The sequence below is a fragment of the Paenibacillus sp. FSL H8-0548 genome (assembly GCF_038630985.1).
GTDB lineage: Bacteria > Bacillota > Bacilli > Paenibacillales > Paenibacillaceae > Pristimantibacillus.
The window spans coordinates 766,715-997,400 of sequence record NZ_CP152049.1 but is presented as its reverse complement, the minus strand read 5'-3'; the positions used below and the strand labels follow the sequence as shown (position 1 = coordinate 997,400).

The 230,686-nt window shown below is 47.3% G+C and carries 177 protein-coding genes, 2 riboswitches and 1 other annotated feature (2 of these 180 cut by a window edge); of the genes, 42 read left to right on the top strand and 135 right to left on the bottom strand.

The window, feature by feature from the left end:
- The 3 genes from MHI37_RS04225 to MHI37_RS04215 all read right to left on the bottom strand — a co-directional run.
- A protein-coding gene (locus MHI37_RS04225) for an inorganic phosphate transporter (RefSeq protein WP_076338741.1) crosses the window boundary here: on the bottom strand, positions 1 to 197 show its start. 799 nt of this gene lie to the left of the window's left edge; only the first 197 of its 996 coding nucleotides appear in the window; the start codon lies at positions 195 to 197; its stop codon lies beyond the left edge, outside the window.
- A 24-nt stretch (positions 198 to 221) separates the two neighbouring features.
- Positions 222 to 833: a DUF47 family protein gene (locus MHI37_RS04220; RefSeq protein WP_076338740.1), complete on the bottom strand. Its 612-nt coding sequence runs from the start codon at positions 831 to 833 to the stop codon at positions 222 to 224.
- Positions 834 to 1,054: 221 nt separating this feature from the next.
- Positions 1,055 to 2,128, bottom strand: coding sequence for a DUF3048 domain-containing protein (locus tag MHI37_RS04215; protein ID WP_076338739.1), 1,074 nt, complete (start codon positions 2,126 to 2,128; stop codon positions 1,055 to 1,057).
- A gap of 169 nt (positions 2,129 to 2,297) precedes the next feature.
- On the opposite strand from MHI37_RS04215, the gene MHI37_RS04210 reads away from it, so the two are divergent.
- The 3 genes from MHI37_RS04210 to MHI37_RS04200 are packed head-to-tail and all read left to right on the top strand — an operon-like array spanning position 2,298 to position 6,050.
- The gene (locus MHI37_RS04210) at positions 2,298 to 3,413 is read left to right on the top strand and encodes an endospore germination permease (protein WP_076338738.1); all 1,116 of its coding nucleotides are present in this window, start codon (positions 2,298 to 2,300) and stop codon (positions 3,411 to 3,413) included.
- Positions 3,394 to 4,893, top strand: coding sequence for a spore germination protein (locus MHI37_RS04205; protein WP_076338737.1), 1,500 nt, complete (start codon positions 3,394 to 3,396; stop codon positions 4,891 to 4,893). The genes MHI37_RS04210 and MHI37_RS04205 overlap by 20 nt, the downstream gene beginning before the upstream one ends.
- A complete protein-coding gene (locus tag MHI37_RS04200; RefSeq protein WP_076338736.1) occupies positions 4,890 to 6,050 on the top strand; it encodes a Ger(x)C family spore germination protein in 1,161 nt (386 codons plus the stop codon). Before MHI37_RS04205 ends, MHI37_RS04200 begins: the two co-directional genes overlap by 4 nt.
- 51 nt (positions 6,051 to 6,101) lie before the next feature.
- On the opposite strand, the gene MHI37_RS04195 is transcribed toward MHI37_RS04200, so the two are convergent.
- The 17 genes from MHI37_RS04195 to purE form a co-directional block, all read right to left on the bottom strand.
- Positions 6,102 to 6,923, bottom strand: a complete 822-nt coding sequence (locus tag MHI37_RS04195; RefSeq protein ID WP_076338735.1) for an alpha/beta fold hydrolase — start codon at positions 6,921 to 6,923, stop codon at positions 6,102 to 6,104.
- 337 nt (positions 6,924 to 7,260) lie between these two features.
- The gene (locus MHI37_RS04190) at positions 7,261 to 8,655 is read right to left on the bottom strand and encodes a HAMP domain-containing sensor histidine kinase (protein ID WP_076338734.1); all 1,395 of its coding nucleotides are present in this window, start codon (positions 8,653 to 8,655) and stop codon (positions 7,261 to 7,263) included.
- Positions 8,652 to 9,485, bottom strand: coding sequence for a response regulator transcription factor (locus MHI37_RS04185; protein WP_076338733.1), 834 nt, complete (start codon positions 9,483 to 9,485; stop codon positions 8,652 to 8,654). The genes MHI37_RS04190 and MHI37_RS04185 overlap by 4 nt, the downstream gene beginning before the upstream one ends.
- A gap of 24 nt (positions 9,486 to 9,509) precedes the next feature.
- Positions 9,510 to 10,955 (bottom strand): VCBS repeat-containing protein, encoded by a 1,446-nt coding sequence (locus tag MHI37_RS04180; RefSeq protein WP_076338732.1) that lies wholly within the window; start codon positions 10,953 to 10,955, stop codon positions 9,510 to 9,512.
- A gap of 30 nt (positions 10,956 to 10,985) precedes the next feature.
- Positions 10,986 to 11,903 (bottom strand): polysaccharide deacetylase family protein, encoded by a 918-nt coding sequence (locus MHI37_RS04175; protein ID WP_256710643.1) that lies wholly within the window; start codon positions 11,901 to 11,903, stop codon positions 10,986 to 10,988.
- Between the two features lie 219 nt (positions 11,904 to 12,122).
- The gene (gene purD, locus MHI37_RS04170) at positions 12,123 to 13,388 is read right to left on the bottom strand and encodes a phosphoribosylamine--glycine ligase (protein ID WP_076338731.1); all 1,266 of its coding nucleotides are present in this window, start codon (positions 13,386 to 13,388) and stop codon (positions 12,123 to 12,125) included.
- A gap of 104 nt (positions 13,389 to 13,492) precedes the next feature.
- Positions 13,493 to 15,040 carry a bifunctional phosphoribosylaminoimidazolecarboxamide formyltransferase/IMP cyclohydrolase gene (gene purH, locus MHI37_RS04165; protein WP_076338730.1) on the bottom strand — a complete coding sequence of 516 codons (1,548 nt, stop codon included), beginning with the start codon at positions 15,038 to 15,040 and terminating at the stop codon, positions 13,493 to 13,495.
- A gap of 555 nt (positions 15,041 to 15,595) precedes the next feature.
- Positions 15,596 to 16,207 (bottom strand): phosphoribosylglycinamide formyltransferase, encoded by a 612-nt coding sequence (gene purN / locus MHI37_RS04160; RefSeq protein WP_076338729.1) that lies wholly within the window; start codon positions 16,205 to 16,207, stop codon positions 15,596 to 15,598.
- The gene (purM, locus tag MHI37_RS04155; RefSeq protein WP_076338728.1) at positions 16,207 to 17,250 is read right to left on the bottom strand and encodes a phosphoribosylformylglycinamidine cyclo-ligase; all 1,044 of its coding nucleotides are present in this window, start codon (positions 17,248 to 17,250) and stop codon (positions 16,207 to 16,209) included. Before purM ends, purN begins: the two co-directional genes overlap by 1 nt.
- A 70-nt stretch (positions 17,251 to 17,320) precedes the next feature.
- Complete coding sequence (gene purF / locus MHI37_RS04150; protein WP_076338727.1) at positions 17,321 to 18,805, bottom strand: amidophosphoribosyltransferase; 1,485 nt, start codon at positions 18,803 to 18,805, stop codon at positions 17,321 to 17,323.
- The gene (purL, locus tag MHI37_RS04145; RefSeq protein WP_076338726.1) at positions 18,787 to 21,033 is read right to left on the bottom strand and encodes a phosphoribosylformylglycinamidine synthase subunit PurL; all 2,247 of its coding nucleotides are present in this window, start codon (positions 21,031 to 21,033) and stop codon (positions 18,787 to 18,789) included. The genes purF and purL overlap by 19 nt, the downstream gene beginning before the upstream one ends.
- Entirely contained in the window at positions 21,011 to 21,706 is a 696-nt protein-coding gene (gene purQ, locus MHI37_RS04140; RefSeq protein ID WP_076338725.1) for a phosphoribosylformylglycinamidine synthase subunit PurQ, read from the bottom strand. The genes purL and purQ overlap by 23 nt, the downstream gene beginning before the upstream one ends.
- Before the next feature lie 4 nt (positions 21,707 to 21,710).
- Complete coding sequence (gene purS, locus MHI37_RS04135) at positions 21,711 to 21,956, bottom strand: phosphoribosylformylglycinamidine synthase subunit PurS (RefSeq protein WP_179090289.1); 246 nt, start codon at positions 21,954 to 21,956, stop codon at positions 21,711 to 21,713.
- Positions 21,957 to 22,522: 566 nt separating this feature from the next.
- A complete protein-coding gene (locus MHI37_RS04130) occupies positions 22,523 to 23,419 on the bottom strand; it encodes a phosphoribosylaminoimidazolesuccinocarboxamide synthase (protein ID WP_076338723.1) in 897 nt (298 codons plus the stop codon).
- 15 nt (positions 23,420 to 23,434) lie between these two features.
- Positions 23,435 to 24,730, bottom strand: a complete 1,296-nt coding sequence (gene purB, locus MHI37_RS04125) for an adenylosuccinate lyase (protein ID WP_076338722.1) — start codon at positions 24,728 to 24,730, stop codon at positions 23,435 to 23,437.
- 7 nt (positions 24,731 to 24,737) lie between these two features.
- Complete coding sequence (gene purK / locus MHI37_RS04120; RefSeq protein WP_076338721.1) at positions 24,738 to 25,913, bottom strand: 5-(carboxyamino)imidazole ribonucleotide synthase; 1,176 nt, start codon at positions 25,911 to 25,913, stop codon at positions 24,738 to 24,740.
- A complete protein-coding gene (gene purE / locus MHI37_RS04115; RefSeq protein ID WP_076338720.1) occupies positions 25,910 to 26,395 on the bottom strand; it encodes a 5-(carboxyamino)imidazole ribonucleotide mutase in 486 nt (161 codons plus the stop codon). Before purE ends, purK begins: the two co-directional genes overlap by 4 nt.
- Positions 26,396 to 26,689: 294 nt before the next feature.
- A riboswitch (purine riboswitch) is annotated at positions 26,690 to 26,789 on the bottom strand.
- A 672-nt stretch (positions 26,790 to 27,461) separates the two neighbouring features.
- Between purE and MHI37_RS04110 the strand changes: the two genes are divergently transcribed.
- Entirely contained in the window at positions 27,462 to 28,739 is a 1,278-nt protein-coding gene (locus tag MHI37_RS04110; RefSeq protein WP_076338719.1) for a LysM peptidoglycan-binding domain-containing protein, read from the top strand.
- Positions 28,740 to 28,886: 147 nt separating this feature from the next.
- Here the strand turns inward: MHI37_RS04110 and MHI37_RS04105 are convergent, their stop codons facing one another.
- The 8 genes from MHI37_RS04105 to MHI37_RS04070 all read right to left on the bottom strand — a co-directional run bounded on the left by MHI37_RS04105 (position 28,887) and on the right by MHI37_RS04070 (position 38,272).
- Positions 28,887 to 29,456: a nitroreductase gene (locus MHI37_RS04105; protein WP_076338718.1), complete on the bottom strand. Its 570-nt coding sequence runs from the start codon at positions 29,454 to 29,456 to the stop codon at positions 28,887 to 28,889.
- 236 nt (positions 29,457 to 29,692) lie between these two features.
- Positions 29,693 to 30,877: a M20 family metallopeptidase gene (locus MHI37_RS04100; RefSeq protein ID WP_076338717.1), complete on the bottom strand. Its 1,185-nt coding sequence runs from the start codon at positions 30,875 to 30,877 to the stop codon at positions 29,693 to 29,695.
- Positions 30,874 to 31,809 (bottom strand): L-serine ammonia-lyase, iron-sulfur-dependent, subunit alpha, encoded by a 936-nt coding sequence (gene sdaAA / locus MHI37_RS04095; RefSeq protein ID WP_083676453.1) that lies wholly within the window; start codon positions 31,807 to 31,809, stop codon positions 30,874 to 30,876. Before sdaAA ends, MHI37_RS04100 begins: the two co-directional genes overlap by 4 nt.
- Positions 31,806 to 32,489 carry an L-serine ammonia-lyase, iron-sulfur-dependent subunit beta gene (gene sdaAB, locus MHI37_RS04090; RefSeq protein WP_076338758.1) on the bottom strand — a complete coding sequence of 228 codons (684 nt, stop codon included), beginning with the start codon at positions 32,487 to 32,489 and terminating at the stop codon, positions 31,806 to 31,808. Before sdaAB ends, sdaAA begins: the two co-directional genes overlap by 4 nt.
- A gap of 23 nt (positions 32,490 to 32,512) precedes the next feature.
- The gene (locus MHI37_RS04085) at positions 32,513 to 33,598 is read right to left on the bottom strand and encodes a dihydrodipicolinate synthase family protein (RefSeq protein ID WP_076338716.1); all 1,086 of its coding nucleotides are present in this window, start codon (positions 33,596 to 33,598) and stop codon (positions 32,513 to 32,515) included.
- Positions 33,599 to 34,615, bottom strand: coding sequence for an NAD(P)-dependent oxidoreductase (locus MHI37_RS04080; RefSeq protein WP_076338715.1), 1,017 nt, complete (start codon positions 34,613 to 34,615; stop codon positions 33,599 to 33,601).
- A 667-nt stretch (positions 34,616 to 35,282) separates the two neighbouring features.
- Positions 35,283 to 36,251, bottom strand: a complete 969-nt coding sequence (gene msrA / locus MHI37_RS04075; protein WP_144023760.1) for a peptide-methionine (S)-S-oxide reductase MsrA — start codon at positions 36,249 to 36,251, stop codon at positions 35,283 to 35,285.
- A gap of 266 nt (positions 36,252 to 36,517) precedes the next feature.
- Positions 36,518 to 38,272 carry a stalk domain-containing protein gene (locus MHI37_RS04070; RefSeq protein ID WP_076338713.1) on the bottom strand — a complete coding sequence of 585 codons (1,755 nt, stop codon included), beginning with the start codon at positions 38,270 to 38,272 and terminating at the stop codon, positions 36,518 to 36,520.
- 254 nt (positions 38,273 to 38,526) lie between these two features.
- Between MHI37_RS04070 and MHI37_RS04065 the strand changes: the two genes are divergently transcribed.
- The 3 genes from MHI37_RS04065 (at position 38,527) to MHI37_RS04055 (ending at position 41,088) form a co-directional block, all read left to right on the top strand.
- Positions 38,527 to 38,967: a hypothetical protein gene (locus MHI37_RS04065; RefSeq protein ID WP_256710642.1), complete on the top strand. Its 441-nt coding sequence runs from the start codon at positions 38,527 to 38,529 to the stop codon at positions 38,965 to 38,967.
- Positions 38,964 to 40,040, top strand: a complete 1,077-nt coding sequence (locus MHI37_RS04060; protein ID WP_076338712.1) for a phosphodiester glycosidase family protein — start codon at positions 38,964 to 38,966, stop codon at positions 40,038 to 40,040. The genes MHI37_RS04065 and MHI37_RS04060 overlap by 4 nt, the downstream gene beginning before the upstream one ends.
- A 100-nt stretch (positions 40,041 to 40,140) precedes the next feature.
- Positions 40,141 to 41,088: a proline dehydrogenase family protein gene (locus MHI37_RS04055; protein WP_076338711.1), complete on the top strand. Its 948-nt coding sequence runs from the start codon at positions 40,141 to 40,143 to the stop codon at positions 41,086 to 41,088.
- Positions 41,089 to 41,452: 364 nt separating this feature from the next.
- On the opposite strand, the gene MHI37_RS04050 is transcribed toward MHI37_RS04055, so the two are convergent.
- The 7 genes from MHI37_RS04050 to ltrA form a co-directional block, all read right to left on the bottom strand.
- Positions 41,453 to 42,424 (bottom strand): metallophosphoesterase family protein, encoded by a 972-nt coding sequence (locus tag MHI37_RS04050; RefSeq protein ID WP_256710641.1) that lies wholly within the window; start codon positions 42,422 to 42,424, stop codon positions 41,453 to 41,455.
- 33 nt (positions 42,425 to 42,457) lie between these two features.
- The gene (locus MHI37_RS04045; protein ID WP_076338710.1) at positions 42,458 to 43,312 is read right to left on the bottom strand and encodes a DMT family transporter; all 855 of its coding nucleotides are present in this window, start codon (positions 43,310 to 43,312) and stop codon (positions 42,458 to 42,460) included.
- A gap of 178 nt (positions 43,313 to 43,490) precedes the next feature.
- Positions 43,491 to 44,258 carry a DeoR/GlpR family DNA-binding transcription regulator gene (locus MHI37_RS04040; protein WP_076338709.1) on the bottom strand — a complete coding sequence of 256 codons (768 nt, stop codon included), beginning with the start codon at positions 44,256 to 44,258 and terminating at the stop codon, positions 43,491 to 43,493.
- 116 nt (positions 44,259 to 44,374) lie between these two features.
- Entirely contained in the window at positions 44,375 to 45,388 is a 1,014-nt protein-coding gene (locus tag MHI37_RS04035) for a biotin-dependent carboxyltransferase family protein (RefSeq protein WP_076338708.1), read from the bottom strand.
- Complete coding sequence (gene pxpB / locus MHI37_RS04030) at positions 45,385 to 46,140, bottom strand: 5-oxoprolinase subunit PxpB (RefSeq protein ID WP_076338754.1); 756 nt, start codon at positions 46,138 to 46,140, stop codon at positions 45,385 to 45,387. The genes MHI37_RS04035 and pxpB overlap by 4 nt, the downstream gene beginning before the upstream one ends.
- A 2-nt stretch (positions 46,141 to 46,142) precedes the next feature.
- Entirely contained in the window at positions 46,143 to 46,904 is a 762-nt protein-coding gene (locus MHI37_RS04025) for a 5-oxoprolinase subunit PxpA (RefSeq protein WP_076338707.1), read from the bottom strand.
- Between the two features lie 577 nt (positions 46,905 to 47,481).
- On the bottom strand, positions 47,482 to 48,744 hold the full coding sequence (gene ltrA / locus MHI37_RS04020) for a group II intron reverse transcriptase/maturase (protein ID WP_342556533.1): 1,263 nt from the start codon (positions 48,742 to 48,744) through the stop codon (positions 47,482 to 47,484).
- A gap of 249 nt (positions 48,745 to 48,993) precedes the next feature.
- Here ltrA and MHI37_RS04015 point away from each other — a divergent pair, with 249 nt between their 5' ends.
- The gene (locus MHI37_RS04015; RefSeq protein WP_179090146.1) at positions 48,994 to 49,278 is read left to right on the top strand and encodes a hypothetical protein; all 285 of its coding nucleotides are present in this window, start codon (positions 48,994 to 48,996) and stop codon (positions 49,276 to 49,278) included.
- A 121-nt stretch (positions 49,279 to 49,399) separates the two neighbouring features.
- Here the strand turns inward: MHI37_RS04015 and MHI37_RS04010 are convergent, their stop codons facing one another.
- From MHI37_RS04010 to MHI37_RS03985, 6 genes are all read right to left on the bottom strand, one after another.
- The gene (locus tag MHI37_RS04010) at positions 49,400 to 50,785 is read right to left on the bottom strand and encodes an NCS2 family permease (protein ID WP_076335260.1); all 1,386 of its coding nucleotides are present in this window, start codon (positions 50,783 to 50,785) and stop codon (positions 49,400 to 49,402) included.
- Between the two features lie 122 nt (positions 50,786 to 50,907).
- Positions 50,908 to 51,008: riboswitch (purine riboswitch) on the bottom strand.
- A 109-nt stretch (positions 51,009 to 51,117) separates the two neighbouring features.
- Complete coding sequence (locus MHI37_RS04005) at positions 51,118 to 53,172, bottom strand: iron ABC transporter permease (RefSeq protein WP_144023603.1); 2,055 nt, start codon at positions 53,170 to 53,172, stop codon at positions 51,118 to 51,120.
- An 8-nt stretch (positions 53,173 to 53,180) separates the two neighbouring features.
- Positions 53,181 to 54,203, bottom strand: coding sequence for an iron-siderophore ABC transporter substrate-binding protein (locus tag MHI37_RS04000; protein WP_076335258.1), 1,023 nt, complete (start codon positions 54,201 to 54,203; stop codon positions 53,181 to 53,183).
- A gap of 258 nt (positions 54,204 to 54,461) precedes the next feature.
- Positions 54,462 to 55,766 carry a 6-phospho-beta-glucosidase gene (locus MHI37_RS03995; RefSeq protein WP_076335257.1) on the bottom strand — a complete coding sequence of 435 codons (1,305 nt, stop codon included), beginning with the start codon at positions 55,764 to 55,766 and terminating at the stop codon, positions 54,462 to 54,464.
- Positions 55,767 to 55,785: 19 nt separating this feature from the next.
- On the bottom strand, positions 55,786 to 56,757 hold the full coding sequence (locus tag MHI37_RS03990) for a BadF/BadG/BcrA/BcrD ATPase family protein (RefSeq protein ID WP_256709870.1): 972 nt from the start codon (positions 56,755 to 56,757) through the stop codon (positions 55,786 to 55,788).
- An 84-nt stretch (positions 56,758 to 56,841) separates the two neighbouring features.
- A complete protein-coding gene (locus tag MHI37_RS03985) occupies positions 56,842 to 57,735 on the bottom strand; it encodes an AraC family transcriptional regulator (protein WP_076335256.1) in 894 nt (297 codons plus the stop codon).
- A gap of 222 nt (positions 57,736 to 57,957) precedes the next feature.
- On the opposite strand from MHI37_RS03985, the gene MHI37_RS03980 reads away from it, so the two are divergent.
- Both MHI37_RS03980 and MHI37_RS03975 read left to right on the top strand, forming a co-directional pair.
- Positions 57,958 to 58,482: a PadR family transcriptional regulator gene (locus MHI37_RS03980; protein ID WP_076335255.1), complete on the top strand. Its 525-nt coding sequence runs from the start codon at positions 57,958 to 57,960 to the stop codon at positions 58,480 to 58,482.
- On the top strand, positions 58,483 to 59,235 hold the full coding sequence (locus MHI37_RS03975; RefSeq protein WP_076335254.1) for a CPBP family intramembrane glutamic endopeptidase: 753 nt from the start codon (positions 58,483 to 58,485) through the stop codon (positions 59,233 to 59,235).
- A gap of 88 nt (positions 59,236 to 59,323) precedes the next feature.
- On the opposite strand, the gene MHI37_RS03970 is transcribed toward MHI37_RS03975, so the two are convergent.
- The 13 genes from MHI37_RS03970 to MHI37_RS03910 form a co-directional block, all read right to left on the bottom strand.
- Positions 59,324 to 60,265, bottom strand: a complete 942-nt coding sequence (locus MHI37_RS03970) for a hypothetical protein (RefSeq protein ID WP_076335253.1) — start codon at positions 60,263 to 60,265, stop codon at positions 59,324 to 59,326.
- A gap of 1,118 nt (positions 60,266 to 61,383) precedes the next feature.
- The gene (gene guaA, locus MHI37_RS03965; RefSeq protein WP_076335252.1) at positions 61,384 to 62,922 is read right to left on the bottom strand and encodes a glutamine-hydrolyzing GMP synthase; all 1,539 of its coding nucleotides are present in this window, start codon (positions 62,920 to 62,922) and stop codon (positions 61,384 to 61,386) included.
- A gap of 911 nt (positions 62,923 to 63,833) precedes the next feature.
- Positions 63,834 to 66,638: a transglutaminase-like domain-containing protein gene (locus MHI37_RS03960; RefSeq protein WP_076335251.1), complete on the bottom strand. Its 2,805-nt coding sequence runs from the start codon at positions 66,636 to 66,638 to the stop codon at positions 63,834 to 63,836.
- Entirely contained in the window at positions 66,625 to 68,028 is a 1,404-nt protein-coding gene (locus MHI37_RS03955; protein ID WP_076335250.1) for a DUF58 domain-containing protein, read from the bottom strand. The genes MHI37_RS03960 and MHI37_RS03955 overlap by 14 nt, the downstream gene beginning before the upstream one ends.
- Positions 68,025 to 69,044, bottom strand: a complete 1,020-nt coding sequence (locus MHI37_RS03950) for a MoxR family ATPase (RefSeq protein ID WP_076335249.1) — start codon at positions 69,042 to 69,044, stop codon at positions 68,025 to 68,027. The genes MHI37_RS03955 and MHI37_RS03950 overlap by 4 nt, the downstream gene beginning before the upstream one ends.
- 89 nt (positions 69,045 to 69,133) lie before the next feature.
- The gene (locus tag MHI37_RS03945; protein WP_076335248.1) at positions 69,134 to 70,456 is read right to left on the bottom strand and encodes a polysaccharide deacetylase family protein; all 1,323 of its coding nucleotides are present in this window, start codon (positions 70,454 to 70,456) and stop codon (positions 69,134 to 69,136) included.
- A gap of 121 nt (positions 70,457 to 70,577) precedes the next feature.
- Entirely contained in the window at positions 70,578 to 71,699 is a 1,122-nt protein-coding gene (locus MHI37_RS03940; RefSeq protein WP_076335247.1) for a copper amine oxidase N-terminal domain-containing protein, read from the bottom strand.
- A 170-nt stretch (positions 71,700 to 71,869) separates the two neighbouring features.
- Complete coding sequence (locus MHI37_RS03935) at positions 71,870 to 72,307, bottom strand: hypothetical protein (protein WP_256709859.1); 438 nt, start codon at positions 72,305 to 72,307, stop codon at positions 71,870 to 71,872.
- A 96-nt stretch (positions 72,308 to 72,403) separates the two neighbouring features.
- Positions 72,404 to 75,439: an efflux RND transporter permease subunit gene (locus tag MHI37_RS03930; protein ID WP_076335246.1), complete on the bottom strand. Its 3,036-nt coding sequence runs from the start codon at positions 75,437 to 75,439 to the stop codon at positions 72,404 to 72,406.
- Positions 75,440 to 77,398: 1,959 nt separating this feature from the next.
- Positions 77,399 to 77,866: a thioredoxin-dependent thiol peroxidase gene (gene bcp / locus MHI37_RS03925; RefSeq protein WP_076339948.1), complete on the bottom strand. Its 468-nt coding sequence runs from the start codon at positions 77,864 to 77,866 to the stop codon at positions 77,399 to 77,401.
- Between the two features lie 72 nt (positions 77,867 to 77,938).
- Positions 77,939 to 78,730, bottom strand: coding sequence for an ABC-2 family transporter protein (locus tag MHI37_RS03920; RefSeq protein ID WP_076339947.1), 792 nt, complete (start codon positions 78,728 to 78,730; stop codon positions 77,939 to 77,941).
- A gap of 5 nt (positions 78,731 to 78,735) precedes the next feature.
- Positions 78,736 to 79,530 carry an ABC-2 family transporter protein gene (locus MHI37_RS03915; RefSeq protein WP_076339946.1) on the bottom strand — a complete coding sequence of 265 codons (795 nt, stop codon included), beginning with the start codon at positions 79,528 to 79,530 and terminating at the stop codon, positions 78,736 to 78,738.
- The gene (locus MHI37_RS03910) at positions 79,527 to 80,552 is read right to left on the bottom strand and encodes an ABC transporter ATP-binding protein (protein WP_076339945.1); all 1,026 of its coding nucleotides are present in this window, start codon (positions 80,550 to 80,552) and stop codon (positions 79,527 to 79,529) included. The genes MHI37_RS03915 and MHI37_RS03910 overlap by 4 nt, the downstream gene beginning before the upstream one ends.
- A 375-nt stretch (positions 80,553 to 80,927) precedes the next feature.
- On the opposite strand from MHI37_RS03910, the gene MHI37_RS03905 reads away from it, so the two are divergent.
- Together MHI37_RS03905 and MHI37_RS03900 are read left to right on the top strand one after the other, a co-directional pair.
- A complete protein-coding gene (locus MHI37_RS03905; protein WP_076339944.1) occupies positions 80,928 to 81,995 on the top strand; it encodes an LCP family protein in 1,068 nt (355 codons plus the stop codon).
- Between the two features lie 82 nt (positions 81,996 to 82,077).
- Positions 82,078 to 83,388, top strand: a complete 1,311-nt coding sequence (locus MHI37_RS03900; RefSeq protein ID WP_076339943.1) for a glutamate-1-semialdehyde 2,1-aminomutase — start codon at positions 82,078 to 82,080, stop codon at positions 83,386 to 83,388.
- Positions 83,389 to 83,466: 78 nt separating this feature from the next.
- On the opposite strand, the gene MHI37_RS03895 is transcribed toward MHI37_RS03900, so the two are convergent.
- From MHI37_RS03895 to MHI37_RS03865, 7 genes are all read right to left on the bottom strand, one after another.
- Entirely contained in the window at positions 83,467 to 84,621 is a 1,155-nt protein-coding gene (locus MHI37_RS03895) for a PQQ-dependent sugar dehydrogenase (RefSeq protein ID WP_076339951.1), read from the bottom strand.
- Positions 84,622 to 84,701: 80 nt separating this feature from the next.
- Positions 84,702 to 85,562: an inositol monophosphatase family protein gene (locus tag MHI37_RS03890; protein WP_076339942.1), complete on the bottom strand. Its 861-nt coding sequence runs from the start codon at positions 85,560 to 85,562 to the stop codon at positions 84,702 to 84,704.
- Between the two features lie 101 nt (positions 85,563 to 85,663).
- Positions 85,664 to 86,482, bottom strand: coding sequence for a sulfite exporter TauE/SafE family protein (locus MHI37_RS03885; RefSeq protein ID WP_076339950.1), 819 nt, complete (start codon positions 86,480 to 86,482; stop codon positions 85,664 to 85,666).
- Positions 86,483 to 86,594: 112 nt separating this feature from the next.
- Entirely contained in the window at positions 86,595 to 87,620 is a 1,026-nt protein-coding gene (gene uvsE / locus MHI37_RS03880; RefSeq protein ID WP_076339941.1) for a UV DNA damage repair endonuclease UvsE, read from the bottom strand.
- A 3-nt stretch (positions 87,621 to 87,623) separates the two neighbouring features.
- Entirely contained in the window at positions 87,624 to 87,941 is a 318-nt protein-coding gene (locus tag MHI37_RS03875) for a hypothetical protein (RefSeq protein ID WP_076339940.1), read from the bottom strand.
- A 923-nt stretch (positions 87,942 to 88,864) separates the two neighbouring features.
- Entirely contained in the window at positions 88,865 to 89,983 is a 1,119-nt protein-coding gene (locus MHI37_RS03870; RefSeq protein WP_076339939.1) for a D-alanine--D-alanine ligase, read from the bottom strand.
- Positions 89,984 to 90,006: 23 nt separating this feature from the next.
- Entirely contained in the window at positions 90,007 to 91,407 is a 1,401-nt protein-coding gene (locus tag MHI37_RS03865; RefSeq protein ID WP_256710724.1) for an amidase domain-containing protein, read from the bottom strand.
- A 186-nt stretch (positions 91,408 to 91,593) separates the two neighbouring features.
- Here MHI37_RS03865 and acnA point away from each other — a divergent pair, with 186 nt between their 5' ends.
- Entirely contained in the window at positions 91,594 to 94,317 is a 2,724-nt protein-coding gene (gene acnA, locus MHI37_RS03860) for an aconitate hydratase AcnA (RefSeq protein ID WP_076339938.1), read from the top strand.
- A gap of 288 nt (positions 94,318 to 94,605) precedes the next feature.
- On the opposite strand, the gene MHI37_RS03855 is transcribed toward acnA, so the two are convergent.
- The 5 genes from MHI37_RS03855 to MHI37_RS03835 all read right to left on the bottom strand — a co-directional run bounded on the left by MHI37_RS03855 (position 94,606) and on the right by MHI37_RS03835 (position 98,858).
- Positions 94,606 to 95,958 carry an IS5/IS1182 family transposase gene (locus MHI37_RS03855; RefSeq protein WP_076340185.1) on the bottom strand — a complete coding sequence of 451 codons (1,353 nt, stop codon included), beginning with the start codon at positions 95,956 to 95,958 and terminating at the stop codon, positions 94,606 to 94,608.
- Positions 95,959 to 96,129: 171 nt separating this feature from the next.
- Positions 96,130 to 96,507, bottom strand: a complete 378-nt coding sequence (locus MHI37_RS03850; RefSeq protein WP_076335223.1) for a type II toxin-antitoxin system PemK/MazF family toxin — start codon at positions 96,505 to 96,507, stop codon at positions 96,130 to 96,132.
- Positions 96,507 to 96,809, bottom strand: a complete 303-nt coding sequence (locus MHI37_RS03845; protein ID WP_076335245.1) for an AbrB/MazE/SpoVT family DNA-binding domain-containing protein — start codon at positions 96,807 to 96,809, stop codon at positions 96,507 to 96,509. The genes MHI37_RS03850 and MHI37_RS03845 overlap by 1 nt, the downstream gene beginning before the upstream one ends.
- 622 nt (positions 96,810 to 97,431) lie before the next feature.
- A complete protein-coding gene (locus tag MHI37_RS03840) occupies positions 97,432 to 97,914 on the bottom strand; it encodes a hypothetical protein (RefSeq protein WP_076335222.1) in 483 nt (160 codons plus the stop codon).
- Positions 97,915 to 98,114: 200 nt separating this feature from the next.
- Positions 98,115 to 98,858, bottom strand: coding sequence for an IclR family transcriptional regulator (locus MHI37_RS03835; protein ID WP_076335221.1), 744 nt, complete (start codon positions 98,856 to 98,858; stop codon positions 98,115 to 98,117).
- Positions 98,859 to 99,114: 256 nt separating this feature from the next.
- Between MHI37_RS03835 and MHI37_RS03830 the strand changes: the two genes are divergently transcribed.
- Both MHI37_RS03830 and MHI37_RS03825 read left to right on the top strand, forming a co-directional pair.
- Entirely contained in the window at positions 99,115 to 100,170 is a 1,056-nt protein-coding gene (locus MHI37_RS03830; protein ID WP_076335220.1) for an alpha/beta fold hydrolase, read from the top strand.
- A gap of 80 nt (positions 100,171 to 100,250) precedes the next feature.
- Entirely contained in the window at positions 100,251 to 101,336 is a 1,086-nt protein-coding gene (locus MHI37_RS03825) for a Fe-Mn family superoxide dismutase (protein ID WP_076335219.1), read from the top strand.
- 94 nt (positions 101,337 to 101,430) lie between these two features.
- Here the strand turns inward: MHI37_RS03825 and folE are convergent, their stop codons facing one another.
- From folE to MHI37_RS03795, 6 genes are all read right to left on the bottom strand, one after another.
- A complete protein-coding gene (gene folE / locus MHI37_RS03820) occupies positions 101,431 to 102,024 on the bottom strand; it encodes a GTP cyclohydrolase I FolE (protein WP_076335218.1) in 594 nt (197 codons plus the stop codon).
- 36 nt (positions 102,025 to 102,060) lie between these two features.
- Complete coding sequence (locus MHI37_RS03815; protein ID WP_076335217.1) at positions 102,061 to 102,282, bottom strand: YneF family protein; 222 nt, start codon at positions 102,280 to 102,282, stop codon at positions 102,061 to 102,063.
- Positions 102,283 to 102,467: 185 nt separating this feature from the next.
- The gene (gene queG / locus MHI37_RS03810) at positions 102,468 to 103,628 is read right to left on the bottom strand and encodes a tRNA epoxyqueuosine(34) reductase QueG (protein ID WP_076335216.1); all 1,161 of its coding nucleotides are present in this window, start codon (positions 103,626 to 103,628) and stop codon (positions 102,468 to 102,470) included.
- A 273-nt stretch (positions 103,629 to 103,901) separates the two neighbouring features.
- Positions 103,902 to 104,525: a signal peptidase I gene (lepB, locus tag MHI37_RS03805; protein ID WP_256709839.1), complete on the bottom strand. Its 624-nt coding sequence runs from the start codon at positions 104,523 to 104,525 to the stop codon at positions 103,902 to 103,904.
- Positions 104,522 to 105,079 (bottom strand): DUF402 domain-containing protein, encoded by a 558-nt coding sequence (locus MHI37_RS03800; RefSeq protein WP_076335215.1) that lies wholly within the window; start codon positions 105,077 to 105,079, stop codon positions 104,522 to 104,524. The genes lepB and MHI37_RS03800 overlap by 4 nt, the downstream gene beginning before the upstream one ends.
- Before the next feature lie 110 nt (positions 105,080 to 105,189).
- Positions 105,190 to 105,612, bottom strand: a complete 423-nt coding sequence (locus MHI37_RS03795) for a GNAT family N-acetyltransferase (RefSeq protein WP_076335214.1) — start codon at positions 105,610 to 105,612, stop codon at positions 105,190 to 105,192.
- Between the two features lie 363 nt (positions 105,613 to 105,975).
- On the opposite strand from MHI37_RS03795, the gene MHI37_RS03790 reads away from it, so the two are divergent.
- Together MHI37_RS03790 and MHI37_RS03785 are read left to right on the top strand one after the other, a co-directional pair.
- Positions 105,976 to 106,587 (top strand): superoxide dismutase, encoded by a 612-nt coding sequence (locus MHI37_RS03790; RefSeq protein ID WP_076335213.1) that lies wholly within the window; start codon positions 105,976 to 105,978, stop codon positions 106,585 to 106,587.
- A 185-nt stretch (positions 106,588 to 106,772) separates the two neighbouring features.
- The gene (locus tag MHI37_RS03785; protein WP_342556532.1) at positions 106,773 to 107,558 is read left to right on the top strand and encodes a hypothetical protein; all 786 of its coding nucleotides are present in this window, start codon (positions 106,773 to 106,775) and stop codon (positions 107,556 to 107,558) included.
- 460 nt (positions 107,559 to 108,018) lie between these two features.
- On the opposite strand, the gene MHI37_RS03780 is transcribed toward MHI37_RS03785, so the two are convergent.
- The 8 genes from MHI37_RS03780 to MHI37_RS03745 form a co-directional block, all read right to left on the bottom strand.
- Positions 108,019 to 109,140 carry a trypsin-like peptidase domain-containing protein gene (locus MHI37_RS03780; protein WP_076335211.1) on the bottom strand — a complete coding sequence of 374 codons (1,122 nt, stop codon included), beginning with the start codon at positions 109,138 to 109,140 and terminating at the stop codon, positions 108,019 to 108,021.
- Between the two features lie 14 nt (positions 109,141 to 109,154).
- Entirely contained in the window at positions 109,155 to 110,408 is a 1,254-nt protein-coding gene (locus MHI37_RS03775; protein ID WP_076335210.1) for an FxLYD domain-containing protein, read from the bottom strand.
- Between the two features lie 306 nt (positions 110,409 to 110,714).
- A complete protein-coding gene (locus tag MHI37_RS03770) occupies positions 110,715 to 116,726 on the bottom strand; it encodes an S-layer homology domain-containing protein (protein ID WP_179090142.1) in 6,012 nt (2,003 codons plus the stop codon).
- A gap of 387 nt (positions 116,727 to 117,113) precedes the next feature.
- Complete coding sequence (locus MHI37_RS03765) at positions 117,114 to 118,784, bottom strand: ribulokinase (protein WP_076335208.1); 1,671 nt, start codon at positions 118,782 to 118,784, stop codon at positions 117,114 to 117,116.
- A 15-nt stretch (positions 118,785 to 118,799) separates the two neighbouring features.
- Positions 118,800 to 119,495: an L-ribulose-5-phosphate 4-epimerase gene (araD, locus tag MHI37_RS03760; RefSeq protein WP_076335207.1), complete on the bottom strand. Its 696-nt coding sequence runs from the start codon at positions 119,493 to 119,495 to the stop codon at positions 118,800 to 118,802.
- 356 nt (positions 119,496 to 119,851) lie between these two features.
- A complete protein-coding gene (locus tag MHI37_RS03755; RefSeq protein ID WP_076335206.1) occupies positions 119,852 to 120,970 on the bottom strand; it encodes a GntR family transcriptional regulator in 1,119 nt (372 codons plus the stop codon).
- Between the two features lie 122 nt (positions 120,971 to 121,092).
- Entirely contained in the window at positions 121,093 to 122,484 is a 1,392-nt protein-coding gene (locus tag MHI37_RS03750) for a HAMP domain-containing sensor histidine kinase (RefSeq protein ID WP_076335205.1), read from the bottom strand.
- Positions 122,481 to 123,155: a response regulator transcription factor gene (locus tag MHI37_RS03745; RefSeq protein ID WP_076335204.1), complete on the bottom strand. Its 675-nt coding sequence runs from the start codon at positions 123,153 to 123,155 to the stop codon at positions 122,481 to 122,483. Before MHI37_RS03745 ends, MHI37_RS03750 begins: the two co-directional genes overlap by 4 nt.
- A 161-nt stretch (positions 123,156 to 123,316) precedes the next feature.
- On the opposite strand from MHI37_RS03745, the gene trxB reads away from it, so the two are divergent.
- From trxB to MHI37_RS03725, 4 genes are all read left to right on the top strand, one after another.
- Positions 123,317 to 124,261, top strand: a complete 945-nt coding sequence (gene trxB, locus MHI37_RS03740; protein ID WP_076335243.1) for a thioredoxin-disulfide reductase — start codon at positions 123,317 to 123,319, stop codon at positions 124,259 to 124,261.
- 232 nt (positions 124,262 to 124,493) lie between these two features.
- Positions 124,494 to 126,446: a glycoside hydrolase family 13 protein gene (locus tag MHI37_RS03735; protein WP_083676075.1), complete on the top strand. Its 1,953-nt coding sequence runs from the start codon at positions 124,494 to 124,496 to the stop codon at positions 126,444 to 126,446.
- A 364-nt stretch (positions 126,447 to 126,810) separates the two neighbouring features.
- Positions 126,811 to 127,587 (top strand): hypothetical protein, encoded by a 777-nt coding sequence (locus MHI37_RS03730; RefSeq protein WP_256709831.1) that lies wholly within the window; start codon positions 126,811 to 126,813, stop codon positions 127,585 to 127,587.
- 96 nt (positions 127,588 to 127,683) lie between these two features.
- Positions 127,684 to 128,961 (top strand): MFS transporter, encoded by a 1,278-nt coding sequence (locus MHI37_RS03725; protein ID WP_076335202.1) that lies wholly within the window; start codon positions 127,684 to 127,686, stop codon positions 128,959 to 128,961.
- Here the strand turns inward: MHI37_RS03725 and MHI37_RS03720 are convergent.
- Genes MHI37_RS03720 through MHI37_RS03705 form a run of 4 tightly spaced genes read right to left on the bottom strand, consistent with a single transcriptional unit; the run spans position 128,958 to position 133,116 of the window.
- The gene (locus MHI37_RS03720; protein ID WP_076335201.1) at positions 128,958 to 129,773 is read right to left on the bottom strand and encodes a carbohydrate ABC transporter permease; all 816 of its coding nucleotides are present in this window, start codon (positions 129,771 to 129,773) and stop codon (positions 128,958 to 128,960) included. The genes MHI37_RS03725 and MHI37_RS03720 overlap by 4 nt on opposite strands.
- Before the next feature lie 21 nt (positions 129,774 to 129,794).
- Entirely contained in the window at positions 129,795 to 130,667 is an 873-nt protein-coding gene (locus MHI37_RS03715; protein ID WP_076335200.1) for a sugar ABC transporter permease, read from the bottom strand.
- Positions 130,668 to 130,671: 4 nt separating this feature from the next.
- Positions 130,672 to 131,964, bottom strand: a complete 1,293-nt coding sequence (locus tag MHI37_RS03710; RefSeq protein WP_076335199.1) for an extracellular solute-binding protein — start codon at positions 131,962 to 131,964, stop codon at positions 130,672 to 130,674.
- Positions 131,965 to 131,982: 18 nt separating this feature from the next.
- The gene (locus MHI37_RS03705; RefSeq protein WP_076335198.1) at positions 131,983 to 133,116 is read right to left on the bottom strand and encodes an LLM class flavin-dependent oxidoreductase; all 1,134 of its coding nucleotides are present in this window, start codon (positions 133,114 to 133,116) and stop codon (positions 131,983 to 131,985) included.
- A gap of 290 nt (positions 133,117 to 133,406) precedes the next feature.
- On the opposite strand from MHI37_RS03705, the gene MHI37_RS03700 reads away from it, so the two are divergent.
- Positions 133,407 to 134,270, top strand: a complete 864-nt coding sequence (locus MHI37_RS03700) for an AraC family transcriptional regulator (RefSeq protein ID WP_256709825.1) — start codon at positions 133,407 to 133,409, stop codon at positions 134,268 to 134,270.
- 17 nt (positions 134,271 to 134,287) lie between these two features.
- Here the strand turns inward: MHI37_RS03700 and MHI37_RS03695 are convergent, their stop codons facing one another.
- The 8 genes from MHI37_RS03695 to MHI37_RS03660 all read right to left on the bottom strand — a co-directional run bounded on the left by MHI37_RS03695 (position 134,288) and on the right by MHI37_RS03660 (position 143,794).
- On the bottom strand, positions 134,288 to 135,397 hold the full coding sequence (locus tag MHI37_RS03695; RefSeq protein WP_076335196.1) for an endospore germination permease: 1,110 nt from the start codon (positions 135,395 to 135,397) through the stop codon (positions 134,288 to 134,290).
- A gap of 18 nt (positions 135,398 to 135,415) precedes the next feature.
- Positions 135,416 to 135,643 carry a hypothetical protein gene (locus tag MHI37_RS03690; protein ID WP_076335195.1) on the bottom strand — a complete coding sequence of 76 codons (228 nt, stop codon included), beginning with the start codon at positions 135,641 to 135,643 and terminating at the stop codon, positions 135,416 to 135,418.
- A gap of 6 nt (positions 135,644 to 135,649) precedes the next feature.
- Positions 135,650 to 136,849, bottom strand: coding sequence for a Ger(x)C family spore germination protein (locus tag MHI37_RS03685; RefSeq protein WP_179090141.1), 1,200 nt, complete (start codon positions 136,847 to 136,849; stop codon positions 135,650 to 135,652).
- Between the two features lie 36 nt (positions 136,850 to 136,885).
- Positions 136,886 to 138,394 (bottom strand): spore germination protein, encoded by a 1,509-nt coding sequence (locus MHI37_RS03680; protein WP_076335193.1) that lies wholly within the window; start codon positions 138,392 to 138,394, stop codon positions 136,886 to 136,888.
- A gap of 138 nt (positions 138,395 to 138,532) precedes the next feature.
- Positions 138,533 to 140,197, bottom strand: coding sequence for an alpha-amylase family glycosyl hydrolase (locus MHI37_RS03675; RefSeq protein WP_076335192.1), 1,665 nt, complete (start codon positions 140,195 to 140,197; stop codon positions 138,533 to 138,535).
- Between the two features lie 4 nt (positions 140,198 to 140,201).
- Complete coding sequence (locus MHI37_RS03670) at positions 140,202 to 141,041, bottom strand: sugar ABC transporter permease (RefSeq protein ID WP_076335242.1); 840 nt, start codon at positions 141,039 to 141,041, stop codon at positions 140,202 to 140,204.
- Between the two features lie 2 nt (positions 141,042 to 141,043).
- The gene (locus tag MHI37_RS03665; protein ID WP_076335191.1) at positions 141,044 to 142,357 is read right to left on the bottom strand and encodes a sugar ABC transporter permease; all 1,314 of its coding nucleotides are present in this window, start codon (positions 142,355 to 142,357) and stop codon (positions 141,044 to 141,046) included.
- A 126-nt stretch (positions 142,358 to 142,483) separates the two neighbouring features.
- Positions 142,484 to 143,794 carry a maltose ABC transporter substrate-binding protein gene (locus MHI37_RS03660; RefSeq protein WP_076335190.1) on the bottom strand — a complete coding sequence of 437 codons (1,311 nt, stop codon included), beginning with the start codon at positions 143,792 to 143,794 and terminating at the stop codon, positions 142,484 to 142,486.
- A gap of 600 nt (positions 143,795 to 144,394) precedes the next feature.
- On the opposite strand from MHI37_RS03660, the gene MHI37_RS03655 reads away from it, so the two are divergent.
- The 3 genes from MHI37_RS03655 to MHI37_RS03645 all read left to right on the top strand — a co-directional run bounded on the left by MHI37_RS03655 (position 144,395) and on the right by MHI37_RS03645 (position 148,337).
- Positions 144,395 to 145,423 carry a LacI family DNA-binding transcriptional regulator gene (locus tag MHI37_RS03655; protein WP_076335189.1) on the top strand — a complete coding sequence of 343 codons (1,029 nt, stop codon included), beginning with the start codon at positions 144,395 to 144,397 and terminating at the stop codon, positions 145,421 to 145,423.
- 4 nt (positions 145,424 to 145,427) lie between these two features.
- The gene (locus MHI37_RS03650) at positions 145,428 to 147,383 is read left to right on the top strand and encodes a glycoside hydrolase family 15 protein (RefSeq protein ID WP_076335188.1); all 1,956 of its coding nucleotides are present in this window, start codon (positions 145,428 to 145,430) and stop codon (positions 147,381 to 147,383) included.
- Positions 147,384 to 147,875: 492 nt separating this feature from the next.
- Positions 147,876 to 148,337, top strand: a complete 462-nt coding sequence (locus tag MHI37_RS03645; protein WP_218638921.1) for a Dps family protein — start codon at positions 147,876 to 147,878, stop codon at positions 148,335 to 148,337.
- An 87-nt stretch (positions 148,338 to 148,424) separates the two neighbouring features.
- On the opposite strand, the gene MHI37_RS03640 is transcribed toward MHI37_RS03645, so the two are convergent.
- The 6 genes from MHI37_RS03640 to MHI37_RS03615 form a co-directional block, all read right to left on the bottom strand.
- The gene (locus MHI37_RS03640) at positions 148,425 to 151,187 is read right to left on the bottom strand and encodes an FtsX-like permease family protein (RefSeq protein ID WP_076335186.1); all 2,763 of its coding nucleotides are present in this window, start codon (positions 151,185 to 151,187) and stop codon (positions 148,425 to 148,427) included.
- Positions 151,184 to 151,867 (bottom strand): ABC transporter ATP-binding protein, encoded by a 684-nt coding sequence (locus MHI37_RS03635; RefSeq protein ID WP_076335185.1) that lies wholly within the window; start codon positions 151,865 to 151,867, stop codon positions 151,184 to 151,186. The genes MHI37_RS03640 and MHI37_RS03635 overlap by 4 nt, the downstream gene beginning before the upstream one ends.
- Positions 151,868 to 151,964: 97 nt before the next feature.
- On the bottom strand, positions 151,965 to 153,278 hold the full coding sequence (locus MHI37_RS03630; protein WP_076335184.1) for a HAMP domain-containing sensor histidine kinase: 1,314 nt from the start codon (positions 153,276 to 153,278) through the stop codon (positions 151,965 to 151,967).
- A complete protein-coding gene (locus MHI37_RS03625; protein ID WP_076335183.1) occupies positions 153,275 to 153,991 on the bottom strand; it encodes a response regulator transcription factor in 717 nt (238 codons plus the stop codon). Before MHI37_RS03625 ends, MHI37_RS03630 begins: the two co-directional genes overlap by 4 nt.
- Positions 153,992 to 154,114: 123 nt before the next feature.
- A complete protein-coding gene (locus MHI37_RS03620; protein ID WP_076335182.1) occupies positions 154,115 to 154,747 on the bottom strand; it encodes a fumarylacetoacetate hydrolase family protein in 633 nt (210 codons plus the stop codon).
- A 44-nt stretch (positions 154,748 to 154,791) separates the two neighbouring features.
- Positions 154,792 to 156,732, bottom strand: a complete 1,941-nt coding sequence (locus MHI37_RS03615; protein WP_076335181.1) for an ABC-F family ATP-binding cassette domain-containing protein — start codon at positions 156,730 to 156,732, stop codon at positions 154,792 to 154,794.
- 179 nt (positions 156,733 to 156,911) lie between these two features.
- Here MHI37_RS03615 and MHI37_RS03610 point away from each other — a divergent pair, with 179 nt between their 5' ends.
- Complete coding sequence (locus MHI37_RS03610; protein ID WP_076335180.1) at positions 156,912 to 157,472, top strand: hypothetical protein; 561 nt, start codon at positions 156,912 to 156,914, stop codon at positions 157,470 to 157,472.
- 80 nt (positions 157,473 to 157,552) lie between these two features.
- Here MHI37_RS03610 and fumC read toward each other — a convergent pair whose 3' ends face one another.
- The 4 genes from fumC to MHI37_RS03590 form a co-directional block, all read right to left on the bottom strand.
- Entirely contained in the window at positions 157,553 to 158,938 is a 1,386-nt protein-coding gene (gene fumC, locus MHI37_RS03605) for a class II fumarate hydratase (RefSeq protein WP_076335179.1), read from the bottom strand.
- A gap of 262 nt (positions 158,939 to 159,200) precedes the next feature.
- Complete coding sequence (locus MHI37_RS03600; RefSeq protein WP_076335178.1) at positions 159,201 to 160,076, bottom strand: glycoside hydrolase family 43 protein; 876 nt, start codon at positions 160,074 to 160,076, stop codon at positions 159,201 to 159,203.
- Positions 160,077 to 160,159: 83 nt separating this feature from the next.
- Positions 160,160 to 160,828 carry a bifunctional 2-keto-4-hydroxyglutarate aldolase/2-keto-3-deoxy-6-phosphogluconate aldolase gene (locus MHI37_RS03595; protein WP_076335177.1) on the bottom strand — a complete coding sequence of 223 codons (669 nt, stop codon included), beginning with the start codon at positions 160,826 to 160,828 and terminating at the stop codon, positions 160,160 to 160,162.
- Between the two features lie 98 nt (positions 160,829 to 160,926).
- On the bottom strand, positions 160,927 to 161,238 hold the full coding sequence (locus tag MHI37_RS03590; protein ID WP_076335176.1) for a Dabb family protein: 312 nt from the start codon (positions 161,236 to 161,238) through the stop codon (positions 160,927 to 160,929).
- Positions 161,239 to 161,888: 650 nt separating this feature from the next.
- On the opposite strand from MHI37_RS03590, the gene MHI37_RS03585 reads away from it, so the two are divergent.
- The gene (locus tag MHI37_RS03585) at positions 161,889 to 162,557 is read left to right on the top strand and encodes a hypothetical protein (protein ID WP_076335174.1); all 669 of its coding nucleotides are present in this window, start codon (positions 161,889 to 161,891) and stop codon (positions 162,555 to 162,557) included.
- 486 nt (positions 162,558 to 163,043) lie between these two features.
- Here the strand turns inward: MHI37_RS03585 and MHI37_RS03580 are convergent, their stop codons facing one another.
- Complete coding sequence (locus tag MHI37_RS03580; protein WP_306010658.1) at positions 163,044 to 164,249, bottom strand: aminotransferase class I/II-fold pyridoxal phosphate-dependent enzyme; 1,206 nt, start codon at positions 164,247 to 164,249, stop codon at positions 163,044 to 163,046.
- A gap of 53 nt (positions 164,250 to 164,302) precedes the next feature.
- Positions 164,303 to 164,539: a binding site (T-box leader), on the bottom strand.
- Positions 164,540 to 164,784: 245 nt separating this feature from the next.
- Here MHI37_RS03580 and MHI37_RS03575 point away from each other — a divergent pair.
- Together MHI37_RS03575 and MHI37_RS03570 are read left to right on the top strand one after the other, a co-directional pair.
- Positions 164,785 to 165,462 (top strand): class I SAM-dependent methyltransferase, encoded by a 678-nt coding sequence (locus MHI37_RS03575; RefSeq protein WP_076335172.1) that lies wholly within the window; start codon positions 164,785 to 164,787, stop codon positions 165,460 to 165,462.
- 260 nt (positions 165,463 to 165,722) lie between these two features.
- Positions 165,723 to 166,064 (top strand): hypothetical protein, encoded by a 342-nt coding sequence (locus tag MHI37_RS03570; protein WP_076335171.1) that lies wholly within the window; start codon positions 165,723 to 165,725, stop codon positions 166,062 to 166,064.
- A 184-nt stretch (positions 166,065 to 166,248) separates the two neighbouring features.
- Here MHI37_RS03570 and MHI37_RS03565 read toward each other — a convergent pair whose 3' ends face one another.
- A complete protein-coding gene (locus MHI37_RS03565; protein WP_076335170.1) occupies positions 166,249 to 166,464 on the bottom strand; it encodes a hypothetical protein in 216 nt (71 codons plus the stop codon).
- Positions 166,465 to 166,862: 398 nt separating this feature from the next.
- Between MHI37_RS03565 and MHI37_RS03560 the strand changes: the two genes are divergently transcribed.
- From MHI37_RS03560 to MHI37_RS03530, 7 genes are all read left to right on the top strand, one after another.
- Positions 166,863 to 168,263 carry a stalk domain-containing protein gene (locus MHI37_RS03560; RefSeq protein ID WP_076335169.1) on the top strand — a complete coding sequence of 467 codons (1,401 nt, stop codon included), beginning with the start codon at positions 166,863 to 166,865 and terminating at the stop codon, positions 168,261 to 168,263.
- 27 nt (positions 168,264 to 168,290) lie between these two features.
- Entirely contained in the window at positions 168,291 to 169,154 is an 864-nt protein-coding gene (locus tag MHI37_RS03555) for a phosphate ABC transporter substrate-binding protein (RefSeq protein WP_076335168.1), read from the top strand.
- Between the two features lie 135 nt (positions 169,155 to 169,289).
- Positions 169,290 to 170,252 (top strand): phosphate ABC transporter permease subunit PstC, encoded by a 963-nt coding sequence (pstC, locus tag MHI37_RS03550; protein ID WP_076335167.1) that lies wholly within the window; start codon positions 169,290 to 169,292, stop codon positions 170,250 to 170,252.
- Positions 170,249 to 171,157, top strand: a complete 909-nt coding sequence (gene pstA, locus MHI37_RS03545; protein ID WP_076335166.1) for a phosphate ABC transporter permease PstA — start codon at positions 170,249 to 170,251, stop codon at positions 171,155 to 171,157. Before pstC ends, pstA begins: the two co-directional genes overlap by 4 nt.
- A gap of 147 nt (positions 171,158 to 171,304) precedes the next feature.
- Positions 171,305 to 171,796, top strand: a complete 492-nt coding sequence (locus MHI37_RS03540) for a DUF1648 domain-containing protein (protein WP_083676073.1) — start codon at positions 171,305 to 171,307, stop codon at positions 171,794 to 171,796.
- Positions 171,797 to 171,890: 94 nt separating this feature from the next.
- Positions 171,891 to 172,667, top strand: a complete 777-nt coding sequence (locus tag MHI37_RS03535; protein WP_076335165.1) for a 3'-5' exonuclease — start codon at positions 171,891 to 171,893, stop codon at positions 172,665 to 172,667.
- A 112-nt stretch (positions 172,668 to 172,779) separates the two neighbouring features.
- Positions 172,780 to 173,658, top strand: a complete 879-nt coding sequence (locus MHI37_RS03530; RefSeq protein WP_076335164.1) for a DMT family transporter — start codon at positions 172,780 to 172,782, stop codon at positions 173,656 to 173,658.
- A gap of 56 nt (positions 173,659 to 173,714) precedes the next feature.
- Here the strand turns inward: MHI37_RS03530 and MHI37_RS03525 are convergent, their stop codons facing one another.
- From MHI37_RS03525 to MHI37_RS03515, 3 genes are all read right to left on the bottom strand, one after another.
- On the bottom strand, positions 173,715 to 181,352 hold the full coding sequence (locus MHI37_RS03525) for a pullulanase (protein ID WP_076335163.1): 7,638 nt from the start codon (positions 181,350 to 181,352) through the stop codon (positions 173,715 to 173,717).
- Between the two features lie 482 nt (positions 181,353 to 181,834).
- Positions 181,835 to 182,260, bottom strand: coding sequence for a DUF6157 family protein (locus MHI37_RS03520; RefSeq protein ID WP_076335162.1), 426 nt, complete (start codon positions 182,258 to 182,260; stop codon positions 181,835 to 181,837).
- A 243-nt stretch (positions 182,261 to 182,503) separates the two neighbouring features.
- Positions 182,504 to 184,612, bottom strand: coding sequence for a YDG domain-containing protein (locus MHI37_RS03515; protein ID WP_076335161.1), 2,109 nt, complete (start codon positions 184,610 to 184,612; stop codon positions 182,504 to 182,506).
- Positions 184,613 to 184,783: 171 nt separating this feature from the next.
- On the opposite strand from MHI37_RS03515, the gene MHI37_RS03510 reads away from it, so the two are divergent.
- Both MHI37_RS03510 and MHI37_RS03505 read left to right on the top strand, forming a co-directional pair.
- Positions 184,784 to 186,211, top strand: a complete 1,428-nt coding sequence (locus MHI37_RS03510) for an aldehyde dehydrogenase (protein ID WP_256709852.1) — start codon at positions 184,784 to 184,786, stop codon at positions 186,209 to 186,211.
- 47 nt (positions 186,212 to 186,258) lie between these two features.
- Positions 186,259 to 186,768, top strand: a complete 510-nt coding sequence (locus MHI37_RS03505; protein ID WP_076335159.1) for a DUF2062 domain-containing protein — start codon at positions 186,259 to 186,261, stop codon at positions 186,766 to 186,768.
- A gap of 69 nt (positions 186,769 to 186,837) precedes the next feature.
- Here the strand turns inward: MHI37_RS03505 and MHI37_RS03500 are convergent, their stop codons facing one another.
- The 14 genes from MHI37_RS03500 to MHI37_RS03435 form a co-directional block, all read right to left on the bottom strand.
- Positions 186,838 to 187,314: a heme-degrading domain-containing protein gene (locus tag MHI37_RS03500; RefSeq protein WP_256709802.1), complete on the bottom strand. Its 477-nt coding sequence runs from the start codon at positions 187,312 to 187,314 to the stop codon at positions 186,838 to 186,840.
- A 101-nt stretch (positions 187,315 to 187,415) separates the two neighbouring features.
- Entirely contained in the window at positions 187,416 to 189,782 is a 2,367-nt protein-coding gene (locus tag MHI37_RS03495; protein ID WP_076335158.1) for a glycoside hydrolase family 95 protein, read from the bottom strand.
- 63 nt (positions 189,783 to 189,845) lie between these two features.
- Positions 189,846 to 191,561, bottom strand: a complete 1,716-nt coding sequence (locus MHI37_RS03490) for an extracellular solute-binding protein (RefSeq protein WP_076335157.1) — start codon at positions 191,559 to 191,561, stop codon at positions 189,846 to 189,848.
- A 66-nt stretch (positions 191,562 to 191,627) separates the two neighbouring features.
- Positions 191,628 to 192,506, bottom strand: a complete 879-nt coding sequence (locus MHI37_RS03485) for a carbohydrate ABC transporter permease (protein WP_076335156.1) — start codon at positions 192,504 to 192,506, stop codon at positions 191,628 to 191,630.
- 50 nt (positions 192,507 to 192,556) lie between these two features.
- Positions 192,557 to 193,519, bottom strand: a complete 963-nt coding sequence (locus MHI37_RS03480; RefSeq protein WP_218638920.1) for an ABC transporter permease subunit — start codon at positions 193,517 to 193,519, stop codon at positions 192,557 to 192,559.
- Between the two features lie 1,041 nt (positions 193,520 to 194,560).
- Positions 194,561 to 196,138 carry a response regulator gene (locus tag MHI37_RS03475; RefSeq protein WP_076335155.1) on the bottom strand — a complete coding sequence of 526 codons (1,578 nt, stop codon included), beginning with the start codon at positions 196,136 to 196,138 and terminating at the stop codon, positions 194,561 to 194,563.
- A 4-nt stretch (positions 196,139 to 196,142) separates the two neighbouring features.
- On the bottom strand, positions 196,143 to 197,933 hold the full coding sequence (locus MHI37_RS03470) for a sensor histidine kinase (protein WP_076335154.1): 1,791 nt from the start codon (positions 197,931 to 197,933) through the stop codon (positions 196,143 to 196,145).
- Between the two features lie 98 nt (positions 197,934 to 198,031).
- Positions 198,032 to 198,676, bottom strand: a complete 645-nt coding sequence (locus MHI37_RS03465) for an SGNH/GDSL hydrolase family protein (RefSeq protein WP_076335153.1) — start codon at positions 198,674 to 198,676, stop codon at positions 198,032 to 198,034.
- A 166-nt stretch (positions 198,677 to 198,842) separates the two neighbouring features.
- Positions 198,843 to 199,655 (bottom strand): undecaprenyl-diphosphate phosphatase, encoded by an 813-nt coding sequence (locus MHI37_RS03460; protein WP_076335152.1) that lies wholly within the window; start codon positions 199,653 to 199,655, stop codon positions 198,843 to 198,845.
- 261 nt (positions 199,656 to 199,916) lie between these two features.
- Positions 199,917 to 203,819 (bottom strand): NEAT domain-containing protein, encoded by a 3,903-nt coding sequence (locus tag MHI37_RS03455; RefSeq protein WP_076335151.1) that lies wholly within the window; start codon positions 203,817 to 203,819, stop codon positions 199,917 to 199,919.
- 105 nt (positions 203,820 to 203,924) lie between these two features.
- Entirely contained in the window at positions 203,925 to 204,320 is a 396-nt protein-coding gene (locus tag MHI37_RS03450; protein WP_076335150.1) for a hypothetical protein, read from the bottom strand.
- Positions 204,321 to 205,057: 737 nt separating this feature from the next.
- Entirely contained in the window at positions 205,058 to 206,824 is a 1,767-nt protein-coding gene (locus tag MHI37_RS03445; protein ID WP_076335149.1) for an ABC transporter ATP-binding protein, read from the bottom strand.
- Positions 206,821 to 208,584, bottom strand: coding sequence for an ABC transporter ATP-binding protein (locus tag MHI37_RS03440; RefSeq protein ID WP_083676070.1), 1,764 nt, complete (start codon positions 208,582 to 208,584; stop codon positions 206,821 to 206,823). The genes MHI37_RS03445 and MHI37_RS03440 overlap by 4 nt, the downstream gene beginning before the upstream one ends.
- 81 nt (positions 208,585 to 208,665) lie before the next feature.
- Positions 208,666 to 209,142 (bottom strand): GNAT family N-acetyltransferase, encoded by a 477-nt coding sequence (locus MHI37_RS03435; RefSeq protein WP_256709793.1) that lies wholly within the window; start codon positions 209,140 to 209,142, stop codon positions 208,666 to 208,668.
- Positions 209,143 to 209,291: 149 nt separating this feature from the next.
- On the opposite strand from MHI37_RS03435, the gene MHI37_RS03430 reads away from it, so the two are divergent.
- Positions 209,292 to 210,056, top strand: a complete 765-nt coding sequence (locus MHI37_RS03430) for an exodeoxyribonuclease III (protein ID WP_076335236.1) — start codon at positions 209,292 to 209,294, stop codon at positions 210,054 to 210,056.
- Between the two features lie 60 nt (positions 210,057 to 210,116).
- On the opposite strand, the gene murI is transcribed toward MHI37_RS03430, so the two are convergent.
- From murI to MHI37_RS03415, 3 genes are all read right to left on the bottom strand, one after another.
- Entirely contained in the window at positions 210,117 to 210,917 is an 801-nt protein-coding gene (murI, locus tag MHI37_RS03425; protein WP_076335148.1) for a glutamate racemase, read from the bottom strand.
- Positions 210,918 to 211,171: 254 nt separating this feature from the next.
- Complete coding sequence (locus MHI37_RS03420) at positions 211,172 to 213,058, bottom strand: LTA synthase family protein (protein WP_306010657.1); 1,887 nt, start codon at positions 213,056 to 213,058, stop codon at positions 211,172 to 211,174.
- A gap of 147 nt (positions 213,059 to 213,205) precedes the next feature.
- On the bottom strand, positions 213,206 to 213,688 hold the full coding sequence (locus tag MHI37_RS03415; RefSeq protein WP_076335147.1) for a RidA family protein: 483 nt from the start codon (positions 213,686 to 213,688) through the stop codon (positions 213,206 to 213,208).
- A 128-nt stretch (positions 213,689 to 213,816) separates the two neighbouring features.
- On the opposite strand from MHI37_RS03415, the gene MHI37_RS03410 reads away from it, so the two are divergent.
- A complete protein-coding gene (locus MHI37_RS03410) occupies positions 213,817 to 215,244 on the top strand; it encodes a PLP-dependent aminotransferase family protein (RefSeq protein ID WP_076335146.1) in 1,428 nt (475 codons plus the stop codon).
- An 11-nt stretch (positions 215,245 to 215,255) separates the two neighbouring features.
- Here the strand turns inward: MHI37_RS03410 and MHI37_RS03405 are convergent, their stop codons facing one another.
- Both MHI37_RS03405 and MHI37_RS03400 read right to left on the bottom strand, forming a co-directional pair.
- Positions 215,256 to 215,786: a hypothetical protein gene (locus MHI37_RS03405; protein ID WP_076335145.1), complete on the bottom strand. Its 531-nt coding sequence runs from the start codon at positions 215,784 to 215,786 to the stop codon at positions 215,256 to 215,258.
- Positions 215,787 to 215,879: 93 nt separating this feature from the next.
- Entirely contained in the window at positions 215,880 to 216,524 is a 645-nt protein-coding gene (locus tag MHI37_RS03400) for a hypothetical protein (RefSeq protein WP_076335144.1), read from the bottom strand.
- A 195-nt stretch (positions 216,525 to 216,719) separates the two neighbouring features.
- Here MHI37_RS03400 and MHI37_RS03395 point away from each other — a divergent pair, with 195 nt between their 5' ends.
- The gene (locus MHI37_RS03395; RefSeq protein ID WP_076335143.1) at positions 216,720 to 217,106 is read left to right on the top strand and encodes an SET domain-containing protein; all 387 of its coding nucleotides are present in this window, start codon (positions 216,720 to 216,722) and stop codon (positions 217,104 to 217,106) included.
- Between the two features lie 27 nt (positions 217,107 to 217,133).
- Here MHI37_RS03395 and MHI37_RS03390 read toward each other — a convergent pair whose 3' ends face one another.
- The 5 genes from MHI37_RS03390 to MHI37_RS03370 are packed head-to-tail and all read right to left on the bottom strand — an operon-like array spanning position 217,134 to position 223,347.
- Positions 217,134 to 217,289 carry a multidrug effflux MFS transporter gene (locus MHI37_RS03390; RefSeq protein WP_144023597.1) on the bottom strand — a complete coding sequence of 52 codons (156 nt, stop codon included), beginning with the start codon at positions 217,287 to 217,289 and terminating at the stop codon, positions 217,134 to 217,136.
- 35 nt (positions 217,290 to 217,324) lie between these two features.
- Positions 217,325 to 219,940 (bottom strand): glycosyl hydrolase, encoded by a 2,616-nt coding sequence (locus MHI37_RS03385; protein ID WP_076335142.1) that lies wholly within the window; start codon positions 219,938 to 219,940, stop codon positions 217,325 to 217,327.
- Between the two features lie 5 nt (positions 219,941 to 219,945).
- Entirely contained in the window at positions 219,946 to 221,487 is a 1,542-nt protein-coding gene (locus MHI37_RS03380) for a glycoside hydrolase family 43 protein (RefSeq protein WP_076335141.1), read from the bottom strand.
- A gap of 22 nt (positions 221,488 to 221,509) precedes the next feature.
- The gene (locus tag MHI37_RS03375) at positions 221,510 to 222,397 is read right to left on the bottom strand and encodes a carbohydrate ABC transporter permease (RefSeq protein WP_076335140.1); all 888 of its coding nucleotides are present in this window, start codon (positions 222,395 to 222,397) and stop codon (positions 221,510 to 221,512) included.
- Positions 222,398 to 222,414: 17 nt separating this feature from the next.
- Complete coding sequence (locus MHI37_RS03370; RefSeq protein ID WP_076335234.1) at positions 222,415 to 223,347, bottom strand: ABC transporter permease subunit; 933 nt, start codon at positions 223,345 to 223,347, stop codon at positions 222,415 to 222,417.
- A gap of 172 nt (positions 223,348 to 223,519) precedes the next feature.
- Here MHI37_RS03370 and MHI37_RS03365 point away from each other — a divergent pair, with 172 nt between their 5' ends.
- Positions 223,520 to 224,227, top strand: coding sequence for a DNA alkylation repair protein (locus MHI37_RS03365; RefSeq protein ID WP_076335139.1), 708 nt, complete (start codon positions 223,520 to 223,522; stop codon positions 224,225 to 224,227).
- Between the two features lie 92 nt (positions 224,228 to 224,319).
- Here MHI37_RS03365 and MHI37_RS03360 read toward each other — a convergent pair whose 3' ends face one another.
- The 4 genes from MHI37_RS03360 to MHI37_RS03345 form a co-directional block, all read right to left on the bottom strand.
- Positions 224,320 to 225,867 (bottom strand): ABC transporter substrate-binding protein, encoded by a 1,548-nt coding sequence (locus MHI37_RS03360; RefSeq protein WP_076335138.1) that lies wholly within the window; start codon positions 225,865 to 225,867, stop codon positions 224,320 to 224,322.
- A 141-nt stretch (positions 225,868 to 226,008) separates the two neighbouring features.
- A complete protein-coding gene (locus MHI37_RS03355; protein WP_076335137.1) occupies positions 226,009 to 227,619 on the bottom strand; it encodes a response regulator in 1,611 nt (536 codons plus the stop codon).
- 18 nt (positions 227,620 to 227,637) lie between these two features.
- On the bottom strand, positions 227,638 to 229,380 hold the full coding sequence (locus MHI37_RS03350) for a histidine kinase (protein WP_076335136.1): 1,743 nt from the start codon (positions 229,378 to 229,380) through the stop codon (positions 227,638 to 227,640).
- Positions 229,381 to 229,476: 96 nt separating this feature from the next.
- Positions 229,477 to 230,686: the 3' portion of a DUF5605 domain-containing protein gene (locus tag MHI37_RS03345; RefSeq protein ID WP_076335135.1), read on the bottom strand. The gene runs 536 nt beyond the window's last position; the window shows 1,210 of its 1,746 coding nt (coding positions 537-1,746); its start codon lies beyond the right edge, outside the window; it ends in the stop codon at positions 229,477 to 229,479.

Genomic DNA, 230,686 nt, shown 5'->3' with positions numbered 1-230,686 from the left:
CCTATGGTAGCTGCTACTCCGGTAAATGTAATCGCGCCGACAAAGTTCATAACTGCAGCCATCATGATCGCAACTCTAGGCTTTAGAGCCCGTGTTGATACAGCTGTGGCAATCGCATTGGCTGTATCATGAAATCCATTTATAAAATCAAACGAAAGCGCCAAAAAGACAACAATCCAAAGAACCATTAAATCCATTGTGAAATACTCCTACTCATCAGATTAGCTGTTACGCATAATGATCGATTCCAGCGTATTAGCAACATCTTCGCAGTAGTCGGTCGTTTGCTCCAGCATCTCGTATATCTCTTTGCGTTTCATCAATTCAATCGGATCACTAACGTTAGTAAACAAGCTCTTAATGCAAACACGAAGCAAATCATCAGCTTGATTCTCAAGCTCATTAAGCGCAATATTCGGTTCACGAATCGCAAGCAGCTTCCGCTGTGTCAGCAAGTAGATTGCTTTCTTGATTTGGTGTGAAGATCGAACGAGAATATCACCGAAAAGTGTGATGTACTCATCCTTTTCCTGAATATTGTACATTTCAAAACGGGAAGCACAAGCTTCAATTCCGTCAAGCACATCATCAAGCGATGATGTAAGGGCCATAATATCTTCGCGCTCGATTGGAGTAATGAACGTTTTGTTCAATTCCTTCAAAATCGTGTGCACATGTTTGTCGCATCTGCTCTCGAATTCCTTCATCGTTTTAGCAAAAGCCGACACGTCCGATAAATCTGAAAGGCCTTTGGCGAAATACTCAACAGCCTCGACGATAGCGTCTGCCATCTCTTCGAACGTCTTAAAGAAAATATCCTTTTTCTTGAACATCGTAATCCCCTTTACTCGACTTGATGTTTAGGCGTAGTATGATGAGCCCACAATATCTTAACATAGTTTACATGTGAATTGTTAAGAGAATGTAAAGGTTTTATGAAAATAAAATAAAATTCAAAAAAAATATAAAAAAAAACGCAATCTTGTAACAAGATTGCGTCCTTTTATCCTTGGAAGCTCATCCGTTAACCGTTGTTAACAGTGTTTCCAATTAACTATAATTGTACCCAAACAACATGCCCCTCAAATGTAGGCTTGTTTGGCACGATGTGAAAGAAGGTCTTTCCGGGCACAAATGAAACCTCAGCTCCATTAATTACAATTCTAATCATTCCATCAGGAGCCCGAACCCACTCCGCCTCTACCGCTTTCCCTCTTTGAAAGAGAATGGCCTTGCCGCCCTTGTCAAGGTCAACAGCAAGTCTCCCTTCGTTATCAAGTGTTTGGTGATCCGCGCCTAAGACAACTAAATTCGTCGCTGAAAGCTGCTCGTTATTGTTCAGATCAATATGAGGATTATCACCAATTGAACGTTTGTAGAGGCCTGTCGCTGATTCATATTTGTAGCCTACATTATAATTTTTGAGTAAAAAATTAATCGTAATGTCATTGGCTGGAACGCCGATTTCTGCAACACCCGTTTCTGCAAACGTATACGGCAGAGCTTGCTTATCCATGCTGTACTTCTTCTTCTCAGCTCCCTCGCGAAGCTTCTCTAAGCTCGAATAGAGATTATGCGGCGCTTTCCGATCCTTGCTTCTCCAGAAATAACTCCCCGCATTCGAGATCTCGTCCAAATAAGGCTTGCCCTGCCGCTGTAAGATGGCATAACCATCGTTGCTTGCTCCTGCATGTGCGAGTACCGCCCCGAAGCTGTCCCCAATATCAATAAGATAAGGCCTGATGCTGCGAATCGGTCCAATCGTATCCGCCACTGCACTCGTACTTTGAAATACTGCGACTAAGCGTGTAATCCCGCCTTCGGCGAGTACTTCCCATATCACATCAGCGTTCGTTAGCCCAGACTGTGGACGGGCTGCCGCAAAATTGTTAATCATGACAACAATCGGTCTTGCGGTTGCAGCTTGCTCAAGCTTAAGTCCGGTTAGAGGAGCATCGTAGGGGAGGGGAGTTGGCTCAGTCACTGATTCTGTCTCCATTGATGGTTCGATTGTCTCATTAGAATGCTGCGGCGATTCATTTGCCCCGTCACCTCCGCTGCATGCCGTTATGAATAGTATGAGCGATAATAACAGCGAAACAGCCAAAATTCGGATTCTTTTATTCATTCATTAGCCCTGCCTTCCACCGCTACGTATAGCTTGTATTCGTTTACACTCACCTTCCATTTAAACACAATTCAAGCTAGATGTCTTGACAAAAAAGTTGTTTTCTCGGATATAAAATCCATATATTGCACATGTTATCCTTATCTCCCACTAGAAAGAGGGTGTTGATATGGGCAGAGGGAGCGGACTTATCGGTATATGGGCGTCCTTTACAATTCTACTATTAAGCGCTGGTTTAGTGTCTCATGTGATGTCTATTCCGCTGATTCTCGGCGTGGCGCAGCGTGATTCATGGCTATCCGTCATTTTTACAGCACCGTTTTTTTTACTGTGGATACTCATCCTATTCGGCATTATAAAAAAACTTAACCGTGAGCGGCTGCCCGATTGGATTGAAAGACAGTTCGGCATCATTCCGGCGTGGGCGTTTCGTATATCAGGAGTCGTCATGCTGTTTACTTCCGGTACCTATACACTTTTTGACACCTCGGCGTGGACAGTTTCTACCTATATGCAGCAAACCCCTATATTTGTCGTTATCGCCATTTCGATTCTTGTGTCTCTGCTAGCAGCTTATCAAGGACTTAAGACGATTGCTTTGACTTCGAGCGTTCTGCTTCCCTTAGTGATCATTCTCGGTTATTTCGTTTCCATCGCAAATATTAAATATAAGGATTACGATCTTTTGTTCCCAATTTTCGAAAACGGCTGGCTCCCCGTCGGCAGAGGCACGTTTTATGCACTCGCCGGGCTGCTGGAGCTATGGGTCCTCCTCTTATATCAGCATCAGCTTAATAAACAACTACGATGGTGGCATCTTGTCCTGCTAGCCTTGTTCATGCTTGGCATGGTCATCGGCCCAACCATTGGAGCCATTACAGAATTCGGACCGCAGGAAGCGGCCCTGCAGCGTCATACCGCCTTTGAGCAATGGAGAATCGTAAACATGGGGCTGCTTCTGCAGCATGTAGACTTTCTGTCCATCTATCAATGGTTATGCGGCTCCTTCGCTAGAATTGCCATTTCCCTATATTTGATTACAGATCTGCTAAACGTCCGCACGCCTATTAAGCGCTTAGTCACCCTATCCGTGCTATCTGTTTGTATGACAAGCATATCTTTATATCCGTGGCGTGACGATCAAACCTTGCAATACTTAGCTTCTGTTCATTTTCCTGCATTAGCGATTTATGTGTTGACGCTAACCGTTATACTTGCATTCGCTGTACTCATTCGAAGCTGCAAACGAAAGGAGCCTAAAACTAATGACAGCAAGGATGGATGAATCTACCCAAAAACCTATCTATTTGGATGAACATAAGCTCCGCAGCTGGTTTGCTAATGCTGAGGATGTACATGTCTTTACACATATGTTCGGCTCGCCGTCCGCAGCTGTTCAAGGCATATTTATCTATTGCAACGGAATGACAGATATTGCGATTATTAATGATGTCATTCTGCCCGAGCTGGACAAGGTATTTGAGCAAACCAGCTTCAAACGACGGGAGGATGTACAGCGCAGCGCTAATTTGCAATGGAACGCCCATGATTCAAATAGTCAGCTGATCGACCGCAAAAAGCTTGCTTCCTTTGTCTTTGAAGGTTTTATGATCTTCTGTTTGCCATCCCTTCAAATGCTATGGACCGTAGATATTGCTAATCTTCCTAGCCGTGAGCCTAATGAATCAACTTCGGAGGTATCGATACGCGGTCCAAAGGACGGCTTTGTTGAGCATATCTCAGTTAACATTGCACTTATCCGAAAACGGCTTCGCACCGACACATTAGCCTGTCAATATTTCACGATCGGTTCTAGAACCTTAACCAAGACAGCGCTGCTCTACATTGAAGATATTGCTGATACCGAGACGATTAAACTTGTTCGACATAAGCTCTCTAGCATCGATGTAGAGAAGCTTATTTCAACTGGACAGCTTGAGGAGCTGCTCTCTCCCTCGCCTATCATGTTATTTCCTCTTACCGATTACACTGGACGGCCAGATTTTGCAGTCGATTGCCTGATGAACGGTCGTTTTATCATTTTAGTGGATGGAAATCCGACCTGCATCATTGCACCAATTAACTTATTTTTGCTTATGAAATCACCGGAAGACGCCTATTTCCCCCCATTGTCCGTTAACATTGGACGCATCCTGCGTTTTGCCGGATTGCTGACAACTATTTTTTTGCCAGGCTTTTATATCGCGCTTACGGTTTTTCATACGGATCAAATACCATTCCCTCTGCTCGCGACCATATCATCGGGGAGACATGGACTACCGATGGAGTCCTCACTTGAGATGTTTTTTATTATGTGCTTGATGGAGCTGTTCCGAGAGGCTGGCGTGCGCCTACCAAGCTCAATTGGGCAAACACTGACGGTTGTGGGGGGGCTAATTATTGGTGATGCCGCTATTCGAGCTGGCATGATTTCTCCCTTAATGATTGTTGTTACAGCGATAACCGTTGTCAGCAGCTCCACACTGGTCAATCAAGTCCTTACAAGCACAACCATATTACTACGTTTTGCCTCTTTCTTTATGGCAGCTACGCTTGGAATGTACGGGTTTATTTTATCGATCATTTTATTTGTGATTTATTTATCCTCCATACAATCATTCGGCATTCCCTACTTGGCACCCTTGTCGCCACTTAATTTGAGGCAGCTTGTCGTTTCCCTATTAAAAATTCCTTTTCGGTGGAACAAGCGCAGGCCTGATTACCTACATACGCAAAAACCCAGAAAGGATGGGAGCCGCCCATGATCCAGCTATCACGTTTACTATCCCTGGTAGTTGCCGTTGGTGTTTGCATGACCATAACCGGCTGCTGGAGCGCAACAGAGGTACAGAACGCCAGCTATGCAAAGGCGATTGGTATCGATTATAAAGATAATAAATTTATCATTTATGTGCAGCTTCTTGACTTTTCCAATATAGCGAAGTCAGAAGCAGGAGGCAAGGCAAATGAAAAAGCAATCGTATGGGTCGGCAAGGGCAAAGGGGAAACTTTAGTTTCTGCCATTACCGATTTGTATAAAACGGCACAATATCGGATCTCATGGGGGCATGTCTCCGCTATCATTCTTTCCGAGGCCGCAGTCTATGCCCATGGAGCGAAAATATCGGATATGATCAATCGCTACCCCGAAATTCGGTATAATGCATGGATATACGGCACTCGCTCGCCTATGGAGAAGGTGCTGGCCACAACACCTTTTTTCAAGCTTTCGCCTTTAGCCTCCATCATCCATGACCCCACGGGCAACTATAAACAGAGCTCACTCTTTCCGCCCGTCTTGTTTTTTAAATATATAGCTAAATCCAAAGAAACCTCAGCAACATCCTATTTGCCCAGCCTTGGCATTAATTCTGTCCAATGGGCGGAAAGTGACACAAAGATGCCGATGCTGATGATCAATGGTGCATTTTTCGAGTACGGTGAACAGGCAAAGGGCTTCATACCGCGCGCTAAGCTAGCTGGATACCATTGGCTCGTCCCGAATATGAATTCATCGCCTCTTGTCGTTAAGAAAGATGGTAAGATCTATGCTGAGCTTAGCCTTCGGAGCCTGGATGTCAAAATTATACCCACCGTCAGCGGTCAAGAGGCTCTCTTTCACATCAAGGCGAAATATAAGGCGGGAATGTTTGAATATTTAATAGACACCCCTTATAAAGAAACAACTCAAATTGCAGAGGAATTAATCAAGAAGGAAATCATGGATACGTACAAGGAGGGGCTGAAAATCGGGGTTGATCTCTTTGAGCTTGGGCATGTGCTGCGGCTCAAGCAGCCTGTACTATGGAAAAAACTCTCCAATAACGGCAAGCAGCTAGTTATCAACTCAAACTCGATTAAGTCGATCGATATCCAAGTGAATATTCCATACAACGGAAAATTCAAGCGTCAGGCCGAATAAAGGGAAGGAGTCTTTTCACAAAAAGACTCCTTCCTTCATTGCTTGTTCAGCTTAAATACTCCAGTTGTGCCAATCCTCCTGCTGCTTATCGAGACCGTTCAGCCAAACTGACGTTAAACGTATCGCTTCTTCCTGATGCTCGCGCGATGAGTACGTATGATTAGCCTGAAAAATAATTTCTTTATCGCATAAACCCTCGTTGCGGGTCCAGAATACCTTTTGATATAGAAAGCTGTAATCGACAGGAATGAGCTCGTCACTCGTACCGTGTACAAGCAGCACCTCCCCGCCAAACTTTGTCGCCGCTTGGAACGGCTGATGCTGAAGCAGCGATTCGAAGAACACTTGCTGCAGCGTGTAGCCTTGATAGTCGGAGCTGCCAGCAGTGACCGCAGTATCATAGCTGTTGCGCCCAACAATACGAACAATATCATTAAATGGATAGGCAACTGGCGACCAGAGCACTAATCGCTTCGCACGTTTGTCCTTCACTGCCGTCATAATAGCAACGGCTCCACCCAGGCTATGGCCAAGCAAGACGATACGGAGAGGATCTACACATTCCATGCTTGCTACATAATCTATCGCGCTTCTTGTCTGATCAACCATGGAATCGAAGCCGAGAGAGCCGTAATCCCCGCCGCTCTCTCCGCAGCCGCCATAATCAAAGCGCAGAACGTAAGAGCCTTGCGCTGCAAGCGCCCGAGCCGTTTTCACAAACAATCGATCTACTCCAATACGGGAACCAACAAATCCGTGGCATATAATAATCGCTTGTTTCTTCTCAGAATTGTTTTTGCTTCCATCTGTAGGGTAATGTAGTGTTGCTGCCAGCTCCAGCTCGTTATGTCGCAACGTCAAATGCTTTTCCATCCTGACAACCTCCTGATCGCTTATATATAATAATTCCTACCTGTATACTATGGATTAATATTAAGATCATAATATCATCACTGCTTGCACGCTGTCAATCGGTATTTTGCCGTCACATCGGGACATACTACTTTTAATCCGAAGCAGTACTTTGCTTCCACCACATGCTTTAAGGAGGTTCTTTATGCCTTTATGGATGGAATGGCTGAAGGAGCATTGGTTGTCCTTCTTGCTTATTTTAGGTATCGTCGTCGCCATTATTTATGTAATTGCAAACCGCAAGCTTCTCTTCTACAAAGAATGACGACTAAGACCACCCCAAAGCAGTGGCTATGAATTAGCCCTCATGCAGAAGCGGTATCTTAATCGTCACGATTGTACCGGCTCCACGTTCACTGTCAATCGTAAGCTGACCGCCGTGGAGCTCTATAATTTCCTTGCAAATAGCGAGTCCAAGACCTGAGCCGCCTAGAACGGTATTAGCCTTATAAAACTTTTCGGTAACATGCGGTAGATCCTCAGCCTCAATTCCACAGCCAGTATCGGCTACAGTAAGCATAGCGTTGTCCTGCTCAGTCGCAGTAGCCACTCGTACCGTGCCGCCTGCAGGCGTAAATTTGATCGCATTGTCAATCAAATTGATAATAACCTGCTTCATACGATTCGCATCTCCGCGCACGACGATCGGGCTTTTTCCATAGGTGGCCAATATACGTACTCGTGTATGCTCCTCGCGCACCGCTAGCTGATTTACCGTCTCTTTAATAGGGCCGTTAAAATCAAGCACCTCGCGGTTCAGCTCCATCGTCCTTGCAGACAGCTTCGAGAAATCCAGCAAATCCTCAACAAGCCCGGATAACCGTTCTGTTTCCTTGCTAATGATCGACAGCCCCAGTTTAACTTCTTCGTCATCCTCGCCAGGCTCGCTTTCCTTAAGCGTTTCGCTCCACCCCTTGATCGAGGTTAAAGGCGTTCGGAGCTCATGTGAAATTGAAGAAATAAAATCGTCCTTCAGCTTCTCCCGCTTGCTAAGCTCGATAACCATTGCATTAAAGGTTTCCGCGAGCTGTCCAATTTCATCATCATTGCGTTGACTAGCACGACGCGTCCAGTCCCCCTCAGCCATATAGCGCGCTGCCCTAGTCAACTCGCGAATGGGCTTCACTATACGCTGTGCAAGAAACAGGCTTAGACCTAGAAACAGCAGCACGACACCGATGCCGACTGCTGCGGCCATTCGGATAAGTGTGCCGACCATCGCATCCACCTGGTTAAGGGACGCAGAATAACGCAGCATGGACACGACACGTGTCTCATTCCAGAGTGGAATGGTCACGGTCATAACCCGCTCGCCATAATAAGGATCGATTCCTCTCCAGCTGCCGGTCGTGCCCCCTGTAGCTGCCTTCACGTCAGCTGTCGTGTAATGAATTTTCGGCGCAAAACCATCAGAATCAATGCGAATTTGGCCTGTACTATCAAGCAGCTGCAGCCTGATTCCGCTCTCCACCATATATTGAAGCATATAATCGCCTTGATCCTGTACCGTAAGCGAGGAAAGAGAACGGCTATGCAGCGTCAGGGCAGACTCTGCTCTTTGCCTGACCGAGCTCTGAGCGCTTCCATAGTAGTAGTTCCACATCAAAGCAGCGAATACACCACCAAGTACGCTGACAACAAGTACAATGAGGAGCAAATAGCTCCACACCATTCTCGTTTGAACGCTTTTCATTGGTCGACGCCCCTCTTCCATCGATAGCCATAGCCCCATACTGTTTCGATAAAGGCAGGATCAGACGGGTTTTTCTCGATTTTTTGACGAATTCTCCGAATATTCACGTCAACTACCTTAAGATCACCGACATAATATCGGCCCCATACCTCTGTTAAAATATAATCTCGACTCACACTCTCGCCAACACGCTCCATCAGCAAGCGAACAAGCGTCCACTCCGTAGGAGTCAATATAATTTCCTTCTCATGCTTCCATAGCTTTCGTTCTACAACAGATAACCGAAATGGTACTACCCGCAGCTCTTGATGGATTCTGGCCAAAACCGGCGCTCGCAGTTGTGCCAATGCCGGCACTTCTTCACTCAGCTTCCTTTCAGCACCAACAGCCGTTTCTTTCACTGCAGCACTATCTAGTTTCGCTTGATCTTCCACAACCGAAGCAGGCTCTATTTCTGTAATCTCAGGTTTCATGCGCCGATAGAGTGATTTAATGCGGGCGATAAGCTCGCCTGGGCTAAACGGCTTTTGCACGTAATCGTCCGCTCCCAGCTCCAGCCCGTGGATTTTATCCTCTTCCTGAGACTTGGCCGTGAGCATAATAATTCCCATACGAGGATACCGCTTGCGCAGCTGCTCGCAAACCTCAAAGCCGCTTATCGTGGGGAGCATAACATCCAGAAGCGCAATATCGATCGGTCCCTCCGTCTCAGCAAGAGCTAACGCAGCTTCTCCCTCCTCGGCTTCAATGACCTCCATATCGTTCCGCTTCAGGTTAATGCGGACGAAGCCGCGAATAGACTCCTCGTCCTCCAGCAATAATATTCGCATTGCGTAAACACCCGCTTTTCTTTCTTAATCGTTACGAATCGTGATTGAGGCTGCAAGCTCCTCTTCCACCTTAACCATCTCATCGTACGCTTGCCGTTCCTCCTCAGGCCAAGACTGCGGCGCTTCCTTAATGAAGGATACCGCAAATACATTACCGCTATCGCTCAATAGCTGACGATAGGGCTTCGCTTGCTGCTTCCACTGTGCCTCAACACTTTCCCATTCCTTCTGAGGAACAGCATATAAAATTGCCAGCCCCGCCGTCTGGTCTGCTCTCTCATTCCAATAATCAATAGCTGCGAAGGCGTATTGCTCCTCCGAGCTATGAACCGTATAACGCCCCTGCCACTGCTCAGGTATCCGCAGCTGAATACCGTAATTATAATCGGTGAATTCCTCCGTTATTTTCACAAACTTTTCATTGCCATCCCATTGCACCCATTCATTCAACCATTTGGACGCGGAATAAGTAATTTCAGTATAGCCTGGCGCTTCTCTCGACCATTGCAGCTCCAAAATACCATCGCCATTAATATCCTCGCTCATCGAAGGCTTCCCATTCAGCCCTTCCTGTCCGTTGAGGATATCGGGATAAACGAGGCGAAGCTTATTTCGCTCCCAAGCATACATAACCGTGTAGGTGCTGTGCGCCCCTGTAGAAGCTTCTAAAATAATACCTCTATGGCGCGGCGATACACGTCCAATCAATAGACGGTCGTAATTATTAACATCATTATTAAGCTCTTCCGAGGTTAGTTCTTGGATGCTTCCGTTTCTCCAATTGTAAATAGTCAAGTGATATTCAGGCGAAGCCATTTCCTGACTGGTCCCAATCTCCGAAATAATAGCGAGCTCCGCTTGTCCGTCCTCGTTGATATCTCCTGTATCAGCGTACGAATAAGGAAGGGACTGCACTGGCGCAAGCGCTAGCTTGCCCGAATCGTTCCGGACCGGCTTACTGTTAAAAGAGTATATCTCTAATACGTTAGGACTGTCGAATGCACCGATCCAGCCGATCAAAACTTCCATATATCCATCATTGTCGAGATCTTCTATTTTCAACCAATCAATAAGTCTTGCAAGCGGCTGCTGCACCAGTACCCAAGGTCTCCATTGATTGGTTGTATGTCTAAACACCATAAGCTCTGGTGAACTATATTCATTGTAATAAGAGACGATTGCCTCCTCTGTACCGTCGCCATCCACGTCAATAAGTCGAATGGCCTCCATATGATCCTCTCGAAGAGGAAGCGTCAGCTTGCTGTATTCAGGTAAATATTTTTCAATAGCCGCCACGATTGCCTGTCTTTCCGGTGCTATCGCCGGCTTCTGCAGCAAATCTGCAGGAGCGGCAGTATACCGACAGCCCGTTGCCAGCAACAGGAGTGAGAAAGCGCCACTGAGGAGTACGCCGAGGCGTACGCTTTTCTCACGCCTATTCTTAGCGTCTGTTTGACTTGAAGCATCCAACTTTACAGCCTCCTCGTACATAAGCACGTGTTAAGCGCATTGATCAGCAAAAACGAAAGTATAGCCCATTCCTTCCAAATCATCAATGACTCCCGGCAAGGCTTGGACGGTGTTCTTAATATGCTTGCTGCCAAAAGAATGCATTAATATTATACCATTTGGTTTAGCCTCTTTTTTTATCATTTTGCGAATATCACTGGCAGAAGTCCCCGCCCAGTCCCGCGTATCAATATTCCAGCCTACCAGCTTACGATTATTCGCTTTCAATAAATCCTTGAGTGTATCTGATACAGCACCATAGGGAGCACGGAACATGCTCGGCGTGAAGCCAACAGCCTTCTTGATTACGGCATCGCCTGTTTTAACTTCCTCAATAATTTGCTGTTTTGTCAGCTTAGACAAGTCTTTATGATTGTAGGTATGATTGCCAATAGCATGCCCTTCGTCCACGATGCGCTGAAGCACCTCTGGATTTTTTGTTACTTGCTGACCTACGACAAAAAAAGTAGCCTTTACTCCCTTTTCCTTCAGGATATCCAAAATATCGGTCGTGTAACGTTTATCGGGTCCATCATCGAATGTTAATGCAATGAGCTTATCATTTTTACTCGGCTGCTCTTCCGCTTGCTGGTCTGGCTTATCAAGATCGACCACTGCAACGTTGCCAGGCTTACCCTTAGACGGCTTCCCCTCTAAATCAACATGGACAATATCTCCGCCCTCATTCCCATTCTTTCCAACGATTACAGCATCCTTGTCATCAGCTCCGCTTCCTGTCTGCGGTCCATGCTCTTCAATGACAACGTTTCCATCTGAATGCTTCCCGCCCCCTGCTACGGATGAAATGTTCAAAGCCTGACTCATCCCGCAACCACTAATACACATTACTGCTATAACCATAATGATCCAAACAAACATAGTTCGGCTATGCTTTTGCTGTGTTCCCATTCCGCTCACCTTCTATTCCTCGCTGATAGATTTATTATAACTCTAGCGTGCAGTGATAGAGTTACAAATTAGTAACACCTTTCGAGTAGATTTGACACATAAATCGCAGAAATATATATAAACAACAAAGAAGCCAGTCCGTAAATATGCTCTGCACGAGCATACTAGCGGACTGGCTTTGCTTAACACTATTGCGATTAATACGAGTAATGCGATTGATTAAACAAGTGCTTTAGCTGCGATATCTGTACGATTTTGCTTTCCTTCAAAGTCGATGACACTAACCGCCTCGTAGGCACGAGCACGAGCCTCGGCAATGTCACGGCCGCGGCCGACAATACCGAGCACGCGACCGCCATTCGTTACAAACTGACCATCCTGCTCAGCCGTGCCTGCATGGAAGATAAGCGCTCCCTGCGCCTCAGCCTCTGCTAGACCTGTGATCACGCGACCCTTTGGATACGACGCTGGATAACCCTCTGAGGCTACAACGACGCAGACTGCGGCTTCATCGCTCCACTGAATGTCAAGCTGATCTAAGTTGCCATTCATGGATGCAAGCACGATGTCAATAAGATCGGTTTGCAGGCGAGGCAATACGACCTGTGTTTCCGGATCACCCATACGCGCATTAAATTCGATCGTTTTCGGACCGTCCTTCGTAATCATTAGTCCTGCGAACAACACACCTCGGAAGGGACGCCCTTCACTGACCATCGCTTTGGCAGTAGGAATAATAATATTTTGGATCGATTCTTCAATAATAGCTGGATCGATATGCGGCAGTGGAGTATATGTACCCATTCCTCCCGTATTTGGACCCTTGTCACCGTCAAAAATCGGCTTATGATCCTGCGCCGGTACCATCGCGCGAACCGTTTCACCGTCAACGAACGCTAGAATCGACATTTCTTGTCCGACCAAACATTCTTCAATCACGATTTGGCTGCCTGCCTCGCCAAACACTTTGTTCACCATCATATCACGCAGCGCCTGCTCTGCTTCTTCAAGCGTTGCGGCAACCGTAACGCCTTTGCCCGCTGCAAGACCATCCGCTTTAATGACAATCGGTGCGGATTGCTCACGCAGGTAAGCCAGTGCTGCTTCAAATTCAGTGAACGTCTCATATTTCGCCGTTGGAATCTCATATTTCCGCAATAGATTTTTCATGAAGATTTTGCTGCCTTCGATTTCTGCTGCGTTTTTGCGAGGTCCATACGCACCGATACCTGCTGCTTCAAACGCATCTACAATTCCATCCGCAAGCGGATCATCGGGACCAACAAATACAAGATCAATAGCAGCATCCCGAGCAAAACGGATCAATTCATCAAATTGATTAACCGCAATCGGGACACATTCCGCAAGCTGCGCAATCCCGGCATTGCCTGGCGCACAAAAAATTTCTTTAACCTTCTCGCTTTTTTTAAGCGCCCAGACAATCGCATGCTCGCGTCCGCCGCCGCCAACTACCAAAATACGCATAACCAGCAACCCCCTAAAATACGTTATAAAACAGCTGCAGCCGCCGCTTCGCCAGCTTTCTGTCGTTAACGTGCGGCTGCCTATTGGAATGGATACATTCGATTCTAGTGTTTAAAGTGACGTACGCTTGTAAACACCATTGCGATATTGTTAGCATTAGCTGCTGCGATAGACTCTTCGTCTTTGATCGAGCCGCCTGGCTGAATGATTGCAGTAATGCCTGCTTTTGCTGCAAGCTCTACGGTATCTCCCATTGGGAAAAATGCATCGGATGCAAGTGCTGCGCCTTTTGCCGCTTCTCCTGCTTGCTCAATTGCAATGCGAGCTGCGCCTACGCGGTTCATTTGGCCCGCGCCAACACCGATCGTCATATCGTCCTTCGCAAGCAAAATCGCATTCGATTTCACATGCTTAACAACTTTCCAACCGAATAGAAGCTGCTTCAGCTCTTCAGCTGTCGGCTTGCGGTCTGTAACAAACTGCAAATCCGCTTCCGTTACGCTGTGAACATCGCTCTCCTGTACAAGCATGCCGCCGTCAACCGATGTTACAAGCCATTCCGGCTTGCGCTCGCCTGCTGCGGACAGCTCACCCAGCTTCATCAGACGAATGTTTTTCTTCTTCGTCAATATTTCAAGTGCCTCTGGCGTAAAGTCAGGAGCGATAATGATTTCAAGGAAAATGCCGCCAAGCAGCTCAGCTGTGTCAGCGCCAATTGTACGGTTAGCAGCCACGATACCGCCGAAGATCGAGGTAGGATCAGCTGCGTACGCTTTTTGGTAAGCCTCATGAATCGTAGCGCCAATGCCTACGCCGCAAGGGTTCATATGCTTAACCGCAACGACCGCCGGCTCGTCAAACTCTTTTAGAATCGCCAGCGAAGCGTTCGCGTCGCTAATATTGTTGTAGGAAAGCTCTTTGCCGTGCAGCTGCTCAGCTGTCGTTACATTGCCTGCCGCTGCAAGCGGCTTGCTGTAAAATGCAGCCTTCTGATGCGGATTTTCTCCATAACGAAGATCCTGAACCTTCTCGTAAGTAACCGTGTACGTCTCAGGCAATGACTCGCCCAATTGCTTGGTCAGGTAATCGGAAATAAGGGTATCATAAGCCGCTGTATGGCGGAATACTTTGGCAGTCAGGCGTTTGCGTGTCTCGAGCGTCGTATCGCCTTGTGCTTTCAATTCTTCAATAACCGTTCCATAGTCGGCAGTATCAACGACAACGGTTACGAATGCGTGGTTTTTGGCAGCCGAGCGAAGCATAGTCGGGCCGCCGATATCGATGTTCTCGATTGCGTCCTCATACGATACATCCGGCTTCGCGATTGTTTCTTTGAACGGATACAAATTAACGACAACAAGGTCGATATAATCCAGACCAAGCTCCTTCATCGTTTTCTGATGCTCTTCATTATCACGCACCGCAAGCAGACCGCTATGTACGGCCGGGTGCAGCGTTTTGACACGCCCATCCAAAACTTCCGGGAAGCCCGTTACATCGGAGATGCCGATAACCGGAATGCCTTCCTGCTGCAACAGACTGAATGTACCGCCTGTCGAAATAATTTGCACGCCTTGGCTCGCCAGCTCTCTGGAAAACTCCACAATTCCTGACTTATCAGAAACACTAATTAACGCTCTACGAATTGCCACGCAAATTCCTCCTCCTCTATTTGGCCAAACCCTTGCTTCTCATTTCCGCCGCTTTCGAACACATTAGATCTACTTTTTAGACCTAATTCGCTGCGAACAGCCCAAGTTAGTGAAATAGATCTATTTTATAGATCTATTCCTCCAGCTAACCACCGTTTGAGCTCATTTCCGCCGCTTTCGAACACATTAGGTCTACTTTTTAGTTCTAATTCGCTTCAAACAGCCCAAGTTAGTGAAATAGATCTATTTTATAGATCTATTCCTCCAGCTAACCACCGTTTGAGCTCATTTTCACCGCATTCGAACACATTAGATCTACTTTTTAGACCTAATTCGCTGCGAGCAGCCCAAGTTAGTGAAATAGATCTATTTTATAGATCTATTCCTCCAGCTAACCACCGTTTGAGCTCATTTTCACCGCTTCCGAACACATTAGATCTACTTTTTAGACCTAATTCGCTTCAAACAGCCTAAGTTAGTGAAATAGATCTATTTTATAGATCTATTCCTCCAGCTAACCATCGTTTGAGCTCATTTCCGCCGCTTTCGAACACATTAGCCGCTCACTCGCACATGGCGGCCTTCCAGCGTCACGCGGCCCTGCGCGATCTGTTGAATGACAGCGGGCAGCAGCGCTTGCTCAGCAGCATGAATACGCTCTGCAAGCGTCTCTTCCGTGTCCTCGTCCGCCACCTCAACCACGCGCTGCGCGATGATCGGTCCGCTGTCCATGCCGCCGTCCACATAATGAACGGTGACCCCCGTCACCTTCACTCCGTAAGCTAGCGCCTGCCCAATACCGTTCACGCCAGGAAACGCCGGCAGCAGTGCGGGATGAATATTGATCATACGCCCATAGAACGGCTCGACAAGCACTGACGTTATAATACGCATATAACCTGCGAGCACGATCAATTCAACGCCGCGGCGCTCAAGCTCGGCAATAATCTCCATCTCATACGCTTCACGGGACGGATAGTCCTTTGGCGTAAACAGGAACGTGTCTACGCCAGCCTTCCGCGCGCGCTGGGCGACGCGTGCAGCGGGCTTGTCACAAACAAGAAGCTCGATGGTTACATCGAGCTTCCCCTCCTGCACCGCATCTACAATCGCTTGGAAGTTCGTACCTTGTCCCGAAGCGAAAACAGCGATGCGAGGTGCTCCCATTATACTTCCGCTCCCGTAAACGTCACGATGCGGCTTCCTTCCGTAACCGTTCCGATACGGTAAGCCTGCTCACCAAGCTCTGCTGCTGCGCGAAGAGCCTCATTTGCTTGATCAGCGGGTACAACAACAATTAGACCAATGCCCATATTGAAAGTCGTGAACATATCACGATTCGTAATGCCGCCTTTATTTTGCATCAAATCGAAGATTGGCAGAATTGGCCATGAGCCGTATTCTACATCAACGTTTACGCCTTCTGGCAGTACCCGCGGAATATTTTCGATAAAGCCGCCGCCAGTAATATGCGCCATGCCCTTCACATTCACTTGCTCAATCAGCTTAAGCGCCGATTTCACATAGATACGAGTTGGCTCGATCAATACATCGCCAAGCTTCGCGCCGCCAAGCTCCTCAAGCTCTTGATCAAGCTTGTAGCCAGCATCCTCAAGAAGAAGGCGACGAACAAGCGAGAAGCCATTGCTGTGAATGCCGCTCGAAGCAAAACCAATAACAGCATCGCCAGCAGCAATCGTTGAACCGTCGATCATCTTCTTCTTATCAACAATACCAACTGTAAAGCCAGCAATATCGTATTCCCCGCCTTGGTACATGCCTGGCATTTCGGCTGTTTCGCCGCCGATCAAGGAACAGCCTGCTTGTACGCAGCCTTCTGCAATGCCTTTAACAATCGCTTCAATCTTCTCAGGAACGACTTTGTCGCATGCCAAGTAATCGAGGAAGAACAACGGCTCTGCGCCTTGTACGATAATATCGTTCACGCACATCGCTACAGCATCAATGCCGATCGTGTCATGCTTGTCCATAGCAAAAGCAAGCTTCAGCTTCGTTCCGACGCCGTCCGTTCCAGACACAAGCACAGGCTCATCATACTTATCCTTGTTTAGGCTGAACAAGCCGCCAAAGCCGCCAAGCTCTGCAAGCACCTCTGGGCGGTAAGTACGCTTTACGTGCTTCTTCATCCGTTCAACCGCTTCGTTGCCTGCCGCGATATCGACGCCGGCTTTTTTGTACGCTTCTGACACTCTCGGTCAACTCCTTATCTAATTTCGGGGCGCAAGCGCTCCATCATAGTCATTATTTACGCTGTTTATGCTAACAGCTGCAGCTTTTATCCGATTCTTCGTTAACCGGCGTTGGGTAATCATTATCGAAGCAAGCTAGACACATGCCGCGATTGTATGCACCATCATTGCCGCCAACCGAATCTACAAAGCCTTGGTCGGTTAAGAAAAATAATGAATCCGCGTTGATTTGTTTCCGTATCTCTTCCACCGTTCGATAAGAAGCGATAAGCTCCTTCCGATCCGGTGTGTCGATGCCATAATAGCAAGGGTTTTTGAAAGGCGGCGATGTGATCCGCACATGCACCTCAGTCGCTCCAGCCTCACGAAGCAGGTTGACGATACGAAGAGATGTTGTACCGCGCACAATCGAATCATCGATCATGACGACTCGTTTGCCCTCAACCACTTTGCGAACGGCGGACAGCTTCATTTTGACACCCTTCTCGCGAAGCTCCTGCGAGGGCTGGATGAACGTCCGTCCGGTATATTTATTTTTGATCAGGCCAAGCTCGTATGGAATGCCCGTTTGCTCCGCATAACCAATCGCTGCCGAAATACTGGAATCGGGAACACCCGTTACAATATCTGCATCAACAAAAGATTCTGAGGCCAGCTGGCGTCCCATCCGTTTGCGTGCCATATGAATGTTAATGCCATTAATATCACTATCCGGCCGCGCAAAATAAATATACTCCATCGCACACGTCGCACGGCGTTCCACCTCGGCGTAACGTTCCTCGCGCATGCCGTTAGCATCCAAAATAAGCAGCTCGCCGGGCTGCACATCACGCTCGTACACAGCTCCGATTGTCTCGAATGCACAAGACTCTGAGGAGAACACATATCCATCGCCGATACGTCCCATGACGAGCGGACGAAGGGCATGAGGATCAGCAGCAACGAGCAGCTTTTCATTTGTCATAATCAAGAACGCAAAGCCGCCGACAATCCGCTGCAAAGCTTCCTTAGCCGCCGTCTCGAAATCCTTCGATGAACGAGCGATAAGATGGGCAATAACTTCCGTATCGCTGGATGTTTGGAAGATAGAACCTGACATCTCTAGCTCATGACGAATTTCCGGAGCATTTACGATATTGCCGTTCGTAGCAACCGCAAGATCACCATCACGATAGCGGAAAATAAGCGGCTGTGCGTTAGCAAGCTTGCTCTCTCCTGCCGTCGAATAACGAACATGGCCAATGGAACGGTCACCTGCTAGAATATCAAGATTTTCTTTGTTGAAAACTTCCTTTACGAGACCCATGCCGCGATGATAGGCGAACTTATTGCCGTTCTTCGTATCCACCGTACATATTCCCGCGCTTTCCTCACCACGATGCTGAAGCGCATGAAGTCCATAATAAGAAAGGTTGGACGCTTCGGGGAGATTAAATACCCCGAACACGCCACATTCCTCACGCAATTTATCAAAAATATCGTCACGGCCAATGCCCTCGTTATAATGATCGCCTGTCCATAACAAAGGCTCCTGTCTTATTTTTTCATCAGACATGGAATCGCATCCTTCCAGACCTTCTCCAGTTGTGTTACCGGCGCCTGAATGCCGGCTTTTCCGTTTACGCTTATGGTCAGGCTGCTGCCCTTAACATTACCCACTTGTGCATGAACAACACCTTGCTCTGTAAGCCATGCTTGCAATGCCGCTGCTTGCTCCGGTTTAGCGGATAACAAAATACGAGATTGCGATTCACTGAACAACAGATGATCTGCACGCAAATCAGACGATAAAGCGACTTCCGCGCCAAAACGACCGCTAATACAAGATTCAGCTACAGCTACTGCAATGCCGCCTTCAGACAAGTCATGCGCTGAAGCTACAAGACCTTTTTGAATCGCGCCAAGCACAGCATCTAGAACCTTCTTCTCTGTCGCAAGATCAATTTCAGGAGGACGGCCAGCTGCCCCGCCTTGCATTACGTATTGAAGCTCGCTTCCGCCTAGCTCTGCTTTCGTCTCGCCAACGAGAATGATAACATCGCCTTCTGCTTTGAAGCCCTGCGTTGTAATATGGTCGATATCATGAACGAGACCTACCATACCGATAACCGGTGTCGGGTAAATAGCGCCCTTAGCGTTCTCGTTGTACAAGCTTACGTTACCGCCGATAACAGGCGTATTAAGCACGACGCAGGCCTCGGACATGCCGTCTGCTGACTTCTCAAGCTGCCAGAACACCTCTGGCTTCTCCGGGTTGCCGAAGTTCAGGTTATCTGTTACTGCTAACGGCTCTGCGCCTGAGCAAACGATGTTGCGCGCTGCTTCCGCAACGGCAATACGTCCGCCTACCTCTGGATCTAGATATACATAACGTCCGTTGCAATCTGTAGTCATCGCAAGCGCCTTGCGCGTACCGCGAATCGTCACAACTGCCGCATCGGAGCCCGGTTGAACTGCTGTCGATGTACGAACCATATAGTCATATTGATTGTAAACCCACTCTTTGCTCGCTACAGTCGGGGAAGCTAGAACCTTCTCCAAAGCGCCAGTGAGGTCGGTGATTTCTTCAAAAGCCAAAGTGTCTACTGCAGCATTTTCGCTGAAGTAAGCAGGCTCTTTCGATGGCTTGTCATAGACAGGACACTCGTCTACAAGCGCAGTAACCGGCATATCAGCAACCTCATGGCCTTGGTGGAACAGGCGAAGACGTCCGTCATCCGTTACTTTACCAACTTTGGCGCAAATGATGCCCCAACGGTCAAAAATTTCTTTCGCTTGTGCTTCATGCTGAGGCTCAACAACGAAGAGCATACGCTCTTGCGACTCGGAAAGCATCATTTCATAAGGAGTCATGCCTGTTTCGCGCTGCGGCACCTCATCAAGGTAAAGCTCTAGGCCGTTGCCTGCCTTGGAAGCCATCTCTGCGCTGGAGCAAGTAAGGCCTGCTGCTCCCATATCTTGAATACCAAGCACGATGCCGGAGTCGATAAGCTCAAGCGTTGCTTCCATAACCAGCTTCTCCATGAATGGATCGCCGACTTGTACCGCAGTACGATTCTCTTCCGATTCCTCAGACAGCTCAACAGAAGCAAAGGTTGCTCCGTGAATACCATCGCGGCCAGTTGCAGGACCTACATAAAATACCGGGTTGCCTACTCCCTTAGCGACACCGCGCTGAATTTTATCATGATCGATTAAACCTACACACATCGCATTAACGAGCGGGTTTCCTTCATAGCTCTCATCGAACATAACCTCGCCTGCAACCGTCGGTATACCAATACAGTTGCCATAGCCAGCTATGCCGCTAACAACATGCTCAAACAAATATTTTACGCGTTCATTCTCAAGGCGACCAAAGCGCAAGCTGTTCAGCAAAGCGATCGGACGAGCACCCATGGAGAAAATGTCGCGGATAATGCCGCCAACACCAGTTGCAGCGCCTTGGTAAGGCTCAACCGCAGATGGATGGTTATGCGATTCAATTTTGAATACAACCGCTTGGTTGTCGCCGATATCAACGATACCTGCGCCCTCGCCTGGACCCATTAGAACACGAGGCCCTGTAATCGGGAACTTCTTCAGGATTGGCTTGGAGTTTTTGTAAGAGCAATGCTCTGACCACATAACGCTGAAAACGCCGATCTCAGTATAGTTTGGCTTACGGCCAAGAAAGCCGCAAATTAGCTCAAACTCATAATCGGATACACCAAACTGGCTGTAAATCTTTTGCTCGGCAATTTGCTCCGCTGTCGGTTCCTTAGCTGTTAACTGCTGCGCCATGTTGTTCCCTCCATGCATTCAAGATCGATGTAAACATCCGTTTTCCGTCTTCCGAGCCAAGCAATTGATCAATTGCGCGCTCTGGATGCGGCATCATTCCTACTACGTTTCCTGCTTTGTTGCTAATGCCCGCGATGTTATCTACAGAACCGTTCGGGTTCGTGTCTCCCGCATAGCGGAATACGATTTGGTTGTTTGCTTTAAGCTCAGCAAGCGTTGCGTCGTCGCAATAATAGTTGCCTTCGCCGTGTGCGATTGGAATATTTATAATTTCATCCTGCGAATATTGGTTTGTAAATGGTGTGCTGCTGTTCACAACTTCAAGCTGCGTTTGATGGCAGCGGAACTTTAGTCCGTTGTTGCGGATCAATGCGCCTGGAAGAAGACCAGCTTCCGTCAAAATTTGGAACCCGTTGCAAATGCCCAAAATATATTTGCCTGCTTCAGCAGCTTTTTGAACCTCGCTCATTACTGCCGCGAATTGTGCAATTGCGCCGCAGCGCAGGTAGTCGCCGTAGGAGAAGCCCCCTGGCACTAGAATTGCGTCATACGAGGACAAATCCGTCGCTGTATGCCATACGTAGTCAACCGACTGGCCGATCGTGTCTTCAACTGCTTTGTAGCAATCGATGTCACAGTTAGAGCCTGGAAATACGAGTACCGCAAACTTCATAGCCTTATCCCTCCAGCTCAAAACGGAAATCTTCTACAACCGTGTTCGCGAACAGCTTCTCACACATGGATTTGATGCGTGCTTCCGCTTCTGAGCGGTCAGTCGTATCAAGCTCAAGCTCCAAATATTTGCCGATGCGTACTTTTTCGACTTCGGAGAAGCCAAGTGTGTGTAGAGCGCCTTGTACAGCTGTTCCTTGTGGGTCTAAAACGTTTTGCTTGATAGTGACGTAGACGGTTGCCTTCATAATAGCCTCCTGAAAATGTAGGTTTTTTCTCGCAAGAGCTTTTTTGCAAAATGTGATGGCCGCTCGGGCGCGGGAGTTATTGCTTACGCCGCTTTCGAAGCCGGAAAATTATGATTACACGCTCAGCGGTAATTTTCCGGCTTCAAGAAGCGATCGCTGTCGCTCTCCAGCAACAACTTCCCGCTCTCCGAGCTCTCACATTTTGAAATAAAACCCTTGCGAGGCTGGTCGGTGAAGCAGTGGACGGGGCCGCGTTTGCACTGGCCCTTAATTTCTTTATCTGCGTCCTGCGTTTGTCGCTGGCCGCCTGTACGGTAACGGCCTTGCGCTTTCTTTCGCGCTCAGGCCGCGGTTTATGGGGTGCAGCAGCGCTCTCGCTGACTGCCTGCCAAGGACGGCATGCACCGGACACCCCTATGTCAAAGTCATCGCTTTCGCTCGACGTTCTTGTAACCATTTCAACCTGCCTTGATCGGCAGATTAAGAGGTAACGGAATTTCTTGCCTCTAATTTACCCAAAAAAACCAGTTTGCAGCGTTTAGCGGGAATTTCAGGCGTTAATTGTACAGCTACAGCTCTGCGCCAGTAAGACGTTTGTAAATATCACGATAGCGAGCCGTTGTTTCGGCTACTACGGAATCCGGCAAAGGCGCTGGCTTGCTGTCACGATCCCAGTCAGAGCCAAGCAAGTACGTGCGTACCGGTTCTTTATCCATGCTGTCAATCTCGATGTCTAGAGCGTAGTTTCCTTCAGCCCAAAAGCGAGAAGAATCCGGCGTGAAAATTTCGTCAATGAGAATGACCTTCCCATCGATAAGCCCGAATTCGAACTTGCAATCTGCAAGGATAATGCCATGCTCAGCGCAATAAGCATGAGCAAACTCATAAAGCTTGATGCTGCGATCACGCAGCTCCTCTGCAAGCTCCGCTCCAACCATTTCAGCCATTTTCTCAAACGGAATGTCCTCGTCATGGCCTACGTCGTTTTTCGCTGCCGGCGTAAAGATTGGCGCTGGGAAACGCTCGTTTTTGCGCAAGCCTGCTGGAAGCTCTATACCGTTGATTGCCGATGTTTGCTGATATTGTCTCCAGCCGCCGCCTGTAATATAGCCGCGAACGACACATTCAATATCGATACGCTCCGCTTTACGAGTAACCATAATGCGGTTTTTCAGCAGCTCTGGCTCGGTAACCAGATCGCCAAGCTGCTCGACGTCAGTGTGAATGACGTGATTCACTTGAATGTCAGCCGTTTGCTCAAACCAATAAGCGGACAAACGGTTCAATACGTTGCCCTTATCCGGTACAGCTGGATCCAGCACGTAATCGAATGCGGAGATCCGGTCGGTCACAACGATTAGGAAATGCTCGCCCAAATCGTAAAGCTCGCGAACCTTTCCTTTATAGATGAGCGGAGCCTTAATATATTCGACAGCGCTCGACAAAGCTTGAGTTGGTGCAGTCATCAGGCCAGCCTCCTCTTAAATCAATCCCAAACGTGTGAAGATCGTATCCACATGCTTCAAATGCCAAGCTGGATTAAAGCAATCGTCGATCTCTTCCGTCGTAAGCACGCTTGTAATTTCCTCAGTCTCGCCGATGATGTCGCGGAACTGGCGCTGCGTCTCCCAAGCCTGCATCGCGCGCGGCTGCACGGTATCATAAGCTTTCTCGCGGCTGAAGCCTTTGTCGATCAGCTTAGTCAATACACGGCCCGAGAATGGAACACCGTAAGTAGCCTGCATGTTGCGCTTCATGTTTTCCGGGAACACTTGAAGGTTGTTGATGATATTGCCTAGACGATTAAGCATGTAGTTAAGCAGCATAGTCGCATCCGGTAAAATAATACGTTCTACCGAAGAATGACTGATGTCGCGTTCATGCCAGAGCGCAATGTTCTCATAAGCGGTAACCATATGTCCGCGAATGACGCGCGACAAGCCGGAAATGTTCTCGCAGCCGATTGGATTGCGTTTATGCGGCATTGCTGATGAGCCTTTTTGACCTTTAGCGAACGGCTCTTCCACTTCACGGAACTCACTCTTTTGCAGCGCGCGAATTTCAGTTGCGAACTTGTCGAGCGATGAAGCGATAAGCGCAAGTGTTGCCATATATTCAGCGTGACGGTCACGCTGCAAGGTTTGTGTGGAGATCGGAGCAGCCGTAATACCTAGCTTCTTGCATACAAATTCCTCAACGAAAGGATCGATGTCTGCGAAGGTGCCTACCGCACCGGACATTTTACCAAATTGCACATTGTTAGCCGCATGATGGAAACGCTCCAGGTTGCGCTTCATTTCCTCGTACCACAGCGCCATTTTCAAACCGAATGTCGTTGGCTGAGCATGTACACCATGGGTACGACCCATCATCGGTGTATCTTTATATTGAAGTGCTTTGTTTTTCAAAATTTCAACAAAACGCTCGATGTCCTTAACGAGTATATCGTTTGCTTGAAGCAATAGATAACCAATTGCGGTATCCACAACGTCTGTGGAGGTAAGGCCGTAGTGTACCCATTTGCCCTCTGGGCCTGCTTTCTCAGAAACGGCACGCGTGAACGCGATAACGTCATGGCGAGTTTCAAGCTCAATTTCATAGATGCGATCAATATCGAAGTCTGCTGATTCGCGTAGAGCGACAACATCCTCCTTCGGAATAGCGCCTAGCTCTGCCCAAGCCTCGCAAGCGCAAAGCTCAACCTCCAGCCATGCTCTGAATTTATTTTCCTCTGTCCAAATTGCTCTCATTTCTGGTCTGCTATAACGCTCCAACATTAATCCTTCACACCTTCCAAATAGTCGTTTCTTCAATCCAGGTCAGCGCGGCGTCAGTGCTCTCTGCCAAAACATTGACATGACCCATTTTTCGCTTAACAACAGCATCCTTTTTCCCGTACAAATGCACCTTCGGCGCTACCTTCAAACGCTCCGCAGCAGCATCCTGCTCCGCCATCAGTTCCAGAAGCGGTGCGACATGCTGTCCAAGCACATTGACCATAACAACTGGACTCATCAGCGTCGTGTCGCCAAGCGGCAGGTTGCAAACGGCGCGAACATGCTGCTCGAACTGCGACGTTCGGCAAGCCTCCATCGTATAATGTCCGCTGTTATGCGGGCGCGGCGCCAGCTCATTCACGAACAGCTCACCTTCCGCCGTAACAAATAGCTCCACTGCGATCAAGCCGACTGCGCCAAGCCCCTCTGCAATTCGAATCGCAAGCTGCTCAGCTTCTCGCTGCAGCTCGTCGCTGATTCTTGCGGGAACGATAGACAAATGCAATATATTATCGACGTGTATATTTTCCGCAGCAGGGAACACTTTAATTTCCCCACGAGGACTTCTCGCCGCTATAACTGATAATTCCTTTTCAAAACGAATGAACTGCTCAAGCACCAGCTGAACTCTCGCACGCGAGAGCGTCTCATACGCCTCTTCGATTTCATCTTCGCTGCGGATGACCCACTGTCCTTTGCCGTCGTAGCCGCCCATTGCCGTCTTCAGCACACAAGGTGTTCCGAAGGCTGCAACGGCCTCGCGAAGCTCGTCCACGCTGCTAATCTCGCGGTAAGGGGCTACCTTCACGCCCGCTGCTTCAATCGCCCGCTTCTCGCGAAGACGATGCTGCGTCGTATAGAGCAGCTCGCTGCCTTGCGGCACATAGGATTCCTTCATCAGCATCGCTGCCACTTCGGCATCGACATTCTCGAACTCATACGTGATAACATCTGAGCGCTTTGCAAGCTCGCGAGCCGCCTCATGATTATCATAAGCGCCGATAATTTGATCAGCAACCTGTCCCGTTGGCGAATCTGGCGTCGGATCCAGCGCAACAAATCGATAGCCCATCGCACTGCCCGCATTCGCCATCATTCGACCTAGCTGGCCGCCGCCAAGAATGCCGATCGTGCTGCCAGGCAGCAGCGCTCTGAGTGGCTGCTTGTCTGCTTCACCGCTCATAGCGTCTCACTGCTTTCCAGCACTTCCTGCTTCACGCGCTCGCGGCGTGCTTCCACGCGCGCTTGCACCTCGGGATCGAACGCTCCGAGCATTTGTGCTGCCAGCAATCCCGCGTTCGTTGCTCCCGCATTGCCGATTGCCACAGTAGCTACCGGAATGCCGCCTGGCATTTGAACGATGGAGAGCAGAGAATCGAGTCCGCTCAAATTCGAGGATTTAACGGGAACGCCAATAACCGGCAATATCGTCTTTGCAGCGACCATGCCGGGCAAATGTGCAGCTCCGCCAGCACCGGCAATAATTACCTTAAGCCCGCGCTCTACTGCTGTTTCCGCGTATTCAAACATTAAATCCGGAGTCCGATGTGCCGAAACGACCTTTTTCTCATAAGGAATTTGCAATTCCTCCAACACGTCGCAAGCTAATTTCATTGTGTCCCAATCCGATTTGCTGCCCATGATGACGCCCACCTTCGCAGACATGCGATCAAACCCACTTTCATATATAAGATTTTAAATCATTAAACCTCGTCGTCTCAACGCTGTAAAAACAAAAATAGCCCGTCAGCAGCCACAGTAATATGGGTGTGCCGAAGGACTCAAGCGGAAACGCAAAAGCATAACCAGCATTCTATCAAATGCTTGATCACTCACGCTTCACTTCGATGAAAGCGACTAAAGCTGTGCAGCGAGGCCAATGAGACAATAGAAGGCTGCCCCATAAGAGAGGCCACCTATGTCCCAATCAAGGGCATCGATATGCTGTGCGTTAGCTTCATGACGATTCATCTTGCTCGTAGTCCGAAAATTAAGGTTTCCGGGTAGAAACATTCAGGCCTGATCCCAAATATATACGAGATGACTTTTTAATAAGAAGAAACGATTTCGTCGTCCTTGTCTAAGGACAAGAAGTTTCTCCCAAAAATATAGGCGGAGTATACATGTGAAACTTATACTTTCCTATATTTCAAGGTGAAACGGCTGTCGCCTGCTTCTAGCAGAGCAAGCTCGTTTCCCTGTGATATATAAGCTGAGTATAGCGGAAGCTTATACTTTATTATCATTAAATAAATGCATTTAACCTAATCATTACGTTTCATTCTATATGCTTCACAGCTGCCCCTCTTCGAGGTGATTCGACATTTTTCTACACGTCGGCAGTATGCTCTGCTTCAAGCCTATTCTAGTTTATCTAATCCCCAAACTACTGTCAATGAAATACGAACATTAAAAGAGAATGTTTTATAATGGTTCGTTTTTTTGAAAGAATTGATCGAAAATTCAAATAGGAATACTCAAATTAACGTATAACGACGGCAAACATTTTCCAATAAAGCATCAACTTCGCTCCTCCAGCCACCCAGCTCCTGCATATAGCCGCTTATACTCTCGAAAACCTAGCCTTGCCAAAGGTGGGCAGCGCTTTAATTATTTATAGGATTACCGCCCTGCATGAAGACTATCCTCTATCCGCTATTCTATACAGACTAGAAATCACTTTACTTGAATACAGATAAATAAATGTCTTTAAAAGGGAGGTTAACAAACGGTGCAGATTCATGTCGTGCAGCGGGGAGATACGCTCTATAAGCTGGGGCAAAAATTCGATGTTACCGTAAATGAAATCGCTGATGCCAATGGTTTAAACGATCAGAGCCTGCTCGTCATCGGCCAATCGATTATTATTCCTACAGAAGCAGGCACTCATAAGGTGCTCGCAGGCGAAACGTTATGGCTCATTGCCCGCCGATACGGGGTTACGCTGCAGGAACTTGCCCATTTTAATCAAATTGCTAACCCCGCCCTCATTTATCCTGGGCAAACTATTGTTATTCCACAGCCGGCACGGCCTACGATTGAGGTGAACGCCTACACTGAGAAATTCGGAGCTGCCGGTATCGCAATTATCGATGAAATCGGACCGTACTTAACGTACCTAAGCCCATTCAGTTACCGTGTACAAGCAGACGGCTCCATGATTCCCCTAGATGATTCAGCCATTATAAAAGCCGCATACGATCAGAAGGTAGCACCGATGATGGTCATTACTAATTTTGAAAATGGTACCTTCAGTCCGGATATCGCTCATACGATTCTGAATGAATCCACTCTCCAACAAAAGCTGATTTCCAGCATTGTCGATACGATGAAGCAAAAAGGCTATCTAGCGCTCAATGTCGACTTCGAATACGTTCCGCCCGGTGATCGCGAGCTGTATAACGCATTTTTACAAAACCTTGTGGATCGCCTTCATCCGCTTAATTACCTCGTATCGACCTGTCTCGCTCCAAAGCTTCACGCCGAGCAGACCGGAACCTTGTACGAAGCGCATGACTATCCGGCCCATGGGCGCATCGTTGATTTTGTTATCTTAATGACCTATGAGTGGGGCTGGTCCGGAGGCCCTCCGCGTGCGGTTGCGCCAATAAACGAGGTAAATAAGGTAGTAAGCTATGCCCTTAGCGTTATTCCGCCGCAAAAAGTAATGCTCGGCATGCCTTTGTATGGCTATGATTGGACACTGCCTTACGTGCAAGGCGGCAAATGGGCGCCAACCATCAGTCCGAAGGAAGCGGTGAATCGGGCCGGCAAATACGGCGCTGAAATTAAATACGACGATGAGGGTCAATCACCTTATTACAACTATTATGACGAGGAGGGCCGTGAGCATATCGTTTGGTACGAGGATGCCCGCAGCGTTCAGGCAAAGTTCAACCTTGTAAAGACGTACGGATTACGCGGTGTCAGCTACTGGGTGCTCGGCGTTGCGTTCCCGCAAAACTGGTATGTGCTCGGTGCAAACTTCACCATTAAGAAGCTTGTATAAAGCCGCTAAATCCACTTCATAAGCACCTATGTGGTCTTATCGCGACCCAATGACCGAAATCCGCCACTAATTTGGAACCAAAAAGAGGATGCCCTAGCCAAATTCATGGCTTATGGGCATCCTCTTTTTCAGCAAAGCTGCTTCTGGTTAGACCAGCCATACGGTCTTAGCAGTAGCAGGCATACGTTTCGGCTCTGGAGCAGTCATATCGGGATAACCCAAATAAATAAAGGCTACAATTTGATCCTGCGGGGCAAGGTCAAACGTTTCATTCATCAACGGATGATACATTGGATCACCCGAACGCCAAATCGCACCTAGTCCATTCGCATGAGCTGCGAGCAGCAGATTTTGGACTGCTGCTTGAGCTGCAGCGAGCTCCTCCGCAAGCACTGCGCGCGGATCGTCCGACGGCGAGCATACGGCTGCAATAATGACGGGTGCGCGGTACGCCTTGGTGCGCTCCTTCGCCATTCGATCCTCAAGCGCCTGTCCGCTTAGCTCAGGTACAAGCGAAGCGGATACGCGTGCGTAACCTTCAGCAAGCCTTGCTCTTCCTTCGCCGCTCATTACAATAAATGACCATGGCTGCGTATTATGATGGCTTGGCGCCCAAACGGCCGCATCCAGCAGACGTTCAATAAGAGCGCGATCAACCGGATCCTGCTTTACTCTGCCTATTGTTCTCCGTGTTCGAATTGCTTCTTCGACGTTCATCTCTCGTTCCTCCTCCGATAAAAAATGAATGTTAGCGGTCTTTCCTAGGCTGCTATTGAAACAAACACCTTTTTCTGTCTGCAGTATTCTATATTATTACTATAATAGTGTACCATTCCTCGCTGTATACAAACAAATAATGCATACATTCTATTAGAGGAAGATTATTTGTGAGCATGGATGAGAGCAATGAAAAACCCGACCCTCTATCGGTCGAGTTTATATGTCGTTCATTATCATTTTTCGTCTACTGGATCAAATGCTGCAAGCCGCCTTAGAGCAATGGAAGCAAGCAGCGAAGCGCCAAGCGGAATGCATTCTTCATTCAGCGTATATCGGGGATGATGCAAGCCATATGCTTCCTCCGGATTGTCCGCGGGGCCCGAGCCCAGCCAGAAGAAGCAGCCGGGCACTTCCTTTAAATAAATAGAAAAATCTTCTCCTGCTAATGTTGGCGCGGCCGTAACTCTACGCTTCGCCCCAATCTCCTGATCGATCGTCCGTTCTACGTGACGGACACATTCATCAACGTTTTGCAGAACGGGCACTTGGCGAATATAACGCAGCTTCGCCTCGCACCGGTAGCCCTCAGCGATTCGCTTCACAGTGCGCTCAATACGCTCCGGCATCGCTTCCTGAACCAAGGGATCAAAGGTGCGTACAGTACCTGTCAATTCTGCCCTTTGCGGGATCACGTTATTAGCATCCCCTGCATGGATACTCCCAACTGTAACAACGACGGGCTCGAAGGGAGAGGTTTCTCGACTAACTATAGTCTGCAGGCCGCCCACAATCGCAGCTGCACACACGATGGGATCATGCGACTGCTCCGGAATAGCGCCATGACCGCCTCTACCTTCAATGGTAAGCTCAAAACGGTCTACCGAGCCCATCATCGATCCATATCGCGTTGCCGCCATACCCGCGGGCAAGGTAGGAAGATTATGAAGGCCGTATATTTCATCTACGCCGGCCAACGCGCCATCCTCGATGATTGCCTTCGCCCCAGCATTCACCTCTTCAGCAGCCTGGAACAACAATCGTACCGTACCCGAAAATTCGCTAGTCTGCAGCAAACGAGCCGCTCCAAGCAGCATCGCGGTATGCGCATCATGACCGCAGGCATGCATGATACCTAAGCGGGATGACGCGAATGGAAGACCGCTCTCCTCATGAATGGGCAGCGCGTCCATGTCGGCGCGCAGAGCGATTACACGGCCCGGCTGGCTCCCGTGCAGATCAGCGATAATACCGTGACCGCCTACCTCGGTTCGGCAAGAAATGCCCCATGCCTCCAACTGACCGGCAACTCTTTTCGCAGTCTCTGATTCCTGGAAACTAAGCTCAGGATATCGATGCAGCTCGCGGCGAATTTCGATGAGCTGCTTAGTAAGGGCATCGTTCTCTTCAAGGATGGTCATGGCTGCGGCTCTACTCCTTTCTTTTGATGCTTTCGGTTATTTGCTCCTGCGCTTGCTCCTTTGCCGTAAAGCTCGCGCATAATGCGCTTGCCTGTCGGCGTCTGCGCAAGTCCCCCTTTGGCGGTCTCCTTGTGCTTATCCGGCATAGCAGCCCCTACCTCAAGCATCACATCAATGACCTCATCGGACGGAATGACGCTTCGAACGCCGGCAAGGGCCATATCTGATGCCGCGAGAGAAGTTACGGCACCGAAGCCGTTACGTACGATACAAGGAATTTCTACCAGCCCGCCCACAGGGTCGCAGATCAAGCCAAGCGAATTTTTAAGCGCAAGGCCAACTGCATGAACCGCCTGCTCCGGCGTTCCTCCACGCAGCTCTGTGAGCGCTCCAGCAGCCATGCCAATAGCCGAACCGATCTCCGCTTGGCAGCCGCCCTCGGCACCAGATATGAAGGAATTATTCGCGATAACGTAGCCGATCGCGCCAGCGGCGAACAAGCCGGTCACAAGCTTCTCGTCCTCCCAGCCCCAGCGCTCCTGCGCGCTTACGAATACGCCGGGAATAATTCCGCAAGAGCCGGCTGTAGGCGTTGCGATAATTCTCCCCATGGAGGCATTCACCTCGGAAACCGAGAGTGCGTACGCCATCGCTCTGCTTGCATGCTCTCCGAGCGAGGGCTCTCCGCTTTGCAGATGCTCACGTACGCGGACAGCATCTCCGCCAGTCAACCCGCTTCGCGATGGAACCGGCTCATCCAAACCTTTCCTGACCGCCTCTTTCATAATAGTGTAATACTCCAACATTTTAACAAAGACGTCTGCTTCGCTCATATCCGCTTCCTTCGCCTGTTCTGCAAGCATAAGCTCGCCGATGGACAACCCTTCTTGATTGCAGCAAGCGATTAACTCTTTAAGGCTTGCAAATTTCATTCCCTCACCTCATTCGCCGCCAAATCTACTATTGCAATGCGTTTAACCGATGGCATTCGCTCGATCTTCTCGATTAGTTCATCCGAAATAGCCTCATCCGTCTCCATTACGCTTAAGGCGTCGCCCCGGCGACTCTTGCGGTCCACATCCATGTAACCGATATTGACACCTTCCTTGCCAAGCAGGCTCGTCACCTCGCCGAGCATACCAGGACGATCGTTATGGAAGAGGATCATCGTTGGATACAGCATCGTCGCCTTAACATCAAAATCATTAACGCTTGTAATCTCAATATTTCCCCCACCGATAGAAGCACCCATAATCCGGTCCTCACGACCTTCACCTCTCAAAATAAGCAGCGCGGTATTGGGATGGACGGATACATTTTCCCCTTTTCGGAATACGATTCTAACTCCTGCCTCCTCAGCCAGCTTAAGTGCATCCCGAATTCGAGCATCATCCGTATCGAAGTCCAGCAGACCCGCAGCCAAAGCCGAATCAGTGCCATGTCCGCGATACGTTTCAGCGAAAGATTTGTACAGTACAATCTCCGCCTCTTGAGGCAATCCACCGAAAATTTGCCGGGCAACGCGCCCGATGCGAACAGCTCCGGCGGTGTGAGAGCTTGACGGTCCGACCATGCTGGGACCAATTATCGAAAATGTATCCTTAAATCGCATCACATATCCTCGCTTCCGCTTAATCATTTCTTTGAGAGCTCAGACAACCATTCCTGCAAATGGGCAGCCACAAAATCATCGTCATGCAGATGTGGATAATCCCTATACACCCGCTCGATTTCATCTGCCTGACCCGGTGAAAGCTGCTCATGCGGATTCAGGCACCAAGTGCCCTTCATTAATCCCTGACGGCGAAGCACCTCGTGAATGCCGGGAATACAGCCTGCAAACTGATGCGCTGGATCAAAGAATGCCGCATTAGAATCTGTTACCTCGACGTTTCGAGTCAGCCACTCTTTGCTATACTGCTCATCGTCACGATGCCGCTTGATTTCCTCCATAAGCTCCACAGCCTTATGCGTCCATACAGCCCAGTGGCCCAGCAGTCCACCGACAATTCGCTTAGCAACAGGTGTTCCTTCTACATTGAAGCGGTAGGTTGTCAGCAGATCATTAACGATGTTATCGTCATTGCCGGTATAGAGAGCAATTTCGTCACGGCGGCTGGAGTAGCAAACGGCGCGAACGACATCGATTGTCTGGTAACGATTGAATGGTGCCATCTTGATAGCGACAACATTAGGAATCTCTGCAAACGCCCGCCAGAAGTCAAAGCTTAAAATTTTGCCACCAACAGAAGGCTGCAAATAAAAACCGATTACCGGAATCTGCTGCGCAATCTGCTCCGTACGCTTCAGCAAATCCGACTCGCTTAGATCAGCAAGGCCTCCCATGCTGAGCAAGGCTGCATCGTAGCCAAGTTTTAGAGCTATCTTCGTCTCAGCCAGCGCTTGCTCTGTCGGTCCGCAAATGCCCGCAACCTTTATAAACGGTCGATCCAGCTTCGCCTTGTCGATTTCCTCCGCCGCCATCCGCAGCACCGGCTCGAATAAGTTGAATTCGCTGTCGCGTATTTCGAACTGAGTGGAGTGAACGCCAACCGCCATTCCTCCCGCTCCAGATGCGGCATAATAGCGAGTCAAGGCCCGTTGATGCCGCTCATCCAGCTTGCGATTCTCATCCAGCGCCAAAGGATGGGCGGGAATCACAAGCCCCTCGAAGAGCGCCTTCTTCAGCTCAGGCGATAAGGTTTGTTTTGGTGCATGCACTTAGAATTTCCCCTTTCTCTCTTGAAAATGTGTCGGTTTATTCCAAGTGTGTCCGCCAGCCTTAACCCACTCTGCTGTCCAATCGATCATTTGCAGCATGGATACCCGCGGATAACCGAACAGCTGATGGGATTTTGAAGCATTATTTAGCAGTGCTGTATCCGACTCCTGACCCTCGAACAGCACTTCCTTGCCTAATCGGCTTGCAAGCTCCTTCGCAGCCCAGCGTATCGACATCGTCTCCGGTCCTGTTACATTAACGATGGATGGAGGGCTTGAGCATTGCGTCAGGCAGCGAAGCGCCATTTCATTAGCATCCCCCTGCCAAATGATATTTGCATGCCCCATCGACAGATTGATCGCGCGTCCTTCATTTACCGATCTGGCCAGCTCCAGCAGTACGCCATAGCGCATATCAATCGCATAGTTGAGACGATAGATGGTCATTGGCGTTCCATTCTGATGAGCAAAATATTCAAATACCCGCTCGCGTCCCAAGCAAGACTGAGCATATTCCCCCAGCGGCTCGGGCACGATCGATTCGTTCGCACCGCCGCTGCCCACAGGCAAGAACGGATAAACGTTGCCGGAAGAGAATACTACAATTCTCGAATCCTTATATTTTTCAGCTACTCTCCCTGGCAGATAAGCATTCATCGCCCAAGTAAAGTATTCGCGTCCAGTCGTGCCGAACTTGTTACCGGCCATATAAATAACATTTTGCACACGAGGCAAGCTCTTCAACTCTTCATCATTCAAAAGATCACAGGAGATCGTCTCCACGCCTGCCTCCTCAAGCTCGCGCCGCGCCTCCTCGTTGGAGAAACGGGATACGCCAATAACCCGTTTGCTCGCGCCTCCCTCACGAATCGCATTGACTGCGAGTCTTGCAAGACTCGGACCCATCTTGCCTCCTACTCCCAGTATGATGATATCTCCATCCATTTTACTTAAATCAGCAATCAGCTCTGCCGATGGCTTCGCCAGCTGTTCCTCTAATTGTTCGATTGTATTCAAATTCCTTTCGCCTCCTAATAAATTGATTTCTTGCCTTCATAATAACGGTGAATTCGATATAAAGACAAATCTTTAAATTGTCTTTATATCGGAAAGCATTGTCTTAAAAAAGATAGAGAGAATTACGCCTAATTGATAAATAGGCGTAACCCTCTCCCTCCCCAAGCCTACAATAACGTTACTTTGAAGCCGCCTGAATCGCGCCGAATGCCCAATGACTGGAAGGTACGTCCTGCCAATCAGCTGCAGCATCCTCAGCAGGTTCAATGCCTTTATCAATTTCTAGGACATCAAAAGTGTTACATGTCGCTGCTCGGCAATGATGCACATGACTTTCCAGAGCATATACGTGCTGTAAGCTATCCGTTTCTGGATCGTTGGTTGAAGGAGGAAACTAACATATAATAGAAGAATGCGGAGGATAACTCCCTGCTCAATCCGGACATACATCCGAAGGACTATAACATTTATCAAGAGATGCTGCCCTATGCACATTGAATTAGATTGACTTGACCCTCCCTAGCTGTGGTGGGAGTACAAAAAAAGGGCTGTCTCAAAAGTCATGATGACTAGAGACAGCCCTTACTATTGAATATCGTTATCGTACGCGATTGAACCGGGGATTCCGAAGAAATTTAGAGAAAGTATGGCGAAATATTATACTTTCCTATATTTGAACAAACAAAGAAGCATACTCGCCATAGCCTTCCGCTTCCAGCTTGTCTTTTGGGATAAATTTAAGCGAAGCAGAGTTAATGCAATAGCGCAGCCCGTTCGGACCTGGACCGTCATTAAACACATGACCTAAATGCGAATCTGCTTGGCGGCTCCTCACTTCTGTGCGGACCATGCCGTGCGTGGTGTCCACCACCTCATTGACATTATGGTTAATAATAGGTTGTGTAAAGCTAGGCCAGCCGCAGTGGGAATCAAATTTCTCTTTCGATGTAAATAGAGGCTCTCCCGACACAATGTCCACATAAAGCCCCTCTTCTTTATAATCCCAAAATTCATTTTGAAACGGTCTTTCTGTAGCGTTATTTTGAGTGACTTCATACTGTATCGGCGTGAGATTCTTTTTAAGCTCCGCAGCGTCTTTTTTTACAGCCCAATGCTTATCGATGAACTTATCCCTCCCCGAGCCACTCCGGTATGATTTATAACGATACGGATTTTTCTTATGAAAATCCTGATGATATTCTTCAGCCTCATAAAACGTCTCTGCACGAGAGATCTCGGTCACAATCGGCTTTGTAAATCTACCGCTTTGTTCAAGCTCTACTTTCGATTGTTCCGCTAAACTTTTTTGCTCGTCTGTATGATAAAAAATAGCTGAGCGATAAGAAGATCCTTTATCAAAAAACTGCCCCTCAGGGTCTGTTGGATCAATTTGCTGCCAAAAGATGTCGAGGAGCTTCTTATATGGCATGATGCTTGGATTATATTCTATTTGAATGGCCTCTGCGTGACCTGTTGTTTCAGAGCAAACCTCCTCATATGTAGGGTTAATGGTATGCCCTCCAGTATAGCCCGAAACTACACGAATGATGCCAGGCATTTCCTCAAAGGGCGTTACCATGCACCAAAAGCATCCTCCTGCAAACGTAGCCAGCTCATTATTTTGCGAAATCACAATATCATCTCCTCTTTATCATCTTTTCGTAAATGTCTATCCCATTCATAACTTCTTATATCTATTATACATGACCAAGTGAGTGATTCACACAAGGTGAAACGGCTGTCGCCGTCCTTTGGCGGCGCGGCGCGTTTCATTCCGGAGAAATGTAGAGAAAGTAGTGCGAATGATCTGCTTTCCTATATTTCAAGGTGAAACGGCTGTCCTATATTTTTAAAAAAAGGGAAGGCGCACCGCTCGCAAGCGGCACACCCTCCCTTTACGCTTTATTTAAAATCTGATTCCGGAAAAAATACGAATAAGATCGGCAATGAGCTAGCTCCTGGTGAAGAATATTCAATAACGACCTCCGGCGGTGTTTGCAGTCCTGCATTTCCTTCAGGTCTCACTTGGGTATAAATCAAAGCACCCTCGCCTACCTTCACATGACCGCCAGTCGGCACAGACACCACTTTATCATTTACCTTGAGCGCACCTTGGAAAATACCCGCACGCGGATTCAAAATAATTCGTGTACCGTAAGCTACATTCTTCAGCTTAATCGTTGTCACAGCGCCATATTCCCCGCCGTTTATCGTCATTCCGCCTGTCAATGCATCTACGCCTGCCATAGCGGGACCACGCTGACCAAGACGCAGCTTGCTTTTCGTTGCACCAATTTTCTCATTCACTATAATTAACTGATCCGTATCAAAAAATTTACCGCGGTTTCCGACTTTCTCAAGCGGCTCCAGAATGGACGCAGCGCTGACTGAATCAGTGTACTCCCTAAGAGACATCGTAGTAAATGTCAATTTGCCATCCATATCTACGTCCAGCAGAGCTGAGAAGCCTTCATCCGGCTTCATGATCATGGTTTCCATTTCTGGCAGCAGCACCTGCGAGGTACCCGGTTCAATAATAAGCTCGCGAGGAGCCGAATTCGCAAAGTATCTTGTTATCGCCATAGAACCGAATTGCAGCGCACTTGTGCTTGGTCCCGCTAGACCACGGTTGCCAATCGTCAGCTTAACGCTTTCGCTTTCATTATTCGTAACAACAACCGCCAGCTTTAGACGTTCAGCCGATCCATTGCGGTGATGAATGAAAATACGGCTCGGATCGTTTAAAGTATCCTCATAAAGCAAACCCTCGTCAAAGAAACGCTCTGGCGCATTTGACATGTATAAGGTGCGCCCTGTTTTGGATTCTACCGTTGCTACCTCATTAAAGGTGTTCATCAGCGCGCCATCGACAACAAATTTGTCTCCAGCATTACCATACCGCATGTAATATTCATAAGGCGTATACATGACTTCATCAAGAACATTAATTTCTTGTGCGTACACCTCACTGCTCAATCCCTCGTTATCGATAACGCTTTGTGTAACCGTATAGACTCCTGGCTCAAAATAAGTACTCTTGCGCCCGGTCCATTCCGTCTTCGCAATTTTTCCATCTGGATCATAACTGAAATCCCTGAATTCGATAGGCTCGCCCAGCTTAACCTCTAGCGGAGCCTCGAAGCCCGCCACTGGCGCTACGTTCGGCTCAGGTTCAATCGTAATCGTGATTTGGTTAAGCACCGCATTAAACTTATAGTCCGCATTCCAGAGCAGCTTAACCGCAGAAAGTGGAACATGTATCGTTCCGTTGATTAGTAGAGCCGCATTTGGCATAACCATATACTTGCCATTGCGCTTTGTCCCGCGCATATCAACATTCAAGGTCACCTTATTAAAATAAGTATCAATATGAGTGCCTAAGCTATCATTATAGACGCTCGCCCCTACAGAGTTCGCAAGCACGCGAGCTGGAATCATCGTGACCCCTTTGACTACTGGCAGCGGTGTTACGAGCTGCTGCGTCTTCCCATTTACTACCGCCTGTTTCGAACCATGTACGAATACCAGATTGGCCGGCTGACGCTCTGCTGCATCCGCTCGCTCCCCAGCACCAAGCCCTGCCCCTATAAGTGAAACTAATAAACTTGCAATCATAATTCGTTTCACCAAACGTTTGATCAAATTCTCTCTCTTCATCGCAATCTCCCTCCGATTTGCAACATCGGCTGCTGCATCTCCTATGGTTAGACGCAGATAGAGTAGAGAATGTTCCGCACATATTAAATATTTACATTAAATTTCCACATAGTGCTAAGGACAGCTACTATTCTCTTTGTTACAATAAGATGACATTCGCAACTATTTGCCCGCAATAGAAGTCTAAATTAAGGTATACCATGCTTGCAGCTCGTTCATCCGATCTTTGTGCAAGTGACCAACAGGAGAGGTGAATGAATAGAATGAGTGATATGATTTTGGAGCAACGCACTGCAAGTCAATACGACAAAAAAACACGAAGGAAGAAAGGCAACCGTACGTTTTTCCTTTTTGTCTGCATATGGATCATTATTATCTGCTCCGGCATACTCGGTGCCAAATGGTATGCCGAACGGATGCAGCAGACGCTTTCCGCTGATCTGGAGAGGCAAACTGCCAGTCAAATTACAGCTATGCAGCAAGCCTATGAGGCGCGGATGCTGCAGCTTGAGACGAATTACACGACTGATCTTGCCGAGCTGAAGGCTAAGGTTGATGCACTTAATGAACTGCTCACGTTCACGAAGGATAACGCAGATTCCAAAACCGATAATAGCAATAAGCTTTACACGCAGTTGAATGAAGTGAAAAAACAGCTGAACGAGCTTCAGAAAAGCTTGGATGTGCTCAAATGAACCTGACAGTCAAAGCTCTAAACCGTACAGCGCTGCTTGCTTGCGCACCTTTTATTGGCATGATGATTTGGCTGCTCTTGTCCGATACTGTTATTCAATTATCTAATGAAGCATTTCCAAAGCCCGTAACCGAGCAGGCAAAACCTCCTGAAGCAGACATTATGCCTGCAGCCAAGGGGCTAGAGCTTGCCCAGCAAACCGCATCACAGACACGCGAATCGATTCAAAAACAAATCAAGCTATATCATGAAACGAATGAAGATATGGCGAAAATTTCATCCATTGCGGCTGCACAAGCAAAGCGACCGCTTCTAATCTATGATCGCAATATTACTAGCAAGCTGGGCAAAGTATCCGAAACGATCGAATCGGACAAGCTGAGAGCACAGCTCTTCTACATAAAAGCAGAGAACTTCTCAGCCTATGCACTGAAGGTGAAGCTGAAGAGCGCAGACGCCATGACGATGACGCTTGGAGAAGATGAGCTGGGTAAAGCTGAGACAACGCTCGCTGCTGTGAAACGCAACAACGCAGTCGCAGGAGTCAATGCAGGCGGCTTCGCCGATGGCGGCGGCAAGCGTTACCCGTTGAGTACAACGATTGTGGACGGCAGTTATGCTACGGGCTTTGAGCCGCCCCATGCCAATTTATTTTTTGTCGGTTTAAACGATCAGAACGAGCTGATCGGCGGGAAGTTCGCGACCAAAGAGCAGCTTAATGCCAAAAAACCAAAATTTGGCGCCTCGTTTGTGCCTGTCCTGCTGCGCGGCGAAGCTCCGCAGCCAATTCCGGCTAAATGGCAAACGAGTCCAAAGCGCGCTCCGCGAACGGTTATTGCCAACTATAAGGATGACCAGCTCCTCTTTCTTGTGGCCGATGGTTATGACGAGACGGGCAGCTCTGGCGCAACACTTGAAGAAATGCAGCTGCTGCTGCAGCGCTATGGCGCTGTTGACGGCTATAATTTGGATGGCGGCGGCTCTTCTTCGCTTATTTTTAACGGCCGCGTCATCAATAAGCCTTCCGATGGCAATCTGCGCAAGCTGCCGACGCATTTTCTGTTTTTCAAATAATTAGGCTAGCCTGGCGCTTCGATAATGATTTCTGAATATACTAATACCGAGCTTCCCGATTCAGACTCCTACTAACGTTTTTCGGAAAGGAGCAGCACGGATGGGTATCGGATCGACATGGTATCGCAAATCATTATTGACGGTTACGGGCATGCCTCTAGTAGAGAAGCTTTCTGCTACCCGCTTCGGAAAGAAGCTTGCCAGCCGGTTTATTGCAGGAGAAACCTTAAGCGAGGCTTTGGATGAGATTGAGAAGCTAGGCAAGCTCGGTATTATGGCAACGCTTGACCATCTTGGGGAAGGCATATGCGATATAAGCGAGGCGGAGGCCTACAAAACGCAATATTTGACGCTCATCGAGGGCATTGCAAAACGGAAGGCAAGCTCCAACGTATCATTGAAGCCGACTCAAATGGGACTCGCGCTCGACCAAGCCGCCTGTTACGCCAACATCCGGGAAGTCGTGAAGCATGCGCGTCTCCATCGCAATTTTGTTCGCATCGACATGGAGAACACGCCGTATACCCAGTCCACCATCGATATAGTCAAGCGGCTTCATGCCGAGGGACTGACGAACGTAGGCACTGTGCTGCAGGCTTATTTGTTCCGAACGGAGAAGGATGTCAGGGAATTGCTGCAAGCGCGAATAAGCCTTCGCCTTGTCAAAGGCGCCTACAAGGAGAGCGCAGAGGTTGCTTTTCAGACCAAAGTCGAAGTCATGGATAGCTTCAAAAGCATGATCAAGCAGCATTTGGACAGACGCGCCTACACCGCCATTGCCTCGCATGACGATGAAATCATTAGCTGGACGAAAGCTTACGCACGCTCGCGCCGGATTCCCAAAAACGCTTTTGAATTCCAAATGCTTTATGGTCTCCGAATGAATGAACAGGTGCAGCTTACCAAGGAAGGATATAGGGTTCGCTGCTACGTTCCTTACGGCAGCATGTGGTATCCCTACTTCACCCGCCGTCTTGCGGAGAAGCCTGCAAACCTCATGCTGGTGCTTAAACATATGTCCGGTTTAAAGAAGAATTCCCCTAAGTAGGCCGTCAGAGAAGCGTTAATAAAGCCAAAACAGTCGAGCAGGATCGCTTTCCCTGCCCGACTGTTTTTTTCTATCGATCTTCGTACCAATACCCTTTGATCCCCTTCTCTAACCGAAGGTAGCGACTGCTTTGCCTGAAGTGATCTTCGCTTCCTTCGCTTTGTTATCGTTGGAAGCATGTCTTTCTCGGAAGTATAGGGAATGACGCCTTATTTCAACCTCATAAGGTTCGGCCTTTGTCCTTGAATCTCCTCTACCTGAATTTGAGCAGACTCTTTTTCCGCAAAAAAAAGATGTCCCGCATTCCTAAGAATTTTCGGGACATCGATGCCTCTTCAGGCTATTTTAATTAGACATGCTTGCATTAAACGTTATCCGGCCGATGCTCCGGCTGCTGCAAGGCGACCGAGCCGTCATCAAGGCGCAGCCATGATTCCACTTTCCGTTCGTTTTCGGTCAGGCGGATCACGCGGGCGCCACGCGGGAAGCCTTCCTTGCCGTAAGTATTATAGCCTGTTGCGCGCCCGTAATAAAGACGAATTCCGTAAAGCTCTCCCCAATAGTCATTCGTATGGTCATGGCCGCAGAACGTTGCCATGACGTCTCCCTGCGCCAGCATCGCCGAGAAGAAGCCAGCTTGCGTCCTTGCCGCGCATACATCCTCATGCTTGTTGCCATAGCATACTTCCCGGTCCCACACTTCTTGGTATTCGGGCAGCGGGATGTGGAAAAATGCGAGTGCCGGCAATGCTGCGCCTTGCTTCCAAGCCTTCCACTCCTTGGATCGCTCCATGTACCACTGCACTTGATCATGCTGAATCCAATCGTAGCCGGGTACGCCAGGCAGCTTGGAATAATCGCCGGAGTCCAGGCAGTAAAGCACGGCGGCCGCTTGATCGTTGTCAGACCCGAGTACAGGTAATGCGTAGTTGCCTGTGCCATGGATATCTCGCGGTCCCGGTTCTGCAAAGGTTTGAGCGTGCTTTAACACCTCGCCCATCAGCTCATCGCGGGTAATATCGTTCTCCGTATCGTGGTTGCCGAATACGATGCCCCATGGAATGCCGCGCTGCTCGGCTGCGGCAACCGCATCCCGAAACGCTTGAAGCGGATCTTGGCATAAGACTGCTCCGTCTGAACCTCTGCCCGTGTAAATGACATCTCCTGTAAACATGACAAAATCCGGTTGCTCTGCCTCAAGCACAAGCTCCATCGCAGCTTTGGAACGCAAATCTAAATCCGATCCGTCCTGCCAATGAATATCTGTAAACTGGACAATTGTAAAAGTGCCGTCTTTGCGAAAACGAAGCTCTTTGGCGTTTTCCATCTTCATCATTATTCCCTCTCCGTTATGTATTCACGCTATTGTTTAATACCCTGATGACGCAATCATGATGATGCCCATTACTACAGCGACCGAAGCCGTAATTCTGCGGGTCCCTTGCGACTCTTTTAATACAAATAGGCCGAGCAGTGTGCCAAACACGATGCCTACCTCGCGCATAGGGGCAACAGTAGAAACATTGGCACTCCTCGCTGCATACAGAAACAGTAAATACGAGCCTGGCGACAAAATCGCCCCAATCCAAATAATATGAAGATGCGTGCGAATGACATGCTTAAGCCGTTTTGAACGAAGAACGGCAGGCGTCAGTCCTAGTACAAACCCGATATTCGTCACTTCCAGCAGCGCAAGCGGAGAAAGATGCTGCAAATTCACTTTATCGATAAGCGTGTAGGTAGTAATGCATAATCCCACGCTCATCGCCAGCAGCACCGGCTTATAAACAGATTGATGCTGCCCTTTTCCCGAAGATCTTCCGAGCATGACGACGAACCCGACCAGCATAAAGCTGAGTCCGATCCAGCCCCACAAGGGCAGCGTCTCTTTCAATAACAATACGCCGATGGCCGGGATAAGCAAGGTTGGTGTCCCCCGCATGATCGGATACACTTGCGATAAATCGCCAGCAGTATAGGTGTAGGCGAGCAGCAGCGAATATACGCTTTGCATCACTAACGATGCCCCGATTAACAGCCACTGCGTCTGTGATAATGACGCACTTGCCAATTCATTGATGAGTGTCGGCAGCAATAGAATGGTTGCAGGCATATAAATCACCCATAAAAACAATGCTTTATCCGTGCTTTGCTTAGCCAGCATATTCCAGACTGCATGCGCCAAGCCTGAACACAAGACGAGAATAAGAGAAATGACAATCAAATCAGCAACACCTCCTCAGTATCACATATGAGATCCACATATTCCAACACAATATCACACAAACGCACATATTTACAATATATTAATATCAACTTTTCATTAGATCTCAACAAAAAAGACCCTTGGTATTTAACCAAGGATCCTTAGGACAATGAATGTCCCCTTTTGTTGCTTATCTCTACTCATGAACAATTTCAATGCCGCTCCGTTTATATTTATCGACTAGCTCATGGCCTATCTTCGAATCGGTAACGAAACGCTCTACATCCGCGCAACCGCATACCTTGAGCAGGGAAACCTGATCAAATTTGCTGCTGTCGGCAAGCGCGATCGTACGTTTCGCGTTTGCTTGCATAATTTTCTTCACCTGTACCTCGCCAATCGCATTGTCGGTAATGCCCTCGTCCAACGTAACTCCGCTCATGCTCATAAAAAACAAATCCGCATGAAAGCGGGAAGCGAATTCTTCGGCCAAATCTCCGATTATGCTCTGTTCTGCTTGACGGATAACACCTCCGATCATGATCAGCGTAAAACCAGGCACATCGATTAATTCATTTACGATCGGAAGCGAATTCGTAATAATCGTCAAGCGCTCGAACTTTGTCTTGAGCATCTTCGCAATCTGAGTATTGGTTGTGCTCACGTCGAGTGCGATGGACATTCCTTCCGTCACATATCGAATGGCGATCTGCGACAATTCCGTCTTCTCTGTCATGTAAATCGATTCCCGAATCGGCAGCGGGATTTCCCGGCTGTAATCCGGTTCTTTTAATATCGCCCCGCCATGAACCCGCTGCAATAAGCCCATGTTCTCTAAATGCTCCAGATCACGCCTTATCGTTTCAAAAGAAACGCCAAACGATTCCATAAGCTCCGATGCTCGAATCGATTTATCGCTATTAATTTTTTGGATTATTATTTGATGCCGCTGCTGTGCGAACAATTGCTACCACTCCTCTATGCCGTGCCTTCCGGTATTTCCAGCTTCTTGCTTAGTAGTCTACCATAAATCAAGCAAAGAGGCTCAGTCGCTAAGTGCAGTCTTCATCTTGCATCGCCTTATTTTGCGGCATTAAATTTTAATGCTATAGCGGCCTTCAGCATTCTCATGTCACGCTCGCTGTCCAAATAAAGCTGCTCCGCTTCTTGCTGCGTGATCCGTTCGAACCGAAAACGCTCGCCTGGCTTTAGCTGAGCAAAAACAGCAATGTCGACCGATGCGACCTGCGCGATACGCGGATAACCGCCCGTTGTTTGTCTATCGGCGAGCAGGACGATCGGATCTCCGTCAGCCGGCACTTGGACCGTTCCGTTTGCGACAGCCTCCGAAAGCAGCTCAAGCGGCTTAGCAAGCTTCAGCTTCTCCGTGCCTTCGAGCCGATAACCCATTCGGTCGGATTGTACGGAAATCTGGAAGCTTTGGCTAAATAAGCCCGCCCGGCTTGCCTCTGTAAACAGCTCGTAATGCGTGCCCGTCATCGCGCGAATGATCGGGTCCGCTAGATTGTCCGCTATCGCAAAATGGCTCGCATGCCAGTGAGGCAAAGCGAAGCTGCCATTCCATCCCAGGCGCAAAGCATGCTCCATTCGCTCTGAAAGCAAGCTCGGCGCCTTAGCTGCCAGCACGTCATCTGCCTTTAACGCCCTTCCGAAAAAACCGCCAATTGCGCCGCGCAAATAAGTGCTTTTGCTGCCCAGCACCTCCGGCACATCAAGTCCGCCCGCAACTGCCAGATAGGAGCGGCATCCGGATTGGCAAGCTCCGAATTTCACGCTCGTTCCCGCACGGACGAGCGCTGGCCTCCATAGGGGAAGCAGCTCGCCGCCTGCAGTAACAGACATGCGCGCTCCGCAAATGGCGAGCAGCGTATCCTTCTCTATAAATAGCTCCGTTCCCGTAAGCGTAATTTCCAGAACCGCTTCATTATCCGCATTGCCGACTAATAGATTGGCCGCTCGCGCCGCGCCCGTATCCATGGCCCCGCCGGCGATTACGCCATATTTTTGAAATCCGAATCTTCCTAGATCCTGAACGGTAACGTGCAAGCCTGTACGAACTACTTTTATAGTCATAACTCACCTTCCAAAAAGAGCTTATACTGCCGCTCCGTAATCGGCTTGAATCTAACCGAATCACCCGGTCTAAGCAGGCTCGGAATCTCGTCCTGAGGTCGGAAAAGAGCAAGCGGCGTTCTGCCGATCAGCTGCCAGCCCCCCGGCGTTGCAATCGAATAGACGCCCGTCTGTTTGCCGGCTATGCCGACGCTGCCTTGCGGAATGATCGTTCGGGGCGTCTGATGCCTTGGCGCGGCAATTCGTTCAGACATGCCTCCCAAATAAGGAAAGCCTGGCGCAAAGCCGAGCATATGCACCAAATAGATGCCGCCCGCATGAATGGCGATCACTTCCTCCTCCGTAAGTCCGTTATGCTCCGCTACTAGTCCAAGGTCAGGACCGTGCTCTCCGCCATAGCAAACCGGAATTTCAATCGTTCTAGCCGCCTGGCCGGAAGCGTTCAGCTGCCCTAGAGAGAGATAAGTCTGCACTCTCGCACATACGGTTTCAAAGATCGTAGCATGCTGAAGCTCGGCAGCAGCGCGGCTTCTCTTCACCAGCAGCGGGTCATAATGGATCGCTACCGAAACGAATGACGGCACGCATTCGATTAATCCGGCAAATGGCTTCTCCTCAAAACGACGGCTTAAATTCATGACAATTCGGTTCGTTTCTTCATCAATGGAGCTGCCTAAACGAATGATAATGGCAGAGTCCCCAAGCGGCAGCATTTCAATGGGAGCCTGCAGCTCTGTTGCAGTCTTCTCCATGCTCATACCCCCGCCCTCTGAACGGTTATGCCCGCTGCTTCTAATGCCGCCCGCAGTCTTATGACATGCTCTACTGCGCCTGGCGTATCCCCATGAACGCATACCGTATCCGCCTGCAATATAAATGGACTATGCTGCCGCGTACGAACCTCTCCGTCTCTGATCATCTTTATCGTTTGCTCTGCGGCGCGGGCAGGATCAGCAATTACCGCTCCCTCCGTCTCGCGCGGCGTAAGCGAGCCATCCGATTCATAGGATCGGTCTGCAAACACCTCGCTCACCGTACGCAGCCCGATAGCAGCTCCTGCTTGTATCAGCTCGCTGCCGGCTAAACCGAACAGCAGCAAGCTTGGATCCACACGATTTACTGCCTCAGCAATCGCATCAGCAAGAGCTCTATTCTTCGCAGCCATATTGTAGAGTGCCCCGTGCGGCTTCACATGAGCTACGGCGCCTCCCTCAGATCTGGCGAAGGCCTGCACCGCTCCAAGCTGGTATACGGTCAGCTCATATGCCTCCTCTGGTGTAATCGCCATCACGCGGCGGCCAAAGCCTGCCAAATCCGGCAAGCCGGGATGTGCCCCAATTGCAACCTTATTCGCAAGCGCCAGCTTGACTGTTCGGCGAATCGTCGCAGCATCACCCGCATGAAAGCCGCATGCAATATTCGCTGACGTAATATACTTCATCAGCTCATGATCTGAGCCAGCGCTGTAAACGCCGAACCCCTCTCCCATGTCGCAATTCAAATCAACTCGAAGCATCTTGCTCCCCCTCCAGTAGCCGAAAAAAATCATTTATCAAAAGTATATCAAATTTTCAGCCTACTCCTATTTTTTGCTGCCCTGCAAAAACATCTAGTTGTTCATAATAGTGTAGGAACAGATACCGTGAATCTGCTCCCTTGTTCCATTAAGCTATTGGGCAGTTTAGCGTCATAATTGATTAGTTGGAAAGCCCTTTGGACGAATCGCTCAAGGATTAGTCTAGGATAGTCGTAAATTCACTCCAAGCAGGAACCCCTGCTTCCTCCGCCCGCAGGCTATCTTGCACATTTGCACTAACTTCGCACTTTTTAGCCTCTGCGAGCTGCCTATCCTGCACATTTGCATTAGAATAGCTTGGTTTCAGCTTAAGGCACATCTGTAAAGCTGTCTATCATGCAAGGGTGCAACATAGACGAGTGGGGGATCGGAAAATCAGCTTCTATCCTGCTAGTGTGCAGGATAGCGTCATAATTGGTTAGTTGGAAAGCCCTTTGGACGAATTAAATCGAGTAGGAGGGGGTGACTAGCCCCCGTCCTCTCACACCACCGTACGTACCGTTCGGTATACGGCGGTTCATGTCATATTCCGCAATTGGTTGTATCTGTCCGTTAGACTCTTTAGACCAAGAGATGACCAGTATTGGTTATTTAATGATCGGTCGAGAATTGGACTACTTGCGATTCGCCAGTGTTTCTTCCTTGAATTCCCCCACTCGTACGCCTTCTGTTTCGGAACTCCCAGAGACTGTAGTTTTCTAACCTTTGTCTTAGGTTGTTTCCATTGTTTCCAGACACACATTCGAAGTCTTCTTCTCGTCCATGCATCCAACTCTCGAAATACACTCTTCGTGTCGGTTAGTGCGTAATAACCGCACCAACCTGTTAGATACGGATTGAGTTCTTTAATCCGCATTTCGATTGGGATCGGTTTGCTGCGGGAGGTGATCGCCTTGATCTTGGCTTTCACTCGTTGCAGGGTTGTCTTTGCCATCTTGATTCGCGGGTTCTGCTTATCCCAGCTGAACGTGAACCCCAGAAATTTGCGTTTCCACGGACGGTCTACCGCACTTTTCCTTCGGTTAACTTTCAGTTTCAGTTTATCCTCAATGAATGTGGTTATGGATCTCATCACCCGATCTCCTGCCTTCCACGTTTTCACGTAAATGTTACAGTCATCGGCGTATCTCACGAAGCGAAGGTTCCTCTTCTCCAGTTCTTTATCTAGTTCGTCTAATACGATATTCGATAATAACGGACTGAGTGGACCCCCTTGCGGTGCTCCTTCTGTTGTTGCTTGGACGAGACCACCTTCCATGACTCCCGCCTTTAGGTAAGAGCGGATCAGCCTCAGTACCGCCTTATCTGGTACTCGCTGCGCCACTTTTGCCATTAAGCGGTCATGATGGATGCGGTCGAAAAATTTCTCCATGTCAATGTCCACCACAAGGCGATGTCCTTCTTGCATGTACGTACGTGCTTTCCTTACCGCATCATGTCCTCGCCTTTTCGGGCGAAATCCATAGCTGTGTTCGGAGAACGTCGGGTCGAATACAGGGGTCAATACTTGCGTGATCGCCTGTTGTATGAGGCGGTCTGTCACGGTCGGTATGCCTAAGAGCCGAGTTCCACCGTTCGGTTTCGGGATTTCGACCCGCCTCGCTGGACTCGGTTCATAGGTTCCGTTCTCGATGCTTTCGCGAATGGTTTGCCAGTTTTGTACGATGTGTCTGCGTAAATCTTTTACCGACATACCATCTACGCCATGGCTTCCTTTATTCGCCTCAACCCTTGCTAGCGCCGACAGCATATTTTCTCGTGACAGCACTTTCTCAATCATCCTTCGATACACTCCCTTGCGTGAACGATTCTTTCTCTTTGTGCCGCTGATGGACTCCGCCCTTCTGGGTACCCTCACGTATTCACCGCTATTTTCCCCAGATAAGTCCTTTCGGATTGTCTGCTTTCATCATCCATCCTCGAACGCCAAGTTTCCTCATTCCTATTCCATGTTCAGCCCTTCCGCAGACGGTTGCAACCATCTGCGTACTATGGCGTCTGCTGACTTCTGTACGTTCAGCTTGCCCTCATGAGCAAGGTTACGGAGTTTGCTCCGCCTTCCGTACAGATCTCCCCAGGTAAGAACGCTATCTTCCTCTCCATCTATCTGCTTCATTTACTCTCGTACGCCTTCGGCAGTAAGGACTTTGACTTGTTATGCAGTCTCATCCAACGTACGCTAGCCTTGTATGAAGTTCGTGTTCCTCAGACCGGAGATTTGCCGTCGGCTTCCTTCAGATTCCATCTCGCGATGGACACCCTTGCCTTAAGCTATGGCTACTACTGCCTTCACCATTCGGGACTTGAACCCTAGAGATAGCGCCCATGCTGGGCGCACATAAGGGGTAAGCTTCGCTTACCCAAAACATATCAATTCTTAGATGTTCAAAAAAAAGAAGCAGCGCCGGTCCAGCGCTGCTTCTCTTCCATTAAAACTATTCTCCGCCCATGAATACGTAACGGCCAATAATAAGCACCGCTAGAATCCACATGAGCCAGTGTACCTTGTACTTGCCTTTGCCTGTTGCGTTAGCAACCGATGCAAGCAGTACGTACGAAACGATACCGAACGAAATACCGTTCGCAATGTTGTACGTAAGCGGCATGAGCGCAAGCGTCAGGAAGGACGGAATCGCATAAACCATATCTGAGAAATCAATGTCTTTCACCGATTGCATCATCAGCACGCCTACAATAATGAGCGCCGCAGCAGTTGCCGCGCCCGGAACGAGTGCAACGATTGGAGACAGGAAGATCGCAAGCAGGAAGCAAATACCTGTTGTTACTGCTGTAAGGCCTGTCCGTCCGCCCTGCGCAATACCTGCGGAGCTTTCAACGAATGCAGTAACCGTACTTGTTCCAAGCACTGCGCCGCCGCTGACGCCGATTGCATCTACGAACATCGCTTTACCAACACGTTTTTTGCCTGTTTCAGGATCTTTCATATATCCAGCACGGTTTGCCGTACCGACAAGTGTACCGAATGTATCAAACATTTCTACGAACGTAAACGTCAGAATGACCGTTACGAGACCAACCTCGAACACGCCTGCAAAGTCAAAATGCCAGAAGTTCATTTTGGAGAAGTCAGGCACCCATGTTTGACCAGTGAATGCTGCTTTCACATCAACATGACCCATTAGAATAGCAATAACAGTAGTACCTAGAATACCGAACAAAAGCGCTCCCGGTATGCGCAGTACCATCAGCACGCCAATAAGGAGCAATGCGATCACGGTAAGTACAACCGTTTCATTATGGAAGCTTCCCAGCTGGATAACGGTTTCGGAGCCGCCTACCGGTGTGAATACTCCTGCTTTAATGTCCGTAAAGCTGGAGACAGCGATTGTCATAATGCCGCTGTTCTTCAAGCCGATAATCGTAATAAACAAACCGATACCGACCGTAATCGCATGCTTCAAGCTGTCAGGAACAGCTGTAATCAGCATTTGGCGAATTTGGGTCAGCGTCAAAATAATAAAGATAATACCTGAAATAAAGACAGCCGTTAGTCCCATTGCAGGCGAGATCGGTGTATCCGTTGACGCCGAGGCGATCACAACGGACGCGAAATACGCATTTAGCCCCATACCTGGAGCAAGCGCGACTGGGAAATTAACGAACAAGCCCATCGCGATCGTGAAAATACCGGCAGCAAGCGCCGTTGCCAGAAAGACAGCCGTCCAGTCAAGACCTGCTGGCGTAAGTATGATTGGATTGACGGCCAATATGTAAGCCATCGTCATGAAAGTCGTCAGCCCCGCCATAATCTCTGTTCTGACATTTGTTCCGTGTTCCTTTAAGCGAAAGAAACGTTCCATTTTGATTACAAACCTCCCAAAAATGTGGTGGAACAAACAATGAAGCCTAGAAAAAAATGTGATAAATCACATTTCTCCTAGGCTCTGCAAAAAGGGGAAAAGTATTCTCGCTGGACCGCTGCGAGCTTTTCCGCCATTTTCGTAGCCTGATCATTTACGGTGACCGAGTAGAGACTCTCAAGCCGATTCTTGAGATTATACGAAAGATATGCTGTTGTTGTTTTCCTTTTACAATCTTAATGAGAATGCATCTATTTTGTCAATAACTTTCACGAACATTAATCACAGTAAATATCTGCAACATTCGTTTTTAGCATCCAGCTCCCTATCACTTATCTTTTCTTAATAAGTGAACGGTACATCAGAAACATAAAGTATGGAGCGCCAATCAGCATAATAATTAATCCGGAAGGAATCTCCTTCGGCGCCATCACCGTTCTACCAACCGTATCTGCCAGTACAAGCAGCAATCCGCCGAGCAAACCCGATAGAATAATCGAGCGTCTCGTGTGGTGACCGACCATCATCCGCACCGCGTGCGGCGCCATGAGTCCAAGGAACCCAATGGTGCCGACACTCGCCACAGCTCCCGCGGCTAGGAGTACGCCGATGATCATTGCCCAAAGCCGTGTTCCCTTTACCGGCAAACCGAAGCCTGTCGAGCTATCATCTCCGAAGGCCAGCAGATCGAATCTCCTGCCCAAATAATAAGCGACCGGCACAAGGATAAGAAGGAAGATATAAATGCTGTTAAACTGGCTCCAGCCGCGGCCGTAAGTCGTTCCGGTCAACCATACGAATGCCGTGCTGCTCCAGAGGCTTGCCTTCACGATCATCGCCTGTATGCCGGCAGAACCGATAGCCGACACCGCGATGCCGAGCAAGATGAGCACGGAAGGGTTAAGCGATTTACGCCAAGCTAGGGAAAACACAAACGCAGCAGAGATAATACCGCCCGCAATCGCGGCAAGGGGCAGCGCGAAGATCGGCAGCGTAGGCCAAGCAACCAGCACGACCAATGCGCCGAAGCCCGCTCCCGAGGTTACGCCGATAATAGAAGCGTCCGCAAGCGGATTGCGGACTGCGCTCTGGATGAGCACACCGCTAATCGCAAGTGCAATGCCGCCGCCTGCTGCGACGAGTGTCCGCGGCAGCCGCAGATTTAGAAGCACGGAGTACGAACCATCATCTGCACCAACAATGCTTCTGAGCAGCTCCATGATCGGAATCTTTGTTCCACCAAGCGATAAGCTGACGAGTATCGTCACAGCCAGCAATACGGTCATCAAGATCGCAGTCGGCACGAAGCGCAGGCGCAGCGGTGCACCACCGATGCTCATCGATGAAGTTCCCGCACCTGAACCGGAAACATTCTTCATCTTGGTCAGCACCAGCCAAATCAGCCAAGGCGCACCGATGATCGCCATGACCGCTCCTACCGGCATCTCGCCGAGACTGCTGCGCACCATGCGGGCAAGCACATCCGCAGCCGTTATGAGCAGCGCGCCCCACAGCGCGCTCGCCGGAATGAGCAAGCGATGCTTGCGAATGCCGGAGAGGCGAACCAGATGGGGGGCTACAAGTCCGACGAAGCCGATCGGCCCCACAACACTGACCACGATTGCGGCCATAAACACCGAGAGAGCCAGTCCGGCTGCACGGGTTAAGCCGACTTTCTGTCCTAATGACTTAGCCGTTGATTCATCCAGCTCCAGCGCATCGAATTGGCGCCCAGCGAATACAGAAATGGCAAGCAGTATCGTCACGAACGGCCAAGCGTACTCGACTCCGCTCCAATCAAGCTGTATGAGCGTGCCCCCACCCCATAGGAATAGCGACTGCGTTTCCGTCTCCTTAAAAATATGAATAGCCGACGTAAACGCGCCGAGCACCATCGAAACGATCATCCCCGACAGCGCAAGCCTGACCGGCGTTGCCGCCCGACCCCCGCCAAGGAAATATGCGGCTAGCGCCGCAAGAAAGCCACCTGCAGCAGCCAATACAAAAGGAGCTTCATGCTGCAGAGCGGGAAAAGCGACCATTCCGAGCACAACCATAAAATATGCCCCGGCATTAATTCCGAGCGTATCCGAGGCTGCAAGCGGGTTTTTCGTAATCGTTTGCAGCAAAGCCCCCGCTGCCGCCAGCGCTGCCCCGGCAAGAATTCCGATTACTGTCCGCGGCATACGGATATCCCAAAGCAGATTATGCTCCATGATGTCCTGTCTGTGCAGAAGGCCGTTAAATACGATCGACGTCGGTATTTTCGCTTCACCAAAGCAGAGACTAAGAATAAACAGAACGAAAAGGGCGGCAAGGCCGCCCCCGAATATTAAGATTATTCGCCAAATCATACCCTGTGAGGCTTCGTTTTTGTGGTTCGTCATGAGCTCGCTCATTTCGTTAATGTATTTACGACTTGGTCAACGATTACCTTGGAGGAGATCGGACCGCCGAATACCCATGTGTTGCCGTCAAGAGCATAGGTACGTTTTTCTTTCACAAAGTTAAGGCCGTTCCATACGGAATTGTCTTTAAGCGTACCTGAGAAAATATCATCGTCTTTTTGCACGATGTAGATCAGGTTCGTATCTTGAACAGCTGGAAGTGCTTCTACCGTCGAAGTGCTAAAGCCATAAAGCTCGAATTGCTCCGGCTTCCAATCATTTTTGAGGCCAATGCGATCCAGCGTTTGTACCGCTAGGGAATTATCCATGAACAGACGCATCGTTGCTGCATTCTGATAGCTGAATGCTTGTGTCAGCACATAGCCCAGACCTTCTTTACCCGCTGCAGCCAGCTTCGTTTTCGCATCTGCGTAATGCTGGTCCAGATCAGCAAGCACTTTATCGCCTTCAGGCGTTTTGCCAACTGCTGCCGCAATTGTTTTGAACATACTAACCATTTCTGTGTATTGATCGCCTTGGCCTTCAACCGGATACAGGCTGAATATCAGTGTTGGCGCAATGCCTTTCAACTGATCATAGATCGCTTCATGACTATCTGTGTTTGCAATAATCAGGTCAGGCTTGAGGGATGCGATCGTCTCCAGGTTAGGCTCGTGACGGAAACCAACGTCTGTCACGCTTGCGTCCAGAGGTGCTTCACCCGTTACCCAGACCTTATAGCCCTCATTGTCCGCGTTGCCCACTGGCTGCATGCCAAGTGCGATCATGTCCTCCGTGAATGTCCATTCAAGCACAACAACCTTTTGTGCCGGTTCCGCAAGCGTTACCTCGCCTTTGGCATCCTTGACGACAATCGGAGCAGCTGTTTCCGCACCGGCTGCATTCGTTGCAGCTGCATTGCCGTTTGTTTCTTTTCCTGCCGTGTTGTTAGCCGCATTATTCGCTCCGCAGCCTGCCGCTACCAGCATCACGACGATTACCATAATTAAGCTCATTAAACGTTTGTTCATTTTCTCTTACCCCCTATTTTTTTAAACCCTTACTTCTGCTTTTGGATGGATAGTCCTTTTCAACAAGCTGATAATGATTATCATGTTCAACAACATTTGTTATCATATAACTGATAGCGCCATATGTCAATGTAAATTTTTTCTTAGTTTCAGCATTTATTCTGATAGTAATTTCATAACAAAAAGCACGACAAAAAGGCGGGAATACTGCTCCCGCCCTTCCTGTCTTCTGCTGTGCCGAAAACTTTATACCATTTCTTATTTAAAGAAATTTGGCAAATAGTCTTTATTGGCGTCAAGCATCTCTTCAAGCAGCCGCTTTGCAACCGAAACGCTCGGAACGAGCGGATGATGAACAAGAGCTTGCAGCGCAATCCCTTTGTCTCCACTAACTGCAGCAGCGATAGTGAGCGACTCATACGTTTTCACTGCATGCATCAGCCCTTTAATCTGATCGGGAACACGCTGCAATGGCAGCGGTATCGGTCCCTGCGCCGTCACGACGCAGTTGGCCTCAATGCTCGCATCCTCCGGCAAAAAGCTCATGATGCTGCCGTTTCTCACGTTCAGCGTCTGGATGTCGCGTTTATCCGTATACAGCGAGTGCATGAGATTTACCGCAGCCTCAGAGTAATACGCACCGCCGCGCTGCTCAAGCTGCTTCGGCTTCTCATTCAGATTAACGTCCTTATAGAGCTCAAACAGCTCAGCTTCCACGCGGCTGACGACCTCCGCGCGAGTACCTGTTTTCTCAAGAGACTCCTTCATGTCCGCAAGCATTGCATCCGTCATATAGAAATAGCGCAAATAATACGTTGGCAGCGCGCCTAACGAGCGGAGAAAATCCGCATCCCAATCAAATGCGGTAACGTTTGTAGCCGAATAGTCCTTGCTTCCAGCGATCATCTCCTGCAGCTTATCCACGCCATTCACGTACGCGGCCGTGATCCAGTGCAGGTGGTTAATGCCAACGAACTCAGGCAGCACGTTGCTTTCGTTTACCCCGTACTCCTTCGCAAGAAACTTCTGAAAGTTGATCGGTGAATTGCATAAGCCAACCGTCTTGACCTTGCTGTGCTTCATAACCGCTTCCGTCACGATGCCTGCGGGGTTCGTGAAATTCAGCATCCATGCGTCAGGAGCAAGCTCCTCAATATCCTTGCAAATATCGAGGATAACCGGCACTGTGCGAAGTGCCTTGAACATCCCGCCTGGACCTGTCGTCTCCTGCCCGATAACGCCGTGGGAAATTGGAATATGCTCATCACGGCGACGTGCCGCAAGCAGTCCCACCCGTATTTGTGTCGTCACAAAATCCGCGCCAGCAATCGCTTCGCGGCGATCTAACGTCAGCTTTACCTCGATCGGGACCCCAGCCTTCTGAATCATTCGCTTCGCAAGCTCGCCAACGATGAACAGCTTGTCGCGTCCCTCCTCGATGTCGACGAGCCAAAGCTCGCGAATGGGCATCTCGTCGTATTTTTTAATGAAACCTTCAACGATCTCAGGTGTATACGAGGAACCCCCGCCGATGACTGCGACCTTTAATGCTTTTTTGGACATAGGAATATGCCTCCCGATATTAATAGGTTATTGTTCTAAGCAGCGCATCAACCGAATCGCTAATGACAAGACCGCTGCTTTCCATTGCGCTCATAACGGCTCCAATGACAGGATCAACAGTAAGCTTAACCACTTTCGCCCCCGGTACTGCCGAAAGCAGCTCTTCATTTATCGCATCAATCATATGAGAGGTGCTTCCGCGCGTGAAAATACTGCCTGCCAGCACGACGTCAAACCTTTCCTGCTCCATCTTAAGGCGCATTAGCAGCGCAATCACGGCGTTGGCATGCTCACGCCCTTCTTCCTGCAAAATACGAATCGACACTGCATCGCCCATTGCCGCTGCCTCAAACATGACCTTCGCCAGGTCAGCGGATGGACGTTTGCCATCATCGAGGGCATCGTCATACATTTCTTGTATCGTAGAATAACCGAGGTGCCTCGGCACGAGTTCACTAAGCAAAGTAGCCTGCTCTCTGCCCTGCCAGGCGCGAACGGCACTCCTAAAGGCATGGATCGCCAAATCGCTTCCCGAGCCTTGACCATCTCCGAACAAATAGCCGAAGCCGCCATACTGAAGCTCTTCCCCCTTCGGGCTGCGGGCAGCCGCATTAAATCCGGTTCCGCTAATAATGACTGCGCCATACGATTGCTTCGTTCCGGCTCGCATCCCAATCATTGTATCGCATGAGATGGCATGCTTCGGATAATCAAGCGAAGCAATCATCGGACGCAGAATGGCGTAATCCGGCTCACGATCCGCGCCTGCAAGCCCAAAATAAGCGAAATCCACTTGTTCCTTCGCTGCTCCTGCTTCCTGCAGCGCTTGCTGGCAAGCTTCATCGATGCTGACTCTCGCCTTAGCATAAGCCGTCTGATGATTGCCATTGCCGCTCAGTCCACTCCCTAGCACCTGACCAGCCTCGTTAACGAGCAAAGCATGCGTCTTGCTGCCCCCGGCATCTATTCCCAGAAAAATAATGGCGATCACACTCCTTATTCGAATGACTCATAAGCTAATCATAAGAAGAAACTTATACTTTCCTATATTTTAAAACAAAAAACATCGTTCTTCTTATGAAAAAGAACGATGTTCTGATACGATCTTACTGTTCTTATCGTTTCTGACCTCGGAGGGCAGCTTGCCCACATGCTGCTTGAACAGCCGATTAAAATTAGACAGATTGCGAAAGCCGCATTCCTCTGCTACTTCTATAATCATTTTGTCGGTAGACTCCAGAAGATGGGCCGCCTGTGACAGCCTCAGCTGAATTAAATAATCCATCGGCGAGGTTCCGACCACTCGTACGAATAGCGCACTAAACCTGGAGATGCTCAAATGAGCGCACTCCGCCAGCTCTCTCAAAGTCCATGGATACACAACGTCATCCTCGATCTTGCGCAGTACGGCTCGAATAACGTCCATCCCCCGCTTATGGTATGCCTTCGCCGCATCATTTTTCGCAAAATATCGGTTGACGAATGCTAGAAGCTGAATCAGCTGTGCGCGTACAATGACCTCAAAATACGGCTCCTTGCGAGTATACTCTGCAGCCATGTCCGATACGATCCCGCCGATACGTCCATGCATTGGATTGCTTCGGTCAAGCCTATTCTCAAAGCGATTGCCGAGCTCGCGGAAAGGAACAAGCAGCTCCGGAGCATAGCGCTGCTCCAAAGCTAGGTAGACCGGATCAAACATAATGACACTCATCACCAGCTCCTTCTCTTCGAAGGCGCGGTGAAGATCATTCGAATCAATGAACACTAGATCACCTTGCTGAAACTCATGACGATTTCCATTGATCAAATAATAGCCGCTGCCTTTTTCTATATAGTTAATTTCGAGTGCCGTATGAAAGTGCAGCCTCTGAAAAGTAGGCGTTACCCCAATAGACTGAGAAATCACCAATGGATACGCGTGCGGCAGCTCGATGATATCCTTGCTAATGGAAGGATGAAGCTTCATGGTGACCTCCTCAAAGGTTTGCTTTAGCAAACCTGACTTCGTAAGCGTACACTTAGGTTTGCCTTAGCAAACCAGCTTCGTAAGCATACACTTAGGTTTGCTTTAGCAAATTATATCAGACCGATTATTCGATTGAAATTATGCTTGACAAACAATTCCAATTCAAATATATTTTATATATCAAATAGATATATCAAATTGATACATACAAGGAGAAATCAAATGATTGAACTCGTCATATTAGGCATGCTGATAGAAGGGAAGATGAGCGGCTACGATATCAAAAAAGTAACTGAGCAAACGGTTGGCATCTTCTACAAAATGAGCTATGGCAGTCTGTATCCGGCACTAAAGCGCCTTGTGCAAAGTGAGTACGTAACGGAGGAAGAAACCAACGATAGCAAGAACAAAAAAATATACAGCATCACCGATGAAGGGCGCAGCCATTTCATACAATGGCTCCGTGAGCCTCTACAGTCGAATAAACGAGAATATCTGATCAAAATCTTTTTTTATGATTATCTCGATGCAGCAGCAAAAAAACAAAATTTAATTGCCTATCAACAAAACATCGCTCACCAAATTTCGCAAATGGAAGCAGTGCAGTCGATTGTGTCCAAAGAGCTCGAGCAGCTTGAGGATAAGGAGCAATATTACTACCGCGTATCCGTCATGCATTATGGGGTGCATTTTTTCAAAATGGAAAATGAATGGCTCAAAAAAATAATTGATAAAGAGGAGCTCTAAATGAACACACCAGACAGCTATATCGTAAAAAGACCACTAGTCGCTATTATTTTAATCGAGCTTATGCTCATCATATTTGTCGCCGGCGGCAGCGCCTACGTATCGATTGCTGAGCTTACCCATCCGCTTGCACCATTTTACGGCTTTATGCCGATTGCTCTATTTCTACTGATTTACCTCACTGTCAAAAAACGATGGAGCACCTTCTATTTCAGCAGCCTCTCCGAGCTCACCAAGCGTCAGTGGCTGGAATATGCTCCACTACTGCTAGTCTTAATTGTTTTAGTCATCGGCAACAATGGCTTTCAGAATGCTTCCTTCTCTTTTTTCGCTTACATGCTGCTCTCTCAGATCTTTTTGGTCGGCTTTGTAGAGGAAACGTTATTCCGGGGGATGATGCTGCGGATTCTTCAGTCAAAAGGAAAAGCATTCGCCATCATCGGCTCCAGCGCATTGTTTGGCATCACTCATGCATTGCAGGCGCTTAGCGGCCAATCGCTTCAGGATACCATTTTGCAAATTGTATATGCATTTATTGTAGGCTTCGTTCTGACCATGCTGGTCGTAAGAAACCGCGCCATTCTGCTTACGATCCTCTTTCACGGCTTGCATAACTTTCTTAACTTTACTGGAAACACGCCGAGCAGCCATCTATACGATTACCTCGTTCTCGCTATTCTCATTGCTCAATTGCTATGGCTGATTTCCTCGTCGAGAAAGAGCTTCGCTGCTGCGAATAGCATCCATGCCTAAATGCAAAAAATACTGCGGCTCCGAATGATCGGCGCTGCAGTATTTTTTCAAAACAATAATGAAAAAGCTAAATGTAGGCATCGCCAGATTATTTGGCTTCTTCTATCCACGTAATACGCTTTGCTTTTGAATCAGATAGCTCTTTTTCCGCAGCACGATGATCCACTTCAAGAGTACTCACTACCGTTCTAAGCTTATGAAGCGCCTCTAATACTTGGTTTTGAGCTTCTTTTATTCGACCTTGCACGAGCCAGTCTGTAATTAAGCCATCGAACCAATAATCGGCCATTTTGAGTGTTCCACTTATGTCGATATGGATGTCTGTCGATCTTTTCAGATCTGTAAGCTCTTTATGAAAATGTTGCAGCTGACGATTCGCATTATGAATAGAGGTTCGCGCATCATCTATATGGCCGTGTTTAATATGCGTGCTTATCAAACCTCCGTTTGCCCACATATCCCAATTTCCCCAGTTCTCCGCTTTTCCCAATTGCTCTGAAGCATAGCTTAATGATGAAATGACACCTCTCCCTGCGGACAATGCTTCTCCAATCTCTTTAAGCAACAAGCTTTTTTCCGAAATTTGTGCTTCCATCTCTTCAAGTTCATAAGCTGCTTTTGGACTATGTCGAAGTGCCTCTTCCTTCTTCAACATTAGCTGATTATAATCGTGGTGTGCAGTGGAGAGCTCCGACAGTCGCTGACCAACCTCAATAAGATCTTCTTTTAGCTCCTTAAGGCTTTGCTTTGCTTCCTGCAGCTTCAGCGTTGCAATTAACTCCTGGTGTCGTTCCAGCTCCAGTTGCTCCTCTTTGCTTCTCAATATCGTATGAAACAAATTTATTAGCGACAACTTCGTAAGCTTCTCAACATCCTCCTGCTCCATCTCCAGCTCAACTTCCAGCTTTACAACGAGCGCTTCCTGCTCTCTCATTCGCTTCTGTAAATCTTCTCGCACCCGTTCAGCTTTGGACAGCTCATACATACGCTCTTTTATTGCTGTGAAACGCTCAAAATCCAGCACAGACATGATAAAGCCCCCTTCAGTCAGCAAAATTGCAGCTCTCAATATATCGTATAACGACTCTCAAGAATAAAAGGTTTCAATTCATTCATGCCGATCTTGATTAGCATGTAAAAATCCGGAAATCTTGCCGGAATCATTGTACTAAATTGATTTTGGACATAAAAAACTCCCTTTCATTTGTTGTATCACACAAATAAAAGAGAGTATTTTTTTAAAGGGCTATATTGAAAAGTTCTTTGTATTAAAACGCCTCAGCACAACTGATTGATCCGTGAATGTCTCCTGTGATATAAATTGCTATATTCATCATCCCTTTTCATTTATATTTCTCCTTCTTGTTTTCCACTTCCCATTTTCAACACGGTAGAACTAATCATCATAACTTTCATAGGAACTTGGTCAATAGTTAGCTCGTCTTCCGAAAAAATCCTTTAAGCATACTATATATTTTTATTAATGTTTTAGAAAAACCTTGAAAGAAGTCACTTATATATTTTTGGACTAGGAACCGTACCAAACTAAAAAATAGTGAAATAAATATTATAAACACAAATAGTTTTATTCCTGTTTCTATAAATTCCATTTAGATATAGCACCTCCTATTCAATGATCATTATAAAATTGACCTTATATCCATGTATTTGCTGAAATAATATTATTGTATATCGTCAACAATCGAGCAGAGTTAAAGTCAACAAAATCCTCAAAATCTGAAATTGATTATTTTAAATAATAAAATCCCATACCAATCTCTGTTCTTTGTTACTACTGCTTCCTCGTAATCATCGATGAACTGATCCGCTGTTAATCAACAACAACATCTTCGTATGAACACATATGTCCACTATAACTTCCACTAATTCCAATAATTATACAATCAAATACGTAATATGTCTCATATATGTTGAATCATGATTAGTCAGTTAACGCTACTTCTTCAATTTAACTCATTAATTTTGGTCATAAAAAAACTCCCTTCCATTTGCTAAATAACGCAAATAAAAGAGAGTAATTTTTTCATCCAATTGTTGCTGGTGTACGTGGAATATCAATGCCATTCATGCTCGAAACCTTTTTGTATCAAGGCTCCCGAGCATTTAACGACAATGATTATCCCCGTCCTATTCCCACTCGATGGTAGCAGGCGGTTTCGAAGTTACATCGTAGACGATACGGTTAACATTGTCTACTTCATTTACGATACGAACGGAAATTTTCTCAAGCACATCCCAAGGAATACGTGCCCAGTCAGCTGTCATACCGTCGATGGAAGTTACTGCGCGGATACCTACAGTGTAGGAATACGTACGAGCATCACCCATAACGCCTACGCTCTTCATGTTCGGAAGCGCAGTGAAGTATTGCCAAATTTCACGATCAAGACCTGCTTTTGCGATTTCATCGCGCAGAATGGCATCGGACTCACGCACGATATGAAGCTTGTCCTCTGTCACTTCGCCAAGAACACGGATTGCAAGACCTGGACCCGGGAATGGCTGACGCCATACGATCGCTTCTGGAAGACCGCACTCCTCGCCCACCTTACGAACCTCATCCTTGAACAACGCTTTAAGAGGCTCAACTAGCTTGAACTTAATATCCTCCGGCAAGCCGCCAACGTTGTGATGAGATTTGATCGTTTGTGCAGTTGCTGTACCACTCTCTACGATGTCCGTGTAAAGTGTGCCTTGCGCCAAAAATTCAAAGTTTTCCAATTTATCGGATTCTTCTTGGAAGGTGTAAATAAATTCGTTGCCGATAATTTTACGTTTTTGCTCTGGATCTTCTACGCCCTTCAGCTTGCTGAGGAAACGCTCCTGCGCATCGATTTTGATTACTTTCATATCGAATTTGCCTACGAAGGTTTCCATTACGCCTTCAGCTTCGCCTTTGCGGAGCATGCCGTGGTCGATAAACATACAAGTGAGCTGATCGCCAATCGCTTTATGAAGAAGTATAGCTACAACGGAAGAATCAACGCCGCCGGAAAGCGCACATAGTACCTTCTTGTCGCCTACTTCGTTGCGAATATCACGAATAGCATCCTCAATAAACGATTCCATCGTCCAGTTGCCATCACAATCGCAAATGTTGTAAAGGAAGTTGCGGATTATCTCGTTACCGAACTCCGAATGACGAACCTCAGGATGGAATTGAACAGCATAGAACTGACGATCTGCATTGCTCATTGCTGCAACAGGCGCATGCTCCGTAAATGCATCAATTTGGAAGCCCTCTGGTAGCTCCACAACGTGGTCGCCATGGCTCATCCAGACTGTTTGAATTTTATCTAGACCAAAACCGATCCGCGAGCCTTCTGCAAATTCAACCTCTGCTTTACCGTATTCACGCTTGCCCGCACGCTCAACCTTGCCTTTAAGCTGATGAGACATCAGCTGCATGCCGTAGCAAATACCGAAAATTGGAATGTTTAAATCGTAAATCGCCGGGTCCACCATCGGTGAATTTTCTTCATAAACGCTAGCAGGTCCTCCCGAGAATACAATACCCTTCGGCTGTAGTTCACGGATTTTTTCTACCGGTGTATTGTAAGGCAACAGCTCGCTGTATACGCCCAAATCACGAATACGGCGTGCAATTAGTTGGTTATATTGTCCTCCAAAATCAAGAACAACGATGATTTCATTTTGCTTAGTCATTACCGAGCCTCCCTCAAATTATGTAGTAATTATATATAAGGCTCTTTGAACGAGTCAAGGCGAATCGGCATGACCTTTCAGTGAACAGCCTTTTTTCTAAAATAAATAGTGGGAATTCAGCTGGAGCAATACCCTCGAAGGCTTGAATTAGGAGGCAAACTCGGCTCTGCTCCATCAAGCCTAGCCAAAACCTACAACTAATCGAGCCTCGTTACTTTTGCTGGTCACAGGCGTGAAGAAAAAGCCGCGCTTAACGCTAGCCTAAGCTCTTTAGCTGTATTGTACATGCGCAGGATAGAAGCCCATTTCGAGCTAGTTGCAGCGGCTATCCTGCACTCGGTACAACATAGAGGCGGGTTTCAGTGCCTAAGCACCTTCAAAACCAGCATTCTAATGCAAATGTGCAGGATAGGCTCGCTTTTCCCTCTGAATTCAGGCAAGTTAGTGCTAATGTGCAACATAGCATCATTGCACCGCTCGAACGAAGCTCTCGGCACGGATTCAGCACATAGGACAAGAACTGGTTACTCGAAACACTTCGACGCTAAAACAGCTTTTGGCACAACAGCCACATACTGCGCACTGCACAAAATCTCCTTTGACGCCAGTAAGCACACCATTAAATACTACAATACACCTATAGTACTTCTAGCCACTCTTCTATATTGTACATGCGCAGGATAGAAGCCCATTTCGAGCTAGCTGCAGCGGCTATCCTGCACTCGGTACAACATAGAGGCGGGTTTCAGTGCCTAAGCATCTTCAAAACCAACATTCTAATGCAAATGTGCAGGATAGGCTCACCTTTCCCTCTGAATTGAGGCTAGTTACTGCTAATGTGCAACATAGCTGCCTCGTAAGCGGTATTCGGTGTATCAGCAGCATAACGATCCACGTAGCGGCGAATTAGCTTATTTAGGTGATTTGACCGCTGAGACAGGAGCATGAACTTTACGAGCTGGACGCTTGTCCAGCACGCGCAGCACCGTGCGCAGCGCAGCTGGTGTTGGCGCGCCGGGCCACGCTCCTGGAGCGGCGAACTGCGCTTCCTCGATCCAGCTCGTAAGCTGGCGGAGCGCATCCTGCTGCTCCGCCGCGAGCGCCGGTTCGGCGGCGCTTGCGTATTCACGCGCAGTTTGCCCCTGCGCGTGGCCGCCGAGCCGGCGGATCAGCAGCGGCGCATGTGCAGCCGCGACGCTGATAAAGCTGGCGCGCAGGCGTCCCTCGCCGCCGCGCGGAGCCTTGCGCAAGCGCGCGTTTGCCGCTTGCGCTGCTCTTGATTCCGTCACAGGTTCTTGTGACGGATAGGGCGCGGCTGCGCCGGCGAGCTTCGCGATGCCGGCGTAGGCCGCGCCATAGCGTCGCAGCGCCAGCGAAAGGCGAAGCCGCTGGTGCTGCGACGCAGCAATGGCCGCAGCCGCGAGCGCTAGCGCGGCTGCGCCAGCAGCTACAGCAGCGGCAGGCGATGCCGCCGCTGCGCTCTTAGCGCCGCGCGCGAGGGCATCTGCCCCTCGTGCGGCTGTCGCCTCAAACCAAGCAGTAAGGCGCGCTAAGCTCGCCTCTCCTAATCCAAATAGCTCGCTGCCCGCGCCGCTCGCAAGTGCTGCTCCCATTGCGGGAGCAGCGAGCGTGCCGCCTGCTGAACCGGCGGCCGCTACATTCACGCCGCCGCCAAAGCCCGGCGTAGGATCAAAGGGCACCCAGCCTGCGCCTGGGAAATAAACTTCAACCCAGGCATGCGCATCTGAGCCCTTAACCTCATAAATCACCTGATTATTGTTAGCTGCTGCTTCATCTGTCTGACCCGTGCTTAGCGCATCACTCTTAGCCGTCTCCCTACCAGCGCCTCCAGCGACTAGCTCATCACTACCGGTTCTCTCATCGCTTAGCGCAGCACTCTCAGCTCTCTCCCCACCGGCGCCGCCAGCACCACTTCCAGTCTCCTCAGCACCCAAAGAGCCCTCTCCCACCGGTGTTCCCGTTGTGAAGCCTTTGACCCATCTGGCTGGTATGCCTTGGGAGCGCAGCAGCACGACCATTGCCGTTGAGAAATGCACACAATAGCCCATTCGCTGCTCGAAGAGGAAATTATCAACAAAATCGCTGCCTTCCGGAGGAAGCGCGCTGCCATCTAATGTGTAGGTGTAGCTTTCTTTCAAAAAATCTTCGATCGCCTTCACCTGATCATAACGACTCGTTACACCGCCGCCAGCGACCTCTGCGGCGAGTGCCACAACTCGGCTAGGAAGCGATGATGGCAGTTGCAAATAAGACTCCAGCTCCGCCGATGTTTCTGTCTGAGCATCTGTAGACGCCGAATCTGCAGCATCGGCCAGCTCTCCGTTTGATAAAGCACGCAATTGCGCAGCATCCGTTACTGCAAGCACGCTCTCTACCGTGTAGCGCTCCACCTTCGCTTTATTCGATTGTGCATATAACGAGCTATTTTCAGCGTTGTATACGTAACTCTCCAGCTTGCGCCGAGGATCAGCAGCCGTAAGCTCAGTTACGCGGCCGAACAGACCCGATGCCATAAGCGGCATCCCTGCTGCCGGGTCTGTCCATACGACAGTTTGCTGAACTACTGGGCCTAGCTTTTCTGTTCCAGCATCAGTTGCTGCCTTAGCAGAAGCAGCCACATCAGAGCCACGTACAGGCAGAAGTACAGAGCTGCCAGCCGTATCGCTCCAGCCATGTCCATCATACAAACGCTTCGACTCGCCTCGCCAGTATGCTTTTACAGAAGAGGTACCCGTAAATAATACTTTGTTATCCTTCTGAACAGGAGCACCCAGCTTGCTGTCATCAAACCCGTAGCCTGTAAAAGCACCCCCGAACTGATCAAAGCTCGTTTGTCCCATAACCGTAATGGAGCCCTGCTGCTGGCCAAGTGAGCTTACCGCTTGCTCTAAGCGTTCATTAAAGGTCGTTGTCCAGCCCACTGGCTGCATCGAAGCCTCGCGGCCACTCGCAAATAGCAGCCCGCAGCCAAGAATCGTCAGCATGACGAAGGCCGAACCCGACAGCCAGCCCATATCCAGCCCCTTCAGCTTGCCAATTCCAGTCTCTATCATCCGCTGAACACGCGGAACCGTTACAACAGCACCGAGCAGCAGCCCCTCGGCAACCGTTCTAATTAGGCCGCCCATAACATCGAAGCCAAGCCACGCATGCAGCGTTAATAAATAAACAAGCGTTAAGCTTGCAATGCCTAGGGCAGTCTGGCGCATCCAGAGCAGCGCCTGCAGAGCTGGAGCCAGCATCGCCCAGCCGACAAACAGCAGCAGCGTACGAAGCTCGCCTGACATAGCCCATAAGCCATTTTCCACGAGCAGCAAGAAATGCTCCTTCAGCATAGTCGGAAATTCAATCAGCCATTGCAGCCCGCCCTGATCATTCCCTTTGTAGAGCCACATCAAGCTCAAAATACACAATAAAATATTCATCGGAAGCGTAACAGCGAGCGGCAATCGAAACAACCCCGCCAGCAGTACGAAACCAATGACTATGAGCAGCGGCTCAGGATTGTAGATCACTGCCCAAGCGCCCGCATTCACCCATGGAAGCAGCCATTCTGCAAGCAATCCGAATAACAGCAGGCTTGTAATTAATCGATAGCTGAATGCTTCCTCCGCCGCTGCTTCGCGCGGCAGCAGCCCCTCATCCTGCAGCCCCTTGCCATTTCTTCCAGCAACGTCGCCTTTATGCAAGCTCATAGAACTCTCCTCCTTCCTCTGCGTAAGGAAGAATGTTCATGCTTGCAGGAACAGGCAGCCACGTTACTTTGACTCCGCCGCTCTCCAGCCACTTCTGCTGCTCGCGCATAGCGAAGGTAGGCACGGTGCTGCGCGTCACGATAAAGAGCTCCAGCCTGCAGCCTTGCTCAGCAGCATAGCCTGCCAGCTCGCCCCAGCTCCGGCCGCCTCTCCAATCGGCCGTAAACACGAGAATTGTACAGCCGCGGGCAAGTGAGCTTTCCCCTTTAGCCAAGCTGCCTGCCAGCGATCCTCGGCCATCCGCCCGGAGAAGAGCCATCGCATGCAGCATTTCTGCCAAGCGAGAATGTGAGTCCTCCTCTGTCGATTCCAATGCCGTATGCCCTTGTCCAAGCAGCAGCGTTACACCATTTCCAAGCATCGCTGCCTGTGAAACAGCCAGTGCCGCCCAGCCCACACAAGCATCAAAGAGCCTGTCATCCTGATCGTAAGCAGATGCCAGCGTATCGACTGCTATGCACGTCTTAACAGGCTGTTCAAGCGAATGCAATTTCGTTTGCAAACCGCGTCCCTTGGCTGCGCTTCTCCAATCCAAATGACGCAGTGAGTCTCCCTCGCGGTACGGACGGCTCTCCGGACCTATTCCAGCAGCCCTCACCGCGGCCCGAATTTCTGCGCGCCCTGCTTCACCACGAGATTCACGAGCCTCGCTAGTCATCTTGGAATAGAGGGCAAACGAGCCCGCTTCGCTTGATTTTTCCTCTTGCAGCGACCCCTGATCCTGAGACAGGCCCGGCAGCACCACAAACTCTGCCTTGCAAGCAATTCGCTGCTGAATAGCTGTCAGGCCAAGCCAATCGCCAAGCGTGACGGATACATGCTCGAAGGGATGATGGCCGCGGCGCAAATGGTATAGCGTATAGTGAAAGGTTGCTTCCTTGCGCAGCATAGGCACCAGCACTGATCTTGCACGCAAGCCTTGACGAGAGACCGAGCTTATGTTCGTCGTTTGATCGCTGATCGCAATCCATACGAAGGGAATTAGAAAGGATCGTTTGATCGTGAGCCGAATAGCAACCTTTCCGCCTTCGCTTGTTGTCGCTTGTGACAGCCCCCTCACGGCAGTAATACCTGAGGCTGCCAGAATCGGGGCTGCTCCGCTAACCACAATGATCATGCTGAGTACAGCAGTCATAAACCATTCTACTGCCTCGCCCCGCACCATTACCGCTGCTACGCTTCCAATCCAGCCCGCGACAATGACTCCCCAAGCGAGCCATCTCGTACGATATTCGTCACTCGAGGACTCCTGCCCGAATCGTAATAATTCGGCAGCTCCTTCCTGTACCGCATCATTCTTGAATTCTTCCTCATTTCCAAAAAAATTCATCGGCGCTTCCCGCTTCCTGCGGCAGCCGGCAGCTTGCATTCGCGAATGATCCGCTTTATAACAGAAGCTGTATCCGCTCCTGAAGCAGCAGCATTAAAGCGAAGCGACAATCGATGCGGCAGCACAGCATCAGCCGTCGCCAGCAAATCATCAGGAACCGCATAGCCGCGGCCTTCCATGTAGGCATTTGCCTGCGAAGCGCGCAGCCAATCCCGTAGTGCCCTTGGACTTAGTCCCAGCATGACCTCAGGTGCCCGGCGAGTCGCATCGGCGACCTGCACCATATATTCAAGCAGCGCAGGATGCATATGCGTCTGACGCGCCTCTGCCTGCATTTGCAGCCATTCCTCTGTTGCAATGACCGGACGAAGCCGATCCGGCTCGATCCGATTGCCGTCGGCATACTGCTCCAGCATTCGTTTCTCTTCCGCCGATCCCGGGTAACCGATCGTCAGCCGCATCATAAACCGATCCAGCTGCGCTTCAGGCAGCGTATTCGTCCCTTCAAAGCTGAGCGGATTTTGTGTTGCAATGAGCATGAACGGTACGGGCAGCTTGCGCGTTTTCCCCTCGACCGTGACCCGTCTTTCCTCCATCGCTTCAAGAAGCGCTGACTGCGTGCGCGGCGAGGTGCGGTTGATCTCGTCAGCCAGCACTACATTGCCCATTATCGGACCAGGCCGATACACAAGCTCGCTCGAACGTGTATCCAGCACGACTCCGCCAACAATATCGGCTGGCAGCATATCAGAGGTAAACTGAATTCTTTTGAAATCACCGCCGACCGCCCTTGCAAAAGCTTGTGCAAGCAGCGTCTTGCCAACACCCGGCACATCCTCAAGCAGCACATGACCACCGGCAAGCAGCGCTGTTAACGTATTTCTGATCACCTGCTGCTTCCCTAGCAATACACTCTCTACCTTCACTAGCAGCCGATGAAGCAGCACCTGCGGAGCTTCCGGCCAATGACTATAGCGTTCCTCTTTGGTATCCTCTGAAAATTGGGGAGAAATCATCGTATAAATCGCCTCCTGAAAAATAAATCTATCTATTTTTCAGTTTCCCCAGCTTTCTCTCTATTTAGACCTGCTAGAGGCAGTTAGCTTTACTCTGTCAACCAAATTTCTCGCTGCTGATCGTTATAGATATAGCTTGCAATACCGATTCCGAACTTTTGCAGCGTTTCGCGCACCGGCACAGCCGTCAGCTCCGGCTGCTCTGCGAATGTTTTCCCCGCCTCACTTGACAGCAACAGCACTTGGCTGCCATTATAATATGCTTCTAAAACGCCAGCCTCCGCATTAAATTCAGCGGTGCCGCCAACCCACTCCGACAGCTTCAGCAGCGGCGCTTCAATAGAACCATTTTTCAAGCCGTATTCTCCCGCCTTGAGCGCCAACGTTTCCTCTCCCCGGTGCAAAATCAAGCTAGGCGCGTTCTTCTCCGCATGTGCGAGCTGGCTCGTTCGAGCAAGCTTCTCTGAGAATTGATATAACTCTTTCCTCTCCTGCTTTGTCACCTGCTTCCTGCTCCACTTTAGCTTCTCAGCGGGCTTGAACTGAATAGGTGCTACCTGCTCCGTAAGCGGTGCAAATACATAGCCCTTGCTCTTGTAATACTTAATAATCTCGGGCAGCGCCTTAACCGACTCCGCATGTCCTTTGCCATCATGAAGCAGCACGTTCAAATTGTTGGTTAGCTTTGACCCTTTTATTGTCGTCAAAATCTCTGCAGCAGGTACGCCTTGCCGCTTCGAATCCCCACTATCCACATTCCAATCATGCACAAGGTAGCCGGCCTCTGCCATCGCATCAAAGTAGCCTTGGTCAAAATTGGTGTACGTTCCGCCTGGGGCACGAAACAGCGTCGTTCTAACGCCCGTTGTATCGTAAATGGCCTGGTCTGTTTTCATGACCTGCTCAGCGAATTCAGCAAAGCTCCCATATAAACGATCATATTTATGATTAAACGTATGATTGCCGATTGCGTGTCCTTCCTCTATCAATCGTTTAGCGAGTTCCGGCTGCTTCAGCACCTGCTCCCCTAATACAAAAAAAGTCGCAGAAATGCCTTCCTGCTTCAAAATATCCAGCACCTGCTTCGTATTTTCACTTGGACCATCATCTAAGGTTAAATATAATATTTTCTGATTGGTCTGCTGCGGCGCTGATGCTGCTTTATCATTCTGAGGGGGGATCGCCGGTTTAGCGGGTTCCTTTCCCTCCACTGGTTCATTGGATTTATAGGATGCCGTCACGATAGGAAGCGGCTTTGTATCATAGATAGCAGATGCCGACTCACCTGCGCTTGCCTGTACGACCTCCCGCTCCCTCACAGCTTCGCCTTTATGAAGCGCAATGCTTCCGGGCTCAAACAAGCCAAACCATACCACCATCGCACATATTGCCGCCTGCATCATACGTCTCATACACGCTGCCACCCTTCTCTACCTCGAATAGAAAAACTCCTTCATTCTGATAGATTATATGAGAAGCGTCTCTAGTAAATGACTAAGCCATATAATTTAGCCCAGCCTATCTAGCCTTTTGTTAAGCAGAAATTTTATAGCTGTAGGTTGTTTGGTCTCTATCGAATGGAATATTATTTTTGAAATACAGCATATCACCCTCACGCTTAATCAATTTCAGAAAATCACCACGATAAGGGCTATCGTTAAACTCTGCGTATTCTTGATACTTTGCATCAAACAATTCCTTATAAAGAACCGTGCTTGTGCCCGCAGCTCTATCTATTAGCTTAAGTATTCCACTTTTGTTAGCGCGCAGCAGGAATACATCCTTATCGAAATATTCGATAAAATAATCGTCCTCTTCACCGCCGAGCTGAACTAAATCAATGGTTTCCATCACATTTCCAGTACCATCCTCGATAATCTTCAACGTATTACCGTCATTCAACAGAAGCTGGCCCTCCGCCCTTGTAACATTGGTTTCGAAACGATTCCAATATTTCACGCTTGCCTGACTTATTACGTTACCGTCTTTTATGACTAGGGTGAACAATTGATTGCCAAAATGAGGCTCGCCATAGTTGTCGTGTAAGCTCAGCACCAGCAATCCACCTGGCGTTTTTTCAACGCTGAATGTGAGAAACTCATTAATGGGAGTGCCCAGATTTGCGAGCTCGCGTTGAACGCCTTTGCCGTCCGTCACATAGAGAATACCGCTTTTTCCTGCTACAGTGTATTTCAGTCCCTCATGGACAAAATCATATTTCTTGTAGCTTTGCAGTTGGTCAGCCTTTAGAGTGTGGGTACGAGCGTCCCACGATACATTTCCTCCGCCCAGCGCAAGTACTACAAACCGGGCTGGCAAATAAAGCTCTTCTTTGAAAATGAATGGCGCACCCTGCAGATTGACCACCTTCCCATCCAGCATACCTGTCAGGCTGCCTACACGGACAGCGAATGATTTCTTCCAGCCATTGAATTGAGCCCTCTTACCCGAGGAGTCCCAGCTATGCTCAATTTGCGAGTATTGTATTACATGCGTTATTGGTACGAATGTAACTCCGTTTTTTATGAGGGCTATACCGGAATAGCTTCCTCGCTCCCCCCAGCTGAAATCATATTTCGCCTGGGCCGCTGCATCTGCCGTGTTCGGAACTATAAGCGCTAATGCAATTATTATAGCTGCTATGATCTGCTTCATTTACAGTACCTCCTCCATCGTCCATTCAACTGTAATTCTAACTTCAACAACGTTTTTTATGATGGAAAAGTTTCAATAATTTAACATTTATTCCTCAACCAATCCCAGCACAGCTCAGTTAAAAGAGCAAAAGCAGCCCGTCCTCATATGAGCATCAAGCTGCTTTCCCCTTATTTTCTCTTCAAATTATTTTGCAATAATAAAAAAACTATAATCAATAAGAAGCTTCCGAACATGTAAGCCAAAATCGGTTTCCATCTAATGATTTCACCTGGATACTTTCCATCGTAATCCACTCTGATAAACTTGCCATCACTGTTTTTTACAGCGATGGCCTTAGCCGCTTCCAAATCTTTTATTTGGTAGTAAGTCGTCCCCTTCGGAAAATAATTCGAGAAATTTCCCCGATAGGTGCCTTCCTCATCTGAATATTTGGTAACCTTGCCTATTTGCGAGCCTACTCTATCTTGTTCAACCTCTGTATCTGTAACGCTATAGCTGTTCCCATTAAATACAACAAATGACTTTGCCCAATCCGCATAAGTCGGCGTAATCACAAGCGTAAATCCGATTAAAAAAACGAACATCATGCTCATTATTGTTTTCAAACCTCCACCCCCTTCACAGAATGGACTTATTCTTATCCAATAATGTTGCATGTAAATCAGATTTACGCTAGCAAATATTTCGCTGCCATTCGTTTGCTAAGCTGCAGCATCCAAGCTGCTGCCACCGCTAAGTCGCTGCTGCTTCGCACGCTTGAAATAGAGCAGCTCATACATGACCGGCACAACAACTAAGGTAAGCAGTGTTGAGCTGGCCAAGCCGCCAATAACGACGACCGCAAGCCCGCTTGAAATCACACTACCGCCGCCTAAACCAATCGCCAGCGGCATAAGTGCGCAAATGGTAGCAATCGCAGTCATAAGAATCGGACGCAGTCTCGTTCCTCCCGCTTCAATAAGCGCCTCGCGAATCGTCATCCCATGCTCAATTTGCTGCTGGACTCGCTCGATCAGCACGATCGCATTCGTCACAACGATTCCGATCAGCATTAGGAAGCCAATCATACTCGAAACCGAAATCGGCTCGCCCACTGCCATCGTCCCTACTAAGCCGCCAATCAAAGCAAATGGCAAGGAGAACAAGACGGCGAGCGGTGCTCTTCCTTCTCTGAATGCAATAACCATTACGATGTAAACCATCCCTACGGCAACAAGCATCGCCATCAACATATCCTGCATCATCGTTTGAACGTCCTCATCGCTGCCGCCAAGCGAGTAGCTCACACCTGCCGGCAATACAAGCTCCTTAAGCGACTTCTCTAAAGCTTGATTTACCTTGCTAATGCTTTTATCTGTAATTAGAGCTGAGACGGTAGCATATTCCACTCCATTCTTATATTGAAGCGTATTAGGAAGCTGCACCTCCTTGACGTCGGCAATATCCTTCACCAGAATAGCCTCGCCAAGCGGTGATTGAAGCTTCAAATTGCCAATATCACTCGTTGAGGCTACAGATATACCGCTTAAAGCTAAGTAAAGCTCACTTGCATTCGAGCCGTCTCCAATCAGACCCACCTTCATTTCTGTCAAAAACGGCCGCAGCATGAAGGAAGCCTGCGCAGCTGACAGTCCATACTTATTCGCATCCTGCTGGCGAACCTCGATCGCGATTCCTTTTGTTCCATCCTGCAAATTGTTGCTTACGTTATCCGTTCCTTTCAGCTCACGAACAGCTGTTGTAATTTGCTCCGTTGCACTGCGAACCGCTTCCGTTGTAGAGCCGGTTACCGTTATCGCAATGCTGCCGCCGCCACCCATTTCATCTTTGATCAAGCTAAACTCACTGTCCGCAGGCACAGCTGCCTCTGCTCCTATTTCGTCAATGAAGGCATCCATATCTGCTTCTGCATTAAAGCCAATAAACCAATCTACTTTATTCGTTGCTTCCATGCCGCCTCCGAAGACGCCGCCTATCGTAACATTCGTATTCTCAACATCCTTATGCTCCCGAATGATCGCATCCAGACGATCGGCTTCTACTTCTAGCGTATCCAAGCTAGTTCCTTTGGGCATTTCCAGCGTGGCGAACATATATTTATATTCAGACTCCGGGAGTAAAATAACGTCAACCTTGCCCGCAATGATCGGTACAAGACTTCCGAAAAATAACAGAAACGATACGACCAGTACGATCGTTTTGTGCCCCAGCGACCATTGCAGCACCCGCTTATAGCCGCGGCTCATGGAAGATTCCTTAGGCTCTGTAAGCTTTGCATTTCTCATCAGTGCCCATGCCATGAGCGGCACTACCGTAAGCGCAACAAGCAGCGAGGACAGCAGTGCAAATCCAACGGTCCAAGCGAACGGACGGAAATAGCCTCCGATCATCCCTTGAAGCAAGCCGAGCGGTGCAAAAACAGCTACCGTCGTGATGGTGGAGGAGGTAATCGCTCTCCCTACCTCAGCCGTTGCCGAAAGAATCAAATCCTTCGTTATTTTCTCGCCTCTCATCCTTCGCACAATATTTTCAATAACGACAATACTGTCATCCACGACTCGCCCTGTTGCAACGGCCAAGCCGCCAAGCGTCATAATATTCAACGTCACATCCGTAAAATATTTCAAGCAAATCATCGCGATCAGCATCGAGAGCGGAATCGATACGATAGCTATGAGCGTAGCCCGGAAGTTCCGCAGGAAGAACAAAATCAGAATCGAGGCGAACAAGGCGCCAAGCGCACCTTCTCGTGCAAGAGTATTTACTGATTCCTTCACGTCCGTCGCACGGTTATACATGATGAGTGATTTAATTTGCCCATCCTTCTCGGCATCCTTAAATACTTGCTGCACCTTGTCAGATACTTCTACCGTATTCGCATCGCTTGACTTCACAATGTCCAACGATACGCTTGCTCTCCCATTGGTTCGATTAATGACACTAAGCGCCTTCCCCTGTGAAATCTCGGCAATGTCGGTCAATTTCACATCTCCGGCTGGCGTCAGGCTCCATGCTTTTAGCTGCTCAATCGAACGAAGATCACCTTGAACGAACACCGGCAGCTTCGTCGAGTTGATCGTTGCCTCGCCCAGCGGCACACTTAAATTATTGGCTTGCAGCCCTGCCAAAATCTGATCGTATGTGATGCCTTTATCGGCCATCTTTTGTGCATCAAGCTGTATGTATACACCTGTATCCTTCAGGCCGGTAACTCGAACATCGCTTACACCTTCTATTGCTTGTAAATCTGTAAGCAGCGAATTTTGGACGATGGCCGTTAATTGCTCCTCGGTCACTCCCTCTTCTGCAGCTACGCTCGTGTACATAATAGGCTGATTAGTCGTTGAGAAATATTGAACCTCCGGCTTTGCAACACTCTCCGGCAGGGACGCTTCTCCAATTGCCTGAGTAACCTCCGCTTGCTTCTTCTTCATATCATCGCTGTAGCTGAATTCCAGCTGCAGCATCGATACGCTGTTAGCGGATTGGGACGTAATGCTTTTGACACCTTCCAAATTGCGCAATACCTTCTCAAGCGGCATTGTAACCTGATTCATCACTTCATTTGGCGCCGCACCTGGATATACCGCTGCAACCATAATGCCTGGAAATGCAATCTCCGGCTGCTGCTCCTGCTTAAAGCCCAACGTCGCATACACACCGCTTGCTGCGATCAAAATGACTAACAAAATAATCGCGACCGGATTTCGCAGTGAAAAGCTCGTAAAAAATTTCATTTTTGTTCTCTCCATTTCCTATTCCAATTTAAATGGTTTACTTGTTTATTTTTTCCATTAATTAACCTACGAGTTTTATTGTAATGGCTAAAGGAGCTCCGCATAATGGTCTGCAGCCTGTAGTTAAAGCTAGACTTAAGTCGTATAGCCTATACGACCTTAGACAAGAAGACAGCTTCACAGACGAGTGAGCGACCTCGAAACATCACCATAAGCACGCATGCGTGCTTATTCCGTCAAAGTAACCTGGATTTGCTGCTCATAAGAACACATAGGGGCTTATTGAGCCCCTTCTGCGTATGAGAGACCTCGAAACATCACCATAAGCACGCATGCGGTCTATCGCGTCAAAGTAACCTGAATTAGCTGCTCATAAGAACACATAGGGGCTTATTGAGCCCCTTCGGCGTTTGTGCAACCTCGAAATATCACCATAAGCACGCATGCGGGCTTATGGCGTCAAAGTAACTCGAATTTGCTGTTCATAAGCACACATAGGGGCTTATTGAGCCCATTCGGCGTATGAGAGACCTCGAAAAATCACCATAAGCACGCATGCGGGCTTATCGCGTCAAAGTAACCTGAATTAGCTGCTCATAAGCACACATAGGGGCTTATTGAGCCCATTCGGCGTGTGAGAGACCCCGAAATATCACGATAAGCACGCATGCGTGCTTATCGCGTCAAAGTAACTCGAATTTGCTGTTCATAAGAACACATAGGGGCTTATTGAGCCCATTCGGCGTGTGAGAGACCCCGAAATATCACGATAAGCACGCATGCGTGCTTATCGCGTCAAAGTAACTCGAATTTGCTGTTCATAAGAACACATAGGGGCTTATTGAGCCCATTCGGCGTGTGAGAGACCCCGAAATATCACGATAAGCACGCATGCGTTCTTATCGCGTCAAAGTAACTCGAATTTGCTGTTCATAAGAACGCATAGGGGCTTATTGAGCACATTCGGCGTTTGTGCAACCTCGAAATATCACGATAAGCACGCATGCGTGCTTATCGCGTCAAAGTAACTCGAATTTGCTGTTCATAAGCACACATAGGTGCTTATTGAGCCCATTCGGCGTGTGAGCCGCGTGGAAAAACCACCATAAGCACGCATGCGTGCTTATCGCATCATAGCAACCTGAATTTGCTGCTCATAAGAACACATAGGGGCTTATTGAGCCCATTCGGCGTGTGAGAGACCCCGAAATATCACGATAAGCACGCATGCGTTCTTATCGCGTCAAAGTAACTCGAATTTGCTGTTCATAAGAACGCATAGGGGCTTATTGAGCACATTCGGCGTTTGTGCAACCTCGAAATATCACGATAAGCACGCATGCGTGCTTATCGCGTCAAAGTAACTCGAATTTGCTGTTCATAAGCACACATAGGTGCTTATTGAGCCCATTCGGCGTGTGAGCCGCGTGGAAAAACCACCATAAGCACGCATGCGTGCTTATCGCATCATAGCAACCTGAATTTGCTGCTCATAAGAACACATAGGGACTTATTGAGCCCATTCGGCGTGTGAGAGACCCCGAAATATCACGATAAGCACGCATGTGGGCTTATCGCGTCAAAGTAACCTGGATTTACTGCTCATAAGAACACATAGGTGCTTATTGAGCCCATTCGGCGTTTGAGTGACCTCGAAATATCACCAGAAGCACGCATGCGTGCTTATCGCGTCAAAGTAACCTTGATTTACTGCTCATAAGAACACATAGGTGCTTATTCAGCCCATTCGGCGTGTGAGCAACCTCGAAATATCACGATAAGCACATATGCGTGCTTATCTCGTCAAAGTAACCTGGATTTGCTGCTCATAAGAACACATAGGGGCTTATTGAGCCCCTTCGGCGTGTGTGCGACGGCAATAAGCGGCAATAAAATCACAAAAAAGAATCCCGCCAACAGCTGTTAGCGGGATTCTTTTTCGTAAACTATTAAATTGGCTTAAAGCTGCTGCACCACATTAAGCACCTGCTGCGCATGATCCTTTACTCGCACCTTGCGCCATTCTTGAACCAGTTTGCCGGCAGTGTCAATTAAAAATGTTGATCGAACAAGTCCCATATACTCTCTGCCGTATAGCTTCTTTAGCTGCCAGACGCCATACAGCTCACACACGGCATGCTCCGTATCGGCCAACAATAGAAAGGGCAGCTCCTTCTTCGCGATAAAATTTTGATGTGATTTGATCGTATCGAGGCTGATGCCCAAAATAACAGTGTTATGTTGCAGCATCTCCTTGTTCGCATCCCGAAAGTCGCAGGACTCTTGAATGCAAGCTGTCGTCATATTCTTAGGATAAAAATACAGCACCACATTTTTGCCGCGATAATCACTTAATGAAACCATCTCTCCATTAGACGCCATCAATTGAAAATCTGGCGCCTGATCTCCTACTTGAAGCTGTGTCATCTCTAGTCCTCCAAAAAAACTATTCATACTTGCTGCTTTGTATCTCTCGCTCTCGCGCTTGCTTCAAATCAACTACGAGCCGGCACCGCGATATCGCTTCACACCGTGATTCCATAAACATAGTCCCAATGTGAAAACAATCACTCCCATGACAGGCGTAAATAACGCCAGCTGTGAGAGATCATCCGTTTTCTTCTCCAGAAAATAAGAAGCCGGAATGACGCCGACGAATGCGAATGGCAGCACCCATGTCAGGACGAACCGTATCATTTTATTATAAATGTTTACAGGATAGCGGCCGTAGTTTTGAATATTATACATCAACGGCACAATGCCCGTTGGCGCATCGGAATAAAACGAAATCGCACTAAGAGCCGTATAAAGCCCCGCATAGATAAGCACCGATCCCAGCACAAGTAGAAGCATTATAAAGAGGTCGAGCACTTCAAATGGCAAACCGAGCTGTGTCCAGCACAGCACCATAATGATGGCGCCGACGAAGGAGCCGATCAAGGAAGGCGGGTCTACATTTTCGAGCAGCACCTGATACAGGCTATGAGCAGGTCGTGTCAGGACACGATCCATTTCACCTTTTACAATATAACGCTCACTGAAATTCCAAATGCTGAAGAAAGTGCTGAATACGCCATACGGAACCATAAAGAAGCCATAAACAAATACAACCTCTGCCTCCGACCAGCCGCCGAGCGAAGGCGTATGCTGGAACACAATTAATATAAAGATAAGGTTCATCCCTTGAAACAATAAATCAGAGAGCACCTCAATCCAGAAATCCGTACGGTACGTCAATCTGGTTTTTGCGTAATTTTTAAGATATTCCCAGAACAGTGATGCGTATCTCATTTTGATCAACCCCCTTGCACGAACAACCGCTTACGAGCAGAACGCCACGTTAGCCAGATCGGTATTAATAAGCCCACAAACCATAGCACCTGTATGCCAAAAACATTCAGTACCTCACTTGTCGGCGTACGACCGGTAAATACGGAGCTAGGCAAATAAGTAATGGCCTGAAACGGCAGCCACTGCATAATACCAGCGAGCCAGCCTGGCATGAAAGCGATAGGCACGACCACGCCTGAGAACAAGTCAACCAGTACTCGTTTCATTCGCATCATGCCTTCGTTATTCTCAACGAAAAAGGCGAACAAGCCGGTCAAAATATTGATTTGTGAGTTAATGAGAAAGCTAAAGAAAAGCATCACCATATAAATAAGCCAGGTTTGCGGATCTGTCGGGAGCGTCACCGGAAAGATTAAGCACACGATAATCATGCCAGGCACCATAAACAGCAGCATCCGGAATAAGCCCTCGCCAAAGCCCTGCATCATCTTCACAAGCAAATAAGAATATGGCCTTATAAGCTGAACCGATACGCTGCCATCTCGAATTTCGTTCGCGATTTCTCGGTCAAGGTTGTTGAAATAAAACGCCCGGGCCATCCAAGATACAGCGATATATGTCGTCATCTGGTTGACGGTAAAACCAGCCAGCGTTTCCTGGTTGCCGTAAATCGCCTGCCACAGAAAGTAATAGGCACCAATATTAATGGCATAAATAATAATCCCGCTATAATAATTAACCCGGTATGCAAGCATCGTAATAAACCTAATTCGTATAAAATCGATATAAGCGCTCATCATGATACTGTCGTTGCCTTTGGAGCGGTAGCAGAGCCCGCGGAATAGATGCTGCGAACGATATCATCGGTATTTGTTTCTATTATTTTAATATCGCGTATTTCAACGCCGCCTACTACTGAAGCCAGCGCATCTGAAACGTTAACGCTGTGCGGCAGCCACATTTTTGCGGTGATCTCATTATCCATCGTCCAAGTTACATCCAAATTCTCCGTAAGCTGCTTAAGCTTCGCAAGCTGCGTATTTCCTGCGAACTGGAATTGTATTTCGCGGCCCTTGCTCCAACGGTTTTTAAGCTCATCCAGTCCGCCATCATAAATAATTCGACCATCATCGAGCATAATGACGCGTGAGCATAGCGCTTCAATATCTTGCAAATCATGTGTTGTCAGCAAAATTGTCGTCCCCTGCTCTTTGTTCATTTGCATAAGGAAATCACGAATTTCCGTCTTCACGATAATATCAAGACCGATCGTCGGCTCATCAAGAAACAGAATGGATGGGTTGTGAAGCAGTGAAGCGACAAGTTCGCAGCGCATCCGCTGTCCAAGGCTTAGCTTCCGAACTGGACGATTGAGCAAATCGCCAAGCTGCAGACGCTCAACCAGCTCATCCAAACGTTTGCGGAAATCCGACTCAGAAACGCGGTATACCTTTCGCAGCAGCTGAAACGATTCAATTACACCGATATCCCACCACAGCTGCGAGCGTTGGCCAAACACGACACCAATGCCGCTTACGAACTTCTCTCGATCCTTAAAAGGCACATACCCGTTTACTTTAAGCTCACCTGCTGTAGGCACCAAAATACCTGTAAGCATTTTAATCGTTGTTGATTTGCCGGCTCCATTTTCTCCAATATAGCCGCAAATTTCGCCCTGCGGAATTTGAAACGAAATATCTTTTACCGCCGTAATCTCATTGTACTCACGTTTAAACAAATCCTTGAGTGCGCCAGATAAGCCTTCACGGTTTTTCTGAACACGAAATTGTTTGCGTAAATCCTTCACATCAATAGCTGTCATGCGGTTCTAGCTGCCCCTCTCGCTTCGACATTTCCTAGGAAATAGCGATCTTTATTTACCTAAAACGATAAAACTTGCTTCTGCATGTCGTTCAGCTTTATAATTTTATGATATGTAATCATACATTACTTCACTCCCAGCGTAAACGGTGGGTTTGCCCATTCTGCCAAAGCCTATTGAAAACAAATGGAATGAGGCTGCAAAATTAGCTTTGTCTTATATTCTCTAATTTTTCTAGCGTTACTAGCTTCGCTGAGCTTTTCCTATTACGATTGCCATTATACTTTGCCATCCTTGCTCACGCTTACAATGAAATTCATCTTGTACGCCACAAAAAAAGATTCCGCAGCATCCGAAGGGAGCACGTCGAACGAAATGTCTAAAGAGACGAATAAGAAGCCTAAATCACCGACTAACAAAAGAAAATGGAAATGGTTATTCATCAGCCTATCTGTCATCCTAGGTGCGGCAGCAGCATTTGCAATTTATTGGACAGTAGGCGTATATAATGCATTAGACAATTTCAGCAAACCTAATGAAACGCAATCACCCTCAGAGGATGCGCAGGAAACACCCGTTCCGATTCCCGACTGGGAGGGCACAGAACGCGTAAACATCATGCTGCTGGGCGGTGATGCGCGCGGCATAGATGAAGGACAGGCCGCTCGTTCAGATTCCATTTTGGTCGCCTCATTCGACCCTGTAACCAAAAAAGCGCATTTGTTCTCTGTACTTCGAGATACCTATGTCAAAATAGATGACCATGGCAAAGGCCGTATCAATACAGCAATTACGTTAGGCGGTTACCCTCTTGCTATGAAAACGGTCGGCGATCTGCTCGGTCTCGACATTCAATATTATGTGTATACCGATTTTGAAGGCTTCAAGTCGCTAATCGATACCATTGGCGGCATATACTTCGATGTCGAGAAAGACATGCGCTACACAGATAATGCAGACGGAAATCGATACGATATTGATCTCAAAAAAGGATATCAGCTGCTCGATGGCGACAAAGCTCTGCAATACGTTCGCTTCCGCCACGATGCTATGAGTGATTTCACGCGAACGGAACGCCAAAGAAATTTCTTAATTAAGGTTTCCAAGGAGCTTCAATCGACCTGGAACATAATTCGGATGAAAAAGATTCTAGATAGCGTTGAGCCGTATATAGACATGAACATCAGCGTAACGGATATGCTCAAGCTTGGCCAGCTTGGCGTCAAAAGCCATGTAGCCAGCACGACGCAAATACCACCTATGGAGCTCATTGCAGAGGACCGTGTCGGCGGCGCTTCCGTTATCGGAATTAGCGACGAGGACGATCTCCGCTCCTATGTACAAATGACGCTTGAGCAGGATGACACTGTACCTGAGCCAACAGAAACACCACTGCCTTCTGATGATACGACAGGCAGCAGTACAACCAGCACGACACCATAAACCATTTCTACACGCAGCCGTGTTCTTTGGTTGCGTGTATTTTGTTGCTTTTTAATCTATTTCATACTGGAGGCTCCCTGAGATGACCATAAAAAGACCTAATTCCGAGAAGCTTTATGAAGAAGCGCTGCTGCACATTGTCGGCGGCGTCAACAGCCCCTCACGCTCCTACAAAGCTGTAGGCGGCGGTGCTCCCGTATTCATGAAAAGAGGAGCAGGCGCATATTTCTGGGATGTAGATGACAACCGCTATATCGATTACTTAGCCGCTTATGGTCCAATTATTACTGGACACGCTCATCCTCATATTACAGAAGCAATCATTCGTGCCGCACAGGATGGTACGCTTTACGGCACACCTACCGAGCTTGAAATTAAGCTTGCACGCATGCTGAAGGAGGCAATCCCTTCACTCGACAAGGTTAGGTTCGTCAACTCCGGTACTGAAGCCGTCATGAGCACCATCCGTGTCGCGCGCGCTTATACAAAGAAAAGCAAAATTATTAAGTTTGCAGGCTGTTATCACGGCCATTCCGATCTTGTGCTTGTCGCTGCAGGCTCCGGTCCCTCCACGCTCGGTATTCCAGATAGCGCTGGTGTACCGGCCAGCATTGCCAGCGAGGTCATCACAGTTCCATTTAATGACCTGCCAGCACTTGAAGCTGCACTTGCGCGCTGGGGGCATGAGACAGCCGCCGTTATGGTCGAGCCGATTGTCGGCAACTTCGGGATGGTCATGCCGCATGAGGGCTTCCTAGAAGGCCTCTGCAAGCTTACTCGCGATGCTGGAGCACTCGTTATCTATGATGAGGTCATCAGCGCCTTCAGATTCCACTATGGGTCTGCACAGACATATGCCGCCTTCTCAGATCATCAGGCAATCGAGCCCGACCTCACTGCGCTTGGCAAAATCATCGGCGGCGGTCTGCCAATAGGCGCATACGGCGGTCGCCGTGAAATCATGGAGCAGGTCGCTCCGCTTGGGCCCGCCTATCAAGCAGGGACGATGGCAGGCAATCCCGCCTCCATCTCTGCTGGCATCGCCTGCTTGGAGCTGCTGCAGGAGCAAGGCATCTATGACAGAATGAGCGCACTTGCTACTAAACTGGCGACAGGTTTGCATGCTGCCGCTAGACAGTACGGCATCCCGCTTACGATCAATCAAATTCGCGGCTCCTTCTCAGCGCATTTCTGCGACCATAAGGTAACAAACTATGATGAGGCACAGGATACAGACGGTGAATTGTTCGGACGATTCTTTAAGCTCATGCTTGATCAAGGCATCAATCTTGCTCCTTCCAAATATGAAGCATGGTTCTTCACAACAGCACACACAGAGGCCGACATTGACGAAACGATTCAAGCCATTAATCATTCATTCGCTAAACTATAATAGCTTTAGCAGCGAAAAACGAGCAGACCACGGTGGTCTGCTCGTTTTTTTTGCTGTGAACTATGCCATTAATAAACGCTACTCCGATACCTTTAATAGCAGCAGACGATCATCATCCTGTGACGGACTGCCTCGCCCATCCGTATTATTCGTAATCACGTAGATGCGCCCATCTTTGATGGACACATCGCGAAGTCTGCCCTCTCCTTCGAATAGGATGGACATATCCTTAGTTTCCGGGTCATATCGATAGATTGCTCCACCCATCAAAGTCGCAATTAGCATCCGATTGCTCTTATCGACGGTCGCTCCTGATGGAGCTATGGCTTGTTCACCGGAGTGATAGATTGGTGTGATCATCCCCGCTTGCGCAGCTCCTCCATAAATCGCCGGCCAGCCGTAATTGCCGCCTGCTTCAATGATGTTAATTTCATCATGTCCGCCTGGCGTTCCCGATGGGCCATGCTCCGTATTAAACATGACGCCTTCATGATTCCATACAAGTCCCTGCGGATTGCGGTGCCCATAAGAGTAAACATAGGAGTCTGGGAATGGGTTGTCTTCAGGCACCTTGCCGTCAAGCTTCATTCTCAAAATTTTGCCCGCAAGACTATCCTTATCCTGTGCGAGCTCACGCTGCTGAGCATCTCCCGTTGTCACGTAGAGCATTTGATCCGGTCCAATCGCCATCCGCCCGCCATCATGATTAGCAGCTCCAGGTATTCCCTCAAGCAGCGGACGCACCTCATTCCACAGCTCGCCATCCTGCTTAATGAGGACGACTCGGTTCAAAATCTTCCCCTTCTCTTCATAGGTATGGTAAGCATAGGCCAACTTGGTCTGTTCAAAATCCGGTGCCAGCACAAAGCCTAAAAACCCGCCTTCACCAAGCTCATGCACGCCTTTTTGCAGCTGAACCGCTTGGCGCGTCATGCGATCGTCGTCAACCTTCACAATATTTCCTTCGCGCTCGCTAATATAGACAATGTCGTGATCAAATGCAATGACCCATGGAATACGAAGCTTCTCTGCAAGTACGGTATATGCAGCATCCGTAGAACCCGGCTCCTCTGACACCTTGTTTTCCTCGTCGATTGGCGTTTCCTGCGGCTTATTTGCTGCCTCATTCGTAGATGTCGGTGTTTCAGAAGCCTTATTCGATTCGCATGCAGCCAGTATCGTAACACATAGCGTTGTCATCAAAATAACGGCTAATCGCTTTCCTGCTTTCATTAATTCCCACCTCGCTTGTCTATTAAAAACAGAGAAGGACAACGATTCTGCATGCATTGCAGAGCGTTGTCCCTTGGCCATTATTCGTTTGCTTCCGCTTCAGCAAGCGCGGCGATAAGCTCATCTTGAATAAGTACGTTTGATGCTACAACATTGCGAACGCCTAGATCATACGGCTTGCCAAGCGTACTGCTTACCACCCCGCCTGACTCCTGCACGAGCAAAGAGCCTGCGGCAAGATCCCAGCTGCTCAGGCCGATCTCCCAGAAGCCGCTTAGACGGCCTGCTGCGACATATGCCATATGCAGAGCGGCAGATCCTGCAATCCTAAGGTTACGAACCTGCGGAGCAATAGCCTGTATCCCTTTCAAATTGAGTGGAAGCGCATAATGATGATCCGCAGGAAGCCCGGTTGCCACTAAGCTGTTGCGCAGCGTATCATCCTTGGAAACCTGCATTCTTTTGCCATGAACGTAAGCGCCCTTGCCCTTCTCCGCGACAAATAGCTCATCTCTCATTGGATCATATACGACGCCTACAATAACTTCGCCGTTGTGAGCGAGCGCAATCGACACGCAGAAATAAGGAAACCCGTGAACGAAGTTGGTCGTGCCGTCGATGGGATCGACGATCCACAAATATTCAGCATCTCTAATATCTTCAAGCGCACGTGTAGAGGCCGCAGGTCCAGGCTCAACACCTTCCTCGCCAAGAAACGAGTGATTTGGAAAATGAGTCATAATTAGTTTTTTGATTAAGCGCTCGGAACCCTTGTCTATCTCTGTCACAAGGTCATGCGAGGAATATTTTAAATCAAGGCTCGCAAAATTCCCCAATCGCGTCTGAATCCATTCTCCCGCTTTCGATGCGCAATTAATGGCTACAGCAGTAAAGCTTTTCCCGCCTACGACGGAAGCATTGTTCTGGTCTTTCACATCCATCACTCTTCCCTCTATAGTAATTTATAAACTTTTCCATTCATGTTATCGTCTATTACGTGTGGAGCGACTAGCAAGTTTCGCATATAAGTATCTTCACCATATCAAAATGATTGCAAGCCTTCAATGATTAATTGGGCTGCCAGTAAAAGAAGTGTCACTCTGAGCAGCCATAATAGCCCTTTTCCGCTCATTTTCACTGCGATAGCGGCTCCTAGCTTACCGCCAATCCATGCTCCTGGAACGAGCGCAAGCACCAGCAGCCAATCCGTTTCTCCCAAATAGACATGCATCCCGCTGCCCAGTATCGATGATAGAAATATGACAAACATAGATGTTGCCGTCGCCATATGAGGCGGAAAGCGAAACAGCAGTACCATTAACGGCACGAATAATGAGCCTCCTCCGATACCGAACAGCCCTGACATTAATCCAACTCCAAAGCCAATCAACAAAACCGGTATGATGCCATAGCTGTAGGTATGTACCTCACCCTTTGCATCCGTTAACGTTCGAACAATCGGCCATTGCTTCGAAAACGGTTTCATATAGTCACGAGCGATAAGCAGCGATGCCATCAGCAGCATAAAAACACCGAATACAAGCTGAAAAACACCAGCGGGCAGCTTGCCTGTAAGCGCAGAGCCGAGCATCGCAGCTGGTCCACTCGTTATGAAAAACAAACCACCGGTACGAAAATCGACAATTTTTCGTTTGGTATAGCTCATCGTGGAAGCAAGTGCTGTTACGACGAGGACAGTAAGCGATATGCCAACAGCTGTAGCATGTCCGATATCATCACCGATAAGCACGGGTCCAAGCAGCATAAGAGCTGGGACGATAATAATGCCGCCGCCTAATCCGACAATGCTGCCAAACATCGCAGCTACAACGCCAAGTAAGACAAGAAGTATCCATTCCATGAAGCTATCACCTTTTCGTTTAATAAGCATCTTGTTGTGCCTAGCGTCCGCAGCAGCTGTAAGCATACAAGCACCGTCAAGAATACGCCCTGACGGTGCTTGCATGCAACCATTAATGCTGAGCAGCGATTTCTACGCATCCGCCATCCAACACTTTAATGCCCTCTTCGCTGGATTCCATCAGCTTTAAATCCTCAATGAGCTTCATCAAGGCCTCATCCTTGCTTTTGGCTTCCAGCATACAATCCAAATACTCGGTATTGCGGGCGGCATTACGCAGAAATCGTACGAGCTGCTCGGCCTCTACAAATTCTGCATGAGCACGCGGCTCGGATATGCTTTTTGGACTAGAGGCATGAATTTTAGGAGGAAGCTGGCTTGCGCTTGAATAGCCCAATCTCTCGCCTTCCTTCTGCCAGGTTCGCACAATACGCGGCCATAAGCCATTGTACAGCTCATCCTCATCCACATCACCAGAATTAACCGCATGATGATGAATATCCAGCACCATAGGAATACCCGCTTGCTCTGCTGCCTCAAGCGTTTCCCTTACGTTGAACGTTTTATCATCATTTTCAAGCGTTACCCGCTGTTTAAGACGAGGCGACAGAGCATTAAACTGATGAACGAATCGTTCCGCAGCTGCTGCCTTGTCGCCATAAGCTCCGCCTATATGTATATTGCACTTCGTTGCTTCGTCAAGTCCCATCGCTTCCAGCATCAGCACATGATTCCGCAAATCCAGCTCAGACTTTCTCAGCACCTCAGGTCTTGGCGTGCTAAACACGCAGAAGTGATCCGGATGAAAGGAAACGCGCAGCCCATTCCTTCGCACAAAGTCGCCAACCTCCTGAAAGGCTGGAGCAAGTGCCTCAAAGGGATTCCAATCCACTAATTCCTCATGCGTTGCAAGCGGGATTAGCTTGGACGAAAATCGGTACATTTGAATGCCGCTTGCCTTGCAATGCTTCAAAATACGCAGTGTGCTTCGCAAATTTTCCTCTGCAATTCTCTCCAGCTTTCGAATGCCCGCTTCGCGATCATCCAGCTTGGAGAAGTTTGTATAAGTCATCGTTCTCGATGGAGAAGCATTCTCTAGCTGCAGGCTCATCGCCACAAAGCCTAATCTAACGATCATTGATTAAGCCTTCTCTCCAAAAAACATTTCAAAAGCAAGCGCTGTTTGCACTCTTGCTTCTTCGTCTGTCAGCTTTCTCACGAGCTCCATCTCCACCTGTGTCACTTCTTCGCCCTGGAAGTTGATCTCTGCGATAGAAGCTAAGATGCGGACAATCCCAATCGCCTCGTTGCCAGGCGTATAAGCAATGACTTTCTGGCCAGTTGGAAATACGCGAAAGCCGCTCTTTACCATTTTGCCCCGACCGTACTCTAACAATTCATACAACTCTTGCTCGGACTTAAATTTGCACACAGAATTAAACTCAGTTGCAAAACCCATATGGTTTCCCTCCTTTCAGTGAAATTTCCACCTGGCCTTCAAAAGCGTTTCGAACCCTCCCAAACCCTCCCTTCCAAGGGAGGGCCCCATGGGTTGCACCCTCTGGACTCCCGCAATTGGACTAACGGTCAGTCACAAATAGTCACTCGGGAACCACATTTGCTGAGGAACGCTTTCGTCCCTGCGGGACACGCTTTACGTTTGCTGAGACCTGATTAGTTTTAGGGTAATTTGCTCTCTATAGCCACTATACACGTACACACACAGGTAAACTTACTTACTTACTTACTTACTTACTTACTTACTTACTTACTTACTTACTTACTTACTTACTTACTTACTTACTTACTTATGCACATACTCTTACTGACTTACTTTGCACAGTTAAATTACCTTTTCACACTTGGGGCTCCGCTACGCTGTACTTTGTACAGTAGAATCGCCCCTTTTCTCTTGGGAACTCTGCTACACTGCACTTTGTACAACAGAATCATCCAATATGAGCCTTTTTCCTTGTTTTATTGCTATTTCTGATGCATTTTTACAATGTAGCGCTTGAAAGGAGCAGCTATGTTAGGTTTCTACTGTACTTTGTGCATTGTACGTAGTTAGTCTCAACCGAATATGGCTGCGATTAGCTGAGCTTTTCTCCTAAATAACCAAACAACAGCCTTTAATCCAGAGCTGACCTCGTCCGTAACCTAGCAAAGCTAAAATTAGTTGGAGTTTTTCCGAGTAAAGTCTGCTCATGTACCTGTTTGCCTATTCAACTTGTCCCATCAAATATGAAAAAAACTCCTTATTTTTCATTTTGGATGGGACCCAAGCCTTTTCGCTCGAGCCCTGCTTCAAAACTTTGTATAAGAGAATTTTTTTAATTTTTCGCGTAACATCACTAGCTTATTTCGTTCCTGCAATCAACCTTAACCTGCGGAGTCACCGATATAGTCAATACGCTGCTTCTCTGCATGCCGCGCGAGAGCTAGGGAGATTAAGGTGTTTAACAATTCTTTATATGGAACGCCGGTTTCCTTCCACATGAGCGGATACATGCTATTTGGAGTAAAGCCGGGCAGCGTGTTTACCTCGTTAATGAACAGCTGGCTGTCATGCTTGCGCAAGAAAAAATCGACGCGGGAAAGACCCGAGCCATCAATGGCCTGAAAAGCGCGAATGGCCATTTCACGAACAGACTCTGTTATTTCTGGCGATAGGATTGCCGGTATTTGCATCGTCGACTTTCCGTCTATATATTTAGCTTTGTAATCATAGAACTCATTGGACGGTGCAATTTCGCCAGGCAAGGATGCTTTGACATCGTCATTTCCCAGTACGCTAACTTCGATTTCACGTCCATCTACAAACTCCTCGACAATGACCTTGCGGTCAAAACGGAACGCATAGTTAACAGCAGCAACAAGCTCTTCGCGGTTTTTGGCTTTGGATACACCAACGCTGGAACCAAGATTAGCCGGCTTGATAAAGCAAGGGTAACCAAGAGCAACCTCACATTCCATGATGAAGAAGGAAGCATCTCTTTCCCACTGTGTACGGTTGAAGTAACGGAATAAACATTGCTGAAGCCCTTCTTGGGCGAATACCTTTTTCATCAAAATCTTGTCCATCCCAACGGCAGAAGCCAGAACCCCTGCTCCTACATACGGGATGTTAGCCATTTCGAAAAGCCCCTGAATCGTGCCATCCTCGCCGAATGTCCCATGCAACAACGGAAACACAACGTCAATTCGCGGCTCTTCATGATCAGTAGAGCTATCAGCATTCACTCCCGCAAATAAAGGAGCGAGCGCGAAGCCCGTCTGTTTGGACTCGCTCGCATCAATGCGAAGCTCCTCTATGTTTGCAGGTCGACCATCCAGCGCTGCCCCCGTTTTCCATTCGCCTTGCTTTGTAATATAGAAAGGTTTGATTTCATATTTACTATAGTCAAATTCGCCCATTACCGCATATGCCGTTTGCAGAGAGACCTCATGCTCTCCCGATTTCCCCCCGTAAACTAAACCTACTCGAATCTTGCTCCCCATGGCATATCCTCCGGTACATTAATTTATATTAGATCAGCAATATGAAAAAAACGATATTTCGTTTGTTCCGTCCATGCATAGGAATCACGATAATCCCAATAGCGATGTCTGCTGGAAACCGTGTTGGCATTTACAAGCGGCATTCCGAATGAATCAAAGGCAGTTACGATTGTACTGTGCTGAAAGCGTTGATCTCCATTCCAATCATACGTAATGACATCGCCAAGCTGCAGCTCATCAGCGGATTGTACAACCTGTGCGCGCAAGCCCGAAGACCTCGAGCCTGTCAAATAATTCGTTATCGCATTTGATACTGCCCAGCTAAAGCTCCACCATTCATTGCCCTTATTTCGTCCTTTATACCACCAGCCTGTTTCCCTCTTACCAGTATAGTTCATCGGAGCATTGCCTGCAAAGATACACTGTGACACATAATTGGTGCAATTTACCTCAAAAAGCTCGTATGCCGGATTGCCTTCATTCCACCATCGATCGGCATAGGCAGCAACCAAATCTCTCCTGTAACGAATACCTGAAGGTCGGTGTTTGAATTGCTGTATTAGGTCATAATTTAAGTATGGTGTTGAAGGTGACGATACATCGCCAAATAGTTCCGAATAATCATCGACGGTCATCCAGTTGTCTGTCACGGTGCCAAAGCGCGGCCTGCGTTCCGCGATAAGCGGCTCCACCCGCAGAACGTCCCAGCTGCCGCCTGACAAGCCCAGCCAGAGACGCTCGAACTCGGATCTTTCCTCCATGTAGTATCTTCCAGACTGTTCCATTCGTCTTTTGACATGTAAACGTATAAGTACGGAAACCTCACTGGATGATTCATTGATGCGGATAAGCTCTGCTTTCGTCTCACTTCCAGCAGGAAGCGCACCTCTGAGCAAATCACGCTCGCGCAGCCGTTCAAGTCTGCAGCGCAGCCGTTCGCAATGCTCGCTATCAGCTACGTAATCGGTTAGCGCAGCGGCATACTGGTTCGCTTCAGCTTGATTGTACAAGCTCACATAACGATGAACAGCTGATTTCCAGCCTTGCTGCATCCCTTCCTCTCTGTGCTGATCATAATCAGAGGAACGCATCAGCGAGTTGAGCTTGGAAGGCTGCCTTGCTACCTGCGTATCTTTCTTAACCTGTTCAGTGGCAATCGGTCCAGAATCCACGCTTGAATGCCGCTCCGCTTGTTCCCCGAATGGCAGCGGCAGCGGCTTTAGAGCATGCGTTTCAGCCTTTTGCCGCAGCTTGCTTTGAGAGGCAGCAGTCTTTATCGCTGCTTGATTACGTTTCGGACTCGGAATGCTCGGTCCTCGTTTACCCGTACGCGACATAGCTATCCCTCCTTGAACATTGTCGTGATGACATGCGCGTGCCAGCAGATTTACATTCTGATGTCTAAGGTTGATTAACTGCTTCATTATATGAAGCCACCTTCCGTTTCATGTAACATTCGTCATGATCAAATGTATTGCCCTATCGAGGCACGTAAAGTCATAAATGGACTTTACGGAAGCACTATTTTAACGATATACTGTAGGTATAGCGATTTTGAAATTGTGTTTCACAGAATGAAACATGAAATCTATTCACAGAGGAGAATGAAGATGTCTACACAAAACCATTATTCGGTCCGCACAACACTGGACGCCGGTGGCAAATCGTACGCATACTACCGTCTGGGCGGACTTGAAGAGCAAGGACTAGGCGATATTTCGAAGCTGCCTTTTTCCATCAAAGTATTGCTTGAGGCTGCTGTACGTCAATTTGACGGACGCGCCATTACACCAGAGCACGTAAAGCAGCTTGCAACTTGGGCTGACGGACGCGAGGATAAAGAAATCCCTTTCATTCCAGCACGTATCGTATTGCAGGATTTTACCGGAGTACCCGTTGTTGTTGACTTGGCAGCAATGCGCGACACCGTAAAAAAAGCAGGCGGAGATCCGAAAAAAATCAACCCTCTTGTACCGGTCGATCTTGTTATTGACCACTCCATTATGGTTGACGCATTCGGCAGCCCTGAAGCGCTTGAATATAATACAAAAATCGAGTTTGAACGCAATGAAGAGCGTTACCGTTTCCTTCGCTGGGCACAAACGGCGTTCGATAACTTCCGTGCGGTTCCACCGGGCACAGGTATCGTTCACCAAGTTAACTTGGAGTACTTGGCATCCGTTGCAGCAACCAGAACCATTGATGGTGAAACCGTCGTTTTCCCTGACTCCCTCGTAGGTACGGATTCTCATACTACGATGATCAACGGTCTTGGCGTTGTAGGCTGGGGCGTTGGCGGTATCGAGGCTGAGGCTGGTATGCTTGGTCAACCGCTTTACTTCGTTATGCCTGAAGTTATCGGCATTAAATTGACTGGCAAGCTTGCAGAAGGCTCCACTGCTACTGACTTAGCGCTTACAGTTACTCAAATTCTGCGTAAAAAAGGCGTAGTAGGTAAATTTGTTGAGTTCTTCGGTCCTGGTTTATCCAACATCAGTCTTGCAGACCGTGCAACAGTTGCCAACATGGCACCTGAGTATGGCGCTACAATCGGCTTCTTCCCTGTTGATAACGAGACGCTTAGCTACCTGCAGCAAACAGGTCGTCCTGATGACCTCATTGAGCTTGTTGGCTCTTATTACAAAGCACAAGACATGTTCCGTACGGATGAGACACCAGATCCAGTATTTACTGACGTGGTTGAACTTGACCTTTCAACTATCGTTCCTTCCCTTGCAGGACCAAAGCGTCCACAAGACCGTGTCGAGCTGACTGCAATGAAAGAATCTTTCAACAGCATCATTCGCACACCGATTGACAAAGGCGGATATGGACTTAGCGATGAAAAAATCGAGCAAATGATCACTGTCAATCATAATGACGGCCAAGTAAGCCAAATGGGTACAGGCGCTGTCGTTATCGCAGCTATCACGAGCTGTACAAATACTTCCAACCCAAGCGTTATGGTCGGTGCCGGCCTTGTAGCTAAGAAAGCAGTAGCACTTGGACTTAAGAAGCCTGCTTATGTAAAAAGCTCCCTAACGCCGGGCTCGCTCGTCGTAACGGAATATTTGACTAAAGCCAACCTGCTTGAGCCGCTAGAAGCGCTTGGCTTCCACGTTGCCGGCTATGGCTGCGCAACATGTATCGGTAACTCCGGCCCGCTTCCTGAAGAAGTGAGCAAAGCGATTACGGACAACGATATGACAGTATCTGCTGTTCTCTCTGGTAACCGTAACTTTGAAGGCCGTGTTCACGCACAAGTTAAAGCTAACTACCTAGCTTCACCACCGCTAGTTATCGCTTACGCGCTTGCTGGAACGACAAATATCGACCTTACAACTGATCCAATTGGCTATACAGAAGATAACAAGCCGGTATTCCTCAAAGATATTTGGCCAACTTCGAAAGAAGTCAACGATGCGATGACAGCTGCGCTTAACCCGCAAATGTTCCGCGACAAATACGAAAACGTATTTACGCAAAATGAGCGTTGGAACGCAATTTCGGTTCCTAAGGGCGAAAGCTACGAGTGGGATGCAAAATCAACTTACATTCAAAACCCGCCGTTCTTCGAAAACCTTGGTCCAGATCTTAACGACATTCAAGATATTCACAGCGCAAGCGTGCTAGCACTTATGGGCGATTCCGTTACTACGGATCATATCTCCCCTGCTGGTAACATTACAGTTAACAGCCCGGGCGGCCAATACTTGATCGATAATGGCGTTAAACGCGAAGACTTCAACTCCTACGGCTCCCGTCGTGGTAACCATGAAGTAATGATGCGCGGTACGTTCGCCAACATTCGTATTCGTAACCAAGTGGCTCCAGGAACTGAAGGCGGCGTAACGACTTACCTTCCAACAGATGAAGTTATGTCGATCTACGATGCATCGATGAAATATCAAAACGATGGCAAAAACCTTGTTGTACTAGCTGGTAAGGAGTACGGTACTGGAAGCTCGCGTGACTGGGCTGCCAAAGGTACATTCCTACTCGGTGTTAAAGCGGTTATTGCAGAAAGCTTCGAGCGTATTCACCGCTCCAATCTGGTTGGTATGGGCGTATTGCCACTCCAATTCCCAGAAGGTCAAAGCTGGAAATCACTTAACATTACTGGACGTGAGACATTCGACATCGTTGGCTTGTCCAATGACGTTGCTCCAGGCTCGAAAGTAACCGTAACCGCTACTCGCGAAGACGGAACAACCTTCGAATTCCCTGCGATCGTTCGTCTAGATTCCGTAGTTGACGTCGATTACTATCGCAATGGCGGTATCCTTCAAACGGTGCTTCGTCAAATGATTGCCAAAATGAACACAACAGCATAATCACTAAGCAGAGCATACAAATATAGGCTGTCCATCAAAGCTCTTTTGCCTTGATGGACAGCCTCTTTTGTTTGAAGCTGCAACTAGAAAAAATAGCGACAGCCCTGGACGAAAAAATTTTGTCCTAGACTGCCGCTATTTTATTTAGCTAATGTTTCTCATTAGTTGAACGCTAATCACCAGGACATCTGTACAAAATCTTTTATTTTTTTAATAATTGAATCAATTTCATAATGCATAGTTAAAGAATCGTAGACTAACCGAATGTGAGCATTTTCGTTTTTTAAATTATGCTGCTACTTCTTGTAATTGGCGACTTAGACGATCGCATGCTAACTTTGTGCAATTATAAACCAGCGTTACCAAGTTAAAATGTGCTTTCGCTTTTTGACCTGTTCGATGTCTTACATTGTTCAACTGGAAGAATTCCTTTAGGTAAGCATTCACTCTTTCGACTGCAGATCGTTTTTTAGCGATTTCTTTCCAAAGTTTCGAGCCTCGAGCCGGAGCACTATACTTTCTAAGATCAATTGTGATCTTCATCTTGTAAACCTTCTGGCAAAGTGAATCATGCGTTAATGGACAGCTCTCACATTCTTTCGGTCGTACGTATTTGAGCGTTTCATATTTCGAGTCGTAGCTGTCGTAACGATACGAATGCTCTCTCACACAGGTAGGGGCGAAGTGTTCGTCAAACCCGACAAGTTCGGGTTCTCGCCGACGGTTATAAGCGATAACGGCATGAGCCTTCGCTTCTCGCACTTGCTTATATATGGGCTCATAATCGTAACCTGCATCCATCGCTGCATAGTTGAAATGGAAATTTGGATGCTGCAAAGCAATCCCTTTTAGGAGCGGAATCGCGGCTTTACCATCATTCAAGTTCCCAGAAGAGAGCATGGCTCCAAGGATATATTGACTCTTGGTTCCGACTGCAAGATGACCTTTATAGCCATACCAAAAGACGTTTTTCCCATCACTATTTTTCTTGATTCCCCACTGCGGGTGAAGAGGCATTTCATCCCTTAGAACATGGAACGTCTCGCTGAGTTGTGCAGCGATTTCTTTCTCGAAGATTGGCTTTTGTTTCTCTTCTTCTTGTTTTTGTTCGAGCCAAGCTTCACGTTCGGCTTTTGATTTTCGACCACGCTTTTTAGGTTTGGGTTTTTCCTTTTCTTGCTTTGCAGGCGCTTGATCCCGAGCCTCGATATGAGTTGCATCTATGGCAACGGTATCGTCCGTAATGAATGATTCTGCCATGGCTTGCTTTAACAACTGGTCTTGCATTTCTTCTAGCGCATAGCTTTGGCTCATCTTGCGCACCAGCCTGGAATAGGAAGATGCAGAAGGAATGGCTTCTGAAAGCATAAAGCCACAATCCAAGCGGAATAGGATGTCATGCTGAAGACGCTTTATTAAATCTTTGATCGTAGGAATACGTTCAACGATTCTAACGATTAAGGAATAGACCATCGCCCTGTAATTCACTTCAACGGGAGCGCCATAAAGAGATGTTTTTCTGACCAAGCGCAAGATAGGCGTAATATCGATGGTAGAGAAAATCTCAAGGAAACGATCTTTTTGTTCCATTTCATAAAGCTCTTGCAGGGTAAATAAGCTCTCGTGTCGTATATATGGCATAGGGAGTTCTCCTCGTCTCTTTCGGTATGGTGTGGTTACTTTACCTATTCGAGATTTGGGGAGGTACTCCTTTTTCTATGCCTTAAGAAGCTAGTCCTAGCAAGGCTTTATTATTATGAAATTGATTCAAGTGAAAGAAGTTACCACAGCAGTTCCTAAGTTTTTTTGAAATTAGGCTAGAATAGAGCGTACATTAGTGACCACAAGCTGGTAGAAACTCGATGTCGGGTCCACTTTACCAATAACTACAGCATCTCTTGCGGCCAAGTCAAGCGATTTGGCTTGATCAGTGAGAACAACTCCGTTCAGCTCTGCGAACTGAACTCTTGGATGGGTCGTGTTAATCCCTCGGGGGACCGTAACCTCAAAAGGATACTCCTTTTTATGTGTGGTGACTGGAACAATCATGGCGAATTCTGAATTTTCCGGATCAATAAGTCCATCAGATAGTACAATTGCGGAGCGCCAACCGTGTTGTTCATGTCCCTTCGTTGGGTGCATGTTCAACCATACGATGCTCCCGCGTTCCACATGTCCTGTAATCGGCATTAAATAATTTCATCCCCCATAGGCTCAGCAAACATCTCTTCGTGAGCAAGCATATCCGGTTTACATTTCGCGCGGAGCGACAGAAAATGTTTGCGAAGAGCATCTTGATCGTCGGCCGTCGGAAACGCTGTACGCAGAAGAACTTCTTTGTTCTCAGTGACGTACATTTCTATCTCTACTCCATCGGTGAATTTTACTAGCTCAGAAACTTCTTGAGGAATACGGACGGCTAGACTATTGCCCCACTTACGTACAGTTGCTGTTGTCATATAGACCAATCCTTTCTTCTGTTCATGATTCAAGAGTACCACAGCCTTCCACCCCTGTATACACTAAGTATATACAGGGATTGGGAATTGGATACGCTAAATTTAAAAAACACATTGAGCTATCATTATTCGTTCGCGTAACAACGTTTGCTTAATTTTTATCTCTTATCTCACGAAGAGTTTCTTCAATTCTCTCCATCTTCCTTAACATCGAATATTGATTCCCGATCATACCAGCCAGTCCAATTACTAATACAATTACTATTAAAAGATTCATTCATACCCTCCGTAGTTTGATTTCTTCTCCTTATCTAATTGTAACATTTACCCAACTACCCAGCCTGTTTACTTAATGAATCACGATCAGTCTAAGACTTTTCCCTCTGACGCATTGAACATTTACAGGCTGCTTAAGTAGCACTAGATCTAAACTTTAGATCTATTCTCCCCCAACCAGCTCAAAAAGGAACTATAAGTCTAGTAGTTAGATCTAATTCTAAGCGAATCCATCAAACGGTCATGGAAAAGCAGCAATTCGGAAGACTTAAGTCTAATTATAAGATCTATTTCTTTATAATCAGTCCCAACGGCAATAATAGGTATAAAAATTAGACGAATGACCGCCTTTAGTCACCCCTCTCCATTAACTATAAAATCAACTAATCCAAGTACTGTCTGCTTTTAAAACTTGCCATTTACCTTTATTGATTTCAACGGTAACCTGCACTCCGATAGCTCCGTCGCCCGATCTATACTTTGAGCCATCAACAACCATTCGTGTCTCTGATATTACCGTTTTTCCAACCCGCAGCAGAATGCCATTCAGCACCAATGTTTGGGGGTTATATAATCCCTTGTCCATTAGTTGCTCATACGTCGCTTCCATTACTTCCACATTGTATTTTTTAAAATGATTTAAAATTTGTTCCTTATCTGATTCATTCATATCCTGGAAATTACTCATGTCAATCGCAATGTATTTCATACCACTGTTCAGGCCATCATCAATAGGCATGTACGCGTCTAATGCCAAGCTATACAATTCTCCCATATCTTTTGCGGGAACAGTGCTCGAGCATGCTGTTGATAATATTACGCAAAGTAAAATAATCCCCAAACAGAGCTTCTTTATTCTCATTTAAAATCCCTCCATCTCAATTTATCAGACGGATAATAATCAATAATTGTTTTAAATTTTGTAAACAAATCTATCAAAAAGAACCTTCAACTCCACTTTACAAGGTGGAGTTGAAGGTTCTTTTTATTTTATTTCATCTGAATTGGTTGCTCTTTGATTTCGTGCTGATCGTCCAAGCTATAATCCGTGGTGCTTCCAGCCTATATGCTCATCGTACCCATTCGTTTAGCTGATTCCATCAACACGCTTGCGAAATCGCTCATCGTCTGGATCGTCAATCGGCTTGCCGGACCCGATACCGATAAGGCAGCCGATACCTTTCCTTGCCTATTAAAAATAGGCGCGGACAGTGCCGCAACCCCTGGCTCGCGCTCCTCGAAGCTTGTTGCGTAGCCTTGTAAGCAAATTTCCTCAAGCTGCTGCTTGTATTGATCCAGATCAATAGAATATAGCCAAGCTGGATCTCCAAAGATGCTCTCCTGTACGATAGGATCAGAATAAGCAATAAGCACCTTGCTTGACGCTCCTGCATATAACGGCAGCCGCGCACCTACCGGAGCTACACGGCGGACCGGTTGATTGCTCTGTACCGCTTGCATACGTATTCGCTCAGAACCGTCTCTTACATATATACTTACAGTTTCTCCTAATCGATCACGGAGCCGTTCCATCTCAGGCAACCATATCGTCCCTTGATCGTCGGTCCGCGATAAATTGGTGGAGAGCTCCCACATTTTCAAACCCAAAAAATAACGGTCGGTCGAGCGATCCCGCTCGATAAAGCCTTTTTCCTCGAGCGTTGCGAGCATCCGATGAACGGTGCTTTTGTGCAGGCCTACATGCTCGGCAATTTCCGTCATCGCCCAGTCCGCTTTCATTGTAAAGCACAATAAAATATCAAGTGCTCGATCCACTGCCCGAACCGTCGATTTACCTTCTTCCATGCAGCCGCACCTCCCTCTAATAAAGTTTCATCCAATGAAACTGATTCTCATTCAGTATAACTCATACCTGCTGTACTCGTAAAGAAAAGTTGTTACATTACAGTAATATTACAACTAATTAACATTACCTCGACACTAATTGACAGGCTCCTAGGACCAGACTACGATTAAAGTACTAGAGTATGGATAGCGCTTTCATTTTTGTGAACAAATAGTTCCATTGACGGATGCTCTATTACAGAGGGAGGACGACGACATGAGCACGACTATGATGACACCATTGCCCCTTGAAGGCGGATTTCCGCAGAGCCTTCAGCCCTTTCCTTTGGGAGACGCCGACAAGCTTTTTCAGCTTCGCAAAACAAAAAGCCGCAGCAAGCATCTGCTCGTTGCTTCTATTACTTCTCTTATAGCCGCGTGTCTGCTCGTTGTCATCATATTTCATGGTTATGTAGCTTGGATGCTCGCCTATCCCTATGTAGCTCCGCTCACTTCTAATCCTCAAATCGCAATTGGCTTAGATTACGAGGATGTTATTTTTCCAAGCAAAAGCGGTGATACTACCGTCAGCGGCTGGTTTGTCCCTGCTTACGAAGGAGCAAGCGAGCCTACCGCATCTATGCGTACAGTCGTTTTCAGCCATGGCTACGGTGCTAATCGCGAAGAAACCTGGGTGCCGATGTATGAGCTAACCAAGCTGCTGCACGGCTTAAACTATAATGTATTGCTGTTTGACTATGGATATGCCTCGAAGGAGTACAAAGCACCAGCCACTGGAGGGCTTGAGGAGTCGCAGCAGCTGCTCGCTGCTGTAGATTACGTCAAAGCTCGCGGCGCCGAGGACATCGTCGTTTGGGGCTTCTCAATGGGTGCTGGAACTGCACTACAGGCAGCGCTTCAAACCGAAGCTATTGATGCTATGATTCTTGATAGCTTATTTATTCCAAGCTCCGAGGCGTTATTTGACAACTTGAATCAATTTATTTCCTTGCCGAGCTTTTCGCTTCCGCTCATCGAATCGATGATTCCACTTTGGACGGGTACCAGCTTTGGCTCTATCCCGGCAAGTGAAGTCATCTCAAACGTCTATGATATCCCGCTTTTCATTATTCACGGCACCAATGACGTTAAAGCGCCCTTTCAGACTGCTGAAGCCGTCTCCGAGGGACAAGGTAACGTTCTATCCCGCTCCTGGATCGTACAAGACGGCAAGCACGAGCTGCTGTTTAAAGTCCATCCGAGTGAGTATATTCAAAGAGCAGCTTTATTTCTAAGCCAAGTTGATCAACAGCTGCAAGCAGAACGATTATAAATACGAGCACGACATAAGCCTCCATCGAAATGAATACATCTAGTATAGATGCACTTGTTTCGACTAAGGAGGTGAAGGTCGTGCTTTTTGTTTACGGAACGCTCATGCCCGTTCGCGTTATCGAATTTATACGGCATTGGAAGCTGCAGGAGAAGGAGCATGCCGCTGTTATTTTGCAAGCCGCACCTGAGCTTGAGCCTCAATATGTACAGCTTCTGCAATCATGGGAGCCTGTTTTCTCACATACCGCGCATTATACCAACCAGTGGCTGGATGATTGGCTGCCCTTTCCAGCCCGTCTGCCTGCACAGGTAGCGGAGTCGGTCGAATCGCTTATCGATGCTGCCCTTCAGCAATCTCGAACGTATGTTGATCAGTTGACACAGCTAACCGAACGCATAGCCTCAGAATCCACCGCAATTACGAAAACTGTAATTAACCACGCCATTCGCGAGTCCAACTACTATATTGGCCTTATGGCCCATTATCGCCAAGCCTCCAGCATCTCACATGACGGCGAGCAGCGCTCTCCCGCTCAGCAAGTAGCGATAGGAGGACATGTGCTGCCTCCCTTGCCTTATGCTTACCATGCCCTAGAGCCCTATATTGATGAAACAACGATGCGAATCCATCATACGATTCATCATAAGGCCTACGTCGATGGCTTAAACAAAGCTGAGCTTCAGCTGCAAACGGCGCGAGAAACTAATAATTTTGATCTAGTTAAGCATTGGGAGCGCGAGCTCGCTTTTAACGGCGCTGGTCATTACTTGCATACTTTATTTTGGAGTGTGATGTCCCCTTATGGCGGAGGTGAAGCCGCGGGCTCACTTAGTACTCAAATACGAAGCGATTTTGGCAGCTTTGCTGCGTTCAAGAAGCAATTCAGCGAGGCAGCAGCGAAGGTTGAGGGCAGTGGATGGACTATTCTCATATGGAGTCCACGCAGCAGACGGCTAGAGATCCTGACAGCAGAGAAGCATCAGAACTTGTCGCAATGGGATGCGATTCCAGTATTGCCTATAGATGTGTGGGAGCATGCCTATTATTTAAAATATCAAAATCAGCGCCCTGAATACGTAAAGCAATGGTGGAGTGTAGTCAATTGGCCCTATGTTAATGATCGATTTGAGGAAGCACGCAGGCTCGTTTGGACCGCTCTCTGACAAGCCTTCGTCTCTCTGCCCTGTCACACACAGCAAGAGAGGCCCCCCAAGAAGGTAAATTATCTTCTTAGGAAGCCTCTCTATTAGCCTTGAGCTATTGCTTTAATAATGTAAGAAACTCAGAACGAAGGGCAGAATTGTTGCGGAACTCTCCTCTTACGGCTGAGGTTACCGTCTTGCTGCCTGGCTTCTTCACGCCGCGCGCGCACATGCATAAGTGCTCGCCTTCAACAACGACCATTACACCATGCGGCTGCAGCTCCTCAGTAAGAATATCCGCCAATTGTGATGTGATTCGCTCTTGCACCTGAAGACGTCGAGTAACTGCCTCTACGAGCCGAGCAAGCTTGCTTAAACCCGCAATTTTACCGCTAGGCAAATAACCGATATGCGCTTTACCGAAGAAAGGCGCCATATGATGCTCACATTGACTGTAATAAACGATATCCTTGACGATAACAAGCTCCTCATGCTGCTCATCGAACGTTACACCAAGCACCTCGCGCGGATCAACCTCATAACCAGCAAAAATTTCCTCATACATCCGAGTTACACGAGCAGGGGTTTCTATCAAGCCCTCACGTTCGACATCTTCACCAATTAGCTTCAAAATTTCTTTGACGTGATGTTCAATTTGCTCCCGGTTGCTCGTTACATTCGAATTGACGTAATCTTTTCTTCCCGCCATTTCTGAACCTCCCTCCAGCTCTTCTCAATCCATTTTTTATCTGCGAGGCATTTTTTGATTTTTCATCATGTGCTGCGCTTTTTGCATTTGATTCTTATTCAAGTTATAGCCCATTTGCTTAGCCATTTTCTGAATCATTTCAGGATCATTTTGCATCTTTTCAAGCTGCTTGCGCAGATAAAATACACCAATAAAGAAGCCTCCTACAGCTCCAGCAATTAATGTAACGATTGGCACTACAATGTTAACCCAAGTCATACCTTTCACCTAACCCTTTCTATCTCTACTCATGTGTATAATGCTCCAATAATAGCATGTTCGCCCCATGTTCGCAACGAACAGTCTTACACTGGTTACAGTCATATTTTAGTAGATAAACAGCAATAAATTAACTTCTCAACCCAAGGATTACAAAGTACTGTCCTAATAACTGCTTTCCCTATTCATCGCCCTATATCGTTAGCCGCCGCGCTTATTTGAACAATGGCATCCATCATCGCCTGCTTTGCTTCCTCATCGCTTTCTTTATCTACAACTGCCAGCAAGGCAGCCTTCGCCTGCTCACCGCCAATTCGCGCTAGCGACCAGGCTGCTGTTCCTCGCAGCACAGGCCTCGTATCCTGCTCCATTACGCGTATTAAATCCGGCACCGCGCTTGCATCCTTAAAGTTGCCAAGCGCAATCACTGCATTCCGCTGAATAGGCTTCTTGCCGCGCCATGCGGAGGAGGTCCTTCCGTATCTTGCTTTAAACTCCTTGTTGCCTATTGTCAGCAAAGGAACGAGCAGCGGCTTCACGAGCTCCGTGTCGGGCTGCAGCTCAGGCTGATGCGTCCAGTTTTTGCCGCGATTAATTGGACAGACCGTCTGGCAAGTATCACAGCCATATAGACGATTGCCGATTTTGCGCATGAGCTCGTCAGAGACCATCCCCTTTGTCTGTGTTACAAAGGAAATGCAACGACTGGAATTTAGTTGGCCGGGCCCAACGAGTGCATCCGTCGGACAAGCATCAATACATTTTGTGCATGAGCCGCAATTTTCCGTGATGGGCTCATCAGGCTCAAAGGGCAAATTCGTAATCATTTCCCCGAGATAAATCCACGATCCAAGCTCTGGGGATATGATCGCACAATTTTTCGCACTCCACCCAATGCCTGCACGCTCTGCAACAGCACGATCCGACAAAGCGCCGGTATCGACCATGCTTTCCACACGCAGCTCTGGAACCCGCTCTCTAAGCCATGCTTCCAGCTTGGCGAGCCGATCACGCAGAACCTTGTGGTAATCGTCCCCCCAAGCCGAGCGAGACAGAATGCCTCTTCTTGCGCCAGGCTCAGATTTCGGAGGGTCCTTCAGCTTGGAGGGATAGGCGATTGCAATAGCGATAATCGACTGCGGATTATCGAAGAGCAGCGCCGGGGTCGTTCGTTTCTCAAGATCCGGCTCCTCAAAGCCGGATTCTCTCCCAAGCTCCCGATGTCTAATTAAAATTTGCTTCAATGATACAAAAGGGTCCGCGGAGGCAACTCCGATCTTGTCGATACCAAGCTCTAATGCCGCCTCTTTCATTTCTTCCTTAAGCTTGGCCCATTTATTGATCATCGCTATAACCCTCAAAACGTTTCGTACGCCTCGTTCCGCCCGAAATCCCTTTCCCGTGAACGCCAAAAAGCAGCATCCATCCGCCAGGTCCTGGATTGCCGGAGCATGCATCGTTTGAATCGTTCATAACGTGGTTTATGATGACCCCTCCTCAAAGATTTGTGCATAGAATGACGATTTAGTCATTCATTCACAAACCTACCTCGTAAGCATAAACTTAAGGTTTGCCTAAGTCACACACTTGCAAACCTACTTCGTAAGCAGCTGCTGCGATTACAGCGCTCTGATCTCTTTGTACGGCCACAAAATAAAATCAGCTCTGCCGCGAATCAGCTCTTCCGGCACTGCATGAAATGTTCTGCTGTCTAGACTCGCTCTTGCGTGACGATTATCTCCCATGACAAAATAATGCCCCGCCTGAATGAGTTCTGGCCCATAGTTCATATCTTCTATAATGCTATCCGTATAAGGCTCGTCCACCAGCGCTCCATTACGGTACAGATGCTGATTGTGAACCTCGATCCGGTCACCGGGAGCCCCTACTATCCTTTTGACAAGATACTTCTCCTCTTTGGCCTCCGTGTTCGGTTCCTTTAATATAACAACATCACCGATAGCTGGCTTGCCAACTAAATAAACGAATTTATTTACATAAATCCATTCATGCTGCGTTAACGTTGGCTCCATCGAATATCCCTCTACCTTCGAGAGATTAAAAACAAAATAATGTAAAAGCATCACGACGGCAAATGCAATGACCACCGTTTTCGTCCAATCAAGGAGCTCTGCCAAAAACGTAGTACGAGTTTGTATAGGTGCCTCAGCTGATGAGCCATTTTGTTCTATATTTCCGTCCATCTCAGCATCTGAATTGCGATTCCTGCCCAGCAGACTCATTGCTCCACCTCACCATTTCGCCTCAACCATTCCTTATAATAAAGCATGACAAGCTGGTCCTGAAAAGGAGACCGGTCTTGATCTATTCGCTGCAACAGCGTATCCAGTCCCTCATGGACCTTATCCTCAACCATCTGCGGATAGTGATACGCAGCTTTATGCATTTCATATTCATCTTGATCGACGACGAACCTCTCGCCAACTACCGTGCGAATAACATCGAGATCATAATCTATATAAGTCAGCACATCCCCTTGCAAATAAGGCGGCGACGCAATATTGCAATAATAGCGTACGCCCGCTTCCTCAAGCAAAGCGACTACATTAAACCAATGCCCAGGTATAAAAAAGGAGACTGCCGGAACACGACTTATCCATATCTTTCCATCGGATTCTTGGATTGGCGTTTGTTGATTAATAAGCACGTGCATAGACTCCGCTTTGTGCTCATCTGCGAGCAGCTCATCCGGAATTAGCCAATTCTGCTGCCATGTACGATGTATGTGGCCATTATGCTTGAAGCTTTTGATGACACAATGCCGATATGGTTCCATCCCGTTCTCCTTATATCAGTATATAGTAATAAGAAAAGCATATCCTACCGCCAAAAGCAATGGCGATACAGATATGCCCTGCGTAAAACATACATGCAGTAAATTTCGCGTTAACCAGCCACAATACTCAGCTTTTGGTAGGCTCTAATAAAATCGTTGGCTACATAGCCCATCGACTCGTACAGCGGTAAAACTGGTTCATTGTGCTCGTCCGCGGTAATTAATATCTTTGTGACACGGCGCTGTTCAAAACGCTGGCGCAATGCTTGGATAAGCGTTTTACCGATTCCTTTCCGTTGATGGAGAGGAGAGACGGCAATTCGATAATAATAACCTTTGTTATTATCTATCGTACCGATAATCATGCCCACAATTTCGGAATTTTCGACAGCAACTAGAACTAAATCACTATCCCATGACAATTGGCGGGCAAATGCCTCCATTGTTTGTTCGTAGCACTCTTCGGTAAGTACATCCTCAAGCAGTGCTGTAATTGGTCGGTAATCGGACAACTGGAAGGAACGAACATTCATTAATATTACACCTTCTATACCATGTCATAGTATTGCATTTAAAATATATTACGACAAAATTTAACGATATCCTGCCTCTATCTTTTATATTACTTTAAAATTTCAAACAAATCACCATTTTTCTCTTGAAAACGCTTCATATTAAGCGCTTACATTAATTTAATCGTTTTTACTGTAAAATAACACAGTTCTACACGCCTATTTTGAATAATTCATCTAGGTCAGTGATACCCTATTGCAGGTTATGGTCAATGTCATATCCCTTTCTTCTGCCGACTTTTGAAACAATAATGTTGATTTATTCGATCGGATAAGGGATAATGAGGTGGAATAACTACATATCATTAGGAGGCTGTATAAATAATGGCACATCAACTACCTGCTTTGCCTTACGCGCACAACGCACTTGAGCCGCATATCGATGCGACTACAATGGAAATTCACCACGGCCGTCACCATAACGCATACGTGACTAACCTTAACGCAGCTTTGGAGTCCGCTCCAGAATTGCAAAGCAAATCAATCGACGAGCTAATCGCTGACCTTGCAAGCGTTCCGGAAGCTATTCGCACTGCTGTTCGCAACAATGGCGGCGGACATGCTAACCACAGCTTGTTCTGGGAAACAATCGCTCCAAACGCTGGCGGAACTCCAACTGGCGCTCTTGCAGCAGCAATCGACAGCGAGCTTGGCGGCCTTGAAGCTTTCAAAGCTGACTTCGCTAAAGCAGCAGCAACTCGTTTTGGCAGCGGCTGGGCATTCCTTGCTGTTGCAAACGGCAAATTGAAAGTATACAGCTTGCCTAACCAAGACAGCCCGATCATGGAAGGCGAAACGCCGATCCTTGGTCTTGATGTTTGGGAGCACGCTTACTACCTTAACTACCAAAACAAACGTCCTGATTACATCGCAGCGTTCTGGAATGTAGTTAACTGGGATGAAGTTGGCAAACGTTACGAAGCAGCTGTAAAATAGTATCTCTTTTCTAAATTTCAAAAAAGGCGCCGTCTCCTTCAAGAGACGACGCCTTTTTTTGTCCGCAGGGACCTTGTTTCTAATGAGCTCTCTAGCTTTTCTCTACTCACCAGATAGGCATATGCCGCATACGATAAAGCAGGATGAAGGCCTAGACTGTTTCGTGAAGGAGACTGAGTGCTGGCATGGAATATACTTATGCTAACGAGCAGCAAAATCTAGTCATACAGCAACGAGCCAGAGCCGGCAATGACTGCGGCTGTAGTGGCCCGCGTACGATTATGCCAGGTCAAGGCCAAGGACCGGGGATGTTCCCAGCTGGACCAGGGCCAGGACCGTTCCCAGGGCCAGGACCATTCCCAGGGCCAGGACCGTTCCCAGGGCCAGGACCGTTCCCGGGGCCAGGACCGTTCCCAGGGCCAGGACCGTTCCCAGGGCCAGGACCGTTCCCGGGGCCAGGACCGTTCCCGGGGCCAGGGCCGTTCCCAGGACCAGGGCCGTTCCCAGGGCCAGGGCCGTTCCCAGGGCCAGGGCCGTTCCCAGGGCCAGGGCCGTTCCCAGGGCCAGGGCCGTTCCCAGGGCCAGGGCCGTTCCCTTTCCCGATCCCATTTCCGCTGCCCTTCCCTATCGGGCCCCAAGCATCTGTAACGGTCATCATAAACGGAGGCGCAGCGTTCCCTCGTATTACTCAAGCCTATCGTGTACCTTTCCGACCGGGATTGAGCATTTATCAGGCACTTGCTGAAACTGGAGTTATCCGATTTAATTTTAACGGTCAGATCGTTTCTGTTAGCGGTGTGCCGATCAGCCGCAATACGAGCTACCGACTTTTGCTAAATGGTAGAATTATACCATCAATACTGCTTAGCTTCCCTGTCCAGCGTAACGACTCTGTCTCTATCGAGCTAATTTTCAACCCGCTATTGCGCGAAGAAGAGTTGGAAGCTGGCATGGTGAACGACGCTGAATAATTCAGTCCGCAGCAGCAGCAGGAATAGCTGCTGCGCTTACGCGGACTGAGAGCCCTTATTTTTCTGTATCCTATAAACTTTAGACTTATGAACAAAATCATCCTCACGGGTGATTGGAAATCGCAGACGCGTCAGCTCGCACTTCTAACGGAAACCACAGACGCTAAATCGCCTTTATTGTTCGTTTCAAGATTCTAACGGAAACACACGCCTCTATTTGTACCCTACATGCCCGATCTCGCTTCATTTCTGCGGAATAGCGTCTCTGACTTCCGTTAAAATGTGACGCTAGCCAAAAATGAAGCTTTAGTGTCTCTGGTTTCCGTTAGCTCTCGTTATCCGCTGTCCGGCTGCTACCGCAGTACCATTATCAGCAGGTTCGGAGAATGCATAGTTTCCTATATTTCAACAAAAAGCCAGAACGAATCGTCTTCCGGACGGCTCGCTCTGGCTTTTGCTCTTATTTGATCGCTTTTCCTTTACCGCTCAACAGCTTTAATTGATCATTTTCGTAGCCTACCTCGTAGGTCACCTGATATTTGCTAAGCACATATTTTCCATCCAAACGCTCATCCACCGAGATGACGGCAATAACCGTCGCCTTAGCCTGCTTGCTGTTTTTAACATGCATATCATCGATCACGACATTTAAGGTTCCCAGATAACCTTCCCTAAACTTCTCGTAGCTGGTGCCTTCCTTCCAGTTTCCACCGAGCAGCGAATACGCATAAACATAATCAGCATTGTTCAGGCTGTCATAGAAATGGGTTACCAGATAGCCTGCAAACTCCTCAATGGAAGCATCCCCTCCCGGTTTTGGCTCCTCAACCGAAGAACTAAGCTCATCAGGAAGCTCGAGCATAGGTTCCTTAGACCAGCCCTCTACGAGCCCGATAATATTTCCAATTGGAATACTAAAGGCGATCGACCCTTGTTCGTAGCCAGCTGAATTGATCCCCAGCACCTTCCCTGTCTTCTGGTCGACGAGCGGCCCACCACTGTTCCCCGGGGCGATTGGTGCTGAAATTTGATATAAATCCGAATATGAATACGGCTCTATCTCAAAGCTTCTGCCTAGTCCGCTAATAATTCCGGTAGTAACTGTATTTTGAAAGCCTAAAGGGCTGCCAACTGCCAGCACCTCATCGCCAACCTCTGCCTTCTCATCGCGAACAACCTGCAAAGGCTCAGTTCCAGCGAGCGATGCGACACGAACGACAGCCACATCCGTCTCCGTGCTAATTCCGATGACCTCGCCTTCCAGCTCGCGTGCATCCGCCGTTTTTATTTTTACCATGCGCGCGCCTGCAACGACATGCGCATTCGTAATTAAATCTCCCTCCAGATTATAGAGGAAGCCCGATCCCTGCTCGCCTTCATCCGTCTCAATCATAACAACAAGCTTCTGTGTCTCAAAAATAATATCCTTCAACGACTTCGCCTTCTTCTCCTCGGCAATCGCAAGAAGCGGTTTCCCAACAAGCTGATCTGGCACCTGTTCATGTACGGCTAAGGCGGCAGCTATTCCACCGCATACGACTAGGGTGGATACGATGGCGCTGAACCATGCTCGTTTACTCATCTCATCGCCCCCCCTTAGTTCAAATACCAGGTCGCGTGATCGACGACGATGGTCGTATTTTCAACATAGATCCCATAAACGGTACTGTTAATTTTAATAGTCTCTCCTGATTCTAAATAATCCTGCTCAGCGACCGCTGTGCCGGAGCCTATCTTATTGCCGTCCATATCCATGACGGAAAAAGTCACGCTTATCGAATAAATTGGACGTGTTGCTGCGTTTCTCAGCTCAGCCTCGATTGCAAGATCACCAAATTCATCAAGCGTAGACTCAATATGAACAACCTCCACAGCTGCAGTCTGGTTTTTCAAATCCTCCGCCGCTGCTTGCTGCATCGCATGCTCTAGTCGCTGCTGCTCAGCCTTCTCATAATCAAACTTAGCTTGATTAATTTGTTTCTCAAGCTTGATTAAACGTTCATTGTCATTCACTACGGAGAGTGCCTTGCCAGTCACGTCTAATGCATCGGAGTAGCTCTTATCCTTCATGAGCACTTCTGCTTCCTTGACGCAGATGTCGACAATTTTCTCCATAATCTGCTCTTTCACAGCTGCTGCTTCGTCACCTTCTAAATGACTTGCTGAATTAAGCTTGGCCGTGAGCTCTTCTACTGAGTTCAATCCTGCAAGCTCATCCGACAGCTGCATAACGCCAAGCTGCATCGCAAGTACACCAAGCTGCTCTTTCAGCTTGTCATAGATAGGCTCTGTGTGGCCCTTCAGCTCATTGCGTGCCTGCTCCAGCATCAACTCTGCTTCTGAAAGCTTCTGCTCCTGAAGCTGCTTGTCAGCGGCCGCAACCATACGGGTAAGCTCTTCTGCATGCTCGACAATATCAGCATCCTTCTGTACCGCAGCAAAGCTTGGGCGTGCATGTACAGCCTCATGCAGAAGCTCTTGAGCTGCAGCATAATTCTGCGCCAGCGCTTCGATTCGCGCCTCTTCCTGAAGCTTAAGCACTCTATCATTAATACCTGTTTGATATATATAGTAGCTAAACACGCAGGCGGCCGAAACAAAAGCAAGCATAATAGGTACGATCCACGCCCATACAGCTCCCTTGGCCGACTGTCTCTGTGTACTGTTCGCTGTTTGAGGTTGCTCACTTGCTAACACGTTCTCCATAGCTGCAGCAGTCTCTGCGAAGCTCACTATCTCCTGAGCGCTCGCATCTGCTTCAGCACTCTTCCCCTCCGAAAGCATTCTACCGCACTGAATGCAATAAATAGCATCGTCTGTACGTTTCTTCCCGCAATGATGGCAATACACTTCCGTTCATCCCCCAGCTCCAAAAATCTCTCTATGTACATTTATCTATTCTATATTAAAAAGTAAATGATCTCCATTTTTAATTAGTGGGAAATATTTGATAGGCTTTACGGCTGAATTTCATTTCGAGAAATATAGAGAAAGCATGAAAAAATGATAGGCTTTCCTATATTCGCACAAAAGAAGGCAGCCTATCATGGTCATTGACCAAGGCAGGCTGCCTTCTTAGCTAAACATTACTACCCAAGCTTATAAGCGTCAGCACTGCCGCCAATGACGGAGACAGTCGTTTGCACTTATTGTTTTTTATTGCACATCATCGCTGATCGTTTCAATCCAAGTTTCGCTTCCATCCTCATTACGCTCTGCTTTATGAGAAATCGTTGCTTCCTGCACATCTCCGAAGCCCCAATGGCTTTCAGGCATGTCAGGGAACAATGGGGCAAGACCTTTCAAAGGACCACGATAAACCATACGGTTGATCATCGTAACAGCCTCTACACGTTTAATGGCGTTTTTCGGCTTGAAGCTGCCATCTGGATAGCCGCTCAAGAACTTGCCATTATACAATGCTTCGAGTGTATCAGCTCCCCAGTAGCCTGTCGTATCCGTGAAATGCACGGACGTAGGCTCGCTGACTTCAAGCTTTAAGAACCGCGCCATTACAGCTGCAAGCTCTCCTCTTGTCACAGCTGCATCTGGACGGAATGTACCATCCTCGTAGCCGCTGAAATAGTTGTGCTTCATTGCAATTTTAATGTAGTTCGTTGCCCAGTGACCTGCACGGATATCACTAAACGACAAGGAATAATTGATATCCTCATTTTCAGTAAGTCTAGCCACAATCGCTGCAAGCTCAGCACGAGTCAATGAACCCTCAGCCTTGAACTCTTTGTCTGGGTAACCCAAAATATAACGATTATGCGTCAGCTCCCCGAAGCGATCGGAGAACACATTAACTTTTACAGATGATTTGATGGTTTCATTCTTTGTAGTAAACTCACCTGGAATATCAAATGCTGTATCTGCCTTTTGCATAAGCGGCCATTCGATAACCACTTTATAGCTTCCATTTTGTCCGCCAAGCAAATTCGTTACTTTCCAAACAATTGTGTTTCCTGTTGCCGTACCGCCAGCTACATCAACAATAACAGCGCCAGCAGGTATAATCACCTTTATTTCTCCTTCAGCTAGTGTGCTGCCGGACACATTAAGGTAATCAACGGAAATGGTAGACTTGCTGCCTTCTTTGACTTGGTTTTTATCTACCGAAATAGTAAGTGCCGGGATTACTGATGCGGATGATACCGGAGTCAGCTCCAAATCATGCCTTACGATTTCCCATTCTACAGCAAGATTCGGACTAATATAAGTATAGTACCCAGGCTTCGTTACTACCAAATAATAATCGGTTTCAGGATAAACCATGTACGCATAGAATCCATGCTCATCACTTAGCTGTACCGGACTTGCATTATCATTTGGCGCAAATCCTACCAACGCTGGCAGGATAACCTCCCCATTAACTGTAATTCCTTTAGCTTTGTTCCGAGCTGTATCCGCATAATGCAGAACAACCTTAGCATCTTTAATGACCGCTTTTGTGTTCGCATCTGTAATCGTTCCATATGGATCGACTAGCGCTTCAGTAATATTCATTTCTCCGGAAGCTGTTACACTCACCGCAGCATGGCCAAACGTTATAAACTTGCCTGGCTCGATCTCATATTTGATTTCCAGCTCATAATCACCAATTGCTAGACCTTCCGCATTAAATACGCCTGGTCCAGTTAAGTTAAACACTTTTGGTGCTCCACCCTCTGTTACGTAGCTGCCATCGACATTCTTTAAATAAAGAACAGTACTAGCCAGCATTGCTCCGCTAAACAAAGAGGTTTCACCATCTGGCTGCTTAAGCAGCACGATGCCGGTTACCGTTTTCTCGGAGTCAAAGTTTTCTTCTCCTGTGCCTGTAACCTCACCAACCTGAGCTTTTTGCTTATAGGTAATTGGCGTTGGTACGCCACCTACATCAACGATCTGCGAAACTTCCAAATCATAAGAAACATCGCCCTTCGGTACAATGACATAATACGCACCGCTTGCATCCGTTACGACCGTTTCATCAAAGTCATTGGAATCAATAATACCATCTTTATTAAGATCAAGTGTTACTCTAATGCTCGCTCCAGCGACAGGTGTATTCGACTCGCCTTTCGTAATGAAGCCTTTCACTGCTGCAGGCAAGAAGGTAATGATAACTTCTTCCTGTGCTTTCAAGCCAAGCTCTTTGTTGTACACATTGGCTTGGATGGGAATAAATTGCTCAGCTACACCTGTAATTTGTTCCGATCTGTAAGTCACTGTCGCAATTCCTTGTGCGTCTGTTACTGCCGTATTTGGCCCTACAAACTCGCCTTTACCTACAGGAGCTGTAAAAACAACCGTAACGCCTACAATTGGAGTGCCATCTGCATTTTTAAGCTGCGCAGTAAGATCGGTAGTCGATTTGCCATCGCCCAAAATCTTATCAGGATTGGCTGTTAGAGCAAGTTCAGCCCTTACTACTGCAAAGTAGTTGTCTGTCAATCTAGCTGACCACTCTGACGGCAACGAAGCACCCAAGATATCCTCTGCATGGTAAGTAACCATGTATTGATTAGGGAGGGTTTCGGCTGGCAGAAGGTACGTTGAATTTTCCCATAGCTTGTAGCCATCGGCAGCAAATGTAGCTTGATTCGCAAGCGTTAGCTCGACAATTTCACCATTTACATTGGCTGTTACCTTTTCAGCTAGCAAAGAACTAATCGCGGAGAGCTTTAGCTGTTCTCCTGGAATAATATTCATTGCTTTAGAATCGCCTTGAGCCTTGTCTCCCGCCCAACCGTCTAATGCTCTATGAATATTTATCGTTACCGTTGCTGGTGTATTGCTTGTCTGACCTTCACTATCCGTTACACTATATGTGAAGCTGTCTTGACCAGAAATAAAATCAGGCCCCGGGGTATAGATCCATGTATCACCCGAAACATCATCGTCTGCTGGCCGAAGTGTGCCTTTGCTCGGATTGCTGTCTAGACCATATACGATGCCAGTAACGGTCTCTGGATCAAGACCTTTTAATGTAATAATAATCTCTGTTGAGCCTTCCACAACGTTTACAACGATAGGCTCTGCAACCGGTCTGCCGTTATAATCGATATAAACTGCAGCAGGAGCTTCAGAGAATTGCTTGCCGTCGCTTGCATTCCAATTGAAGGTAACCGCACTGCCTTCTGCCAATAAAGCTGAAGGCATAAATTTCAGGCTGTCTAAACGATCTTTGGCAATTACAGCTGTAGTAAGCGGCGTTACATATACGGATTCTCCAACTGTAGATGTATACCATAGCTGACCGCTATCGCTAAAGCTTCCTGGAAGCGTGATGGACACTGTACTTAACAGATCACCATCAGCATCTGTATAACGAGGTGAATCTGTAAAATCAGAAGCTTTGAAATCAATAACCGTTCCTGACAATCCAGTCTTGTTAATGTCGCCAACAACTGGCGGTGTGTTAATGGTGATGGTAATCTGCTTATTATCCTTCGCATATTGATTGCCATCTGAGCCATTCCAATCAAATGTCACAGCACCAGTAGCACCAGATGCAGGGATAAATTCCAATTTAGCTAAGTCTTCCACATCAATTTCGAATCCGGCCGTTGTAATTTCAATTGCCGAGCCCGGACCATTTTGAAGAACAAGCTTGCCTTTGCTCGGATCAGGAAGCGTTACTAGCTTCACCTTATCCAGGTTCTCTTCATTCGTATCACTATAAGGGGTCGTAAAATCAGCTATTGCGAATGATAGCGACTCGCCTTTTAGGATGGACTTGTTAATCGGATCTACCGTTGGCGCTGCATTTGCTGTAATTGTTACTGCAGCATTAAGCGCTGCGTATTTTCCATCTGCATTTTCACCGTTCCAATCAAAATTAGCAATTCCCGTGAAACCGCTCGAAGCCGGTACAAATGTCAGCTCCGCAATGTCGGCGATGGCAATGAGGTCGCCAGCTGCCACTGGTGATCCATTCAGCAATAAAACGCCTTGCTCAACAATCGGCAGCGTAACGATCTTAACGCTCTTCAATCCGCTTGCGTCCGCATCCCCGTTTTGTTTCGAATAACGGTTTTTAAACTCGTCCGCCGTAAAGCTAATTGTTTCGTATTGAAGTCCCGTTTTGGCGATGTTGCCAACGACAGGATCATTCGTGTAGGTAATGTCCACCTGTGCTGAAGCTAATGAATATTGATTGCCGTCATACCCTTCCCAATTAAACACAACCGTGCTGTTCTCTGCCAAATCCACTGCTGGCACAAATTTCAGCGTATTCAGCATCGTTTGGTTGAGAATGGTAGGTGTATTTGGAGCAACCTCTTTCTCTGTTATTCCGTCTGTGTACTTCAGCTTGCCTTTGCTAGCAAAATCTGCCGGCAGCGTGATCCGAACCTGCGTTAAGGCATCATTTTCTGCATCTGTATACGCATCCGCATTAGCAAAGTCGACAGCTTTAAACGAAATCGTTCTTCCTGCAATGTCTGCAAAAGCGATGTCGCTCACAATCGGTGCAGCATTGATCGTGATTTTCACCTTTTCATTATCCTTCGCATACTGCTTGCCGTCTGATGCATTCCATTCGAAGGCCGCTGTGCCAACAGCATTCCCGTTAGGGACAAAGCTTAGCTTCCCTAGGTCAGCGGAGTTAATTTCAGTACCAACAGTAACCTCCACTGCAGGATTCGCACCGTCTTTAAACCAGAGCGTGCCTAGACTGGCTGCTGGCAATGAAATAATTTTTATTTTGCTTAGTTCCTCTTTCGGTAGCGTTGCGTCTGTGTAATGATTCTTGAAATCATCTGGAGCAAAAATCAGAGTTGACCCTTGATTAATTTGCTTTGTCATTTCAGTCACGACAGGAGCTGCATTTGCCGTGATGGTCACTGTAGCGTCAATAGCAGCATATTGCTCACCATCGTAGCCATTCCATTTGAATGAGGCTGCACCCGTGAAACCCGATGCGTCTGGAACGAAAGCCAATTTATCAAGGTCCGCTTTAGGAATCTCCGCTCCAATTGCAACGTCTACTCCATCCAGTTGAAGTTTTCCTCCAGTAGGAAGAGTAACGATTTTCACCTCTTCAAGCTTATCTGGTTGAGGTGTACCGGCCAAGTTATTATACTTGCTGCTAAAATCCGATACCGTAAAGCTTGTTGGCAAGTACTGTGCTCCCGCTTTCGCAATATCCTTCACTTCAGGATCAAGGGACGACAGCGAGTAAATATGCTGTGCAATGCCTGTGGTATTGTCAAATAATATATAATTCACCTTGTATTCTTTGCTTGTACTTGCGCCAGGAACAGTAAATTCTATCTTGCTCCAAGACTGACTTTCTCCTAGTGTAGAGTTCAAGAATGATTTCTCAGATAAACCTACGTTTTGTTCCACAATTTCAGTGCCATAATTCGTTTCCTGAGTAACACTGACTTCCATACGGAAGTTCCCGTTTGTTTTTGGCATAAACTCTGTATCAAGTGTCACCTTGTTCGTACCAATGGTTACCCCTGCCTTGGTAATTTCCGCTGCTGTCTTAGGTCCCCCATCGATGACTAGCTGTCCCCAATCAATGGTAGTCACCCAACCAGAATTGAATGAACCAGTGGCTAGAAAATAATGGTGGACAGAAATACCGACGAATAGATCTTGACCGTCTACGATTTCATCCCATCGGTCTTCCTTTATTTCAAATGTTGTCGTATTCCATTTCTCATTTTGTCCCGATAGAGCACCCACTAACTTTGCTTTAGGAAACTCCTTTTGATACGTAGCCGAACCAAAATTACTTGGCCAAGCTGTTGTAGCAGCCCCTAGTGCAATGTCTGAAGGATTAGATGAAATATATACACGATCCCACTCGCCATTAGCCGCTGCATTCGTTGGATCGTACTCATCTACATCATTTGCACGGATTAGCAAATGAGCACTTTTAGTTGGCTTTTTAACTCCTGTGATTTTAAATTCAATTGGATAAATAGAATCTCCATTTTTTACTGATACATCCATATCACCATCAGCCGTACTGGTAGCAAGCCCGCCTCTCCAGTTATCCGTACCAGTAAAGAACGTTGCTCCCGTATCTGCCGCTGCAGCATTCGCTGCATATGGTGCTGGGAAGAGCTGTCCGATCAGTACTGCGAGCGTTAACAGCAATGCAAGGGTCTTTCTCCCCCACACACTGTTCCTTTTACGACTTGTGCTTCTTAAGCTTATTGTTTCCAAAGCGTTTTCATCTCCCTTGTAGCCATTTTCTTCTTCAATCCCCACACCTACTGCCATAAAACAATTCGGTTGTTACCCCTCCTTATCTATAGAGAAGCTACTCCATACACGAATACATCATCCTAAGTAATGATCCGAATGAATCTTCTCTTTATAGGAAATAAGAACGATTAAAGTGATTGCAATATGTCTTCTGTCACCAAAACATCGGACTTCTTATTCACATTAACAATCCATACTGAACAATTTCTATACACATTAATAAAACGCAATTAATCCTGTCATGAAATGACGATTAACGACAAAAAAACTCCTCGCAATGTTTAATTGCGGGAGTTCTCTTTATAAATCTATACTTTTAAAAAAGCTGCCTTTACTTACTCATACTTAAGCCTGCTCTTCCTTAATCGCCTTCAGACGCTTCATCACATCGTTGGAGCCGCGGCCGTAATAGTCATGCAGCAGATTATATTCCGCATACAGCTTCTCATACACCGCTACGTTAGCTGGGATCGGCTTAAATGTTTCTTCACGTACGCGAGCCATTTGCTGCGCAGCATCGACGATACTGTCGAAGCCGCCTTTTGCCGCACCTGCCGCTACCGCACCGAACATAGCTGCTCCAAGCGCTGGAGTCTGCTTAGATGCAGCAACCTTGATTTCACGATTCGTAACATCTGCATAAATTTGCATGAGCAGCGCGTTTTTCTGAGGCAATCCGCCGCATGCGTACAATTCATTTACTTCTACACCATTGCTATGGAACGCATCCACGATTTTGCGAGTACCAAACGCCGTTGCCTCAAGCAATGCGCGATAAATCTCCCCAGGCTTCGTTAGCAGCGTCAAGCCTACAATCGTACCCGTCAGATCGGTATCCACCAGCACCGAACGGTTGCCGTTCCACCAGTCGAGGGCAAGCAGCCCGGATTGGCCTACGCTTAGCTCGTTCGCTTTGCGAGTTAAGTATACATGTACATTCTCGCCAGCCTTCTCAGCTTCTTCAAGCACATAAGCAGGTACCGATTCCTCCACAAACCATTCGAAAATATCGCCAACTGCGGATTGACCCGCTTCATAGCCGAAATAACCTGGAATAATACCGTCTTCAACGACTCCGCACATGCCTTCGACTTCCTTCTCTTCCGTACCAAGCAGCATGTGGCATATCGATGTTCCCATCGCCATAACGAGCTTGCCTGGCGTCACTACGCCAACGCCTGGAACAGCCGCATGCGCATCTACGTTGCCAACAGCAATTGCCGTGCCTGGAGCAAGTCCGATGCGGGCCGCGATATCAGGCAGCAATTCTCCAGCCTTCGAACCAAGCGGTACAACCTCGCCGCGCAGCTTCGTTTCAGTCAAATTCTCTAGACGCGGATCTAGCGCCTTGAAGAACTCCTTGCTCGGGTATCCTTCTTGCTTGTGCCACATGCCTTTGTAGCCGGCTGTACAGCTGTTGCGCACGATATTGCCTGTCAGCTGACCGATTACCCAGTCTGTTGCTTCTACAAATTTATCAGCTGTATCATAAATTTCCGGAGCTTCATTCAAAATTTGCCAAGCCTTCGCCATCATCCACTCGGATGAGATTTTACCGCCATAACGCGGTACCCATTTCTCATTGCGCTGCGCAGCCATTTCATTAATTAGGTTAGCCTCATCCTGCGCTGCATGGTGCTTCCATAGCTTCACCCAGCTATGCGGATTATCCTTATAAGCATCCTGTACACAAAGCGGCTCGCCCGCTGCGTCAATAGGAAGCATCGTACATGCGGTAAAGTCGATACCAAGTCCGATGACCGCTGCAGGATCAATACCCGATTCCTTCATAACAGCAGGAACGGATAATTCCAATACTTCAATATAATCAAACGGATGCTGAAGTGCCCAATCATACTCTAGCTTAATGCCGGAGACAGGCAGCTGCTCATCGATTACATGATGCGTGTAAGGCGTAACGTGCTCAGCTACCTCTGCACCGTTAGAGAGATCAACCAGCACCGCGCGTCCTGATTGTGTACCGTAATCTACGCCAATTGCATATTTCTTAGTCATTTCTCCGAGTCCTCCTTATTTTTGGCCGTAATAGGCATTCGCACCGTGCTTACGCAAATAATGACGATCCAGCAAAGCTTGGTCCATCGGCTGAACGTTCGGATTAAGCTGGAACGTATGGAGCGCCATTTTGGCTACTTCCTCAAGCACCACTGCATTATGAACCGCATTATGCGGGTCCTTGCCCCAACAGAAAGGAGCATGGCTGTTGACCAGCACCGATGGCACTTGATTTGGATCAATATGGTTTCTTTCGAAGGTTTCAACAATAACATTGCCTGTTTCCAGCTCATATGCTCCTGTAATTTCCGCTTCCGTCATCGCGCGCGTGCAAGGCACCTCGCCGTAGAAGTAGTCGCCGTGTGTTGTTCCAAGCGCCGGGATCGCGCGTCCTGCCTGCGCCCAGCTTGTTGCCCATGGCGAATGGGTGTGAACGATGCCGCCGATATTTGGAAATGCTTTATACAATAATACATGAGTTGCTGTATCTGAGGATGGGCGCAGATTGCCTTCGACAACGTTCCCTTCCAAATCTACAACGACCATTTGCTCCGCCTTCAGCTCTTCGTAAGGAATGCCGCTCGGCTTTATGACCGCATAGCCAGACTCCCGATCAATGCCGCTAACATTACCCCAAGTAAATGTAACTAATCCGTATTTCGGCAAATCCATATTCGCTTCCCAGACTGCATGCTTCAACGCTTCCAACATGAGAATAGTTCGCTCCCTTCAAGCTCGTATTTCTACGTCTGCCCAGCATAACTTATACGGACATTAGCATAGAATACCCTTGTTATTATTATAAGTTGTACGTACAAGTGTGTCACGTGTTTTTTTGTTTATTAAGCTTTCTTGCTAGAGACTCGTAGACTGCCAGACATGCTATATAAGTTGAACTTAAAAATGAAGTTATAGCGAAGCGAGAAGATCGCTCTGAAGAAACGAAGTGTTCGCCTTTGCAGCCATTATTCTCACCTTTAAATGTCTTAGGAAATCAAAGAATCTGGCTGCAACCGCGATCGTAAGAATGATATACTCGCAAAGCGCCCAAAACGTAATTTTCCGGTTTAACTTATATAGCTCCTCGGCGCTTGCGTAGATTCACGTATGACAAGCTGAGGATCATAGATCTTGTCCATGGTCTGACACCGCTGCTGCTTCTCGACCATGCTAAGCAAGAGCTCCACGGCGTCTGCTCCCATTTCGGTTTTCGGGTGAGCAACGGTCGTTAGCTTCACTTCGGTAGCCGTTGCCAGATTAGCATCGTCAAAACCAACGATCGACAAATCCCCCGGTACAGCAAGTCCAATTTGACGTACAATATCGAGCATTCGAACAGCAAGCTCGTCATTATAGCAAATGATAGCGCTCGGACGCTGCTCCGGCTCACGCTGGAGCATAAGCGATAGCGCCTGCGCAGGCTTCTCTTGCTTCTCCTCGGTGGAATAACGCAGCAAATATTCAGGAGGAACCGTCAAACCATGCTCCCGATGAGCTCTTAGAAAACCGCGCATCCGATGAACCCCCTGAAAATCATCCGTTTTGAAAAATCCGGCAATACGCGTATGCCCCAGCTTAATCAGATGCTCAGCAGCGCGATAGCCGCCAAGCTCATCATCCACGCGCAGGCATGGAGCATCCACATCACTGTATCGCTCGTTCAACATAACATAGGGGATTTTGAGTGCATCCAGCGCCATAAAATAATTAAAGTTCGGATTGCCCTCCGCGCTTTTTGTGGGCTCTATAATAAGCCCGGTCAACGGCTCGCGCAGCATGGACTCCAAGCTGTCCTTTTCCTTTTCCTTCTCATTATCCGTACTCGCCAGCAGCAGCCTCGCCCCAACAGCACGAAGGCTGGACTCGACGCCTCTGACAATCGTAGGGAAAATATAATCAGAGATATGGGTCGTTATCATCCCAATCGTCATCCCCTGTGATGAGGCTTTCCGCTCAGGCGCCGATTGATCGGAGACAAACGTGCCTTTTCCTTGAGCGCGATAGAGCCAGCCCTCCTGCTCCAAGTCGCCAAGCGCCTGACGTACCGTTTGACGACTCATTTCGAACTGCTTGCCGATTTCATTTTCTGATGGCAGCTTATCATGCGGCTTGAACTGCGCCGTGACGATCCAGGATATGATTTGCTGCTTTAATTGCATATATTTGGGCGTTTGCTGTCCCTTCACTTCACACCTCAGCTCCGTTAGTTGTATGCCTAGTAGTATAGCATAACCAAAACTTGTACGTACATGATCATGCTGTCCTTGGAGCAACTAAATAAGTAATGCTGAGGGTTATAATAAATAGACTAAGCACCTAGGGGCAAGAGAGGAAGCCGGATAATAAAGCTGGCACCGGCAAGCTCGTCAGCGCTAGTGTCCAGCTCAATGCTTCCGCCATGAATAGCAGCGATGGCTTGCGCAATTGATAATCCAAGCCCGCTGCCGCCTTGATTGCGATTCCTTGAGACATCCCCTTTAAAAAATCGTTCAAACACACGCTCGCGATTTTCCTCGCTAATGCCGATTCCCGTATCGGAGATACGAACGACAGCAAAACCATCCTTCTCCGCTAATGAGCAAAAAATTTTGCCGCCCTCCGGCGTAAACTTCATACTATTCGAAAGCAGGTTCATCCACACCTGATTAAGCTGGTCCCGATCTGCAACAATCACGGTCTCCTCCATATACAGCTCCAGAGTCTGTCGCTTGGCAAGCCAATGCGGCTCGCAGGCCAGCACCACATCGCGCAATTGACGATCCAGTCGATAGGAATGAGGATGAAAAGGATGCTGCTGTGAATCCAGCGATGCGAGATTCAGCAAGTTCTCACTCAGACGCGAAAGCCTTGTGCTCTCTTGCTTAATGATGTTAATGTATCGCTCACGTTCAGTCTCTGTAACATCCTCGCTGCGCAGTGCCTCTGCAAAGCCGCTAATTGAGGTAAGCGGTGACTGGATTTCATGTGAAACATTGGATACAAAATCCTGACGCATCATTTCCAGCTGCGATAAGCTAAGCGCCATTTTGTTCATCCCCTCAGCCAGCTCGCTCAGCTCATCGCCATGTTTTGCAGGCAGCCGAACGGAGAAATCCCCCTTCGACATTCGCGTTGCGGCAGCGGTCATCATTTTGAGCGGATGAACTAAATAACGGGCAGCCACGAGAATCAGCACGCTTCCAACCAACAGAAGCGTAACGAGCAGCGTAACTGCCGTCCAGATGAAGTTGCTATTTTGCGGATAACGATCAGCCTGAACGAACAATGCCCATTTTTCATTTCCGAAAACAACCATTCTTCCGATAGCAGGCGGCATTGGCAGACCGCCTTCCTCTTGGTTAAAACCATCGAGCCTCACAGTATTGCCACTGAACACCCTTGCCAGCTTCTCATAGGTGAGCCTCTCCATCATGGCCTTGCTTTGATCTCCGACAGATACAAGCCGATTCGCAAGGCTGACTGCAATAATCGATTGCCCCTGCAGGGTGGACATCTCACTTAGAAATTCCTGCAAGGATGCCGGCTTTGACACCGCATAGAGCTGCTCGATACGATCAATCGAATTGACCATTTGATTCGGCAGCTGGCCTCTAGCATCTCTCTTAAACATTTGATTCGTAAACAGAAAAGCAACCCCAATGCTAATCAGAACAATAATAAGAAAGGAAGCTGTTATCCGAAAATACAGGCTGCGAATCATGTCCATTCCTCCAATCGATAGCCTAGCCCTCGAATGGTAACAATGCGGAAGCGGTATTGCTCCTCAGGAAAACGATCGCGCAGCCTTTTGATATGAACATCAACGGTCCGCTCATCCCCCTCATAATCCACACCCCATATTTGTTCAATAAGCTGATCCCGTGCAAACGTCTTTCCAGGATAGCTTGCGAGCTTGAACAGCAGCTCGAATTCCTTCGGCGGCAGCGTAACCCGATCTCCGCCTGCGGTCATATGAAAGTCAGTCTGATTCATCAGGACATCGCCAAACTCGACCGTCTGTGATGCCGTAATTCGGTATCTTTTGAGCAGCGCCTTCACTCTGACGATAAGCTCTGGGGGATCAAAGGGCTTGACCATATAGTCATCCGCACCAAGCTCGAAGCCCTTCACCTTCTGCGTGGTTTCTCCCTTTGCCGTCAGCAGCAGCAGCGGAATATCATAGCTGGAGCGCATGGCAGCACAAAGCGCCCATCCGTCCATGCGCGGCATCATCACATCGATAATGGCAAGCTCCGGTCGAACCGCCTCCAGCTTCTCGAGCGCATCTACTCCATCTATAGCTTCAATAACCTGATAGCCCTCTCTCTTCAAGAAAAGACTCACCAGCTCACGTATGTTCGGATCATCATCAACAACGATGATTTTGGGCATGTTGAACGTCCTCCCGTTTGGCTTATGTAATCGATATAATCAGCATACAACACCAACATGAACGTTACATGAACGATATTGACTTTGCTCCTAGATTGTAATAATTTTAAAGTAGAAGTTATTATCTCAGTGATTTTACGAAATGGAGGAGAATATAGATGATTTACAAAACGATTATTATCGGTACAGGTCCTGCTGGACTTACCTCAGCGATTTACTTGGCGCGGGCGAACATGGAGCCGCTTGTTATTGAAGGGTGGCAGCCAGGCGGTCAGCTTACGACTACTACAGAGGTTGAGAACTTCCCAGGCTTCCCTGATGGTATTCTCGGCAGCGAGCTTATGTCCAATATGCGCAAGCAAGCGCAGCGCTTCGGTGCAACGTTCAAAACAGGCTCAGTGAAAAGCGTAGACTTCAGCAAACGCCCTTACACGCTGGATGTTGAAGGCATTGGCGAGCTGCAAGCGGAGTCGATTATTATTTCTACCGGCGCTTCGGCCAAATATCTCGGGATTCCAGGCGAGCAAGAAAACCTCGGGCGCGGCGTAAGCACCTGCGCTACTTGCGACGGCTTCTTCTTCCGCGGCAAAAAGATCATTGTAGTCGGAGGCGGCGACTCCGCAATGGAGGAAGCGGTGTTCCTTACCCGCTTTGCTTCCGAGGTTAGACTCGTTCACCGTCGCGATGACCTTCGCGCTTCAAAAATTATGCAGGATCGCGCTCGCGCCAACGAGAAAATCGTGTGGAGCCTAAACCGTACACCGCTTGAAGTGGCGGCAACAGGTATGGGCTTGCAGGGGCTAAAAGTACGCAACAATGAAACAGGCGAGGAAGAGCTGCTTGAGACAGACGGTTTGTTTATTACGATCGGCCATACTCCGAATACGGGCTTCCTTGGCGGCCAAATCGACACGGATGAGCAAGGCTATATTATCGTGAAGCCAGGCACCTCGGAGACGAATATTCCAGGCGTATACGCATGCGGCGACGTTCAGGACCGCAATTATCGTCAAGCGATCACAGCGGCTGGAAGCGGCTGTATGGCTGCTCTCGATTGCGAGCGCTACTTGGAGTCACAAGTACACGAAGCAGTAGTTAATGCTTAAGTTTTTTTCAAAATCATCTAGTACAAAATGCGCAAATTATGTATAATAAATGTGTTGAGAGATACAATAGAAAGGCAATGCTACCGCAACCATTTGTTCGCAATATGCTTCGCGTGAGCGGCGCCTGAACGTATTATGGAAGAAGGTACAACCTCGGCTTTTAGTGAGCAGAGGTTGTGCCTTTTTTTCGTTTTTTTACATTTATTCACATCACCCTAAAGGAGAGATCATCATGTTATTAGAAGCTGTATACCACAGACCCAAGCAAAACTGGGCCTACGCCTACGATGGACAAACGCTGCACCTCCGCTTGCGCACCAAAAAGGATGATGCAGCGCTCGTTGAGGCTATTGTTGGTGATAAATATGCTTGGGAGCAGACCATTACAGCTGTGCCGATGCGGATATTGTCCTCTGATGCACACTTCGATTATTGGGAAACCTCGGTCATTCCGCCTTTTCGAAGGCTCCGCTATGCGTTTCGCTTAACAAGCGGCTCGGAGTCGATCATTTTAACGGACAAAGGCTTCGAGTCCGTGCTGCCGGATAATTCGAATACATTTTTTGATTTCCCCTATATCAATCCTATCGATGTATTCGAGCCGCCTGCATGGGTAAAGGATGCTGTTTTCTATCAAATATTTCCGGAGCGCTTCGCGAATGGCGATCCATCGCTTAACCCTGCGAACATGCTGCCTTGGGGCGGCGAGCCGACACCTCAGAACTTTTTTGGCGGTGACCTGCAGGGGGTCCTCGATCACTTGGATCACATTTCCGAGCTTGGCATTAATGCTGTTTATTTCACGCCGCTTTTTGAAGCAACGACCAACCACAAGTATGATACACAGGACTATATGAAGGTGGACCCTCATTTTGGTACAAACGAGAAGCTGAAGGAGCTGGTCGAGGCTTGCCATGCTCGTGGCATTCGTGTTCTTCTCGATGCGGTATTCAATCATTCCGGCAGAACGTTCCCCCCATTTGTCGATGCACAGGTGAACGGCCAGCAATCTAAGTTTGCGGATTGGTTCTACGTACGCGAATGGCCATTGCAGGTCGTAAATGGCGTGCCTTCCTACGAGACGTTTGCCTTCGAGCCGCTTATGCCAAAGCTGAATACGGAGCATCCCGAGGTTAAGCAATATTTATTCGAGGTCGCTCGTTATTGGATTGAGGAGATTGGCATCGATGGATGGCGGCTGGACGTCGCCAATGAGGTGGATCATCAATTTTGGCGTGAATTCCGTCAGACGGTAAAAGCAGTTAATCCAGAGGCCTACATCCTCGGCGAGATTTGGCATGATTCGATCATGTGGCTGCAGGGCGATCAATTTGATGCGGTCATGAACTATCCTTTAACGAATGCGGTGCTCGACTTCTTCGCTTATCAGACCATCGATGCCACTGCTTTCACTCATGCCATAGGCACCCAGCTTGCTGCCTATCCGCAGCAGGTAACCGAAACGGCATTCAACCTGCTGGATAGTCATGACACGCCAAGGCTGCTTACGATCTGCGAGGATAACGTCGATACGATGAAGCTATCCTCATTGTTCCAGCTAACCTTCCCTGGCACCCCATGCATTTATTATGGTGATGAGGTAGGCATGAACGGTGCTGGCGATCCAGGCTGCCGCAAATGTATGGTGTGGGACCCGGCTGAACAAAATCTAGAGCTGCTGAAATTTTACAAAGCAGCCATCAGCCTGCGTCATCGCTACCGCGCGCTGCGCAGCGCAGACCTTCGTTTCGTAGACGCAGGAAAATCGGGCGGCTCGGTAGTGTATGAGCGCCGCGATGGCGATCAACGCTTGCTTATTGCGATGAATGCACGAGCAGAGGCTGCTAATCTGAGCTTTGAAATAGAAAGTGTGCACGCAGACACCGGCTTGGCTCCGCATGCAGTTGTATTTACCGGCTTCGATAGCAAAATTGAGGCAGGCACAGGGGCAGCCGCAGATTTGCACGAAAAGTCTGACGCTAAGAACTTAGTACCCGCAATCAGCAAAATACCTAGCACTGACATCGCTCTGTCAACTAGCGAGTCTTCATCTAAGTGGAAGGTCCTACTATCAAGCAGCAGTCCATTTGCAGAAGGCTCAATCGTTACAAGCAATAAGAATGGCGAGCTGCAGCTTCAACTGCCTGCCTACGGCTTCGTCATATTGGAGCAGACTAACGCGTAGCTGAAGCATATTCATGTACTTTAGCAAAGCATCAGCCTTGCTCATTCTTTGCATGCTGCCTGTAAGAACCGCGAGGTTCTTACAGGCAGAAAATCCGAGTTGCTCAGCTTTCTCACTGCATCTGCACTAGACAGAAATATCCTTTCATGACATAATAACTTAAACGATTAAGTTAACACCTTCACACGACTGCAATCGTTAAAGGAGCTGCATTCCGATTAGAAAAGCTACGCTTAAAGATATCGCGAAAGACGCGGACGTTTCTATCGCTACCGTTAGTTATGTACTCAATAACGTTGCCAACCAGACGATTCCCGAAGAGACACGATGCCGCGTTCTTGAAGCCGCCAAGCAATTAAACTATGTGCCTAATCTAGCCGCGAGGTCACTCGTTAAACAAAAGTCAGGCCTGATCGGAATTTTAATTAATAAAACGGAAGATGAGAGTTGCTGGCAGCAGCTTCGTTATTCCCAGTTTATTAACCGCTTGGAGAAGCTGCTATCCGCTCTAGGCTATCATGTTGTATTATTCAGCCTGGATGCCTCTAATCCGAAGCTCGATATCATCTCAGAACGCAAGCTGGATGGTGTGTTTGTCATTGATGTAAAGAAGGAAAACTTCCACCTTATTTCGAGTCATTTTTCTGTTGGCGTTCCGCTCATCGTGATCGACAGCCTTATCGACGACCCTCTATTTTGCAAGGTGAATTATGACTACAAGGATGCGCTTGCCAAAGCTTTTGCCAACACCCCTTCTCAGCAAGCCTATCTCATCATCGACAGCTACAATAACGCTGAGCTTATGGACTACATTAGCAGCAGCTCCAATCTTGAGCCCAGCCAAATTCATAGAATGACCGATGAAGCTTCCCTTAAACATTTTCTTGAGAAAAATCAATCCAATACCGGTATTATTCTCAATGAATTTATTGCTATTGCTGCTGCAAAATATAGTGATCCGGCTCATTTCACTGTGATTTGCACTGCTGGCTGCCATGAGCTCGTTCCCTCTCCCGCTGCTCGCATCAGCTTCGGCAATCGCATGCCGGAGGAAGCCTTTCAGCTTATGGTGAGCCTCTTGGATAATGCGAGAAGCGGTCATCCATCAACATTCATTCAGGCAGAGGTTATTTCTATTTAGCTGAACTTGCAGAGATATCTCTGCATTTCACTATATTAACTTAAACGTTTAAGTTATCGATTTATTTTCAACCTATTTCATTAAGGAGGGTTTCTCATGCTTGAACTAACCAAACCATCTAAGGGCCAGACGCCAAACGTACAACCAGAGAATGAACAGGCGACTTCCATCTGGCGTAACCGTGTCTTTCTTGCCGTCTTCTCCAGCTACAGCTTATCTCTGCTTGGCAATACATTTCACAGCATCGCGCTGAATCTGTGGGTGCTGCAGACGACTGGCAGTGCTAAGCTCATGTCGATCGTCCTTATTACTCATCTTGTCATCAGCATGCTGTTTGGCTCATTCGCCGGTACGATTGCGGATCGCACCGACCGCCGCCGGTTAATGTGGGTGACGGACATAATCCGATTTGTACTCGTTGCCGCTATCGCCGTCCTCATCTATTTACCGAATGTACCGTTTGTTTTTATCGTTCTTTTAACTGGTCTTGTTGCCTTTGCCGGGGCGTTTCGATCACCTGCCTTCCAAGCCTCGCTCATCGAGATTGTTGGCAAAGAGCAAATAACCCAAGCGGTAGGTGCCATTAGCATCTCGGATAATATTATTCGTATCTCAGGCTTCGCACTTGGAGGCATCGCAGTCGCTGCCTTTGGCGGAGCTTTCGCGATTGCCATCGATGCGGCAACCTTCCTGCTGTCAGCCGTTTTAATTTTAATCGCGGGCAAATTTCCGTTTGCAGTCGTTCGAGATGAAACAAAACCAAAGTCCTCCTTTAAAGAGGATTTCACAGCTGGCTTTCGTTATGTGTGGAACGATTCATTTGCCAAAGCGGCCCTTCTTTTATTGCCGCTGGTCATGTTCTTCTTCCTCTCCACCTTTATGCTCATTCAAGTCATGGCCGTTAAGGTATGGAAGGCTGAGCCTTTCGTATTCGGCTTGATGGAGGCGTGTATACCGCTTGGTTATGTCATTGGCTCGATACTCATTATGAAGCTTGATAAGCGATTAAAAAACAGAGGAAAATGGACCATAGGGAGCATGATCCTAATGGGGCCCTTATTCGTCGTTATTTCACTAATGTCTTCAGCAGCCTCAGCGCTGCCGGTTATTTTCCTCGTCGGCCTGCTCTTCTCATTCAGCACGACGATCATCTTTATCGTGCTGCGAGCAGCAATCGATCCTTCGATGCAAGGCAGAGTATTCGGACTTATCGGGACGATTACCAGCGTCGCGCCGCCCGTCGGTTTAGCTTTATTTTCTACCCTGTCGGACATTTATGGTCCAGCCATCATTATTGCCATAAGCGGCGCAGCTATGCTGCTCATGGGGACGCTCGCTTACAGCCGCATGAAAGCTATACGCGATTTCAGCTAACCCTTCAAAGAGCCCGCAAGTGCGCCGGATATGAAGTAACGCTGCAAGAAGATAAACAATGCAACCATCGGCAAAGCCGTCACCACGACACCAGCGAGTAGTACAGGATAGTCTGTAATGTATTCACCGCGGAATTGAAGCATCGCAAGCGGAAGCGTCAGCTTATCTTTTCCGTTCAGCAGCAGCATCGGGAATAACAGATCATTCCATACGATGACGAACAAAAAAGCTGCCGTTGCCGCAAGATATGGCGCACTAAGCGGGAAAGTGATCCGCACCAGCAAGGTCCACTCGCCTGCGCCGTCAATTTCACCTGCCTCGAGAATTTCTTTTGGTAAAGTTTTCATAAAGCCTGAGAGCATGAACACAGACAGCGGCAGAAGCACAGATACGGACACAATGATCAAGCCCGTCAATGAATTGCTCCAGCCCAGCTTATGCACGAAGGTATAGATCGGGATCATATTCACCTGTGAAGGCACCATTAAGCCTATAGCGAATAATCCGAACACAGCAGCGCCTACTCTTTTGCCAGAACGCAATATACCATAGGCAATGAAACCGGAAAGCAGCAGCTCAAGCCCAACTGTAGCGCTCGTAACGACAATGCTATTGCGAAAATAACCCCACATCGGCTGTCCATCAAATAAAGACTTAAAGTTGTGGAACGACAACGACTCTGGTAAGCCTAACGGACTTGCGTAAAATTGCGGCGTTGTCTTTAATGAGGTAAATAAAACAATAAGCAGCGGAACAAGGATAGCAGCCGCGAAGAGCAGCAGCAGCAATCTACCTAACCATTTTAAAACCAAACCTCTTCACCTGCCTGCATACTAATAGGATACGCGATCTGTCCGCAATGCGCGGAACTGCAAAAACGTAATAAACGAAATCAGCAAAAGGAAATACACGGATGCCGTTGATGCTTTGCCAAAGGTATAGTTCATAAAAGCTGAATTGTAAATGTACGTCGACAAAATTTCGGTGGAATAGGCCGGTCCCCCTCCGGTCATCGTAAACACAAGATCAAACGCTTTGAACGATTGAATCGTCGTATAGGATACTACAATCGCCGCAGCTGGTGCTAAGAGCGGCCATATCACTCGGAAAAACAACTGCAGCCTTGTCGCGCCATCAAGCTTGGCAGATTCTAGCAGCTCCTCAGGTATAGCTTGGAGTCCCGCCACGAACAAAATAATCATTTGTCCAATATGCGCCCAAGCTTGAACAGCAGCAATCGAAAAAATGGCAATGCCCGCATCGCCAAGCCAGTTTTGCGTCCATGAAGAGAGTCCTACTGCCTCCAGCAAGCCATTCAATAGACCGAGTGACGGGTCGTATACAAATGTCCAAATAAATCCAACGGATACCGATGACAAAATAGTAGGAACAAAAAAAAGCGAGCGCAGCGCTACATTGACCTTTTTCTGCTTCGACAGCTGAAGTGCGAGCAGCAGCGAAACAACTGTCTGTACAATGACGACAGCGACCATAAACTTAATATTATTCACGATCGATTTTCGAAATATGATATCCTTCGCTACATTCGCATAATTATCTGCACCGACAAACTGATAGGACGGCGATAAGCCGTCCCAATCCGTTAAGGAGTAATAAAAACCCGTTACCGTCGGATAAATAAATAGTGCGAGGTAGAGCGCAATGCCAGGCACAAAAAACGGTAAAAGCTTCGCATACTTTTTCATCTGATTATTTTCCTATCTGCTGGTTCACGATTGCTTGTGCATCAGCCGCAGCCTTCGCTGGCTCCGTTCCGCCTAATACAGCTTGAATCGAGCTGGTGACTGCTTTTTGAACCTCAGCATTTTTGATGGTAAAGCGTGGTTGGAAGCGTGTTTTCTTCGATGTCCATTCCGCAACAGCATTCAACTCATCGCTTGTATATGCCACGTCTTTTACCGTTACATTCTGCCCCGTACCATTCGCATATTCACCGGCAATTTCCTTGCCGCTTAGAAATTCCAAAAACTTCTTCGCTTCCTCTGGATGCTTCGACTTGCTGTTCACGGCAAGCATAAACGTCGTCGTATGAATACCTTCGAACACGGCTTGGTCAGCAGGTACCGTAATGGGTGCGATCAGCCCTTGCTGAAGATCCGGATTGTTTTTCTTATTGCCTACCAGCTGGTAAGAGCCCGTTGCCAAAATAGCCGCTTTCTCCTGTACGAACAGCGCGCCCGCTGCGTCCCCCTTCGTTCCAAGCGCATCCTTCTGGAAGTAGCCCTTGTCATTCAGCTCCTTGAACTGAGTCAGCGTCTTAACCCACCACTCATCGGTAAGCTGGGCCTCACCCGCTTCAAGCTTCACAAAAATATCCTCGTCCGGCGCGTTGTTCATCACCATCGGATTCATGAACTGCCCTGGGCCAATGTCTGCACCTGGGAATGCGATAGGGACAATGCCTTCTTGCTTAAGCTTCTCCGCCGCTGCAAGGAAGCCATCCCAATCCTTCGGCACCTCAATCCCGTATTTTTCAAACAGCTTCACATTATAAATCGGAATGTTGTAGACGAGCTGATAAGGAACTGCCAGCTGCTTGCCATCCTTTTGCCCCGACTCGATTAAGGAAGAAGTGAAATTAGCAAGAAACGATGCGCCACTCAAATCAGTGAACAAGCCTGCTTTCGCAATAGCCTCAAACTGAGCGCCTGGGAAAGAAGCGAACACGTCTCCTACTGAGCCATCCAGCAGCTTCGCCTGTGCCGTGGACTGGTATTGATCAGACGGGAACACCTGCGTTTCTACCTTGATGTTTTTATTTTCTTCCTCAAACTTCTTAATAATGTTATCAAGCACCGCAGCATCCTCACCGCGCCAGTGAATAAAACTGATCGTTACCGGCTTATCACTAGAGCCTCCCTCAGAAGGCTTATTCCCGTTTGCATTCGTCGTTGAATTATTGGACCCGCAGGCCGAAAGCACAACACTTAAGATTATAGTTAGAGCTAGAAGCACCCATTGCGGCTTGCGTAATCGACTCATTTCCATTCCTCCAATGTATTAAATAGTGATCCCTCGCGCAGCCAGCTTTTGCTTTACTAACGGCAGCAGCAGCTCGCCTGATATTTTTGCCTCTTCCAAATGCGGGTAGCCCGACAAAATAAAGGACGTTACACCTGCATCAATAAATTCTAGGAATCGCTCGGAAATCTGCTCCGCTGTTCCTACAAAGGTTACAGCCCCTCCCCCGCGAATAGCGGACAAGCCAGACCATAAATTAGGCCCGATGACAAAATCCTGATCCTTCGATTGACTAAACAAATCCATCTGACGCTTCTGATTCGTTGCATCCGTCTTCGAATGCAGCTTTTCCTTTGACTTCAATTGCTCGGGGTCTGCCTTGCTCAAAATATTCCAAGCGGCCGCCCAAGCCTCCTCTTCTGTTTCTCTTACGACTACCTGTGCTCTAATACCATAACGAAGCTCTCTTTCGATCCCCTTCTGCTGCTTCAGCTCTGCCAAGTACGTTTCCATTTCCGTAATTTGCCCTTGAATCCAGTCAAGCGGCTCCGTCCACATCAAGTACACATCAGCCGATTCCGCCGCAACACGTTTTCCTGCAACCGAGCTGCCCCCAAAATATAACGGAGGATGCGGATCTTGCACGGGTGCGGGCTTGCTTACTCCACCTTCTACCTCGTAGTGTTTGCCGGTGAAGTTAAAGCCTGCACCCTCATCAGTCGGCTGCTGCCATACCCCCTTCACGACATCAAGAAATTCCTTGGTCCGCTCGTAACGCTCGTCATGACTGCCATGCAGCGGATCTCCAGTAGCCTTAAGATCGGCAGGATAATGGCCGGTAACTACATTGATCAGCGCCCGTCCTCCTGACATGCGATCGAGCGTTGACGCCATCCGTGCAGCAAGCACTGGAGAAATAAGTCCCGGTCTCATAGCAATAAGCGGCTTCAGCTTCGTCGTTGAGGACGCGATCCATGAGCCTACAATCCAGCCATCCCAGCAATCTCCACCCGCGGGAATGAGAACAAACTCGTAGCCAGCTTCCTCCGCTGCTTGCGCAACCTCTACAAAATACTGCTGCGATGGTTCCCTCTCTGGCGGCACCCCAATATAGCGGCCGTCTCCGTTTGTCGGAATAAACCAACCAAATTCCACTTGTGCTTGTTTGCTCATTTCAGCTGTCCCCTTTACGCTTCGTTGTCGTGAAGTAAAGAATCATATCGTGTAAAAACACAGCATCAATCGTTTGCCTTTTTTGAGATACGATTACTGCTGTATCACCAGTTGTCCGGTAGATAACCAACAAATTTCATCGGATTAATTTACTATCTGAATAATAGCAAGCAACGACCTATAAGGTCAATGTCAATTCGTCGCTTGTGTTATTTGTCATTTTGTGGTGTTATATTATATAAATCGTTATTTTCCAAGGATGAACCCTATTTAATTAATGGCAAAAAGAGGTGATTAATCTGTTTGAAAATATGAAAGAGGATCATCACGAGCAGCTGGAAATTCATTATTTCACGCCATCATCCTTCGAGAAAGCTGGAGCTGCTTGGCCCATTAGGCTCGGCGCAAATATAGCAAAGCACAATTATCACATCGGCCCTCGAGTCACTCCTTACTATTATTTGATTATGGTAACAGAGGGAGAAGGAACCTTTATTCAAGGCGGACAAACCTATACGCTTCGTAAAAATGATCTATTTTGTCTATTCCCTCAGGTTACACATGAATATTTCACGAGCGAACACGCGCTGCTGCATAAAGTGTTTTTCGCCTTTGACGGCAAACTGGCACTGCAGTTGCTGGAGAGGATCGGCCTAGGACCTTACCGTCCTCATCTTGCGGAAGGACTAACAAACGAGGCGTTTGCCTTGATGGAGCGTTTTTTTAGCTTAGTGAAAAGCAAGGAGCACCCGCATACCGATTTATCGCGGCTTGTTATCATGTACCAGCTGTTCGATGCTCTTTCCTCCAATAAAAACAAACAAAGCCTCTCCTTTCAGTCAGCCGGATGGCTTCAGAAAGCGAAAGACTATTTAGAAACTCATTATGCAGAAGGCATTTCCATTGGAAGCGTCGCGGACTACGTTGGTGTGGATCGCACTCATTTCTCCAAGCAGTTCAACAAAGCCTATGGCCTGTCACCGATGAAATTCGTGCAAAGGCTGCGCATGAACGAGGCGATTCTACTTTTGAAGCAAACGGATTACAAGCTCGCGGAAATTGCACAATCCGTCGGTTATCCCGATCTCTTCTCATTCTCCAAAGCATTCAAAAAACAGATAGGCGTGTCTCCGGCTATTTATCGCAAGGAGTAGTCTATCGTGCCGCCAGATCATGACGTGTTTAGCGGCCGCTTTCTGATCCACTCCCTAAGGAGATGAACAACATAGACAAAAGCAAGCAGCACGAGAACATTGCTCATCTCCCACAATGCCCACGACGGGCCAAGGCTGTTGAAAAACACAACATTCGAAGATATCACATACGAAAAACCAAAAATCATCAAAAACAGAGGCAGTATCAGCTTGCGATAATCGCTCAGGCCCAGCAATTGCGTTACAGCGCGGCAAAAAGCATACATCGTTATGACACACTTGAAATAGGTAGAGAGCATATAGTTAACTACTAATATCGCCTCTAATCTTTGCAGGAAATTTCCGATGCTTATTTTTTTTGCCATGATATAGGGGGAATACAGCTGATGCTGGGTCATATACACACCTAGCACCAAGATCGATAAGGTCACTATAATAATAATGACTGCTCCTCCGTACAGAACAGGAACAATAAACTGCTTATACGTCAGCCTTTTCTGTTCCACTAACGGAAACAGCATCAGAAACACAGTCATTTGGCAATATGGGAATGCGACCACAAACAAACCGCCTCTTATAATATCTGCCGCACTATGGCTCGCAATCGGCAATATATTGTTAGACTCCGACTCCGGGATAAGCAGCAGAATGAGCAGCGTAAACAGCAGGACAAACATAATGAAAAAGACTTGCCCCGTTCGGGCGATAACAGGCAAGCCCGTTCGTACCGCAATAAGAACAACAGCCCCAAATAAAAAAAGAACGACACGCAGCGGCGTTTCGGTCATCATCTGCGTCGTCATAAAATCACCAATAACCCGAATTTGTGCGCTTCCGTTAATAAATAGGTGAGCAATAAAAAATAGAGATAAAATACCGCCTGCAAAACGTCCTAATACGTGACGGTGTATTTCAACAATGGTCATTCCTGTAAATTTATTGCTGAACCAATAAATGAAAGAAGCTACGCCTATTCCTCCTGCCACTCCCAACAAAGCTGCCATCCAGGCATCCTGTTCTGCGACACCGGCTGTAAACGTGGGCAGATACCACATTAAATCGCCCACGATAAAGAAGATCATGAGCACCTTTATCTGTTTAATGCTAATTTTCTGTTCGTTATGCATAGCCTCAACCTCTCTTCCCTATTCCGGAGCAAACCATTTCAGCATTGGGCTATAAACTACTTCTAGAAGCACCATCGGAGTAGGTAAATCAATTAATTGAATCGTACATATACTAAGAACAGCCCCTATGACGAGCATGGCCAAGTAGAGCACAGAATCCTTAATAAAACCTTTTTTGAACAGAGGTACAAGCTCTTTTGCAACCCCCCACACAAAAAGGAATGCAATGAGTACGATAGCTGACATAGGCAACTACTCCTTTATATAATTAAGAAAGGAATCATTGGTCGTTCCAATCTTGTGAATTTGCACATCGATGTCATACTTTATTTCCAGCTGCTTGAACTGCTCATCCCACTCCTCCTTCCGCTTCTCCCATTCACGCGGATGAGCCTGATAGAGCTTATGGCCAAACCCAAATATATCAAAGCCATACCTTTCTTTCACATGGTTAATAACCGAGCTCATCAACTCTTTAAATTTTTCTTCTGATTCCTTCTCTAATTGTTTAATCGTTTCCGGACTAGTTAAATCAATTCGGCATTCCACATCTGAAACAGAGCTTACATTTTTGACCTTGACCGTCATGACGGGCTTCCCGTCCTGAATATCCGCCTTTATGCGCGTCTTGCTTCGAAGCGTTTCAAGAACAATTAATCCGCCTTCCGGACATTTTAGATGCCCGGCAGAGCTATTCACATTATTCATCAAATAATTGTAGCCCCTGCTCTGCTCCTCATTCAGCCAACCCACCAGCTTATCCTTGCGAAATACCGCTAATCCAATAAAACGTGTTCTCGCTGCGGGATCAATTTTCTGAATATTAGCTAATTCCTCACCGTGTTCTACATTGCCAACCATCTTGACTCCAGTCAAAACCGGACTTAAACCTTCCGTTACGAGCTCTTCAATCAGCTTTTCTATCGTCACTGTCGTCGTTGGAGCCCACTCCTTAGCTGACGTATCCAGCGCATAAAATAAATTTTCCGCAGGAATCTTTTCAAGTGATGTTAATGTCTTAAGCACCTGCATCGCTGAGGTATTACGAGCGACCATCAAATAAAAGTCGGTACGCGCTTCCGGGTTTCGGGAAAACATATCCAGTACCTCTCCGATCCCCTCCCTCGCAAGAGACTCTCCAATTACAAGCACGCGGATATGCGCAGAATAAATTTTTCTCGAGCTTGTTTCCGTCAGCTTCCGAAAGGCTTCAAACATCGTAGGTGCGGTAGCATGATAAAGAGTCACCGGTGATATTCCGGTGCTGCTGCTTCTAACCGCTACTTCCCCTGGAATGACAACTTGAACGGCTACCCGATACTGATTTCCAACCTTGTCGATAGAGGTCCCCAGTTGAATGGCGAGATCATCGAGCTCGCGACGATTCCAGCAGCCCGTGACAAGCAAGGCTCCTAGGCCAATGGCTAACCAGAGGAGAAGGATTTTTCTCACGAAAAGATCAATGCTCATCACCCCATCGTTTTCGAATTATTTACTACGCTCAGGCTGCTTTCCTTGCCGAACCAAATTTCGACTCCCCGTCGCTAACGGCCTCTTCTTCATTTGTCTCCAAGGGAAACGAAACAGCGTATCCTTCTGATCTTCCCATACGAAGGGTGCAAGCGACTGCATATAAGGCACGCCAAACGATTGCAGCGTATTCAAATGCAAAACGAGTAAAATGATGCCCAGCAGAATACCCAGGAGACCAAAGGACGCCGCGAGACCCATCAGCACGAACCGGATCATACGGACAGAAATGGATAGATTGACCGCAGGTATGACAAAGCTGGAAATCGCCGTAATGGCTACGACAATAACCATTACTGGCGACACAATTCCTGCTTCCACCGCCGCTTGACCAATGACCAGCGTCCCGACAATCGATACAGCTTGGCCTACCGTCTTCGGCATTCGGACACCAGCTTCTCGCAATATTTCAAAGGTGATTTCCATCAATAATGCCTCCACGAACGCAGGAAAAGGTACGCCCTCCCGCTGAGCTGCCAAGTTGATCAGCAATCCGGTTGGCAGCATCTCCTGATGAAAGGTTGTAATTGCAATGTACGCCGACGGTGCCAGCATCGTAATTAGAAAGCTGACGTATCGCAGCAAACGCAGCAGCGTGCTTACATCTGCCCGTTGATAATAATCCTCTGCAGATTGAAAAAACTGTATGAATAAGGCCGGAACAAGTAGAACAAATGGTGTTCCATCAACAAGAATAGCGACCTTTCCTTCCAGCAAGCCTGCAGCAATCGTATCTGGCCGTTCCGTGTTATATACCGTTGGAAATGGCGAGTAGGAGCTCTCTTGAATAAATTCCTCAATGTATCCGCTCTCCAATATTCCATCGATATCAATTTTGTCGAGTCGGCGAAATACCTCATCTACAAGACTCTTCTCCGCAATTTCATTTAAGTACATCACAGCGACATTCGTTTGTGTAACGCTTCCGATGCTCCTGCCTACCAGCCACAGCTGCGGGCTTTTGATTTTGCGGCGAATGAGCGCCGTATTCGTACGAATATTTTCTGTAAATGCCTCCATCGGTCCTCTGACGACACCCTGCGAGGTCGGCTCGCTAACCGTGCGATCCTTCCACCCCTCCGCACCAATCGCTAGACATTGTGCGCAATTCTCAAGCATAAGAATTGCCACACCGGAGAGCAGGTTGAAAAAAAGCTCATCATACTCACCAATGACCGTGACCTCGCCTGCAGCAAGCACCGTCTCCTTCAAATATTGAAGCGTATCGCTGCCTGATTCCTCTGAGACCGGCTGAGCCGGTTTGTCATTGGATATTAGAAAGTCAAGTATCGCGTGATGAATGATCGTTGAGTCTGTTAAACCATCTATATATACCAGCACGCCTTGCCAGCCTTGTACGCCTGTCATGCTTTTTACGATTAGATCATCACTATCGCCCAACTGTTGCTTTATTCTGTCTACGTTCACACTTAGTTGCTTTGAAATCTGCTGCCCATTCCCATTCATGTCTACCCTCCGCGCGATGACATAATTATGTATTTTGTCCAAAATATCCGCATGTATGCGAGGTTATTGAACCAATTTCACATGACGAATAAGAAGAGGGAGCCGCACAAGCTGTGCGGCTCCCTCTTCTTCATAGACTTATTTCATAATCACCGTACTATACGCCGGCAATGTTAGTTGACTTCCGCTCAGCTCCGCTTTATCACTTGTAGCATGATTAATCGATTCGAACGTGCCGAATAGCTTTGAAGGCTGCAAATCAGTCGATTGCTGCTCCCCGGATAAATTATGGACAACGAGTACACGCTCATTCGCGATAACGCGAATATAAACGCTAAGCTTATGATTAGCAGGCTCCAGCTTAAATTCCGCTATCCCTCCATCGCGCAAGGCAGGCTCCTCGTTTCGCCAGCTGATTAGCTCACGGTAATGACTCAGCATCGACTGGTTGTCTGCGGATTGTGCTTCAACGGATACCTCAGCGGCATCCGGATTGTTACGCGGCTTCTCCCAAGTCGTCTGACCCTCGCCTCCGCTGGCTGCCTTGTACCATAGCATCGGCTCGCGGATATACTCATCCGGTTTCGCACCCTTCATGCCAAGCTCCTCGCCATAATAGAGATACGGCGTTCCAGGCAGTGTAAGCAGCATAGCTGCAGCCATTTTGGCATGCGCGACATTGCCGTTTAAGACCGTCATTACGCGATTTTGATCATGATTGCTAAGAAATGGGGCATCAACAAACGTACCGCCGGATGATTTCTCATAGACACCATATGCGCGTCCAAGGGAGAAGGCTAAGTCTGCATCCTGCTCTATATCCGCTGCACTTAGCAAGCGGCCCGCCAGATCAAAGTGAAATGCCGAATCGAGTGCTTGGTCAAAGTAAGGGGCAATGACCGACAACGAATCCCATACCTCGCCTATTAAATAGGCATCCGGCTTCGCCTTGGCCATACCCGTACGAAACTCCTGCCACCAGACTTTGTTTTTCTCTTGAATTTCCGGTGTAGTCGCAGTGGAAGCGAAATCACCGTAAATATGCTTCGCTGCATCAAGCCGAAAGCCGTCTAAGCCCTGCTCCAGCCAATATTGCCCGATCTTGATCATTTCTTCTCGAACCTGTGGCTCGTCGAAATTCAGATCGGGCATGCCTTCCCAGAAGATGCCCAAATAGTTAAGACTGCCATAGCTGTGCCAAGGGTCGCCACCCACAGCACCGTCCGCTCTTACCTGCTCATTTGGCCCAGCAAAAGTATACCAGCTGCGATAAGGACTATCCTCATTCGCAAGTGCTTCCTTAAACCAAGGATGCTCCTTGCTTGTATGATTAACGACAAGATCCATAATGACTTTAATATCGCGCTTATGCGCTTCTTCAAGCAGTTTCTTCAAATCCTCCAGCGTACCGTACTCTGGGTTAACCGCATAATAATCGGTCGTGTCATAGCCATGATAGCTGGGCGAAGCGTTGATGGGCATAAGCCAAATGCCGCCAATGCCAAGCTCCTTCAAATAATCAAGCTTAGCCGTTACGCCGTTCAAATCGCCGATGCCATCTCCATTCGTATCATAGAAGGAGCGCACGAAGATTTCATAGTAAACGGCTCCCGGCTGTTCATCAACCGTATAGGAGGCAGATGCATGAGTACCCGTATCGGCGGATTCCTTCTCTTCCACCAATGGCGCCGCAGATGGCTGCTTCTCTTTGCCGGCATCATCCGCGGAGCAAGCTGCAAGCATGGCGATAATCATCGAGCCCAGTAGCATAGCACCAGCATAGCGCAAACGATTGTTGTTCATTCCCTTATCCTTTCGAGGCACCTGACATCAATCCTTGCACCAAGAAGCGCTGCAGGAACACGAACAGCAATGTAATCGGAATCGCAATCAACACCGCGCCAGCAGCAAACAGCGTGAAGTTGCTGTTTTGGTAGGAGTTAACAAGATCCCACATGCCGACCGCAAGCGTCCAGTTATCTTTGCTGCGAAGCACCAATCTTGCAAAAATAAAATCAACCCACGACCCCGTAAACGTGGTCAACGCTACGTAGGTGAGCATTGGACGAGACAGTGGAAGCATGATCTTCATAAATACTTGAAGATGAGTAGCGCCATCGATTCGAGCCGCTTCATCAAGGCTCCGCGGTATCGTATCATAAAATCCTTTTACTACAAATCCGCCAAGCACTGCACCTGCCGAATATACGATAATAAGCGCAGCATGCGTATCAAGCAGGTTCAACTGCAATAAGAAAATGAAAATAGCGATCATGCTCATGAAGCCTGGGAACATGCCGAGTACAAGCATAATCGTTAATGTCATCTGACGACCGCGGAAGCGGAAACGCGATAAGGCATACATGCTGAGCGTGACTAGAATCGTTGAGAAAATCATCGTCAGCGTCGCAATTTTAAGCGTATTCACGTACCATACCCCGAAGCGAAAGCTCGGATTCGTGAACAATTCCTTATAATGAACAAACGTAATCGATTCCGGGATTAGCGTCGTACTGAATAAGGAGGTTCCTGGACGCAGCGAGGATAGCACTACCCACAGAGCAGGATAAACCGCGCAAACAGCAATGGCTATCAGAACAAGATAGCTCAGCGTCAGACGCACAAAATTAGCGGTTTTGCGACCCATTTTCATTGAATCATATCCTCCTCTTTAAATGACCGCGAGCGACGATAGTTAATAATAGAGAAAGTCGCCACGATCGCGAATATGATGATCCCGATAGCAGATGCCATATTGTATTGACTGTTGTTCAGTGTCAGCTTATACAGCCACGTAACGAGCAAATCCGTGCTTCCAGCAAATTGATAATCACCCTTCACTGGATCGCCGTTCGTCAGCAAGAAAATAACGTTGAAGTTATTGATGTTGCCTGCGAATTGTGTAATCAGAATTGGCGCTGTAGAGAACAGTACAAACGGGATCGTGATAATGCGGAACTTTTGAATGCCTGACGCTCCGTCAACGTCGGCCGCCTCATACAAATCCTTCGGAATGGCTGTCAGCACGCCAAGAATAAGCACCATCGATACGGGGATTCCCACCCACATATTTACGACTATAACGGTGACCTTCGCCCAGAACGGGTCCGTCAGCCAAGGCAGCTTGCCCATCCCAAAGTACCCTAAATATTGATTGATAGGACCAAATTGTCCGTTAAACAGATTTCTCATGACGAGCAGGGAAATCAGCTGTGGAATGGCATATGGGATAATAAACAGAGTGCGCCAAAGCTTCTTAAAGCGAATGCCCTTCTGTTCAATTAGCAGCGCAACGAGCAAGCCGCCAAAATAAGTCGTTACCGTTGCGATAACCGCCCAAATGATCGTCCAAGTAAAGACGCCAATAAAGGTATGGCTCCAGGTTTTCAGCGTAAGTAGATTAGCAAAGGTTTGAAAGCCTACCCAGTCGACCAGCTTAGCTGGCGGAATATGATCAGGCGAGGCATAGTTGGTAAAAGCGAGCATGACCATAAAAATGATTGGCATGATGGTTAGAAACAGAACCCCTAGCACCGGCAGTGTAAGCATCAAATGCGGGAAATTGCGATCCAGCACATAAGATACCGTCTTCCGGAAGCTTGCAGGTAAAGCACCTTCATCTCTTTGCTTGCCGTTCCGATATGCATCGCGGATATTCATGACATAAATAATAATAAAAATGACTAATAAAAATATAGTAATTAACCCGCTTATTAATAGAAAGATCGAATGATCTCCTTCGACCCGAACACTAATTTTACCGATTTTCTCTAGTCCCTGCGTCTTTTCGCCGAGCGTTACAATACCCCAAACGGCTCGCCCAATATTCGGTATAAAATACATAAGCGCTGCCGCTTCGACAGCGAGCATAATTAAACCCTTAATGATTTGGCGGTTATACAATTGGCCAAGACCCATTACAAGTAACGACAATATAGCCGCAGTGCTGCGATGACGATTCATCCCGCCTGGCTCCCTTCCTTTCATCTGTAAAACGTTCTAAGCCGCCGTGATGAAAACAGCTGCAGATCACAAGCATCAGTTCGCCCGCCGATGCTGTATCGGCGGGCGGCACCTGATTTTCACTTATTATTTCGCTGCGGTACCGTTATTCGCATCCTTGATTTGCTGTACTGCATTATCAAGCGCTGCTTTCGCATCTTTTCCGGAGTTCCAAACGTCAGAGAATGCTGCCGCGATCGGGCTCCATACGTTGGCCATCTCTGGAATCGATGGCATAGGCGTCGATTGATTAAACTGAGCAACAAAACCTTTTACAATTTCATCACTTTGAACAGATGCATCATTTGTTGCTTCCGTATTGGCTGGAATAGCGCCTGTCAATTCAAAATCCTTCAGTTGAGCAGCTTTGGTAGCAGCAAAGTTAGCGAACAAACGAGCTGCATTCGGATATTTCGAAAATTGATTGACGTACCAAGCTTTAACGCCAGAGAAAGAAGATGCCGGTTGACCATTAATGCTCGGGATTTGAACTACGCCAAAATCAATGCCTGCGCTTTTGTAATCTGCAATTGTCCAAGGACCGTTAATGTCCATCGCAAGCGTTCCGCTTGTGAACAAACCTTTCTTGATGTCATACGTAATGTCGCCGGAGTTAAGCGGTAAAATACTGTTTCTCAAGGAGCCGTAATAGGCTAGACCACTGATTGCACCTTCTGTGTTCAAACCGATATCGTCCTTGTTCTGACCGTTATCACCGTACACATAACCGCCGGATACAAAAGGATAGTTGAAGTAGAAGTTCCCTACATCCCACATCAGAGCGTATTTGTTGTTTGGAACATCGTTGAATGTTTTTGCGAATTCAACAATTTCGTCAAATGTTTTTGGAGCTTCACTAATTAATGCTTTGTTGTAGAACAAAGCGTAGGTTTCGATCGAACGAGGGTAGCCATAGAGTGTACCGTCATAAGAAACTGCATTTACTGCAATTTCAGAGTTTTCCGATCTGCTAATCTCTTCATAAAAATCGTTTGGCAATACAAGTCCCGCAGTAACTGCTCTACCTAAGTTATCATGTGGGAAAACAACTACGTCAGCGCCTAGGCCTGCTGGTCCGTCCGTTGTCAATTTCGTTACTTGATCGGCTGCGCCAACCTCCTCGAACTTAACTTCAATACCGTATTTATCAGTAAATTCCTTTGCAATAGCTTCAACGAAGGGACGCTCCTCTTTACTTTCCCATACGAGCAGCTTTGCGCCATCCTCCGGCTTAATTTCTTCTTCAGCAGCTGCTTCATTCGTGCTTCCTGCTGTGTTGTTTGCTGCTTCATTCGTTGCGTTAGCCGCGTTTTCCGCGTTGCCCCCATTGTTAGCTCCGCCGCATGCGGATACGATAAACAAGGCAGTGATTAATGACATTGCAAACCATTTTTTCATGCTAGGTAATCCCCCTTCATAATGTGTTCCATCCCTTTTTGTGTGAATCAGAACCATCCACGACCCTTCACTAAGCTCATTTTCTTAAAATATAGGAAAGTATATCCTTTCGCCATACTTTCTCTATATTTCTCCGGAATGAAACGTGCAGCGCCGCTAAAGGACGGCGACAGCCGTTTCACCTTGAAACACTGTCTGTCTACAAACGCTCGTGGCATCTCCTAGAATTCCCTATTTACATGTAAGAAATCCATAATCTCAAAAGTGCGCAAACGTTTGTACAACTAGTGATAGAAAATGCTGTGAAATTCGTATTTGATCCGTATTCCACAGCTTTAAGCTAGTTTATTCGTCATGTAAGCGTTCTATTCGTGGATTCATCATACAACAGAGAGCACCGTTTGTTAAAACGTTTGCACAGTTCAATAATCGAAGAAAATAACAGTTTATCTTCAATTTTCTTCGATTATCTCCTTCTGTTTCAGTTTTTTATCATTTGTGCAACTGAATCCTAAGATATATATTTACTTTTAGACAACAGTTGCATTAGGATGAAGCATAGAATGCACACACGATTGCGTGATGGGGGCTCAATTATATATGGTGACCATTAAAGATATTGCAAAAGCTGCTGGAGTTTCTCCTTCAACTGTTTCCAGGGTCGTTTCAAATCACCCTCGAATTAGCAAGGCAACAACTCAGAAGGTAAAAAGGTATATGGAGGAGATGGGCTACCATCCTAACGCGATGGCCAAAAGCCTCGTCTCAAAAACGACTCAAACGCTGGCGATTATGCTGCCTCGACCTGCTGAAGAGCTGTTTCAGGATTTTTTCTTCGGCGAGTTGCTGCGCGGCATTTTAACACAATCCACGCGTTCGGGCTATGACATGCTGCTGACAGCAGCCACCTCTCCTAGTGATGAAACGGAGACGGTATCGCGATTAGTATTTGGACGCCGCGTAGATGGTGTTATTTTGTTATCCTCGCGAGTAAATGATCCCTTAATCGAGCTATTGAACAAGCATAAATTCCCGACTGTATTAATCGGGCGCACCGAAGGTCATCCCAATATTTTATCCGTCGACAATGACAACGAACTCGCTGCCTATGATGCGACGCAGCATTTGATCCTCCAAGGACATGAGCGAATTGGCTTCGTCAGCGGGCCGCCAGCACTCACGGTAGCCCATGATCGGATGAACGGTTATCGGCGAGCTATGCATGAAGCCGGATTGAAGGTTAGATCCGAGTGGATCGTCGAAGGCGAGTTTCTACAGCAAAGCGGCTATCGGGCGATGTCCTTCATGATGAGCTTGCCCGAGCGGCCAAGCGGTCTCGTCGTCATTGATGATGTCGTTGGATTTGGCGTACTGCGGGGGTTAACCGAGCTTGGCTTTAAGGTTCCTGACGATCTTAGCATTGTAAGCTTTAACAACATCGCTTTATCCGAGCTTGCTACTCCTCCAATTAGTTCTATTGATATTGGAACGTACCAGCTCGGCTATACTGCTTCTCAAATGCTCATTCGTTACATTAAAGAAGAGAGTGTGCATCAGAACCGGATGATTATTCCGCACAGGCTGATCGTTCGTGAATCATCGATACAAAGCGTAGCCAAAAGGAGTTGACCACATGTCTAGTAAAAAACCTTTTTTAGTTGACGCCATTATTGGCAATTCAAAGTTCCTTGCATCATTAGGGCGCACAGGCAAGCTTTATCGCCTGTGGTGGCCCCATATCGATTTGCCGCAGCATGTAGATGCCATGCGGACCGGAATTCAGTGGCAGCATTCCCCTGTTACTTGGTTTGATGAAGAAGCAGACGGCTGGAAGCATAACGCGGAGTACGCAGAAAAAACGAATATTTTCAGAGTTAACGCTCATTCTGAGCAGCATAAAATGCAGGTAAACAGCTTGCATTTCGCGGTTCCTGGTCAAGATTTGATTGTTCGTGAATATACATTTACTAATGTTAGCGATGAGCCTGCTTCCTTCGCCTTTATTTTGCATTCCTCTTTCCTAGTAAGTGAGAATCATCTGTATAACACCACTTTGTTTCATGCAGATACCGATTCTTTGGTTCATTTTCGCCATAAGTACTATTTTGCGCTTTCAAGTGCAAACGTATGCACAAGTTATCAAGCAGGCCTCTCATGGGACTCCGTTCAAAATGGTGAGCTGAATGGCGCCGTTATTGATATGAAACCAGATGGCGCTTTGAAATGGAGCATTAATTCCCTTGCGCCAGGCGCATCGGTGACCATCCCCGTATACATTGCCGCGGGTCATGATGAACAGGAAGCATTACAGCAATTGCAGAGGGCGAAGGAAAAATCAAGCACCGAATGGATAGCCGAAACGACAGATTACTGGCATAACTATTTGTCAGTTGCTGCTCCTTGCCCTATTGACGATGATGACATTGCAGATTTATATGATCGCTCACTTCTCATGTTCAAGCTGATGTCTGACGAGCAAACCGGCAGCATTATTGCTGCACCCGAATTTGACGAAAACTTTGCCCGCTGCGGCGGTTATTCTTATTGCTGGGGCCGGGATGCCGCATTCATTACAACTGCGCTTGATAAAGCAGGCCTCGGCTCGCTCTCTGACAACTTCTATGCTTGGACACTTACGGCACAATCGCCTGACGGCTCTTGGCAGCAACGCCACTATCACGATGGCAGCCTAGCACCCTCTTGGGGACTTCAAATCGATGAAGGCTCATCGATTCTATGGGGAATGTGGCAGCACTATTCTGAAAACAAGGACAGCCGCTTCGCGGAGCAAGTATGGCCTGCTGTTGAGAGAGGAGCTACCTTCTTGATGAGCTACCTTGACGCGAAAACCGGCTTGCCTAAGCCGAGCATCGACCTTTGGGAGGAACGCGAAGCATCACACACCTACTCCTCTGCTGCTGTTTTCGGCGGGTTGACTGCTGCAGCAAGCTTCGCTGAGGTAGCAGGCAAGACTGAGCTGGCCGCGGAATGGACCGCAGCAGCTGAGCGAATCGCTGCCGCAATTAATGAGCTGTGCTGGAACGAGGAAGGCGGAAGCTTCTACCGCGGTATAAATTTGACTGTCTCTGCCAGCAAATATGAGCAAGCTATCGCAGCAGGAGCTGCAGGATATGCAACCGAGGGCAATAAAGGCTACATGAAATATACGCTTGAGCGCGACCCTGTCATAGATATCAGTTTGCTAGGCATCGCCGTACCTTTCGGCGCTGTTCCAGCTGACCACGACTATATGCGGCGTACCGCAGATACCATTGAAGCTTCCTTAACAACGCCTGGCGTAGGCGGAATTAAGCGGTATGAGGATGATAACTATATCGGAGGAAATCCTTGGATTCTCACCACCCTTTGGCTGGCGCATTATCGCATTCAGACCGGAAACCTTGAAGCTGCAAAGCAGCTGCTGAAGTGGGCGCTTGATCACCGTACAGCAGCAGGCTTGCTTCCTGAGCAAATAGACAAGAATACCGGCGAGACCGCATGGGTCGTCCCTCTCACCTGGTCGCATGCCATGTTTATTTTGACGATATTTATGCTCGCAGAGGCTGAGGCTTCTGTAATAAATCAATAAAGCAAAATGTAATAGACAGGGATAGCCGCTTAAGGCCCCGACTCCCAGACCTCTCGGCTATACGACCATCTTGGGCTGTCTCTGCTTTCCCCCACTACTCTGTCTATCCTGCACTTAAGCAGTAACTTCGTGCTTTAAATCGTCTATGGCTTTCCTATACTGTATGATTGCAATAGAATACCTTATTTTTGCTCTTTTCACTCCTAAATGGACATCTATGTTGTACGGAGTACAACATAGCTGCCCTCCTGCCTCGATAAATAGCCACTATCCTGCACCAGTACAGGATAGTGGCTATTTTAATCCAAGTCATTAAGTACTATTTGTTTCAATCGTCTCAAATACGTTTATATATATTGACAATCACTTATTTATTTGTAATAATTATAAATAAGGATTTAGTCTAATTTAATCTTTATTAAAAATCACCGTATTTATTCCGTATTTGCCAACTATGATCTGAGCAAACTATCATCAGAAAGGATGATTATTATGACAAACGCAACTACTACAAAATCGACAACTGTACAGCAGCATCTAAACCATCAAATTGCCAACTGGAGCGTTCTTTACATTAAGCTTCACAATTATCATTGGTATGTGAAGGGCTCCCAATTTTTCACCTTGCATGCGAAGTTCCAAGAGCTTTATGAGGAGGCTGCGCTTCACGTAGATGAGCTGGCTGAACGCCTGTTAGCCTTGAAAGGCAAACCCATCGCGACGATGAAGGAGCATTTGAGCACCTCCAGCATTGGTGAAGCATCGAACAAAGAGGATGCGACAGATATGGTCGATCAATTGATCGCGGACTTTACAAAGGTGATCGGCGAGCTTAAGACGGGTATGGAAGACGCCCAAAAAGCTGGTGATGAAACTACAGCCGATATGCTCCTAGCAATTCATACAACACTTGAGAAGCATGTATGGATGCTGAGCGCATTCAACGGTAAATAAACAGCAAAAAGAGGGTGTCCCATAAGCGTAATCGCTGCTGGGGCACCCTCTTTTTGCTTACACTTAGCTCAGTTAGCATCCAAAAACTTAATCATTCCCCATTCTTAGCGCATCCACAGCCTTTAGCTTTAGAGCCGCTCTTGCCGGCGCAATATTGATAATCAAGGAGGCCGCGAGCAGCACGCCAATAATTGGAATAAGGATGTCGTAGGGATAGATGAAGACGAAGGGCTCTTCATAAACGCGAATATCATATTTTATATTTTCCGAAAAAATACGCACTCCGCTCGAGCCAACTCCCCATCCTACGAGCAGACCAACCGCACTGATAACGAAGCCTTCAATAAAAAACATCATATAAATGTTTTTGTTAGATACGCCAAGACAGCGCATCATTCCCACCTGCTTGCTCCGCTCACGCACAGCTCTAAACTGAATAATGGCAAGTCCCATAATTCCAATGAAGGCTGACATCACACTAAAGCCGATGAAGCCATAACCAAGCTGCTTGTTTATTAGCTGCTCCGCTGAATTTTTGAGATAAGGGACATCAAAGGTTAATACACCTCCAATAGCAAACCTCTCCTCCAGCGCCTGCGCCAGCTTGATATCCTTGTAATCAAACTGGAACAAAATAAAGCCAAGTTCGGTCTGATTAGGCCATTTATGACCATAGGGACGAAACTCTCTTACTACCTCCTCATTCATAAACGTTGCTCCATAAAAATCAATCAATTGCGTCGCAGCATCGTTTGGAACAAAGCCTGCAACAATGAAACCCCGCTGTGCTTGCGGCACCCAATCCTCTGTATCGCTTCTCAGCTTATTTTCATATATCGGAAGTGTAATGGTTTCCCCTGCTTCCACTAGCGTAATCGCTTCAGGAAACAACGGGTCCTCCATCCCGTAATAATAAGGCAATATAATATAATTAGGGTCATTTAATACCGCCTCCCATGCTGCCTGATCATTCGCAAACATAGGCGCTCGAGCTAATAATTGGATTGGATTATCCCGAATAAGCTCCTTGGTCACTGGAACAGCTGCTTGCGCGATGCCTCGCTCTATCATACTGAGCATGAAGGGTTCTGCTGTCGTCAATCCACGAATATGTTCCTGAATAAAAGGATCATTAGCAGCGGCTGCTTCTATTTTCTCCTTCTCTGCCGCTGTCCGGTACGATGCGTAGCCGCCAAAGCCAAACACCGTCTGATTCGTTCGATCAACATTTCCGTTAGCAAGTACGATTTGCATGATGCAAACGATAAAGGTTATGGTCATCATAACTAGCGCAAACAAAAGTGCTGCCGTATAGGTTCGTCCTTTATGCCATCGCGGGTACTTAAGGGCAAGCATTATGGAAAGCGGTGGAATACCCACAAAACGCAGCAGCCTTTGCAAAGGACCATCCATTTTGTTTAATAGCGACAAAACGATGAAAAGAACAAAGAAGCAGGCGACGAGCCACGTCCATGCAATAAGGAGCATATTTTCACCATTCAATTTTGGTGGTTGAACAAATGCAAAAATAAAATGAATGGAGGCAGCAGACAATCCAAACGCAAAAACTATGCGGAATCCTATTCGTCTGCTTCCTCGGCGTCTTCCTTTATCTCCCGTCTCCGCTGCTCCTCGCAATGCTCCAACGATGCTGAATCGACTCACTCGTCGAGCGGATAATAAGGAGATCATGCTAAGAAAACAAAGCATAGCCCCAAATACAACAGCCACCGTCCCTATAGATATATAGGGTTGGATAGGTATCGTATTGCCAGCCATTCGCGATAACTCCGCCGAATAGACACCATAGAACTGATGGATAAGATTATATCCGCCCCAAACTCCTAGTATTGTTCCTAGTGACACGCTCATTAAAGAGAGCAATATCGCTTCTACTGTGAACATGGCTGAAATATTTCCTTGAGAGAAACCAATTGCGCGCAGAATTCCGTAAGTTTCCTGTCTGGATTCACCAATCATGACTAACACCTGACGCATGAAGAGCATGCTGGATACGATGGCTACCATACTGATCATGCCTATAATGACAGCGTAATTCATTCGTTTAATATCCGATTTTACATTTCCTTTCAGATTCTCAACATTGTATGAATACTCAGGAATGAGATACATATGGTTTGGATCAACAGATGAGTTCGAGACTCCTGCTAGTATCGCATCATAGCGGTCCTGAGCCTGATTGGAAAGTTCTCTAACGGTATGTTCAGTACCGATAATCGTGCCGGCAAATGCACCTGACTCCAGATATCCTGTTAATCCCCGCTGCTCGGTTACAGCACGAATACGGAATAGCTTGTCTCCATGCGATGCAGTTACCGCTACAGTATCTCCAGCTTCGACTTGCAGCAGCTTGGCGATTTCACGATTAATAATGAGCTCATCGTCAGCAAGGCCCGCACGCCATAATGAAGCACCAGCGAGATCAAAGCTAACAGCCTTCTCCATAGAAAATCCCATAAATAATATGTTTTTCAGCGCCGCTTCCGTGCCTGTACTCGCGTCCTTGGCAAATACAGCGGCTTCTGTCTTTACGTAAGGCAGCATAGTGTAGCCATCCCACCGCTCAAGCAATACATCTATCAACGCTTCTGTCTCCTGAGCGGAGAAGCCCTCGTTATCCGATTTCTCCGGCGTCAACTTCCAGTTGATCGGCCCTAAATGTGCCTCTATCCACACTGCGCCGCTGCGTTGAACGGAATCATAGTTGACAGCGCTAGCAGCAATCAGCATTGCGCCGATGGCACCTGCAAAAATCGTTAGCAGCGTCTGCTTCCATTGCTTCCGAAGGTTCCCTAATGCCATTCTCCAAACGAGACTTGACTTGATCATAACGCCACGCCTCCATCATGGATAACGCGGCCGTTTTGCAAGCGGATAGCGCGTGTTGTACGGCTTGCGATTCTAGGATCATGAGTAACAATAACGATGGTCGTTCCATGATGACGATTCAGCATTTCCAGCATACCGATAATTTGTTCAGCTGTGTCCGTATCCAGCGCACCTGTTGGTTCATCCGCCCAAATGATATCAGGCTTCCCTACGATAGCTCTCGCAATAGCAACACGCTGGTTTTGACCTCCCGAGAGCACGCTTGGATAATGAAGTGCTTTGTCAGCCAGCCCAACCTCCTTAAGTGCCTCGAGCGCTCGTGCTTTAGCTTGATTAGCGGGAATGCCTGCGGCAATTAGCGGGAGTGCCGTATTCTCCCACGCACTCAATACCGGAATAAGATGGTAGGATTGAAATACGAACCCCATTCTCGCTAGCCTCAGCTTTGCAATTTTCTTGTCATCCCATGTATGAATAGGTGCATCACCAATCCATATTTCACCGTTGTCAATAGACTCGATCCCAGCCAAAATATGCAGCAATGTCGACTTTCCGCAGCCGGATGGCCCAGTAATGGACACCATTTCCCCTTTGGAAATCGTGAAAGAAACTTCACGGAGCGCTCGCGCAGCAGCTTCTCCCTTGCCATACGTCTTGAAAATATTTTTTACGGTAATCATCTTCTTAATCCTCACCTCTTGTTCCATTGAATGCCTTAACTCTATCAAAAGGTTATGCATTCCTAATGGAGCAAATATGCAGAACTTGTGCAGATAACTATACTTCTATAATCGGCAAACATAGTGTAAATATTGCCCCCTTGCCGTAATGGCTCGTTACTCGGAGTGTCCCGCCATGTGCTTGTGCAAATTGATTGGCTATCGCAAGTCCAAGGCCTAAACCGGGTGAGCGCTTGTTCGCCTCATGATGAGCCTTCCCCCTGTAAAAGCGATCGAATACGTAAGCTAATTCCTCCTCTTCAATGCCGAGGCCGTCATCAGCAACGCTAATCTCCACTTGCCCTTGCCCAAGTCTCGCCTCGATCCGAAGCTCATGGCGTGTATGCTGAAGTGCGTTGCCAATTACGTTAATTAAAATTTGTCTAATCCGAGTCTCATCGGCATATAGACGAATATCTCGATCCATAACCGTATTTAAAAGTATTTCATTCTCAACTGTATCGACTGCGAGCGTCTCGGCAACCGTTGCAGCAAGCTCGGTCAAGGAGAACCAGCTTTTGCTAAGAGACAGATGACCAGATTCGGCAAGCGACAGCTCCTGAAGATCACGTACCAGCTTCGTGAGACGGAGCGTCTCGTCATGCAGCGATACGGTTTTGGATAGAGGAAGCAGCTCTCCTTCCTGAATCGCATGATCCAGCTGCGTTCGCATCACTGCAATTGGCGTTCGAAGCTCATGAGCAATATCTGCGACCATCGACCTCCGAACTGTTTCCAGTCGTTCCACCCGCCGCGCGAGCTCCTCTATATGGTTTAATGCAGCTTGAATATGTATTTCTCCGCTAGTATGAGAATCATCCATTAGAGCAGAGCTTGAACGACTCCATATCGCTTTCGCGATGGAACGCTCGGTACGATTTGCGACATACTTAGACTGACGAAGTATCCCTGCTCCTATTAGAAACACAAACAGCCCGATTATGAGCGACAGCAGCAAACTTTTGCTGCTAATCGTCACTTGCAGCGTGTTAGAGTAGCTCGTGTAACCTACAATCTCACCTTCAGAGAGAATCGCTATTTTTCGGGCATGTTTGGCTATACTTTCCTTATTGTCAAGCTCTGCAGCTATAGTCGTACCATCTTTATCGTATATTGTAAGCATAGGTGATTTATCCTCCGCAAACATATAGCGATCTGCTTGCAGAAGCGCAGTCAGACCGGACCAGCTCCCCGTTTTCTCATAATATAGCTTTGCGTACCCATTCCAAAAAAGCTGATTTTTCGTTTGATCTGTCTGTTTCGAATCCATCAAAAGCCACTGTGAACAACTGAATGTCAATAGAACCACAATGGCACATATAAGGACAAGCCGTTTCTCCCCGCGCCGCCCCTGCGGTTCATTCTTCTTCATCTAAACTCCTCCGAAAAACGATAGCCCACGCCATATACCGTCTGGATCAGCTCTCGCGTCTCCTTAGCCGCCTCCAGCTTGCGGCGCAAATTGCGAATATGCGAATCTAGCGTTCGCTCATAGCCTAGAAAGCTATCGCCAAGAGCCTCGTCCATTAAATGTGTACGAGTAAACACTCGTCCAGGATATTCCGCCAGCTTCCATAGCAGCAAATATTCGGTGCGAGTTAAATCAAGCCTTTGCTCGTTTAAAAAAGCAGCGAAACGCTGCTGGTCGAGCCTTAACGGACCTCTATATAGTAACGAATCATCAGGCAGCTCAGACAGTGATAACGTCTCTTCGCCTATCCGGCTTGCTCTGCGCATAACCGCTTTAATTCTAGCGCTTAATTCTCGCAGACCAAACGGCTTCGTCAAATAATCGTCCGCCCCCAGCTCAAGCGCCAGCACCTTATCGAATTCATCCTCCTTGGCCGTTATCATAATGAAGGGCAGCTTCCATTCACGTTCGTTCCGCTTACAGATGTCTATTCCACTTGCTCCGCCTGGCAGCATCCAATCAACCAGCAGCAAATCTGGACCCACCTTTGGTATTAGGAGCTCCGCCTCCTTGAGCGTAGAGGCGCCGTAAACCTCTACAGCTTCCTTGCTCAAATAGCTTGCGCACTCCTGCAGCAGCTGCTCTTCATCTTCGATCCATACAATTTTCAACATCCACTCACACTCCCATAAACAAATTGTTACATAAAAAAAACAGTTCTTCCAAGTGGGGAAGAACTGTCATATTTAACGAAATTTATTTATTTTCCTAATCATTCAATCTTCTTGCTTGTCCAGCTAGACAAACCTCACGCTGCAGCTGCCCGCAGGCTTACCTGCCCACAAGGCTTGCAGCTGATCGCCGTCCTGCAGCGCTGCTACGCCAGCTGGTGTTCCCGTATAAAGAATGTCGCCAGCGCCAAGACCGTAGTTCTCGCCTACAAACCTGATCAGCTCAGACACGTTAAACAGCATATCACTCGCCTTGCCGCGCTGTGCGACGACGCCATTTCGCATGAGCGTAAACTCAGTCTCCGCCAGCGCTGCTGCGCCGGGGTAATGCTGCCATTCACCGAGTGGAGCGGAGCTCTTGAACCCTTTGGCCGCAAGCCAGGGCTGGCCTTTGGCCTTCAGCTTGGACTGTACATCGCGGAGGGTTAAGTCAAGTCCAAGCGCCATCGCATCAATGCACTGCTCCGTATCCATTCCCGGCTCATAAGCTTTCCCGATGCGCAGCACGATTTCCAGCTCAAAATGCACCTCTCCCACATTTGCAGGAAGCTCGACAACATTCCCGTTCATCGCTACAACCGCATGAGAGGGCTTTGTAAAAACGAGCGGCTCATCCGGAACCTCATTGCCTAGCTCAAGGGCGTGAAGCCTATAATTACGTCCAATACAATAAATATTACGAATTTCGTTAGCGCTCATGTACAAAGCCGCCTCTCTATTTTAGATAAATCTTGCCTCTCAGCTTACTTCTGAGCAGCAATTTGCTCCGCCAGCTCATTCAGCTCCGCCCAGCGATCCATCAGCTTCTCCAGCTTCGCTTCCAGCTGCTGCTGCTCAGCGGCAAGCTCCTGTAAAAGCGCAGAGTCACTGCTCGCGGCTTCCATGCGGACGGCTATTTCGCTTATATCGTTTTCTGCTGACTCGATCCAGCTATCGATTTGCTCAAAGTCCTTCTGATCCTTATAGGACATCTTGAGTACACGGCCTTTGCCTGCTGCAGGAGCAGGCTCACTTGCTGCAGGAGCTGGCTCGCTTGCTGCAGTTACTGGGACAGCCTCAGCTTTTGGCGCAACTGCTGCTGTACCAAACTTCTGAACAAACTCCTGATAATCCGAGTAATTGCCCGTGTGATGTGTAATGACGCCGTCGCCCTCAAACGCAACAATTTTGTCCACTGTACGATCAAGAAAGTAACGATCATGCGAAACGACGAATACGACTCCCGGAAAATCATCCAAATAATCCTCAAGCACCGTAAGCGTCGATATATCCAAATCATTTGTCGGCTCATCGAGCAGCAGCACATTAGGTGCGTTCATGAGTACTCGCAATAATTGCAAACGCCGCTTCTCTCCGCCCGACAGCTTGGAAATCGGTGTCCACTGCATCGTCGGCGAGAACAGGAAGCGCTCCAGCATTTGGCCTGCTGATATCGTCGTGCCATCTCCCGTCTTTACCTGCTCAGCAGCTTCACGAATATATTCGATAACACGAAGAGATTGATCCATCTCCTCATGCTCCTGCGAGAACCAGCCCAGCTTAACAGTAGCACCCAGGTCAACTGTTCCCTCATCAGGCGTCAATTGGCCCATGATGAGCTTAAGGAGCGTCGACTTTCCGCTACCATTGCGCCCAACAATACCAACCCGATCCTCGGGAACCCCGATGTAGCTAAAATCTCGAATCAGCGTACGTTCGCCGAAGCGCTTCGTCACTTCTTCGATTTCTACGATCTTGCGGCCCAGCCTAGTTGAAGCAACCGATACATCCATTTTGCCGCCTGCCTGCTTCGGTGCATCCGCCTTCAGTGCTTCAAAACGATCAATACGCGCTTTCTGCTTCGTCGACCTCGCTTTGGCCCCGCGTCTGATCCAAGCAAGCTCATTGCGCAGCAAATTTTTCCGCTTCGACTCTGTAGATGCTTCCCGCTCTTCACGATCAAGCTTCAGCTCAAGAAAGCGGCTGTAATTCGCTTGGTAGAAGTGGGCTTGCCCTTTATCCAGCTCGATCACACGGTTGCTTACACGATCAAGGAAATAACGATCATGCGTAATCATGAGAAGGGCGCCTCTGCGTTTTTGCAGCATTCCCTCCAACCATGCCACCGAATCGTTGTCAATATGGTTCGTAGGCTCATCAAGAATAAGGACATCTGAAGGCAAGAGGAGCGCTGCCGCCATCGCGACCCGCTTCCGTTGGCCGCCCGAGAGCGTCTCTACCTTCGCCTCAAAATCATAAATGCCGAGCTTGGTCAGCGCCATTTTGGCGTCGCTCTCCAACTGCCAAGCATCCAGCTCAGACATCATCTCATTAGCCTTCATAAGCTGATCCTGCAAAGCTGTGTCGCTTGGATTTAGTTCAATCGCCTGCATTGCCGCTGCATAAGCCTGCACCGCTCGAAGCTGCGGTGAATCACCGCCAAGCACATGCTCTAGCGTCGTTTCATTCGGAACAAATATCGGGTCCTGTGCGAGCATTCTCACCGTTACCCGGTTGCCGATTGACACCTTGCCTGAATCTGCCGGCTCTAGGCCCGCAATAACCTTGAGGAAGGTCGATTTCCCCGTTCCGTTAACGCCTATAATACCAACCTTATCGCCGTCCTCGACGCCAAAGGTAACATTTTCGAACAATACCTTCTCGCCATAGCTCTTCGTTATATTTTCTACTGATAGTAAATGCATGAGTCAAACCTACTTTTTTAGATGAATTGCTGCCTGCGCAGTCACTCGTATCATACCATAAAAAGGTCTATGCCACACTTTACTCACCCATATCAAGGCAAGCAGCCCCTGTAAAAGTCAGGTTTATAATTAACAGCTGATATGCCGATATAGTAAGTATGAGGAAGGAGTGATTCCGCATGGGTAAGCCTTATATATTTATATTTACCGGCACAAGCGGTTCCGGCCGCAAGAGCGCGGCACACAAGGCTTTGCAAAACACCGGCATTGCACATATCCCCTCCTGTACCGATCGACCGCCGCGAAGCCAAGAGCGTCCTGACATGGATTATCGCTATGTTACCAAGGAGCAATTCGACCAGCTAAACCAAGAGGGCTTCTTCACTGAATCGGTTAAAATCGACCAGCATCGCTATGGCATTGGCAAACGCTATCTTGATTTGGCAGGGCTAGCCGGCAACAGCGTCTATCTGATTTTGAATCGCGAGGGCTCGGATACGATTTGCAAGCTTTACGGTGATCGCGTGATTCGCATTTTCCTGTATGTTGATAAGAAAACGGTATTGGAGCGGCTCGAGAGCAAGGGTACGAACTATGAAATCATCGACAGCTACCTTAGTCACTATTCCGAAGAAGTCACTTATCGCAAGTCTTGCGAGCATGTCATCGAGAATATATCCCTTGAGCAAACCATTAAGCAAATCAAAACCATCGTAGACAGCTATTTTCAGCCAAGTTAAGGCAGATCATTTAAATAAATAAAGGGCCAGCGCCTCGTCGTAACATGACGGGCGCTGGCCCTTTTTACTGCTATTGTAAATTAACGTTTTCCGATCATATTCTCGGGGCGAACAAATTCATCGAACTGCTCTGAAGTCAGCAAGCCGCTAGCAATAGCCGACTCTTTGAGCGTAAGCCCTTTTTTATGAGCATTCTTCGCAATCGCAGCCGCATTCTCATAACCAATATGAGGATTAAGCGCCGTAACGAGCATTAGTGATTGATCAAGGTTGCGCTTGATTACCGCTTCGTTCGGCTCGATGCCTACCGCGCAATTATCGTTGAACGATACCATGCCATCAGCCATCAGCGCTACAGATTGCAAGAAGTTATAAATAATGACTGGCTTAAATACGTTCAGCTCAAAGTTACCTTGGCTTGCAGCCATTGAAATAGCTGTATCATTGCCAATGACTTGGCATACGGCCATCGTCAACGCTTCACTTTGCGTTGGGTTAACTTTACCTGGCATAATCGAGCTGCCCGGCTCATTCTCAGGTATCGAAATTTCGCCAATCCCGCAGCGTGGACCACTTGCCAGCCATCTTACATCATTGGCGATTTTCATCAAATCAGCCGCAAGAGCTTTAACCGCACCGTGAGTATATACGATTTGGTCATGGCTTGTAAGCGAGTGGAATTTGTTAGCTGCTGTTACGAAGCTTTTGCCTGTGAGCGCAGTCACCGCTTCTGCAACGGTAACAGCAAAGTCAGGATGAGCATTAAGTCCCGTACCAACCGCCGTACCGCCGAGTGCCAAATCACGCATCGTATCTACACTTTGAACGAGCATGGCACGCGTTCTGTCCAGCATGGAGTACCAGCCGCTAATTTCTTGTCCCAGCGTAATTGGCGTAGCATCTTGAAGATGTGTACGGCCGATTTTTACAATATCGTTAAACTTCTCTGCTTTGGCACGAAGCGTATCATTCAGCAAGTCAAGCGATGGAAGCAAACGATCCTCCAGTGCAATTACACCAGCAATGTGCATAGCTGCTGGGAACGTATCGTTTGAGCTTTGGGAGCGGTTAACATCATCATTCGGATGAATGCGCACTTCACTGCCGCGTTCAGCCAGCAAAGTATTAGCACGATTAGCAATAACCTCATTCACGTTCATATTCGTTTGCGTACCGCTGCCTGTTTGCCATACGACAAGTGGAAAATGCTCATCCCATTTGCCGGAAACAATTTCATCTACCGCCTCGCCGATGATTGCAGACTTAGCTGCATCCAATACGCCGAGCTTCTCATTAGCCTGTGCGGAAGCTTTTTTGATATAAGCCATCGCATAAACGACTTCGATCGGCATCCGCTCTCCGCTAATTTTAAAGTTTTGCAGGCTTCGTTGTGTTTGCGCACCCCACAGCTTGTCTGCAGGAACTTGAATCTCGCCCATTGTGTCCTTCTCAATCCGATAATCCATTAATTGAACGACTCCTTTAACCAATTGATATTTCTCTTCATGACCCTGTTTCTGTTATAACGCTATTCTAGATCAGAATCAAGCAATGAAGCCTAAATCGGGCAGAAGAATTGTTCTCGCGTTCACGATTCATAAACATTTAGCCCATTAACACTCTCTCAACTATATAAGTTGAACTAGAAATTTATGTTCTGTTCGCTGCGTGAGTAGATCATTTTTTAAGTTCAACTTATATAGTCATTTCAACAAGCAAGCGGTCAGGCTATGCTTTTCTTTGCAGTGTGCCATTATTTTCTTCTACTTCTATAAATAAAGCCCGCTCGTCCGGTTGATTGTTCGGCGCGTGCATAGCTAGCATCAGCTTGCCCTCCAATGATCGAAACAACATGCCATGTCCGCCGTCCTCTGGAAACAGCGTTGCTTCATCCTGCTCCCAAGGTCCTTCGATTCGTCCATTCTCGGAGCGTGCGATTCCGATCGCGTACCCATTCTTGGAACCGCTGGACCATAGCATAAGCAGCTCGCCTTCTTTATTTTTGTACAAAAAAGGCCCGTCCGTCACGTATACATCTTTGTCTTCTCCTCCAGCAACGGCCCAAGGAGCCTCCGAAGCAGAGAAAAGCACAATCGGTTCGCCAGCAGCTTCACTGAAATCCGAAGTAAGCGGAACCGCGCACATTTTCCCATCCCTCATCTGCACCCACTCATGGCAAAATACCATCCAAGGTGTCTGATCCTCGTCAATATAGAGCGTCCCATCCAGACACTCCCACTCCGAAGGTGTGATTGGTTTACTGCTGAGCGGCTCGAAAGGTCCTTTTGGGCTATCCGATATTAAGATTTGCGTAGCGCGTCGCTTCTCATCTGACTTGAACGATGCAAACATATAATAATGGCCGTTGTGCAAATAAACCTCAGGCGCCCAAAAATGATGATCCGCCCAAAAGCCCGGCTCTGGCCTGAAGGCTGGATAAGGACCATCCCATTGCTCCAGATCTGTGCTTTTGTAAGTATCGAAGCCCGTTCCAGGCCCGGACCAGACATTGCTGTCCGTTGTACCGTAAAGGTAATAACATTGCTCTTGCTCATTGACGAGTATGTATGGGTCACGAATTCGGATTTGATCACGATTAATCATTGCTGCAACCTCCATGAATTATGTTATGAACACCGATAAAAAAAAACCTGATAGAGCTAATAGCGCTCCATCAGGGTATGAGGCTACAGCCCTTTTGCTTCGCGGTACGCCGCAACGTAAGCCGCTGCTTTTTTCTCAATAAGCGAGAAATCACCGGTTTTGACCGCATCCTTCGTCAAATCAGATCCAATGCCGACTGCTACTGCGCCAGCCTTGATCCAATCCTTCAAATTATCCAGCGATACGCCGCCCGTTGGCATAACATTAGCTTGAGGCAAAGGACCTTTAATAGAAGGAATAACACTTGGAGAGTAGAGGTTGCCAGGGAATAGCTTCACAATATCAACGCCTAGTTCAAGCGCAGTTTGGATCTCGTGAATAGTCATCGTGCCTGGCAGGATCGGAACCGCATATCGGTTGCAAAGCTTGATCGTATCCGGATTAAGTGCAGGAGACACCACATACTCAGCACCTGCTAGAATAGCAGCACGCGCCGTCTCTGGGTCAAGCACTGTGCCAACGCCTATGATGGCAAAATTGTCCGCATCCGGTGATACACTGCTGGAATATTCCTTCGATAATTGCTCAATGGCGCGAAGCGCAAAAGGTACCGTCATCGTAATTTCGATCGCTTTAATTCCACCCTTAATTGCACGGCGCGACATTTCTACAACTTCTTCTGGAGAATCCGCACGCAATACCGCTACAACGCCCGCTTCCGCTAGCTGCTGCAGCACTCTAAGCTTTTTCATTCGTTAAACCCTCTTCCTATTTTGTTCGTATTTGTTTGAATAAGTTCTATATATACCGTTCATTATATGCCGTTTCAGCTAATTCTTCAATGATTGTCCTATTTTGCGTAATCGATTTCCAGAAATTTTTCAACTTCCGTCACCCAGCGTTCATTAACAAATTGCACGTGAAGCGGATGCTCATTGTATGCATCATAATCCGCCTGATTCGCAAACTCCATCGCAAAGCCGTGATCATAATCATTTTTCACACTCGTTTGCTTGTACACTTGAAAGTTCACAACGGTTGGTATTGAAGTAAGTATGCGCTTACCATCCTCCAAAAACTGACTCTCTGCCTCCGAACCCTTCTCATGCTTTAAGCTGAAAATAACCGAATGCAAAATCCAATCTTTCGATTGTGATGACATAGGTATCGCTCCCTCTACTATAGTAATTTAGTATTATTCCATTAAAGTAACACAAATGCGCCTACAAATGAAACGTTTGCGAGGCATTCCTCTCCAGTAAACTAATTAATTCCTTGGCGGTAAGCTCCTTCGTCCTTTGACTAACCTGTTACTTGCTTTGCGCTGTTGTATCCCCTTTTCGCTATTGTGACCTCCGTTACACTGCACTTTGTGCAGTAGAATGGACCTTTTTCTAGTGCCAGCTCTGCTACGCTGCACTTTTTGCAATAGAATCATCTTATATGAGCCTTTTCCCTTGCTTGAAGGCCGTTTCTGATGCATTTTTACAATGTAGCTCCTAATTCGAGGAGCCATGTCAGGTTTCTGTTGTACTTTATGCAGTGTATACTCAGTCGCTGCTTAACCAACCCATGCCGCATGATTCGCTCAAGCTCCTTCGTCCTTTAACTAACCAGTTACTCACTCATCCCCCGAAAAAACGAGCTAAACTAGCCAGTATTTTAATCAGATCGAATTCATTTCTCTATTCATTCAAGATTATACTTCCAGCCTGCTGAATGGGATGATATACTTTGAGCAGACGAAGAACGTCCTAAAGCCATCCTTATGGCATTAGGGCGTTTTTTTCATTTTAAAGGGGGCTTCTAGGAATGAGCGATTTTGAGCAAAGCTACAATGAATTTATTGAATATCATGAGCTGTGCCGTAACGGGGAAAGAAGAGGACGCTTATTAAGAGGACATGGCTTCGCAGAAAAGCTGCTGCTGCAAAACGTATGGTGGCCGCTCTTTGGCACCTTTCGCAACCTCCATCCAGAATATGAAATATATGATTGGAACCGCAAATCACAATTTCTCGATTTTGCATTCCTACCTGAATTTGGTCAGTTCGGAATAGAATGTGACGGTTTCCAAAGCCATATTAAAGATATGGATAGAGAAAAGCACAGCTATGCGGTGAATCGAGAAAACTTTTTAACGGGCATGGGCTGGAGGATGCTTCATTTCACATTTGACGATGTACAAAGACGTCCCGAGATTTGTCGTATGCTTCTGCAAATGGCTCTCGCTCCTCACCTCATTCGCAGCGAGTTTGATCATCAAATTACTTATAAAGAGCGAGAGGTCCTACAAATCGCTTGGTCATTAGGACGCAAGATCCGCCCAAAAGATGTTCAAGACCACCTGCAGATTAATTTTCGCACAGCTCGCAGCAGACTTCTTTCTCTTGTACAGAAACAGCTGCTTTTGCCTATTATTAATGGTAAGGACATTCGTTATTATGAGTTAGTTGAAGGCTCGCATGAGAGACTTTTATAGGTGTGTTGGAGAGGGCATTGTACATCGCAACATCCACCCAGTACTTAATAATTAGTGTGCTGAAGTGAGATATATGACAGATACTTTACCGTCGCACGTGGGTTGCCATCATTCAACCATTCCAGGGCAACCCACACGCTACTCACAATAAACACCATTCTCAGCTCACACAGCAACTCATACACTACTCCACACAAAGCACCATTCACTCCTTCTAAAACAAACCCTGCCCGTACACTGCAGTTATTACAATGTAACTCCATCGTTAACAGTAAATCCGTGGCTACAGTGTACTTATTACAATGAAATAGTCTATTTCCGCTTCTTTTCCCTCATTGAAGGCTGATTCTGTTGTATTTCTGCAGTGTAGCTCCAGTTTCCAGCCTCCATGCCAGGTATCTGTTGTAAAAAGTACAGCAGAGGTAGCAATAAGGAGGTGAGCTTATTACATCCATCATGCCAATCCGGCCGCCTGCTTCGATTTGGTTAATGACGGCCATCACCACTTTTTCTTGCCATCCCCGTTGCATTTAAGCACCGATCTAAACGATCAAGCGCCTCCGTAAGTCTAGCTACAGACGATGCGTAGGAGCAGCGGATAAACCCTTCCCCGCCAAGACCAAATACATGGCCTGGAACGGTAGCCACTCCTGCATCCACTAGCATTTTTTGGGCAAAAGCATCGGAATCAAGCCCTGTATGTGCGATCGATGGAAATGCATAAAATGCTCCGCGCGGCTCATGACAGGGCAAGCCGATTTCTCTTAAGCCCTTCACAAACATCCGTCTGCGCTGCGCATAGGACTCTACCATCATATCCTTTTCACCTAAGCCGTTTCGCAGCGCTTCAATCGCGGCAACCTGCCCAATGATGGGCGCACACATAACCGTATACTGATGAATCTTCAGCATTGCAGCAATTAACTCATAGTTACCGCAAGCATAGCCGATTCTCCAGCCTGTCATCGCAAAGGCTTTAGAAAACCCGCTTATAAGCAGCGTTCTCTCCCGCATACCCGGCAGCGCCGCAAAGCTTACATGCTTCTCGTCATAGGTCAGCTCTGCATAGATTTCATCGGATATTACAACTAGATTATGATCCTCCACAACCTTCGCAATAGGCAGCCAATCTTCATAGGTCATAATTGCGCCGGTAGGATTGTTAGGATAGTTAATAATGAGCACCTTCGAGTGTGGAGTAAGCGAAGCCCTCAAAGCCTCAGCCGTCAGCTTAAAATGATTCTCTGCAAACGTTTCGACTTCGATAACTTTCCCTCCATTTAGCTGCGCAATTGGCGAGTAAGCAATATAACTAGGCACAGGAACGATAATTTCATCGCCTGGCGTGATTAACGCCCGCAGTGCCAGATCAATCGCTTCACTTCCTCCAACGGTAACGATGACTTCATTATCCGGCTCATATTTCACTTGAAAGCCGTTGTACAAATAGTTTGCGATTTCTTCCCTTAGCTCCAAAAGCCCCGCATTCGGCGTATAGGAGGTCCTTCCGAGCTCCAATGCTCGAATGCTGGCTGCCCGTACATGCTCCGGTGTTACGAAGTCCGGCTCCCCTACACCAAGTGAGATTATATCTTTATTCCCCTCCGCTAAGCTAAAAAACTTACGAATGCCCGAGGGCGGAATTTGTTGTACGATTGGCGAGATCATTTGGCTCATTGACCATGTTTTCATGTTTTTTCCTCCTAAAATGTGATTAGAAAACAAAAAAAAGAGACCCATCCCTGTAAAGGGACGAGTCTCCACCCGTGTTACCACCCTAGTTTCACGCCAAAGCGCGACACTCTGCTCATGTATCTATCAATACATGTTCCCGTTAACGCTGGAAATGCGGCAGAGCTTACTCTCGTTCAGCCCGCTTCTCAGAGATGGCTTTCCGCTAGTACCCGAACGTTGGTTTTCAGCTGCCCCAACTCTCTGTTTGATCAGGCCCATAACGTACTCTTTCTCGTCATCGAATATAAAAGCTATTCATCTTGTCATATAAAATCAACGATAATCATAAAATTTTACCAATAATAACATCAAAACGACGGAGATGCAATACCCACATTTTAACTTTAATATCCAATCCGTCTTATAGATTTATTCTATAAAGTTTATATCGTTTATATATTTCTATAATGAAGCTGGAAGCTGTAATATACAACTTAACACAATAAAAGCAAATTCCAGCATCTGTCCAGCATAATTTGAGGAGGCTAATTTTATGAGTGATATTGTAAAAAAACAGTTTGATGACGTCGCTCCCGAGTATGATCGTCAGCGCCGCCAGCTTATTCCTTGCTTTGATGATTTTTATGGGATAGCAGCTGACCTAGTAAACTGCAGCAGCGATGCTCCACGCATATTGGACTTAGGCGCCGGTACAGGACTTTTCTCCTCCTTCATACGCAGCAAATATCCTAACGCTTCACTAACCTTGATTGATTTAAGCGAGGAGATGCTGAAGGAAGCCCACTCCCGCTTCGGTCAAGATCCTGCTGTCAGCTACATCACAGCTGATTATACCAGCTATCCTTATACCGAGAAGTATGATGCAATTATCTCCTCACTATCCATTCACCATCTGACGCATCCTGCAAAACGAGCGCTATTTCAAACCATTCATGGTCTCCTTCTAGACGGCGGCATATTCGTTAATGCTGATCAGGCGGCTGGCACAACGGTCTATTGGGATGATTACTATATGTCTAAGTGGAAAGAAGCGATTTGGCAGAGCGGCTTGGATGCCAAAGCGATTGAAGCATCTATTGAACGAAGAAAGGTCGATATAAACGCCACGGTACAAGATCAGCTGGACTGGTTACTTGAAGCTGGGTTTGAGCAAAACGACTGTGTATATAAAAACAACTTATTTGCTGTTTTCGCAGCTTTAAAGAGCTGATCGCCATCCTAATCCTTCTTTGACAGATAAGCCGACTTATAATGAAAAACTTATAAATTCTTATCTATTCAAAAAAGCCTCAACTCCACAGCAAGTTAATTCCAACTAAATTTATATGAATTAACTTGTTGTGAATATATATGTGCCCTAAAGATGGGAATTCCCTATCTCTTCTACCTCCATAAAAACCACTTGCAATCCCTTTAATTCCGAGTATAATACTAGGTATACAAACGTTATGGAGATTGGAGCTGTCTAGAATGACCTATTCCGAGAAAAAGATTGCAGCAGCATGGGTTGATGATTATTTAGATCTTTATAACTTTGCCGTGAATATCGGAGATACAGCTTGGCAGCAACAAATCCTCCAATCACTGCGTGCCAAAGAGAACCATATTCGTCTCGTCATTGAGCATGGCATTCGTGTAGACCTATGGCTTCGTTTCGATCAAATTAATCGTAAAATGCTTGATATATATGAGCAGCTTCGCAGTTCTCAGCATTCAGAACAGCAGCAGAAGCAGCTAAGAGAAAAGGTATGGGAGTTCAAGCTTCAACGGGTCATGATTGCAAGCAAGCTGAAAGCTCACTATGCACAATAAGGTGAGAGTACGAGGCTGGATTGCGGAAAAAGAAAAAGCTCTGAAAACAAAAAAAAGCCTGCATGCAGTGATCTGCTCTGCTTAGCTATGTAGGGTACGCTTTGAACGAAGGCATGCAGTGTACTGCTCTGCCGGTTATCCTCTTCACATTCTATGAATGGCCAGATTCATAGTTTCTGAAACATTACATGGATACTTGCTCCATATCACGCATCATCTTCATCATCATGGTAGACATTTCGTCGCATTCTTGCATTTTCATCATCATCATGTTCATATCCATGCTGTCCATCATGTTCATTTCTGTCATCATGTCCATCATCATCTTCATTGATTTCATCTTGCACATCATTTCTTCCATGCACATATTCATCATCATTTGCATCGCCATCTTTTCCATCTCCGCTCACCTCCTCATAGATCTCCTATACCGAAGATACTACAGCCTTGAAATGATTTCAAGGTTTTTTTGTTTTTTGTTGATTTCCCATGAATAGATATGATATAAATAAAGATTACACTTTTAAACCACACTTTCCCCCTTGGAATTATCGCCATGCTTGGACATGATATAAATCTCCCTTCAGCCCTTCCTTTACAATATCTATACCATTTCTAAATAATGGGATAATAATTCACTGATATGATTTAGTAGAAATGAACGCCTCACAAAAGAAAAGTTCCGTACTACTGCTGCTTGGGAGGGATCAAGCCAATTATTCATACCGACCAAGGCCGTCGGAGCTTCTATTTATAAAGTAAAAAAAATAACCCATTTGAGAAAGGTGACTCTCCTCCATGCAAATGAAAAAAGCAATGGCAATCTCAATGATCGCAGCAGCAATAAGCGCAGCAACCGTTACACCGATATTCGCTCAAACGGCATCCAGCAAGCAAGCTGTACAAATCAACCAAGCAAGCTTTCTCGTTAATGCCAACCCTATCTCTATTCGTACCATTGTGGATGGCGGCGTAACCTTAGCCTCTGTTCGAGACATCACCAATGCAATTGGCGCTACCCTCCATATCAACAGCGACCATACCGTAGTTGTGAAGTTTGGCGAGAACACATTGAAGCTAAAGGCCGCTTCAAAAACAATTAACGTAAACGGTGTATCGACTGCTCTTTCGCACCCAGCTAAAGAAGTAGCCTACGCCACCTTTATTGAACCAGCAGCATTTGTTAAAGCACTTGGCGGTACATATGAAGACAACACGATCAGCATGGTTAAACAGCTTGAAGGTGCTGAGCGTGCAGTTTGGGTCAACTCCTCCCAGCTTATCGTTTCGAACACTGCAGGCGAAGGTCGTGAAGATTACCTGGTTGATGCAGCTACTGGCAAATATGAGCTTCTGCTGGCATCCTCTGACACGTCCGAGCTGGTTCTATCCCCGGATGGCAAAAAAGTGGCTTACTCCGATGCGAATGGCGCTGTGTTCACCATTGATTTAAGCACGAAGCAAGCGACGCAAGTCAGCACAGACAGCTCGATCAAAAATGAGCTGCAATGGTCGAAGGACGGCTCTTCCCTCTTCTTCCTGCAAGGTGACAAAAGCTCTGTTATTGCTAAGCTTTCACTAGCCGATGGCAGTGTCTCTAAAGTACTTGAAGACAAGGTCGACTATAAAGCGAACCTAGAAGTATCAGCAGACGGCTTGCAATTTGCTTTCTACGTCTTCAAGCAGCCGAAAGTAACGGCTGACAGCGACAAGGACGTTGAGCTTGATGATGTTGCTATCGACGCAACAGGCACTGAGCCGCAAATTTACTTCTACAACGCTGAAGCAGCAGACAATAAACCTGCACAGCTTACGAAGGATACAGCAGATAAAGTATTCCTTAAACTCGCGGCAGATGGCTCCAAAGTCAGCTACGTCAGCGTGAGCGCCGACGAAGCAAGTGTTGGACAGCTCGTGACCATTGATCAAGCAGGCAAAGTCAGCACGCCATCGTTCGCTGACAAAGACGTTTACCAGCTCGTTCAAGGCGGAAGCAAGCTCTACCTTCTAACTGCTGATGGAAACAGCACGAACGCCATCTATGAAATTGATAGCGCAACAGGAGCAAGCACGCTCGTACTAACTGTGTCGGATCTTGCATCCGAATTGATCGTTTCAAGCAATGCTAATATTGCAGCACTTATCGATGGACAATTGGCAGTATCGGTTCAAGGGAAATGGAAAAACATTACTAACTAATTAATTAACTAATGGAGGTCATTCCTAATGAAATGGTTTAAACAATTAACGATCGCGGCGCTTATCGCTGTAGTCGGCTTCAGTTCCGTTCCTGCTTCCACTCCTGTTGCTACTGCAGCAAGCAAGCTTTCCGGCAAAATCGTCATTAACGGCTCATCTGCCCTGCTGCCCTTGACACTTCAAGCAGCAAATGAGTTTAAAAAGCTGAATCCAAAGGTTAAAATTTCTGCATCGGCTGCCGGTTCCATTACAGGACCTCAAGCGGTTCGCAAAGGTATTGCGGATATTGGAGCTGTAGACTGGGATGCTTCTCAGGATGTACCGGGTTTCAAAAAATTCGACGGTCAAGTTGCTCATAAAGTAGCCATCATCCCTTTCGCAGCTGTCGTGAATAAAAATGTAACAACGACAAATTTGACAACCAAGGAGCTGCAAGGCATCTTCTCCGGTAAAATTAAAAACTGGAAAGAGGTTGGCGGCAAGGATGGCGAAATTATCGTCGTAAACCGTACATTCGGTTCAGGAACTCGCGTCAATTTTCAAGACAAAGCACTCGCTGGTACTGATTTTATGACCAAAGGCGATAACTACAAGGAAGTAAAAACAAGCGGCGATATGAAAACAACGATCGAAACGACGCCTAACGCTATCGGTTATATGGATTTGGCTTATGTAACGGACAAAATGGTTGCACTTAAAATTAACGATATCGCACCTACTGAAGCCAATGTTGTTAACGGCAAATACAAAGTATGGGGCTACGGCTACTATATGACTAAGGGTCAGCCTACAGGCGCGACTAAGGAATTTATTAAATACGTACAAAGCACAAAGTTTCAAAACGGATCATTGAAAAAGCTTAAATTCATTCCGATCTCGGCAATTAAATAGTTTCAACTTACAGGAGCGGCCGGCTTGCGCAAATAAGCGCCTAAGCCGGCCCTATCTATTTCATAGTGAACCTAGCTGATCCGCTCGCTGAAAAGGCAGGCATCGGCTGCGTTCGCTTAGAGGAGCTTATTATCTATGTTGGAATCCACTCAGGCCTTGCATCAGGCGCGGCAATCAACGGAGCTCGGCAGCGCTATTTTGACAGGCAGCAGCAAACCCTTCGACCGGAGATCTCGGCTATTTTTCACAAATCGCCTCTTCCGCTACTTATGCATCGGTGCCGCAGGCTTCGTCTGTCTCATCCTATTTCTAATTTTGCTGCTCATGTTCCGTACCGGTGTATTAACGTTCAGCCACATTTCGTTTGCTGATTTCTTCTTCTCGGCTGAATGGAATCCCGAGAACGAACAATATGGAGCGCTTATCTTTATTTTCGGCACCTTCGCTTTAACAGCCTTAACACTGCTGATTTGCGTTCCAATCTCTTTGATTATTGCCGTATTCCTGTCTGTATTTGTACCCGCTTGGCTCAAAAACATGCTTCGTCCCGTACTGGATCTGCTTGTCGGAATTCCTTCCGTCGTATACGGCTATTTAGGCCTAACCGTACTGATCCCTTTCATTCGGAATGTTACAGGCAGCGGCATGGGTGATGGGCTCCTCGCAGCGGCACTTGTACTTACAATTATGGTTCTGCCTACGGTAAGCCGAATCAGTGATGATGCGATAAGCGCTGTCCCTGCCAAATTTAGCGACGCTTCCTACGCTCTAGGCGCTACACGCTTTCAAACCGTATGGAGAGTACTGCTGCCGTCAGCCAAAAGCGGCATCATGTATGCCGTCATTCTCGGCATGGCGCGTGCGGTCGGTGAAACGATGGCCGTCGTTATGGTAATCGGCAATACGCCTCAGCTCGCTGACAGCCTGCTTAAGCCTACCTCCGTCCTCACCAGCAACATCGTTATGCAAATTTCCAACGTGCCATTTGACTCCACCTGGAATTACGCTCTTTACTTAATGGGCTTCCTGCTGCTAGTCATCTCCTTAATTATGATTGTCGCCATTCGCTGGATTCAAAGAAAGGGGATACAAGCATGAAGCAGGCCATACCTACAAGCCCCCTCCCCAATCCGTTTAGCGGCAGAAGAGGTCTCAATCTGGTAAAAGATCGTTTGTTCACAGGCATCGTCTGGTCACTGGGCATTATTATCATTGCCTTCATATTTGGACTGCTGTATCTGATATTGCAGGATGGCATGCCGAAGCTGACGTGGAATTTTATATTCGGCTTGCCGAGTGAAATTGATGAAGGCGGCGGCATTGGGCCAACACTGGTGAACTCCTTCTATATTTTATTCATTTCCTTGATCATTTCGATTCCGCTCGGCATGGCTGCAGGCATCTATTTAGCAGAGTTTGCACCTGATAATAAGCTGATTGGCTTCGTCCGTATTTGCGTAGAAGGACTCGCCTCAGTTCCTTCCATTATTTTCGGCTTGTTTGGCATCGCGCTATTCGTCGAATATTTTGAAATTGGGTTAACTATTTTAGGCGGCGCGGTCAGTCTGGCCTTTCTAAATCTGCCTGTTCTGACTCGTGTAACCGAGGAATCAATTCGCGCTGTGCCGAAGGAGCTTAAGAGCGCGTCCTTTGCGCTGGGCGGCACTCACCTGCAAACGATTACGCGTGCGCTCATTCCCGCTGCACTAAATGGCATTATTACAGGAATCTGTCTTGTCGCGGGCCGCGCATTTGGCGAGAGCGCCGTTATTATTTTAACTGCGGGCGTAACGACATCCGGTGAAATGTGGGATTTCAGCCTCTTCTCACCAGGTGCCACGCTCGCCGTTCATCTCTGGTATGTGCAGTCGGAGGCGATCGTCGGCGATGCGCAGGAAATTGCCCAGAAAGCAGCTGCCGTGCTCGTTTTTGTCGTTTTGCTCATCAATTTAATATTCCGCATTCCGTTATGGATGAATTCTCGTCGTACAAAGCGGTCGTAGAATACAACCATCGCCTCCAGTCCCGCCTATCGGCAGCGGATGGAGGCTTTTTTGTGGAAAATAAATGAAAAAAAGGTGCAGCTGGGAAACGGATTGCGCTATAATTAACAGGATGAACATGACCAACAGAACGGCGGTGCTTATTTAATGACCCAATTACCTAAAATCAAGATAGCAAAAACTTCTCTTGAGCGCTGGCATGAAGGTTTATCCGTTATCCTTTTGGCTTTCTCCTTCGTCTACTTAATCGTGAACTGGAGTACACTGCCAGAAACGATCGCGATCCATTTCAACGTCCGAGGCGAAGCCGATGGCTGGGGCAGTAAAGCATTCCTATTTTTCCCGCTAATGATTTCGCTCGTACTGTACATCGGACTTACTCTTTTGCGCAAAATTCCACATCATTTCAATTATATGACTACGATAACCGAGCAAAATGCCCCCTACCAGTATAAAATCTCGTTAGAGCTGCTCAGCTGGATCAAGCTTGAGCTGGTCGTGATATTTGGTTTCCTGCAATGGGCGATCATTCAGGATGCTAAGGGTGAGACTTCTATTTTTAGCATATCGCAGCTCCCTATCGCTTTTGTTATTTTGCTTGGAACGATTGTCTTTTATGTCATTAAACTAAAAAAATAAACCTGCTGCGGCTTTCTACCATATTGTAGTTTCCATCTGGATAACTTTTTCTGATAGAATGGATAACACAGGCTATCTATCGGAGGTTAAGATTTTGGACTATATTATATTGGATATTGAATTTAATGGACGTAAGTTTGCAAGCGAATTGCCCATGGAGGTTATTGAGATCGGTGCGGTTCGTTTAAATAGCGCATTGGAGCAGACGGATGAATTTTCCGCGTTAATCAAACCGATTTATTTCTCCAAGCTGAACAGCTTTATTAAGAAAAAAACCGGCATTCCACAGGAAGACATCGATGTGGCAAGCCGTTTCCCGAAGGTCATTCGTGAATTCACGGCATGGCTTCGCAAAAGCGACACCTTCCTGCTGTTCACTTGGGGCGGCGAGGACTTGAAACGTATTGTTTATGATACGCGGATGCATAAGCTTGATGACAGCTTCTGGATGGCTGCCGATTATTTCGACCTGCTGAAGGGCTATATTCGCTACAAGAACGTTACGAACGATGTTAGTGTCGAGGCTGCGCTCATCGATCTCGAGATTACGGCTGAGGGCACAGCCCATCGTGCGCTGGATGATGCGCGCATGACGGCTGAGGTGTTCCGCAAAATTTTTGATGAGCTGGATTTTAGCCTCAAGCAGCAGTTTAAGGACATGTATACGAATGCGAAGGAACGACGCATGGTCAAAAATGCGATTAGATCCATGACCGCGCAAAAAATCGTTCCGCAGTGGGAAGTATTCGCTGAGCGTTATCTCGCTGGCAAAGCCTCCTTCGAGGACGTGCGGAAGGTTGCGGAGCTTCAGCAATATTTTGATAACGAGCTGGAGAAGGCCGCGAAGCCTTCGGCTGGACAAGCTGGCTAAGCAAGCCAAATCATTTCTGACATTAACAAATATAAAAATAAGCCCCTGACCCTTCCAGCGCCTAAGCTGCTCATGGGGCCAGGGGTTTATAAGTATAGGAGAAGCAACAACAATGGACCGCAGCACCAAGTCAATCTCCACCTATGAAATGCTTTATATTATTGGTATTATCGCTATCTCGTTTTCTTCTATTTTCATTCGCTGGTCGAATGCCGACGTAGCTGTCATCGCTATGTATCGTCTATATTTAACCAACCTCATTATGCTTCCACTCGTATGGAAGTACCGCGCAGAAATGTTTCATCTCAGCGCTAGACAGTGGCGACTGTTAACCGCCTCTGGCATAATGCTAGCGCTCCATTTTTTGCTCTGGATGGCTTCCTTGCGACTAACGACGGTCGCAAGCTCCACCGTCATCTTAACGCTTGAGCCCGTTATGGTTATGCTGGGCTCTTATTTGCTGTTCCGCATCAAAGCGAATCGCATGATGCTGTGGGGCATGGGCATCGCCCTGATCGGCTCCATCGTCATCGGATCAGGCGACCTCGCTCTCTCCAGAGAAGCACTACTTGGCGATATTCTTTCCTTTCTTGGCGCCGCTGCTGTAGCCGTTCACATGCTGATTGGCAAGCAGCTGCGCAAGGATATGGGCGCCTTCGTTTATAACTTTTGGGTTTTCGCGCTTGCCGCTACCGCGCTGGCCTTCTATAATATCGTTCGCGGCAACTCCTTCACTGGCTACAGCTCGAAGGAATGGGGCATCTTCTTGCTGCTGGCAATCGTTCCTACGCTATTTGGCCATTACTTGTTTAATTGGCTGCTTAAACATATGAGCGCGGCAGCTGTATCCATGTCGGTGCTCGGCGAGCCCGTCATCGCCTCCCTTCTTGCCTGGGTGCTGCTAAAGGAAGCGTTAACGGCCTATCAGCTTGCGGCTGGCGTTCTGATCCTGTTCGGCGTTTGGCTGTTTATTCGCCATGGGAAGGAATAATCGATAAAAATAGCCGCTATCCTGCAATTGCGCAGGATAGCGGCCCGATGTATTCCTTACTTTTTCCTTAGCAGATTATAAATAACCTGAGCGCTCTCCGCACGGGTCATTTGGCCTTTCGGCACAAATGCACCCTCATCCCTGCCTTGAACGAGCCCTAGCTCAGCTGCTGCTGCAACAGATGGTACTGCCCACTCGCTGATCTCCCTGCGATCAGCAAATGCCACTTCTGGAGCTGTCGACGCAGCGCCCGCAGCGCTATTCTTCACCTCATAAGCTCGCATAACGATAACCGCCATCTCTTCGCGAGTAATCGTTTCATTAGGTGCAAACGAATTGCCGCTGCGCCCATTTACGATGCCAAGCTTGCTAGCTGTCGCGACATATGCTGAATACCATTGTCCCGCTCCAACATCCGCAAAGCTCGCTGTGCCTTCTGCTTTTATGCTCAGTGCACGCACGAGCATAGCAGTGAATTCAGCACGAGTTACGTTCGCTTGTGGAGCAAATTGCTGCTCATTAATTCCAGTTACAATATGCTTTGCAGCTAAGAACTGAATTGCTGCGGAAGCCCAGTGGCTGGCCTTAACGTCAATAAATGATCGCTCATATTCAAGAACAGCATATTTGCTGAAATGATTCACCTCAGCTGTGATGAAATCTCCCTCCAGCGTCCCTCCGATAAACTCAAGCTCGCCATCATCACCTACAAAATAAATGCCAGCCTTGTTTTTGTCCGCATTTGCGTTGATTTTGAAGGTAAGAGTGATTGGCTTTTCGAATATTGTAATTGGAATGACCTTGCCATCCTTGGTGAGAATACTCACATGGAACTGATAAACCTCGGAAACAGCCCTTGCTTTCACTTGATCCGTCTCCACTCCCGCAAGCAAAGCACTTGCTTCTTCTGCATTCAACGGTTTAAATTCAACTAGGATCCGTCCGCCTTCTACTTCGCTTGCAGCTACCTCAGCTTGAAGCGATGCTAACCAATCATGAGGCAGCATAACCGTAACGCCGCTTACCATCAGCTCCAAATCGTCGCTGCCCAGCAAAGTCGCTGCACTTAGCGGTAGAAGTACTGCATTTTTTCCAGCAGAGACCTGAACAGTTGCTTTGCCATCCTTACCGTTCTTCAGCGTAGTCTCCTCAATAATCTGAGCATCTGTTGGCTGCGGCGTGTTTACCGGAACAGTAGATGCAGCGGTTGGTGACGGTGTCGTCACCGCTGTTGGTTCTGGTGACGGAGTCACCTCCGTGGTTGGTGTTGGCGTTTCTTCCGGCGTTGTAGGTGTAGGCGTTGGCACAGTAGATATAACCTCGCTCAAAATAACCGTTCCGCCTTCGTTTCTACCCGGCACATCAACCGTAAGCTCGCCATTCGCCGTTACCGTATAAAGCTTGCCGCTGTATTCGTCTTTCGCTTCTGAACCTGCCAGGAATGGAACAGCTAGCGTAACCGAGCGATTTGCCTCAGCAGTATTAATAATCGTTATGATGTTTTCATCGTTATACTGTTTGTTAAAGGCTAGATAGCCTAACTGATCCGAGCCTGCAACCTTCGTGCGCATGCCCTTGGCGTAAACCTTCGAGAACTTCGCTCTAATATTGAGGAGCTTCTCGTAATGATCATGCAGCGCTTGCTCTGCATCCAGCTGGTCCCATGGCATATCCGTGCGATTCTCACTAAACAGCCCCGCACCCATGTCGCGTGCATTCGCCCCTGATCGACCCAGCTCCTCGCCGTAATAAATGACAGGCTGGCCCTTTGCTGTAATTTGAAGTGCTGCTGCGATCTTCAGCTTTCCTTTGTCCCCGTCAACAAAATGCGAGAGAAAGCCATCCTCATCATGGCTGCTTAGGAACTGCCCCATAGTTGTCGTATTATCCAGCTTCAACTCACGATCAGCTAGGTAAGCGTCCACGGCATCAATGGAACCATTAGCGAAGTCTCTCGCCCGGTCATTAAAGCTGAAATCGAGCAAACTATCCATTTGGCCGCTGCGAAGCATGCCGCCATCGCCATCTACCGTCCCTCCAAAATATTCGCCAATCAGCTTAAATCCGGGATCAATTGAGGTTAGCGCATTTTTGAACGCCTTCCAGGTTGTGCTCTCCACATGCTTGATCGTATCGACGCGGAAGAAATCAATCGTATCTCCACGCTCTGTTCTTGCACTCTCCAGCCAACCCGTTTGCCATGCAATGATTTTCTCGCGAACAGCCTGCTCCTCTGTCTTGAGGTCTGGCAAATGCTCCAGCTCCCCTTCGAGCGCATTCGTGCTCGCTTGAACGCCATTTGTTCTCAGCATGCCCTCAAAGCGCGCTTTGTCCTCCGCCGTAATGCCAGGGCGGCTATCCTCTTCCTTCAAGCCGTAGCCCGTATGGTTAAGCACAACGTCGACCATAATTTTAATACCCTTGTCATGGGCTTTATTAATAAGCTCCTTAAACGTATCCATATCGCCAAGATGCTCATCGAGCTTCGTGAAATCCTTCGCCCAATAGCCATGATAGCCGTATTGCTTGCTGTTAAAGTCGACACCTTTGTTAAAATCAATATTATCGATGATCGGTGTAATCCAAAGCGTATTGATGCCGAGCTCTTGCAAATAATCCAGCTTGCCGATCATTCCCCGGAAATCACCGCCATGATAGGCCTCCAAATGGTCCTTATCCACATTTTCATTATTCGTTGCATCGCCGTCTGCAAAACGATCCGTCAATGCGAAGTAAATGCGCGCCTCATCCCAATCAAAGTCCAGCTCGCCCGCAAATGTTCTTGCCTTCACGGTTACCGAGCCTGTATGCGTATGTCGGTTGCCGTATTCGTCAATCAACGTAATCGGTATTTCCTTTAAGCCAGCCGTTACCGTGTCCTTCACAGCAATCGTTTGAGCGAGTAGACGAGTGTCAAAGCTAGTCTTCGCTAGTCCGCCCAATGCGGTTAAGTCCATATAGCCTTCTGTATAAGCTACCTCTTCCGACGCCGCTGCGGTTATAGTAAGTACCGCACTCTCGTTATACGAAATCTCAGCTGGACTAGCCGATGACGCAATCGTGACGATCGGCTTCCGATACGTGATGGATGATTTTCCATCTGTTGTATTTTTAGGATCAGCCATTTCAACTTCTGCTTCATCCTGCTTCGTCACAAGGAACGTATACTCATACGTGCCGCCCTCAACATCAGCAAGTGTATACGCAAACCACTCCTTCGCCGCATCATATGCCATGTTATACTCCGTACCGTTAACCTTTACCTTAACGCTTGATATATCGCTAAGATGCCCATTTCGGAATAGCGTATCGTCGCGATACAGGAAGGTAATGCCTCCATCCTTCAGAACAGGCCCACTAATCGTTGGCAATATATTAGGCTGATTAACCATACTAATGATATTCACCTTTGTAAAAGCAGCTCCCGCTGCAATCGGTATGACGCGATCATCCGGAATATCCTGCTTCGCCGTGTTCCAGTCCGTCCCTTTGCGAAGCACAAAGCCTACACTCATCGTATCCGGAGATATTTCCAGCATGACTGTGGCAACGCCATTTTCAACTTTATCGAAGTTGATCTGGTCATTCTTCACACCGGTATTCCAAATCCACAGATTCCAGTCCGTATAATTTTTATCAGGCCGAATGTAATTTAATTGCACATAGCGCTTCAACGATTCGGTTGTAATTGTAACCTCAGCACTCGCGGAGATTCCTTTATACGTAGCCGTGATCGTCGCTTTTCCAGCTCCAGCTGCCGTTACAAGACCGCTCGCCGCAACAGCTGCTGCCGCAGGCTTATCGGAGGAGTATACAGCCTGATTAGTTACCCTCCGCTTGCTGCCGTCGCTATATTTTGCAAAAACAGCCGTTTGATGCGTAGTCCCTACCTGCAATGAATAGCTCGCGCTGTCCAGCTCCAGCCCAGTGAGCACAGCAGCTGCTGAATCCAGCTTAATGACTACCGCTGTCAACGGATCAAGTGTAATTGCATTTGCAGAGAGCTCAAAGCCTGATTGAACGGATACCGCTTCAATTCCTGCCTCGTCATTATCCACAAGCACTGTACCTGCTGTTAAATCCTCAGATAACGTAAGCGTCCTTACCGTGCTGTCTGCATTAACAAATACATAATAGTTGCCAGTACCGTCAGTTGCTTTGTTTTTGTAGCCGATAATCAGATCGTTTGCTTTCATTTCTGCGGCATTAATGAGCGTTACGTTGGAATCTACCAAATCCTTATCACCTAATCGGAACGCATCCGTATGCTTCCTAAGCGCAATAAGACCTGCGGTGTATTCCTTCGTCATGTGGTTTACAGGGTACTGCTCAGCATCTGTTGCCCTCTGCCAATCGAACTTGTTGATCGCATCAGAAGAATCATAGGAATCATGGATGAAATAGCCGAATGAGTTGTCGTCTTCGTCCTTCAGCTCATGATACTTCTGCTCTGGCACTCCTACTCCCAGCCACTGCTTTGTCCTGCCGTATTCTTGCCCTGCATGCAGGAAGGCTGTACCTTGAGAGGTTAGAATCATCAGGTTGCCCAGACGAACACGCTTATGAATTTCGAGATCATTGGCCGCTATGGCCGGGTCCTTCTTGATGGATTGCGCAATAACATCATATAAGGGAAGATTGTCATGGGCTTCAATGTACTGCACCATATCTCCCGGATCGTCAGCAGGCGTATTGCCTGGCTGCGCCTTGATGTTATTCAGAATCACAGCAATACTTCTTGCCCCGCCCGTAATAAATCTAGGTTCACCTTCGGAGCCGAAGCCGGACTTTAATTCATTGCGAATCTCATCGGAGAAAACGCCGACGCTGTCGGTTTTGTCCATCCAATCTTGGTCTGCACCTTTTCCTGTCAACGCTGAATCGGAGGCGGCTCCTCCAAACGTTCTCCAGCCTTCGCCGATAAATAGAGCGCTTGGATTGATGCTCACTGCGGAATCATACGCATGCTGCACCGATTCATAGGTGGCATCGCCCATCATGTCCCAGCGCATGCCGTCAATTTTATATTCATCAAACCAGTATTTTACGGAATCGACCATTAGTTTTTCTGCCATTTTGTGAGAGGTAGCCAGGTTATTCCCGAAGCCCCCGATATTGTTCCCGCTTGCATCCTGAAACGCATAATAGTTCGGTACGATATCGTTCAGGGAGCTCGCTTTTGCCATATGGGTATAAACTACATCGAGAACAACGCCCATTCCAGCATCATGAATGGCATTAATTAAATCTTTTAGCTCCTTTACTCTAAGCTCTGGATCTGCTGCATTTTCTGAGTATGCGCCATCCGGTGAGAAATAGCTGTGCGGATCATAACCCCAGTTGTATTCATTGTCGATGGTGGAATACTCATTTTCTCTAGCAGCCATACCCGCTTCATCACCATAATACCAAGCCATAACCGGTAGCAATTGAATATGTGTAACACCAAGCGACTTGATGTAGTCCAGCTTCTCCTTAAATGCGCTGTAAGAGCCCCATCTCGCATCCAATTCATCTGCAATCGCCAGATCGGAGGTAAAATCACGGATATGCGCCTCCCAAATAATCGCATCTTCCCTCTTCTCATAACCTTCAATTTGAGCAAAATCAAAGTCTGCCGCAGGATAGGTTCCGCTAAGGTCGAGGATAGCTGCTTTGCCAACTGCATCACCGTCAGGCCCTGTTTCACCCTTCGTATTGACTCTAAACTCAGCCATAGATTTGGCATACGGGTCAAGCACCGGCTTTGTCACTCCATCGTTCGTCACTTCATATTGATAGAAATATCCTTTCAAATCGGTTACCCCACCAACACTCAGATCAGCCGGCTTAATTGCAGCCGACCATACTCCCTTCTCGCCCTTGGTGAGCGCTCTGCTGCCGACCAGCTGCGCAGCATCATCCTTATCGTAGAGGTTTGCCACAACGGAGCTCGCTTTTGGCGCCCAGAGCTTCAGCAGTACATCGCCTGAATCGTAAGTAGCTCCAAGATCGTCTCCCTCGTATTCAAATAATTCATCCAGCATTCGCCAGCCTGCAATGGACGAAACCGACTTGCCTTGGTATGTGACACGCAAAGGTGCATTCTCCAGCTCAAAATCTGCTGTTAGGATAGCTGTTTTCTTATCATCGTTTAGTGTCACCTGATTAATGGCAACAGCTGCGTCGTTCTTGTCCGTAATGGTAATCGCTGTCTTCAATTCATCGGCAGCGAGACCATCCGTCATCGTAAACCCAAGCAGCAGCTTGCTCTCTGACAAAATTTCTGCGGAGACAAGTCCTGTCGGCAGCTCCCAGTAAGGGGAAACGTAGACCGAGTTGTCGCCTTCTCTAATCCAAAGCTGATCATAGCGATCCAGAAGATTGAACGTCCGGTCCCCTCCGTCCTTATCGCCAGAGGTGCGATTAACGACCAGAAACCCTATTTTTTGCGCGTCGTCTTGAAGCTCAATATCCACATAGCCGCCATAGCGGTCTACATGATCCGGCAGAAACGCAGCCGCCCCTGACGGCCAGCCATCCGACGGTGCAGCAACGTGATCCCACAGCCAGAGACCATAAGCACTTTGATTATGATCGGCACGAACGTAATGAATACGAACCGTATTCTCAGGAAGCTCTACCGGCTCATAGTAGGACACCTTATCCGAGCCCTGCTCGATCCAAACCTCATTCATTTGAGGAGAGGCAATCTCGACTGCCTTATCTCCGCCGTCCTTGGAGCCATCGGTTCGATTAACGACAAGGAAGCCTACCTTCTTCGCTTGATCTGCTAGTGGAATATCCACATATACCCCATAATCGTCTGCCTTTCCAGCAGGGAAGGGAGCAGCCCCCGATGGCCAGTTAGCTGATGGTGCAGCAACCTGATCCCATAGCCATAATCCCTGCTGCTCGTAAGCACCATCTGTCCTATGGTAATGAATACGAAGATGCCCCTCAGGTATAGGGTCCGAATTCGGATCAACGGGAACTGTAAACGATGCCGTTACGTTATGATTGCCAGCATCATATTGAAATGTGACAGGAAGCGTCTGTGGGAGCACCAACGTTAAATTGTCAGCAGGGTATGCTTCGTCCCAGTTACTTCCGAGCGCTAGCTTATACTCATAGCTTCCTTGGGGTACGTCCTTCGTGATGGAATAAATGTGGTCAAAGTCATTATCTTCGAGTATCGCACTCGCTGATTCCGGCTGCCAGTTGCCTGAATCCCCGAGTGCGGTCTGCAGATTCCCTACAATTCGGGGAAGCTTATCCGCAGCTAGTGGAGCGTAGTACGTGGAGTCTGCAATTTTATGAGTGCTTTCGTTGTAGTAAAAGGTAATCTCTGTTTCTTCCGTGAGGGTGAGCTTAATATTTCCAGCGCTCTCCTCCCCACTTGGATTCGTATAGCTGCTAAAGCCATAGCTAACGTCCCAATTGCCGCCGATGGCCACTTTATATTGATAGATGCCTGCGGGTATCGTACCCGTTAAGCTATAATTTCCATTGCCTAAACTGCTCATCTTAGTTGCTTCTGCTGCAGGATCCCAATTGCCTGTATGTCCAAGCGCTGATTGCAAATCACCAACGAGCACCACTTCAAGTGGAGCCGCAGCGCTTGTTTGGTTCCGAACTACGCCTACAATCGACCATATCATGGCTGCTATCAGCAGCATGGACACCATTCTCTTACGCTTTAAAGCAAAGCCCATTCTTATGAACCTCCCTCATTTATCAATCCAGATGGCTATTTTCCAAAAAAACGCTTTTCCAAAAAACAGGACAGCTCTGTACCGCGCTTCTTCTCATTGACACCTCCTACTCTTACTGATCTTAATTTATGATTTCCTGTAACCTCAGTTGTGCAATCGTTTGCATAAAAGACAATAAAACTGCACATCTTTCTCTCACGACTCTTATTCCCGTATAATCCATAAAAAAAGAGCAATGAAAGCGTTTGCCTAACCTCATACTAATACTGGGAATCAAGCATTGTCAATCACTTTTCTATCAATTTCATCATTTTTATATATATATTCATGCAAAACCAGTAAAATGATAACGTTTGCGCAATAGTGTCTACTCACACTGAACAGGTCTTTCTTTGCCGCCAGTTATCGTTCGCAGCCTAGCCAAATAAGGCCAGCACTGCGCTTATCACTCATTGTGCCGGCCTTATCTGCCTTTATATTTCTCACTTTCTGCTGCTCCTCATTCCTGCTAACACCTTCATGCTGCCTTGCTTATTTTCCACAAGCTGCTGATATTCTGGTGATTCCATCGGTATGAGCGCTAGCTTTCCAGCCTTGTTAAAATGGATGCCCCAGCCGTATTTCTTCGGCAGCATCGACGCCCGCAGACAAGCCGTCGGCTTTGAGAAAAAAGCTGCTCTTATCTCTGCTCCTTGCACGGCCAATTCCTCGGAAGCAAACATCTTATGACGGATATGCACCTCATACAATAATTCTTCCTGTGTAAAATAATACGGCTGACCCGTTGCCAGCTCATACTCTAAGCTAGGCTTTGTTCGCCCGCTTTTCTTGTCTGGCGGCACCGTGCCGAACTCCACCGGGCAATCCGCTGACACGGTAATGAACGTATTATAATAATTCCATTCCATAAAGAGCTCCTTATCCTAGTGCGAGATTAATCACATTATATCCCAAATCCTTAATCATTTCGATTCCATATACAGGTACCACACTAGATCGAAAATCATATACATAAGGCGTAGACTACTAAGCAGCATGTTGCAGACTTTCATGCCTTAGTCAAATACACGACCAAACGCAAAAAGAGACTACTCAAAAGTAATTAACTTTTGAATTGTCTCTTTTTTGCGTTTGGCTATTTGGTTGACCTATTAAGGAATAGCTATGATTACACCCGAACTTACGGTTTGGCTTGCTGGAGCAATATAATTCCCTGCATCTTTGCCCGTAAGGGTATAAACAATAGTTACCTGTTTATTGATTCCTACTTCTGCGTTCTCGTACGTGGCTAGCGCTTGTACAAAGACCTCATCGCCACTAACAAGGCCGGTTATTGTGCCCGGTACTAAGTTTGCTGTTGTATTTCCATCGTAAACCTTGAGCGGGAGTACAGGCGGTACAATCGATAATTGTCGCGCTGCTATTACTCCTGTATTTACTGTAATGTTGATTGGAGGTAAATAATTAGTAGCATCGACCCCCGTTAGTGAATACGACACGGTAATCGCCTTGTTTGTTCCTACATTTTTATCATTATAAGTGCCTGAAGCATGTACCGTTGCATCATCCACAACACAAATCCCTTCTCCTACACAATCTCCATCTTCATTTAAAGGAGGCCCAACTCTAGAGCCTGCTAGTACAGCTGCTGTCGTGGTTCCATCATACACTTTGTAATTGGTTATTAGGTCTAATATAGTACCCAAATCTACATGATATTGTACATATACCATGTAGTTAGTATTGTTTATAGGCGCAAGATAATTGGCTTCATCAGCTCCCGATAGTGTGTAGCTAACAGTTAATGCTCTGGCTTCAGCTGTGTCTGTAGTATCGTAAATCGCTTCTACAGTCACTGTTACGTCTTCGCCTGCAACTACCCCATCTAATGCACCTTTTGTTACTACTATTACTGAATTTCTCTCTATCGATTCTACAAGTGACAATTCTGGATCTTCAATAGTTAATTGTGCTTTTGTAATGACTCCAGTAGTTATCGTGTAGTTTACTGGTGCAATATAGTGGCCTGCATTTGATCCACCCAATGTATAAACCACTGTTATCGATTTGTCTGTTCCTACAGCTGCGTCATTGTAAGTAGCTACTGCAGTTACGGTTACTACATCATCACCAACAACACCGCTCAATGAACTCGCTATTACTGATGCTGATGTCATTCCATCGTACATTTTATCCGCTACCAGTGTTGATGGATTTGCAATCGTCAACTGCTTCTTATTAATTACGATTTCAGCTGAAGCTGCAGATATATTATTAGAAGAATCAACGGCATACACAACATAATTACCTACAGTTAAACCTACTGTCGTGATCCTTGAATTTACGGCTGCTCCCACTGATACTCTTATAGCAATCGATGAATCAACGGCTTGGTTTAAGTCTGTGAGGGTTGTGGCAGTTGTTGCAGGAACAAGATATAAATATCCACTCTCATTACTTGCAGCAAATACATCATCTCCAATTGAGATTTCCCCAGTCGTTACACCAGATAGAACTGGAGCGGTTGTATCGCTTGTTGCTGTTGGCGTTGGTGCTGTTGGTGCTGTTGGTGTTGGTGCTGTGGTTGGTGCTGTGATTGCTGTTGGTGCTGTGGTTGGTGTTGGTACGCCTTCTTCCAAGGATTCTTTAACAGTAACTGAGCGGTATAATACGACTACTGCTTCAGCACGTGTAAGAGGTTGATTGGGTTTGAAGTTAGCGCCATTCGCATATCCTTGTAAAATACCGTTTGCTACTGCAGCATCAACCGCTTCCTTAGCCCATGAGGCAATAGAGCTTGAGTCTGTAAAGCTAGCTGCCGCACTATCTGTTTTTGTCAGGCTTAGGAGACGATCTACGATAACGGCTGCTTCCTGCCTGCTGATTGGTTTATTTGCACCGAAAGTTCCGTTCGCATAGCCTTTAATGTAGCCAGCTTTTATAGCTTTGGAAACCTCGGTATATATCCAACTAGATGAAGCAACATCGCTGAAGAAAACGTCTGCTGTTTCAGTAAAACCATAGGAGCGGTTAATCAAAGCAATGAATTCAGCTCTTGTTATCGTGTTGTTTGGTTTAAAGCTGCCGTCTTCATAACCCGTAACATAACCTTTGCCGACCCAATCAGATATCTGGCTTTCCGCCCACGTTCCCTCGATATCAGATAGAAAAGATTCTTCAGCACCAAAAGCTACATTAAGCGATAAAAACAGCAAAACTGTAATCAAGAGAGTGGTTACAAGCTTTCTAGCATGATTCATTGATAGTATTCCTCCTATTAATATTACAAAATATTACTTTTTAAACCTTACCACAAAAATCGACATTTTTATACATTTATCAATATAACAAATCAATAAGCTGGTACCGTTAGGTAGCTTCAACTGCATTTCTGCAATGTTGCCGCAGCTCCTAGCAGTTCATAGCACTTCCTGTTAAACTGTGATTATAGCGAGGAGGTACTCGAAATGCAGCCATTCACTAAGGAGCATATTGATCGAATATTGCAGGAGCAACAAATATTTTTCGGTCAAGGGCATACACTGGATGTTCACTTTCGAATCAAACAGCTTCAACTGCTGAGGCAAACGATTTTGCGCTATGAGAAGGAAATTAACGAAGCTCTGTATAAGGACTTGCGCAAGAGCGAGTTAGAAACCTATATGACAGAAATAGCGATTGCCTCAAACAGCATTCGCCATACGATCAAGCAGCTCAAAAAATGGACGAAGCCAGAGAAGGTGAAAACCCCTCTCTATTTGTTTCCGGCATCCAGCCGCATTTATAGCGAGCCTTATGGGACTATTTTAATTATTAGCCCCTTTAATTATCCCTTCCAGCTCGTCATCGAGCCATTAATCGGAGCTATTGCTGCAGGCAACTGCGCCATCATCAAGCCATCAGAGAGCACACCTCATATTTCTGCACTTCTCTCCAAAATGATTAGCGAGGTATTTGATCCCTCATACCTATGCGTCATTGAAGGAGAAAAGGAAACAACATCACTGCTTATCCATGCACCAGTTGACTATATTTTTTTCACAGGAAGCACTGCCATTGGCAAAATCGTGATGGAGGCTGCCGCGAAAAACCTCGTTCCTGTCACGCTTGAGCTGGGCGGCAAAAGCCCTGTCATTGTGGACTCCAGTGCCAACCTGGAGATTGCAGCCAAACGAATTATATGGGGTAAGCTGCTTAATACCGGACAAACCTGTATTTCCCCCGATTACGTGCTGGCACACACGAACATTAAGGACCAGCTGATTCAAAAAATGAAGGAAGTCATTCAAGCCTTCTACGGAACGACTATCCAAAGCAATAAGGATTACGCCCGCATTGTAAATGAGCGGCAATTTGACCGACTAGCTTCGCTGCTCGAAAGCGACCAAGCTCATATCGTCTTCGGAGGACGCACCGATCGAGCTGATTTGTATATTGAACCGACGCTGCTGGCAGACGTGAGCTGGAATAGCGCATCTATGGCGGACGAGATTTTCGGCCCTATTTTGCCTATTATGGCGTTTAAAGACCTGAGTGAAGCGATTCGCAGCATTAATGCTCGGCCAAAGCCGCTTTCCTTATATCTATTTACTGAGGATGCTGCAGTTGAGAAGAAGGTGATGGCAAATGTTTCGTTCGGCGGCGGCTGTATCAACGATACGATTATGCATGTCTCCAACCCCTCTCTCCCGTTCGGCGGTGTTGGTTCTTCAGGCATCGGGGCTTATCATGGAAAATATAGCTTTGATCTCTTCTCGCATAAAAAAAGCATCTTGAAGAAGAGTACAAAGCTTGAGCTTGGCCTCGTCTTCCCTCCCTACGCGGGCAAGCTGAAAACGATCAAAAAGCTGCTGAAATAACTATTTGGGGCTAAGTACAATACGTCAACGACACAGAGGAAACGACCATGAAGCTGAAGCTCATCCGAAAACTTAAATATTACTCTCTGAAGCTTCTGCGCATTCGGAAATCAGATCATACGGTCGCTATTGGCTTTATCGCCGGCTTCTTCCATTGCTGGTTCCCGACCTTTGGCATCGGAACGCTTCTATCCTTAGGACTTGCCAAGCTGCTGCGCGGCAACCTTGTCGCTGCCATTATTGCAAGCACACTGGGCACCCTGCTTTGGCCATTTTTATTTTTTCTCAATTACAAATCCGGCTTTATTATGGGGAGCCTCTTTAACTCGCCGAATTATCAGCTGGAGGATGCACTGGATGAGCCTATACCCGAGCCCGATTACTCAGAGGCTGCCGATCACTTCAACAGCATCAGCGATATTGGACTTAGCTTTCTGACGGGCTCCATTATCAATAGTATCCTCTTCTCGATCATCGGCTATTTTATCGTTCGCTTCGTACTCAAGCACTACCGCCTGCCGCTTCTTAAGAAGCTGAAGAGAAGAAGGAAGCTTTAACCCCTGCGATGGGCTTATCTGCAAAATAAAGACCGAGAGGCCCCTAAGGGACCTCTCGGTCTTTTGTTGTTATTGTTGTGACAAAAAACGACGAAGCACTGAAACAAGCAAATCATGATCCTCTTGATCGGGCAAGCCTGATACGGTAACCGTACCAATCTGTCCTTCCCCTCGAACAATCAGCGGGAAAGCCCCTCCAGCTCCTACATAATCTGCGACGGGCAATCCATGCTTCTCCTCCATCGTCAGCCCTTCACTGCGAAGCCGACAAGCAGTATGCCATGAGCTGGTTCCAAAATAATTCGAGACATTGTTTTTACGTCTAATCCAGTCTTCATTCTCGACTGACGTCCCTTCCATCGCATGAAGGAATAGTCGCTGGCCGGCACGCGTAACGTCGACTGTAATTCGCTTTCCGTTCTGACGCGCTTCTTTTACAACCGCCAGCCCTAATGCTAATGCCGTCTCGTTCGTGAACGATGAGAACCAAAGCTCTTGCTCCTCTTGTTCCATCTGCTTCAATTGCTCATCCATATTTTGCATCATAGTCGTCGTGGCTCCTCTTTGGGATGGGTAGCAGAAGCTGCTGCTCAAATCCTTGATATGAACATCTTAGCTTGTAGCCCATTGTTTGCCAATAGCTCTCTTCAACCCGCAGCCACACTTCGGAGATGATAGACCTGTCCAGCTTCTACAGCAAATGAGCCCTCCATACAAAGCAGCACCTCTCCCGCTTCGCTTGTTACGATGAAATCGTCTGACTGTGCAATATGGCAAACGCCATCCCCCCGTGCTGCAACGCAAGCAGAATGCCATTTTCCAAAGCTCCATTCGATATCTACGATAAAGCCTCCTCTAGCCCGCAAGCCTGCAGCCTTTCCTTCTGACCACGCGCTCGGCAGTGCAGGAAGCAGCATGATCGAACCATTGTGGCTCTGGAGCAGCATCTCGGCAATGCCAGCCGTGCCTCCAAAATTCCCATCGATCTGAAAAGGCGGGCCGTCATTGAATAAATTAGGATGCGTTGAGCGAGAAAGCAGCGTACGTAATAATCGATGAGCCGACTCTCCATCTCGAAGTCTTGCAAACTGATTGATTAGCCAAGCACAGCTCCAGCCCGTATGGCCTCCGCCATGACTTAACCTGCGCTCCAAGGTTATCCTCGCCGCAGCCATAAGCTCCGGTGTTAGCTCTGAAATTTGCTCATCAGGATGCAAGCCGTACAAATGTGATATGTGACGGTGCCCCGGCTCGCTTTCCTCAAAATCGTAATACCATTCCTGCAGCTGACCATGACGCCCAGCTTGCATCGGCGGCAGCTTCACCATCGCTGCTTCCAGCTCATCCTTGAATGCAGAATCTATATTCAATATTCGGCAAGCCTCAATACAGTGCGTAAACAGCTCGCGAATAATGCTAATATCCATCGTACTAGCTAATGATACACTGCTTAAACCGCCTGCATCTGTCACGAATATATTTTCAGGCGAGGTAGACGGACTGGTTACTAAATATCCATCTGGCCCAATTACCAGCCAGTCCAGACAAAACATCGCGCTCCCTTTAAGTAGAGGATATGCCCTTTCTTCTAAAAACACATGGTCCAGGCTATACGAATAATGCTCCCATAAATGCCGCGTCAGCCAAGCTCCTCCAAGCGGCCAGAAGGCCCAGCTGGCGTCACCGCCGCTTGGCGAAGAGGACCGCCACAAATCAACATTATGGTGAGTTGTCCAGCCGCGCGCTCCATAATGGATACATGCTGTACGCCCCCCGGACTCTGCCAGCTCATCAATCATATCAAACAGCGGCTGATGGCATTCGCTAAGTCCGCACACCTCCGCAGGCCAATAATTCATTTGTGTATTAATATTCGTTGTATAGTTGCTGTTCCATGGTGGCTGCACCTGATGATTCCATATCCCTTGCAAATTAGCAGGCTGTGTGCCCGCTCTTGAGCTTGCCATCAGCAAATAACGGCCATACTGCAAATAAAGCGCCTCAAGCTGAGCATCCTCCCCTCCTGCCTTATAGGCAGCAAGCCGCTCATCTGTCGGCAGCTTCGCAGCGCTGGAAATGCCCAGATCAAGCTCCATACGCTCAAATAATAGCTTGTGATCCGCCGTATGCCGCTCGCGAAGTGTTCTCCAGCCAGCTGCAGCCGCTGCTTCGATACGATCTTGACAACGCAAGCTGGCAATTGCAGCTCCAGCAGGAGCCTGATCATAACGAACAAAATCAGTAGCAGCCGTTAACAGCAGTGTCACTTGAGTAGCGTCCTTGATATACAATCGTCCATCCTCTGTCCGCTCCGAGGTTCCACCCTCTTGCTGGACTAGCAGCTGAATCTGGAAGGATAAGCCCTTGCCCTGCTCAAAAATAACCGGCTGCGGATGGTCGCCTTTATAATTGTCTGCTACATGGGCCGGACAACGACCCTTAAGGACAAGCCCCTTGCCTTCAGCTTCGACCTGATAAGGAAGCAATGAATCTAACGAAACGATTAACTCAAGCTGATCGCCGCTCGCCTCATAAGTTACAACCATAACGTCATCGACTGCGCTGACGAAAGCTTCTCTATTCATTGATCCTTCTCCAAAGGCATAGCTGGTCAGAGCAGTGCCACTCGCCAAATCAAGCTCCCGTCTGTACTCCGCTGTCTTGCTTAGCTTTGCTCCAACATGCTCAATCCAAAGGTTGCCAAGCGGCTGATAGGGCTCTGTATTCACGCCGAGCATCCTGCTGTTAACCAAGCTCTCCGCTTCTGAGTACTTGCCTTCCGCAATATAGGTCCGTGCTGACTTCAAATAGCGCAGCGCTTCATAATTATTCGTATCTCGCGGGAAGCCCGCCCATAATGTGTCCTCATTTAGCTGCACTCGCTCCTTGCTGACATCGCCGAACACCATGCCTCCAAGCCATCCGTTCCCGATCGGCAGCGCTTCCTCCCAGCTCGCCGCCGGCTTCTTGTACCATAATAGCCAAGGCTGCACTTGCTTCTCCCTTGTCTTCATTCGATTTGCTCCTCCCATATCCGAATAGAAAGAGCGGACAAGTCTCCCTGTCCGCCCCCTGCTTTAGTTAATGCCTTTTTTCTCCAAGTCAGCCAAGTGGCGCTCATACATAACCTTCTCGACCTTATCGGCTCCTACCTTGTCCATATCCTTCACAAAATCGCTGTAAATATCATCAAATTCCTTATCTGTTCCTGCAAGCACAAGCATTGGAATCGTCTTGTTCCACAGGTTTTTAATTTTAGCGTTAATAACGCCTTCCGGTGAGGAGCCCTCAGGCTCAACATTTTCTAGTCCAAGCGAGAAGCTGTCGAAATTATATTTTTTCAATAGCTCCTTAGCTGCTGCTTGCTCTGGCTGCTTCTCGTCAAAATCACGTTTTTCCGCCGCGTCCCATAGCTTGCCTGAGCGCCACATTAATGTCGAAGCTGTATAACCATATTTACTGTACCAAGCATTGTTGTCGCTAAGCTCCAGATCCTTCACCTCTGCGCGCGCTTTCGGCAATCCATCTACCATATCGTAGGTTTCGCCTTCTACACCGTAGCGGAAATCGAGTTGGCCTTCATCAGACCACATATATTCAAGGAATTTAATAATTCGTTCAGGATTTTTTGCGTTTTTCGTAATGAAGAATCCTTGCCAGCCCATAAGACGGCTTGCAGGATAACGCGGCTCTTGCCCGCCAATTTTCAAGCCATCAAGCACAACATACGTTTTATCCGCGCCCAAGGTGCTCTCAATTTTTGGATTGTATTGGGTATATATTCCATTCATAAACGCGGAGGTAACAATATAGTTAGCGCCATAAATTTTCTCGTCATACTGCTCCTGCTTGGCAATCAGCTGCTGCGAATCAAATAATCCTTTCTTTTGCAGGTTGTTTACAAATCGGAAGGCCTCGATATAATTTTTGTCGCGCATAGGGTAAAGCACGCGCTGTGTATCGTCCTTAATGCGGTTTTCCATATTGGTTGGAGAGAAAGAATGAATCAAATAATTCATAGATAGACTGCCTTCAAAGCCCCACATCGATACGTCGAAGGATTCCATCCCTACTGGGCTTAGCTCCGGATATTTCGCCTTAGCCTGAACTAAGAAATCCTCCAGCTGCTGCTCGGTTTCAATCTTTGGCTCACCAAGCGCCTTATAGATGTCTTTACGCACGTACCACGGGCGAATGCCTGTAATTGGAATGCCGTTCGTTAAACGTTCCTCTGTCTCATAGTTGTTCGGCAGATAATAAAGCTTGCCATCCACAGAATGATATTTAATAATTTCCGGATCGATTAAATCCCATAGCTTAGGAGCATATTGATCAATCAGCTCATTCAAGGAATAGAGCATTCCGTTATTGATTAGTTTCGTCACCTGTGGGTGATTCCAGTCCAGCATCAGCGTATCCGGCAGATCATTGGATGCAATCATCGTGTTCAGGAAATCATTATCATTTCCGGTAGCCAGAAAACGATCAATGGCCACGCCCGTTTTATCCGTGATTTGCTTCATATTAATCTGATCTTTCCACAAATAGTTTGAAGCCCATGTTCCATAAAAATATTGACGGAAAGTAAAAGGTGAAGTATCCTGCTTCCACTCCAGCTCATTCGGATCAGCCGGAGCTGCCGGCGTATTATTTGTCGCTCCTGTCTCTGTCTTGGAGCCGCCAGTATTGGCTGCTTTGTTATTGTTGTTGCTGCTGCAGCCGGTAATTGACAGAGCAATCACGAGTATGAACGCCATTGCAGCCATAAACGACTTTCTTTTTGTTTTGATCATGATGATGAATCCTCCCTTTTTGTATTGCTTCTATATCGCGGGCTTGCTGCCCGTTGAAGCCGATTGTTACCCTTTAACCGAGCCGATCATGATCCCTTTAACAAAATACTTTTGCAGAAACGGATAGGAGAACACGATGGGCAGCGTCGTAATCACCATGGTTGCCAGCTTCACTGACTCGGAGGTCACGGCTTTCATCCCAAGATTGCTTGCCATTAGGCTGACATTGCTATTGGAGCTAATAATTTGCATCAGAATTTGCTGAAGCGTACGAAGCTGCTCGCCGCCATACAGCATAGCATCAAACCATGAATTCCAATGAAATACTGCATTATATAAAGCAATGGTCGCAAGCACCGGCTTCGATACCGGCAGGACCAGTCTCCAAAAAATCGTAAGCTCATGAGCGCCGTCTACTTTAGCAGACTCCTCCATCTCCTTCGGAATGCCTCGGAAGAAGGTAATCATAATTAAAGCATTAAATACACTGAACAAATTAGGCAGGATATAGGCAAGGAAATTGCCCTTCAAATGCAGATACTGCGCGATCAGCAAATATTGTGGAATAAGACCGCCGCTAAAGTACATCGTAATAATCGCCAATATTAGAAACAGCTTTCGTCCGAGCAGCTCTGGCTTGGATACTCCATACGAGAAAGCTGCCGTGAAGAGAACGGCTGTTGCCGTCCCGAAAATGGTTCGAGCAACGGTTACAATAAAGGCATTGATCAGGCTTTCATCCTGAAGCACCATCTTGTAATTTTCAAAGGAAAGTACTCGCGGCCAGAACGTAATGCCCCCCCTTGCTGCATCTGCTGGATCGTTAAATGATGTAATTAATATGTTGTAGAACGGATACAAAGTAACGAAGGCAAGAAGCAGGAGCAGCACGACATTCGCCGCATCAAACAGCTTTTCTCCCGTAGTCCGGTGAACAGCATTCATTCGCAAACCTCCTAAGGTGTAAATTGCAGCCTCTTAAGCTTAGCTGTTTATTAGAATAAGCTTTCGTTCGTTATTTTGCGGGAGGCATAATTGGCACCCAGCATAAGGAAGAACGCCACAACGGATTGGAATAATCCAACGGCAGTACCGTAGGAGAACCGTCCAAGCACCAGTCCCATCTCATACGAGTAAATCGACAAGACGTTTGCCTGATCCTGCGTCATGGAGTTTTTCATCAGAAACAGCTGATCAAAATTCGCATTGACTAACCCGCCCACATTAAGAATTAACAAGATGACAACAGTTGGCTTAATCGCTGGCAGCGTGATATGCCATATTTTGCGAAAGCGTCCCGCTCCGTCCACCGTTGCCGCCTCATAAAGCTGTGGATCAATGCTTGCAATCGCTGCCAAAAATATAATCGAGTTCCAGCCGATATTTTTCCATATTTCAGATACAACAACAAGCGTCGTAAACGTCTTCGGATCACCCATGAGCAGCTTTTCCTGTGTGACTAGCCCGAGTGTTTGAAGCAGTCCGCTAAGTGCGCCCGTCCTAGGATCAAGCAGCGTGTACATAAAGCCGACTACGAATACCCACGATATAAAATAAGGCAGATAGGATAACGATTGAATGACCCTTTTGAGGCGCTGTGCTCTCAGCTCATTCAGCATAATCGCCAGTAGAATCGGTGCTGGAAAACCGAACAGCAGCTTAAGCATACTGATCTTAAACGTATTAATGACCGAATCCATGAAGCTTGGATCGATAAACAATTCCTTAAAGTTAGCCAGCCCCACCCACGGGCTAAACGTAAAGCCCTGCACCGGGTTGTACTCCTCAAATGCAATAATAATGCCGTACATCGGCACATAATGGAATATAATTAGCCAAATTACCGCTGGCAGCGTAAGGATCATCAAGTAGCGCTGCGCCCAAAATCTTTTGCCCAGCGTGCTGGGTTTTGGACCGCTGCTTGCTCGTTTGCTCACCGCCATGCTCAGGTCTTCCATCTGTCCACCTCTTCTCTCTCGATGCGATCTCTAGTTCTATTGTAGAAGCTCGGCGCAAGAGGATATATATTAAAAAACGCGTTTTGTTTTAAATATCAACTCAATATTTAAGGGTTATATAAGTTAAACTAGAAATGTACGTTTTGGTCGCTGCGTGAGTAGATCATTCTTACGATCGCAGTTGCAGCCAGATTCTTGATTTCCTAAGACATTTAAAGGTAAGAATCCGGCTGCAAAGGCGAACACTTCGTTTCTCCAGAACGATCTTCTCGCTTCGCTTTAACTTCATTTTTTAAGTCCAACTTATATAGATCTAAATTTTAGACCTATTTTCGTCAAATCAGCCTAAAAGACAAAAATAGGTCTAGTAAATAGACCTACTTCCGTTTGTTTCCATCAAAATGGGGCTTATACATCGATTTGAGATGAAATAGATCTAAATTTTAGACCTATTACATCAATTCAGTCTAAAAGACAAAAATAAGTCTAGTAAATAGACCTATTTACGTTTTGGGTGTTGTGCAAGAAGATCATTCTTTAAGGTCGCGGTTGCAGCCAGATTCTTTGATTTGCTTAGACATTTAAAAATAAGAATAAGGCCTGCAAAGGCGAACACTTCGTTTCTCCAGAACGATCTTCTCGCTTCGCTTAAACTGCATTTTTTAAGTCGAACTTATATATAAAATACAGGTGATTGGAAATCGCAGACGCGTCAGCTCGCGCTTCTAACGGAAACCAGAGACGCTAAATCGCCTTTATTTTTCGTTTCAAGATTGTAACGGAAACACAGGCCTCTATTTGTACCCTACATGCCGAATTTGGCTTCATTTCTGCGGAATAGCGTCTCCCACTTCCGTTAAAATGTAACGCTAACCAAAAATGGAACTTTAGCGTCTCTGGTTTCCGTTAGCCTTCGTTATCCGCTCTCCGGCTGCTGCCGCAGCATCGTTATCAACAGGTTCCGAGAATCCATAGTATCCTATATTTCAAAAAATAAAGCCGCCCCTATGCAAGAGCAGCTGTTCCATTGTAAATCTTCTATTATTTTCGATGCAGCATTTCCTGATATTCGCCTGGTGAAATACCAAACGCGCTCTTGAATACGGTGCAGAAATACGAAGTGCTTGGGATACCTACCTCTTTGGCCACCCGAGCTACCTTATATTGCGGATTTGCCAGCAGCTCCTTCGCCTTATTCATTCTGACCTGCGCAAGCTGATCATGGAAAGGCCGTCCTGTCGTTTTCTTATACAGCGAGCCCAAATAATTCGGAGACAGAAATACCTCCTCCGCCATAGATTTCAGACTGATCTCCTGCGACATATATTTTTGTTCAATCAGCTTGTTCACCTGACGGATCACATATTCATCCTTGCCGTCTCGTTTCTCTCGCAATGCCGCAATCGTATCGGCAACAAATGTATAGATATAGGCTAAGATAGCATCTAACGACAGCAGCGAATACAGCTGCTCGCCGGAATTAGCTCCGCTATCGTTCTCCGTTTTGTTAATGCCAGCAACGACCGAAAGCTCGAAGAGCAAGCCGCTAATATAATGACGGATGTAATCTCCTTCGGCCCCTCTGCACGCTTTGATATAGTGAAATAATTCCGTAACCGCTGCAATGGCCTGCTCCTCCTCCAGCGCATGAACGCTGAATACGATCGCTTTCACTTGTTGACCGCCTTTATGGAGGAAATCTGCCGCTTCACTCAGAAAGGCTGACCGCTCACTCTCCACTGCCTCTAGTGAAATAACACCGCTCTCTCCCCAAAATTGTGCGTAGGCAAGAAGCTGCTCCGCCAGCTTGACCGAATCTGATACCTCAAAGATCGTATCTGCCTCAGTCCCGACAGCAATGGTTACTTGGCTTCGCCGCAGCAGGCTTCCCCCGCCAGCTAATCGCTCGATCAGCTTATGGGCATACTCATCTGGCCGCATTGCTGGAGCTGGGATCACGACAAGCCATAGCCCTTCGCGTTTATTCAAATACTTGATGAGATGGGGGCCTACTATAAGCTTGTGCAGCTTTTCCCCGAAATGGGCTTGCCTTAGGTCTTTAATGGCATAAACTACGAAGGACTCCATGACCGAAGGGAAGCCCTCCATTGCTGCCAGCTCCCTCGCGTACTTTGGGCCCAGCGTCCCAAACAGCAGGTCATCGATCCATTTCTCCTTCATGAGCCGACGATGCTCTTCTACTTCAAGTAGAAGCTCTTCCCGCTCCTGCTTGAAGCTCGTATCCTGCTCACATTCATCCAGTACCTTTGCCATCGCTTCCAGCAATTTCTCCTCGCTTACCGGCTTCAGAACATAATGACTAGCCCTGAGATCAATGGCCTTGCGAGCATATTCAAAATCACCGTAGCCGGTCAAAATAATAATCCGTACATTTGGCTTTAGCTCCTTGATTTTACGTGACATCTCGAGGCCATCCATGCCTGGCATGCGAATATCCGTAATGACGATGTCAGCGCCAAGCTCTAGCGTCTGCTCCAGCCCTTCAATGCCATCGCGAGCCGTCCCCGCTATTTCTATCCCCATAGCACCCCAATCCAAAAAATCAATCAGCCCTTCCCGCTCCCAGCGCTCGTCCTCCACAATAAGTAATTTATACATAGGATCACTCTCTCTCCTTCGCAAAAATAATCTTAACGGATGTTCCGATGCCAGGCGCACTGTGAATATGGAAGGCATGTCTGTCGCCGTAATACGAGGATAAACGCTCGGCTATGTTTTTCACCGCGTAGCCGCTTCCGCTCGTCTGTTCAATATTCCCAGCGTTCAGCGCCGCAAGTCTCTCCTTGGTCATGCCCACTCCGTCATCAATGACCTTAAAGCAAAGCATATCATCGTCTTCAATAGAGGCCTTTATAATAAGCGTGCCGCGATCCCGCTTCGGCTCAATTCCATGATTCAGTGCATTTTCTACAATTGGCTGAAGTATGTTTTTCACTACACAATATTCATAGACACGTTCATCAATTTCATAAACGACATCAAACATTTCTTCAAATCGAAACTTCTGGATGTCGAGATAGGCCTTGACCATCTCCAGCTCGTTCTTGATTAAAATTTCATGTCTTCCCTTGTTCAGCACCAATCGGTAAAACTGTGCGAGCGCTCCCGACAAATGAACGATTTCTGTCGACTTCGCCTTTCGCGCTACCCAGGAGATGGTTGCAAGCGTATTATACAGAAAATGAGGATTCACCTGCGATTCCAGCGCTTTAAGCTCGGCCTCTCGCTCCATCAGCTGGCTTTTGTATACCGTCTCCACCAGCTCATGTATCCGCTCGGTCATCAGGTTGAAGCTAATCGCAATTTGCGAAAATTCATCATTAGACTGCACGGGAACAGAAACGGTAAGCGAGCCCTCTTTCACTCTCTTCATTGCGAGTACAATCATTTTCAGGCGGGAAAGCAGTGCATTGGTAATGAAATAGACGATAAATCCCAGCACGACAAGCGCGATAAGCAAAATACCCGTAATTGAGAAAGCGGACTCCTTCACCTTCTCATTTAGGCTGCTTACTGGAAATATGCCAATTAGGCGCAGACCAAGATCGTCAAAGGGTACTGAAATGACGACGGATTTGCGCCCCTCCACCTTCAGTACTGTATTCACACTTGTCGTAAGCGAAAGATCCATTAAGCCAGCATCCGTTATTTTATGCTTGTACAGCTCATTTTTGTTGCTGGATACTACATTATTTTGCTCATCAAGCATGAATAAGGCCCCAATGTCCCCCGTGCTCTCTGAGCTTAAAATATCAAATAAATCGCTTTCCAAAATTTCAATCTCAAGCAAGCCCACCATATCGAAATAGCGGAAGGAGTTTATTTTCTGATAGAAGGAAAACACATCCTCCGGCTCGCCTCGCTTCGGTATGTTCAGCAAAACCTTCTCTGAATGCAGTCCCCGCCAGCCTGAGACATTCGTTTCGTCCTTCGTAACCCTTTGCACCCATTCCTGACCGGCAATTCGGCTAATCTGATAGAAGCTGTCATAGATCTCCGGAATCGCTTGGTTCGTCATATATACACGCAGCGAATGCACAAAAGGGTTTTGCCGGAGCACGTTTTCCACATAGGGATTAATATTCGACGTATAGTCATCATACGCAAACGAATTATTATTGAATTCGCTGCCCAAAAACGTTTGAAAGCGGATATCCGAGGTGAGCAGCTTCGATATATTTTGAATCATATCCATCTTGTTCATGATACTGTTGCGCGTTTGAAGCAAATTTTGCTCCATTACGATTTGCGCCTGTGAGATCGCCGAGCCAGATAGCTGCGTATACAAATAAATGCCGCAGGCAGAAAGCGAAACCGCCAATATGCACAGGTACGTCGCAACGAATTTCCATGTCACGCTTAGATTGCGAAATAGCTTGGTCATTTTGTGCATGGTGCATACCCTTCTTCTCTCGGCTTAAAAGGAGAAAACCGGCTTCCACTTGATGCCGGTTCTCTCTCTTTAACCGAATTAACATTCGATGGTCATTGTTATTTAAAATCCAGCACTGTTTTTAGCCACTGCCTTGCTATTAATTCGTGGCCTGCCGCCGTAGGATGTACGCCGTCCCATAACCAGTATGCAGCATCTGCACGCTTGCAAGCCTCATCAAATGTCGCTTGAAGAGGCACAAATACGGCGCCGAACTGCTCCGCAAGCTCACGAACCGTTTGCTGATACGCCGTAATAAGCTCCGACCATGCCTCCCAATTTTGCGAAGGTGCTCCCGTGTTCAGTACGAAGGGCTCGCAAAGCACCAGCTGCGCATCCGGCAGCACTTCCTTCGTTTCCTCTAGCAGGTGGCGATATGCCCGTCCAAAACGATCCGTTACACCGCTTGGCTCGCCCTTCATCGTCCTCCAAGCATCATTAACACCTATTAGAATGCTGATTAGGCTCGGATTGAGACTGATTGCATCCTCATTCCACCTTGCATATAAATCCGATGCGCGATCTCCGCTTATCCCTCGATTTATAAAAACAGGCTGCTCTTCCGCCCACTCATAGCCAAGCCTTGCACCAACGATATAAGCATAGCTATGTCCGAGAATATGGTTCAGATCGTCATTTCTCCCTCTAGCTCCATCAGTTATGGAATCCCCTTGAAATAAGATTACCTTTTTATTCGTCATCATGAACTCCCCTTTTACGTTTATTATAGGTTAAAATGGAATGCTCTGTAATTGCAATAATCAACGATCGTTTCGTTAATCAACAATCGAGAGCTATCTTTACAGGCGAACGGGCCAGCGCATTCCCCCTTGGAATGCGCTGGCCCGTTTGCAAATGCTATTTTTTGAGCTAGAGAAAAATAAGAAGCAATATGCCAGCTGCAAAGCAGTAATAAGCAAAATAGATGAGATTGCCTTTGGCCATAATGTTCATGAACCATTTCATAGCAAAATAGGTAACGACTAATGTCGTTAAGAATGCGATCAAATACGGTATAGCTAATGCTGAGCGATTAGGATCACCCGCAATATCAGAGATGCCTAGCACCAGCCCCCCCAAGCTAATCGGGATATACAGCATAAATGAGAATCGCAGCGCAGTATCCTGCTTCATCCCTACAGCAATGGACGTAATGACCGTGGAGCCCGACCGGCTAATGCCGGGAATCAATGCTACGGCTTGTGCTAACCCAACGATCAGCGCATCCTTAAAGGACAAATCACCGTCACGCTTCTTACCGCGCAAATTGCGAATAAACCAAAGGGCAACACCAGTAACCAATAAGGATACTGCTACAGTACGCACATTAGAAAAGTAGGCTTCGATTTGATCCTTGAAAAATAGCCCAATAACGACAGCTGGAATCGTACCTACAACCACATAAACCGCAAACATAAAATCTGCACGATATTCCTTTTTTCTGGTCTGAATAAAGCGCACGCTATTGACGATCAGCCTTACGATATCTTCTCGAAAAATAAAGGCAATAGCAAAAAGCGAAGCGGTGTTCGTCAGGATCTCAAAAGCCAAGCCTCGCTGGTCTACGCCTAGCAGCTTCTGGGCAATAATGAGATGACCGCTTGAGGATACCGGAATCGGCTCGGTTGCTCCCTGTACAATGCCTAGCAGTAAATATTTTAACCACAGTATAAAATCTCCCATTTCTGCTCCTCTCCTAAATCCTTCTTTATGTATAGCATAACTTACCATGAGCATATAGAAAAGACAGCTATGCTCCTATTTTACGATGCGGCTCACAATATAAACATTCATGGCCACGTCTCCGCTTCCCCAACATGACTGCCAGAGCTTTCATCCGGAGAAATATAGATATAGTATGGTGAAATGATATATTTTCTTATATTTGAAAAAAACGAGACCTTCCTCAGTGGAAGGTCTCGGCTAATAAACACCTACTGCTGCTTACTTGCTCTCTAGCAGTCGCAAAATTAGAGTTAATGCTTCTGCGCGAGTTGCACTCGCATTTGGATCAAACTTGTTTTTTCCTTTGCCTTGAATGAGGCCAGCTTCTATTGCTGCTGCCGCTTCCTTCCTCGCCCATGACGGGAACTGATCCGCATCATCAAAGGATAGTACCGCATCCTCCTTCGTTTCCAGCTTCGCTGCCCGTGCAATAATTACCGCAAGCTCCGCACGCGTAATTTCATTGCTCGCCCGGAACGTTTGGTCTTCATAGCCGCCAACTAAGCCTGCTGCTACCGCTCTGGTGACATACTCCTGAGCCCAATTCGGTATATCCGTATTATCGTTGAATTTTATCGTTGCTGTGCTGCTCTGCAGCTTCAATGTACGACCAATCAACACTGCGAATTCAGCGCGATTAATAACCGCATTAGGACGGAAGCTGCCATCCTCATAGCCCTTAGCAATCCCTAAAGCAATCGCCTTCTCAATCGTGGATTGTGCCCAGTGACCTTGAACATCCTTAAAGCTCGTCACCACTGGCTCGTTCAGCTCTTCCTTTTCTTCTTCCTCTTCAAGCTCTGGAAGGAGCGCTGGATCATCTGATGAGCTATACGGTCTTATGCTTGCTTCATCGAACTTGAATTGAATACTGTACTCATGGAAATAGTCCATGGCCGGCCAATCGATTTTCACCCAGCCCTCGGTAACCTTTGAGAGATCCGCGACGGGGAACGAAACGACCCGCGTGTTTTGCTCTGCATTTCTGCTCACAACCGACACATTAGCGCCATTAAACTTTAAGGCCGTTATTTCTTTATCCTGCTTTAACGTCAGATGAATGGTTTTGCTGCTTCCAGAGACAATAAGCTTCGCAGGAGAGTAAATATAATCCTGCATCACGGACGTTTGCTCCGTCCCGATTTTCAAGATTCGAACGCCTATGCTGTATTCTCCATTGGCTAACCCTTGATCAGGATTCGTAATTACACTTGAAGACACCTTGGCTGCATGGAACGCAGTCAATGCCACATTTAGCTTTGCCGCTGCGGCATCGATTTGTGCTTGGGACAGAGAAGCATCCTCTGAAGCACTCGCCTCTGCAATAGCTGCTGCCAGCAATGCCTTAGCTCCGGACTTATAGTTTCCGTCCTTTTCGCCCTCAACCGCTCCATCATGAGCCTGCTGGGCGGATTTCACTAGCGCACTCAGCGCCGATACATCGACGGGAACACTAATCAGCGAGCTGACATCGAGCTTTAATTGAATATCATATTCATGGTGATAATTAATATCCGTCATATCTACCTTAACCCAGCCATCCTGAATGGCGGTTAACAGTGATATCGGGAATGAAACTACGCGCTTATTGGCAGCTGCATCAATACTTTCAACCTTCACATCTTGACCATTAAATTTCAAGGCCGTAATTCCTTTATGCTGGTTGAGCGTCATATGCACCGTTTTCTCTTCTCCAGCAACCTTCAAAATCGCTGTCGGATCAACATACTCCTGCATCACGGAATTATCATTGGTACCATATTTCAAAATACGGAAGCCTATTGCATATTCACCGTCTGCAATTCCTTTGACTGCATTATCTTTGAACACTTCGACAGCCTGCACCAGTGCAAGCAATGCAGCATCCGTCTCAGCCTGTGTACCTGTGACACTTGCCGCTGCTTTCGCTGCGGCCGTGATAGCTGATTGGAAGGCCGCCTTCGTCTCCGCCGAGTATTCGCCTTGCTTTGTACCGGTTTGAGCAGCCGTCAACACCGCTCCTGCTAGAGCGATTTCATCAGACAGCGCCTTGTTATTAACATTATTAAAGTTCAAGCGAATGGTGTCTATTCGGTCATAAGTCTGGCCTCCATAGGCTGTCACAATATGCACCTTCGCTTCTACCAATGCCGCCAAATCATCTACCTTGAATTTCACAACTCTCGTATCGGCATTGCTATCTTCACTAACGATTTCCGATTCCACGAATTGTCCGTTTGTGTAGATTTGAAGGGATTTAATAATGGAGCTGTCAGTTACCGTAAAGGAAGCATAATTCCCTTCACCTGCCGCACTAATTACAGCGGGTTTCACGAAATAGTTATCCATTATTGAAAACTCTTCTTTGTCCGCATGCACAGCTGTAAAATAAATTGGATACGCTGCATGGAGCTTGAATTCTTTTACCGCTGTATCTAGCGCTTTCTGTGCAGCAGCAATTTGCGGTCTAGTCGCTGCAAGGTTGCTTGCTGCTTGCAGCGCAGAATCAATTTTTTCCTGCAAGCTTTGTTCCGCTGTGCTGTAGGCTTGCTCCGAACCATCAATTGGATTCGCTTCATTAAGCAGCTTCTCAGCCGTGCCTGCAGACAGCTTTAATGCCTCAAGCAGCTCTGAATTGTAGCTAATATATACTTGTCTTGTTTGATCTCCAACTTTATAGCTAATATAAGACAGGCCTATCCACGTCGTATTTCCAGGCAAATTAGCAGAAAGATGTCGTATAATGACTTGATACACTTTATGTGATTCATCCGAAATCTTGGTTACCGGCAGCGCTTTATTGCTGTCTACTGCAAAGTCTAGGCCGGTTGTCGTCATTAGTCCAGTTCTAAGCGCTGTAGATTGAACCACCTCACTAATTTCCAGTTCACCCTTTAGTAGAGTGATATTTGCACTTACTCTAGGAAGCGAATTGTTCGTAATATAGGTAACTGTTGTTCCAATTTCGCTAGCATAGTTAGATTGTGTCGTAGTCGGGTCCAATGAGTCCAGCACATAGATTGGAGCAGATTCCCAAGCAATATATACTGCGTTCGCATAAGATATATAGTTTGAATTCAGATCAGCCCAAGCATTATCAACCGCCAGCTGTACAGATTTTTCATCCAAAGCTACGATACGAGCTTTATTTAGGAACGCCTCCAGATTAGGCTTAGAGTTTAAAGCATATTCTCCCGGCGTGATAGGCGCGAAGGTATGACCTAATTTCCCTTCTGCCGCACCGAGCTCATTCATTTGGGCAACAAATGCTTCCGTTTCAGCAATAAGCGCTCTAAGCGCAGCTTTATCCGCAGAAATAATTAATGCTCTAAACTTGTTCAACGCCTCTGCTAGATTCTCATATACCGCCTTGATAAGAGCGGGTGCCGAGCTTGAGCCTGCTCTTAAAGCCTCTGCAAGAACAATGCTATTGTAAAACTCCTGTTTAGCGCCTGTCGGATAATCTCCGATTTCGGTTCCTTCATTAGCGCTTTGATAGACGGAACGAGATACCGTAATCAACTCATCTAATGTTTCAAGTGTAATCGGCTGCTCTGTCTCACCGCCATTGTCATCTTCCTCGACTGGCAGCAGCGGCAAAGTGCTCTTATCCAATTCCAACTGTACGTTATACCAATTATCATATACAAATCCTGCATCAAAATCCGGGTCATCTTTAATATAGACATGCATAAGTACGTCCTGATTCGTCCTTATGTCCTCAATTTCAATCGTTATTATGACATGATCGGTACCATTATTGGCTGGGCTTGCCGATACCGGCTCATACCCGTCTTTGCTTACAGATTCCTTCGTAATTACTGCTTTATTGCCGCCAGCCTTACGATACCCAAGATATTGGAAACGGTTATAATTTTTCTGCGTTACCTCTTGCTCAAATGTTGTTTTCCCTCCTGCTACAATTAGCTTCCCTGAACTTCCAGTTTGCAGGTAGCCATTTGCAGCGGATGTGTTCGGCAAATTATTTTCCAAATATCTGTAACCAATCAAATACTCGCCATCTGCCAGAGCAGGTGCCGCTGTTGTTTGGCCAGACGCTGACACGATGCTTAACGGATAGGATGATAGCAATAAAGCCACAACAAGCAATAAAGCAAATGATTTTTTAAAATTTCTAATCAAGAAAAATACACTCCTCTTCGCGCCGAAAAGAAAAGCGGTCGTGTCATTCACACCGCTTTTCTTTCCTTCACATGATTTGTAACTATAACTTCATAGTTTTAATACTTATGACCATTTGAGAATAAGCGGATATTCTGCACTGTGGCTTCCGCCTGGGTAAGTAATTTCAATAAACAGTTTCACCGGAATATCACTAGCTGTACTGCCTGTAAAGGTGAAGGTAGTGTTTCCGTTGCCATCATCGCCTTGAACCGCATATACATCTGAAGGACCTACTTTTAGGTAATCATAGTAATCGCCTTCTAGAGTAATCGTAATTTGAGTTCCGTCAACCACTGCATCCCCCAAAATGTATTCCGATGCATGTGACTCTTCAGATGGGCTGACTTTCCAGAACGAATAGCTGTGCTCCGTTGCAGCAAATGCGGGAATAGCCATAACAAGTGCCAAAATTAAAGTCAATACCATCATTGGAAACAATTTTTTCATTGAATTTGTCATTATCAAATACACTCCCTTAGTTTTGGTTTGTACTGCTGATGAATGCAAAGTACGAACTACAATGACTGCCTCAGTCTCAACGATTAACCTGACTCTAATCCTCCCCTCCTGAATGCTAATACAGCCCACAGAAACAAGTAAGTATGCAGACAATGATTATCATTATCATCTTGTATGAAAAAAAAAGGCTGTTCCTGAAGTGCTTGATCACTACTGCAAGCTGCCTACCGCTTTACTTCAACACACCGAGAACGTGTACATCGTCCGTCGATAGCTTGATTCTATATCTATACTATAAATTATGTCAATAATTATTAGTTAACTATTCAATTTTTAAATACATATAAGTGTAGTTCGAGTTTATTTATAAATTTATAAATAATTAATCATAAACTAAATTCCTATTATTTTACGATAAATGATAGTTATATTCCTTGTATAGTGACAGGAAATAATTTTATTTAAATTATTTAATATTCAATTGATAACAATTATCATTATTAATAGATTGTTGCTTTATTCTCTCCCCCTTTGTAAAGATACCCTTTCTCATCACAATCTTACGTCCGATATTTAGCTTTTCCAGGTCATGTTCCGAGCAATAAGTAGTCTAATGCAACAGGGGTATTTAGACGACAAGATGCCTGTGCTGTGCCGATGAAGCTCAATCGCACGTAAGCAAAAAGCTGATCACCGGTTAAGGGGTAATCAGCTTTTGATTCGCAAAAGTACAGCAGCTAGCTCTCATCGCCATGCCAAAGTCTGCGGAACGATTCATTTGTTGCAAGCAGGCTATCGGCTGTCCCTTCCGCCTCGACCTCGCCATCCTTCATCACAATAATATGATCTGCCTGCGACAATGCTGTTTTTCGGTGCGATACGACCAGACATGTTGCTTCTCCCCGTTCGTGGAATAGACGCGCCCAAAGCTTCTGCTCGGTATCCACATCCAGTGCGCTGGAGAGGTCATCGAATACGTACAGCTCGCTGTCCCTTACGAGCATACGTGCTGCGGCGGTGCGCTGCGCTTGTCCGCCAGAGAGCTTCACCCCGCGCGGTCCGATGACCGTATCAAGTCCATGCTGCAGATGACCCAAATCATCCTCCAGCACGGCCGTATGGAGCGCCCTTTTCAGCTGCCCTTCCTTGTCTGGATGTCCAAGCAAAATATTTTCACGAAGGGTGTCGCTGTAGAGTCTTGGTACCTGAGCAGTATAGGCACTCCGTGGTGGAACAAAGAACACGCCTGCATCCTCCACTACTTGCCCATTCCAACGAACCGTCCCTTCCTGCTGCGGCAGCAGTCCTAGAAGCGCACGTACCAGCGTCGTTTTGCCAGAACCAATCGGTCCCGTAATTACGGTAAACGAACCGCGCTTCAGCTTTAAATTGACCGCATTAATTCCTCTACCGGTTTCAGGATACGTATAGGTCAGTCCGGTTGCTTCAAGCTGTTCGAGCCGTTCACTTGCTTTTATATCGGTCGTTGCTGCCACTGCCTTAGCTGCGTCATCCCGCAGATGCAAGGAATTAGAGGCTGTCAGCACCTGAGCAGGAGCGCCCTGCAAAATGCCTGTCAAACGCAGCAGTGCAACCGTCATTTGCTTGAAGTAAGTAAGAAACTTGCCGAAGTTCGCAATAAACTGCGTTACAAAGGTGAGGTAATAAACAAACAACGAGAAATCACCTACCGTAAATTCTCCTCCGCGCATTTTTTGGCCAGCTAGCAATAATATGAGTCCCGTACCCAGATTCACCGAATTGGAAAAGATAGAATCCAGCACCTCGGTCATCAATTTGTCCTTCAGCATCGTTTTACGGCGATTATCATTCAGCTTTCTGAATCTGGAAATTACTCTTTTCTCCGCGCCTGCTACTTGAATCGCTTGTACGCTTCCAAACATTTCACTAATCGCGCCGGTAACCTTCGCTGTTGATTCACGGCTTTCCGAGCGGTACTTTTGCAGTCTCGTTGTAGCCAGCTGTGCGACAATAACAACGATAACTAGCGGCAAAAATACGAGCAGCGTCATCTGTGCATCAATTCGAATGAGGATGAAGCAAGACACGGCAGCGAAGCAGGTCATCCCAAATACATCGACGGACCAGCTTACCGCCTCCTCGGATTGATCAACATCATCGCGAAAATGACTGATCGCCTCGCCTGGCGAGCAAGGAATTGCCCGCGCTCCCGGCTCCTTTAATATATGATCTAGTAAATTTCTGCGAAGCAGCATCCCCATTCTAAAGCGATAGTTAACATCGGTAATAAATCCGATTAGGATCACAGCGCTCCTAGCAAGAGCAGCGCCAAGCAGCAGTGCTATCAGTCCCCAAGTGCCAAATCTGGCAGCCGAGTCAATCGTTAAGGAATCAAAGAAAGCCTTCGTAATAAGCCCTGGAAAAATAGGCATCAAATAAATAATCGTCCATACGAGCGCATTGGCTATATACCAGCCCTTACGGTAGCAAATTAAACGCCACATATATGAAAATGTACTCATGCCAGCGCCTCCTCAAGCCCCGCCGCCAGCATGCGGCTGAACCTTGAATTTGAATCTGCAGCCAGCGCTATGCGAGGTCCGCTCTCCACAATACGGCCTTGCTCTAAAATAACGATCTGATCTGCACGCTGCACCGTAGCGAGCCTATGCGCAATAATAATGCAGGAGCGCTTGCGCAGCAGCCTGCTTATCGCCTGCTCCAGCCGATATTCGGTTAGCGGATCAAGCCGGGATGATGCCTCATCGAGAATGACGAATCCCGGGTTAGTCAGAAACACTCTCGCAAAGGCAAGCAGCTGCGCCTCCCCTGCCGATAGGCTTCCACCCCCTGAGGAAAGCGAGGAATCCAGCCCATCCTGCAAGGATTCATACCAGCTCCATAACCCTAGCTCGCGCAGGACAAGCAAGATCTCCTCGTCGTGTATGTGATCATCATAGAAGGTAAGATTATCGCGCACCGTTCCTTGCAAAATCTCAATATTTTGCGTAACAAGCGCTATCTTCGATCGCAGCTCGCTCAGCTTGCATTGTCTAATATCCGTTCCTCCCAGCTTAATGCTCCCCTGCTGAGGATCGTAGAAACGAAGCAGCAGCCTTGCCAGTGTCGTCTTCCCGCTTCCGGTTCTGCCAAGCAGGCCTAGCACCTCGCCAGGCTTTAGACGAAGCTGCAGCTCCTTAAGTGTCGGATATTCATCATAGCCGAAAGTAACATCGTTTAATTCTAACGCCAGCGGACCATCCGGGAGCTCTGCGCCAGGCCCGTCCTCTATTCTCGGCCTCGTAGCCAGCAGCTCGCGAATACGCAGCAGACTAGCATCCGCCTTTTGCAAATCCTCAATTTGAGTACGAATTTTTTCAATAGGCTTCGCCAGCAGCTCTGTATAATAAAAAATTAAATAGACCGTTCCGATTGAGATGCTGCCCGTCTTCCACAAATAAGCGCTGATCGCAAACGCCATCGCATTGCCTAGCGCGAATACAATAATCGTCGTAATCCACATCGATGAAAAACCAAGAAATGCCCGTCTCCTAAGCGGCAGCATTCGGCGCAGCAGTGAGTAGAAGCGGTTCATAACAAAGCCAGTCGCTCCATTGGCCCTTGTATCCTCCGTACCCTCCAAGTGCTCGCCAATAAACCCATAGAAATCAGCATTAATTTGCCGCCATTTGGCCCAAACCGGAGCTGCGAACTTGCGAATCCATTGAATAACAACCATCGCGAAAACTACAAATAGGAGCATCCCTGCGCCAATCAGCATATTTTCTCGAAATAATAAGACGATGATACCGATCATCAGCAGCAGATTGCCCGCTAAATGAATAATAAAGCTCGAGAAAAAATTGGCAAGCGCGTTCACATCTCCATCTACACGCTCAATAATCGATCCCGACGTATTTGATTTATGAAATGACATATCCAGCTTCATGCAGTGCTCAGCAAGATCGCCGCGCAGCTCGTTAGTCGCGTGCCAAGCGAGATTTTCGCTTACATAGGTGGCAATGACAGAAATGAGCTGCTGAACAAGCGAAAACCCAATAAATAATGCGGCTGCATAATAGAGGGGCTGCAGAGCATGATCGGATTGGGCGGTATCGATAAAATACCGAATGATTTGAGGATTAACCAGCTGGAGTCCAATGGATGCGAATAGAAGCATCGCAAGATATGTAAGCGTTCTCTTCCGTGGAAGCAAATAGCGGCTCAGCATCATCTGGTAATGGCTTAATGAATTCATCTTCTTCGTCTTCGTTTGGCTCATGCGCTTCCCCCTCTCACGTTATATAAGTAGAACTAGAGATCTGCGTTTTGGTCGCTTCGCTGTAAACTTCATTTTTTAAGTTCAACTTACATAGTCGCTGCTTAATCGCTTCTCATAGCAGAGACTCGATTCACAGTTTGCATACTCTCCATATCTTTCAATTTCATAGTAACCATGCTTCTTATAAAACGTAATGGATTCAGGCTGCTCTGCTCCAGTTTCAAGCCTCAGAATGTTATAGTTCAGCTCACGAGCCAGCTCTTCCAGCCGGCTAAGAATTAACGCTCCAATCCCTTGCTGCCTATATTCGGGCTCCACAAAAAACCTCTTCAATTCTACGGCATCAGTACGGATTGGACGAATGGCTCCACAGCCAGCCGCCCGTTCACCATCATATGCGATCATAAAAATAGTATCTTTAATGCTAGGATCAGAAAAATCAACGCCGAATACTTCATCGGTTGGATATCTCTCGAACAAATATTGATCAAGACTGCTTATTAATTGCAATAAATCACGATTCTGCAAAGGATCTACTTGTTTAATTTGAATGGCCATTTTCATCGCCTCCATCTGGATAGTATTAGAATACACTGTGGTACTGCTTTCTGTCCAAGCTCCACTACAACTCTCAAATTTCCAACTCATGCTGCTTGTATGATAAACTAACAGAAATAAATGAAAGTCAGGCTGGGAGAAATAAAATGATCAAGCTCGTATCATGGAATGTAAATGGCTTAAGAGCCTGTGTAACGAAAGGCTTTAACGACTATTTTAAAGAAACAAATGCGGATATTTTCTGTCTACAGGAAACGAAGCTGCAAGAGGGACAAATTAGCATGGAGATCGGCGAGGAATATTCCCAGTATTGGAATTACGCCATCAAGAAGGGGTATTCAGGGACGGCTGTATTCACAAAAATAAAGCCTCTATCCGTGCGTTATGGGCTAGAAGAGGATTCGGAACCCGAAGGACGTGTCATTACCCTCGAGTTTGACAGCTTCTACCTCGTTAACGTCTATACGCCAAATTCGAAGCGCGACCTGTCTAGACTTGACTATCGGCTGGAATGGGAGAATCGCTTCCGAGGTTACCTGCTAGAGCTGGATGCGATAAAGCCTGTACTCGTTTGCGGGGACTTGAATGTGGCTCATACCGAAATTGATCTGAAGCATCCGAAGCCGAATTTAGGCAATTCCGGATTTACGCTAGAAGAGCGCGGCAAGATGAGCGAGCTGCTCGAAGCAGGCTTCGTCGATACATTTAGGCATCTATATCCAGAGCAAACCGATATATACAGCTGGTGGTCCTACATGTCGAAGGTGCGCGAGCGGAATGTCGGATGGCGAATTGATTATTTTCTGGCATCCACTAGACTTAGCCCTTTAATTATTGACGCCCAAATCGATACCCAAATATTAGGCAGCGATCATTGCCCCGTGCTTCTTGCTATGGAGGATATTCAAGGTTAGCTCCTAACTATTAAAATAGGCGGGCAGCACTCCAATTGGAGCGTTGCCCACCTATTTTTTTCAGCTATGTTGAAGGGGCTCTGTCGTGGCGTCCTTTTCGAGTAAATACGCAAGTGCTGTCTGCATTTTATCAATATAAGCCGGCTCGTTGCCTGTGCACATAAATTGAACCTGGCCGCTCCCTCCGCTCCCAGCGATGCCATAGCGGTTCACCAATGCAGAAAGACGCTTTACTGTACCAATATTGCCGTCGACTATCTCGATATGGGCCGGAAGCAGCTCCCGCAATATATCCTTATAGAAAGGATAGTGCGTACAGCCAAGTACGATAATTCCATATTGATCCAGATCGTAGTCAGCAAGCTTACCCTTAAAATACTCATTCATAACGAGTTTGTCGAACTGCAAAGCTTCACAATAATGAACAAGCTCGGGCAAAGGAAGCGAGTCTACGATTCCCATATCATCTACGCGGGAGACGAGTGCATAATATTTGGGCAGCTGCAGTGTTAATGGCGTTGCGAAGACGAGAACCCTCTTGCCTGTTGCACGGTTCATCTCTACCGCAGGCTTAACCGCAGGCTCCATCCCGACAATCGGAAGCGAGTATCGCTCTCTGAGCTCGGCAATAGCGATGCTGGTCGCCGTATTGCAAGCAACAACGAGCGCATCAATTCCTTCATTCATCATCGTGGCAACCGATTCGAAAATATAAGCCTTCACGTCCTCCTTCGGCTTCGTACCGTAGGGCACATGAAGAGTGTCGGCCATATAAACAAAATCCATATCGGGAAGTCTTCTCAGCGCTTCCGCAAGCACGGTAAGCCCGCCAATCCCTGAGTCAAAAAAACCAATTCGCATGTCTCATCGATTCCTTACGTAAATAAAATAAAATAATTTAAAATCCGCTAACTCCATCTTAACTCATTCGCTTCTTCCATTAAAGCCTATAATTGCTGCCAGGACAAGGTGAAACGGCTGTCGCCGTTCTTTGGCGGCGCCAGCACGTTTCATTCCGGAGAAATATAGAGAAAGTATGGCGTAATGATCTACTTTCCTATATTTCAAAAAAAGGCGCCTCTCAAGCCAATGACAAGAGGCGTCTGCTCTATTTTCTATGGCGCGCGCTTAGGCAGCAGACGTACGTAGTCATCAGAAAGCCGCATTAGCTCCAATATATAATCATAATCGTCGCGATATTGGCTGAACTGCGCGACAGGCTCTCTCGTTCGAATATCGATAGCTGTTCCGTCCTCAAAGCCTTTGCCTGGCACAAATAAAATATCATTGTTGAAGAACGTGCCTGTCGGCAAATAATAACGCATGCCAATGACATTGTTCGTTGTATTGAGCAGATCCTGACCGAATACAGTATAGCCTTCATCCTTCAAGGATAGGCCTAGCAGGTTGGAAATCGTAGGCATAATATCAACCTGACCGCCTACCTGCTGAACGAGCTTGCCTTCTGCATCTGGAACATGGACAAGCAGCGGAATATTGTAACGGCTGATCTGGTTATCATAATGAATACCGAGCTGCTCGCTAACCCATGCAGGGTCGTTATCCTTTACCTGCAGGCCAGCGTGATCTCCGTACGCAACAAGCACCGTATTTTCCCATAAGCCGCTCGCTTTCAGCCCATCAATAAATACGCCAAGCGCATAATCTGTATAATTTAGTGCCGTTAAATAATCTCCAAGCTGGGTCCCTTGAAGCTTGTCTGGCATCATAATCCGCTGACGCTCGCTTGGCACCTTAAACGGATGATGGCTTGAAGTCGTCACGAACTGAGCATAAAAAGGCTTGTTTTGCTGCTTCAGCAGCTGAAGCTTCTCTAAGCCTACCTTGTACAGCTCCTCATCAGAAGCGCCAAAAGAATTAAAATGATCATTTTCAAAGGCAGGCTTATCGTAATAATTCGTAAACCCGAGTGCAGGATACATTCGGTTACGATCCCAAAAAGTCACATTATTGATGTGAAAAGTATTCGAGATATAATTGTGGTCTCCAAGCAATCTGGGCAGACCAGGCAAGACTCTGTCTCCGAACCCAGTGGACATGGCCATATCACCTGTCGGATAGATAGAGGTGTTCGACATAAACTCCGCATCCGATGTGTTTCCTTGTCCAATCTGCTGAAAGAAATTAGGGAAATAGAAGCTTTCCTTCGCCAGCATATTCAGTACAGGCGTAACCTCCCGACCATCAACGGAGAGATTAATCGCAAAGTTTTGAAACGCCTCCATCTGGACAACAATAACGTTTTTCCCTTTTGCAAAACCAAAATAATTAGGTGTGCCCGCGACTGTCGCAGCCCCCATCTGGTCAAAATAAGAATCCTGAAGCGCAGCGGCACTTGCTGCCGTCTCTTCCACACTTCCATTCTTGATGGTGCTCTGCTCCTTGCCAGCCTTAATTGCTGCAGCTACTTGGTAATCAATAAAGCCCAAGCTTTCTGCTTGCACGATCTCATTCGGGATATCCTTTGCCAACCATATAAAGCCTCCCGATACAGCAACGCACACTACAAAAGCAAGCCCAGTGAACAGCGGTCTGGCAATGCGCTTCCGTCCATCACTGCGTGTGCCACGAATACGTTTTACGATATAGAGCATTGCAAATACAGCCACATCCAGAAAAAACAAATAGTAAACGGCTTGAATAATCGATCCGACACTCGTCCGAATTTGCAGCACCTGATCAAGCCCGTGCAGTGCAGTATAGGTAGGCACTGTGCCATAGTAGCTAAAATAGACGGTCGATGCGAATAGAAGTAAGGAAAGCACGGCATTCAGTATCCCGAGCACAATTCCCCTCCACCTTGCAGATGCTGACAGGTCAGCTAGTAATAGCAGCGTTAATACGGCAGCCGCATCCGTCAGCAGGTAATCAAGCCTAATGCCTTTGAAGACGAAATAACGGAACAGCAGCATTTTCAGCATTAGCATGATAAAAAATATAATAAACGTTGAGCTATCGTAACGCTTAGAAAATAACCTCAAAATCCTTCACTCCTTGGAAATAAACGCTTCCTTCAAAATCGAAAAAAACCGTCATGATATGACGGCTTGCTTATAAACTAATGTTACGGGAATATGAAGGCAAATGCAACGGTCAATAAATAGGATATGGTGAAGCGACAGCATCTATTATAATGAGTCGTTCACCGGCATCCTTACCTCGAATATAGTATCGACAATGATAGGCAGATTATCCCTTAGCGAGTTCGCTCCCATAACAGAACGAGCATGTACACCCTTCTCGCCGAAAACGTCCAGCATTAAATCCGATATGCCATTCAGCACCTTATGATGCTCCTCAAAGGCTCGATCCGCATTTACGAAGCCTTGAATCTTCACCACCTGAAGAACATTATCCAATCGACCCACGGCCTGCTTTAGAACAGCGAGTACCTCAAGCCCTGCTTGCCTTGCAAACTGATAGCCATCTTCTGTAGAAAATTGCTGTCCCAGCTTTCCCTTTGTCGATGCAGAAGGACCTTTCCCTGAAATAAATAATAGGCCGTTGGAGTAAATATAGTTTGCATATCTGGCTGCTGGCTCGCTTGCCTGCGGGAGTATAATTCCTAATGCCATTAATTGATTTTCAATCGTTCCTTCCACTTTGAACATCGTACCCCTTCTTTCCATCGTTATGATGAAGATTGATGAAAGCCTATGTCAAAGCTTATACTAATACTGACCTCTGACAAAGTGTCAGTTAGCTGCTAATATTACAGGTCAGATTGTGTGGGGATACGATGGAAATTATACTTCCAGATGATGAGCAAGGGCCATTATACAGAGTGCTGTATAGACATATCCGCGGATTGATACAAGCTGGCATTTTAGAAAATGGTACAAAGTTGCCTTCTATTCGCTCCCTGCGCGAGCAAACTACTCTTAGCAAAACGACAATTGAAACCGCATATCACATGCTGCTGGAGGAGGGCTATATTATTAGCCGCCCACGTGCTGGTCTATTTGTCATTCAAGCCCCCTCTTCGTCTATAGCAGCGGATAGCTCACGGGAGTATTCGCTCGTAAAACAGGCTCCCGCTCACCGACATGCCGGTCCGCTTCCGGTACAGAAAGAACGGGTCATCGATTTCAGCCTGCTTGCTGTGGATGGAGCCTCCTTTCCTATTCGTGCATGGAAATCCGTTCTTCATGATGCGCTTAACATCAACAGCAGTTCCATTCATCAGTATGGAGATCCGCGAGGAGAATTAGGCTTACGCATGCATTTGTCACACTATTTGAAGCAGTCCAGAGGAGTAAACTGCCTTCCTGAGCAAATTGTAATCGGGTCAGGACTTTCTTACAGCATACAAATACTGTCTAAGCTGCTAGACGGCGTAACCTCCATTGCAGTTGAACAAGCTGGCATCGCGCAGGTGAGAACGATCTTCCAGCAGCATAACCTTCAAGTTACCCCTATACCTATGGATCACAATGAGCTAATCACTCAGAAATTAGAAAGCAAGAGCATCCGTGCCATATATGTAACCCCAACACATCGTCCTATAGGAAACCCGTTGTCCTATTCGATAAGACAGCAGCTTCTTCACTGGGCCAGCTGTAAGATTGGCTATATTATTGAAGATGATTATGATGGAGAATTTCGTTATACAGGCAAAACCATCCCTTCGCTCCAAAGTCTGGATCAACAGGGAACAGTCATTTATATCGGAACCTTTTCCAAGGCCTTTACCCCTGCCCTGCGCATGAATTATATGGTTTTGCCCATCCAACTCATGAACAAGCTGCAATCATTAGAATATGCGCTCGCGAGCCCTTCCCGTATTGATCAATGGGCCATGCAATTGTTCATGGAACGGGGACATTGGTCTCGCCATATCCGAAGAGTTCGTCAGATTTATCGGAAAAAGCTCGCAAAGCTGATGTTTTGTATTGAAAAATATTTATCTAGCTATGTTCAGGTCAGCAACGTGAGTGCAGGTCTGCATGCAGAAATAACTGTAAAAACAAAAGCAAGCACCGCAGAATTAATAAAGCTTGCTGCTGCAGAGGATGTTCATGTCTATGCACCACAGGACCTCTCATCTCTAGAGGGGAGTTATCCCAAGCTTTATATCGGATTTGGAGGCGTGACGGAAGCAGAAATTGAGCAAGGCATACGCTTGTTGGCCAAGGCATGGTCGAATCCAGAGGTCATAAGCGGATAAGAACAAAATAGCTACATTTCCGACCAAGTTACCGTTAGCTCAATGACGCCTTCTTTCGAAGCCAATGGTCCGCCGATCATTGACCAGTTCTGCTCTGTTTCTTTGTTTTCCCCTTGAATAATAATATTTTTGTTATCTACAGTTTGACCAACATTTTCTAAATTTTGAGCAATAAAATAATCCTTATACAATTTCGATACGGTTGCCATGCTTTCTTCTGTCGTGAATATGAGAAGAACCGATTTTTTGCCATCCGTTTCTTCAGCATGAGAGGTTACGATTAGAGCATCCTCTGGAAGTGGAAAATCCTTGGGCAAATACGCCGGGACTTTGCCATTGTCCACTTTCTCCGTCAAACGATGTTCAGGATCATCCACATCTGCAGCATCATCTTCAACTGCATCGATTACTTCAGTTTGGATGGCTGCCTCATCGTCTTTAACGCTCGGGATATTGTCGGTTGATTCAGTTTTGCTGCAAGCAGTTAATGCTAAAATCAAAACAAAAGACAGCAGCGTACAATTCCAAATTTTCTTATTCAAAATTCCAACTCCTCCTTAGTTATCAGACAACCTTAACATCAAAAATTTACATTTAAACCTATATTAAACACTATGTGATCTTATGAATCATACTCAAAAAGTATTTCGGCGTCGCCTGATTAGGATAATCACTATGATAACGATAAGGAGTAACGCTGCCATTGCGAGAATAAGCGGTACTCTTGATGTGGATGATAACTCTGGCTTTATGTCTGTTTCTACGGCTGCTTCCACCTTGTCCTTATTAGCAGCAGCCTTTCCCCCACTAGCCAAATGAGGCGCATAACCTTCTCCGAGCAGCATAAGCTCCTCCTCTGCCATAGAGAGAGGTTTCGTTAATTCACACATTCCTGTTTCCAGCTTGCCCGAGCTCTCATAAGCAGATACGATATACGATTTCCCCTCTTCAAAGCCACCATATCCACAACTCGCTGAGCTCTCCGCCGTATAAACAATCGTCTGCTGCTCCAAATCACCCTTCCATACCGTTTCAACTAGGAAGCTGACTTCCACTAAATCCGCACTCGATATGATTGTCTTCTGTGGCAGCGGGATAATCTTCGTTACTTTTCCTGCAAAGATCGCTGTCTTGTGTTCAAGCTCATTCTTTACTTGCGATTCCGGCGAATCTAACATCGCGCAGGAGCAGGCAAATACGGAGACCGGTTTGGCTGCAAAAAATAGCGCACTGAACAAAATGGTCGCGCATAAGACGATTAATCGTTTTTTTGTGTCCATTCAATCACCTCTTAGCATAGACGGAGTTTTTTTAGCTTTTGTTTCCAGATTTGCGATAAAAAAACGAATTTTCAATGGTTCCAAGTCTTATATTAACTAGCTATTTTCTAATTAAATTGTTATATTACCTAAAGTGAGCAAGCTTCTTAGCGCAGCTAAGAGCTACTTAGACTAAAGAACGCGCAGGTGACTAACATGATTGAGGTAAGAACTTCCACGCTAAGTGACGGTGAGTTGAATCGAGGGGTATTTGCGACACGTGATTTTGCAAAAGGCGATTTAATTCATGAAGCACCCGTAATTCCTTATCCAAATGAGCAACATGAGCATATAGAAAAAACCCTCCTTGCAGACTACATGTTTGAGTATGGCGCCAACCATACAGCTCTCCTGCTCGGATATGGCATGCTGTTCAATCATTCTTATACGCCCAATGCCCATTACGATCTTAATTTTGACAATCATACCGTTGATTTCTATGCTTATACCGACATAGCGGCTGGGGACGAGATTCTGATTAACTATAACGGCGAGGTCGAAAATGATGATCCGCTTTGGTTTAATGAAGGAAAAGAAGAATAAGGCTTAATTAGAAGAAACCTCGTGTCCTTAGATAAGGACACGAGGTTTCTCGCAAAAATATAGGCTAATCGTAGGCAAGGATGGCAAATACATATCGATAGACAACGGCCCAAGAGCCGCTAAAGAGCCCAAAATGACGATGAGCTTCAAACGTTTACTGCTGCTCATCCTATCCTTATTCATCTCGCATGTCCTCCTAGGCCTACCCCCGTCTATTTCTACTCTAAAAGCAAACGAACAGGCCCGATCAGCCCGCTTGGCTCCTGCTGCATGAAGCGTGAGAAAAAATCCCGCTGCTCCTTCGCCAGCGTATTCGTTACCTCAATGACCAGCTTATTCATTCCCTCGCGAACCGAGCTGCGCGTATCAAAGCGATAGGGCGAGCAAAGCCTCACGCCTAATCGTTCATCATTCAACCACACTTCAGCTGTTTCGTAAGCATCTCCCAAATCTAGAGCAAAGGGCTTTGCCGCATTTGGCCATTGGAAGGTTAACTCATAACGGAATGTGCCAGAAAACGCTGGCAGCAGCTGCGGACTGCCCATGCTAACAAGCTGGGCCAAAGTGCCCCAATGGTCAAAATTAGGATACTGCTCAGCCGTTGCTGTCGCTACTGTCCATTCTCCTTGCAATAAGATCCCCTCATCACTAGCTTCTTGGGAGCCTATTGTCCACTCAATACCCTTTGGCAGCTCCATGCCGGCAATGACGATAATGGACTCATAAGGGCTAAGCTTTAGCGGCAGCTGCAAGCCCTCTGGTGTAACGGTGACATCCAGCAAGGCTGCCTTATTATCAAATCCGTCGTAGATAGCGGCCTGAGCATGCTGTGGAATAAACACTTGGGTGTCGATTCTCTCATACGGATGCTCGTTAAAAAATAAATACACATGATAATCCGGATGCTCATAATGATAGTTTCGCAGGTAAGACTGATCTTCTTCTACCTCGATTTCGTACAGCCCCAGCGTCTTCATGCTGCTTGCAAGCTTCATTAAAGGAATGACACGCACATTCGCGTGAGCATCTAGCTCGGCTAAAATCGCTGCGCTCTCTATCCCTTCGCTGGAGCGAATCGGCAGCGAATCTACTGCGATTACGGGTACACCACCATCAGCCATTGCAAGCAGCGTCTCCAGCAGCTTAATCGGCAGCGCTTCCGCATATGGCACGATGAAGCAGCTGTACTCCTCTGCGGCGATCATCAGCTTCCCTCCCACGATTGCTGCATTCGTTATGATGCTGTCTGCCGGCACTACATCGCAATCAATTTGCGCTTGAAGAAGCGCCTTGACCGGCTTCTGGAACAGCATGCTTGTGCCGGACCATTCCGCTTCTGCGTGATAAAGAACCGCAGCGGTAGCCCGGTGCACGCCGCCTGATAACAGATGGCACAGCCGGTTCGTATAATGGTTAAGCTCCTTAAAATAACGATATTGCGGATTATGCCCGCGCGCATAGAAATGAGGAGGACAGTCTTTATCCGGGAACTCCATCTGAGAGAAAGCATGCGGCACAAAATGGTTGATGCCTCGAACGAGCATATGGTCTGTCAGCCATTTCATGAGCTTAAGCCCTTCGCTCCAGCCATACGCGCCAAAGATCTCGCACATCGCCCTGCCCTTCTTTTTGGGATCGATATGTGCCAAAGAGGAGCCGAGCTTCGCCAGTCCATAGTGAAAAAACTCGCTGTCCGTATTCCCAGCAACCCAAGAAAAAGGCGTCTCATCAAAGCCGGGCAATATTTGATGCAAGACCACATCGATTCCTGACATATCCTGACCCCACATGGAACGGAAGAAATGTCCTGGCCCGCAGCCTAAACGAGCATGCACGTTATTGTCCTCGATAATATGTCCGATATATTCAACATTTCGCTCTCGGCACCATTCACCCAGCTTGCCGCAAAAATGCTCCGCATACAGCTTGCTGACCGCATTCATGTAGCTGTATCTTGCCTCAGCAGTTTTCTCTCCGCCATTATGAAAAAGGAGCGGAAGCAGCGCCTTAAATGACGAGCCTATTTCAGCATCCAAATAGGACAGCATGTCATGACGCCAAGGCAGCACCACTCTTTGCTTGCCTGGAACCGACGTAAAGTCATACATGTTAAAATCGTTGTAGAAGCCCGGCTCATCCGAGAAAAACCCGGCGAATGTCTTTCCAAAATCATCCTTGTATCTTTCATAATACACTTCATATACTGCATCGATTAATACTTGCGTTGATTCAGAAACGATAGGGTTGATATACTCCCGCTTCGTGTTGTCCGCTCCCTCTGACGTTTCCACCATTAAATAAATGCTCCAGAAGCCTGCCGGCACATCCCAATAAAGGACATTCTGCTGAATGAAAGCTTCCACATCAATCATGTCGCCTATAATCACTCCGCTCCCCCGCTCCCGCTTTGCCGCATAGGCCGCTACGAGAACGTCGCCCTCTTGCAGCCATGGCCCGATGAGAAAGGAAGCCTCCTTCATTGGACCAACAGCATCTATTCTGCGCTCCCCAAGAAATCGTCTTCTGAGCAGCGGGGACGCATCCTTCATTTTGCCTGCCGCATGACCCGTTGGAAAATGATCGTCGTCGAACACCCACACTCGCATTTCCCTACTCCGGGCTTCATCCATGATGATGTCAACATCCGTCCACCAGCCTGGTCCGAGGAAGTCGGGATGAGGCCTTGACTCGATGCATACCGCCTTGATGCCAGCTTCATCGATTCTTGCCAGCTCCTCACGAATAACCGCTTCCGTCTCGCCTCTTTGCCATAAGAAAGGAAGAAGGTAATTATCCCCTTTACCTGCTAATACCTCCTGCAGCCTAGAACTCATTGCATTCACCCCTTCTCATCCGTATTCAACACCGGAATATAATCAAATCGGTCAAAATACGCAGGAGCCTGACATGGCTTCCCATTCCCTGTCGCATACAGCCCAAAAAATACACCCGTAAACCCGCCAGCCACTTCCGTAGCAAGGAGACAGCATTCTGCCTCTCCCGCGATATGCTTTTCTCCGACTTCCGTTGCGAAGGTAAACCGATAGCTGCTTGCATCAGCTTCAATTCCAAAAATAATTCGTGAATCAGAATACTCGCTCACAAAGCTCTCTTTCCATAAAGAACCGATCCGGCGCCGCAAAATCACATTCCTTCTTCCAGCTTGATGGACGAGAGCGATTTCATAATGGAATTGCTCATTCATATAAACGGTCAGCCCAGCCTCTTCCCCATCATGATTAGGCTCAAATTCAAGCAAGGTGGATACCGAGCATGCAAAATGCTGCTGCCGCCGACCTACAAATGCCGGAGAGTCCGCTTCGTTTAATGTTATGGCTGAGCCATGCAGGGTCAGCCATCCCGCACGCTCGACAAGCGACCAATCATCCGCAGATGGATTGCGAAGAAAATTCCAGGAATGAGCAAGCATGCTTTTATTGAAATCGTCTCGTTCGCACCACTGCTCTCCTTGCCCTAGCGTAAGTGTCCCCGCATTCATAACCTCATCTATGATGCCAAGTTCCCCTATAGTCGGCCATTTATCATCTGACCATCGTACAGGAGCAAGAAAGGTCTCTCTACCCAAATGATGACGATAAGGATAACCAATCGGTCGTATGCCTAGGCAAACTGCCCACCAGCTGCCATCCTCAGCCTGAATCAAATCGGCATGGCCCGTTGCATGAATGCTGCTCTGCCTGCTGCGGTGAGACAATATCGGATTGCTTGGGTTGCTCTCGAAGGGCCCATACGGCGAATCGCTCCTCGCAATCGTTACCATGTGACCATACTCGGTGCCACCCTCGGAGATCATCAAATAATACGTATCGAAAATTCGATAAAGATGCGGACCTTCAGGGAAAGCTCCTCCCGTTCCGCCCCAAACGAATCGGCGGGGCGAGCATAGCTGACCCGTCACAAGATCAATTTCCGCCTGATAGATACCTGCTTTCTCGCTGCCGTCAAACTCTCCTGTTCCGGTAATGTAGACCTTTCCGTCCTCGTCGAACATGAGGGAGGGATCGATGCCATCCCAATCCAGCCAAACAGGCTCAGACCAAGGCCCCTCGGCGTTTTCAGACGTCACATAGAAATTTTTTCTGATCGTAACATTCGTCGTAATCATGTAAAACCGTCCGTTATAATGACGCAGCGTTGGAGCGAATATGCCGTTCGAGCTGCCAGCCTTCTGCAAGGGCAATTGACTCTCGCGAGTCAAGCAATGCCCTATCTGCTGCCAATGAACCATATCCTTGCTATGAAAGATAGGAACACCTGGAAAATATTCAAAGGAGCTGGTCACTAAATAATAATCAGAGCCCACTCGGCAAACGCTTGGGTCCGGATGAAACCCGCTTATTACAGGATTCCGATAGTTCATGCTCGATCTCTCCCTTCCAGTCTTAGCCTTTAACCGCGCCAATTGTAATTCCTTTTACAAAATATTTTTGGAAAAACGGATACGCAATTAATATTGGCAAAACGCCTATAACCGCAATCGCCATACGCACGGTTGCACTTGGCAGTGCCGCCAAGCCCTGACTGGCATTCGTGCTCATGCTGCCATTCGTCAGAAACTGGATATCTGTCAATATGCGGTTAAGAATATTTTGAATGCTGAACAGCCTTGCATCATTTAAGTAAACGAGTCCATTAAACCAATCATTCCAGTAGCCAATAGTCTGAAACAATCCGATCGTCGCCATAATAGGAAGCGATAGTGGCAGTACGATTGAACGGAAGGTTCTGAATTCGCCCGCTCCGTCGATGTAAGCCGATTCCAGCACCGCAACAGGTATGGAGGTCTTAAAGAAGGTTCTCATTAATAGGACGTTAAAGCCATTCATCAACAGGCCCGGAATGATTAAAGCCCAGATCGTGTTTTTGATGTCCAAATATTGCGTGTAAATAAGATAGGTCGGAACGAGTCCTCCGTTAAACAACAGCGTGAAAAATACGAAAAATGCCAGTTTATTATGATGCGGAATATCACGGCGCGACAACGGGTACGCCAGCAAAGAGGTAATAGCTAAGCTTACGGTCGTTCCAAGCAGCGTTACCAGTATAGTGATGCCATAGGCACGTAAAATTTGCTCTGACTGGTTATATAGATAAACGTAAGCGGTAGCGCTCAGCTTTTCCGGGAAAAAGGAGTAACCATTCTGGATGATCATCCTCTCATCTGTAATAGAAGAAACAAACAGCAGCACAAACGGTACAAGACACGCAATGGAAACGACAATCATAATTAGATGCCCCGCCCACTGCCACACGCGATTATCAGTATTCATCACTCATGCACTCCCTTCTAAAATAAAGCATTGTCTTTGTTTATTTTCCGGACGACATAGTTGGACAAGAGCACCAGCACAAAACCTACAATGGATTGATACAAGCCTGCAGCTGACGACATCCCAATATCTCCAAGCTGCATTAAACCGCGGTATACATACGTATCAATAACATTAGTCGTATCGCTCAATGCGCCTGCATCCATCGGCACTTGATAGAACAAGCCAAAATCTGAATAGAAAATCCGTCCGATAGCGAGCAAGGTCATCATCGTAATAACCGGTGAAATGAGTGGCAGTGTAATTGCCCGGATCTGCTGCCACTTCGTAGCTCCATCGAGCGTTGCCGCCTCGTAGTATTCCTGATCGATGCCAATGATAGCTGCTAAATAAACGACGCATAGGAAGCCTGCGCTCTTCCAAACATGTACTAAATTCAAAATATAAGGCCAGTACTTGGCTTCGCTGTACCAGGAAATTTCGTTTAAGCCGAGCATTGGCAATACTGTATTGTTTATGAACCCGGTCTCAATACTGAGCAGCGCGTAGACCAGATAGCTTACAATAACCATAGAAATCAAATATGGCAGCAGAACGACGCTCTGATAAAACCTTGCCATAAACTTGTTTTTCACTTCATTTAGCAATATTGCTATTCCGACTGCGACCACGAGATTGATGGCAATAAAGCCCCCGTTATACAGCAGCGTGTTCCGCGTAATGATGTAGGCATCCCTCGTTTTGAATAAATATTCAAAGTTGCTGAAGCCGATCCAGTCGCTTCCGAGTATGCCTTTGGCAAAATTCACATCTTTAAACGCAATAATGAGTCCAAACATGGGCAAGTAATTGTTGAGCACCAAATAAAGCAATCCCGGCAGCATCATTAGAAACAGCGGAGCATACCTTGCATATCTCCTCGTAAATTCACTCTTCTTTGTCTGTTCCATCATACGATCCCTTCCTTATCCTTCAGCCTGTGCGTTGCACGGTGTTTATACCTTTATCATAAGGAAACTAGAGAGGGCCAACTACCGCTCCACCGACCTCTTATTTGCGCTTTTACGACAAGCGTGCATAATTGAAGAACAGCTTGAATATGTTTAGGAGCGTGAACAATAAATGACCTATGAAGAAATCATGCAGGCATTGGCTGGCATGGGTAGTGAGCAGACGAAAAGCACTTATATTCGCCATGGTGCGAAAGAGCCGTTCTTTGGCGTCAAAATCGGAGACATGAAGAAGCTCGTTAAGCATGTGAAAAAAGACAAAGCTCTCGCTCTGCAGCTGTATGAATCTGGCAACTACGATGCGATGTACCTGGCAGGGCTTAGCATCAATCCGAAGACGATCACCAAGGAACAGTTGCAGCATTGGGTGACGGGAGCCACTTGGCATTCGCCCGCCGAGTATACGGTAGCGAGAGTGGCCGCGGAAAGTCCGTATGCGCATGAACTGGCGGTGGAGTGGATTGAATCGCCGGAGGAATTGGTCGCTGTAAGCGGATGGAGCACATATGCCAATTATGTATCGGTTGCACCCGACGAAGCGCTCGACATGGAGGAGCTACGCATTTATTTGACAAGAGTGCGCGACACCATCCACGGCGAGCGCAACTGGGTCCGCTATGTTATGAATAGTTTCGTTATTTCGGTCGGCTCATACGTTGAGGCATTAACGGAGGAAGCGAAGGCAGTCGCCGAGGCGATCGGCAACGTGCATGTGGATGTCGGCAATACGGCTTGCAAAGTGCCGCTTGCAACGGAATATATCGGCAAGATCGAGGCGATGGGCCGAATCGGCAGCAAGAAAAAGACCTGCATTTGTTAACCGCAATATTTTCTTTGGACAATACTTTCCTATATTAGAGCAAAAAAGCCTGTCCCTCATTAACAACCAAAGGACAGGCTCTATCTGTTATTCTATTTATTGCTCGCCCACGCATCTAATTGCTTCTGTTTTTCAGCAATAATTTTGTCGATACCTGCTGCTTTGAGCTTAGCGACAAAGTCAGGCAGCGTCTTCTCCGGGTCAAGCGTTCCCGTCTCCAGACCTAGCTTGTTCTGATTCACTACGTTGACGACCGCTGCAAATTCCGTCTTGACCGAAGCGGTATCGAATGTAAAACCGAGCGCCTTGGACTTAATGGCTGATTGGTTAAATTCATTCAATTTATTCCAAATATCAGGATCATCACCGTCAAAGGTATGCGAGAGGAACTGATTGCCGAATAACCAACCCATGTTCAGGTTGTAGCCGCTGTTCGACGCATCAACACCATCCGGGTATTTAATGACATTGTCCACATCAGTCTGCACGTAATGCTTGCCTTCAATGCCCCAATCGAACAGGTTAATGATTTGCTTATCCGTATACATTAGGTTCAAAAACTGCATAGCTCTCTCCGGATTGCTGGAGTTGCGCGGTATTCCCCACATAATGTTCGTTACCGTCTCGGTTTTTGCGAATGGCTCCGTAAAATTTGCTCTGACAATTTCCGTACCCGTCAGTCGGCTCTCCTGCGACTCAATGCCAGGCTTAAGATTCGCTACATAAGCAAGCGTTCTTTGGCCTTTAATTAAATCACCTATGCTTTCCTTATTGGTTGCTGCATCCTTAAGAATATAGCCCGCGTTATACCAGCTTCTCACACGCTTCACGAGCTCCTCATACTGCGGCGTTTCAAACCAATTGACCACCTTCAGCTCAGAGCCATTGTTCAGAAGAACCCCATAGGAATCACCCAGTCTATCGATATCCCCCATCAAATAATCCACGATGGATTGACCCGCCGACCCCGGCGCAATGACAGCCGTATCCGGCTCTCCTGCTTTGATCGTTTTCATAGCTGCTTCCAAATCATCAAGCGATTTCATTGCACTCAAATCGATGCTGTATTTATCCGCAATATCCTTACGAATTAAGAAGCCGTAGTTTACCGCTAGATCGCGAATACTCGGTACACCGTAAATGCTCCCGCCGATATTGCTCGCGTTCATAAACTCCTCGCCCACAGCATTTTTAATGCCTTGTCCATACTCCTCGATCAGATCATCCAGTGGAAGCAATTGACCCTTCGCTACCTGTGGCCCATAGCCGAATGTAGCGCTGGAGCCCGTTACGATCAAATCCAGCTTCTCATTACTCGTCAGCATTAGATTCATCTGTTGGTTCCATGATCCGATTGCAATCGGAAGCAGCTTCACGGTCGCGTTGATCTTCTCCTTAGCAAGCTTGCTGATTTCTTCCTGCACCTGAGCAATGTCAGCGGGTGTATTTCCGAAGGTGATGAAAGCCACGGTCAGCTCGTATGGCTTGTCATTACCTTCGCTAGCACCTTTTGTAGTTTCTTGTGCCGAGCCTCCTTTACCGTTGTCAGCGTTTCCGTTATTCACATTGTTCGTACCACAAGCCCCAAGCAGCAAGCATATTGCCAAAAGCATACTGAACCAGCCGATCCGTTTTCTCATGTTATTCCCCCGTTACTGTAATAAGATCAGATTCAGATGCCTTGTCCTCGTTGTATCAGCTGCTGAATCTATCTTGATTTTATACATATCCGGTCGCTGCAACTGCCCTGAAAACGACTTTTCATTATGCACATTCCGACTTTATTCCGGGGCCTGCTCCGCCGTACCGGTATGCCGAAAATCCATAGGGTTTTTACCGGTATGCTTCTTAAATATTCTAGAAAAATGCGAAAAGTTAGAGTAGCCGACATGACTCGCCACTGCGCTTATAGACATCTCCGTTAGCAGCAGCAAATCCTTAGCTACATTTAATCGCTCCCGCAGCATATACTCCGAAATGCCAAGTCCAGTTTCTTTCTTGAAAATTCGAGTCAAATAGTCCGGATTCAGAAATACATGGCTGGCAATCTCTTCTCTAGACAGCTCCCTGTCCTTATGCAAGGCGATGTAAGCAATTACCCGTTCTACCACCGTTTGAGTCTCTTCTACAGCTTTGGCATACTCCGCCGACTTCTGCAAAATATGCTTAATCCATACAAGCATATCCATGACTGAGCGCGTAGCCTGCCAAGAAAGCTCTAGAGATACCGAATCATTCAACAGCTGATGAGCCCGAATTCCCTTCGACTGAAAAATAGAATACACCATCTGCAGCAAATCCTGATGAAATTGATGAAGCTGCTTCGCATCGAGACAATCCGCACGTACTTGGCTATCCAAATAAGCTGTAATTTCGGAAATTAATATATCCGTCTTGCCGTCCTCAAGCAATACAACCCAAACACTCATATTCGGCATATGCAGCGTATGAGAAGAAGGAAAACGACCCTCCAGCATAAACACTTTGTTATCCAATGCCACATTATCCGACTCCAATGCAGACAGCTTATCGAGCATGGCTGACAATTCATAAGCAGGCAGCGGCTTGCCGACATAACAGGATAAATCGCAATAAAAGTACGTGTTGCATGCTTCGATATAGGAACTACACATAGCCTTTATTCCAGCAGACTCCCGCTCTCCCCCTGCTTCGACGGATATTAAAGCAACGAGCCTGCCTTTCCCGCGCTGAATAAGGAGTCCCAGCTTTCCATGCTCAAGAATAGATTCATTAGCCGCATTCCGCAGTGCAAATTCCATAATTTTCTCATCGCGTATCGACAGCGTCTTATGCCATCTCTGAATACTAATAAGCACAGGCAAATAGTGTACATCGTCGAGATAAGGAAGATTACGCTCAGCGGCCGCATTGCGGATTGCATACTCATTAGATGGTATCGTTTGATTTAAAATATCAAGCCAAAACTGCTCCGTAAGGAGCGGCTGCTGCTGGAACCAATATTGGCCGTAGCGGCTGAACTGTGTCAGCTCACTGTTTGCGTTAATCTTATCCATAGCTTTTACAATGACCTTCTCTAAATCAGCATAAGGAATTGGCTTCAGAATGTAGTCCAAGCTCCCTAATTGCATCGCCTGCTTCGCATATTCAAAATCAGCATGGCAGGTCAGAAACACCGATTCCGTCTTCGGATGATGCTCTCGCACCCAAGTCAGCAGCTCCAGACCGCTGCCCTGAGGCATTTCAATATCGCACAGCATGATATCTATGGGGTAATTATCATATATTTCCTTAGCTTGACGAATATTGTACGCGGTGTAGAGTGATGTGATTTGGAGCTTCTCCCAATCAATCGCAGCTTCAATACCTTTAACTGCATGAACCTCATCATCCACAATAAGCAGTGAATACATAGCAATGCCCCCCCTTTTCTAGCTGTCATGTCCATAAAGCGGCAGTTGAATAACGACGCTAGCACCGCCCGTCATACGATTGGAGAATGAAATACTGGCTTGACCTTTATATAGCAGGGAAAGCCGCTGCTGCACATTCCAAATGCCAATATGCTCCCCCTCCTCATTCGTTATTTTTCTGCCTACGTTCAGCTCGCTTAATATCTCTTCAGGAAACCCAACCCCCGTATCCTCTATTACCGCGCGCATATAAGGCCGTCCGCCTTCATCCAGCAGATCAATTCGAATAATAATTTCAATAGGCCCATCAAGCGTCATCGCGTATTTAACGGTATTTTCTACAAAGGACTGGATGAATAGCGGCGGCACACTCGTATCGAGCATAAAGTCCGGTACCTCAATCCGTCCGCTAAGACTATTCGGATAACGCAGCTCCTGAATGCGAATATAATTGCGGGTATGATCGAGCTCCTGCCTGAGCTGAACGAAGCTTAGATTTGAACGGAACATATAACGGAAATAATTAACTAGACATAAAGACAGCTCTTGAATAAGCTCATAGTTTTTGGTCTGGGCCAGACTGTACATAATATTTAACGAATTCATAAAGAAATGAGGGTTAATCTGGAGCTGCAAATGCTGCAGCTCTGCCCTCTGCTTGCTTTGCTGCTCTTCATAGACGTTGACATGAAGCTGTTGAATTTGGGCCATCATCGTATTGAATGTTTCATTTACAATTTGGAATTCATCCACACCAGCTGATTGATTAATCCGCACATCAAGATTTCCTTCTTTAATACGCTTCATAACTTGCAATATGCGATTAAGCGGAAGGAGAATCATTTTACGAAGAAGCAATGTTCCAACAGGCAAAATAATAAGCGAGCAAATGGAAACAAACAAAATAATTTTTCGCAAATACGGCAAGTTTTCCAATATCTTCTCATCAGGAATAATAGCAAGCAAGTTGAAGTTGCCTTTGCTGGATTCGGCACCAACGACCATATAGCGATCACTTTTCCCCGTTAAATAATAGTTATTCAGATCACGATTCAAATCAATGCCATTTTCCGCAATAAAGGCAGCCTCTGAGAGTGGAAGCCCTTGATCTGTCGTTAATAGCGATCTTCCTTTTTCACCAAGATCAATTAAGCCAAGCGCCCCAACGATCCGATTGGTATTAATCCAGCTTCCAATATAACTATCGCCAGACTGGAAAATATGAAATAAATAATAGGTTCCGTTAATTCCCTTCACATACCAGCTTTTGCTGCCGATTGAATTTCCATCCGGGCCGTCACGCAATATCTCTATTAAATAATCTTGGATAGCCGCTCTTTCATCGAAGGTTCCTACCTGACGAAAAGCGCTTACATAATCTTGCCTGCTCACGGAGTATACAAAGAAGGCATCTATGGTTTTGAAAAGTGGAATTTTCTCTGCTAACTTGCTAAATAAACTAAGCTTGGCCATTCGATACTCCTGATCGGGTACCGGCAGCCCCATAACTAGCAAATCCGTATCAATAGCGACTAAACTGTTCAAATATTGATCGACGTCCTCCAGGCTTTTATTAATCTGATCCATGTATAGGATCAACATGTTTTTATTCGAGCTTGCCACCTGATTACGCACAACATTAATGGAATAGAAGCTGTTATACAGCAGTAATGCGATTAATGGCAGGGTAACAGCTAAGACGCTAATCGCTAGTCTGGAACGTATGGAGCGCCAGGACCATTTTTTGAAAAACCCATTCATTAAGCACGCCTCCCTATTTCCCCTATTATACAGCAAAGAAGACAGGCTGTTCGATTCCCCCGTCTTCTTTGGCATAACCCGCTGCAAGCAAAAAGCCTATCCAACCTTTGTCATTCTAACCGCAGCATAAGAGGTGCCCGGCAGCTCAATTCGGAATGATCCCTCATACTTGCCAGGCTGCTTCTTAATCGTCATATTCCACGTATCGATGACCTCGACCTCATATGAAACGCCTGGCTTCATACTGAAATGTCGATACATCGGCTGGTTCAATCCGTAATAAAACAAATAGTATTGATCCTTAATGCCCGCTGACGGGGCATCCCACTCAGACTTCAGCGGGTTCAGCCCGCCTTCGGGCCCTGACTCCATAATCGTTCGCAGAAATGCAATTCGCTGCGAGCTCTCGCCGTGCAGCTTGCCGCCTTTGGACCACCATAGCACATCATCCGGGTCCAAGTAGGTTTCTCCGTGACCGACGTATCCCCCGCGAATGGCCCCCTCCCAGAACCGGCGCACCATTTCCTGACCGGTAATATTGCCCCAGCCCATATCAATATTGCCTTCATAGGCACACTCGTCAATAACGATCGGCTTATTCCATTCAAGACGCCATTCTGTCGTATTTTCCGCTGTACGATATACATCGATTCGTTGAACGCTGCAATGGGTAATCCAAGATCGCTTATAATCATAAAATGCGAAGCAGTTATGGATGGATATGAGGTGGTTATAGGGATCATTTTCGGTAACGATAGCTGCGATGCGCTCCCAATCGGACTCCTCCTTCGCCCACATCAGATCGTACTCGTTCGCAAGCGACCACCATATATGACGATAAGCGGAGAGGCGGGCAACGATATAACGCAAGTAACGATCGTCTGCAGAACGCATCATCTCGGAGAAGCCCCAGCGATCATAAGCATGAAATAAAATGAGATCTGCTTCAATGCCCAGCTCGCCCAGCTCGGCGATTCTATTCTCCAAATGCCTGAAATATGCAGGATTAAACCTCGTATAATCCCAGCCCTGCGCGAGCGAGCCCTCATAGGGATATAACTCAGGCTCATTTTCATTGAATTGGTACGACTTAGGAAACACGCACATCCGCAGCTTGTTGAACGGTGACGCGCTTAACGTATTCAAGGTTTGTGTTTCCAGCTTCTCCCCTTGATGCGACCATGCATAGCAGGTGGTTCCAATTGGAATATACGCCATGCCGTTCTCATAGGCAAAATGAAACGTATCCTTCACACGAACCGGACCGTTGTTGCCAGCACTAGGCTGGATGCAGATAAAGCCTCCA

Excerpts from the sequence above, each read along its gene's own strand:
- MHI37_RS04220 (WP_076338740.1), bottom strand. The coding sequence starts at position 833 with ATGTTCAAGAAAAAGGATATTTTCTTTAAGACGTTCGAAGAGATGGCA.
- MHI37_RS04215 (WP_076338739.1), bottom strand. The coding sequence starts at position 2,128 with ATGAATAAAAGAATCCGAATTTTGGCTGTTTCGCTGTTATTATCGCTC.
- MHI37_RS04210 (WP_076338738.1), top strand. The coding sequence starts at position 2,298 with ATGGGCAGAGGGAGCGGACTTATCGGTATATGGGCGTCCTTTACAATT.
- MHI37_RS04205 (WP_076338737.1), top strand. The coding sequence starts at position 3,394 with ATGACAGCAAGGATGGATGAATCTACCCAAAAACCTATCTATTTGGAT.
- MHI37_RS04200 (WP_076338736.1), top strand. The coding sequence starts at position 4,890 with ATGATCCAGCTATCACGTTTACTATCCCTGGTAGTTGCCGTTGGTGTT.
- MHI37_RS04195 (WP_076338735.1), bottom strand. The coding sequence starts at position 6,923 with ATGGAAAAGCATTTGACGTTGCGACATAACGAGCTGGAGCTGGCAGCA.
- MHI37_RS04190 (WP_076338734.1), bottom strand. The coding sequence starts at position 8,655 with ATGAAAAGCGTTCAAACGAGAATGGTGTGGAGCTATTTGCTCCTCATT.
- MHI37_RS04185 (WP_076338733.1), bottom strand. The coding sequence starts at position 9,485 with ATGCGAATATTATTGCTGGAGGACGAGGAGTCTATTCGCGGCTTCGTC.
- MHI37_RS04175 (WP_256710643.1), bottom strand. The coding sequence starts at position 11,903 with ATGGGAACACAGCAAAAGCATAGCCGAACTATGTTTGTTTGGATCATT.
- purD (WP_076338731.1), bottom strand. The coding sequence starts at position 13,388 with ATGCGTATTTTGGTAGTTGGCGGCGGCGGACGCGAGCATGCGATTGTC.
- purN (WP_076338729.1), bottom strand. The coding sequence starts at position 16,207 with ATGGGAGCACCTCGCATCGCTGTTTTCGCTTCGGGACAAGGTACGAAC.
- purF (WP_076338727.1), bottom strand. The coding sequence starts at position 18,805 with ATGTCTGATGAAAAAATAAGACAGGAGCCTTTGTTATGGACAGGCGAT.
- purL (WP_076338726.1), bottom strand. The coding sequence starts at position 21,033 with ATGGCGCAGCAGTTAACAGCTAAGGAACCGACAGCGGAGCAAATTGCC.
- purQ (WP_076338725.1), bottom strand. The coding sequence starts at position 21,706 with ATGAAGTTTGCGGTACTCGTATTTCCAGGCTCTAACTGTGACATCGAT.
- MHI37_RS04130 (WP_076338723.1), bottom strand. The coding sequence starts at position 23,419 with ATGACTGCACCAACTCAAGCTTTGTCGAGCGCTGTCGAATATATTAAG.
- purB (WP_076338722.1), bottom strand. The coding sequence starts at position 24,730 with ATGTTGGAGCGTTATAGCAGACCAGAAATGAGAGCAATTTGGACAGAG.
- purK (WP_076338721.1), bottom strand. The coding sequence starts at position 25,913 with ATGAGCGGTGAAGCAGACAAGCAGCCACTCAGAGCGCTGCTGCCTGGC.
- purE (WP_076338720.1), bottom strand. The coding sequence starts at position 26,395 with ATGTCTGCGAAGGTGGGCGTCATCATGGGCAGCAAATCGGATTGGGAC.
- MHI37_RS04105 (WP_076338718.1), bottom strand. The coding sequence starts at position 29,456 with ATGAACGTCGAAGAAGCAATTCGAACACGGAGAACAATAGGCAGAGTA.
- MHI37_RS04100 (WP_076338717.1), bottom strand. The coding sequence starts at position 30,877 with ATGACCATCCTTGAAGAGAACGATGCCCTTACTAAGCAGCTCATCGAA.
- sdaAA (WP_083676453.1), bottom strand. The coding sequence starts at position 31,809 with ATGAAATTTGCAAGCCTTAAAGAGTTAATCGCTTGCTGCAATCAAGAA.
- sdaAB (WP_076338758.1), bottom strand. The coding sequence starts at position 32,489 with ATGCGATTTAAGGATACATTTTCGATAATTGGTCCCAGCATGGTCGGA.
- MHI37_RS04070 (WP_076338713.1), bottom strand. The coding sequence starts at position 38,272 with ATGAAGAGAGAGAATTTGATCAAACGTTTGGTGAAACGAATTATGATT.
- MHI37_RS04065 (WP_256710642.1), top strand. The coding sequence starts at position 38,527 with ATGAATAGAATGAGTGATATGATTTTGGAGCAACGCACTGCAAGTCAA.
- MHI37_RS04060 (WP_076338712.1), top strand. The coding sequence starts at position 38,964 with ATGAACCTGACAGTCAAAGCTCTAAACCGTACAGCGCTGCTTGCTTGC.
- MHI37_RS04055 (WP_076338711.1), top strand. The coding sequence starts at position 40,141 with ATGGGTATCGGATCGACATGGTATCGCAAATCATTATTGACGGTTACG.
- MHI37_RS04050 (WP_256710641.1), bottom strand. The coding sequence starts at position 42,424 with ATGATGAAGATGGAAAACGCCAAAGAGCTTCGTTTTCGCAAAGACGGC.
- MHI37_RS04035 (WP_076338708.1), bottom strand. The coding sequence starts at position 45,388 with ATGACTATAAAAGTAGTTCGTACAGGCTTGCACGTTACCGTTCAGGAT.
- pxpB (WP_076338754.1), bottom strand. The coding sequence starts at position 46,140 with ATGGAGAAGACTGCAACAGAGCTGCAGGCTCCCATTGAAATGCTGCCG.
- MHI37_RS04025 (WP_076338707.1), bottom strand. The coding sequence starts at position 46,904 with ATGCTTCGAGTTGATTTGAATTGCGACATGGGAGAGGGGTTCGGCGTT.
- ltrA (WP_342556533.1), bottom strand. The coding sequence starts at position 48,744 with ATGATTGAGAAAGTGCTGTCACGAGAAAATATGCTGTCGGCGCTAGCA.
- MHI37_RS04015 (WP_179090146.1), top strand. The coding sequence starts at position 48,994 with ATGAGCAAGGTTACGGAGTTTGCTCCGCCTTCCGTACAGATCTCCCCA.
- MHI37_RS04010 (WP_076335260.1), bottom strand. The coding sequence starts at position 50,785 with ATGGAACGTTTCTTTCGCTTAAAGGAACACGGAACAAATGTCAGAACA.
- MHI37_RS04005 (WP_144023603.1), bottom strand. The coding sequence starts at position 53,172 with ATGACGAACCACAAAAACGAAGCCTCACAGGGTATGATTTGGCGAATA.
- MHI37_RS04000 (WP_076335258.1), bottom strand. The coding sequence starts at position 54,203 with ATGAACAAACGTTTAATGAGCTTAATTATGGTAATCGTCGTGATGCTG.
- MHI37_RS03995 (WP_076335257.1), bottom strand. The coding sequence starts at position 55,766 with ATGTCCAAAAAAGCATTAAAGGTCGCAGTCATCGGCGGGGGTTCCTCG.
- MHI37_RS03985 (WP_076335256.1), bottom strand. The coding sequence starts at position 57,735 with ATGAAGCTTCATCCTTCCATTAGCAAGGATATCATCGAGCTGCCGCAC.
- MHI37_RS03980 (WP_076335255.1), top strand. The coding sequence starts at position 57,958 with ATGATTGAACTCGTCATATTAGGCATGCTGATAGAAGGGAAGATGAGC.
- MHI37_RS03975 (WP_076335254.1), top strand. The coding sequence starts at position 58,483 with ATGAACACACCAGACAGCTATATCGTAAAAAGACCACTAGTCGCTATT.
- MHI37_RS03970 (WP_076335253.1), bottom strand. The coding sequence starts at position 60,265 with ATGTCTGTGCTGGATTTTGAGCGTTTCACAGCAATAAAAGAGCGTATG.
- guaA (WP_076335252.1), bottom strand. The coding sequence starts at position 62,922 with ATGACTAAGCAAAATGAAATCATCGTTGTTCTTGATTTTGGAGGACAA.
- MHI37_RS03960 (WP_076335251.1), bottom strand. The coding sequence starts at position 66,638 with ATGAGCTTGCATAAAGGCGACGTTGCTGGAAGAAATGGCAAGGGGCTG.
- MHI37_RS03955 (WP_076335250.1), bottom strand. The coding sequence starts at position 68,028 with ATGAATTTTTTTGGAAATGAGGAAGAATTCAAGAATGATGCGGTACAG.
- MHI37_RS03950 (WP_076335249.1), bottom strand. The coding sequence starts at position 69,044 with ATGATTTCTCCCCAATTTTCAGAGGATACCAAAGAGGAACGCTATAGT.
- MHI37_RS03945 (WP_076335248.1), bottom strand. The coding sequence starts at position 70,456 with ATGAGACGTATGATGCAGGCGGCAATATGTGCGATGGTGGTATGGTTT.
- MHI37_RS03940 (WP_076335247.1), bottom strand. The coding sequence starts at position 71,699 with ATGAAGCAGATCATAGCAGCTATAATAATTGCATTAGCGCTTATAGTT.
- MHI37_RS03930 (WP_076335246.1), bottom strand. The coding sequence starts at position 75,439 with ATGAAATTTTTTACGAGCTTTTCACTGCGAAATCCGGTCGCGATTATT.
- bcp (WP_076339948.1), bottom strand. The coding sequence starts at position 77,866 with ATGACACAGCTTCAAGTAGGAGATCAGGCGCCAGATTTTCAATTGATG.
- MHI37_RS03920 (WP_076339947.1), bottom strand. The coding sequence starts at position 78,730 with ATGAGATACGCATCACTGTTCTGGGAATATCTTAAAAATTACGCAAAA.
- MHI37_RS03915 (WP_076339946.1), bottom strand. The coding sequence starts at position 79,530 with ATGATGAGCGCTTATATCGATTTTATACGAATTAGGTTTATTACGATG.
- MHI37_RS03910 (WP_076339945.1), bottom strand. The coding sequence starts at position 80,552 with ATGACAGCTATTGATGTGAAGGATTTACGCAAACAATTTCGTGTTCAG.
- MHI37_RS03905 (WP_076339944.1), top strand. The coding sequence starts at position 80,928 with ATGTCTAAAGAGACGAATAAGAAGCCTAAATCACCGACTAACAAAAGA.
- MHI37_RS03900 (WP_076339943.1), top strand. The coding sequence starts at position 82,078 with ATGACCATAAAAAGACCTAATTCCGAGAAGCTTTATGAAGAAGCGCTG.
- MHI37_RS03895 (WP_076339951.1), bottom strand. The coding sequence starts at position 84,621 with ATGAAAGCAGGAAAGCGATTAGCCGTTATTTTGATGACAACGCTATGT.
- MHI37_RS03890 (WP_076339942.1), bottom strand. The coding sequence starts at position 85,562 with ATGGATGTGAAAGACCAGAACAATGCTTCCGTCGTAGGCGGGAAAAGC.
- MHI37_RS03885 (WP_076339950.1), bottom strand. The coding sequence starts at position 86,482 with ATGGAATGGATACTTCTTGTCTTACTTGGCGTTGTAGCTGCGATGTTT.
- uvsE (WP_076339941.1), bottom strand. The coding sequence starts at position 87,620 with ATGATCGTTAGATTAGGCTTTGTGGCGATGAGCCTGCAGCTAGAGAAT.
- MHI37_RS03875 (WP_076339940.1), bottom strand. The coding sequence starts at position 87,941 with ATGGGTTTTGCAACTGAGTTTAATTCTGTGTGCAAATTTAAGTCCGAG.
- MHI37_RS03870 (WP_076339939.1), bottom strand. The coding sequence starts at position 89,983 with ATGGGGAGCAAGATTCGAGTAGGTTTAGTTTACGGGGGGAAATCGGGA.
- MHI37_RS03865 (WP_256710724.1), bottom strand. The coding sequence starts at position 91,407 with ATGAAGCAGTTAATCAACCTTAGACATCAGAATGTAAATCTGCTGGCA.
- acnA (WP_076339938.1), top strand. The coding sequence starts at position 91,594 with ATGTCTACACAAAACCATTATTCGGTCCGCACAACACTGGACGCCGGT.
- MHI37_RS03855 (WP_076340185.1), bottom strand. The coding sequence starts at position 95,958 with ATGCCATATATACGACACGAGAGCTTATTTACCCTGCAAGAGCTTTAT.
- MHI37_RS03850 (WP_076335223.1), bottom strand. The coding sequence starts at position 96,507 with ATGCCGATTACAGGACATGTGGAACGCGGGAGCATCGTATGGTTGAAC.
- MHI37_RS03840 (WP_076335222.1), bottom strand. The coding sequence starts at position 97,914 with ATGAGAATAAAGAAGCTCTGTTTGGGGATTATTTTACTTTGCGTAATA.
- MHI37_RS03835 (WP_076335221.1), bottom strand. The coding sequence starts at position 98,858 with ATGGAAGAAGGTAAATCGACGGTTCGGGCAGTGGATCGAGCACTTGAT.
- MHI37_RS03830 (WP_076335220.1), top strand. The coding sequence starts at position 99,115 with ATGAGCACGACTATGATGACACCATTGCCCCTTGAAGGCGGATTTCCG.
- folE (WP_076335218.1), bottom strand. The coding sequence starts at position 102,024 with ATGGCGGGAAGAAAAGATTACGTCAATTCGAATGTAACGAGCAACCGG.
- MHI37_RS03815 (WP_076335217.1), bottom strand. The coding sequence starts at position 102,282 with ATGACTTGGGTTAACATTGTAGTGCCAATCGTTACATTAATTGCTGGA.
- queG (WP_076335216.1), bottom strand. The coding sequence starts at position 103,628 with ATGATCAATAAATGGGCCAAGCTTAAGGAAGAAATGAAAGAGGCGGCA.
- lepB (WP_256709839.1), bottom strand. The coding sequence starts at position 104,525 with ATGAGTCTGCTGGGCAGGAATCGCAATTCAGATGCTGAGATGGACGGA.
- MHI37_RS03800 (WP_076335215.1), bottom strand. The coding sequence starts at position 105,079 with ATGGAACCATATCGGCATTGTGTCATCAAAAGCTTCAAGCATAATGGC.
- MHI37_RS03795 (WP_076335214.1), bottom strand. The coding sequence starts at position 105,612 with ATGAATGTTCGTTCCTTCCAGTTGTCCGATTACCGACCAATTACAGCA.
- MHI37_RS03790 (WP_076335213.1), top strand. The coding sequence starts at position 105,976 with ATGGCACATCAACTACCTGCTTTGCCTTACGCGCACAACGCACTTGAG.
- MHI37_RS03785 (WP_342556532.1), top strand. The coding sequence starts at position 106,773 with ATGGAATATACTTATGCTAACGAGCAGCAAAATCTAGTCATACAGCAA.
- MHI37_RS03780 (WP_076335211.1), bottom strand. The coding sequence starts at position 109,140 with ATGAGTAAACGAGCATGGTTCAGCGCCATCGTATCCACCCTAGTCGTA.
- MHI37_RS03765 (WP_076335208.1), bottom strand. The coding sequence starts at position 118,784 with ATGACTAAGAAATATGCAATTGGCGTAGATTACGGTACACAATCAGGA.
- araD (WP_076335207.1), bottom strand. The coding sequence starts at position 119,495 with ATGTTGGAAGCGTTGAAGCATGCAGTCTGGGAAGCGAATATGGATTTG.
- MHI37_RS03750 (WP_076335205.1), bottom strand. The coding sequence starts at position 122,484 with ATGATTCGCAGCCTGTATTTTCGGATAACAGCTTCCTTTCTTATTATT.
- MHI37_RS03745 (WP_076335204.1), bottom strand. The coding sequence starts at position 123,155 with ATGCCCAAAATCATCGTTGTTGATGATGATCCGAACATACGTGAGCTG.
- MHI37_RS03735 (WP_083676075.1), top strand. The coding sequence starts at position 124,494 with ATGTTATTAGAAGCTGTATACCACAGACCCAAGCAAAACTGGGCCTAC.
- MHI37_RS03725 (WP_076335202.1), top strand. The coding sequence starts at position 127,684 with ATGCTTGAACTAACCAAACCATCTAAGGGCCAGACGCCAAACGTACAA.
- MHI37_RS03715 (WP_076335200.1), bottom strand. The coding sequence starts at position 130,667 with ATGAAAAAGTATGCGAAGCTTTTACCGTTTTTTGTGCCTGGCATTGCG.
- MHI37_RS03710 (WP_076335199.1), bottom strand. The coding sequence starts at position 131,964 with ATGAGTCGATTACGCAAGCCGCAATGGGTGCTTCTAGCTCTAACTATA.
- MHI37_RS03705 (WP_076335198.1), bottom strand. The coding sequence starts at position 133,116 with ATGAGCAAACAAGCACAAGTGGAATTTGGTTGGTTTATTCCGACAAAC.
- MHI37_RS03695 (WP_076335196.1), bottom strand. The coding sequence starts at position 135,397 with ATGCATAACGAACAGAAAATTAGCATTAAACAGATAAAGGTGCTCATG.
- MHI37_RS03690 (WP_076335195.1), bottom strand. The coding sequence starts at position 135,643 with ATGTCAGCTATCGTACTCATTGCATTCCTTTTTGTGTGGGGGGTTGCA.
- MHI37_RS03680 (WP_076335193.1), bottom strand. The coding sequence starts at position 138,394 with ATGAATGGGAATGGGCAGCAGATTTCAAAGCAACTAAGTGTGAACGTA.
- MHI37_RS03675 (WP_076335192.1), bottom strand. The coding sequence starts at position 140,197 with ATGAACAACAATCGTTTGCGCTATGCTGGTGCTATGCTACTGGGCTCG.
- MHI37_RS03670 (WP_076335242.1), bottom strand. The coding sequence starts at position 141,041 with ATGGGTCGCAAAACCGCTAATTTTGTGCGTCTGACGCTGAGCTATCTT.
- MHI37_RS03665 (WP_076335191.1), bottom strand. The coding sequence starts at position 142,357 with ATGAATCGTCATCGCAGCACTGCGGCTATATTGTCGTTACTTGTAATG.
- MHI37_RS03660 (WP_076335190.1), bottom strand. The coding sequence starts at position 143,794 with ATGAAAAAATGGTTTGCAATGTCATTAATCACTGCCTTGTTTATCGTA.
- MHI37_RS03655 (WP_076335189.1), top strand. The coding sequence starts at position 144,395 with ATGGTGACCATTAAAGATATTGCAAAAGCTGCTGGAGTTTCTCCTTCA.
- MHI37_RS03650 (WP_076335188.1), top strand. The coding sequence starts at position 145,428 with ATGTCTAGTAAAAAACCTTTTTTAGTTGACGCCATTATTGGCAATTCA.
- MHI37_RS03645 (WP_218638921.1), top strand. The coding sequence starts at position 147,876 with ATGACAAACGCAACTACTACAAAATCGACAACTGTACAGCAGCATCTA.
- MHI37_RS03640 (WP_076335186.1), bottom strand. The coding sequence starts at position 151,187 with ATGATCAAGTCAAGTCTCGTTTGGAGAATGGCATTAGGGAACCTTCGG.
- MHI37_RS03635 (WP_076335185.1), bottom strand. The coding sequence starts at position 151,867 with ATGATTACCGTAAAAAATATTTTCAAGACGTATGGCAAGGGAGAAGCT.
- MHI37_RS03630 (WP_076335184.1), bottom strand. The coding sequence starts at position 153,278 with ATGAAGAAGAATGAACCGCAGGGGCGGCGCGGGGAGAAACGGCTTGTC.
- MHI37_RS03625 (WP_076335183.1), bottom strand. The coding sequence starts at position 153,991 with ATGTTGAAAATTGTATGGATCGAAGATGAAGAGCAGCTGCTGCAGGAG.
- MHI37_RS03620 (WP_076335182.1), bottom strand. The coding sequence starts at position 154,747 with ATGAGCGCTAACGAAATTCGTAATATTTATTGTATTGGACGTAATTAT.
- MHI37_RS03615 (WP_076335181.1), bottom strand. The coding sequence starts at position 156,732 with ATGCATTTACTATCAGTAGAAAATATAACGAAGAGCTATGGCGAGAAG.
- MHI37_RS03610 (WP_076335180.1), top strand. The coding sequence starts at position 156,912 with ATGGGTAAGCCTTATATATTTATATTTACCGGCACAAGCGGTTCCGGC.
- fumC (WP_076335179.1), bottom strand. The coding sequence starts at position 158,938 with ATGGATTATCGGATTGAGAAGGACACAATGGGCGAGATTCAAGTTCCT.
- MHI37_RS03600 (WP_076335178.1), bottom strand. The coding sequence starts at position 160,076 with ATGATTAATCGTGATCAAATCCGAATTCGTGACCCATACATACTCGTC.
- MHI37_RS03595 (WP_076335177.1), bottom strand. The coding sequence starts at position 160,828 with ATGAAAAAGCTTAGAGTGCTGCAGCAGCTAGCGGAAGCGGGCGTTGTA.
- MHI37_RS03590 (WP_076335176.1), bottom strand. The coding sequence starts at position 161,238 with ATGTCATCACAATCGAAAGATTGGATTTTGCATTCGGTTATTTTCAGC.
- MHI37_RS03585 (WP_076335174.1), top strand. The coding sequence starts at position 161,889 with ATGAGCGATTTTGAGCAAAGCTACAATGAATTTATTGAATATCATGAG.
- MHI37_RS03580 (WP_306010658.1), bottom strand. The coding sequence starts at position 164,249 with ATGAAAACATGGTCAATGAGCCAAATGATCTCGCCAATCGTACAACAA.
- MHI37_RS03575 (WP_076335172.1), top strand. The coding sequence starts at position 164,785 with ATGAGTGATATTGTAAAAAAACAGTTTGATGACGTCGCTCCCGAGTAT.
- MHI37_RS03570 (WP_076335171.1), top strand. The coding sequence starts at position 165,723 with ATGACCTATTCCGAGAAAAAGATTGCAGCAGCATGGGTTGATGATTAT.
- MHI37_RS03565 (WP_076335170.1), bottom strand. The coding sequence starts at position 166,464 with ATGGAAAAGATGGCGATGCAAATGATGATGAATATGTGCATGGAAGAA.
- MHI37_RS03560 (WP_076335169.1), top strand. The coding sequence starts at position 166,863 with ATGCAAATGAAAAAAGCAATGGCAATCTCAATGATCGCAGCAGCAATA.
- MHI37_RS03555 (WP_076335168.1), top strand. The coding sequence starts at position 168,291 with ATGAAATGGTTTAAACAATTAACGATCGCGGCGCTTATCGCTGTAGTC.
- pstC (WP_076335167.1), top strand. The coding sequence starts at position 169,290 with ATGTTGGAATCCACTCAGGCCTTGCATCAGGCGCGGCAATCAACGGAG.
- pstA (WP_076335166.1), top strand. The coding sequence starts at position 170,249 with ATGAAGCAGGCCATACCTACAAGCCCCCTCCCCAATCCGTTTAGCGGC.
- MHI37_RS03540 (WP_083676073.1), top strand. The coding sequence starts at position 171,305 with ATGACCCAATTACCTAAAATCAAGATAGCAAAAACTTCTCTTGAGCGC.
- MHI37_RS03530 (WP_076335164.1), top strand. The coding sequence starts at position 172,780 with ATGGACCGCAGCACCAAGTCAATCTCCACCTATGAAATGCTTTATATT.
- MHI37_RS03525 (WP_076335163.1), bottom strand. The coding sequence starts at position 181,352 with ATGGGCTTTGCTTTAAAGCGTAAGAGAATGGTGTCCATGCTGCTGATA.
- MHI37_RS03520 (WP_076335162.1), bottom strand. The coding sequence starts at position 182,260 with ATGGAATGGAATTATTATAATACGTTCATTACCGTGTCAGCGGATTGC.
- MHI37_RS03515 (WP_076335161.1), bottom strand. The coding sequence starts at position 184,612 with ATGAATCATGCTAGAAAGCTTGTAACCACTCTCTTGATTACAGTTTTG.
- MHI37_RS03505 (WP_076335159.1), top strand. The coding sequence starts at position 186,259 with ATGAAGCTGAAGCTCATCCGAAAACTTAAATATTACTCTCTGAAGCTT.
- MHI37_RS03500 (WP_256709802.1), bottom strand. The coding sequence starts at position 187,314 with ATGATGCAAAATATGGATGAGCAATTGAAGCAGATGGAACAAGAGGAG.
- MHI37_RS03495 (WP_076335158.1), bottom strand. The coding sequence starts at position 189,782 with ATGAAGACAAGGGAGAAGCAAGTGCAGCCTTGGCTATTATGGTACAAG.
- MHI37_RS03490 (WP_076335157.1), bottom strand. The coding sequence starts at position 191,561 with ATGATCAAAACAAAAAGAAAGTCGTTTATGGCTGCAATGGCGTTCATA.
- MHI37_RS03485 (WP_076335156.1), bottom strand. The coding sequence starts at position 192,506 with ATGAATGCTGTTCACCGGACTACGGGAGAAAAGCTGTTTGATGCGGCG.
- MHI37_RS03480 (WP_218638920.1), bottom strand. The coding sequence starts at position 193,519 with ATGGAAGACCTGAGCATGGCGGTGAGCAAACGAGCAAGCAGCGGTCCA.
- MHI37_RS03475 (WP_076335155.1), bottom strand. The coding sequence starts at position 196,138 with ATGTATAAATTACTTATTGTGGAGGACGAGCGCTGGGAGCGGGAAGGG.
- MHI37_RS03470 (WP_076335154.1), bottom strand. The coding sequence starts at position 197,933 with ATGCACAAAATGACCAAGCTATTTCGCAATCTAAGCGTGACATGGAAA.
- MHI37_RS03465 (WP_076335153.1), bottom strand. The coding sequence starts at position 198,676 with ATGATGACGAATAAAAAGGTAATCTTATTTCAAGGGGATTCCATAACT.
- MHI37_RS03460 (WP_076335152.1), bottom strand. The coding sequence starts at position 199,655 with ATGGGAGATTTTATACTGTGGTTAAAATATTTACTGCTAGGCATTGTA.
- MHI37_RS03450 (WP_076335150.1), bottom strand. The coding sequence starts at position 204,320 with ATGACAAATTCAATGAAAAAATTGTTTCCAATGATGGTATTGACTTTA.
- MHI37_RS03445 (WP_076335149.1), bottom strand. The coding sequence starts at position 206,824 with ATGAGTACATTTTCATATATGTGGCGTTTAATTTGCTACCGTAAGGGC.
- MHI37_RS03440 (WP_083676070.1), bottom strand. The coding sequence starts at position 208,584 with ATGAGCCAAACGAAGACGAAGAAGATGAATTCATTAAGCCATTACCAG.
- MHI37_RS03435 (WP_256709793.1), bottom strand. The coding sequence starts at position 209,142 with ATGGCCATTCAAATTAAACAAGTAGATCCTTTGCAGAATCGTGATTTA.
- murI (WP_076335148.1), bottom strand. The coding sequence starts at position 210,917 with ATGCGAATTGGTTTTTTTGACTCAGGGATTGGCGGGCTTACCGTGCTT.
- MHI37_RS03415 (WP_076335147.1), bottom strand. The coding sequence starts at position 213,688 with ATGTTCAAAGTGGAAGGAACGATTGAAAATCAATTAATGGCATTAGGA.
- MHI37_RS03410 (WP_076335146.1), top strand. The coding sequence starts at position 213,817 with ATGGAAATTATACTTCCAGATGATGAGCAAGGGCCATTATACAGAGTG.
- MHI37_RS03400 (WP_076335144.1), bottom strand. The coding sequence starts at position 216,524 with ATGGACACAAAAAAACGATTAATCGTCTTATGCGCGACCATTTTGTTC.
- MHI37_RS03395 (WP_076335143.1), top strand. The coding sequence starts at position 216,720 with ATGATTGAGGTAAGAACTTCCACGCTAAGTGACGGTGAGTTGAATCGA.
- MHI37_RS03390 (WP_144023597.1), bottom strand. The coding sequence starts at position 217,289 with ATGAATAAGGATAGGATGAGCAGCAGTAAACGTTTGAAGCTCATCGTC.
- MHI37_RS03385 (WP_076335142.1), bottom strand. The coding sequence starts at position 219,940 with ATGAGTTCTAGGCTGCAGGAGGTATTAGCAGGTAAAGGGGATAATTAC.
- MHI37_RS03380 (WP_076335141.1), bottom strand. The coding sequence starts at position 221,487 with ATGAACTATCGGAATCCTGTAATAAGCGGGTTTCATCCGGACCCAAGC.
- MHI37_RS03375 (WP_076335140.1), bottom strand. The coding sequence starts at position 222,397 with ATGAATACTGATAATCGCGTGTGGCAGTGGGCGGGGCATCTAATTATG.
- MHI37_RS03370 (WP_076335234.1), bottom strand. The coding sequence starts at position 223,347 with ATGGAACAGACAAAGAAGAGTGAATTTACGAGGAGATATGCAAGGTAT.
- MHI37_RS03365 (WP_076335139.1), top strand. The coding sequence starts at position 223,520 with ATGACCTATGAAGAAATCATGCAGGCATTGGCTGGCATGGGTAGTGAG.
- MHI37_RS03360 (WP_076335138.1), bottom strand. The coding sequence starts at position 225,867 with ATGAGAAAACGGATCGGCTGGTTCAGTATGCTTTTGGCAATATGCTTG.
- MHI37_RS03355 (WP_076335137.1), bottom strand. The coding sequence starts at position 227,619 with ATGTATTCACTGCTTATTGTGGATGATGAGGTTCATGCAGTTAAAGGT.
- MHI37_RS03350 (WP_076335136.1), bottom strand. The coding sequence starts at position 229,380 with ATGAATGGGTTTTTCAAAAAATGGTCCTGGCGCTCCATACGTTCCAGA.